A 225,819-nucleotide genomic window follows, 5' to 3' on the forward strand; every position below is an offset into this window, starting at 1 on the left:
GTATAAAGGGCGTCCCAAAAGTCCGCCGGTTCATATTCGCCGATGCGGTCCAAATCAATCACACCCGTGTGCGGCTTGGCGCGGTAGCCCACAAGACCTGCTTTGCCGGGTTTCAGATCTACGGAAAAGCCTAGACCTTCGCTGATCACTGCCGGTCCCCCGGCCACAAGGGTATCGCTGTCGTGAAGGGCAGCCAATTCAGCGTCGGTCAGAACTGCCTGACCACGGCGAAAACGAATTTGATTCAGGCGCATCCCTGGACGCACCAAAACAGAGAAGGAGCGCGGGCAGATTTCAGCATACAATGGGCCGTTGTACCCTGCCGGAATACGGTCAAACTCTACTCCGCCGTCAGTGATGACACGGGTCAACAGATCCAATCGTCCGGTTGAGCTTTTGGCATTTGCGATGGCTTGGACATCTGGCCCAAGTGAAAGCCGCTCCTTCAAAGGGACAACGTAAACACAGCCCTTTTCCAGCACAGCACCGTTCGACAAATCAATGCGGTGCATTTCGAATTCATCGATGCGTTCGGCGACGCTGCGGGATTCGCCAGTCAAAAAAGACGCACGGACGCGGTATGCCGTCGTGCCCAATCGTAAATCGAGGCTGGCGGGCTGTATTTGCCCGTCAACAAAAGGGGATTCGGCACTGAGCGCGCCGGTTTGGATCAACGTTTCGATTTGCTGGCTGGCAAGAACACCTGTCATTGTCCGGATCCCTATTGGTTTTCGCTGCCCTGCATAACAAGGCGGTGCAAAAAGGAACAGAGGCCCATTCAACGCGTATTAGACAACGGTGGCTTTGCTGCCGGATTGTTGGATTTCCATCAAATGCGTATGTGGCATGGCGCGGGAATCTGGCAATGTATTTGTGGCGAGTGTTTGGCCTACACTCAGGCGCAGGCTCGCCTCTCCATTGCGTTCCTTGTAACGCAATTGGATGTGATGATTGCCCGGTGCAAGGGCAACATGTCTGGATTGTTCATCAGTCTGATCGCTGTCGGCCATATCAATAAGAAGATCACCATTCACCAATACCGTAGCCCGATCCTCTGCTTTGAGTGTAAAGCAATAAGTGCCGCCGCGCGGACTTTGCAGAAGCCGGTCATATTGCGCTGTCATGGGGTCGGGTCGGCCTGATTGCCATACGGAAGAATTGTCTTTCGGCGAATTGTGCTGGGTCATGGTTTCGTGCCTTCGTTCTCAAAGCAAGTAATACTGAATGGGTCCCAACGAAGGTTCTGAAGCGCGACGCAGCCGTGCTGCGACCATTTTCGCAAAGATTCAACCAGAGACAAATTAGCCATACAACTGACGTTGCTTGCATGTAAAACATAGAAAACGAGTGGTTAACGTCAAGAAAAATAACCAAAATTCCGGCGCTTTCGATGGAGACAAACTGTTTCCAAGCCGCGGTGTGGCCTCAAATTGGTACAAAACTGACATAGAATTCGACGACAAATGAGCAGGTTGGATGGTCTAAAGTGCCGCCAATTCAGCGTGCTCTTCTTTCAGCAGCTTGCGAAATGCGTCCAGTGTTACAGGTTTGAACACACTGCGCCCGACAGACAGGCTGCGAGCGGATGCAATCATCTTGGCCGCCAACAAAGTTGCATCACTGCCCCCGGTTACAAAGCGCACACGCAGCGGACGGTCAATTTCTGACATGTCGTCGATCACTTCAATACCATTCATCTCAGGCATATTGATATCGACCAACACAAATGCAGGTCCGTCTTCCAGTTTGAGCTTTTCCAACAGTTCGATACCATTTGAGCACAAGCTCACCGTCCAGCCTTCTCGCCTTGCAACAGTGGCAAGGAACTCTGCGAATTCGGTGTTGTCATCCGCAACATAGATATGGCTCATAATTTGGACCGACAAAGAATTGCCGCCTTCAACTAGATTATTTCATAGCACTAAAAAGACGATACAAGGTTTTCTGCTTTGTTCAAGATTGAGCCGTACAACATTTAAAGTTGTGTGCGAATAGCATTCATGTGTGGCAACATCGGAGTGAACGTCGCAATTTCAGCGATGGCGATATCTGAATTTGATATTTTAATACAATTACTTACGGGGATTTTTAGCCATAGCATCAGGCGATCAAAGGCAAAAATATCTATACCGCACAAAAACATGACCCCGAGGTGGGGGAATTTAACCAGTCTTACATGTTCTTGAAATTGGTCGGGCTAGCAGGACTCGAACCTGCGACCTTCCGTCCCCCAGACGGACGCGCTACCAGACTGCGCCATAGCCCGACGCGTTGGAGTTTCATACTGGATTTCCAAGCAGGGGCAACCCCTTGTTTGCGAAAAATAGCCCCTTGGAGATGTTAATTGTAGCCTAGTCGTTGGCGCCGAATTTTTCGTATTCAGAACGCAGTTGGACGACATGCGGATGCAACCTCGTTGCCTGATCGGGGGTCAGTGAAGTGATGCGCGCCAACAAACCAAGTAGAGCCGGGCGCGCGATTGGGGTCGGAACAACAACATTCGGCACAGCATCGACGTTTTCGGCTTGCGGTTCGACGGTGACGTCCATTTCCTCAGGCTCAGGCTCAGGCTCAGGCTCAGGCTCAGGCTCAGGCTCAGGCTCAGGCTCAGGCTCAGGCTCAGGCTCAGGCTCAGGCTCAGGCTCAGGCGTTGATTCGTCTAGGACGGCAGGCTGTTCAGGTTCCGCGTTATCGAGGCTTTGCGGATGCCCAGCCTGCGCTGTATCGATTTCAGATTCCGCCATGAGGTCCGAATCTGCTTCCTCGTCAGCGACATTTTTGTCCAAAGACGGTACTTCGTTTTCTGATTCAATGGCTGGGTCCTCGATATGCTGAGTGTCAGGCTCGATTAGATCCACATCGTCCTGCACAGCATCCGGAAACATCTCAAGCGTTTCCGGCTCATCTTTCACCGTCGCAGATCCCGGGAATGCAACGACCGAATCCGGCACCTCTACTTCGATATAGGGCGCATCGCCGATGATTTCATTTTCGCCGTTATCGGAAGTGTCATCTACAACGTAGGAGTTTAGAGACGCGACGTGCCGCACGCCGTGTTCACGCAAGACCTTTTGCACACCTTTGATGGTCATGCCGTCTTCGTGCAGCAGTTGCTTGATTCCACCGAGCAATTTCATATCGGCAGGCCGGTAATAACGGCGGCCTCCAGCCCGTTTCACAGGCTTGATCTGGGTGAACTTGCTTTCCCAAAAGCGCAACACATGTGCTGGCGTCTCCAGCCATTCCGCAACTTCAGAAATGGTGCGGAATGCGTCTCGGGACTTCGCCATACTTTAGGCCTCAGTTCTTGTTGCCGGCTGCCACGCGATCTTTCATCAGGTGCGATGGGCGGAAGGTCAAAACGCGCCGTGGTTGAATGGGCACTTCTTCACCGGTCTTGGGGTTACGGCCAACGCGCGCGGCCTTTCCGCGGACAGAGAAGGTTCCAAACGACGAGATTTTCACCTGTTCGCCTTCGACGAGTGAGTCCGACATATGCTGCAAAACGGCTTCGACCAATTCGGCGCTTTCATTGCGTGACAGACCAACTTCGCGAAAGACGGCTTCGCTGAGATCCATACGTGTCAGGGTCTTTTCACTCATAGTCATCGCTCCCGGTTTTGTAAGGAGACTAAGCGAGGCACAAAAGCCAAGTCAATATCAATAGGTTGAAAGCAGTGCTTTATCAAAAGCCCATTGCATCAAAGGTGGTTAAAACTTGCTACCAGCGCAAAACCACTGCGCCCCATGCCAACCCGCCACCAATGGCTTCTGTGACAATCATATCTCCGGGTTTGATTTGACCGCGCTGCTTGCCCACCGAAAGGGCCAAGGGAATCGATGCTGCCGAGGTATTGCCGTGGTCTTGAACCGTCACAATGACCTTGTCGCGCGGCAACCCAAGTTTTTTGGCGGTGCCATTGATGATCCGGATATTGGCCTGATGGGGGACAATCCAGTCGATCTCATCGGCTGTCATGTCGATTTTGCCCATAGCGGTTGTCGCAGTCGAAGCCAGCTTTTCAACAGCATGGCGAAACACTTCTTTGCCCTGCATGCGCAGATGGCCGGTGTCATTGGTGCTTACGCCGCCGTCGACATACAAGATGTCCTTGTAGCGCCCGTCAGAATTCAGGTCGGCAGCAAGGATACCGCGATCCTCTTTGGTGCCTTGGCCGTCTTGCCCTTCTAGAACCACAGCTCCAGCACCGTCGCCAAACAGCACACATGTGCCGCGATCCGTCCAATCCATCAGTTTGGAAAAGGTTTCGGCTCCGATCACCAGCACACGTTTGGCCTGACCCGAAAGGATCAGAGCATTGGCATTGGTCAGTGCGTAAACGAACCCTGCGCAAACGGCCTGTACATCAAATGCAAATCCACCGGTCATTCCCAATTCGGATTGCACGATGGTGGCGGCAGATGGAAATGTCAGATCGGCCGTCGAGGTCGCGAGCACAATGGCGTCTATGTCATTCGCATCCAGTCCGGCATCGGCAAGGGCCGCACGGGCGGCCCGGGTTGCCAAATCAGACGTGGTCTGACCTTCGGCTGCGAAATGCCTGCGTTCAATGCCGGAGCGCGATTTGATCCATTCGTCCGTAGTTTCAAGAGTTTCCTCAAATTCCGCATTTTCAACAATGCGGTCCGGCAAATAATGCCCAACCCCGATCACGGTGGCGCGAATGGTCATGTGTTGCTCTTGTCCTTTGTGTCGCGATTTTCCGTTGTGTCACTTTGGACAAGCTCGTCAGCAGACGCAACCCGTGCAGCCAGTCGATCGGAAAAACCGGCATTGGCAAGCTCAAAGGCTAGCTTAACAGCTGCCGAGACACCGGTTTCATCAGCAGAGCCGTGGGATTTGACCACTGTGCCATTCAATCCAAGGAACACCCCGCCGTTGACGCGGCGCGGATCGACTTTCTTTTGAAAGCGTTTCAGGGCGGGCAGGGCAATAAGCCCTGACAAGCGTCCAAAAAACGACTGGGTAAACGATTCGCGCAGCTGATCGACAATCAACTTTGCGGTGCCTTCACCGGTTTTCAAAGCCACATTGCCTGTGAAACCATCGGTGACAATGACATCACAGCGCTTGCCTGGAATATCGCCGCCTTCAACAAAACCGACAAATTCGAATTGGCCGCGCTCTGCATTGGCTTCGATCAGGTCATAGGCTTCCTTGAGCTCAGGAAAGCCTTTGTTTTGTTCTGTGCCAACGTTCAGCAAGCCAATGCGCGGTTTTTTGAGATCAAGCCCGTTGCGCGCGTAGGATGCCCCCATCAGCGCGTATTGAAGCAAATCTTTTGCGTCGGCGCGAATATCAGCGCCCACATCAAGCATCACGTTGAACCCCTGCGGGTTGCGTGACGGCCAGAGAATCGCAATAGCAGGGCGGTTTACCCCCGGGAGTTTGCGCAACCGGATCATCGACAGCGCCATCAGTGCGCCTGTGTTGCCACAACTCACGGCGGCTGTGGCTTCTTTGTTTTTGACTGATTCCAGCGCGGACCACATCGACGTGTCTTTGCCGTTGCGCATCACCTGACTGGGCTTGTCTTCCATGCTCACGATGCCGCTGGCATGGCGAATCTCGCAGCGACCAGAAAGCTCGCTGCGTTTGTTCACCAACATTTGCAATTCGGCCATTGGCCCGTGCAAAATGAAGTCGAGTGTCGGATTCTTATGAGCAGAACGCGCAATACCGGCGACAACTGCCGCCGGTCCTCTGTCTCCGCCCATGGCATCAACAGAAATCACGATCCGGTCCGAGCCAGTCCCGTTTTGCGTAACGCTATGATCCTTCAAAGAGGTCATACAGGACGGCCTGACAGGTTAATTATGCTGCGTCTTCGTCCAGCTCGACTTCGTCGGCCTGAGCGATAACTTCACGTTCTGCGTAGTGACCGCAGGAAGGACATACATGGTGCGGGCGCTTCAGCTCGCCGCAGTTGTCACATTCGTTGGGGTTTGCAGCAACCAATGCGTCATGCGCACGACGGTTGTTGCGACGCGATTTGGATACTTTGTTCTGCTGGACGGCCATGTCTCAACTTTCTCTCGTACGAGGGCGGCGTGGCCGGCCCTGATGGTTGCTTTGTCTCCAGCCTCATAAAGCCATGCTCTAGCTGGACACAAGTCTAGTGTTCTTATGAAGGCGCGAAAATACGCACAAAGCCCAAAAGAGCAAGGGCAAAGTCAGCTTTCTTTGTCTTCGCTTTGCATTTTTTCGCGCAATGCCGCCAGTCCGGCAAAGGGACGGATGTCATCGTCCTTCATTGGCGTGACCCCATCGGCGGAAAATTGCGCGTTTTGGGTTTCCGCACCATCCTTGCGTGGATAACTTGGCAACGCCAGAGACAAAGCTTCTGCGAGAATCGCTGCAACATCGATTGTGTCGCCCAATTCTTCGGTCTCGTCATCCTCGTCCGTCAGTTCGATTTCACTGTCGGTCGTGGCTGCTTTGATCTTATGGGCAGGTACAAAGCTGCGTTTTACCTCGGTGTCGATTCGTGTGGTGACGGGTTCCAACGTTACAATACAGGTCTGAACCGCGGTTGCCCCCAATTTACCGAGCAATTTCCAGCCGTTTCGACCTTGGGGAATGATTTCCCCAATAAACCGGACCTTTTTCAACGATTGCGCGTCCAGTTCTTTCGCCAATGCCTCACGGACACCAGCATTTGGTTCTAACAGAAATTGCGTTGGGCCGCTGTTGCGCAGCTCTGCAACGGGCATCTGAGGGGCGGTAGGGTGCTTTGCGGACATCTGGTCGGGTTTTCCTGTGCTTGAATGACGGGCATTCCTTATGTAAGCCGAATAGGAGCCAGAGCAGGTCAAGGCAAGGGGGCGCTATGCGCAGCATTCATAGAACAGCTAAGATGGCAGTCGCCGGACTGGCTTTGATCGCGCTTGGCGCTTGCACGTCGCAGTACCTCCAGCATGGTTATGTACCGTCCGAAGAGGAACTTCAGCAGATCATTCCCGGTATTGATACTCGGGCCTCGGTTGAAGACGTGATTGGCGTGCCAACATCGTCTGGTGTGCTGCGTGACAGCGGGTACTATTACATTGAAACTCAGATCCGTCATTTCGCCTGGAAGAGGCCCGAAGTTGTGGAACGTGAAGTTCTGGCCATCACCTTTGATGAGGCAGGCGTTGTGGAAAATCTGATCACCTATGGTCTGGAAGACGGGCAAGTGGTGCCTTTAACACGGCGGGTCACCAAGTCTGGCGATGGTGACATCGGATTCATTCGAAAGCTGTTTGGTAACATCGGTGGCTTGAACGTCGGGCAGTTGTTCGAAGAGTAAGCGACCCTTGCCTTCGTGGATTACTTTGATGCGCGCCCAGTCTTCGGGCGCGCTATGACGGGCATGTGGCGCAATGATCAGTCTGGTTAAAGGGCGATACACAGCGCGGCTGGCACGCGGGACGAAAGATATTGAAATGGCTCAAACCCTTCGGGGGCGGGCTTTTGGCAGGCAATCTGACGGGCGTTGGTTAGACAAGGATCCGTTTGATGCCCGCTGCGACCATGTCTTGATCGAGGATCACCATAGCGGCCGGTTGGTTTGTTGTTTCCGGTTCTTGCCTCTGGCGAGCGGTGCAGAAATCAACTCGTGCTATTCTGCACAATTTTATGATTTGAAGCGATTGGCTGCCTTTGACCAGCCAATGGTCGAGATGGGCCGCTTTTGCGTCGACACGACTGTTTTTGATCCTGATATCTTGCGGATCGCTTGGGCGGCGATGACCGATTATGTCGATCGCAATGGTGTCGAATTGTTGTTTGGATGTGCTTCGTTTTCAGGAACGGATCCCAAGGTCTATTCCGATGCGTTTGATTTGCTCAATTCCCGGTATTTGGTGCCAGACCATTGGCGGCCAGAAGTCAAGTCGCCCGATGTCGTTTCATTGGCGCGGCCAGTGCCAGCCGTTGCCGATTCCAGACGGGGGCTTTTGCGGATGCCACCAATGCTTAGAACCTATCTGATGATGGGCGGGTGGGTCAGCGATCATGCGGTCATTGATCACGATATGGGCACGTTGCATGTCTTTACCGGGGTCGAGATTGCATTGATCCCGCCCGCGCGAAAACGGCTCTTGCGGGCGGTGGTAGGCTAGCTGTCAACAGCCTGCGCACGCGATTTAACATTCGTGGATGGAAATTGCCGCTGCCAACACTTGACGTTGCCGGCCTCAAAGCCTAGCGCTCTGGCTTATGGCTGTATCTCCTCTTCTTCAACTTTCTGGTGTGTCGCTGACTTTCGGCGGTGAACCAGTTTTCGACGATCTTTCCCTAAACGTGCAACCGGGGGACCGTGTTGCGCTTGTAGGTCGAAATGGATCCGGAAAATCCACCCTTCTCAAGGTTATGGCGGGCCTCGTCGAAGCCGACAAAGGCGACCGCGTTGTGCCGCTTGGAACTTCGGTGGGCTATATGGAGCAAGATCCGGATTTGTCCGGCTATACTACTTTGGGTGAATTTGCGGCCGCTAATCTGGACCCGTCGGAAATGTACCGCGTCGAACGCGCCGGTGAGGGCTTGAAATTCGACCCCGACCGTTTGGTCGAAACGGCATCGGGCGGCGAACGTCGCCGGGCGGCATTGGCCCGATTGATGGCCGAAGAGCCGGAATTGATGTTGCTGGACGAGCCGACAAACCACCTTGATATCGAGGCGATTGGCTGGCTCGAAGACGAACTGAAAGCCACGCGCCGTGCCTTTGTTCTGATCTCGCACGACCGTCGTTTCTTGACCGAACTGACGCGCGCCACACTTTGGATCGATCGCGGTCAGGTCCGGCGTCAGGAAAAAGGCTTTGCAGAGTTTGAAGTCTGGCGTGACAAAGCATGGGAAGACGAGGACATGCAGCGTCACAAGCTGGATCGCAAAATCAAGGCCGAGGCCCGCTGGGCCGTCGAAGGCATCAGCGCCCGCCGGACCCGTAACCAGGGCCGCGTGCGGGCCTTGCGCGATTTACGTCAAGAACGCAGTAGTCAGATCCGCCGTCAGGGTCCCGCTGCAATGGCGCTGTCATCAGGCCCGAAGTCGGGCAAGAAAGTGATTGAGGCCAAAGGGATAAGCCACGCCTTTGGTGACAAGCAAATTGTACGCAACCTGGATTTGACCATTCAGCGCGGCGACCGCATTGCCTTTGTTGGCCCCAACGGGGTGGGCAAAACCACGTTGATCAACATCTTGATGGGCGAAATCACACCGGATGAGGGCAGTGTCAAACTGGGCACCAATCTGCTTCCGGCGATTTTTGACCAGTCGCGCGCGCAGTTGGATGGTGATGTGTCGCTTTGGGACAGCTTGGCCGGCGACAAGGAAATTGGCGTTTCAGGCAAGGCCGATCAGGTTATGGTTCGCGGCGAGCCACGCCATGTGGTCGGCTATCTCAAGGATTTCTTGTTCGATGAACGGCAGGTTCGCGCGCCTGTTCGGTCCTTGTCGGGTGGTGAAAAGGCGCGTTTGCTGTTGGCCAAGATCATGGCCCGCGAATCCAACATTCTGGTTTTGGACGAACCGACCAACGATCTTGATGTGGAAACGCTGGACCTGCTTCAGGAACTGTTGGACGATTATGACGGAACCGTCATGCTGATCAGCCACGACCGGGATTTTCTGGACCGTGTTGCATCAACCACCGTTGCCATGGAAGGGCGGGGGCAGGCCGTCGTTTACGCTGGTGGTTGGAGCGACTATCAGGCGCAAAAACAACCCGCTGCGGACGCTAAGGTGACCGAGAAAGCCAAAGCCAAGAAAGAGGCATCGCGTCAGGCCCCGACCGCAGAAAAAGCGCCTCTGCTGTCCTTTACGGAAAAGCACCGTCTGGAAGAGCTTCCTGCGGTGATTGATCGTCTGGGTGCAGAGATTGCCAAGCTAGAAGTGTTCATGGCCGACCCTGACCTGTTCCACAAAGAACCGCTTAAGTTTAAAAAAGCGACTGAGGCTTTGGTTGAGCGTCAAACGGCGCTAAGCGCGGCGGAAGAAGAGTGGATGGAATTGGAAGAAAAGGCTGAAAACGGCTAGCGGGTTCAGCGCAGCTTCATCCAACGCCCTATTATGGGCATCGCGGCGACTGTCATCAAAATGCGTATGACGTGGATCAAGCTGACCAAGGCGGGGTTGGCCGCAAGGCTGAGCGCGATGATCGACATTTCGGCGACGCCGCCCGGGGCAAAGCTGATGAACAGGTGCAGGAACTCGATCTGGGTAAACTGGTGAAGGGCAAAGGCAAAACACAGCCCGAGCCCAAGCATATAGCTGACCGAAATCATGCAAAGCCAAAGCGAGCGGCGCAGCAAAGCCCCGTCAACACCTTGGAACCGCAAGCCTAGACTGACGCCGATGACAAGCTGTGCGGCGGCAACCATCCAGCTGGGCAAATGAATATCAACAATTCCGCTTAGGTTTAGCGCGGCGGTAAGCAGCAAAGGGCCAGTCAACTGGCCTGCTGGCAGTCTCAGCTTTTTGGCCATAGCAAATCCGGTCAAAGCCGCCGCGATCACCAAAGCAAGGCTTTGGACGGTGACAGGATGGTCGGGCAGGGCTGCAGACAGCCCCGCAGCGCTGCCAACCGGATGGCCAAGCCAGAGCGACAGGCCCAAGGGCACTAAGGCGATCACCGCAATGACACGCAAGAACTGCTGTGTGGTTAATATGCGTATATCGGCTCCGGATTCTTCGCCCATGACGATGCTTTCCAGCAAACCGCCGGGGGTGCCGGAAAAGAATGCTGTGGCGCGGTCATATCCCCCAAGACGTTCGAAGATTACCAGATTTCCTGCAAAACAAAGCCCGACAAATAGCGCCAATGCGGCAATGGTCAGGGGCATTTCAGGCAAAACGGTCACCAAGTCCGGTGTGACTTGCGCCCCGATCATGACCCCGATCAGTCCGACAAATCCGCTGCGCAATCCGGTCGGAAAGCTATATTCATTGAGAACAAGCGGTGGCCGTACCAAAACCAAACCCGCCGAAGCCATCAAAGCGCCAAGCATCCAAGGCATTGGCACCGATAGTTTCGAGGCAATAAAGCCTCCGAAACCGCCCAGCACTAAAAGCGCACAGGTCAAACCGGATCGGTGAAGGAAGTCTTGTGATAGCTGCATTGTTTTCTCTTACGCCCGAACATTGGCAACAGCAATCAACCCAAGGGCATCAGACCTGTTCCCAGAGCCGGCATTTCTGTGATGCGCCGCGTAGACAACTTCATAGCAGCTCTTACTGCCGCTCATCTGGCGGTAGACTCCTGCCAAATAGCCGAAACCATCACTTGTGTGCGCTTGAGCATTGGGCAAGACTGCGCCCATGAAACTCAAATTACACCACATTAATTTATGTTCAGCCAAAGTGTCCGAAATGGACCGCTTTTATCGTGATGTACTGTCTTTGGGGGATGAAGACCCTGCCGAACTGCCGCCCTTGAATCAGGAAAAGGGACTGGTAGGGGATGTCTCCTTCGTGACCGATGGCGATATTCAGCTGCACCTGACACCGCGTGATGTGCTGAACTCATTTCGATCAGGGCATGTGGTGAACCCGTTGGAACGCGGGCACATTGCGTACCGTACAGATGACATTGAGGGGTTCATGGCGCATTTGGATGCGCAAGGCGTGCCTTATTCGGATTGGGGAACTGATGCCGTGAAGGGATGGCATCAAGTCTTTTTCTATGATCCGGAAGGCAATGTGATCGAAGTTCATCAAGTGGTTGATATGCCTTAGCGCGACAGGCTGGCAGAGTTGGCCCAAATATCATCATCAAGGAAAGTTGCTTTATGATACTCTATGGATTGAGCACTTGCCCGGTCTGCCAAAGGGCCCGTAAGGCCTTGGAGGCCGCGGGTAAAGAAATTACCTTTCGCGATATTAGGGCAGAGCCCCTCAGCGAAACAGAACTGGCTGGGTTGATTGCTGAGTTCGGGGACCGTTTGGTAGATCGAAAATCGAATGACTATCGGGCGCTAAATGAATGGTTGAAAAATTCTGAAGCAGAGGCTCAAATTTCTGCAAAACCCAAAGTGATGGCCCGGCCAGTCATACGTGATCAGGAGACTTTGTATCTAGGGTGGGATGAGGTCGTTCAAGCAGCCTTGATCCCCGTTTAGGCGACGCTTGCGTGACCGATAAATTGCAGGCGATCATGAGGTTGAATTGGTCCGCCGCATTCGGGCCGCGTGCCAAGATGTGTCCGACCTTGAAGAATGGTTAAGTAATGACCAAAAGACACAGTTTACGGGTGCCGTCTGGATCATCACTCTGACCGAAACTGATGTGAAGATATCGATGGATGGGCGAGGCCGATATCTGGACAATACCTTCATCGAAAGGCACTGGAGGTCTCTCAAACACGAAGCTGCCTATCTGCACGAGCTGCAGGACGCGGGCTTTGCAAAATCACCCCAAACGTGATGAAACCATTCACATTCGGCCCAATCAAGTCATTTAATCCTCTCGGGACGAATGTCCGCTGGTGGCCGGAAAATCAGAACAAATACGCACTCAAACTGTCCAAATTATTTTTGGGGGGAGTATTTTAATCGATACGCACTCGGGCTCAATCCCGCGTCCTTAGAAAAGGCACGAGCAAAATTTGATGCATCGGTATACCCAAGAGATGAAGCGATCTCTTGTATGGAAAGAGTGCTGGTGGATAGTGCCGCTTTGGCATGGTTCATCTTTGCGCGGGACACTTCTTGTGAAACCGTGGTCCCAAGGCTGAAAAGTGTCCTTGAGAGCTTTTTCGAATTCATATGGACGAGTTTCGCCGCTCCATCCAGATTCATGCCTCCCTCTCCGATGCTTTGCTCCAAAAGCCCCCTGAAACTGGAAAGAAAGTCATCTTGGCCCATTTTCCTCGGTGGCAGCCCGGGTTCCACAGCCCTTAAATAGCGGCTAAGTGGAACAGCGAGCCATTCAGATGGAAATTGAATGCGAGGGCCCATATTGTTGCCCTTTATCGACTGATAACGCGCATACTTCTTGGGCAATACTAGCGGATCACACAAAACCAACAGGACTTTCTCAGGCTCGAGCGCCGGCCCAAGTGCGTTTTCCAAAATGGACAGTTTAAGAGAAATCATAAAACCATCATTTTGTCTGGGTTCTATCAGTGGCTTAAATCGACGTTCTTCACCAAACGTCGTAATGTTCCCCCTGATCTCCAAATAAGGCGTTGCGGAGGTCGCGACTTTGGCGGCATTCACCACATAGATGTTCAAAAATTCTCCGAGCGTCGCCGCAGTGTCTAGGGCCAAACCGACCATGGGCCACCCGCTGGGGTCCAAGCGGCTGCCAATTTGAGCGGCAAAGGTGTTGTCCTTGGTTACCTCTGCACAGTTCTCTACAAATTGGTGCATGACCATGACATGGACTGATGCTCCTTCCTGATCTACGGCCCTCATTGTCAAACCAACACTTTCTAGAACCGCCTCCGGATCTATCCCTCGGCCTCGCAAACCGTGGAGCAACGGCTTCAGGAGTTGAAGTTGAACAAGGGGTAAAGAGTCCGGCATTGTGTGCATTTTTCCATCGGGTGCCTTCAGTTCAAAAGGAAAAGTGCCCGCCGGTCAATTCCGACCATTCATTTCGCGCCGAAATTCGACGCGTGCTGTCCTGTAAAGACCGGCATGCATCCGCGATATTTGCGACAGTCGTTTTAGAGATTTCAATTGAAAATCTGATTCTCAAGGGAGTAGTGGGATGAAAATGCGTGGATTTCTATCAGGTGCCGCCCTGAGTGTATTAATGGCCGGGGGGGCATCTTTCGCTCAGGCGCAGGACGAAAAGGCCCAACAGGTCCTTTTCACAAATGTTAATATTTTCGACGGTTTCAGTGACACTCTGGTAATGAATCAAAGCGTTTTGGTCGAAAACAACCTGATAAAAACCATTGGTGGCAATGACCTCACGGGAAGTGCGGACGCGGTTGTCATTGACGGCGGTGGACAAACCCTAATGCCCGGCCTCATCGAAGGCCATGCTCACCTCATGCTGATGGGACCTTCTCTGCCGGCAATGGAGGCCAACACGACATGGGAAGATTTCGCGATCCATGGCGTCAAAATGTCTGAGATGTATTTGATGCAGGGGTTCACCACGGTACGCGATGCCGGCGGTGCAAATGCTGGCCTACAGCGTGCGATTAACAACGGAACGATCCTTGGACCACGCGTTTACCCATCTGGAGCCTTCATCGGTTCGCGGGGCGGCCATGCGGATTTTGCCAACTTTACGTCGCCCGTAGGTCAGTCCACAAATATGGGCCGGCTCAACATGGCGCAGGAGGCCGACAGCGTCGCGGATATTCACAAGTTTGGGCGCAACAACTTTCGTATGGGGGCAAGCCAGCTAAAATTCATGCAATCTGGCGGCGCAGTTTCCGCTTTTGATCCTTGGCAGCTGCTTGCTGGGTCGCAAGAAGAAATTGAGGCGGCTGTTCAGGTTGCAAATGAGTACGGCAGCTATGTGATGGCGCACTCATACAGGAAAGAAGCCATCATGACCGCCCTTAATGCGGGGGTAAAATCAATTGAACATGGGTTTATGTTCGATTGTGAAGTCGCAGACCTGATGAAAGAGAAAGGCGCGTATATTACAACCAATCTCACGGCTTTCGATCCCGGACTATTGGAAATTCCCGCCGTCAAGAATGTGGCTGCGAGCCTGCGCAAAGCGACATCCGCATCAGCGGCATTTGTAAACTACATCCCCAACATGAAGAAATGCCCCGTCAAACGCGCCTTTCAGACTGATTGTGTCGGCGATGTCGCTTCCTGCAACAAGCAGATTGCCTATGAGAAATATCTAAATGCCGACTTTTTTGACCCCCACACTGCCCTTGTCACTTTGACCTCAACTGGCGGCGAACTCGTTGCGCTTTCGGGCGACTTCATGAACCCATACCCTGATGGAAAACTTGGTGTGATCCAAGAGGGCGCCTACGCCGACATTCTCCTGATCGATGGCAACCCTCTGGAAGATTTTTCGGTTATGGGAACTTCCGACAAGTGGTTTGACGGACCTCTGCGCCCTGAAAGCCCTGAGACCATCACCGTCATTATGAAAGACGGGGTTATCTATAAAAACACTCTAAATTGATGGCAGGCGGGGTGTTGGAGTTGTCCATACACCCCGTTTTTAGGCGGCTTGAAACCTCCAAAGGAAATAGCAAATGCTGAATGCAGGAGTGCCCTTGTCCTTTCCATATCTGGTGTATGTATTGCGTCGTTTCCGGCCGCCGCGGCGATTGCTCAGCGTATTGGTCCAAGCACCGATGATTTCACATGAACTTGCCAACCATGGTGCAGTAGATGAATAAAAACACGATCCGGACTTGGCTTTTGCCTCTTGCGATTTTTTGCTCCTTTGGGGCACCAGCCGTTGCCCAAGACCTTGGGGGGCCTTCCTCGGTACAGGCAGACCTTGCTGAAAGCGACGGGTTAACCGACCCTTCCTTTCGCTCTACCTTTCCCAATAACATCGCCCCGCGCTATTTTGGTTGGAAGGATCGTTTGGCTGAGGATCACGGTTTTCGATTCAATCTGGATTATTTGGCGCTTGGTCAGTCTTCCAATGCGGAATTGGGCGCCGGAGAGGCTGGCAGCGGCATCGCCCGACTTTACGGCACGTGGCAGGGAACCGAGAACGGCTCCCTTACGTTCAAAATCGAACACCGCCATACTTACGGGGGTATCGCCCCACAGTTTTTCGGATTTGACGGCGGAGCGCTGTCCATAACCGGTACTGCATTCAACGCCAGCGATGCACTTCTGACCAATCTGTTCTGGACACAGCGCGCAGCGGATCAGTCGTGGACGTTTCAGGTCGGGCAAATCGATGTCACCGACTTTGTGGACGTATACGGCATGGTAAGCCCCTATACGGCCTTTCAGAACCTCGCCTTTAATACCAGCCCGACCATTAATGCACCAAACCCCGGTTTGGCCATTGCAGGAGGGGTCCGGTTGGGATCGAACTTCTATGCGACAGCCAGTGTCGCTGATGCGAACGCTGATCCTTCCTCGCCTGATTTGGATGTTTTCTCAGACGGCAAATTATTCAAAAGCGTTGAGCTGGGCTATACGAGTGGCTTTGATCGGATTTATTTTGATAACATCCACATTACCCTTTGGCACAGCGATGCTTCAGACGACGGGAGCCGCGCAGAAGACTATGGAGCGGCGTTTTCCAGCGCTTGGTTTGTGGACAACAAATGGATGCCCTTCATTCGGGGCGGGATCTCCAAAGGCACAGCTGCGTTATACAACAGATCGCTCTCTGCCGGATTGGGATACTATGGCAAAAACACCGACCTTGCTGGCATAGGCGTCAACTGGGCCGAAGCCAACGGCATTTCTGGCAGCCAGACAACAGTCGAAACCTTTTACCGCTTCTCGCTTTCTGCTGGGCTACAGATTACCCCATCGGTTCAATTCATCGACAATCCGCTACTCAACCCGTCACAGTCGAGCATGACTTTGTTCGGCCTCAGAGCGCGTGTAGTGTTTTAGGCGGTTTAGACATAAACCACTCGGACCTGCTCCCCTGAAGTGTCCAGCGGTTAGGGGCAGCCTGTTCTCCAACCAAGGAGACAGACGATGACCAGAAGCCGTTTCACCGAAGAACAGATCATTGGGATTTTGAAAGAGCATCTAGCTGGGCTTGGTGCAAGAGAGCGGGGCCAGTGCCTAGGCGGGAATTGATCTGCGTGTCTAGCAGCGGTCATCCAAGCGCCGGGAAGTTACCGATTTGCGAGACTGACTGAAAAAGCTGTCATCTGAACAGCGTCGCTTTTGATCCCGTCGCTTGCCCACCCTGCTGAAGCGCGACGGGGTTGCCCGCGAACTGGACCGGGTTTCTGAGATGCGGGGCTAACACTGCACGATGGTTCGCGGCCACAGCGTTCGAACACAGCAGACGCGCCTTCAGGCAAAGCGCGCTTCCTCTGGTGGATCACGTAGGATGGACGCCCAATAGACTGGCTAATTCGCTGGCCGTTTCCTCACCTTGATGGGCCTACAACGCGACTTTGGAGTTGAACCTCGGGTGACGTCGCTTCTGTTTTGACATCATCAACTGACCACAAAGCATAGCCTAAGTTAGTGTCCGAACGCGTCCATTCTTTTGATGGTGCTATTTGGCTTGTTTGGTTGGTGTTGGGCGCGCTTGGTGCCTTCTGACCAACCGAAACTATGACGTCGGGGGAGCTCGACTGCAGATCGGGGGGAAGAGTGATCAAAGTCTGGGTGAAAATCTGGGAAACGGTTGCTCGAAGCGGCGCAAACCTTACCGAATTCCCCGCGAAACCTTGTTGATCACTGCCTTGTCTGGCATCAGATGGTTTTTGCAAATACTTGAATGTAATGAAAAACAAAGGGAAATCTGGAGCGGGTAACGAGAATCGAACTCGTAACTAAAGCTTGGGAAGCTGCCGTGATACCTTTTCACCATACCCGCGCACCAGAATGCTTTGGTAGTCCGAGTGCGCAGGGGGGTCAAGCCCGTTTGGGCGGGAAATTACCCCCGCCGACGGCGTCGCCGCCCGCCTGCGCCATCGCCGCCATTGGTGTTAAAACTGACTTTGGGCAAGGTGACTTTGCTCGACAGTTCGGGGAAGGGATCGGTGGCATGGGGGATGGCATTGGCCGCCACAAAGTGTTCTTGAAACTTCGGTTCGATTGCGGTTTCGACCTTGGTAATTTCGCGAACCATTCGTTCGACATCGCGCCGTGCGGCCAGATTGCACAGCGCGATACGCGCGCCAGTGCCGGCCGCATTCCCTGCTGATTGCACTTTGTCGATTGGCACATCGGGGATCATACCCAAGACCATGGCGTGCAAGGGCGATATATGCGCGCCAAAAGCTCCTGCCAGCACGACACGGTCAACCTTGTCGACCCCACGCACATCCATCAACAACCGAGCACCGGCATAGAGCGCGGATTTGGCCAATTGGATGGCGCGGATGTCGCCTTGGGTCACTGTGATGCGCGGGCCGCCCTCAGCGCTGCCGTCGTGGATCAGATAGGAATGCGTGCGCCCTTCAGGTTCGCTGCGCGCGGTTCCGGTTTGCTCTGCCGAGCCAATCAGGCCGGATGGGTCCAACAGGCCCGCAATGCGCATTTCGGCCACCGCTTCGATGATGCCGGAACCGCAGATTCCGGTGATGCCAGTCTGGGCAGTATGATCCCAAAACCCGTCTTCGTCTGACCACAAATCGCAGCCAATCACCCGAAAGCGCGGGTCTTTTGTCACGGGGTCGATACGAATGGCTTCGATTGCACCGGGGGCAGCGCGCTGGCCTGAACTGATTTGCGCGCCCTCAAAAGCGGGTCCTGTGGGGGATGAGCATGCCAAGACGCGGGCTGTATCACCCAAAAGGATTTCCGCATTGGTGCCAACATCGACGATCAAAACAAGGTCTTCGGATTTACCCGGTTCCTCGCTCAGCGCAACAGCTGCCGCATCGGCCCCAACATGGCCGGCAATGCACGGAAGAATGTAGATGCGTGCAGCAGCGGGCAGGGCGCTAAGGCCCAATTCCGAAGCCGACAGGTTCATCGGTTCGGACGTGGCCAGTGCAAATGGTGCCTGACCCAACTCGACCGGATCGATGCCCAATAGCAAATGATGCATAACCGGATTGCATACGAATACGGTCTCAAGGATCAGCGAGGTGTCGATCTCTGCTTCCTTGGCGATGTCGAGCGCGAGGGTATCAATCGCGTCGCGCACTGCCTTGGTCATTTCACGGTCGCCACCCGGGTTCATCATGGCATAGGAAACCCGGCTCATCAGGTCTTCGCCAAACCGGATTTGAGGGTTCATGATACCCGAAGAGGCGACAACCAAGCCGGTTTCCAAATCGGTCAAATGCGCGGCAATTGTGGTAGACCCAAGGTCGATGGCAAGGCCAAACAATCCGGATTCATGCAACGCAGGCCAAGCTGCAATCACGCGTGGTTTGGTCTGTTTGTGCGCCGTGTAGAGCGCAACCGTAATCTGCCATTTCCCTTTGCGCAAAACGGTTTGTAATCCGGCCAGCACCGCGAAATCAATTTCGATGCCGTCAATGTTCCACTGCGCTTTTAGGGCCCGTTCCAGCCGTTCCAGATCGCCGGTTGGCTCATGCATGTCAGGTTCGTCAACTTCGACAAAATACAGTCGGGTCGCCGGATCCATTTCTATCACGCGGGCACTGGCGGCTTTGCGCACCACTTGTTTGTGAACCTGACTTTCAGGCGGCACGTCGATGACAATATCGCCTTGTACAACCGCCTGACACCCAAGTCGCCGTCCCGCCTTCAGCCCGCGCTTGTCGTCATAGCGTTGCTCAACGGCGTTCCAGTCGGACAGCGCGCCCTCGGAAACGGTGACCCCGTGTTTGGGGAAATCGCCATAGCTGGGAGTGATCTGACACTTGGAACAAATCCCGCGCCCGCCGCATACCGAATCCAGATCTACCCCGAGCTGTCGCGCTGCCGTCAGCACCGGTGTTCCAACAGCAAAGCGGCCCCGCTTGCCTGAGGGGGTGAAAATCACAAGGGGATCTTGGGTCATGGCACTGGGTTTCCTGTATCGCGCAGGGGCAAAATAGCGCCAAACCTGAAAAGTGAAAGCCAATCGGCGACCTTAGTATGCCTAAAGGCGTCAAACCTCGTCGCGCGGTGGATTTAGCTGCAGGCGATAGACATTGTTGAGAAAGCCTTGGTCTTGGATTTGAAAGGCTGCCTCCCCAACTTTCTCAAAACCGTTTCCAAGATAAAACCGGATAGCGGGGCTATTTTCCGCGTTTGTTGTCAACCAGACATCCGTTGCACCCAAGCTGCACGCCCGGTCAATCGCAGCGCGGAGCAACGCCGCGCCGATGCCTTTGCCATGATGACGCGGTTGCACATAAAGCGAGCTGATCTCCAAAGTGCCGCATCCTGCGACAGGGGCAGCGCGGTTTTCACTGAGACGGACAAATCCATCAATTCCTTGCGTGTTTTGTGATACCAAGATGGTTTCAGAGCCCGCGCGAACAGCTTTGGAAAAAGAGGCGGCCGTAAAGGTCCGAAGTGCGTAGTCAGCAAAGAACGAAGACACGCCATTGCGTAGGTACGTATAGACCCACACTTCAATAGACAGGGCCGCAAGCGCTGCAGCATCGGATACTTCAGCGGGTCTAAGCATCATGAATCGTCCAGCCAGCGTAAAATTTCGCCGCGATTGCCATCCAGATCGGGGGCAGGGCGACGTGTGCTGGGGTCAGGGTTGTCTGTCATTTTGATGGGGTTCCCGGCGGCCGTATACGCTGCACGGCCATTTCTATCGAGCACATCGACAACCATATTGCGGGCTTGAATCTGTGGATCTTTGAGCACTTCGCCGACGTTCTGGATCGGGCCGGTCGGGATGCCGGCCGCCGTCAGCTTTGCGATCCAAAAGGCCCGCGTGTCGCCAAGTGTAACGGCCTCGATCAATCGTTTCAACAGCCGCGCGTTTTCACAGCGGGCCGGATTGGTGGCAAAACGCGGATCATCCGCCAAGGGCAATTCCATCGCCAGACACAGCTTTTCGAACAGGCGGTCGTTACCTGCAGCGATCACAAACAATCCGTCGGCCGCGTGAAATGTCTCAAACGGAGTGATGGATGGATGACGGGCACCAGACGGGCCGGGCGCAACCCCGTTTACCGACGTCATGGCCACAGCATGCTCCAAAAGCGCCAACTGACTGTCGAGCATGGAAACATCGATTTTGCGCCCCTTTCCCAAACGGTCACGGTCAAAAAGGGCGGCCAAAATCCCCTGCGCCAAGAACATTCCAGCCACGATGTCCCCGATGGATGCGCCAACCCGCACAGGGTCGCGATCCTTTTCGCCGGTGATCGACATCACCCCGCCGCGCGCCTGCACCACCATGTCATAGGCAGGCCGTTTGGCATCAGGGCCTGTGTGGCCAAACCCACTGACCGCCCCATAAACCAACCGGGGAAAGACTTCATGCAAAGCGTCCCAGCCATAGCCCAGACGCTCCATCACTCCGGGCCTGTAGTTCTCAACCAAAACATCCGCCCGCGCCACCAATCGCTCGAAAATAGCGCGGTCATCAGCGTCTTTTAGATTCAAAGCAATGGACTTTTTTCCATGATTGATTGTGGCAAAATAGGCAGACTTCCCGTCCTTAAATGGCGGAAAAGCCCGTGTATCATCGCCCGTCACCGGCTGCTCGACCTTGATCACCTCTGCGCCCAGATCGGCCAGCGTCATTGTGCAATAGGGGCCTGCCAAGACATGCGTCATGTCCAAAATGGTTATTCCAGCAAGAGGAGCCGTCATCACATCCGTCCTAAAAAACTCTACCCCTTGGATGCGCCACTTACCCGACCTCGGCAACGGTCAATTGCCAGGCAGGCAATTCCCCGCCCGTGTTTTCTTCTGTCCCGAAATATCCCGGGGGTTTGGGGGCTGGCCCCCATCTGCGGGCGTCCATTGGCCAGCTCGAATGATAACAATCCCACCACAAGCATGCTTTCCCTCTTTCCCCCGCGTCCAACCCGTGTAATAGCGACGTGCCAACCGATATCTGCCCAGGAGTACCCCCCATGGAGATTCGCGAGGCCCTGACCTTCGACGATGTTCTGCTTGTTCCAAACGCATCCAGCGTGCTGCCCAGTACTGCTGATACGCGCACACAGGTGACCCAATCCATTGCCATGAATATCCCGCTGCTGAGTTCCGCGATGGACACAGTCACCGAGGCACGCATGGCCATCACAATGGCCCAAGCGGGCGGTATTGGGGTGATCCACAAAAACCTGAATGCCGAAGAGCAATCGCGCGAAGTGCGCCGTGTCAAACGCTTTGAATCCGGTATCGTTTACAACCCGGTGACTTTGACGGTCGATCAAACTCTGGCCGAGGCCAAAGCGCTTATCGAGCGGTATAACTTTACCGGTTTTCCGGTCGTAGACAAAGATGGCCGTGTCATGGGTATTTTGACAAACCGTGATATGCGGTTTGCCCAATCGGATGATGTGCCGGTGCATGCCATGATGACCTCGGACAATCTGGCGATGCTGCAAGAACCTGCAGATCTGGAAGAAGCCAAAAGCCTGATGCGGGCACGCCGGATTGAAAAGCTGTTGGTGCATGACGGCACAGGAAAACTGACCGGCTTGTTGACACTCAAAGACACTGAAATGGCGGTTTTGAACCCGACAGCCTGTAAAGACGAGCTGGGGCGCCTGCGGGTAGCTGCTGCCTCTAGTGTTGGGGACAGCGGGTATGCCCGCACCGAAATGCTGATCGACGCAGGTGTTGATATTGTTGTGATCGATACCGCACATGGTCACTCGGACGGTGTTCTTGAGGCGGTGAAACGGGTCAAAGCCAATTACGACATCCAAGTCATTGCTGGCAACGTGGCCACTGGCGACGCAACCAAAGCCCTGATCGACGCAGGTGCCGATGCGGTCAAAGTTGGCATCGGTCCCGGTTCTATTTGCACCACACGTATGGTGGCCGGTGTTGGTGTGCCGCAGCTGACAGCGATTGACGATTGCTCCAGAGCAGCAGGCAATGTGCCGGTTATCGCCGATGGTGGTATCAAGTTCTCAGGCGATTTCGCCAAAGCCATCGCGGCTGGCGCGTCTTGTGCGATGGTTGGCAGCATGATCGCGGGGACTGATGAATCGCCGGGCGAAGTGATTTTGTATCAGGGTCGCTCTTTCAAAGCCTATCGCGGCATGGGTAGCCTTGGCGCTATGGCGCGCGGCTCTGCTGATCGCTATTTCCAAAAGGATGCCGCCAGTGACAAACTGGTGCCCGAAGGTATCGAAGGTCAGGTGCCTTACAAAGGCTCTGCCGGTGCCGTCATTCACCAGTTGGTTGGCGGTTTGCGCGCGGCGATGGGCTACACCGGCTGTCCGACTGTGGCCTCGATGCGTAGCGATTGCAGCTTTGTAAAGATCACCGGCGCGGGGCTGAAAGAAAGCCACGTGCATGACGTCCAGATCACGCGTGAAAGCCCGAACTACCGGATTGGCTAAATAGCTGATCTGAGTGAGATCAAAAAAGCCGCGTGCAATCATGCACGCGGCTTTTGTTTTGGATGCCGGTTAGTCTGACATCCCGCCTGCCTGCCATTTTCGCTTGTAGAGGCGTAGGTGAAAGGCAGGAAACTTGACCAGTTCTTCGGCCAATAGCAGGGCAAAGACCCAAGTCACCGATAGATCCCAATACAAAATGAATAGCGCGGTCAACGGGATGCGAAAAAGCCACTGCGATGTCAGGAAAATATTCATCACATAGACCGTGTCGCCGCCCGCCCGCAAAGTATTTCCGCAGATCGCGTTTGATCCTTTGGGGTAGGGCAGGACCAACAAGATCGGCAAAAAGCTCATCAAGGCGGCACGGGTTTCATCTTGGAGTTCGGAATAGATCCAGCCCGACGAAAGGCAGACCGCAAGATACATCAAGGAAACCGCCATGCTGGAAACAAAGATGACCCGCCATGCACGGCTTAAAAAGGCATCCAGCGCCGCTGGAGGGGTATGCCCACCCAGCAGTTGCGCAACGATAATGCCCGTCGCCTGCGCCCAGCAAATCGCAAAGACTCCCGCGACATGAATCCACGGCATAATCAAAGTGATGGCTGCAAATTCATTGACGCTCATCTTGGCGAACAGAAACGCACAGACAGCGGTGGTGATTGTGACGCTGCAAAATGTTGTTGCGATGGGCAACGCGAAACGCAGGTGCCGTTTGGTGGCCTCGACAAAGCTGTTGTTGCGCCATCCTTGAACCGTCAAATACCCCCCGGTTATGCGCCAAAACATCACCGCCAGATATGCTGCCCGCGCAAAGGCTGCGACGGCTGTTCCCACAGCGGCACCGGTTACGCCCATGGCGGGAAACCCGTACAGCCCATGGATCAATACGATGCTCACGCCGATGTTGACCGGTATCGATATCAGCTGGCTGTAAAAGGCCATCGTGGTTTTTCCGCTGCCGTTAAACAGGCTGGTGAAGGCATGGCTAAACGCCTCGAGCACCACCATGGCCAAAAACACCAACAAGTAAGATTGTGCTTGCTCGGCAATCCAAGGGGTGTGGGCAAAGGCCCTTAAAACCATCCCGCCGAACAAAAGCACAGCAATGATTCCAAGTAATGCAAGGATCAAGTTGATCAAAAGCCCGATGTAGAATCCGGTTTTCAAAGGGACTGTTTCGCCCGATCCAAAAGCCTGCGCAATCCGGATTTGTGACGCGCTGGAAAAGGCGAATTGAAAGCCCAACAGCAAAGCTCCGATCGCGCCTGCCAATCCCATGGCAGCCAAGGCAGGTTCGCCCAATGAGGAAACCAGATAGGCATCGATGGCTATGATGCCATGCATCATCATGGCCTTCATTCCCAAAGGCCAGGCCACAGCAAAAATATCCCGACGCGACGGGGTGGCGGGGATTTCAGGCATGCTGGCTCGCTTTTGGGATTTTGACAAAAAAATACAAATCTATACGGATTTGTCCATGGTCTCTTGCGATTTTATTCCTGTCACGATTGGCGGCATAACATTGTTTGCGTTCTTGCTCCGTTCCAAGGCACATGGTCTAAGAGGTCAAAAGGAGAGGCAGTTGCGCAGATTCTACGAATTCTTTGCAGGGGGCGGCATGGCACGCGCTGGTCTTGGCGTGGGCTGGAAGTGTCTACTGGCCAATGACTTTGATGCAAAGAAAGGGGCATCTTATATCCGCAATTGGGGATCGGATCATCTTATTGTTGATGATATTCGGAACCTGTCGCCAGATGATATGCCTGACCAGCCCGACCTGATCTGGGGAAGTTTTCCATGTCAGGACCTGTCATTGGCGGGCTTGGGCGGCGGTCTCAAGGGCGCGCGCTCTGGCACGTTTTGGCCATTTGTCCACCATATCCAGACTTTGAGGGATGAAAACCGCGCGCCAGCGGTGATTGCGCTGGAAAATGTCTTGGGCACATTGACCTCTCATCAAGGAAAAGACTTCACTGCTATCTGTCGGGCCTTGCGCGATTTGGGGTATCGGTTCGGGGCGATTGTTATGGACGCCGCGTTGTTTGTACCGCAATCACGGCCACGTTTAATCATTGTTGCGATGCGCGCAGATTTGCCAATGCCGGTAGGTATCATCCGGCAGGCACCACAGGTTCCATGGCACACCAAGGGCCTGCGCAACGCCTATGACAGCCTTCCGAAAACGCTTCAAAAACAATGGCTGTGGTGGGAAATGCCCAAACCGGCAGAGCGGATTTTACGCTTTGCTGATCTGGTCGAGGATCGACCGGCATCCACCAAATGGCACACCAAATCTGAAACCCGTGCATTGCTGTCGATGATGTCCGAAGTGAATTTGGCGAAGGTTGAAACCGCCAAGTCGGCGGGGGTGCGTATGGTGGGTACGATTTATAAACGCACACGTGTCGAACATGGCATCAAGGTGCAGCGCGCCGAGGTTCGTTTTGATGAAATCGCCGGATGTTTGCGGACACCGGCTGGGGGCTCTTCGCGGCAACTGATCATGGTTGTCGAAAACAGCAGTATCCGGTCGCGATTGATCTCGACCCGTGAAACCGCGCGGCTGATGGGGCTGCCCGAGACATATATTTTGCCTGACCGTTACAATGAAGCCTATCACCTGACCGGCGACGGAGTTGCCGTTCCGGTGGTTCGGTATTTGTCGCAACACCTGTTTGAGCCCCTGATACCCGCCGCCCAAAGTGCCCGCGTATGAGCGAGATATCCTGCGAGAAAAACGCCGAGCTGCGGTTGAAGATTGTCGAATTTGCAGAGGTGCTCAAGCGCGAGGCGCATTTGCTGGGCGATCATGGGCTTGATGAACAAGACTTCTATCAATCCGGTCTGTTTCGCGGCGCGATTGAACGCATTCGCGGGCAGTATTCCGCTTCGATGAAAGAAAAGCGGGGGTTTGTAGCGCAGGTTCTGGACCATATGCGTTTTGGTGGGTTCATAAAGGATTGGGCTTCAGCCGGAGAGTCGAACCGGCACGATTATGCGGTGACTTTGAATTCCGACCGGACCGCGATCATTGAGCTTAAGGGCTGTTTGGATGGCAATAATACCAATATCTTTGAACGCCCGCCGCATGCCGATGAATTCATCATCTGGTCTGTTTGTTCGAACCCGGGCGCGGACCCCCGTCACAATGTTTGGTCGGGCATTCACACCCGCCTGAGCGCCGAGATGATTGATCGTAATCAACGAATAGATGGGCTGGTGGTTTGGGATTGGATTTGCGGCACGGCGGCGCGACCATGCCCAAAACTCACTTTGGCACCGGATCGGGTGACCGAAGTGGGGCAATACCGGCTACAGCCGCCGTGCATCTACCTGTTTCCCGCCACCGTTCCAAGTCCGCGCAACAATCCGCGCCCGCGCATCAACACGCTTGATGATGTCGGTTTGTTGCAAGCGATGCAGACCTGTTTTGGCGGTGCAGACGCAGAGCTGCATCAGGTCCAGATCGAAGTGGCGCATCAAGGTGCCGAGACAGTGCGCACCACCACTATTTCGCGTGGCGGGACGGTGCAAAAGGCCTCTGATCCCACACCAATTCGGCGATCATAGGCGCAGGTGCCAGCCAAGGCAGGCATGGTTAAAGGGGCAGATGCGTGTTTGCGCTTGCTCCTTCGGCGCAGGCTCGCTTATGGCGTAGGAAACCAACGCATGAGGCCCCCATGACCCCAGCTGCCCGTCTGCAAGCCGCCGCCGAAATCATTGACCGTATCGAAGGCGGCATACCTGCTGAAAAAGCCCTGACCAATTGGGCGCGTAATTCCCGTTATGCTGGCAGCAAGGACCGCCGTGCGGTGCGCGACCATGTGTTTGACTGTTTGCGCATGTGGCGCAGCACTGCCGCACTTGGCGGAGCCGAGACTGGCAGGGGCCGTGTTCTTGGGCTGTTGCGCAGTGCAGATATTGATCCGGACACCATGTTCACAGGTCAGGGTCATGCGCCGGGCCCACTGAGCGATGATGAGCAAGCGGGAGGCAGGGATGCAGATGGATATGCAGCCTGGGATCTGCCGGACTGGCTGGGTCAGCGCTTTTCCGATGGGCTGGGAGAGAAAGCTGAATCCACGGCCATGTCATTGCGCCACCGTGCCGAGGTTTACTTGCGAGTCAATACGTTGAAGGCCGATCTAGCCACCGCGCAAGCCGAATTGTCCGCCGAAGGAATTTTGACCGAAGCGCATGCATTGTCACCAACAGCCTTAAGGGTCACCGAGGGCGCACGGCAGGTGGCACGATCACAGGCCTATTTGACCGGACTGGTTGAATTGCAAGATGCCGCCTCACAATCCGTTGTTGATATGTTGCCATTGCAGGCCGGTATGCGGGTGTTGGATTATTGCGCAGGCGGTGGTGGTAAGACCTTGGCAATGGCAGCGCGCATGGATGGCGGACCGGTCACGGCCCATGACGCCAATGTGGGCCGCATGTCCGATTTGCCTGCACGGGCTGAAAGGGCAGCCGCGAAAGTGGATATCGTCGACAGCCCAACAGGCCAATTTGACTTGGTCTTATGTGATGTGCCGTGTTCCGGTAGTGGTGCTTGGCGCCGCTCTCCCGAAGGGAAGTGGCGATTTGGCCCGGAGGACCTTGAGGCGCTGATTGGTTTGCAATCAGAAATCATTAATAATGCCAAGAGCTTGGTGTCTCCTGGCGGTTTTCTTGCCTACGCAACATGTTCGGTTCTTCCAGCTGAAAACACCCATCAATCGGCGCGTTTCTTGCAGGCCAATTCGGGCTGGGAACAACAAGTCGAACGGCAATTTTTGCCGGAGGACGGCGGCGATGGATTTTATGTGACTTTCTTTAAAAGAAAATGACAGAGATCTAAATGCCACTTAGGGTTGTTTTTTGACGGGGGTTAACTAGTAATTAACGACGACGGGATGAAATCCGGGTTCAAGAATCGCATCAAGGGGTCTCACATTGGCAATGGCAGAGCAGAATTCCCGGCAGCGTCCCTGGCTTGTGACACCTTTAGGGGGAAGCGCGCTTTTGGGGGGGCTGGCGTTAGGCTGTGCTGCTTCGGTCGGCTTTCTCGAAACGTCGCCGATGATCAAGGTCGCACTTTTGACGGCGGCTGGGGCCTTGGGAGCCATGTCGGTTGGTTGGTCCGGCTATGACTTGTTGAGACGGCAGCGAACGAAACGCCAATTGACTATGCTGGTTGATTTGGTCGAAGAAGAGCCGGTATTTTGCTTCCTTTGCGATCTTGAAGGCAATCTGAAACATGCAAATGTCGCCGCCCGCGAGCGGTTCGAAACTGAAAAGGGGCTGCCTTTAGCGAGTGTGCTGCGGGATGTCTTTGCCAGTTCTGAGGGGGTTGTGTACCGTCTGTTTCACAAGGTGCAGGCGAATGGATCCGCGACTGAGAACATAACCAGCCACTCCGAAGGGTTTCGCATTCATGTCCGCAGCGTGCCGCCCGGTTTGGTCTTGTGGCGGCTGGAACCCGACGCCGTCCGTAGTGGTCAACAGACCCGTGTGGATGCTCCTATTATGACCTTGGGCCGCAATGGAGCGGTCTTGTTCATGAACACACCCGCCCGCGAATTGCTTGGACGCCGTGCCAAAAGTCTGGACGAAGTGTTTGATGATCTTCCTTTGAGGCCGGGCGGGGTTCATATTTTGTCATCTGAAACCGGCCCGCAACGGGTTCTGGTTCAAAGTTCCGAGATAGGCGCAGGCCGGATTGAATTGGTCTTGTCCGCCATCGCGGAAGAAGACACCGGGGCAGAAACCGTCGGTAGTTTTGACAGCTTGCCGGTTCCATTGATCAAGGTCGCGCCCGAAGGCCGCGTGCTGCGTGCCAATCCCGAAGCGCGGCGGATGCTTGACCTTGGAATGGAACCGCTTGGCAATTTATCGGAATATATGGAAGGACTTGGCCGGGCCCTGACCGATTGGCTCCAAGAGGCTGCGGCAGGAAAAGGTCTACATCGTTCCGAATTTCTACGCCTTACCCGAGCTGACCAAGAGGTTTTTGTTCAAGTCACATTGAATAGGGTGGTGGAAGACGGACAACCGACTCTGGTAGCGGTTCTAAATGATGCGACGGAGTTGAAAACCCTTGAGGCGCAGTTCGTTCAAAGCCAAAAAATGCAAGCCATCGGTCAGCTTGCGGGCGGTGTTGCACATGATTTCAACAACCTTTTGACTGCGATTTCGGGCCATTGCGATTTGCTTTTACTGCGTCATGATCAGGGCGATCCCGACTATGGTGATTTGGTGCAAATCAACCAAAACGCAAATCGGGCGGCTGCGCTTGTTGGGCAACTCCTAGCCTTCTCGCGCAAACAAACGATGCAGCCTGAGATTTTGGATTTGCGCGACACACTGTCGGATCTCGCCCATTTGCTGAATCGGCTGGTTGGAGAGAAAGTTCGCCTTAACCTCCACCATGACCCGGTATTGCCGCAGGTGCGCGGGGACCGCCGGCAGCTTGAGCAAGTGATGATGAACCTAGTAGTGAACGCGCGTGACGCTATGGTGGACGGCGGAGAAATCGCCATTGATACCGAGCGCCGCGTGTTGCGTGAACCTCTCAAACGTGATCGCGCAATTGTTCCGTCCGGCACCTATGTGTCGGTACGGGTCAACGATGAAGGGTCAGGTATCCCGCAAGACAAATTGCAAAAGGTTTTTGAACCCTTCTTTACCACAAAGCGCACGGGCGAAGGTACTGGCTTGGGCCTTTCGACAGTTTACGGGATCGTCAAACAGTCTGGTGGTTACATCTTTGTCGACAGCGTTGTCGGTCAGGGCACATGTTTTACCTTGCTGTTTCCGGCGCATGAAGCCGCGCCAGATTCCAAACCAAAACCCAAAGAAGAAGTCCGAAAACTTCCGCAAAAAGGGTCAGGGGTCGTGTTGTTGGTTGAGGACGAGGCCCCGGTTCGTGCCTTTGCGGCACGCGCGTTGCGGTTGCGGGGGTATACGGTTGTCGAGGCTGAGAATGCAGAAGATGCATTGGAGCTGTTGGAAGACGAAACCTTGGCTGTGGATGTCTTTGTAACGGATGTGGTTATGCCGGGAATGGATGGCCCGACATGGGTGCGCAAAGCATTGGTGGATCGCCCGGATACTCGGGTGGTTTTTGTGTCCGGCTATGCAGAAGATGCCTTTGGAGAAGGAAGTCAGGAAGTTCCCAACTCCGTCTTTTTGCCCAAACCGTTCTCACTTTCCGAACTGACAGAGACTGTGCACGATCAGTTTGACTGACCCGCTACTGGGCCTTGTTCCAAACATCAAAATCACCGGCGCATTTACGGCGCAATTTTTCTTCCGTTTGAGCGGACAATTCGAGGTCTCTGCGTGGGGAAACATTGGTTCGTGGTAGATCCAAAGTGACGCCAAGTCGCTCTTCAAGAAAACCAATCAGACCGGCTTGGTTCTCATATTTGAACAGATGGGTGACCGAGACACCGTTCGGTCGGGGTTCGATGAATTTTGCCTGACTGCCGACATTGGCAAAGGGGGGGCGATCGCCCGTGGCATAGGCTTGGCAAAACGCGTCAAAACTGATTCCCTTGGTCGAAGTCGGTCGACCGTCAAGAAAACTACGTTGGCGGTATCGATACCAGGATCCAAGCCAGCTGACCGGTTCGCGGATCACCGCAATAATATCCATGTGTTCGCTGCCGACTTTGTCAAACATCGGTCTGAAAAACCGGTTATAGCGATAAACCGGGGCGTGTTTCAATTCAGGCGGGTCGTTCACAATCATTGATGCCACAGGCGTCAAAGCGGCCTCATAGGCCGATGTTCCGGTCTTCGGGACTGCCAGAAACACCAGTTTTTGCTTCCAAAATACTAACATCAAAAATTATCCACAGTTTGCTAACTTTCCTTTAACCATCCTGCACCAATCTGTGAAAGGAAAGAATTCACTTGAAATGTTCTGCTTTTGATCTCATTAAGAAAAGAACAACAAGTGAACAAAACAGCCAATTGCCGCGCCTTGCGGCCTATGGGATAAGGGACGCAACTGATGGCAACGGCAGATCTCCTCACAATGAACAAAAAGACCGCGGACAAGCAAAAGGCGCTCGATAGCGCTCTGGCCCAGATCGAACGTCAATTCGGCAAAGGGTCAATCATGAAGCTGGGTGGCGAAAACGCCATTCGGGACATCGAAGCGACATCAACGGGCTCTCTTGGATTGGATATCGCCCTCGGTATTGGCGGTTTGCCCAAAGGCCGGATCATTGAAATCTATGGCCCTGAAAGCTCCGGTAAAACCACGCTGACCTTGCATGTGGTTGCAGAGGAACAAAAAAAGGGCGGTGTTTGCGCCTTTGTGGACGCCGAGCACGCGCTTGATCCGCAATATGCCAAGAAATTGGGCGTCGATCTGGATGAATTGCTGATTTCGCAACCCGATACTGGGGAACAAGCGCTTGAGATTGTGGACACGCTGGTCCGCTCCGGGGCAGTCAACCTTGTTGTGGTCGATTCGGTTGCGGCTTTGACACCAAAGTCCGAACTTGAGGGCGACATGGGTGACAGCAGTGTCGGCGTTCAGGCTCGCTTGATGAGCCAGGCGATGCGCAAACTAACCGGATCAATCAGCCGTTCGAATTGTATGGTTGTTTTCATCAACCAGATCAGGATGAAGATCGGCGTGATGTTTGGCTCGCCCGAAACCACAACTGGTGGCAACGCGTTAAAGTTTTACAGCTCGGTGCGATTGGACATTCGTCGGATTGGCGCGATCAAGGATCGTGACGAAGTTGTAGGTAACCAAACCCGCGTCAAAGTGGTTAAGAACAAAGTCGCACCACCGTTTAAAGTGGTTGAATTCGACATCATGTATGGCGAAGGCATCTCCAAAATGGGTGAATTGCTGGATCTTGGGGTTAAGGCCGGTGTGGTTGAAAAATCCGGGGCTTGGTATTCCTACGGGGATGAGCGGATCGGGCAGGGGCGTGAAAATGCCAAAAACTATCTGCGAGAGAATAGCCGCATCTCTTATGAGATTGAGGACAAGATTCGCGCGGCGCACGGGCTTGAATTTGATATGCCCAAGGATGATCCTGATTTGGTCGAAGACTGATCGAAGGTCCCGATGCAAAAGATTTGGAAAGGCACCGATCGGGTGCCTTTTTTCTTGCTGACTCAAATTACCTGACATAAGTCAGGTATATGACGCAAGATGATATATCCCGCTTTCGCCGCCTGTCGCGGGCAGTCACCACACAGTCCGGTGCCTTAGACAATTCGTTTCTTGGCTTGGGCCGTCCGCTTGGGCCTGCCCGGGTTTTGAACGCAATTGGACAGGGTAAAACCGACGTAGCAGATTTGCGAAGCTATTTGGGATTGGATTCCGGATTGATGAGCCGCCTTTTACGCGGTCTCGAAACCGAAGACCTGTTGCAAACCAGACCTGTGCAAGAGGATGCCCGGCGACGCGAGGCTGTTCTAACTCCGAAGGGACGACAAGAGTTTTTACAATATGAATCCCTGTCGAATGGCGCGGCTGAAACGGTTCTAAAGCGTTATGGGAATCGGGCTGCGTTGCTTGACGCGATGGATCTGGTAGCAACGGTTCTAGGCCGTGATCAAATCGAAATCATTCAGGTTGATCCTGAGGATCCGCGCATTGTGCACTGCGTGAAAGCATATTGTGAGGAACTCTCCACGGAATTGGGCACAGTGTTCGACCCCCAATTGTCAGGTGATCCCGAAGCGAAGTGCCTGCGGCCGCCGCATGGTGTCTTTCTTTTGGCGCTTTCGGATGATTTGCCGGTCGGGTGCTGCGGGCTCAAGGGACAGGGAGGCGGGCTTGGCGAAGTGAAGCGGCTTTGGGTGTCGCCTGCGGCGCGCGGCCTAGGGCTGGCCAAGCAATTGATGGGCCAGATCGAAGATCAGGCCAGCCGTCTTGGGATGGCGACTTTGCAGTTGGACACCAATGGCAAGCTGACGCCGGCATTGACGCTGTATCGCAACGATGGGTGGCATGAAATTCCGCGTTATAACGACAATCCTTATGCCGAACATTTCTTTGAAAAGCATCTGGGCACCCATTCCAAACGGCCCTGAAGCTCCTTGCCCCATGGACAGCGCCGAGGCAGGCAGGTACATCTGCGGAAATTTCCTTTTTAGTGGGGCGCACTACTATGGCGACGCTGAACGACATCCGGTCGACCTTTTTGAACTACTTCGCGAAACAGGGGCATACGATCGTCGATTCCAGCCCTCTGGTGCCGCGCAACGATCCGACGCTGATGTTCGTCAACTCGGGCATGGTGCAGTTCAAGAACCTGTTCACCGGACTTGAAACACGCGACTACAATCGGGCCACAACTGCGCAAAAATGTGTGCGCGCTGGCGGCAAGCACAACGATTTGGACAATGTCGGGTATACGGCACGTCATCACACGTTCTTTGAGATGCTCGGCAACTTTTCCTTTGGGGATTACTTCAAAGAGGAGGCAATCACCTTCGCATGGGAGCTGATCACCAAAGAGTACGGCATTCCCAAGGATAAACTGTATACCACAGTTTATCACACCGATGACGAAGCTTATAACATCTGGAAAAAACTGGGTGTCCCCGAAGAGCGGATCATCCGGATCGCGACCTCTGACAACTTTTGGCAGATGGGGCCAACCGGTCCGTGTGGTCCATGTACCGAGATTTTCTACGATCACGGGGATCATATCTGGGGCGGCCCTCCCGGCTCGCCCGAGGAAGATGGTGACCGGTTCATCGAAATCTGGAACGTGGTTTTCATGCAGAACGAGCAGTTCGAAGATGGTTCGATGAAGGCGTTGGACATGCAGTCGATCGACACCGGCATGGGGCTGGAACGGATCGGCGCGCTGTTACAAGGCAGCCACGACAACTACGACACCGATTTGTTCAAAACATTGATCGAAGCCTCGGCCCATGCCACCTCCGTTGAGCCTTATGGTGACAAGAATGTGCATCATCGGGTTATTGCGGACCACCTGCGCTCGACCTCGTTCTTGATTGCGGATGGTGTGATGCCATCCAATGACGGGCGCGGTTACGTTTTGCGCCGGATTATGCGCCGTGCGATGCGCCATGCGCATTTGTTGGGCGCGAAAGACCCGGTGATGCATCAATTGGTGCCTTCGCTGGTCGGACAAATGGGGCAGGCCTATCCTGAACTTGGTCAGGCACAAGCCATGATCGAGGAGACATTGCTGCTTGAAGAAACCCGTTTCAAACAGACTTTGGACCGCGGCCTGAAATTGCTTGATGATGAAGTCAGCGGATTGGACGAAGGGGCGCAGCTTTCTGGTGAAGCCGCGTTCAAACTCTATGACACCTATGGCTTTCCTCTCGATCTGACCCAAGATGCGCTGCGCGAGCAGGGCCGCGAAGTCGACACCGACGGGTTTACAGCGGCAATGGAGCAGCAAAAAGCCAAAGCGCGGGCTGCTTGGTCGGGGTCTGGTGACGCTGCGGACAGCACGGTGTGGTTTGACGTGCTTGACGGTGCAGAGCCCACGGACTTTCTTGGTTATGACACCGAAAAGGCCGAAGGTCAGATTTTGGCTTTGGTGGCTGATGGCAAGCTGGTCGACAGTTTGGCTGAGGGGGCAACGGGTTGGGTTGTGACCAACCAGACGCCATTTTATGCCGAAAGTGGCGGTCAGGTTGGCGACGAAGGCGTGATCCGCCGTCTCGAAAACCGCGACGATGCGGCCGCAGTTTCGGACACTCGTAAATTCGCGGACAGCAAGATCATTGCCCACAAGGTTACGGTGTCCAAGGGCACATTGGCCACCGGCGAAGCCGTTGAATTGGAAGTGGGGCACGGCCGACGCAGCACCATTCGCGCCAACCATTCGGCGACTCACCTTTTGCACGAGGCCCTGCGCAATGCACTTGGCGATCACGTCGCGCAGCGCGGATCGTTGAATGCACCGGATCGGCTGCGGTTCGACTTTAGCCATGGCAAGGCATTGAGCGCTGCCGAACTGTCACAGGTTGAGGCCGAGGTGAACGCCTATATCCGTCAGAATTCCAGCGTCAGCACCCGCATCATGACGCCCGATGACGCCCGCGCCATTGGTGCGCAGGCGCTATTTGGCGAAAAATACGGTGACGAAGTGCGTGTCGTCTCGATGGGGCAGCAATCCGGATCGGGCAAGGGCAGCGATGGTTCAACCTATTCGCTGGAACTGTGCGGTGGAACCCATGTGCGCCAAACGGGCGATATCGGTGCCTTTGTTAGCCTTGGAGACAGTGCATCCAGCGCTGGTGTAAGGCGGATTGAAGCGCTGACTGGGCAAGCGGCAATGGACTACCTGTCTGAACAGTCTGCAGCGCTGAGTACGGTTGCGGGCGAGCTTAAAGCCCCCGTGTCCGAGGTGCCTGCACGGGTCAAGGCGCTGATGGACGAACGCAAAGCCCTGACCAACGAAGTGGCGCAACTGCGCCGAGAGTTGGCCATGGCGGGCGGCGCAGGGCAGGGCGGCGGCGCGGAATCAACCGATGTCAACGGGGTCGCCTTTGTTGCGCAGGTTTTGACCGGTGTGTCCGGCAAAGATCTGCCGGCGCTGATTGATGAACACAAATCCCGCATTGGGTCGGGCGCAGTTCTGCTGATCGTGGATGCGGGCGGCAAGGCTGCTGTGGCAGCTGGTGTGACGGCTGACATGACCGGAAAGGTATCGGCGGTTGATTTGGTCAAGGCAGCCGTGGTTGAACTGGGCGGAAAAGGCGGCGGTGGCCGCCCTGATATGGCGCAAGGCGGGGCCAAGGATGTGGCCAACGCCGACGCGGCAATAAAAGCGGCTCAAGCCGTCATTGGAGGATAAGATATGCCCGCACTCTGGATCGCTCATGTGACCGTCACGGACACCGAAGCCTATGGCAAATATGCGGAACTTGCCGGGCCCGCAATTGCGGCCCATGGCGGCACATTCATCGCCCGTGGCGGCCGGTATGTGCAACTGGAAGGCAAAGAGCGTCCGCGCAATGTTGTGGCCAAATTTCCCAGCGTTGAGGCGGCTGAAGAATGCTATCATTCCGATGCATATCAAGAGGCTCTAAACCATGCGCGTGGTGCGTCTGAGCGCGAACTTTTGGTGGTTGAAATCACAGATTGAGTGGTGCGAGTTTCACCAGATTTGCAGCGAGCAATTGCAGGGGCGGTCCTTATTCGGGATCGCCCTTTTTCGTGTTGTTCGGCCACATATTGCCTGAGGTCAATTTTCAGTCGCAACCTATACGCATGAGCCATGGCTAATTGGCGGAAAATCGCGGAGCTTCGGACTGGCAAAACACTGCGGAAAAGACCAACTGATTCGGCTTTGTTTTGGTTAATTGTTTCTGTTTTCGTCGCTAATTGTTTCGTTCGAAGGAATTGTTTCCGAATTGGAAAATTCGGAACGCTCTTTATGCTGTGGATAACTGTCTGGAACTATGGCTTGACGACCACATTTACATCCTAAAGTTGCAAAATTCAGGTGGTTTGGTCGATTTGATCTGACAAGTAAGGAATTCCTGTCGCGCGTTCCCATGCATCTTGTCTAGAATTTAACCACTGAAAATTTTTTCTTGGGAGAAAGACTATGAAAAAAGTTCTTGCAGGCGCAATTATTGCTGCGTCAACATTGGCCGCACCGGCATTTGCTTGGGAAGGCAACGTCGTAGCTTGCTATGATAAAATTTGGGTTCCTGCGACGTATAGCACGTCCAAGCACCTCATCATGGCGGCGCACACCGAGTGGGAATACCGCGGTGGCCAAATGGTCAAGATCCATTACCCAGCTGTTTACAAAGAAAGCAACCACATGAAGACCCAAGGTCACTATGTGGCACGCAAGGCTCCTTGCAGATAATATTGGTCTAAGACCAAAACGGAAGGGCGCGGGGGCTGCCACCCCGCGCTTTTTTTGTGTCCAGCGCATGGGGACGATCACAGAATATTTTTATAAAATTCCGTGTTTCTTTTTGGCAGAGTTCACCCCTTGCTAGGAGCAGTCGGCCTATCCGTTTTATGCAGTCAGGAGGCTGCAACGACAACAGAATGGATATTTACCATGACACTGCCAATCAGTGGGTCTATGTCGCCGGGGTTTTCATCGGGACACGGTGCCTCATCTTTAACAAACAATCAAAAGCAAGGGCTAACGACCTTGTTGGGCGACTACGACACCGCCACCATTAGCGATGAAGACGCAAAGCAGATTGTAGCCGGAATACGAGAGCTGGAAATCAGTTCGGGCAAAGGGTTGGCGACGGCCTTGGCCGAAGCTGGCATAGATGCCGGAAACTTGGCCGAGAAGGCGGGCCTGTTGAAACCTCACGGTGGCCTTGAGGGCGGCGGTCCTCAAGACGGTGCAGGACGCCCAGGCGGGGCCGGTGGGCCGCCGGGGGGCGGTGGACGACCTGGCGGCGCATCGGGCAAAGAAGGATCTGGCACTGGCGCGAATTCTGTAGCCGTTGAGGTGTTGAATTCGGTGTTGGAGACAATGGCCGAAGAGGACGACTCCTCTACTGATACATTTCAAGCTTTGCTGGCAGAGCAATTAGAGGCCGCAGGTTTGGATCCGAGCCAGCCCATCATGGATTTGAAATACTGACACACACGCAAAAAAGGCCGCTGAAAAGCGGCCTTTGATCTTTTTGTGATCGACGCGGTTTAGGCAGACCGTGCAGCGCGTTTACGCTCATGCGGATCTAGATGACGTTTGCGCAGGCGCACTGCGTTTGGTGTCACTTCAACCAGCTCATCATCATTGATGTAAGCAATCGCTTCTTCAAGGCTCAGCGTGATCGGAGTGGTCAGGCGAACCGCTTCGTCGGTGCCAGAGGCCCGAACGTTGGTCAGCTTTTTACCTTTCAGCGGGTTCACTTCCAGATCGTTTTCACGGCTGTGCTCGCCAATGATCATGCCCTGATACACTTTGGTCTGAGCCCCGATCATCATTTTACCGCGATCTTCGAGGTTCCACAGGGCATAGGCCACGGCATCGCCGCTTTCCATTGAGATCAGAACACCAGAGCGACGACCAGGGATTGAGCCTTTGTGTTCGGTCCAGCCGTGGAAAACACGGTTCAAAACGCCTGTACCGCGTGTATCGGTCAGGAATTCGCCGTGATAGCCGATCAAACCGCGCGATGGCACATGGGCCACGATGCGGGTTTTGCCGGCGCCAGCCGGTTTCATCTCAACCAATTCACCTTTGCGGGTGCTGGTCAATTTTTCGATCACAACGCCAGAATACTCGTCATCTACGTCGATGGTGGCTTCTTCGACGGGTTCCATGCGCTTGCCATCGATTTCACGCATGATGACTTGCGGACGCGAGATCGACAGTTCGAAACCTTCGCGGCGCATGTTTTCGATCAAAACGCCCATCTGCAATTCGCCGCGACCAGACACTTCGAAGGCTTCGCCGCCGGGAGTGTCCGCGATCTTAATCGCCACGTTGGTTTCGGCTTCTTTCATCAGGCGGTCACGGATAACGCGCGACTGTACCTTTTTGCCATCACGGCCAGCCAAGGGGCTGTCGTTGATGCCAAAGGTCACGGTGATGGTGGGCGGATCGATCGGCTGGGCTTCGATGGGCTCATCCACAGCCAGTGCGCACAGCGTGTCTGCAACGGTGGCTTTGGTCATACCGGCCAGCGAAACAATGTCACCCGCTTCGGCGGCTTCGATGTCTTGCATTTGCAAGCCACGGAACGCCTGAATTTTGGTCACGCGAAATTGTTCGATCTTTTGGCCAATGCGCGACAAAGCCTGCAAGGTTGCGCCGACTTTGACACTGCCGGATTCAACACGGCCCGTCAGAACGCGTCCCACAAAGGCGTCAGCACCCAGCGTGGTCGCCAGCATACGGAAGTCTTCGTTCTTGTGTTTGATTTGCTTGGGCGCAGGCACGTGATTCACAATGAGGTTGAACAATGCGTCCAGGCTATTGCGTGGTCCGTCCAGCTCAGCATCACACCAGCCGTTGCGGCCCGAGGCGTAGAGGTGCGGGAAGTCCAACTGGTCTTCGTCAGCTTCAAGGTTCGAGAACAGGTCAAAGCATTCGTCCAGTGCGCGATCGGGTTCGGCGTCTGGTTTGTCGACTTTGTTCAGGACCACGATCGGACGCAGACCCAAAGCCAGTGCTTTGGCAGTCACAAATTTGGTTTGTGGCATCGGACCTTCGGCGGCGTCTACCAGCAGAACAACGCCGTCAACCATCGACAAGATCCGCTCGACCTCACCACCGAAATCGGCGTGGCCGGGGGTATCAACGATGTTGATCCGAGTGTTTTTGTATTCAACGGACGTGGGTTTGGCAAAGATGGTGATGCCGCGTTCGCGTTCAAGATCGTTGGAGTCCATGGCCCGTTCAGCCACAGCTTGGTTCGCACGGAATGCGCCGGATTGTTTCAGTAGCTCGTCAACCAGTGTCGTTTTGCCGTGGTCAACGTGCGCGATGATCGCAATATTGCGCATGTCCATATTAGGAAGCCTTGTTCAGGAGAGTTGCGCAGCCCGTAACGGGCCTTTGCGCAAAAGGCCAGAGGCTTTGATGAGATGTCGCGAAAATGCGCCTTTTTCCGCGCTATGACGCGGCGATTAATGCGTGGAAGTTGTCGAAAACAGGTTTATAACCAAAATCCCCGCCAGAATGAGCGCCATTCCAAAGATTGCGGGTAGGTCCAATTTCTGGCCAAAAACGGCAAAGCCGATGCCTGCAATGAACACAATGCCAAGGCCTGACCACATTGCGTATGCAATCCCGACCGGAAAGGTCTTGAGCGCAATCGAGAGCAAATAGAAGGCCGCTGCGTACCCTATGACAGTGATTAATGCGGGTAGGGGCTTGGTGAACTGATGGCTGGCTTGCAGTGCGGTGGTCCCGATGGTTTCGGCAAGAATGGCAAGGGCGAGGATAAGATAGGGCATGATGGTCTCCTTGCCCCATGTGTGGCCGCAGTTGAGTGAAAAGAAAAGGCGGAGAGAGACTCCGCCTGATCAATTTACGACAAATGGATATTGAACCGCGCCCGTAGGGCGGCATCCAGCGCAGGGTCGAACCGCGCCTCTGACGGGGTTGCCAAGATCTCTTCCTTGCGGGCGACTGCGTTTTTCAACAGATCCGGTTTGGATTTTTCTTCCCACTCCTTGGGCGACGTCCGGTCCCCCAGGAATGGATAGACGTGGTCGGTTTGCATTCTGCTCAGGGTCGCGTCGGTTCCAAGGTAGTGGCTTGGACCATTCAGGCAGACCTCGCGCATTTGATCGAGCGCGAGAGTTTCGTCATCGACTTCGATGCCGCGCACACAGCGTTGCGCCTGACCAATTAAATCGTCGCCCAATATCAGGCTTTCATGGCAAAATCCCAAAAGAGACGCATGCATGCCAGCGGCTTCGTAGACCATGTTCAGGCCAGACAGGCCGGCCATTACGTTGGAACACATCTGTTCCCAACCTGCCTGCATGTCAGGCAATTTGCTGTCAGATGCGCCGCCAGCGGCTCCACCGGGCAGGCCGTAATACTGGTGCATCTGGGCGCAGCCGGCACTGAGCAACGCCTGTTCACCCGAACCGACCGACATCGCGCCGGTGCGTAAATCCAAACCAAAGGGCCACGTTCCAAAAATTGCCGGGTGACCGGGTTTGATTGCGTTGACATAAACCAACCCGGCAAGGCACTCGGCCACAGTCTGGGCAATCGCGCCTGCAATGGTCGATGGTGCTGTCGCACCAGCCATGCAGGCTGCCAGAAGCAGTACAGGCATGCCGCCCTTGATGCAAATCTCCATGGTTTCGCAGCTCTCGGTAGCGAACCTGAGCGGCGGAACTACGAAGCAGTTGGAGTTTGTTACGAAAGGCCGCTCGCGCCACTTATCTTCGCCGCCCGCGATCATGTATAGCATTTCAAGGCAATCCTCGACATGGCTGGGGTCGGAAAACGAGGTGCCAATATTCTTGGTCGTGCCAGCGCAGCAGGCGTAAATGGTGTTCAGGTCCATTTCAAGATTATTGGTGATGTCACGTGCCACCATCGGGCGTTGAACAAAGTGGATATTGTCCAGTGTATTGGCGATACGGCTGGCGTCATGCAAATCCTGCAATGTGCTTTCGCGGTAGTTGCGACCATCTACGTCGACCATATGCACCGCTGCACCCGCGGTTCCGTAGTGAACCTTCGAGCCGCCTAAATCCAAATCGTGACGCTGGTCCCGGCTAAATAAAGTTAAGTTTTTACAGCACTTTGCAAGGGTGTCTTCCACCAAAGATCTTGGGAAGCGCAGCCTGCCATCGTCTCCAAGTACGGCCCCCGCTGCGGTCATGGCATCTATGCCCGATTGTGGGGCATCTGCGAGGCCGATTTCTTCTAGCGCGGCCAAAGCTGTTTCATGGATACGGGCCATCTGCATGTCGGTCAGGGGGCGGTATTGGCCACCTGTCATTCCGGGACGGATGGGACGCATGTCGTCGGACAAGGCTGCGGCTCGGGCGGCCACTCGGGCTGCCCGTCCGCCAGACCGTCCGGCAGAGCGGCGGGGCATGGCTGTCATTTTATATACCTGAATAAGGAGGATTTTGAGGGTGGCTAAAAACCCTAAGCAGGACGCCCGCGTGCTGCCCGCCCGCGCCGAGCGCCAGTCATCAATTCAATGCGCATTGCGCGGGGCTGTTTCATGTCCATACGAAAACTATTATGGCGAAATTCGCCCCAGTCTCGCTAAAAAACGACATCAAACCTGTTTTATTACGACGGGTCGGCACACGAATGGGCTGCACTGTGACATCGAACCAGACAGGGGTGAGGGCCTTGGTCCTAAGGGTCGTTTGCTCTGATGAGCGATATCAATGGAACGGCGGTTGTCCCCGACAAAGCCGGTTTTGTTCAAAACCCTTGTCCAAGCCAAATATCCGAGGGCTTATGCTCAGAAAGAGCAAAATCGTGGCACACGGATGAGTGCGCATTTAGGCAAATCCCGAGGTGGGGTTCGGGCACGTTTTAAGCCGCACATTTCAAATCACAAAAGAATAGGGCGACGCACTCTTTTCCCGCGTATTTTGAGGCGATGGCTGGACCTCCTTGAAAATAGGGGGTTACTAGGACGGAACGTTTGATCACCGACTTCCACTCCAGCACAGTTTCCCATCCTTCTAGTTCTATAAGAAAGACAACAAAAATGAAAATTTCACGGCACGAAACAGGCCCGCGGATGAGCCAGATCGTCATTCATGGTGATATGATCTATCTCGCTGGTCAGGTTGGACGTGGCCCCGATATGACCAGCCAGACCCAGGACATGCTGGCCTCTGTTGATCGCCATCTGGCGACTGCGGGCAGCTCAAAGTCACGTATTCTTCAGGCGCAGATTTGGGTAGCAGACATGGCGCTTTTTGGTGAGATGAATGCGGTTTGGGATGCGTGGGTTGACCCCGAAAACACGCCTGCGCGCGCCTGCGTCGAAAGCAAGCTGGCGACACCTGAATTCTTGGTCGAAGTGATGATCACCGCCGTCAAAAGTTAATCTGAAGGTTGTGCCTCAAGTAAACCCGTCATGGTCTTGAAATGTCGGGTTTATTGACGCAATTCGGGTGGGGTTTTCTTGAATGCAAGGACGCATTTTCGCCAGAATGGCGAAAAGAATACTGTCAACACACCGGCCGCCGCTTATCGGGCGTACTGCCACGTGTTTTCAATCGATGAAACTGTCCAACCGTTGTCCTGCCCGTTCAATGTGTATGGGCAAGACACGCCCGTAAAGCTGTTTGGTGCGCTCGACGCTTCCGACCATTCCAGGTTCGTCCACATAGGAAAAAATCGCTACGTAACGCGGCCGGTTCCCTTTGAGAGGGGCGACCCGGTGCAAGGAATACCGACCGCGAAACAGTTGAAGATCACCCGGTTCGAGTTCTAGCACTTTGACCCTATCCGACGATCCGTCCATCACGCGGCTGACCTCGTCAAAATTTTCATCTACTTCTCGAATTGCGGGGGCATATTCAAACGCGCCACCGCCTTCGGCATTCTGGATGGCAAGTGTTACCGTGAAATTGTTGGTGTCAAAATGCCATGGAAAGCCGTTGCCCTCATCAGCCATATTCACGATCACATCGGCCAGAGGGTCAGCGTAACGGTGGAAATGCTCTTCTTGAAGGCAGTCCTGAATGAATTGATCGAACCCCTCAAAATCATGAACTGTACGCAGCGGTCCATGCGGGGTGAAATTATCGGCGGGGATGAATGCATTTGACCGCTCAAAGAATTGGCGGCGCGGGTCTTCGGGCGGCAGATCCGGATCATCTTGCGTAAAATAAGCATTTGTACGACTGAACGAACGGTGGCCCTTGGAGGCGACACGGTCAGCTTCTTCGGTTAACGCAGCGATGCCGGCTGGCGTCAAAAAGCCCTTCAGAATGGCGCACCCGTCGTGCGCAAGATCTGCTCGGGCCTTGGCTAGAACGCTCTGTCGCAATGGATCATCCAAATGGATTGGATATCTGTCAAGGTTGATCAAATCTATACCGCTATACATCACTGTGACTTTCCGTTTTTTTGAGTTTGAGACGGATTTCAGAGGTGTTCTGGCTTGTCTGCGACATCGGGTGTGACGATTTTGCGTGTTGAGAATGGACCTGCTGCCAACTTGAAACCGGACGGGATGCGGCTTTGATCTCACAGGCGGTTCTGGGCGACAGGGGCGCAGTTTTAATGTATCAATGACCAGACTCGGTCGCACATTGGGGCCTGTTGATTTGGTCTACTTCGGGGGTTTTGGCGGCCAGATGGACGCCAAAGTAATATCGTGAGTTGAAGAAAACCGTTTTATCCCAATCGTTCAAAAGGATACCTCCATGCCATACCCCGGGTTTATCTCTGCATTTCCAAGCATAGATGTGCCTTTTCCCGAAGATGTCGTGCAAACGGCGGTCATCAAATCAGACGCTGGCATGGTGGCCTTTTTTACGTTTCTCAAAGATATGGTTTTGCCGCCACACGCGCATGGAGCGCAGTGGGGGACTGTGGTTGAGGGTGAAATAGAATTTACGATCGACGGAGTTACTAAGATCTATCGGCCCGGGGACAGCTATTCCATTGCAGCTGAAATTGTTCACGGTGCGAAGATCAAGGCCGGAACACGTGTGATCGATGTGTTTCAAGAAGCGGACCGATATCCGATCAAAGGGTAACGGATTGCGATCGGGGCCGCACATTTGGCGGCCTCCCAAGCGCCCTCAATCTTTAAACAGCTATCCGTCCATATCAGCAGTACTGCTCGGGACCGTTCCATTGTGCGGGCGAATACCGCTCTCCGTGCGCCCAGCCAATGGGCAGGATTTGATCAATCCTCTGCGCTTCATCCGCGGTGAGCAGATGGTCCGCACCTTCGAGAAGTTGGGTGAAATGTGCAACGGAACGGGTGCCGGGGATGGGTATGATGTGATCCCCTTGGGCCAAAATCCACGCAATGGCCAAGCCCGCAGTTGATAGACCCAAGTCTGCTGCCAATGCCTGAAACGGGGCGATTGCCGCAATGTTTGCGCTGTAATTTGGCTCCAAAAAGCGAGGATTGTTAGCCAGGAATGCAAGGTTTTTGATGGTATCCGATCCAAGGGGCGTGTCGGTCAAAAGCGAACGCCCGACCGGAGAAAACGCCACCATGGCCGTTCCAAGTTCACGACAGGTTTGCACCAGGCCCATTTCAGGGGAACGGGTGGACAGAGAGTATTCGGATTGAACGGCGGCGACGGGATGCACGGCATGGGCACGGCGCAAAGTTGTCGGCGCGATTTCTGAAAATCCGATGGATTTAACTTTGCCCGATTTGACAAATCGAGCCAGTGTTTCAGTCACATCTTCGACCGGCACGGCTGGATCGCGGCGATGCAAGTAATAGAGATCTACAGCTTCGAGCCCCAACCGTTTCAGGCTTGCGTCCAGCGCCGTTTCCAGATGTTCGGCCGAATTGTCAAAAATGTTGCCCGATCCGTTGGGATTGCGGGTGATCCCGCCTTTGGTCGCAATGGTGAAGTGATCTTTTGCGGTTGGATTGGCCTTGAAGTAGGTGCCGATAACCGTTTCGGATGTGCCCATTCCATAGACATTCGAGGTGTCAATATGGGTGACGCCTGCAGCCATTGCAGCGTCAAGAATGGCATGGCTTTCGCCCTCATTCGTGGTTCCGTAGAAATTGGAAAAGGACATCGCTCCGATTCCGATAGGGTGTTGCGACGGTCCATTATTGCCAAGGTTTCTCATCTGCATATCTGTGTCCCTGATCAAATTGACCTGCCAGCCAGCAACTGCCGAGGCAGATTGGTCCGCATTCTCTGCGCTAGTTTCTCAAGTGCAGGATGTTTTGTCCATGCAAGTCGCGCCGCCGCTGGAAAACGTCCAAAAACGGACTATACTTTTTTGGCCAGTTCCGGCGTCGTCGTTGCAAGGTTTCAAACATGCCCCCGTCAAGTCCCGCAGAGTTGTTGCATCTGGATGTGCGCACAGGTTTGCCAGACGCGCTACGTGTTTTGCTCCATGACTATCCGCGATCACAATGGGAAACAGACAAAGGGTATGATGGGTTGATCCGGTTTTGGCTGGACCGTCACATGATGTTTCGACGGATTTTGGAGCAGTTGCAAACCCACACCGAAAGTGTGATCGACAGACATATGGACTTGCGACTGTTCCAGCAACAGACAGGGCGGCTTGGCTCCACGTTTGTGCAAGAATTGCATGGCCATCATTCCATTGAGGATGGTCATTACTTTCCCGTTCTTCAACAAAAGGACGCGCGTATTGCCCGGGCTTTTGAATTGCTTGATCATGACCACCATGCGTTGGATGGCCATCTCAATACCTTTGTAGAACACGCGAATGCTGCGCTGCAGGTGCGAACTGCAGGGGATGTTGCAATCGGTCAGTTCCACACGACCATAAACGATCTTGCGCTACGGCACGGCCGGACTGGGTTGATTTAGGAAGGCGGACGGGTGGGTTGCCCAGCTTGGCCGGCAGGTCATCGGCATTGTGGGATAGGATCTTGGAGAAGGGCCGCGCCTGCAAGCCTGGAACATGGATCATCATGTTTGTGCTCAAAAACTAGGCGCGCTGCACGAAAAACTTTCATTTCACGTCGCTTGGGCGTAGCTCCCGTGTCATTCCTTGTGATGGCATTGACCGGCTTGAATATGCGCCGGTTTTGAACCTTTATGGATGGATGCAAACGAGCCAAGCCAATTCATTTAGCAGACGTCTGACGTCTTTGATCCGCAGCATTTATCCGGACGTCGATTCCGATATTTTGTTGAGCATGATCGTTGAGGCCTTTTGGCCCGCAGGAACCAAACCTCGAAAAAGGGGCAGATTGCCAAGCAACAACCTTTGGACCGAAAAAGATGCCTTGCTGATCACTTATGGCAACTCGATTTTGGATGGCACGCACAAGCCGCTCGATCTTATGCATGATTTCTTGCTGCGCCGGATGAAGGGCGTGGTGAATGGCGTGCATATATTGCCATTCTTTCCGTATACCTCTGACGATGGTTTTGCAGTTTCGGATTTTCGCACAGTGAATCCGCAGCTAGGGGATTGGCCCGATATCACACGGATCAGCGAAGATTTTCATCTGATGTCCGATCTTGTGCTCAATCATGTGTCCAGTCAGGGCACATGGTTTAACAGCTACCTTCAGGGACAGGCGCCCTACGACAAATTCTTTTTCGAAGCCTCGCCGGAAGATAATTTAGGCGATGTTGTCAGACCGCGCACAACGCCGCTGCTGCAAAAGGTGGAAACAGCAAACGGGCCGCGCCATGTCTGGTGCACTTTTAGCCACGACCAGATTGATCTGGATTTTCGCAATCCCGAAGTGTTGTTGGAGTTTTTGCGGATCATTCGACTGCATGTCGACAATGGCGTGCAGATCATCCGGCTGGATGCGGTTGCCTTCTTGTGGAAAGAACCGGGCACGTCTTCGATCCATTTGCCGCAAACCCATGCCATAGTGCAGTTGATGCGCATGCTGTGTGACTATGCCGCCGAGACGATCATTTTGCTGACAGAAACCAATGTTCCCAAGGCTGAAAACCTCAGCTATTTCGGCAAACGGAACGAAGCCCATGCGATTTATAATTTCCCGTTGCCGCCGTTGATTTTGCATTCCGTCATGTCCGGCTCTGCGCAATATTTGCGGCGTTGGCAAAGCGGGATGCCGCCTGCGCAATTGGGATGTGCCTATCTGAATTTTACCGCCAGCCATGATGGTATTGGAATGCGGCCTGCCGAAGGGATTTTGCCTGCAGGTGAACAGGCGAAAATGATCGAAACCATCAAGGATATTGGCGGACTTGTGTCCATGCGGGCCTTGCCCGACGGCGGCGAAGCCCCCTATGAAATCAATACGACCTTCTATGAGGCAACCGGACAAACCTTTGACGGAAAAGATGAATACCACTTTGACCGTTTCGTCTGCTCGCAATCCATTGTGATGTCGCTTGAGGGGATTCCGGCGTTTTACATTCATTCCATGCTGGCCACGCCGAACGACCACGAACAAGTTGAGCATCGCGGCATGAACCGTGCAATCAACCGTCACCGCTGGGATTATCCGACATTGAACGGCTTGCTGGATAATCCGGCCACACCGCAATCGCGTGTTCTAAATGCCTTGTCGGACCGGTTGCGGATCAGATCCAAACAGGCGGCGTTCCATCCGAACGCGACACAATTCACCTTGTCGCTGGATGACCGGGTCTTTGGCGTGTGGCGTCAAAGCCTTGACCGCAATCAATCCATATTTGCCCTGCACAATGTAAGCGACCAGCCTGTGGATGTGTCTCACAAATCGATGAACCTGATCGATGATGAAAGCTGGGTGGATCTATTGAGCGGGGATCACATCGATATGGCGCAAGAGAAAATCACCCTTGCACCCTATCAATGTCGCTGGATCTCCAATCGCGGTTGATCGCTACAGATAGTCTTCTTCGTCGGCCTTCGCCGCTGCGGTCATATCCGAGATAAACGACGGGTCGGCAGAATGGACGCGGTTCCAAGTTGGGATAAAGGGTGTCTCATGCGGGTTGTCCAAAAAGATCTGCCCGGCGCGCACGATGTTTTCGGCAAACAGTTCGATTGACCGCTCTTCCATATGGCGGTCAATGGTCAGGCCGTTCATTTTTGCATCGTTGTAGTGGGCCTCCAAAAGGTCCAACGCGCAGCGGTAGTAAGTGGCTTTCAACGTGCGGAAAACGTTCGGTGTAAACACAGTGCCATCTGCCGCCAATTTGCGAAATATGGCTTTGCAGATGTCTGTAGACATGCGGTTTAAACCAGCGTTGGATTCCTCGGGGCTCAACTCTTGGTGTTTGTGGTCATAGGCGTCGGAAATATCGACCTGACACACGGCCTTGGGGGCAAGATTGCGCCATGCTTCGGACAGAACGCCAATTTCGAGGCCCCAGTCGGATGGGATGCGCAAGTCTGGCAAGATCGCCGTGCGCATGGCGAATTCACCAGATAGCGGATAGCGAAAGCTGCGCAGGTAATCGATATAGTCGCGATCCCCGATAACCCGTTTCAGCGCAATCAGCAGCGGGCTGACCAATAGGCGCGTCACCCGCCCGTTGAGGTTTCCGCCACCAATCCGCGGATAATACCCCTTGGCCACCTGATAGGGGAACGTAGGGTTGGCCACCGGATAGACCAACCTTGCCAGCATCTCTTTGTCATAGGTCAGGATGTCGCAATCATGGATCGCCATAACGGCGCTGTCCGCACAGCCGATCAGATACCCAAGAGAGGCCCAGACGTTCTTGCCTTTGCCCTTTTCAGTGGGGGCCAGTCCCATCGCCTCTAGCCGCGCACCCAATGCCAACATACGCGGGCTGTCGTTCCAGATGACAATGTGGTTTTGATTGAGACCTTCAAAGAACGTCTTTGCATGTCTAAACTGCGCCTCGTCGGCTGCATCCAGCCCGATGATAATTCTGTGCAGATAACTCACCTTGGAGAGTTCGGACAGAATGTGCGGCATCGCCTGTCCCTCAAGCTCGGAAAACAGGCAAGGCAAGATCAGGGATATTTTCCGCGACTGCGCAAAGACGGACAGCTCATGCTCCATCTCATCAGCAGATCTGGCACGCAGATTGTGAAGCGTTGTGATGTTTCCGTTTTGATGAAAATCAGCCATGGTCGTTGGTCCTAATGCAATTCAAGTCGGTCAAGCAGGTCATGTATTGCCATATTCCATCCCATTGGGCCGGAGGCCTTGGTGCGCAATATGTGACCGTCTTCTTCACCGGTTAAAGGGGGGAGGGGGGAACGATGCGGATTGGCAATAACAACACCAAATTCGGCATGTTCCAGCATCTTCACATCATTTGGTGCATCGCCGAGGGCGATGGTATGTTTTGGGCGATAGGTTTCGATTATGCGGCGCATCTGATCGACTTTGTTGGTGCCGAACGAAAGCGACAGGAACCGGCCACCTTGCTGGGCAGTGACACCCTGCGCTGTGAGTATCTTCAAGAACTCAGCTTTTTGCATGTCGGTGCCAAGCCATAGTCCCGGCTCGGAAAACATCCTTTGTTTGGCCAATTGTGCGGCTTTGGCCGTTAGGCCGGTCATGTCAATGACCTGTTCGGGCGAGCATGCCCCGAAACCGCGAAACAAGTCGCGCAGTGCAGGCGGGATCTTTGTCAGGATGGACAGCAATTCGTTATATTGCGACGCGTCCTGTGTCTCGGCACCATTTGGCGAGAGAATGCCCGCTCCGTTTTCGACAATCGCGGGCCATTGGTGCAGTCCAAGCGTCTGGCGCAGGGGGATGATTTCGGCGGCGGTCTTGCTGCTTGCCAGCACAACACCTGCGGACATACCTTTGAGCGCGCTCAGTGCCGGTTGCGCTGGAGACCAATCATAGGTGTCATGATCGATCAAGGTTCCATCAAGGTCGGTAAAAACGATCAAGTCAGTGGTGGCTGTCATGCTGTCGTTTATGAAGCGGCGTAGTTGGCACTGCAACGCGGCAGGCTCCGTAACCGGCTCAGGCAGGTGGATTCAAGCGAATTTTTCGACTGACTTGGCGATTCTGCCTAATTATTGGGCGTGCGGCCAAAGCGTATTTAATCCAAAGATTTAGGTGAATGAATGGCCCCCTATTTATCTTTCGGATTGGATACAGATGCGGAAAAATTAATCCGCATCTGTATGGACCGGCATTTGCCTTGGACGCAGTGCTCCAACGGCTAGGGTTTTTGGTTCTTAGCCATCAAGTCGAGGCAATCTGAAAATCCCTGTTCGGTCAGACCCTCGGCAATTGCACGGATAAACAGCGCCTGTTGGGTTTCCGGCGCAAGTCCGCCTTTTGGGGGATCCCTGTCCAGGTTGGTGGGAAAAGAATACCCTTCAGCCGCCGCACAAATTGATGAGCGCAGTTCAGATGTGGTGAGTGTACCGGCCTTTTGACTTTGCACGGCGTGAGGATACAGAAGTTTGCACATTTTTGTGCGATCCACAGTTTCCATCGCGCGCCCGAAAGCAGAAGACACCTGCAATAGGTTCGCCATTCGGTGGATGTCCTTTGTCGTATTCGCACCCGCCGCGTGAAACAGCGCTGGATTGAAGAAAAGGGCGTCGCCTTTGGCCAACGGCAGTTGGACATGTCGGTCTTCAAACAGGACACGGAAATCTTCCCGCCGCCAAGCTGCATATCCTGCACGGTATAGCTGTGAGAACGGCAGCAGTTTGGTCGGCCCGCTTTCAATCGGCATATCGCAATGCGCTATCGCACCTTGCAGCGTTAGAACCGGTGACAGATCATGGACATGTGCCGGGTATTCAGCGCTGATCTTTGCGGTTTGAAAACCGAGGTGATAGTCCCTGTGGGCTTGCTGAGCTGCGCCGCCCGGATGCACCAGATTGATCTGGGCGGTCATCTGGTAGTTCGGGCCGAGCCACGCTTCGCAAATGGCATCTATGGAAGTATTGGCGAAGTAGCGCAAAAATACATCGGGGGCTTCTTCGCACAGCTTTTGCAGTGCATTCCAGATGCGGTCGTTGGAGCCCGCGGCCGCAAAGTGATCGCCGCCGCCATCGCTGGCCAAAGCCTCCCTTGCGATAATTGCCTCGTAGGCCGATGTTGCCTCGTCCAAGACTGCGGTCTCGGCATAGGCTCCGCGCAAGACTAAAACACCCGGACCATCCATCAAGACACCCGCCCATTCGGTCAGGATTTCACGCCGCTCATCTGTTTCTTCCAGCGGTGCCCGCAGGGTCGACATGTCGTAAATCGGGATGTTCTTTTGGATGTCGCTGGCTCTTGGCACCGCCGCTGGGGTAGTGGTTCGCTCGATCAGATTGGTGAATTCGCACAGATCGCAGGCGTCGGCATCAAAAAAGCCAACTTTGGTTTCGGCTGGGGCAGTCATGGTCGCTCTCCTCTTGGTGGGAACAGTGTGCTGCAACTCAGCCTTGATCAGATCGCGAAAATACATCAAAAACACATCAATGACCCATCGCTTTCCCATCAAAGAAATTGCCAGACAATCCGGTTTGAGCACAGCAACGGTTGACCGTGCTATCAACAAACGTGCCCATGTCAGTCCGCAGACGAAAACGCGGGTCGCGGCGGCCATTTGTGAACTGGAGGGACAAGAGGCTCAACTGGCCGCGCGGGGACGCCGTTTGTTCTTTGACTTTGTTATCGAAGCGCCGGAGCGGTTTAGTCGAGAGGTACGGCAGGCCACAGAGCATGTGTTGCCGCGCATTGGTGGGGCAGTGTGCCGCCCCCGGTTTTTGATGCAGGAAATTATGACCGAGCAGGACGTCTTGCAGGCCCTAATGCGTATTTCGAAACGCGGCAGTCACGGCGTGTGCCTAAAGGTGCGCGATGTCCCTGCCATCAGAGCCGCCGTCGATAATCTGGTGGCATCCGGTATCCCCGTGGTCACTCTGGTTACGGATCTGAGTGAAACACAGCGCATCGCCTATGTGGGTTTGGACAATCAAAGCGCTGGACGCACGGCGGCCTATCTGATTTCCAAAACGATAGGAGACGTCTGCGGGACGGTCTTGACTTCCAGAAGCAACGACCGGTTTTTAGGCGAAGAAGAGCGAGAAGCAGCTTTTGTCGCGACGTTGAACAGGCTGTGCCCAAGGATCCGCATTTGTGATCTGAGCGGCGGAAGTGGCGTCCATTTTGAAACCTCCCGGGTCATGCATGACGCTATGGAAGGGCTGGAGCATTTCTCAGCCGTCTACTCCATGGGCGGAGGCAATCCTGCAATTCTGAGCGTTCTGGAACAGCATGGCCTTTTGCCAGACATCTATGTGGCCCACGATCTGGACAAGGACAATCGGAGGCTCTTGGATGCAGGGCAGCTTGATTTCGTACTGCATCACGATCTGCGGATCGATCTGGAGAATGTGTTCCAAGCCTTGCTCCGGTATCACAAGCTCATCTCTGGAGATTTAAGTGCAACGATGTCCAACGTTCAAATCGTAACACCTGAAAACGTTCCGGCCTCGCATCGGCGGCCAATCAATCCCAGCCAGGCGCGAAGACAAAATTCTGTTGTTCCGGCCGAAAGGAAGGTGAAAGATCCAAAAGGCTCTGTACAGCAGTAGATTGCCGCGCATGCCGAGGCTGCGAAGGGCTGCGGCCAGGCCAAAATGTGATACCCAGTATTTGTATCTGTGCTACGATCACTGCGCACTTTCAGATCGGACGGAATGCATGCGCATTTGGGCCGAAATGGCACTGATGTCGAGACGCAGGTTTGGATGAACATCTGGTCAGCAGCATAGGTGCATGCACTGTGGCAGTTGCGGCGCGTATTGACTTCAATCACCATCGCCCGAAATCAAGCCTTGCTCGCATAACCCTGAGGCGGGATGACAGATCGAAGGAATGCCAAAACCTGAACAGGGCGAACCGGAAATATCGGGTTCACTCGGGAGCAATTCAATCCCTTTGCAAAGAAAGGACGCCCCCATCTGGGCGCTGACCAAACGGGGGATTTTTTGCTCCACTGCTGACGTCACTCGCGGTGCGTTTGTTGAAAGGAGGGACCTTAAGCCTCAATTGTGCAAGATATAGTTGGCCGCTTTCTCTGCAATCATGATGGTTGGAGAGTTTGTATTGCCGGAGGTTATCGTCGGCATGACCGAGGCGTCCACAACACGCAGCCCATGAACCCCTTTGACACGCAAATGAGTGTCCACCACAGCACTGTCATCAGCGCCCATGCGGCACGTTCCAACCGGGTGGAAGATCGTCGTGCCGATGTCGCCGGCAACCTTGGCCAGATCCTCGTCTGATTGGTAGGCCGCACCAGGTTTGATTTCCGACGGGTTGTACTTGCGCATGACGTTTTGGTTGGCAATGTCACGGGCCAACCGAATGGCACGCACTGCAACGAGTTTGTCGGCCTCGGTGCTCAGGTATTTGGGGTCAATTGACGGATGCGCCTTGGGATCCTTGGACGTGATATGGATGGAACCCCGGCTGGTCGGACGAAGTGGAACAACGCTGGCGGTGAAGGCAGGGAAGGGGTGCAGCGGATCTCCAAACTTCTCTAGTGACAAGGGTTGGACATGAAACTCAAGGTCTGCGGTTTCGACCTCGGGGCCCGATTTAGCGAATATGCCGAGCTGGCTAGGTGCCATGGACATGGGGCCTGACCGTGTCAGCATGTATTCAAGCCCGATCCCAATTCTACCCATTAAGGACCCCGCGCGCTGGTTCAGCGTTTTGACACCTTCGACCCGAAAAGCCGCACGCAATTGCAAATGGTCCTGCAAATTTTCACCAACAGAATCATTTTGATGCAGCACCTCTATGCCATGGCTGCGCAAATGCTCCGGATTTCCGATCCCTGACAGTTCCAATAGCTGCGGAGATCCCACCGCGCCAGCGGAGAGGATCACCTCGCCGTTTGTCATGTATCGGGTGATGCTATCACCAATCTCCACCTCGACACCCACCGCGCGCTTGCCCTCAAACAACACGCGCCGCGCCTGTGCGTTGGTCACAATTTTGAGGTTAGGCCGCTTCCGGACGGGCCGCAAAAAACCCTTGGACGTGTTCCAGCGCCATCCATCACGCTGGTTTACGCGGAAATAGGCCGAGCCTTCATTGTCGCCGCGATTGAAATCTTCGACCTTGGCGATGCCCGCCTCTGCAGCGGCGTCGCGATAGGCATCAAGAATTTCCCAAGTCAGCCGCTGCTCTTCGACCCGCCATTCGCCCCCGGCACCGTGCATGTCATCTGCACCGGCATAATAGTCTTCAGATTTCTTGAAATAGGGTAGGACATCCTCCCAGCCCCAGCCGACATTGCCCATTTGCTGCCAAGTGTCATAGTCATTTGCTTGGCCTCGCATGTAGATCATACCGTTGATCGAGGAACAGCCGCCCAAGACACGCCCGCGCGGATAGTTTAAAGCCCGGCCATTCAATCCTTCCTGCTTGCTGGTTTGAAACCCCCAATCCGTTCTTGGATTGCCCATGCAATACAGATACCCGACGGGAATGTGGATCCAGATATAGTTATCCTTTCCCCCGGCCTCGAGAAGGAGCACCTTGTTTGCGGGGTTTTCCGAAAGGCGATTGGCCAGCACGCAGCCTGCCGAACCCCCACCGACGATCACGTAGTCGAATTCTTCTGAGCTTTGTGACATATGTTCAACTTTCAGCTTTGGACGGCACGCGCGTGACGGCTATTTAGATTGTTTGGGAATGCCAGTTCGGCTTGTGATCCTTATCGACAAGCACGGCACGCACACCCTCGTTGAGGTCCGGATGACGTATTGCGCGGCGCATGGCTTCGAATTCTTGCTTCAGACAGTCTGACAGGGACCGGTCCTGTCCGCTTCGTAGCAGCGTCAAAGTTTCGTGCAGACTACGGGGCGACGCATTTCTCAGTGCGATCAATGCCTTTTTCTTGGACTTGGACTGATGTTGTTCCAAACAATCGAAGATCGTACACAGCGTTGGTTGATCAAAACACATGGTGGTATCGGCCAGCATCAGAACGCTTGGTTGATAGCCAAGTGTTGCACATTGATCAGACAGAATATTTTCAATTGAGCGCGGGCCAGTGCACAGTTCATCCAAAATTCGCGGCAAGGATTCCGCAACCGTCATATGCGACGAAATGCCAAGCGCGTGAGCGTCAAACCCGCGAACCGACGCGCCGGTCAAGCCCATCCAAACTCCGAAATGATGCGGCATGCGAGACAAGAAATAGCTTCCGCCCACATCTGGAATGAACCCAATAGCGGTTTCAGGCATGGCAAAAACGGCACGTTCAGTCGCAATACGATAAGTCCCATGAACCGAAAGCCCCATGCCGCCGCCCATACATATTCCGTCTATCAATGAGATAAAGGGTTTGGGAAAATCCGCGATCCTTTCTATCAGCGTGTATTCTTCGTGAAAGAACTGTTCGGCAGAATCGAAACGTCCCTCAAGGCATAATTCACGAATGCGGCGCATGTCACCACCGGCGCAAAACGCACGCTCACTGGTGGATTGCAGCACCACGCAGTGGATATCCGGGTCAGCCTGAAACCGGTCCAGCGCCTTGTCGATGTCGCGGATCATCCCTAAATTCAGAGCATTCATTGCCTTGGGCCGATCCAGGGCGATGATCCCAGCCCGGCCATGTTTTTCAGCGGCTATAAAAGACATTCTCTTGCTCTCCCTAAATCAGCAATTGCGAAAAACGGGAGCGCGTTTGGCGATAAACGCAGCCATACCTTCTTTTTGACCTTCAGTCGCAAAGGCGGCCTGAAACAAGCGGCGCTCATGCAACACACCTGCGGACAGTCCTGTTTCTAAAGAATAGTTGACCGCTTCTTTGGCCATCGCAACGGCAGGGGCGTTCAGGCCCGCGATTTGGTAGGCTGCCTCGAGAGCGGTTTGCAGCAAATCTCCGGTCGGAACCACTCTGGCTACGATCCCGGCACTTTTGGCTTCGTCAACGCCGATGGTGCGACCGGTCAGAATCAAATCCATAGCCAGTGCTTTGCCAATTGATTTTGTCAGCCGCTGTGAGCCGCCAATTCCCGGTAGAATTCCCAACTTGATTTCAGGTAAGCCGAATTGCGCATCTTCAGTGGCGATAATGAAATCGCACATCAGGGCCAGTTCGAACCCACCGCCCAACGCAAACCCGCTGACTGCGGCAATCACCGGCTTTTTGACAAACCGCATCTGATCCCACTCGGCGAAAATGTCATTTCCGAGCAATTCGACCAATGTCTTTTCGGCCATTTCTTCGATGTCCGCACCCGCCGCAAAGGCGCGCGGGCTGCCAGTGATGACAACGGCCCCGATCCGATCATCCGCGTCAAAGCTCTTCAGCGTCTGCATGACCTCTTTGGCCAGTTGAAGGTTCAGAGCATTCAGGCTCTTGGGACGGTTCAAGGTGATCAGTCCGACACTGCCGCGGCGTTCGACGATGATTTCTTCAAGTGCGGTCGAAGCCGGTTCTGCGGTGGCTGCTGCAACCAGTTCTGTTTTGGGTGCGGCTTCGGAGGTCAATTTGGATTTTGTATTGCTGCTTGTCATGGTCTTTTCCCGGAATTTTTATTCAGCGTTTCAGACCGAATTCGGTCCAGTGAGTGCCTTCTGCTGGCGCTTCATCAGTGTGTTTGGCTTTGGCCGAGACATTCTGGTCATAGGCTTCAAAATCCGCCATTTTCTCGGCCAAAATGGCCTCCCTGTGCTGGTTGAGCCCCGGGGCCACCTGAGGTTCAGTGGGATCAATGTCTTTGTAGGCATCCAGCTTGATAGGGTTGCCCGCTGTTCGGAACGGCTTTTTGCCCGCCCCCTCGACCTGTACGATCATGTTACGGGACAAAAGCTGTGGATGATCCAAAAGACGATCGATCGTATTGATTGGCGCGCAGGGGACACCGGCCTCATTCAATGCGTCCAGCCAATGTTCTACGGGTTTCTTCGATGTCACGGCCTCGATTGCAGCAACCATTTTGGGGCGGTTGCGCACCCGCAAATCATTGGTCGCAAAGTCCGGTGCCATTGCCAACGCCGGGGCATCGAGAGCGTCCGCCATCAGCAAGAACAATTGATCATTACCGGCGGCGATGACAAAGCGCTCGTCCTCCGCCTGAAAGGTTTCAAACGGGGCCAGAGACGGGTGGCAATCGCCGGTGCGCGTGGGCACCGTTCCCTCGACATCATAACGCGCCAATGCGGTTTCCATCAGAGCCGCCTGACAATCCAGCATGCCGATATCTACCCGTTCACCCTGCGCATTTTTGGTCCGTTTGTAGAGAGCAGACAAGATGCCGATGACACCAAACAGAGCTGCACCCAGATCCCCGAAGCTGGTGCCGACACGCGCAGGTCGTGCGCCAGGCCAGCCGGTCAAGCTCATAACGCCGCCCATCGCCTGAACCACCATGTCGTAGCCCGGCAAATCCGTCATCGGCCCGGAATGTCCAAAACCGGAAATCGAGGCGTAGATCAAATGTGGATGCGTCTTCGCCAACCGGTCAGAGCCATAGCCCAACCGATCCATTACACCAGGCCGGAAGTTTTCAACAAGAATGTCAGAGGTGTCCAACAAGCGCTCTAATAGTTCACGATCCCGTGGTGATTTGACGTCCAGCACGATGCTTTCTTTACCGCGATTGAAGCACATGAAATATGCGCTTTCGGCGTCGACAAAGGGGGGGAAGGCGCGGGTATCGTCGCCTGTCCCGAATTTTTCAACCTTGATCACCCGCGCGCCAAGATCCGCTAGAACCATGGTGCAATACGGGCCAGCCAGAACGCGCGAAAAATCAAGTACTGTGATCCCGGAAAGAGGGCCGCCCTCTAGCTTTTCATCTTCAGGTTTTTGCATTTTATTCGCTCCTCCTTAGGGGGTCACTTGGCGACAGGCATGGCGAATTCTGCCCCCTTGGCGATGCTTTCCGGCCAGCGCTGCATCAGGGATTTCTGTTTGGTGTAGAACCGCACGCCTTCTTCGCCATAGGCATGCATGTCGCCGAACAGACTTTTCTTCCAACCACCAAAGCCGTGCCAGGCCATAGGCACAGGCAAAGGCACATTGATGCCCACCATTCCGACCTGAATCTTGCGGCCAAATTCGCGCGCTGCATTGCCATCACGGGTGAACAGGCTGACACCGTTTCCGAATTCATGATCGTTGATCAGTTGAACCCCTTCGGCAAAATCTTTGACACGGACACAGGCCAAAACTGGGCCAAAGATTTCCTCTTTGTAGATTGTCATATCCCGAGTGACATTGTCGAAGAGTGTGCCGCCCATCCAATAGCCATCTTCATGGCCTTCAAGGGTAAAGCCGCGTCCGTCAACAATCAGGTCGGCACCTTCTTCGACACCTTTGGCGATATAGCCGGTGATGCGCTCATGAGCGGCCTTGGACACAATGGGGCCCATTTCGGCGTCCATCTCGACACCGTTCTTGACCTTGAGCTGCGCCAGTCGGTCTTTGAGCATCGGTACAATTTTGTCAGCCACGTCGCCGACCAAAGTGGCTACGGAAATGGCCATGCAACGCTCTCCGGCCGAGCCATAGGCCGCGCCCATTAGTGCATCCACTGCTTTTTCGAGATCCGCATCTGGCATAACCAACATGTGGTTTTTGGCCCCGCCGAGTGCCTGCACGCGCTTGCCATGACGTGCACCGGTTTCGTAAATGTAATTTGCAATTGGGGTTGATCCAACAAAGGACACTGCCTGCACATCGGGATGTTCCAGCAAGGCGTCAACTGCGACCTTGTCACCCTGAACGACGTTGAAAACGCCATCCGGGAAACCGGCCTCTTTCATAAGCGCTGCGTATAGGAGCGAGGGGGTCGGATCCGTTGGGGAGGGTTTGAGAACAAACGTGTTTCCAGCAGCAATCGCAACCGGGAACATCCACATCGGAACCATGACTGGAAAGTTGAACGGCGTCACACCGGCGACCACGCCCAAAGGCTGACGCATTGTCCAATTGTCGATTCCAGTCGAAACCTGATCGGTGAAGTAGCCTTTCAACAGCTGAGGCATACCACAAGCGAATTCGACGATATCTATGCCGCGCTCCACTTCTCCACGCGCATCCGTAAAGACCTTGCCATGCTCTGCCGTGATAGCCCGAGCCAGTTTGTCTTTGTTTTCATTCAGTAAGTTCAGAAAATTGTTCATTAGTCGCGCTCGACGGATCGGGGGCATGTCTGACCAGGCGGGAAAAGCGGCCTTGGCAGCAGCGACGGCTTTGTCCACGTCCGAAGTGGTGGCAAGATCCACGTTTCCGGTCACTGCGCCCGTTGCAGGGTTAAACACGTCCTGAGTATTTGTGCGTGTTCCAGCAAACTTTTCGCCATTGATGTAGTGGCCGATTTCTGTGGTCGTCATGGTCTATTCCTCCTGAGCTTAGGGGGACATTCACCAATGGAACTTCAAAAATCCAATGACTAATGATGTGAGGTGATATAAGCCTGATTTATATGAAGCCAATCTCTGACATCCGCATCCTGAACGCTTTTGTGACTGTCGCCCAAGAGGGCAGTGTTTCGCGCGCGGCAAAACGACTACATCTCACCCAACCTGCGGTCAGCCTTCAACTGAAGCGTTTGAGCCAAGACATCGGGATGGAGCTATTCCACCGGACGCCGAAGGGTGTGAAATTGACACGGGATGGCGAAGCACTTGTCGTTAAAGCAGAAAAAATACAGGCAGCGATTGCCGAGTTTGGACAAACAGCCCGACGGATCAACGGCAATGTCCGGGGAACTTTGCGACTAGGGACCATTGTGGACCCGGACTTCATTCGGCTCGGGGCATTTCTGGCGGCACTGGTCAATGGATATCCCGACCTGCATACCAAGCTCATGCATGGCATCAGCGGCGACATCATAAAGCACCTGATCGAGGGGCACGTGGATGTAGGTTTTTTTCTGGGTGAGTTGAGCAGCTATGAGCCGGAGGGTGAAAACCAGAAGGAATCGATTTTCTACCAACGAGAATTGACCAATTTCACCTATCGCGTCATTGCACCTGCTGGTTGGGGGAAACGTATTGCCGACAAAGATTGGAACGAACTGGCGGCAATGCCTTGGATCGGGACACCAACGCAATCGGTTCACCATCAATTGATAGCGCGTATCTACGCCGGTCAGGATAACAAACCTGACCCGGTTTGCCTTGTGGATCAGGAACCCTCAATGTTGGCGATGGTTCGATCTGGCATAGGGCTTAGTCTATGTAGAGAGTCGATTGCTTTGGAGGAAAGGCAGTCTCGTGGCCTGGCGATTTCAAACAGGGTGAAAATCGAAACGTCCCTGCGCTTCGTCACTCTTGCCTCCCGTAAATCGGACCCAAATGTTATGGCTGCATTTGAGGCCTTGGATGCCACATGGCGCTAATTAGCCGCTGCGCACAGTTTCCGTGGTTCGCAAGGTAGCATTCGGTCATGGGCTGCACCTGATCATCCGGTCCATATCGCTTTTGAGTGGCAGGCCATGGACATCAAGACGGTCAGGGTGAATGGCCCGCGGGCGGGTGATCATTCCTACGAACACTATGTGCCTGATCGCATAGGCCTCCGATGGCGTTCAAACGGCGGCGTGATAGGCTGATCCGCAGTGATAAAAGCGGCCCAGATCATGGGGCTTTCAGTACAGCGTTAGAACCCGTACTTGTTTGGGCACTCTACCGAAAGGACTGCTGTCGCATTTGAGGGGAGGGGGCCAACTGCCGGATGTCGTGACAGCCAACTGCTGCGACAGCCTGCTTCGCGACCGGTAAAACGGGCCGCTTGGGGGAGGCCCTCAGCACAAGTTTCCAGATCTCAAAAGTTGACCTCAGCGCGATCACATTTTGCGTAGATATGCCCATGAGACATGTCCCTTAAGCCCCCGGGCCTTTTTCAAAGACACATTGCACCAGCGGGTCGCGCCGGTCTGTTGGCAGCTGTGGACACGCAAGGCGGTTCCGTTCGGAAGGCCTAGGATCACTTTGTAACCAATTCCGGGTCCTGCCCGTAATTTCAACATATCATCGTTATCGACGCCAAAGACCTCGTAGTTTCCAAGCGAGCCTGCTGCTGCCGGTTTAGGATCTAAGGTGGTCCCCAATGCAATTGCGATCAACGCGACAAAGATTACTCTGCTCATCGTTCTCTCCTGTGGCCAGTTTTACCTATGGGTGTAGTCTTTTGAACCACTAAAGGAAATCACCCTTAGAGGGGGGATTATCGGTAAGGTCGGGTGACCGGCGCGAATGCGGCTCGCTGTCAGATGAAATCCAATTGCGCCGCATAGAAGGTGAATGCCTGCTTAGGTGAGGCTCCTGCGTAGCGTTTTTCAATATTCGCATGGACCGGTCTAGGGCGTTTCGCCCAAAGAATTTGGCTTTTCGAAGGGCGAAAAGACCCTGCCAATTCGGTGCAATAAACTCCTATCCGACAAAAGTCATTTTCACCATTCCAGTTGTGCGAGGTCAAAGGGGGCAAATGACATAACCGGAGGACTGAGACATGCGGTTCTGGCCCAAAGCGGCGGTTCAGCGGTTCAATTTCCCGCCCCTTGCCAACAAAATCCAGTGTACCGCAGCGCCAATAAATCACGCCGGTAGGTGCTCTATTCACGGTGGAGGCGAGGGAGCGAACGGGGTGTTTTCGGCCAGATGACGTCGGGTTTGGCGGCGGTTCACAGCGAAAAAAGCGCTGTGATGATAGATATGCCCTCGTTCAATGCGCACCGCCCTTAACAAGCGCTCCGCGAACACGACATAGGTCGACCAAGCACAGCTACGAAAAGCCGCTTAAACTAAAATCAGCAGCATTTTAACCAAGACCCGATCTTGTCGAAAAAGGCAGGACCATTTCATTTTTCTACAGTTGGACGTGTAATCAAAAGCGTCCTAAAGCTTGCGCAGAACATCCAAGATCTTAGGGTGGAGAATGCCGCTCAGAGGTCGTCCTGAACGTGTGTACAGCTTAAGTGTGTTCGATCGTCGTGTGTGGTAGGGATCATTTACGTCTCAAACAACTACGTCTTTTCAGCGACGTGTGCACTCGGGATGCGAGTGGCGGAGAGACAGGGATTCGAACCCTGGGAACCCGTGAAGGCTCAACGGTTTTCGAGACCGCCCCGTTCGACCACTCCGGCACCTCTCCGCGGGGATCTTGGTGTGGGGCGTTTAGACCGCGTTGTCGGGGCTTGCAACAAGAAATTTACACAATCCGCTCATGTATGAGCTGCCCCCTTGGAAAACTTGTCCGCGAGGCCTACCGTTAAAGGGAATACAATAGAAGGATTCAGGGATGTTTCGCCGTTTTTTTGCTGGGTTGATGGTTTTGACACTGGCTTTCCCCCTTCATGCCGCTCCGTCGGACGACGTGCTTGATGCGCTTGAACTTGACCAATTGTTGGACATCATGCGTGAAGAGGGCGTGCTTTATGGCTCCGAAATGGCAACCGACCTGTTTGCTGGCGGTGAAAATGCGCGCTGGCAGGGGATTTTGGAGGAAATCTATGACACCAGTAAAATGGATCAACTGGTTCGCCGCAATTTCGGCGAAGTCTTGGGCGATACCGATACTGCCGGGATTTTGAACTTTTTTGAATCGGATTTGGGAAAACGTGCGGTGTCCTTGGAGTTGAGCGCGCGGCGCGCAATGATCGATGATAGCGTCGAAGAGGCAGCCCGCGGTTCCTATCATACAGCCGAGGATAGGGTGCTCGACCGGGTGACCGATTTTATTCAGGCCAATGATTTGATCGAGGCGAATGTCACCGGTGCATTAAATGCCTCGTTTCAATTTTATCGCGGTATGGTCGATGGTGGCGGCTTTGAAATGAGCGAAAGTGAGATCTTGTCGGATGTCTGGGCCCAAGAGGCCGAGACCCGTAAAGACACCGAAGAATGGATTTATGGATTCTTGATGATGGCCTATGGCCCGTTGGAAGACGGAGATCTTGAAAAATACACTGCGTTTTCAGCAAGTCCTGAGGGCAGGGCGCTTAACCGCGCGCTGTTCGCGGGGTTCAACGCCATGTATGACGAAATCTCCTACGCCTTGGGATTAGCGGCAGCCCAGCAATTGCAGGGGCTCGATCTGTAAATCGGCATAAGCATTGCTTGACAAGGCGGCGGGCGCACGTGCATAAGCGCGCTTCAAAGGACGGGGCGATTGCTCCGCCTTTTGTTTTTTGTTGAAACGAACGTCCTTGGCGGGACGCGCGGTTCTAGGCGGCCTGGGTATTTGCCCTAAGGTCCTGAACGCCCAGAAATGGGGGCCGAAGAACGCGATATGAAAGGAAACACGCGATGTTCGCGGTACTCAAGACCGGCGGCAAGCAATATAAAGTCCAGGCGGGTGATATCCTCCGTGTGGAAAAGCTGGCTGCTGATGCGGGCGAAACCGTCCAGTTCAACGACATTTTGATGATTGGCGGCGAAAGCACTGCCATTGGCGCGCCTTTTGTGGCTGGCGCTGGTGTTCAGGCGGAAATCGTCGACCAGATCAAAGGCGAAAAGACCATCAACTTCGTCATGCGTCGCCGTAAGCACGGCTCGCAGCGTACCAAGGGTCACCGTCAGCAGCTTACTTTGCTGCGTATCACAGACATCTTGGCCTCTGGCGCAGATGCATCCGGCGTAAAAGCTGCTGTTGGCGCGGGCTCCGCACCAAAAGCCGCTGCTCCGGCCGCTGCTGCTCCTCAAAAAGCGGCTGCGGCTGCTGGTGCAGATGATCTGACCGAGATCACTGGTGTCGGCCCCGCCGCCGCCAAAAAGCTGGTAGACGCCGGCATCACAACTTTTGCACAACTTGCAGCAGTTGACGCGGACACCTTTGAAGGTGCCAAAGTCAAAGCTGAGTGGGTTGAGCAAGCCAAAACACTGGCCTAAGGCTAAGGAGAGCAACACATGGCACATAAAAAAGCTGGCGGTTCCTCCCGCAACGGTCGCGACTCAGCTGGTCGCCGTCTTGGTGTGAAATTGTACGGTGGCCAAGCGGCTATTCCGGGCAATATCGTCGTGCGTCAGCGCGGAACCAAGTTTTGGCCGGGCGAAGGCGTAGGCATGGGCAAAGATCACACAATCTTTGCAACTGTCGAAGGCGCAGTCACCTTCCGCAAAGGCCTGAAAGGCCGAACCTTTATTTCGGTGCTTCCAGTGGCGGAGGCCGCTGAATAAGCCGACCTAGAGGTCTACAAGACAATTAGGGGATCGGCAGTGCCGGTCCCCTTTTCGTTTTGAATACGGGAATGTGGGCAAAACCAGTCACAAAATCGCCAAGCCGGCGGTTTAACCGTTCCCCAATGCCTATGTATTACAGGCAATGCACAGGAGGAGAGTGCAGATGAGCCTAGATCAAATCCAAGACCAACCAGTTGTTGAAACTGAGCGGTTTGACCTGCGTCCCGTTCGGCGGTCAGACATTGGCCTGTTGGAGCATTACGCGGGTGAAGTGCGCGTAGCGCAAATGACCCCGACCATCCCTCATCCATTGCCGCCCGGTGTCGTTGAGGCAATGATTGATCGGGCCGCAGGGTCTGACCGGGACGAAGATGTCTGGGTCATCGATGCCACTAAGGTCGGCGGTGCCGAAGTTATGGGGGCGATCACGCTGAAACGGATGGACCGCAAACAATCCGAAGTTGGCTATTGGGTTGCGCCATTGTTTTGGAACACTGGGTTGGCCTCTGAAGCTGTCGAAGCTTTGGTGGCAGCAAATCCGATGCAAAACGCGACCATCTTTGCCTCCGTTTTTCAAGACAATCCGGCTTCGGCCCGTGTTTTGACAAATTGCGGTTTTGAATACATCGGTGACGCCGAAGTTTACTGCGTGTCGAGGGCGGCCAAAGTGCCGACCTGGACCTATTTGAAGAAACTTGCGTAGGCTCTGGTTTTGACCAATGGCCGCGCCTAAATTGTCCGGTTGGGTGCGGCTACTGATCCTTGGGCTGAGCGGTGACATCGCAAAACCCAAGGCCAAGGGGGATGGCCCAATTGGCACTCTGTGCTATTTTCATGCGCTGTGCCGACGCCTTGGGCAAGGAAGCGCTAGTAAACAGTGTTTGTTTGATGAAAGAACGGCGGCAATGACGCAAGCCCGCTTGAGAAAACCGCCCATCCCCGCTACACCGCCCGAACCCTATAGTGAAAGCCCTGTCCGATGAAATTCCTCGATCTTTGCAAAGTCTACATCCGCTCTGGTGGCGGGGGCAATGGCTGCATCAGTTTCCGCCGCGAGAAGTTCATCGAATACGGTGGGCCGGATGGCGGCGATGGCGGACGGGGCGGCAGTGTCTGGGTCGAGGCCGTAGACGGCTTGAACACATTGATCGATTTTCGGTATCAGCAGCATTGGTTTGCTGGCAACGGGCAGTCTGGTGCGGGCCGTGGGCGTACTGGCAAAGATGGTGAAGACATCATTTTGCGCGCGCCGGTTGGCACCGAAATTATCGACGAAGATCAGGAAACTGTAATTGCCGACCTGACCGAACTGGGACAGCGCGTTTTGCTGGCCAAAGGCGGCAATGGCGGCTGGGGCAACCTGCATTTCAAAACCTCGACCAATCAGGCACCGCGCCGGGCCAATCCGGGCCAGGACGAGATCAACCGCACCCTTTGGCTGCGCCTGAAATTGATCGCTGACGTGGGTCTTGTGGGTTTGCCAAATGCCGGTAAATCGACTTTTTTGGCTGCGACATCAAACGCGCGCCCCAAGATCGCCGATTATCCGTTTACAACGCTACACCCCAATCTTGGGGTTGTGCTGGTTGATGGCAATGAATTTGTCGTCGCGGATATTCCCGGCCTGATCGAAGGTGCCCATGAAGGGCGTGGTCTTGGTGATCTGTTTTTGGGCCATGTCGAACGCTGCGCCGTGTTGCTGCACTTGATCGACGGCAGCTCAGGCAGTTTGCTTGAGGATTACAAAACGATTTGCTCCGAACTGGAAGCTTATGGCGAAGGGTTGGCTGACAAGCCCCGCGTCACGGTTCTGAACAAGATTGATACGTTGGACGCAGAAGAACGCGCGTTCTTGAAGGACGAGCTGGAAGCGATTGGCGCTGAAAACGTGCTGCTGATGTCAGGTGCTTCTGGCGAAGGCGTAACGGATGTTTTGCGCGCACTGCGCCCCCATGTCGACGCCCGCCGCGCTGCGGATCGCCCTGTTGTTATCGACGAGGAGGAGGACGGGACTTGGCATCCCTGACCGAAGCAAGGCGCGTTGTTATCAAGATCGGTTCGGCGCTTTTGGTCGACCGGAACAGCGGTGATTTGCGCTGCGACTGGCTGGATGCCATCGCAATAGATATCGCAGAATTGCGGGCCTCTGGTGCGGATGTTGTATTGGTTTCCTCGGGGTCTATTGCCTTGGGGCGCAGGATCCTTGGCTTGCCGATGGTTGAGTTGCCTTTGGAGCAAAGCCAAGCTGCAGCAGCGGTTGGACAAATTCGGTTGGCCCGCGCTTGGCAAGAGGCACTTGCCCCACATGATTTGATCACAGCACAGGTCTTGGTCACGCTGGAAGACAGCGCCGACCGCCGCCGGTATTTGAATTCGCGCGCGACACTGTCAACATTGCTTGGCTTTGGGACCGTTCCGATTGTGAATGAAAATGACACAATCGCCACTGATGAAATCCGATATGGGGACAATGACCGTTTGGCGGCCCAAGTCGCGGCAACCGTTGGTGCGGATCTACTTGTGCTCTTGTCGGATGTGGACGGGCTGTACACGGGCAATCCTCAACAGGATCCTACGGCGCAGCGGATTGATATCATTGATCATATCACCCCTGAGATCGAGGCGATGGCCGGTGATGCTGGATCGGGTCTGTCAAAGGGCGGGATGAAAACCAAGGTTTTGGCAGCCAAAACGGCCACCGCGTCTGGCTGCGCAATGATCATCATGCATGGGGCCGAAAATCATCCGCTTCGTCGATTGAAGAACGGTGCTGCAAATACGTTGTTCACACCACAACTTGACCCCTATGCAGCCCGGAAGGGCTGGATATCTGCGATGAAACCCCAAGGGGTTTTGCTGATCGATGATGGCGCAGCCAAGGCCTTGGCATCTGGAAAATCTTTGTTGCCTGCTGGTTTGCGCGGGGTCGAAGGGCGTTTCGGACGCGGCGAACCGGTCGCAATCCAGCTTCCGTCCGGTGAAACGCTGGGGCAGGGGCTTTCGCGCTATACCGCATCCGAGGCGAGGGCCATTGCGGGGCGGCACAGCTCCGAGATTGAGTCCGTTTTAGGATACTCCGGCCGGGCCGTTTTGGTTCATCGCGATGACATGGCACTTTGACAATGCGCTCTGACCCAGCACAAAAACGTTAACACTTTTCCCAACCAAACCCTTCGCAAAAAGGACGCCGTCATGAAAGATCTGACAGACATTCCCGCCCTTATGGCCGACATCGGGGCGCGCGCAAAAGCCGCCTCTGCCGAGCTCGCTTTTGCGCCGGGGCCGGTCAAACAGCGCGCCCTTGAAGCCGCTGCCGATGCAGTATGGGCTGCGCGCGCCGATATCATCGAAGCGAATGCCAAAGACATGGAATTTGGCCGGGGCAAAGGACTGTCTGACGCAATGCTCGACCGGCTGATGCTGGACGAAGGGCGCATTCAAGGCATGGTTGACGGCCTGCGCGCCGTGGCCGCGCAAGATGATCCTGTCGGCAAGGTGACCGAAGAATGGGATCAGCCTTCGGGTTTGAATATTCGCCGGGTACGCACCCCTTTGGGTGTTATTGGCGTGATCTATGAATCGCGGCCAAATGTAACCGCAGACGCTGGTGCGCTTTGTCTTAAGGCTGGCAATGCCGTGATTTTACGCGGAGGTTCGGAAAGCTTTCATTCATCTAGTGCAATCCATGCCTGTTTGGTTGCTGGTTTGCAGGCGGCGGACCTGCCGGAAGATGCCATTCAGTTGATCCCGACCCGTGATCGCGCAGCGGTGCGTGAATTGCTGACCATGACCGAAACTGTTGATGTCATTGTTCCACGCGGGGGAAAAGGCCTTGTGGGGTTGGTCCAACGCGAAGCGCGGGTGCCGGTTTTTGCACACCTTGAGGGGATCGTTCATATTTACGTCGACAAAGCTGCCGATCCAGTCAAAGCGCTGTCTGTTGTGATGAACGCCAAGACGCGCCGTACTGGCATTTGCGGGTCTGCGGAATGCTTGCTTATTCACCGCGATGTCGTTGACACCATTGGTCAAGGGCTGGTCAAGGCATTGCTCGCTGCCGGTGTCGAAGTTCGGGCGGGAGAGGTTCTCAAAGCGATCGAAGGTACGCAAGAAGCCACCGAGGAGGATTGGGGGCGCGAGTATCTGGATATGATTATCGCCGCCAAAGTGGTCGATGATATCGATGCGGCGATTGCCCATATCCGCAAGTATGGCTCAGATCACACCGATTGTATTCTGACCGAAGATGACGCGGCTGCTGATCGGTTCTTTGCCCGGGTGGACAGCGCAATCTTGATGCGAAATGCCTCGACCCAGTTTGCTGATGGTGGCGAATTCGGCATGGGTGCTGAAATTGGCATCGCGACTGGCAAAATGCATGCACGCGGCCCGGTTGGGGCCGCGCAGCTGACGAGTTTCAAGTATCTTGTTGTCGGTGACGGATCGGTCAGACCTTAAACGTCTTAAGTAATTGAGATGCTGAGCTTGTTCTCGGTTGCGGTCGCAAGCAATTTGTGACCGCGGTCGGCGGCCAGTATTGGCAACAAAGCGAAATGCACCCGATTGGGAGCGAGTTCCAAAAGCTCGGCCGTGCCGTTCAGGTGATCCCAATGGTTGGAGATGACTGTCAGGCGTGGTGCAGTGGCCGTGATAAACCAACCGTTTGCACTGTGTTCAAATTGCACGTTGCCGCCTTTTGGCATGGCGGATTCGCAGCACAAATGGGTCAGATAGGCCAATTGTACTTCGGTACGGCGCATGTCTTCTTTTGGCGACCAGGATGCAGACATCCTCGTGCCGTTGCAAAGCCCGTCTAGAGTCATGGCGCTCTCGCGCGGGCTCATTTTTTGGGCGTCTGCTGCAAGGCCAAAGGCGACGCGAAAAAAGCGAATGCGTGCGGCCGCACTGGCGCAACTGTCTTGGATCAGCTCCATCTCTGCGCTGGTGTCTGCTGTGCCTGCCATAGCCATTAGTTCCAATCCGTTCTGGATGGCACCGATGGGGCTGATAAGATCGTGACACATGCGCGACCCAATCAGGGTGGCAAGTGTTTCACTGTGTTGGGGCATTGATAGCTCCGAGGTTTGGAGAATTGGAAATGAACGATCTCAACGCGATACTGGAACCGGGAATGCTGGTTTTACATCCCGACCAGCCCGATTGGGGAACAGGTCAGGTACAATCCAACGTCGGTGGGCGCATCACTGTCAATTTTCGCGAAGAGGGAAAAGTTGTCATTGATGGTGCTCGCGTTGTGTTGGTCCCAGTTTACGAAGATTAACATAGCAGGTGAAGTGTTTCTGAATAGTTAACCATGTTCCCCAGCTTGCCAATCTTTTTCTGGCTGCATAGAACCAAGCAACCGCTGAGCAACAGGATGTGCCAATGAGCGCAGGTTTCACAACCAGCCTTGCCAAGACTCCCGCCGAGGTCGCCGAGGCACAGCGTCTGCGCTATGAGGTTTTCGTGGCGGAATTGGGCGGGGATGGTCCTTTGGTGGACCACAAAAACCGTCTTGAAATTGACCGTTTCGATCCGTTTTTTGATCATCTGTTGTTAAAGGACAATGGCCGTGTCGTGGGCGTTTATCGCTTGCTGCGCGACGATCAGGCCAGGGCAGCTGGCCAGTTCTATTCCGAAGATGAATACGATTTGTCCACGTTACGAAGAAGCGGTCGTAAGTTATTGGAATTGGGACGATCTTGTCTGGCACCGGATTGTCGTGGCGGGTCTGGATTGCTGCATTTATGGCAAGGTTTGGCGACCTATGTCATTGAACATGAAATTGAGATTCTTTTCGGAACGGCCAGTTTTCATGGCACAGATCTGAATGCTTTGGCACAGCCTTTGTCGCTGCTTTATCAAAAACACCTTGCACCGCCCGAGCTTTGTGTCACGGCCCGTGTGTTTCAAGATATGGATCTTGTTTCGCCTGATCAGATTGATCGGAAACAGGCGCTGCTGGATATACCTGCCCTGATAAAAGCATACCTTCGATTGGGCGGTTGTGTCGGGAATGGGGCCTACATTGATCATGCGTTTAACACCACGGATGTGTGTTTGGTCATGGATACGGCCAAAATGACTGCGCGTCAGAGAAAGTTGTATAGTAAGGATGGTAAAGAATGAACCCGACGTGGGACAAAGGTGAATGGCCAGATAAGGTCCGTATTTCACCGCTAGGATGGCTACTAGTCGTCCTTCGTATTCCAGTTTTGTTGATCGTAATTTTTGGCGGGCTGGCCTTGCTTTTGCTGATGCGCTTAATCGAAAAGCCGTTGTTTGGCATGGACCGCCCATTGACGCCATGGATCACACAGACAGTGTGCCGGATCACTTTGCGGGTGATCGGCTTGCCGCTGCGGCTTAAAGGGCCACGTATGGTTGGACCGGGGGCAATTGTTGCCAACCATGCGTCATGGCTGGATATCTTTGTGCTTAACAGCCGGAAAAATATCTACTTTGTTTCCAAGGCAGAGGTTGCGAAATGGCCGGTGATAGGCTGGTTGGCCCGCGCCACGGGAACCGTTTTCATCAATCGCGACCGGCGGGAGGCCAAAGTTCATACCGAAATGTTCGAAGACCGGTTGATGCATGGTCAACGCTTGTTGTTTTTCCCCGAAGGCACGTCGACCGACAGCTGCCGGGTCTTGCCGTTCAAATCGACGTTGTTCGCGGCGTTCTTCTCACCGAGGCTGCAGCACAGTTTGCAGGTGCAAGCGGTCAGCGTGGTTTATAAAGCCCCAGAGGGCGCGGACGATCGTTTTTATGGCTGGTGGGGAGATATGGATTTTGCCCCGTCCTTGATCAAGATGCTGGCGCAGCCACGGCATGGATCGGTAACCTTGGTGTATAACACACCCGTGCGCGTTGACAGTTTTCCCAACCGCAAGAGCCTTGCCGCAAAGTTGGAATCCCAAGTGCGGCAAGGCTTTGATGATCAACGTCTCACTGGGTGAGGGCCTAGACTTAATCCATTGCCTTTAAAAGAGCATTCAATGCAGCAAGCGGATCGTCGGTGTTCCAGATCTCTTCGCCAACGGCAAAAAAATCGGTCACTGGTGCAAGCTGTTTAGCCTCTGCCGCAGATACGCCGCCTTCGGCGACGACGGGCACTTCGATCATTTTTGACCACCAGTCAAAAAGTTCATGATCGGCCAGTTCGCCATCCCCCAGCGATCCGGAGACGGGGCCAAAGGAAATGTAGTCGGCACCGGCTTCGCCTGCGCTCATGCCTTCGTGGCTGGATTGGGCGCAATAGGCCCCGACAATGGCGTCAGCGCCCAATTCCTTGCGGGCGAAACGTACAGTCCGGGCACCGTCGAGCAAGTGAACGCCATCCAGCCCCAGCCGTTTGGCCAACACAACATGGGTATCGATGACCAATGCGACATCTGCGCGGTGGGCAATTTCGCGGATCGCATCAGCCGCACGCGTCAGTTTGTCTTCGTCATGAGTCGACAGTGACAGGCGCAAACACGCGATTTCTGCGCCGTTCAACACGGTTTCAAGCTGGGCAGGGAATGTGCTCAGGTCGAATTCCGGCGGGGTGACGAGGTAGATTTGAGGGCGGTCCTGATCTGACATGACATGCTATCCTGCGGGCAATTTGACGCTTGTCATACCCTGTGAAATTCCCTTTGGCTATCGCGATTTGCGCTGGGTGCCTTTGGCCGGTTTCGGTTTTTTTGGAGGTTTGGGGGGCAATGTTGCTGCAAATGCCATTGCAAGATCAGTCAAGGCCTTGCGGGTGTCATCATTCCCCAACACATCATCGTCGACTTCGACCAAACCTTTCATCGGCCGACCGGTAAAACTTAGCTCTTCGACTCCCGGCAAGGCCAAAGCCGTTTCATAACGGTCGGGTCCAACGCGGTACATCCCGCCGCCCTTGTGAACGCCGCACACCATATTGCCAAAGCTCAAAAAGCATAGCCCACCGAACATGCGCTTTTCTTCGCTACCGGGTAGATCCCCGGCCGCAAATAGATCTTCGCGCATCACTGTCGCGTGCCCTTCGTCATAGGCCATGTTTGTCCCCTTGTATTGGCATCAGTTTGCGGAATTTTGCCCCTAAAAGGCAAGGGTTCTTGCTCATTTGCCCGTGGCAGCTTAGGGCAGGCGGACACGCAAGGAGACCGTCATGGCCACTGGAAAACCACAGCCCGCATTTGTTTTGGTACGCCCGCAGATGGGGGAAAACATCGGCGCAGCGGCACGGGCGATGTGGAATTTCGGCTTGGACCGTATGCGTGTGGTCGCCCCGCGCGATGGCTGGCCCAGCGAAAAAGCGGTTGCCATGGCGTCTGGCTCTGGCCGTTTGCTGGACGAGGCCCAACTGGCCCCTGATTTGCCAAGCGCGCTTGAGGATTGCACCTATGTGATGGCGACCACGGCGCGCCCTCGGGATTTGACAAAGACGGTTTTCACGCCCGAGCGTGCCATGCAAGAGGCGCAAATGCGCATTGCCCGCGGTGAAAAAGTTGCTGTGATGTTTGGCCCGGAACGCGCAGGTCTTGAGAATGCCGATATTGCGCAGGCGAATGCTATTATCTCGGTTCCTGTGAACCCCGAATTTGCCTCGCTGAACCTCGCGCAATGTGTGTTGCTGTGTTCCTATGAATGGCAACGTGCAGCCGGAGAGGCCGAGCCAGTGGTGGACGCTATGGCCGGAACCGATTGGGCGACTGGAAAAGAAGTTGAGCATCTGGCGCTCCACTACGAGGACCGCATGGATGATGCCGGATTCTTTTATCCGGAACACAAAACCGAAAGCATGAAGCTGAACCTACGCAATATGTGGAGCAGAATGCCTTTGACCCGCGCGGATGTTCAAATGCTGCATGGGATGTTGCGCCAGATGGTTCGGTGGAAAGACCGCGGCGACTGATCCGTCCACAAAAATGCGGACCGGCCTGATGACCGATCCGCAGGTGGGTTGCCGGGACGGGAGGAGGCCCGGCGACATTATCAATAGTTAGAGCCACCGCTGTAGCCCGATCCGCCGCCGCTGTGCTTTTTCTTTGGCGGTGTGTAGCTGTTGTTGCAGGCATGGTTTTGCAAGTACTTTGCCGACACCCAATAATAATGATTGTTGTAGGATACTTTGGTCCAGCCATATTGGTGGCCAACTACATGTACGTTGGTGCATGGATGAAAGCTGCCGATCACATGGTAATTTGTACCGGGACCAGAGCGCGCATTCAGAGTGACACCGTGCTGTGTCCAGGCAGAGTTGGCGGAGGCGGCGGACGCAGTCAAAGCAGAGGCGGCGACGATGGCGGAAATCAGAAGCTTTTTCATAAGTCGGGTCCTTTGGAAAATTGTTTGGCAGCAGTTTTGAATTCGTACATGCAAACTACATCATTGTTGGCGGTGCCCTAAGTCAGGAATGTCTGACCAAGGTATTCCATACCTTTGGCTTTCCGAGGGTCAAAGGTTGAAGGCCGGACGCGGCGGCACTAGTGTCACGCGCAAACGGAGTTAAGACATGGCGGGATTTCATGGCTGAAAAACGCAAGCTGTTCGAAGATGTCGGGGATGGGGCGGTCAAGCCAGCAGACCCTAGGGGCGGCATGATTGATGCCGGTAAACGCGGGGCACGGCGCGGTATTCGCGCTTGGCTGATGGTGTTGTTTGCATTGGTGGTTGTTATGATCGCCGTCGGAGGATTGACCCGCTTGACCGACAGCGGTTTGTCCATCACCGAATGGCGCCCTGTGACTGGTGCGCTTCCCCCGATGAGCGATGAAGCCTGGGGATCAGAATTCGAAAAGTATCAAAGCAGCCCGGAATACCAGTTGGAAAACAAGGGCATGTCGATGACTGAATTCCAGTTTATCTACTGGTGGGAATGGGGGCATCGTCAACTTGGCCGTGTGATCGGGTTGGTGTGGGCGATTGGATTTTTCGGCTTTCTGATCGCCAAGCGCATTCCAACCGGTTGGACGCTGCCATTGCTCGGGATCGGGGCATTGGGCGGCCTGCAAGGGGCGGTTGGCTGGTGGATGGTATCCTCTGGTCTGGTCGGGCAGATGACGGATGTTGCGTCATACCGTTTGGCGACCCATCTCGGATTGGCCTTTGTGATTTTGGGCTTTATCGCGTGGCTCATCTATAGCCTTGGCCGCGAAGAGCGTGACCTGATGCAGGCGCGCCGTTTGGCGGAACCAAAACTGTTTTCCATGTCGACTGGGCTGATGCATTTCGCCTTTTTGCAGATCCTCTTTGGCGCTTTGGTTGCGGGGATTGATGCAGGGCGGAGCTTTAATGACTGGCCTTTGATGGCAGGCGGGTTTTTCCCGCCGTTTGCATTTGACATCGAGCCAATTTGGCGCAACCTATTCGAGAACGCTGGCTTGGTTCAGTTTCTTCACCGTGTATTGGGGTATGGCTTGATTGTCTTTGGACTTTTGGTTTGGCGCCGCGGACGGCGGTCCCCGAATGGGGATACGCGGTTCAGGTTCAACGCCGTTCTGGCCATGCTGACAGTGCAACTAGTATTGGGGATCGCCACCGTTCTGTACATCGCACCATGGCATTTGGCGATTTTGCACCAGTTGGGGGCTGTCGTGCTATGGGCACTTATTTTGCGGGCGCGCTTTGCGGCGCGGTATCCGATCCAAGAAACGATCCGAGGAGCAGCGTAACGATGACGGCATTCAAAGAACTGATGGCCTTTCAACGTGACACAGAGGCGCTTGGCCAAACCGCAGGCCGGTTGAGCTGGGACCAAGAAACGATGATGCCACATGGGGCCAGCGATCAACGGGGTGATGAACGCGCCGCGATCGAGGGCATTTTGCATCAGCGCCGGGTTGATCCGCGCATTGGTGATTGGCTGGCGTCCATTGACACAACTGCACTGGACGCTGTCGGAAAATCTCAACTGCGTCTCATCCGCCGATCTTACGAGCGCAATTTGCGGGTGCCGGAACGGCTCGCTTCCGAATTGGCGCGGGCTATCAGCAAGGCGCATGGCAGTTGGGCCACGGCGCGGGCGGATGATGATTTTGCCGCCTTTGCGCCTGTGCTGAAGGACATCGTTGCGCTGCGCCGCGAAGAAGCCGAGGCCTTGGCCCAAGGTGGAAACGCTTATGACGCGCTGTTGAACGAATACGAACCGGGGGCCAAGGCCACGGACCTAGAGGCCATGTTTGGCGCTTTGCGGCCGCGTCTTGTCGCCCTGCGCGAAGCGGTCTTGGACCAACCAGAAGTGCCCGGCTTATCAGGATCATTCGCCACTGACGGCCAAATGCGGGTGACTGAAAAACTGGCAGCGACATTCGGCTATGACTTCAATCGTGGCCGTGTCGACAAAGCTGTCCATCCGTTCAGTTCCGGGAGCGGGAATGATGTGCGCATCACCACCCGCACCGAGGCGTTGGACCCTTTCAATTGTTTTTACTCGACAATTCATGAGGTTGGCCATGGTTGCTATGAACAAAACATCGACCAATCCTATCGTCTGACCCCAATGGGGGCTGGTGTGTCCATGGGGGTTCACGAAAGCCAAAGCCGGATTTATGAAAACCAGCTTGGCCGGTCTCGGGCCTTTACAGGTTGGCTCTATGGTCAGATGCGAGATGAGTTTGGTGATTTTGGTGTCGCAAACGAAGATGCTTTCTATGGTGCGGTGAACCGGATCAAGAATGGCTATATTCGTACCGAAGCAGACGAAGTCCAATACAACCTACACGTCTTGCTGCGCTTCGATCTCGAACGCGCGGTGATTTCGGGTGACCTTGCCATTGATGATCTGGAAACCGCATGGAATGACCGGTTTCGGGCCGACTTTGGCTATGCTGTCGACAAAGCGTCGAACGGCGTTTTGCAAGACGTGCATTGGTCCGCGGGTTATTTCGGATATTTCCCGACCTACACCTTGGGCAATGTTTATGCAGGTTGCCTGTTCGAAGCCTTGCAGGCGGCGGTGCCAAATCTGGATGATCAACTGGCCCAAGGGGACACTTCGGCTGCAACCGGCTGGCTCAAGGAAAAACTGCAACAGCACGGCGGTCTACGAGAAGCGCGCGCCACGATTGAGCATGCCACAGGCAAAGCGCCGTCCGAAGCGCCCTTGCTCGATTATCTGGAAAGCAAGTTCAGCAGCCTTTACAAGTTGTAACAATTGGGGCGGGCAGGGTGATCCTTGCCTGCCTTGGGCCCTATAAAAGGGCCATGCGCTCCGCCCGTTCTGGATCTGGGAAGGGGCGGTACAGTGCGAAATCGGCCTTCAAGATCTGATCGTGAACCGCCCCGTACAACCGTTCGATATTGTCATCTTGTGCTCCGTTCATGCGAAACGCTTGATCCAATTGCGCCAGATCCACGACCTCAATCTGTAGCAAAAAATCACGGTAGCAATCTGCAGCAAGGTTCAGCTTGCGGCGATACAGATGCCAGCGCAAAATCACCCCTTCCGTCATCAAGTGATCCAGCCACAGCTCTGCCGCATGGGCAAATGCCAGTGCTTTGGTGTCGTTCTTCAGATCAATCATGCAGGTATAGAGGTTCATCGCAGCGCTCCTTTGACGACAACCTTGCCAGACAGAGATTGAAAGCCCCTTAAAGCAAAACACCGGCCTTGGATCGCGCCAAGGCCGGTGTTTGTTTCAGACAAAAGCTGTCAGAATCTATTCTGCCGCGCCTTCAGGGCCGGATTCGCTGATCACCTCAGCATCTTCGATCTCGTCCTCATCGCCTTGGTCGGCAATGCGTGCGACCGAAACAACAACTTCTTTCTTGCCAGTCCGGAAGACATTGACGCCGCCAGCCCCGCGTGAGCGGAAGGAAATGCCGTCAACCGGTACGCGGATCGACTGACCTGTCGATGTGGCCAGCATGATTTGATCACCCATTTCAACCGGGAAACTGGCAACCAAAGGTCCGCCGCGCATCGCTTTGTCAAAGGCCTGCACGCCCATACCGCCACGCCCGCGAACAGGATAATCGTGGCTAGAGCTCAGCTTGCCCGCGCCCATGGATGTGATGGTCAGCAACAGGTTTTCCGCCGCCGACATTTCGGCATAGCGTTCCTGGCTCAGCTGGGTATTGGCGTTGCCTTCTTCTTCTGCGGGCAATTCGGCGTCATCAGCCAGACCGGCCATAGCGCGGCGCATCTTAAGATATGCGGCGCGCTCATCGGGGGTTGCCTCAAAGTGGCGAATGATCGACATCGACACAACTTTGTCGTCGCCCAGCAGTTTGATCCCGCGCACACCAACCGACGCACGGCTGTTAAAGACGCGTACATCTGTGGCAGGGAAACGGATCGCCCTTCCACTGTCCGTCACCAACATGACGTGATCATCGTTTTCGGCAATGCGCACGTCGATCAGTTTGGTTTCGGCGTGATCGTCTTCGAACTTCATCGCGATCTTGCCGTTGGATTTCACATTGGTGAAGTCCGACAGTTTGTTGCGACGCACGGTCCCGGCGCTGGTCGCAAAGACCACCTGAAGATCGTCCCAATCGTCTTCGTCGCGATCAACAGGCATGATTGCCGCAATCGAAACACCTGCGGGAATCGGCAACAGGTTGATAATTGCCTTGCCTTTCGAGGTGCGTGACCCCTGCGGCAAACGCCATGTTTTCAGCTTGTATGCCATGCCGTCGGTGGTGAAGAACAACAACTGAGTATGCGTGTTGGCTACAAACAACGTTGTGACAACATCGTCGTCTTTCATGGCTCCGCCAGACACACCTTTGCCGCCACGCTTTTGCGCCCGGAAATCGACCAATGGGGTGCGTTTGATGTAGCCGCCAGCAGTGACAGTGACGACCATGTCGGACCGCTCGATCAGGTCCTCATCGTCCATATCGCCGGCCCAATCGACGATCTCGGTGCGGCGCGGCACAGCAAAATCGTCGCGTACCTTGATCATCTCGTTCGAGATAATCGACATGATGCGATCGCGGCTGCCCAAAATTTCAAGGTATTCCTTGATCTTCGAAGCAAGTTCTTCGAGCTCATCAGTCACCTCTTTGACACCCAGTTGAGTCAGGCGCTGCAACCGCAGTTCCAAAATCGCGCGGACTTGGGTTTCAGACAGGTTATATGTGCCGTCTTCATTCGCTTTATGGGTCGGATCATCGATCAGAGCGATAAAGGGCAGGATTTCCAGAGCAGGCCAACGGCGTTCCATAAGCTTTGCGCGGGCTTCTGCCGCGTCAGCCGAGGCACGGATCGTTGCCACGACTTCGTCAACGTTGGAGACAGCGACGGCCAAGCCGCACAAAATGTGGCTGCGTTCACGGGCCTTGCGCAAAAGGTAGGCTGTTCGGCGCACGATGACATCTTCGCGAAAGTCCAAGAAGGCGGTCAGAAAGCCGCGCAGATTGAGCTGTTCGGGACGACCACCGTTCAAGGCCAACATGTTACAGGCAAAATAGGTCTGCATTGGCGTAAAGCGGAACAACTGGTTCAGTACCACTTCGGCCGTCGCATCGCGTTTCAACTCGACCACGACACGCACGCCGTTGCGATCTGATTCGTCCTGAACGTGCGAGATGCCTTCGATCTTTTTATCGCGTGCCGCTTCGGCGATCCGCTCAATCATGGTGGACTTGTTCACCTGATACGGGATCTCATCAATGACGATGGCAAAGCGATCTTTGCGGATCTCTTCAACGCGGGTTTTAGAGCGGATGACAATGCTGCCGCGACCCTCGGTATAGGCTTTGCGTGCGCCGCTCCGGCCCAGAATAATACCACCCGTCGGAAAATCCGGGGCAGGGACGAATTCGATCAATTCTTCGCTGGTCAGGTCAGGGTTTTCGATCAGCGCAAGGGCTGCGGTGATCACTTCACCCAGGTTATGGGGCGGAATGCGCGTTGCCATCCCAACCGCAATACCTTCGGCACCGTTGACCAAAACATTGGGGTAGCGGGCCGGAAGAACTGTGGGTTCGCGTTCCTTGCCATCATAGTTGTCCTGGAAATCGACGGTGTCTTTGTCGATGTCCAAAAGCAGGTTCAGCGCCGATTTTTCAAGACGGGCTTCGGTATAACGCATCGCAGCCGCGCTATCACCGTCCATCGAGCCAAAGTTGCCCTGACCATCGATCAGCGGCAGTGACATCGAAAAATCCTGCGCCATACGCACGAGGGCGTCATAGATCGCGCTATCACCATGCGGGTGATAGTTCCCCATGACCTCACCCACGGGCTTGGCGCATTTGCGATAGGACTTATCGGGCGTATAGCCACCGTCATACATGTGGTACAAAATGCGTCGGTGCACGGGTTTCAGCCCGTCGCGCACATCAGGGATGGCACGGCTTACAATCACGCTCATGGCGTAATCCAGATAGCTGGTCTTCATCTCATCCGTGATGGAAATGGAAGGCCCGCTATACACTGGCGGATTTTCGTCTGTATCTTCAGGTGCTTCTGGCGTGTCGTTCACGTAGGTTACCTACTCGGTTGTCTGCCATATATTGTTGAACGTTTTATAACAGATGCAGGATGTAGGGTGCAATGGCAGCCTTGCTGCCTTGTCTGGCAGCCAAGGCGTGTATCTGCTAACAGTTTGATTTTATTGAAAAGTAAAGATTTTCAGCGCAGCATGTTTTTACACAAAAATAAATGAGGCACGCCATGCAGATGTCAGAAACGGAAATGATGCTCAAAGGCTATGGTTTAACCACGGCTGAACTCTATTATCACATGCCCGATTTCCCGCATGTTCTGAACAGTTTTGTCTGGCAAGATTACGATCTTGCCCCTGATCATGACAAGTTGCTCGGGTTTATTTCTTTTTGGCACGACGAAATCGAAGGGCCGCTACATTCGGTTCGTTTTAGTCATCGTAAGATGATTTCGCCGGGCGAGTGGCGGAATGTTGTGGGCGAATTTACCTATCATTGACTGCGTTGGTCGCCAAAGCCAGAGGGGCACCATGCCCCTCGTGGCAGTCTGTGCAGGTTGTTGGATCAGGGAATGATCCGGGTGTATTTCACACCCTCCAAAGTCGCGCCAAGGCGCAGACCGGATTGGCCGAAAACAATTGCGATCACCGGTGCCAGCGCGGTTGTGGTTTCCGCACCCAGTTTTTCGCCGCGCTCGGGCGTGGCATATTCGATGTTTGCTCCGGCGGCGTAGCCGGGCGAACGCCGGAAGGTCGACAAGGCGTCTTCGGTCATGAAAAACAAAACATGCGCATATTGCTGTGCGCCGATTTGCAATCCGCCGGACGCTTTGGCCAGTGAATAGTAGTCTACTGTTCCGCCGCCAACGCGCAGCGCGCCTTCGCCATATGCGCCGCCAAAGCCAAATCCGGCTTCGGTGATCAAAGGCATGACCAAAATCCCAACCGATTTCGCGGCCAGATCCTGGGTTGAAGGGTAGTCTGAATAAAGCTGGGTCAAGGTGCTGTCGACGCGCGCGTCAATCATGGAAGCACTGCGGCTGCCAACGCCGTTGCCACACGCTGCGACAAGCGCAACAGCGCCCAAGCCCAAAGTCAGTTTTCGTCTCGAAAGGGTCATTTGCTCGTTCCTTGCCTGTGCCCCTGATTGGGGCCTCAGATCCGGCTGTTTTCGCCGGTTACGCGTTCTTATACGCAGCAAAACGTAGCTTGTCACCACGCCTTGCCGCAGGCCCATTGCCAAGGGGCTGCAATGGGCAAAAGCCCGCTACCCGTTCAGGATTTTTGCAGCTGCGGGGGCGAAATAGGTCAATACCCCGTCGCATCCGGCGCGTTTAAAGGCAACAAGGCTTTCCAGCATGACCTTTTCGCCGTCAACCCAGCCGCGTTCACTCGCCCCCGCAAGCATCGCATATTCGCCTGAAACTTGATAGGCGAAGGTGGGTGCACCAAAGGTGTCTTTGGCGCGTCGGCAGATATCCAGATAGGGCATGCCCGGTTTGACCATTACCATATCCGCGCCTTCCATCAGATCGCGTTCGATCAATCGCATGGCTTCGTCGGAATTGCCCGCTTCCATCTGATAGGTCTTTTTGTCGCCCTTGAGTGCGCCCGATGCACCGACAGCATCGCGAAACGGTCCGTAAAACGCACTGGCAAATTTGGCGGCATAGCTCAGGAGCAAGACATCTTGGTGGCCCTCGGCTTCCAAGGCCGTGCGCAATGCACCAATACGTCCGTCCATCATATCAGATGGACCAATAATATCGGCACCGGCGTCGGCCTGCGAAAGCGCCTGTTTCACCAAGGCCTCGACTGTGCGGTCATTGACGATCACGCCGTTCTCAACAAATCCGTCATGGCCGTTGATATTATAGGGGTCAAGGGCGACATCGGTCATCACTGCTATATCCGGAACCGCGTCTTTGATTGCGCGGGTGGCGCGATTGGACAGGTTTTCCGGGTTCCATGCCTCGGCGCAATCTTCGGTTTTCAGGCTGGGATCGGTATAGGGAAACAGGCAAATGGACGGAATGCCCAAGGCATGCGCCTCGCGGGCAGCTTCGACCACTTTGTCAACAGACAGGCGGTTCACACCCGGCATCGAAGCAATGGGTTCAACCTGTCCAACACCATCGCGCACAAAGACCGGCCAGATGAAATCACCGGGGGTCAGTGTGGTTTCTTGCACCAATGCACGGATGGAAGAGCTGCGGCGCAGACGGCGCAGCCGTGTGGCAGGAAAGGGGGCAACAGTCGGCTTCATGGCGATGTCCTTCGGCGAAGTCCTTGTAAACGTCGCATTTGGGTGGCATGGAATGGGAATTGTCTCAAGCCCCATTTGGCCTTTCGTGCCACGGGGTCGCGAACCGCCCAAGGCTAAAACAGGCCGGGCCCAAGGAAAGAGCAGCGTTTTGGACTGGTACACCACCGTCTTTGAAGTCATCGACATGCGGTCGTTTTCAAACCTTTGGTATTGGGTTGTTTTGGCCGTTGCATGGTCATCCATCAGCCATTGGGTGCTTGGCGTGCCCTTTGACATGGTGGCACGGGCGCGGCGCCATGGCGGACAAGCTGAACAAGACCTAGAGGATTTGGTCCGTATCAACGCCAACCGGATTTTGTTCGTTGTTGAGGAAACCGGAGTATGGATGACTGCGCTGGTATCGGCATTGCTGTCCGCACTGGTGGTTCTGGGACTGTTTTATGGCGTTGAAATCGCGCAAGCGGTGTTCTTGCTGGTATTCCCGCTGACGTTTGTCGGGCTGCTAAGCATTCATTCCGCTCACAAAGTGCGCAACGGCGAAAACAGCGGTGAGCCGCTCTGGCGCCGTTTGCGAATCCACCGGATGACCACGCAATTGGTTGGGATGTTGTCGATCTTTTTGACTGCCATGTGGGGCATGTATCACAATTTGTCCTCCTTCATCCTGTGATCCTTAGGCTGCGAACCGCTGTAATATTATGCGCGTCCGCGCTCTTGGATTACGCAGTGGGTGACGTGACAGCCAAATAATCCGCGCGGCAGCTTGACGGGGACGACACACAAAGGCATTTCGAACCCTATGGTACAAAAGCAAATTGTCATGGGCGGAGCCCCCGAAGGGTTCGACGCCAAGCTGGTTTTGAACGAGATGGCAAAGGTCAACGGGCCTGTCATCCATGTCGCGCGCGACGACAAGCGCCTTGCGTCAATGCGCGATGCATTGGCCTTTTTGGCCCCGGATGTTCCAGTTGTCAGCTTTCCCGGTTGGGATTGTTTGCCTTTTGACCGTGTGTCGCCCAATGCCGATATTTCGTCGGCCCGGATGGCGGCCTTGGCGGGTTTTTTGCACGGCATGCCGGCGCAATATATCTTGCTGACCACCCTGTCTGCGGTTACCCAAAAACTACCAGCACGAGATGTGCTGCGCGAAGCGGCTTTTGTTGCCAATGTGGGCGGCCGGGTGGACGAGGACGCCCTGCGCGGATTTCTCGTGCGGATGGGATTTAGCCAAGCGCCGACAGTGACCGAACCCGGCGACTACGCCATTCGCGGAGGCATTGTTGACATCTTTCCGCCCGGCGATGGCGGGCCGGTGCGGCTTGATTTCTTTGGGGATGTGTTGGACGGCGCGCGGCGCTTTGACCCCGCGACCCAGCGCACCACAGAAAAGCTGGACTACATCGAACTGGCTCCTGTCTCGGAGGTGATTTTGGACGAAGCCGCGATCACCCGGTTTCGGCAAAACTACCGCATCGAATTTGGCGCTTCGGTCAAAGATGATCCGCTATACGAAGCGGTCAGTGCCGGGCGCAAACATCAGGGCATCGAACACTGGTTGCCGTTTTTCCATGACCGTCTCGAAACCTTGTTTGATTATCTGCCGGATGTGCCACTGCTGCTCGATGATCAATTTACTCCGTCGCGTTTGGCGCGCTGGGATAGCATCCAGGATCAATACGAAGCGCGCACTCATGCTTTGACCCAGAAAAAGACCATGGGCAGCGTGTATAAACCGGTGCCACCCGGGCTGCTGTATCTTGATGATGCAGCGTGGGAGGCAGCAATTGACGGGCGGCGCGTGGTGCAGTTTCATCCGCTGCCGCAAGCCTCCGGTCCGGGTGTTGTGGACGCAGGCGGGCGTATTGGTCGCAATTTCTCCCCCGAGCGACAGCAAGAAAGCATCAGTTTGTTTGGCGCGCTGGCCGATCACATCAAGGTGAAAATGTCCGCCGGTCCGGTGTTGATTGCATCGTATTCCGAAGGGGCGCGTGAACGTCTGACAGGGCTGATCGAAGACGAAGGACTGGCCGAAGCGATCCCGCTATCCAATGGTGCGCGGATCGGCAAACACGGGTTGCATCTGGCGGTTTGGTCGCTTGAGGCGGGGTTTGAGGCCCCTTGGAATGACGGCAAGATCACCGTTATTTCAGAACAAGACGTTCTGGGTGATCGGCTGATCCGCGCCCCGCGCAAACGCCGCAAAGCCGAGAACTTCCTAACCGAGACGCAAAGCCTGAGCCCCGGCAATTTGGTTGTGCATGTCGATCACGGTATTGGTCGTTACTTGGGGCTTGAGGTCATCTCGGCAGCGGGTGCGGCGCATGAATGCATCACTATTGAGTATGCTGAGGCGGCCAAGCTGTATCTGCCGGTCGAGAATATCGAACTTCTTAGTCGCTATGGCCATGACGAAGGGTTGCTGGACCGCTTGGGCGGCGGTGCATGGCAAGCCAAGAAAGCCAAGCTCAAGGAACGTATCCGCGAGATGGCGGACAAGCTGATCCGGATTGCTGCTGAACGGGCGCTGCGAACCGCGCCGGTTATGGACCCACCGATGGGGGCCAGCGAAAGTTTTGCGGCGCGTTTTCCGTATCAGGAAACCGATGACCAGTTGAACGCCATCAATGACGTGATGGAGGATATGCATTCCGGCCAGCCGATGGACCGCTTGATTTGCGGTGATGTTGGCTTTGGCAAAACCGAAGTTGCGATGCGTGCGGCCTTTATCGCTGCAATGTCTGGGGTTCAGGTCGCTGTGATTGCGCCGACAACCTTGCTGGCGCGCCAGCACTACAGGTCGTTTGCGGAACGATTTAGGGGCTTTCCGCTACAGGTCGCGCCGCTGTCGCGCTTTGTCGGCACGAAAGAGGCCGCTATGACCCGCGATGGGATTTCCCGCGGCACAGTTGATATCGCGGTCGGCACGCATGCACTACTGGCCAAAGGGGTTCGGTTTGATCGGCTCGGGCTGCTTATCATCGACGAAGAACAGCACTTTGGTGTGCAGCACAAAGAACGGTTGAAGCAGCTTCGATCCGACATCCACGTTTTGACTTTGACCGCAACACCGATCCCGCGCACGTTGCAGCTGTCGCTGACCGGCGTGCGGGATTTGTCAATCATTGGCACACCGCCCGTCGACCGTTTGGCGATCCGCACCTATGTGTCCGAATTTGATGCCGTCACAATACGCGAAGCGTTGCTGCGCGAGCACTACCGAGGGGGTCAGTCGTTCTATGTGGTGCCGCGCATTGCGGACCTGCCCGAAATCGAGGAATTCCTAAAAGAGCAGATGCCCGAAATCACCTATATGGTGGCGCATGGCCAGATGGCGGCGGGCGAGCTGGATGAACGGATGAATGCCTTTTATGACGGTAAATATGACGTGCTTCTGGCCACGACAATTGTTGAATCCGGTCTCGATATTCCGACGGCGAACACGATGATTGTGCACAGGGCGGATATGTTTGGGCTGAGCCAGCTCTATCAAATTCGTGGCCGTGTCGGGCGCTCAAAAACCCGCGCGTATTGCTATCTAACCACCAAACCGCGCGCTAAACTGACCACGACGGCGGAAAAACGTCTGCGGGTTTTGGGATCGATTGATACGCTTGGGGCAGGCTTTAGCCTTGCGTCGCAAGACCTTGATATTCGGGGCGCGGGCAATTTGCTTGGCGAAGAGCAATCCGGCCAGATGCGCGATGTTGGCTATGAATTGTATCAATCCATGTTGGAAGAGGCGATCGCCAAGATCAAATCTGGCAAGATGGAGGGCCTCACGGATGATGATGGCCAATGGGCACCGCAGATCAATCTGGGTGTGCCGGTTCTGATCCCAGAAAATTATGTTCCTGATCTGGATGTGCGTTTGGGGCTGTATCGCCGCTTGTCCTCGCTGACCACCAAGGTCGAATTGGAAGGGTTTGCAGCTGAATTGATCGACCGGTTTGGGAAACTGCCACGTGAAGTAAATACTTTGATGTTGGTCGTCCGCATCAAAGCGATGTGTAAGCGTGCCGGAATTGCCAAGCTGGATGGCGGACCAAAGGGGGCGACCGTTCAGTTCCACAACGACAAATTTGCCAAGCCGGAAGGTCTGGTGACGTTTATGGCGGCGCAGGGTGATACGGCTAAAATCAAGGATAACAAGATCATCGTCCGGCGCGACTGGCGCAGTGACAAAGACAAGATTCAAGGTGCGTTTGCCATTGCCCGCGATCTGGCCGAAGCCGCTGGAAAGATCAAGAAACGGGTTAAGTGATTTTCAGTATTCTCGGGACCCAAAGCTTGAAAACAAAACGCCCGCCTGATTAGGCGGGCGTTTTTTTTATGGGGGGGTTACCCGCGGCGGCGACGTCCGCCACGTCCGCCGCGCCCACCAAGTTCGCCGGGCGCTTTGTTGAACCGGATCCATTCTCCGCCAGATTCATCGTTGTTGGTTAGAAAGTTGGCTGCGCGAATGGCTTCCATTTCCTTTCCAGCTTTGGCTTTGGTGCTGCCAAGGCCAAACAGGATGCAAAAGGCTTCGTCATCCAAACCTTCGGGCAAAACGATGCCTGCGGCTTCGACTTCTGCTTTCTTTTCAGCCAGTTTTTTCGGGCCGACGGGCAGGGCGATCGGGTTCATAATCGCGGACGTCATTCCTGCGCCCATTGCCATCGGCAAAAATGCATTGTTGATGCCATGGCGGTTGGGCAGACCAAACGAGATGTTCGACGCGCCGCAGGTTGTATTCACACCCAGTTCATCGCGCAAGCGGCGTACAAGGGTAAAGACCTGCAGACCGGCAGTGCCCATCGCGCCAATTGGCATAACCAGCGGATCAACCACAATGTCATGCGCTGGAATGCCGAAATCTGCGGCACGTTCGACAATCTTTTTCGCAACGGCAAAACGTACATCCGGATCTTCGGAAATGCCGGTGTCATCGTTGGAAATCGCGACAACTGGAACGTTGTATTTTTTGACCAGCGGCAAAACCAGTTCCAAACGTTCTTCTTCGCCGGTGACGGAATTGAGCAAGGGGCGGCCTTCGGCGGCGGCAAGGCCGGATTCCAGCGCACCGGGAACAGAGCTGTCGATACAAAGCGGGCAATCTGTGACGGCTTGGACCCGCTCGATCAACTGGCGCATCAATTCCGGCTCAACAAAGTTATTGTCCGCATAGCGGGGGTCTTCTGCCATCTTGTTGGAAAACACCGCGCCGGAATTGATGTCCAAAACCGTGGCACCAGCGGCGACTTGGGCAATGGCATCGGCTTCGACGCGGGAAAAATCGCCCGCTTCCAATTCCGCATTCAGGATTTTACGCCCTGTAGGGTTGATCCGTTCGCCGATCACGCAGAAGGGCTGATCAAAACCGATGATTGCGGTTTTGCTTTTGGATTCAATAATAGTACGGGTCATTCTTTATCCTTGAAGATCAGAAGCGGGGGCAGCCGCAGGGCCGCCATTGTCAGTTGCCCATTTGGCATTTGTCTTGATGCCGCCAAGTGGGAAGAAATGCACGCGCTCAACGTTAAAGTCCGGGTTTTTGGCTTTGTGCGCGGCTAGCTTGGTCAATACATCGGTTGGCTCATAGGGCAGCAACAGTTTGGACACATCCATCGCGCGCTTTTGCAAGACCTTGAGCGACGGGCCAACACCGCAAGCGATGGCGAATTTTATCAACGTTTGGAGCTTGGCAGGGCCAGCGATGCCAATGTGTATCGGGATATCAATGCCTTCAGCTGCCAGCCGGTCTGCCCAAGCGATGATTGGATCGGCGTCAAAGGCGAACTGCGTGGCAAGGGCCATCTCGGCATCTGTGGTCTCGTTGAATTTTTGCTTCCAGCGGAGGGCATCCATGACCACCGCGTCGCCGCCTTTGGTGTCGATGTCGCGGTTGCCTTCGGGGTGGCCAGCGACATGAAGGCGCTTGAAACCGGCTTTGTCAAAAAGGCCTGTCTCCATCAACTGCATTGAACTGTGGAAATCGCCATGCGGCTCTGCCACGCCGCCCGCCAGCAACAAGGCTTGCTCAACACCAGCTTCGCCTTGGTACATTGCGATCCAGTTTTCCAAAGTCGCCGCATCTTTGATGATACGGGCTGGAAAATGCGGCATGACGGAATAACCTTCGTCCGCGATCCGCTTGGCCGTGGCGACCATTTCTTCGATTGGGGTGCCTTCGATATGGGCAACATAGATGCGTGTGCCCTCAGGCAGCAAATCGCGGAAATTTTCAACCTTGGACGCCGTGCGCGGCATCACCTCGATGGAATAACCTTGCATGAAGGCTTCTAGGTTTTCGTTGCGTGGGCCGTCGACAGGTTTGTCGTCGCGCTTGCGGAAATTCAACAGAGCCATGATGGCCTCCCTCAACTGCATGGTCGGTTTTACGCCCAACCGTCATTTGCGATAAGCGTTTTCAGACGCTCTTGGTCATAGTCTGTGTCCAAACCGGTGGCCGTCTTGGCAGCCAGTTCAGCTTGATCACCTTCTTCGGAACCAGAGGCCACTTTGCGCCATTCTGCCAAATACGCGTCGGCATCAATTTCGCCGCCTTTCATGGCGGCGCGGTCGATGGCCTGTTCGAAACGTTCAGGCAACTGTATCTTGGCTGCGCGGCGACCTTTGCCCACAATCACCTGTGCGGGGATGTCGCGCCAATAGACGATTGTGATATCTGGCATGGTGGTGATTCCTCTTGTTCCTGACTGACCCTAGCCGTGGGAATGGGGCATTCGCCGTCGGTTTTCGACTTGTGCCAATCCATCCGCGACAGGGTAGAGCCTGCGCCGGGAATGTTAAACAGCTGTGGACTGTCGAAGTTTTCACGAAGAACATGAGCCAGATTAACCTTGTCGGAAGTTAGATTTTAAACCAAGCCCTTGTTTTTATGACGTTTATCGGATCGAATATCGCTAGAAAGCGTCTAAATCCTCCTAATCCGCTTACAATCCGCTTACAGCTTTTCATCTTCTAGGACCGCGCGCATGTCCGCAATTGATTCATCTTCGTCAGCCCAAGCGAGATATGTCGTTGCTGTGGTGTTCGTTGAAGAGTGGCCCGCCAGCTTCGAAACGCGGTTCAGCGGCACCCCCCGTTCTAAGAGCCGTGTAATAAATCCGTGCCGCAACCCGTGGGCGGTGCCGGTTACTCCTGCCGCTTTAAAGGCTTTGGCGATGCGGGCGGATGCCATTGCTGACGACAGAGGCTTCCCGACAAAGGACGGGAAAACGAGGTCATTGTTCGATGCCGCTTTTCGTCGCTCAAGGATTTCCCGAACCGACTTCGACATGGGCAAGGTTCGTCGGCTTGCCGAAGTTTTTGTCCCTTCCTTAATCCCCACACGCCGCACAGGGTCTTTAAAAAAGGCCGTGATCCGCCAAATCTTGATCGTATCAGCTTCCCAGTTTACATCCTCCCAGTGTAGCCCTAGCGCCTCCGACAACCGACAACCGGTGTGGGCTAAGACCACGATTAGATCGGCTGTGGCGTCGTTTCCCTTGTCCCGAAGATAATCAGCCGCCCTAAGCCCGTCTGCAAGCGATACGACGCGTGGCGGGGCTTTAGGCAGGGGTAGGGGCTTAACCCCCTCCCAAGGCCGTGTCTCGATAAGGCCCCACTCATGCGCGTTGCGCATCGCCCGCTTTAGGGTTTTCATGCGTTGGTTCGTGCTTACAGAGGCAAGCCCATGCTGTTTCATTCTGATCTGGGCGGTGCCGAAATCCATAGCTGTGATGTCGCCAATCGGCTTTATGTCTAGGACTTCGATCAGCTTGCGGACTGTTAGCTCACGGTTGACGGCTGTTGAATAACGGGAATCACCGACAGTTATGCGAGGGAGCCAAACGTCCCTTAGATAAATGTCCACCGGCATCCGGTCTTTGACGGTTGTGGATAGGAGGGCCTCTTCGGCTTCGGCTTCGCGCAAGGTCGCCAGCTTCTGTGCGCCTCTTTTGCCGTTTGGGCCGGTGTAGCGTTCGTATTGGACTGTGGTCTTTCCGTTCGCGTCAACGGCCCGCCAACAGGCCAAATAGTAAGCATCTTTTCCGCGCGGGGTTCTTTTCGCCGTGTAAGCCATGGGCCTAAATCTTTCTTCGTTTGGGTCGATATATCTTAGATATTGAACTCGGCAAATGGGCGCGACAATAAACCACAGTACGGCATGAGTTTTGGATCAGCCCAAGCCTTTATATTGTATCTAATGACCTGTTATACATAACTTTTTTCGTAAAGAGGGGTTTCCCCATTAATCTCTTTCCGCTAGGCTCGTTTCCGTCAAACGACACCAGAAGGTAGAGATAATGACCAAAGACCCAACCCAGCCCGACACTCTCATGGGCAACGACCCAATCACGGGAGGTGGACGTGAATCAAGCGAAGCAACAGCGAAAGTGGCAAAAGTGGATGGTCCGCTTACCTACAGTGCGACTTCGTTCGGAAAAGCAGTCGGATTGTCGAAAGACAGCATCCGCTCCCTGATCCGGCAAAAAAGGCTGAAGGCTCTGAAGGTTGGCCGACGCTGGGTGATCCCGCGCAGCGAGTTGGAACGGTTCATGGCTGAGATAGAGGCTCTGCAAATTGAGCCGTTTGCAACATCCCAGACACAAGCGAACGGGTGATGTTGCCATAAGCGAAAAGCGGACCCCGAAAGGCCCGCTTCTGATGAAATGGCCCGACCCAACTCACGCCATAACAAAGTTGACTGAAAGATATATCAACGCTTTGGAATATAAAGCATTTTGATCGTCTTTAAAAGCCAAACCAAGGCTTCAGTTACCTTTTAGCTTAGGTCGGCCCACCAAACAGAATCACCATCAATCGCGGGTCTAATTCGGAAGGCTGCTGATCTGATTCGGAAGGCTGACGGTTTTTGTAGGTTTTGGCGGTCTGTGGGCTGATATCGAATAATTCTGGAGAAAAATGTCGAGGCTGAAAATGGTTAACGACTTTTTTTATAAACTAATCTGGGCGGAAACGGCTTTCAAATATCGGGGTTGAATCAATATCCGGTTTTGATAAATTGAAGGAGATAAAAGTGAGCGCGGCGGAATGTAAAAAATTAGAACGGGATGTTGATATGTCTTAAATAATCGCTTTCTGGTTTCAGGATAAAAGTTGAAGGGCTTTCCGAATTCATTCGGAAATATCTTTGCCGTATTCTGGAATGGCAGTAGCGTAAAGAAAGAGGGGAGCCGACCCAAGCCGACACCCCCCCAAAAAAAACCAACATACGAACCTGATATCTTTATATCTCAGATAGTTGGTTTCTCAAAGGGAAAAATGCGGGTTGGCTCTTTCAATAGGGTTTGGGTGGTTATCGCCCAGATTATTTATTGCAAGACAAGGAACATCCCATGGGTGGATTTAGTGATCTTGGTGAAGATATCAAGGAAAGAAACCAATACAGCAACGGTGTCAGTTTAGATAAGCTGACTGAGATGGCAATGGCTGATCTGGAAAAACAACGAGCCAAAGACAATAATCCCCTTCTTAAATCACCAACAATCAAGCGGTGGTTGATGGATAATGATGCGGTGGTTGAGGGGCTTCGGATTACGGTTATTCGCGGTGCGGACGATGGGTCGGGATATCCGGTGGCCTTGGCCGAAGTGCGGTTCCCCCAGAACCCAAAGAATGCCAAAGGGGTGATAAGGATCACCAAGCCCCGCAGAAGCCCCCTAACAGCGGCAGACCTGAAGGAATTGATGCCCTCGGACGATGATCTGAAGGCGATGTATGGTGAGGTAATGGGGCTGGAGGCAGAGGGTATGCTGCCGGTGCCGGTTTCGGTTGAGCCGACTGAGCTTTGTTCACCCTTTGTACTGAAAAATCACAAAGAAAATGAATGGTACATCGAACAAGGCGGGGGCAATGGGATACCTGATTGGTTGTCTGGGGTTGTTGTCTCGCTGGAAAATTGGCCGCGACTGGTTCTGGGTGAAGACCGATGCGCGGTGCCGGTTGTCGATGCTGAAGGCCGGATAACGGCCATTGAGTTTCGCGTTAAGAAGGCTGATGGGGGAAAGATTTGCCAACACTATCGACCCTTTAGCGACGGGATTTGGCGGGTTGATACTGAAGAATTGAACTTGGTCAAGGGTGGTGGCAAGGGCCGCGATACTGTCCTTTTTGAAGGTGCTAAGGCACTGGCAGGGGCTTTGATGATCGCCTTTCCAGAGAAATACGGGGTGGACAAGGACAAGGCAGAACGACACCCATGGTATGACTTCCTCCAAGGTAAGGTTCTGCGGGCCTTTATCGGGGGAACCAACGTCTCACACCGGATCAACTGGGAGCCGATGAAAGATGGAACTGGTGCGATCTATGTTGCGAACGATGCGGATGCGTCCGGTGTTGGTGCCGCAAAAGACATCTCGATGGCTCCGGCCCTAAAAGGGAGGCAGGTTTTCCGTTTCGACTTTCCTGAATACTTCCCGAATGGGTGGGATATTGCGGATGGGTTGTCGGATGTGGCGGCTGCTGGTGAGAAATACTATCGCCAACAAGAGGGAGTGGAGAAGTTTGATCCGGCAATCCACCTGAACCCAAAAAACTTATTGCGGAAGATTACACAGGTCGCCACAGGCAGCAAAACAGCGACCTATATCCCGAAGTCCATTGATGATTGGGGGTACGTGAAGCAGCATGACGAATTTACAGACCTTCAAGACCCGTCCGCTGCCCCCAAAAAAAAAAAAGAAAAGGAGTTTGAACGGACGTTTGATGATCGGGCACCCACCACGAACGGCCTTGCCCCGTCTTTTCGCAGGAATGGTGTTGGGGTTTATGATGGGTATGAGTTTTCCCCACATAAACCGGCGATAATCAGTCAGGATGGGAAGCGGTTGGTTAACCACTGGCAACCCCGAAGAGTGGAGCCTGTTGAGCCTAAAACCCCACAAGATATCGCCCCTCTGGTGAGGTATTTTGAGCACCTGCTTCCTAATCCGTGGGAACGGCTACAGATTTGGAATTGGGTTGCCACGGCGATAGCCCACCAAGACTGGAAGATACCGGCGGTGCTTATTCATGGTCCGGTTCAAGGGACGGGCAAATCCATGCTGATGGATGTTTGGATTGCGCCAATATTGGGATTTGGGATGGTGTCTCGGCCCAATGTTGACAACTTAGGCTCAGAACACCGGACTTGGATGGTTAATAAGGTGATGGTTAACATCGATGACCTGCCGAATAAAGAGAGCAAAGACCGTGCCGACCTGTTGAAGAGTGTGATCACGGCGGGGGAACTTGAGGTCAATCCGAAGAACCGACACATCCGCGCTGTGAAGAACCATGCGACCCTATACTGCACCAGCCAATATGCGACGGCAGTTATGTTGTCTAATGATGGGGATCGGCGGTGGCTTATTGCCGGTTCTGGTGAAGAAAAACTGAGGAACTTTGCGGAGATAAGGGATTATGCGAATGGGGTAGGGCGCGGCCACCTTGTTTGGATCGCTGAAAACTACGAAAATCTGCCGGATTGGTTGGCGGCTGAGATTGGGATTGGTGGTGATGATGTGCCTTCCGAAACGCGGGGGGATGGTGGAGCGATTGGTGATTTGGGCAAGCCTAAATACCTGCCGAGCGGTAAACAGGCCCCTTGGACTTCCTCCAAAGCCGAAACCCGTGCGCAATCCGGTTCGGCTGTTGTTCTTAGGGCCACAGAGGCGCTGAGGGCGGTGATTGAAGAGAGAACAGGAAAGGATGAGCGGGCCTACTTCTCTGACACTCTTTACGAAAGCATCGCCCGACACGGAAGGAAGCATGGCCTTAGCGATGGGTCGATTGCCCAACTCCGTCCACAAAACCTCGGCAAGTCCATTTCGAGCGCGGGGCTGTATAGCTGCCGAGCGAACCAGAACAATCCGAGTTTGCCGAATTACATGAGAGCCAATCGTGAAATCCAAAAGCCCGATGGGTCAACGGTGCCGGTAAGGAAGTATGGTGTTCTGCTTTTGCCGAAAGGAATTGTGGATGAATTAGAGCAGCAGGGGCTGATTAAGGTCAACCCCCAAGAGATGCTGTACGAGCCGCACCCGTCCCCTAGTAAAGCTGTGGTGAAGAAGTGGAAATTGAAGGTTGGCCGTGTCCCTTGGTCAGTTTTGAAAAATGCAATTGGGGCGGATCGGTTGATGTATGGTCTCGATGTCACGATTTGGGGTGATGTCAACTATGAAGGACAGCCTGATATTGAGGATGACGAACCGTTCTAGTGATATAATGGTCCCTTTCGGGTGAAAGGATTTAGGCCGGTTGACGGTTGAACGCGGGTGCGGGATTCAATTCCCCGCCCGCTTTTGTTTTGAGCAACAACGTAATGCGCTGAATTATCTGGGAACTTCGGAAGTGGGTTACTAAATCACAAAAGGGTTACTCCTAAAAACAAAGTAACCCAGAAAGTAACCCAACCTAACCCTCTGATAAGAGAGGGGGAAATCCTAAATGGGTTATAGGTTACTTAATATATGTACTGGATATATAAAAATATAATAATAAGGGTTTTTTGGGGGGGAGGGCGTGCAAGGGCGTGCAGGCATCCAGTGGGTGATTCAAGTAACCCGTATCCCAATCCGCAATTCGTCTAATTATTTCAGGTAGTTAAGCTGGGTTACTTTCTGGGTTACTTTGTTTTTAGAAGTAACCTTTTCAGTGATTTAGTAACCCACCGCGATCCTAGAACGCACAACGGCCACCGCTAGGTGACCTTTAGACTTAGGCTATACCAAACATTCCGACCCGTAAATAAAAAAGAGGCCCAACCCGTTTAAGGGCGAACCTCTTTTTGTGGATTGCGCTTCAATTCAATCCGAATGGACGCCGCCAACGCGCGCGGCCACTATCCGAAGCCTACTGTGATACTATCGCCAGTTCTATCTTTATCCGAACCAAGGCCGAAGTCCGCCGACCTAGGCCCGATATGCAGGCCGATATAAGCGCCGCTCTTAGCCGCTTCGGCTTTCGAGTGACCTACGCCCCCCCGCCGACCTTAGAAGGCCTCTCTCAAGCCTCTTATCCGCCCTGTATCAGAGGCCTACCGTCCGGTGAACAAGGCCACATGCTCAGGATGCAACCCGTAGCTACCGAGCCACCCCCAGCCAAGCCGTGACAAGTAGACATCCCCAACCGGACCCGAACCCTACAGCGCCCCAAGGTTTCCGCCGCTCTATTCAGCTATGCTTCGAAGCGAGGGGGCAAGGACCAAGCCTGCAAGGCCCTACCACCCCACATCCCCCGATTGCCTACGGTCGGTCAGGATATCCGCCGCAACGCCCTAAGACCTCTTAGCGCATCCCTCTGGTGGCCCCCCATCAAGGGGGAGGGCAGTCCAAAACCTAGAAGCCGAAGGTGGCGTCGTTGTCCCCCATCTTCGTTTTTACGTTGGAACAAAACCAGAAAGGCCCATTAGCCACCAAGCAAAAAAACACGCCAGCAATTCCATTCCATTTCACCAGCAATTCCATCCTATTCCGCCATTTTGTGAATAAAAATCACAGCTACGCAATTTTATTGACCCCACTTTTCGAAAAAGGTCAGTATAAATGACCTATCTAAATTGAGGTAAGCCCAATGGCCAAACAGAACCAACTCGACAGACACCGAGAATTAGCCAATTCCGTTTCGCCGGAGCCACCCGCTGACTACGCTAGGACTTGGACAAAGAAACACCATACGATTTGGCGTGAATATGCTTCAGGAAAGGCCGGTGTTGATTACCTCCCCAGTGATTTGCGCCTGTTGGCTCAGGCTGTTGATCTGGAATTGCCGATTTTAGAATGTATGAAGGATATCCGTTTGAACGGAGCCACCCTCCAGACCCCCGCAGGCAGCATCATCACCAACCCATCCCTTTTAGCCCTCCAAAAGATGTCGTCGCTCCAAAATAACCTCTTGCGCCGAATTGGCATCAGCGTTGACGGCACATCCCGCGCCCGTGATATCTCCAAAAACGCCAAAAGCGCCTATAAGACCACAGCCGCCGAAGCTGATTCAAAATCCGATAACAACGACCAATTGTTGATGTAATCCGATGCTGAAAGAACAAACAAAACCGCAATTCCCAAAGCCATTGACACCAATCGACAAAATCTATGTCGATAGCGGTGAATTGACCCGCTTATACCGCCTGTGGGGGGAAAGTGTTGTCGCCCGTGTCACTGCAAAAGTCCAAGAAAAAGGCGGCGGGCCAATCGGTATCGGCTTTCTCAACAGTGCCGAGTTCAAACTCATCTGTGAAATGCTTGATTGGAACCCCGATTGGGCACGAACGCAGCTTGAACCTTTTGCCGGAACCAACCGAAAGCAAGCCGCATGCCAGTCTATCAGACGCCAATGACCCCTGAAGAGATTGCCGAACGGCAGTTCATCTCAATCGCCAGCGCCCTAGATGTGACCCAAGCCACAATCCGCGCCGGAATGGTCGCTTCAAGTTTGCCGGATTTACTTTGCGGGGTCCGTGACATGACCCGCCACTGGAAAATCGACGGCGGGGTGGATCGTCATGTGGAAATCGCGTGGCAACTCCGCAGTTCCGGCAACATCCGGCAATTCCGTTTGGGCGCTACAATCGCCGCAAATCTAATGTGCGATCCTGAGATCAAGCCCTTCCTAATCGCCAGCGATAAGCCGCCCCCGTGGGCCACCCACACCGAGCAATGGCGCAAATTCCTGACTTTCCAGTTCAAGGTGGCTGAGGATTTTCTGGATATCCACTCGGATCGCTACGTCGCAGGCCACCCACGACCATACGCCCATGCCGGCAACTTTAATGAGAACGTCGCATTGAACCGCCGAAAACCGACCGATGCACATTCCGGTGCCAATCTTGGAATAGGAGCTACCACCAGTGAATAACAACCAAACAACCGCCAAAGCCGCCTCAGAATTGGCAGAAGTAATCAAAAGGGCCAAAACACTCGGCGTCACTGAAATCGCCCACCAGATCGACCCTGACCAGATCACCGCCCGTGAGTTAGCCGCCACAGAGCAGCGGCTTTCCGACGCTATCCGTGACTATTCCATGACCTATCTGGGCCTCCACCTGAGCCAAGAAGTAGAAGCCTCCCGCGCTGATTTGGGATTGGCCCTGCTAGGGGAAGCCAATGTCTGAGTTAGACCCTTTCGCTGAAACCCCCGATTTCACCGTGCCAGACTTCGCACCCCCTGACTTCACTTCCCCACGGAACGGCATCTCAGCCACCCCGAAATCTCCCCGTGGCCCATCGTTCATGATGAAGGAAGCCGGTTCTGACGTGACCTTTTCTGGCCCGCCGGTCAACGGTGAATACGTCCGGCACCGGATCAAGGGCAGCATCACCGCCTTAACCAAGGGTGTACAGGCCACCTTCAAAGAGTTCGAAAAACAGACCCTTTCGATCCTAACGAAGCAAGGCTCAGAAACCCAAGACCTTCTTCTCCGTGTCTCTGAGTTGGAAGAGGCTAATGACCAGCTTCTGAGCCGGATCACCAGCCTCGAAGAAGTGGTCTTAGGCATGGATACGCCCGACACCCAAAGCTCCCCTGCCCAAACATCCCCCTTGTTCAATATGGAAGGCGAATAAATGCGCTCCTCACCAAACAACGCTCTCCGCCAGAGCACCAACCGCCAGACCAAGACCTTGACCGAAATGGACCGAAACGCGGAAGTCTATATGAAGCAGAAGGAATTGGCCGCACTCGTGAAACAGCGCGAAGACAACCTGCGGGTTGCCGAGATGGCTCCTGAAATGCTTGCCGAGATGAAGGCCTTAAAGGACACCATCAACATCCTCGGTGACACCGTAAAGCGGCCCGTGGTCCTGACAACTCCGCCTGAAACCGAAGCACCAGCCCACGCCAGCCCCGCCAAAGTCCAAGCCGCTGCCATCGCCGCTGAAATCTTCCGTCAGATCGACCATTCGTCACCCGAAGCCTTCATCAGCACGGTTTTCAAAGGTGAGAAGCACCGGTTCAACAAGCGCAAGGCGATCCGCTCCCACAAAGAAATGGTCAGCCCTTCGTCAACAACCAGCGAAAACAGCGGCCAAGTCCTGACGACTACCGCTGCGATGGATTATTACGCAGAGCCAGACAAGTCCCACCTATTCCCAGCCCTCGTGGCGAATGGGGCACGGCCCATGTTCTTCGACGGTGCCAATGCTTTGTCTATGCCGTACCGCGACGGTGAAGGATCAATCTCCGCAGCCTTCATCGCAGAAGGAGCCACAATCCCCGTGAAGCAGGACTTGTTCAGCTCAACCCTGTTTTCCCGCTACAAGATGGGCGTTATCACGGCCTTTACGAATGAGATCACGCGCCTGACCACCCACTCAGTGGTCGATATCGTCACTGAAAACATCCGCCGTGACAGCTTGGATGCGCTCGATGCCTTCTTGTTAGATAGCACTGCCGCCGTTGTTGGGGTTCGTCCTGCCGGTCTAATGACTGGCGTGACACCGACCGCCTCAACGGGGGATACGGTTGACAATGTTCTGGCAGACTTGCGCGTCTTGTTGGCCCATCTCACCTCGATCCGCGCCCGTAAGCCGGTTCTGATCCTGAACCCGCTGCTCGTTGCGTCTTTATCTCTCAAGGTCACATCCGGCACCGGTATCAGCCCCTTCAAGGACGATCTTGAGAAGGGAATGTTGGCAGGTATTCCAACAATCGTTGTCGATACCGCCCCTGTGGATATGGTTATCGCTCTTGACGCCGACGCGCTCGTGATGGGTGTCGATGTTCCTGAGATTGACTTTTCGAAGGCCGCAACCTTGGTCATGGTCAATGACGATGGGGTCGCCCCGACAATGGCGGAGACCGGCGCTATCACCGAAGCTGGTTCTGTGGACGTATCGGACGCTGCCGATGTTACGGGCGGGCCTGCGAAAGTTCAGTCAATGTTCCAGACCAATTCTATCGCCCTTCGATACATCGTTCCGGTCAGTTGGTCAGTGATCAAAGGCGGAACCGTCGCCGCCATCAGCGGTGTAAGCTGGTGAGCGGCCCAAACGGAAAAGGTCAGGAGGGGGCGGGCAATCTCCGCCTCCACCAGATCGACAAGGGGATGCTGGAAGAAGCCCTGTTCGCCCTAGGCAGTGAAGGCTTCCTACAGGGGTCTATCCACGAAAAAACCGGCATCCCCATTGATAGTGAAGCCATTCGGGAACGGGTCGCAGAGGTTATGACATTGATCGAAACGGAACTTCGAATGTTCGAAAATGCGCAAGCCAAAACGGAAATCTAGCGCCCGCAAGCGCCCGCCCCAGAGCGTCCGGCACACACGACAAAACACAGTTGTACACGAAAGCCAGTCACAAATTGTAGAGCCGAATGCTGATGCTGAGAAGCGAGCTAAAAACCGACATGCGGGAGTGCGACGCGTGATTTGGGCAAAATGCCTGTGCTCAGGCCTTCGCTGACCAAGCAGAGTGGCGGGAATCAGCCCGCAGCGGACCCATGGTCCTCGGTGCGAATTTGCAATAGCTGACCTTCGCCACGCAGGTCGCGACATCACACAATGCGGACGAAGTGCTATTTCGCTGCAATTGCACCAATGTCTTGTTTCGGGATTTCCTGTAATTGACACTAGCTGCCGTGTTTAGAATTTTGCTTTACTCAATGCGTTTAACATAAGGTGAATAAGCCCATGTCTTGGCGCGTTTGCTGGCCATTCGGCAAAGACACTGATTGATTGTAATTCCCATTCAGGCAGCACGATTTCCATCGTGCCGTTGTCAATGCCGGCCGCGACAAGGAACTCGGGTACGATAGCTAGTCCAGCTCCAGCGTGTGCGAGGCGATGCAATGCTTGGGCATCGTTTGTAAACATGTGCAGGGTTGGCTTGATTTTCTTGGTCTCCCCGTCCTTGTTTTTAAAACTCAAAGGAACATTTTGAACTGGTGCAAGCGCCAGCCATTCCCAATCGACGAGCGCCGATGGGTCATTGTCGACGGTCCGCGTTGCAAGATAATCCTTGGACGCAACCAGAACACGTCGCACTTCAAACAGAGTGCGCGACGTCGCAGAGTTCTTTGATATGGCCCCCATGCGAATAGCCAAATCAAACCCATCATCAATTAAAGCGCGACGCGTGTCTGAAAAATCTACAGTCAATGTGATGCGCGGATATGCCCGTGAGAACGCGGCGATCTGATCCGTGATGTGCGACAACGACAGGACCGACGGCAGTGTAATGCGCAACTCTCCACTTGGTTCGCCAGCGGTCGCCGAAAGATCCTGCAATTCGCCTTCTACGGCGTCCAGCATATTGCGTGTTGCCGTCAGCAACCTTTGACCTTCGTTTGTGAGGGTCAGTTTCCTGGTCGAGCGATAGATCAACGCGACGCCAAGATATTCTTCCAGTTGTGAAACATGGTGGCTGACAACGGACGGCGACAAATGCAACTCACGGGCCGCACCCCGAAAAGACCCATGGTCAATCGTTTTGGCAAAGATTGCCATTTGTCTGAGGCGATTAATCATTAGGCAATATTTCCGAACAGTTAAATTTTATAAAACCACCTTATGATTTAATCAGAATGTGTCCATCCTATTCGTACAGAGCGCCGCAAATGCAAGGGCGTCATATCGTTCAAAAGGAAACCTTAACATGAAGACAACACACGCCATCCTCGCGGCAGCGACAATCGCCGCCTCATCAATCGCGTCCTCAGCAACCGCTGATAATTCCGAAACGGTTCAGACGTTCTATGATCTTCTCAGCAACCCGGGCTCGGAAACCCACACTGCCGCATTTGTGGAAGCAACGGCAGACACATGGGAAAGCGTCGGGGACTATTCCGGTGAAAACAAGGGTCGCGACGCGTTCTTGGGACAGGTTGGCGGCTTCGCCCAGCTCTTGCCTGATCTGAACTGGGCCATCCAAGACATGCACGAAAGCGGTGATTTCGTCACTGTGCGCGGCCGCGCGACAGGCACGCCCGTGGCACCGTTTTTCGGTGTCGACGGTGAAGGCCGCAGCTTTGACATCATGACCATCGATATCCACGAACTTGCCGACGGAAAAATCGTCCGCTCCTACCATGTCGAAGACTGGGCAGGCGCATTGCAGCAACTTTCCGGCCGCTAGAAACCTAACCAAAAGGAGTTCTGAAAATGAACAGACGACAAGCATTAAAAGCCTCCGTCGCGGCCGCAACAGCTATGACGCTTGGCTCGGCTGCAACAGCGCAGTCAAACGATGATCAAAGTCAGGCGAGCCTCGACACCGTCATGGCACTTATGGGTGCCATGGGAAGTGGTGACATGGGTGCGATGGCCGATCTGATGGCCGACGATATGGTTTGGCTCAACGCGGGTGATCCGACCGTTCCCTGGATAGGCCCGTGGGATGGAAAGGAAGCGATCTTTGGCTTCCTCGGCGTCTTTAGTGAAAACTTTCAAACGACCAAATGGGAAAACACCGATGTTCTCGCCTCTGGCGACACGGTTGCAATCTTTGGTGACATGAATGGGATCACGACGAAGTCAGGCCAAGAAATTGGTGATTTCACATTCGCCCTGCGTGCCAAAGTCCGCGACGGCCAAGTTGTACTTTGGAATTGGTTTGAAGACAGTTTCGCGGTCAGCCAAGCCTACCACGCAAAGTAACGCCCAAGTCCAAAACCGTGGCCAAATTCATAAGGAAACTAGAATGTTCAAACTTTCAAAACGTCTCACCATTTTGGCCACGGCAACCCTTCTTACCAACGTCACGGCCGCCCTTGCACAGGATATGGCACTGCCAAACCGTGAAGGACCGCGACCCGAAACAACCAATGGCGTCCCTCATATCCAATTGGGTTTGGAGCCGGTTTCGGAACTTACTGAATTGATGTTGAAACAAATGGAAGAGCTCCCAGGTGTCACACTTGGCGCGACACGAGTATCCTTGCCAGGGGCCGTTGGTTTCCAACTGAACCAAGATGTCGACATTGCTAGACCAGAAGCAATCGTCGGTGGCCGCGAGTTCGCGCACGTACACCCCGATGGCAGTCTGCACGCATCACTTGAACCGGAACTGGCCCGCGCCGCGATACAGGCCGGTTGGGCAACACCGCACCCATGGGCCGATCAAAGATCCGGTTGGGAAGGCTTTGTGATGATCTACACGCCCACCACGGAAGCAGAGTTGGATGTCGTACTTGAACTGGTGCGCGGTTCATACCGTTACGTTACCGGGCTGCCCACGCCGTAGTTCACTCAGAAAACTGTACAAAGACAGCCACATTGCGAGGTGGCGTGCGTGAATAGAGCCTCGCTGCTGCCAACTGAACGTGGAAGCCGACATTCAAGCACGTTGCAGCATTCGATACTTCGGGCTCCAAGCCCGAATTCGCCGCGCAGAGCACGAAGGTCCGCTGTCGGGAAGCGGGCCACTCTTTGCAAAGCTCGCTTACTGCGCATAGCTGACCTTAACGGTTGGCGCAGCATGGATGGCCGAGCTATTCGGTGTCTTGACCGACCGCTTTCGTCGATTTGCAGAATGATGTGTGCTGTTGCAGGGAACGGCCCAATGTGCGGATCAGCCTCGGCAAGCGGCGGACCGCCTGACGCGCCCTAGGCTTAGGAGCGAAGTCCGACGAAACGCTTACAATCCGCTTACAAAAAGGGAACAACCCAAGTGAAAGTGACGCCTTTACATATGGTTAACAGGAAAATATTCGGAGTGAAATTAACCTTGTCGATAAACTCAGGCCCTAAAGTCACGCTACGCCTCGTGACACAGAGACAAAGGGCAGCGGCTGATGGTCATTGCAGTAGACGCACATAAACTGGCCTATATGGCCCTGCCCAAGGCCGGGTGTTCATCTGTTAAAGAAGCTTTGGCGCGTTTAGACCCGTCGGTCAAGCTGCCCAAAAGGCGGCATATCACCTTATATACATGGCATGATCTGTACCCGACCAGCCGGTTTCGTCAGCACCGGTTCAAACGCTATGCAGATTACTGGCGGTTTTGTGTTGTGCGTGATCCGGTCAGACGGCTGTTGTCGGTCTACACCAACCGCGTGCTGCAGTTTGGCGACCTGCGCAAAAGTACGAAGATGCGGGCCGGTCCCGATTGGTTGACCGGCATAGCGCGCGACCCCAGCCCGGACGAGTTTTTCCAAAACCTTGATGTCTACAAAAAGGCATCGTCCAGTGTGAAACACCATTCCATCGATGCGTGGTTGTTTGTTGGCCGCGATTTGGGGGTTTATGACAAAGTCTACAAGACCGAAGATTTGGGGCAATTGGCCTATGATCTCAGCCTATTGACCCGCCAACCAGTGGCAATGCCGCGCCGGAACACATCAGAAATGCGATTGCGGTTGGAAGATTTGCAAGACAAGACAATTGATGCGGTCCGTCCATTTCTGGACAGCGAATATAGCTACTTATCAGAGTTTTACGATAATCCTTTGGGCGCACGTGTTCATGCGTCTTGCGCGATGCCGATCCGCCGCGTATCGTAAACTCAAGTTGATATATCGGAGAGGCGCATCATCATGGCGCCCAAGCGTCCCAAGGCTGCGGGCGCTTTCCCGAAACCGGTCGAGAGCACCGCGCCTGAAAGGCCGGATCCTAATGCGCTGTATGCTGCATTGGATCTGGGAACGAATAGTTGTCGCATGCTGATTGCCCAGCCAAAGGGCAGTCAGTTTCATGTGATCGACAGTTTTTCAAAGTCTGTCCAGTTGGGGCAGGGGCTTGAAAAATATGGTCGGCTAAGCCGCGCCTCAATGGGGCGAACGGTAACGGCTTTGCGTGTGTGCCGCCAAAAGATTGAGCGCCACAACGTAGGCCGTATGCGCCTTGTCGCGACTGAGGCCTGCCGTCGGGCGGGCAACGGTCAGGAATTTATGCGCCAAGTGCAGCGGGAAACCGGCCTGACGCTTGAAATCATCAAACCCGAAGAAGAAGCCAGGTTTGCGGTGATTTCTTGTGCGCCCCTGGTTTCAACCAAAACCGAACAGTTGCTCGTGGTGGATATCGGCGGCGGTTCGACTGAATTGGTTTGGCTTGACCTGTCGCAGGTAGCGCCGCGGGATCGACCACGTTCAATTATGCGCTTGCACGCAGGATTTCATCCGCCCGAGAGCCCGTTTCCCGCCGCGAAAGTGGTGGATTGGATTTCGGTGCCTCTGGGGGTGGCGACACTGCGCGATCAGTTTTCCGATGTGTCGGATGATGCGGCACGTTATGCCTTGATGAGTTGGTTTTTCGAAGAACAACTGGCCAATTTCGCCCCCTATGCGGATGAGCAAGCCCGTGAAGGGTTCCAGATCGTTGGCACCAGCGGCACCGTGACCACCGTAGCCGCGTCCCATTTGGGACTACGGCGCTATGACCGCACCAAAGTCGACGGGTTGCGAATGAGCTCTGACCAAATCGAAGCTGTCATTCAGCGCTATTTGGATTTGGGCCCGACGGGCCGCCGGCGCGATCCGCGCATTGGCCCGGACCGGCAGGCTTTGATCATGTCTGGATCCGCGATTTTGCAGGCTTTGTTGCGGATTTGGCCGACAGATCGGCTGAGCGTCGCGGATCGGGGCTTGCGCGAAGGGTTGCTTTACGCGCAGATGTCCGCTGATGGGGTTTTGGAAGACGGCCCCTTGTGATAGGACCGATTTTTCCGGTGCTATTTTGCGAAAAATTGACCCGCTCCAGACCTTAAGAGGCACGTCAACATGGCCAAATCCCCCAAAAATTCTTCTGGGCGCGGACAACGCGACCTGAAGGTTCAGGTAAAAACAGCACGGGGTCGCAAGCTGTCTTCGACCTTATGGTTGCAGCGCCAGTTGAATGATCCCTATGTGAAGCGGGCCGGAATTGATGGCTATCGTGGCCGCGCTGCTTATAAAATCCTGGAACTGGATGACAAATACCGGTTCTTGGTTCCTGGCGCTCGTGTTGTCGATTTGGGCTGTGCGCCCGGTGGTTGGTGTCAGGTTGCAGCCCGCCGTGTAAACGCACTTGGCGACAAGAAGGGCAAGGACACTGGGTATATCCTTGGCATTGATTTGCAGGACGTTGATCCGGTTGCGGGCTGTGAAATTCACAAGCTCGACTTCATGGAAGATGACGCCGACGAAAAAGTTAAAGGCTGGCTCAAAGGCAAAGCCGATGTCGTAATGTCGGACATGGCGGCTTCTTCCTCGGGTCATAAACAGACGGACCACCTGCGCATTATGGCGCTATGCGAAGCGGCTGCCTATTTTGCCTTTGATGTTCTCGAAGAAGGCGGAACCTTTGTTGCCAAAGTTCTGGCCGGCGGTGCCGAAGGAACATTGCAGAAGGTTCTAAAGCAACGGTTCACCAAAGTTGCGCATGTCAAACCTCCGGCCAGCCGATCGAATTCGTCGGAAAAATTCGTCATTGCTACAGGTTTCCGGGGCTGATCTTTCAGACACTGGACGGTCTTTGAAGGACGCGCGTGCCAAGGTCAGCAGGCGTCTTGCTTTTTGTGCGCTCAACGGCGCTGCTTTTGCATGGCCGTCTTGTGGAAGTCCTTGTTCGAACAGATCAAACAGGCGTGAAAACCGGCTGCCCGATGGGAGGGCAGGCGCGATAGGTTTGTGGTGAAGCATTGGCAGTGGCTCCGGATAACAAAGGTTTAGCAGGCTGGCTTTACCCTGAGTTCGAATTGCGGCAGGTTTTGGACTGCGGGACGCCTTGGGCATGGCCTGGGTCGCATTCGGCATGGAGGCTGCGGAGAATTGACGTTTACACTGTGTTAAGCTTGCAGGAATAGCGGATGAATTTTTACTTTTCAGGCATATTTGTCAAAGGTTTAACCTGCATTTCTTTGCTTGGCCTAGTCGCCTGCGAACCGGTAACCATGTTGCCAAATACATCCATTCCATTGCGCAATCCAACAGCTCCTATCGCGTCACAGGTGGATGTAACGGTCGAACGCATGAACGGCGATTGGCAGGTGGTATCCGGGGCCGGAATTGCCGTGGGTAGCCATCTGACAATCACCGATAGTTTGATTTTGATTGATGGCGTTGAACAATCGTTTGTGCCTTCCGGTCCAGGCCGGTTCAAACTTGGAGGCGAAGACATTTGGGTACACTGGTTGGACATAAACAACCGTACAGCAGCCTTGGGAAACCCGGATGGAGCGCGTGTTTGGATCATGGACAGACAAGGAAACCCTGGTGAGCGATTGAATGCGGCGCGCAAGATACTCAACTGGTACGGATACGACCTGAACCGGTTGAAATAGACCGGATATCAGACACTTGGGACAGGGATGAAAAAATGACCAAGATTGCAGCCATAGTTGGCGGTGGTGTAATTGGCGGCGGATGGGCCGCGCGTTTTGCCTTGATGGGATGGAATGTTCAGGTTTTTGATCCTGACCCTGAAGCCAAGCGGAAAATCAGCGAAGTCATGGCGGGTGCAGAGCGGGCTTTGCCGATGCTATATGAGGCACCGCTGCGCGCGCGCGGCAAAATCAGCTTTCATCAAACTATCGCTGAGGCCGTTTCAGGCGCACAATATGTGCAGGAAAGCGTGCCGGAACGGTTGGAGCTAAAGCAAAAGGTTTATGCCGAATTGCAGGCGCATTGTAGCGAGGATGTGGTATTGGCGTCTTCGACCAGCGGGTTCAAACCGTCAGAACTGCAAGAAGGGGCTGCGCGCCCCGGTCAAATAATTGTGGCCCATCCGTTTAATCCCGTCTATTTGTTGCCCTTGGCCGAACTGGTTCCGGGTGTGAACGGCGCGCCGGAGACTGTTGAAAAGGCTCGCGAAATCCTGATCGACATTGGCATGTATCCGCTGCACGTAAAAGCAGAAATTGACGCACATATTGCGGATCGCTTTCTGGAAGCCGTTTGGCGAGAAGCGCTTTGGCTGGTCAAAGACGGCATTGCTACCACCGAGGAAATTGATGATGCGATCCGTTATGGATTTGGCCTGCGGTGGGCACAGATGGGGCTGTTTGAGACCTACCGCGTCGCTGGCGGCGAAGCGGGGATGAAGCATTTCATGGCGCAATTCGGTCCCGCTTTGAAGTGGCCTTGGACCAAACTGATGGATGTGCCGGAGTTCAACGAAGAACTGGTGGATCTGATTGCGGGACAGTCGGATGCGCAGTCCGGCCACATGTCGATCCGCGAATTGGAGCGGCTTCGCGACGATAATCTGGTTGCAATTTTACGGGCACTCAAGGGGCAAAATGCTGGTGCGGGCAAGCTGATCGCCGATCACGATGCCACGTTGCGTGCGCCTTTGGGAGGCGAGGTGCCTTTGGTCACAGTACGCCGGACGGTTCCTGTGGATTGGACCGACGTGAACGGCCATATGAACGAAGGCCGGTATGGTCAGGTCTTCAGCGACGCTTCCGAGGAGCTGATGTTCCATGTCGGCGCGGATCGAGACTATATCGCGGCCGGAAACAGTTATTTTACCGCTGAAACCGGCGTTAAATACGTTCTCGAAACCCATGCAGGCGAAGGGTTTTATGTCGAAACCCGTGTGGCTTTGGGGCAGGGGAAAAAGCTGCGCTTGCTGCACGAAATGAAGCGGGCCAAAGATGATGCGCTGCTGGCGACATGCGATCAGTTTTTGCTACATGTTTCATTGGAAACGCGCAAATCCTGCCCGCCGTTGCCGCAGGTTTTGCAGGCTGTCGAAGCACTGGCAGCCAAACACGCGGATTAAACCGCCGAATAGTCATAGCCCAGAGCAGCCTCTTGCTCTGGGTGTAATTGGTTTTGCAAAAATGCCAAATCTTCTGTTTTCAGGTGCTTTGGGGTTTCTGGCCTTGTTTCGATTGATGGGAGAAACCGGGATCCCAAGCGTTTGACCACGGGCCGGTATTCTTGCCTCCATGATGGCACTTCCAATGCGTTATGCAGATCGGACAAAAACTGTTCGGGGGTGGATTGAACAGCCTCCAAACGGCAAAACACCAAAGTACAGCCGCGATTTTGAAACGACAGCAAGCCGTCCAGCTTGGCGCGGCGCAGGGTGAACAGGTTGGCAAAGGGTAGGCCAGAAATCGGGTGGCGGTCCAACTGCAAGGGCAGACCTTGTCCTCCTGATTGCTGGACCTGCGGAAAATAGCGTTTTCGATCAGCAATCGTAAGCCAAGGAACCCTGATGAACTGCGAAAAAGTCAGCGCTTGCATTGCAGGTGGGCAATGCCAAGGTTTGGCATGCATCGATAGGGCCCATGCGCGGGCATCGCGAACAACGCAGACAATCGCTATATGAGCCGGAATTGCGGTCATCTGTGGAAACCCGTGTTTCCAGCCCATCTCTTCGGTCGGTTTCAAAACCGAGTTGCGCCCAATCAATCGCTTGACAAAATTGGTGCCTGAGGACCGTTCGCCAAACACTTGGATCGCGTGGGGGGCTTGCGCGCCGGTTTTGATGTGCCATCCGGTCGTGCGCAACGCTTCAGAAATCATGGGGCAGGGTCCCGTTTGATGGTTTGAGGGTCACGATAGCGCCCAATTTCAAAGAATGCGATTCTCAGCCTGCATCTGATCGGGTATTGTTGCGGCAAAACAAACAATTGTCGGGGCAAGCAGATGCAATCAGTCGGGGCCGCAGTCACAATGGTGCGCGATGATGCGTTTTTCCTGAAGTCATGGTTGCGCCATTACGGCGACGTACTGGGCCGCGAAAACTGCTACGTGATCAACCATGGGCGGGGAGAAGCAGTGGCCGATCTGGCAAAGGGATGTAATGTCATCGGCATTCCCGGCGATCCGCATCCCAATTTCGACATGAAACGCTGGCGCATGCTCAACAATTTTGTGCAAGGATTGCGGTGCTATTACAATCATATCATCGTTGGCGATGTGGATGAACTGGTCATCGTCGATCCCGATGATGGTCGTAACTTGCTGGAATACCTCACGGATCAGCCACAAAAGCGAATGCTGACTCCGCTAGGTCTTGAGGTAATCCACCGTATTGATCTTGAGCCCGAGGCAATCACAGATCACATCATCGGGCCGCGCCGTCATGTTCGACTTGCGCCACATTATTCCAAACCCTGTATCGTCAGCCATGGCGCGAAAATCGCACGCGGCGGGCATTTTACCCAGTTTGACAGGCTGATTGCGCCGGACGAGCTTTTTCTGATGCACCTGAAGTTCTGCGACTTTTCCGAGTATTCATCCGTGATGAACGCCCGCAATCAAGTGACACAAGACGTTGGGGTCAGTGTCAAAGAGGCCGCTATAGGGCGGCATTGGTTCGCAGAAGCGCGCGGCGAAGACCGTGCCGTGTTTGAAGCATTTGAACATCTAGACCAGCATGAGGGCTTTGATCTGGGCTGGGTACGCAAGCGGATGCATCGCAGCTGGGGACCGCGCGGCGACACCGGTTTTTTCCAGTTCAACCGGCCTGAGTATGACGCGCAGTTTGTCCTGCCCGATCGATTCATTGGAGTTATCTAACGGATTACTTTCCGGCAGATGTCACAAAGGTGAGCTCGGAAAAATCGATTTCTGGAAATTCCATGTCCATGGAGTCATTTGCGCTCAAAACGAAACCGCGCAAATGATCATCAAACATTGTATGCCCTGCGGCCCAGACGCTTGGCGGGGCATAGCTAAGGGCCAGTGCCAGCCCGGTTCCGAACAACAAACCTGCGGAAGCGGTGCGTTGCCGGCCCCTTTGAAACACAGCGCGCAGTACATGAACAACCAGCAAGACCATGGAAACAGCAATCGCAATGGTCAATCCCGCCACAACCGATGTATGGTACTGCGAGGGTAAAACTCCCTGACTTAGGTAGGCATCAATCGCGGGCCGGTTCGCGGCAAGGAACAAGATCGCATAGGCCCAACCGAACCCCACAACCGAAGCTTTGAACGTGCGGGACCTGCCGGTTTCAGCTCGGGCTCCGTGCTCTGTCGCGTGAACGTTGGAATCTACCCGCTTTACACGTTGGCGAAAGTCGAGCTGGGTCAGTTTGCGTGGGGGTCTTTTCATGGGCCAAGGTTTAGCGGCGAATATTGTCAAACCTACGAAGGATTATGGCCATTCCGTCACTTTTGAGCCCATGAACATCGAAACTCGGGTCTTTCAGTGGGGTTTCTTTGAACGGTTTTCATAAATTTGAGAATAGCTCAAGAATTCTGACAGTTATATCCAACAGTCTATTGGCCGATTCTGTGTAGTCAAAGGGGCGCTGAAAACCCAGCGCCCCGAAGTTTGTGCTGTATCAATGGTGTTTAGCGGTTGATGGCATCTAAAATGCGGGCCCAGCTGCGGATACCTTTGTGAAAGCTTTCAACATCGTATTTTTCGTTCGGTGAATGAATTTGATCGTCGTCCTTGCCCCAGCCGACCAACATCGAATCCATCCCAAGCAGGGTTTCGAAAAAGCCTGCGACCGGGATCGATCCACCGCATCCGGCAAAGGCAGCTTCGTGCCCCCATTCAGCCCCGAGAACGGATCGCGCCTGTTCAAAGGCCGGATGGACAGTGGACATCTGACCGGCTTGCGACGCGCCGTGACCGCTAAATTCCACCTCTACATCAGAGGGCAACTGCGCCTGAACCCATGCGCGAAAGTTTTTGCGAATGACATGCGGATCCTGGGTTCCAACCAAGCGAAAACTGACTTTAGCATGCGCCTGTCCGGGCAAAACGGTTTTGAAACCATCGCCAGTGTAGCCGCCCCAAATGCCGTTTACATCGGCAGTAGGCCGCGACCAGATCATTTCGATCGGGCTGCGGTCTTGCTCGCCTGCAGGGGCAGATAGGCCGACATCGCCTAAAAAGGTGCTGTGATCGAATTCAAGCGCCTTCCATTGTTCAGCAATATCGGGAGCAAGTTCCGGCACTCCATCGTAGAAATTTGGCACCTGCACCCGCCCGGTATCATCATGTAGATTGGCCAAAATCCCGCACAGTACCCGGATCGGGTTCATCGCAAGGCCGCCGAACATTCCGGAGTGCAAATCTTTGTTGGCGGCGGTGATGGTCATCTCTTCGCCCAACAATCCGCGCAGCTGGGTGATGATCGCCGGAACCCGACTTTCGAACAGACCAGTGTCACAGATCAACGCGAGGTCTGCTTTCAGGTCATCGGCGTTTTCTTTGAGGAAGGGAACCAAAGAGGGGGATCCGCTTTCTTCCTCGCCCTCAAAGAAGAAGGTGATTCGACAGGGCATCTTTCCATGTTCGGCTTTCCAAGCCCGGCAGGCTTCGACGAAAGTCATAAGTTGGCCTTTGTCATCGGACGATCCGCGCCCGCGGATCACTTTTCCCTTGGCTGTGTCTTCGATTTGGGGGTCAAACGGATCGTTGTTCCATAGATCGAGAGGATCAACCGGTTGGACATCATAGTGGCCGTAAAACAGCACATGCGGGCCGTCGCCGTCGACATGGCCGACCACCATAGGATGCCCCGGCGTTTCGCGGATTTCGGCGTCTACGCCCAGCGTTTTGAGATCCGCCACCAACCAGTCGGCAGCCTTGCTACATTGGTCTTTGAAGGCTGGATCTGTCGAGATTGACTGGATGCGCAGCAGGTCTAAAAGGCGGTCAATTGCATTGGGAAGATCGGCATCAATGCGCGACAAAACATTGTCGAGAGACATGGGGTCATCACTCCTTGGAAATAGGTTGAGATGACCCTATCAGAGGCCAAGGCGGTGTCCAGCAACGCCGTAAAGTTTCCGATAGAGGACAAAAGTCGGGTTTGCCGGACTAAGGGTTTCCAAAAGCTTGACGTAAATCAAGGATGCGACCGTAGGTCCGACGCTAAACCGTAGACATAAAGTTGCGCGGGCGATATGCATTCACCAAACTGAATGCCAAATCAGACTGCTTTAAGGGCCATTCCGCGCGACAGGCCCATGACAAGAAGGAGGTCACCGGTGAACTACACCGCGAAACTCGACGATGCCCTAAACCGTCTTCACGAAGAAGGCCGGTACCGTACCTTCATTGATATCGAGCGAAAGAAAGGTAACTTTCCGCACGCCACATGGACGAAACCCGATGGAACCGAGCAGCCTATCACGGTTTGGTGTGGGAATGACTATTTGGGAATGGGGCAAAATCCCGTCGTTCTAGAAGCCATGCACGAGGCGATCGACGCCACTGGCGCTGGCTCGGGCGGCACCCGGAATATTTCTGGCACAACTGTGTATCACAAAGCGCTTGAGGCCGAGCTGGCTGATTTGCACGGCAAAGAGGCCGCATTGCTGTTTAACAGCGCCTATGTTGCCAATGACGCGACATTGTCCACGCTTCCTAAACTGTTCCCCGGTTTGATTATCTATTCGGATCAACTGAACCACGCATCGATGATCGAAGGTGTGCGACGCAATGGCGGGGCCAAGCGGGTTTTCCGACACAATGACGTTGACCATTTGCGCGAACTGATCATGGCGGATGACCCCAAAGCGCCGAAACTGATCGCCTTTGAATCAGTCTATTCGATGGATGGCGATTTTGGCCCCATCGAAGAGATCTGCGATCTCGCCGACGAATTTGGTGCCTTGACCTATATCGACGAAGTGCACGCTGTTGGCATGTACGGCCCGCGCGGTGCCGGTGTTGCCGAACGTGATCGTCTGATGCACCGTTTGGATATTATCAACGGAACTTTGGCCAAGGCCTATGGTGTTGTTGGTGGGTATATCACTGCTAGCGCGAAAATGTGCGATGCCGTAAGATCTTATGCGCCGGGCTTCATCTTCTCTAGTTCGCTGCCACCTGCGGTCGCGGCTGGTGCCTGTGCCTCTGTTCGTCATCTCAAACATGACCGCACCTTGCGTGAACAACATCAAACTCAAGCCAAAATTCTAAAAACCCGCCTTAAGGGGCTTGGTATGCCGATCATCGATCACGGCAGTCATATTGTGCCTGTGATCGTGGGCAACCCTGTGCATACCAAGAAGCTGTCTGATATGCTTCTGGAAGGGTTTGGCATCTACGTGCAGCCCATCAACTTTCCGACGGTTCCACGCGGAACCGAACGTCTACGGTTTACGCCGTCACCAGTGCACGGTCCTGATGAAATGGACAAATTGGTGCATGCAATGGATGAACTTTGGAGCCACTGTGCGCTGAATCGTGCCGAACTGGCCGGGTAACCTGTGGAAAACCTGTCATAACCATTGCGATCTGTTAAAGTGAACGCAATAAGCGGGCGACTCGAATCGAGTTGCCTGCAAAAGAGCAGGCGTTAAACGGAACAGAGTTGGATGGGGCAGTCTGATGATCGGGCGCAAATCCCAAAGTAAGCCGGAGCAGGTTGAAGAGGCTCCTCAGGGCTTCGATGATTTTGCCTTGAAACTAGGCGACCTCATGCGGGGCGAACGGGCTACACTGGGTAAATCATTGCTGGATGTGCAACGTGAATTGCGCATCAAAGCCAGTTATATCGCAGCAATCGAAAATTGCGATCCTTCCGCCTTTGACACACCGGGCTTTATCGCCGGTTACGTTCGATCCTATGCCCGATATCTTGGTATGGACCCTCAAGAGGCATTTGATGCCTTTTGCGCCGAAAGCGGTTTTTCCGTCGCGCATGGCATGTCCGACAAGGCATCGGTTGTAAAAAAATCGGAAGAAAGTAGCCTTAGGCCGCGTGCACGCGACCCGTTGGCCGAACCCAAAATGCCATTTGCGCCTGTAAGCGATTCCTATTTGTCCCGTATCGAGGCAGGGGCCGTGGGCTCTTCGTTGGTTTTGATCGCGCTGATCACCGGGATCAGTTACGGCGGCTGGTCTGTATTAAAAGAAGTTCAGCGTGTGCAGGTCACACCAATTGAACAAACCCCAACAGTTCTTAGTGAACTTGATCCCTTGGATGCTGCCGGAACTGCGCGCTCGTTGTCTTCTGGCGCGACATCGGATGGGCCAACGGTTGTATCTGCTGCGCCAACTGGGGCTGGTGTTTTTACCCCACCGTCTAACGAAGCCTTTGACCGCCTTTACCGCCCCCAAGCTTTGGACGTGCCCGTTTTGGTTGCGCGTGATGCACCAATTTCCTCCCTTGATCCGGAAAGCGGTGGTGTGTTTTCAGGTCTGGCCATGGCGCAATTGCCATCTGTTCAGGACAGCAGTCTTGCAGCCGCTGCATTGGCCAGTGGCTTGGCGGTTAGACCGGGTGAGCAGCCCAATGCTGCGGTGCCTGTTCTTGGGACCCAAGGGGTTACCGTTGTTGCCGCGCGCCCAGCTTGGGTTCAGGTTAAAGATGAAGTCGGATCAGTGCTTTACTCGGGTATCTTAAACGCCGGTGACACCTATGTTGTCCCGCATGATGCTGCATCTCCGCGTATGCAGATAGGTGAATCCGGCGCTGTGTATTTTGCTGTAAATGGCACGACTTTTGGACCTGCTGGTGCCAATGGCAGTGTGACCGAAGATGTGTCTCTGGCCAGCAACGAACTGATGGCCCGCTACAGCCCCGTGGCTGCTGGATCCGATGACGATCTACAAACAGTTCTGGTTGAGCTTGAGTTGAAATCACGCGGCAGTGCTCCGATCCGAGTGGCGTCTCCTGTCATTCCCAAGGTTCTGGTGGACCCCATTCCAGGAATTACTGTTGTTGCGACTGCGGAAACTTGGGTCGAAGTCACGTCGCCTTCTGGCACGAAATTGTTCGCGTCGATTTTGCAAAAGGGCGATTCCTATCATGTGCCCCAAACAGAACAAGCCGCGACTATCTTTTCTGGCAATGCGGGCGGTGTTTACTTTGCTGTAAATGGCCAAACCTATGGCCCATATGGACAAAGCGGCAAATTCGGGCGCAACTTGGTTCTATCGCCTGACACGATCCAGAAAAAGATGGCGGTTGCTGACCTGACACAAAACCCCGTGCTGGCCAAAGTTGTCGCAGAGCTTAGCCTTCCGGAAAGCCGTTAATCCAAATAACGTATGAATGACACGGTTGCGGCGCTGGTTTACCGGTGTCCGAAGCCCTATGTATGCGGCAAGCGTTTTTAAAAATTGGACCGTTCCCATGAGTCTCAATCACGTGCGCCCTTGGCGCAACATTTATCGCCGCAAATCGCGTCAGATTATGGTTGGCAGTGTGCCAGTCGGGGGCGATGCGCCGATTTCGGTGCAAACCATGACCAATACGGTCACCACAGACATCGCCGGTACAATTGCGCAGGTTCAGGCCGCGGCCGAGGCTGGGGCAGACATCGTGCGGATTTCAGTGCCCGATGAGGCATCGTCTAAGGCGCTAAAAGAAATCACCCGTGAAAGTCCGGTGCCAATTGTCGCCGATATTCATTTTCACTATCGCCGCGGAATCGAGGCGGCTGAAGCGGGCGCGGCTTGTCTGAGGATCAATCCCGGCAACATCGGGTCCAGTGACCGGGTGAAAGAAGTTATCAAAGCAGCGCGGGATCACAATTGTTCCATCCGAATTGGTGTGAATGCCGGATCTTTAGAAAAACACCTGCTCGATAAGTACGGTGAGCCTTGCCCGGATGCCATGGTCGAAAGCGGGATGGATCATATCAAAATCCTGCAAGACCTTGATTTTCATGAATTCAAAATCAGTGTGAAGGCGTCTGATGTTTTTATGGCAGCAGCAGCCTATCAGCAGTTGGCCGAGCAAACCGATGCGCCAATCCACCTCGGGATCACCGAGGCAGGGGGGCTGACCTCTGGTACCATCAAGTCGGCAATTGGTATGGGCAACCTGCTTTGGATGGGCATTGGTGACACGATCCGCGTGAGCCTGTCGGCAGATCCGGTCGAAGAGGTCAAAGTCGGGTTCGAAATTCTCAAATCGCTGGGTTTGCGCCATCGCGGTGTGAATATCATTTCGTGCCCCAGCTGTGCGCGGCAAGGGTTTGACGTGATCAAAACTGTTGAGACGCTTGAAAAGCGGCTAGAGCACATCAAAACGCCGATGAGCCTGTCGATTATCGGTTGCGTTGTGAATGGACCGGGCGAAGCGTTGATGACCGATGTCGGGTTTACTGGCGGCGGTGCGGGCAGCGGCATGGTTTACCTTGCAGGCAAGGCGAGCCACAAGATGAGCAACGAGCAAATGGTTGAACACATTATCGAAGAGGTTGAAAAGAAAGCGGCAATTCTGGACGCAGAGCAAGCACAAGACGCAGCTGAATAGTTCGGGTTTAACGCTAGGTTGAACTTGTAAGAATTTGAAGGCGCTGAGGAAATTCCCTCAGCGCCTTTTTTAGTGTTAACCTTCTTTGCGCAGGTCCGCGACGATCTGTTTCATCGCATCCAAAGGCGCATAGCCGCGAACCATCTGGTCGCCAAAGGCAAAGCTGGGAGTTCCGTTGATGCCCATGCGTTGACCCAAGGCACGCGTCTCTGCGATACGGCGCGTCACTTCTTCGCTGTCCATTTGTGCCCAGATTGCCTCTCCGTCCAGACCCAGCGTGTCGGCCAGGCGCAACAGTGGGCCTTTTCCGGGGTTGGCGGTCAGAGTGATCAATCCGTTGTGCAGAGCTTCATAGGCTTCGTCGCCGCCCACGATCTGGGCCGCAATCGCAAAGCGCGAGGAAACCAAAGAGGCTTCGCCCAAGATCGGGTATTCCTTGACGATCAAACGGATGTTGCCGTCTGATTCAACCAGTTCAGCGACTTCGGGGTGGGCCTTGCGGCAATACCCGCAGCGGTAGTCCAGAAATTCGACGATGGTAATGTCGCCGTCAGGGTTGCCGCCAACCCAGGAAAACCCGTCGCTATAAAGGGCATCTGCATTGTCAGAAACCAAGGTTTCGTCGGCCCGGGCTTGTCCTGCGGCTTGTTGCTCTTCGTAAACGGCGGCAGCTTCGAAAATCACTTCGGGGTTTTCAAGAAGATAGGCGCGCACTGCTGCACCAAACGCTGTGCGTTCTGCGTCGGTCATTGTGCTGGCATCAAAACCTTCTGACATTGCTGGAGTGCCAAAAGTCAGCATCAGCGCCGCAGCACTGCTAAGCAGTACCGATGACAGGGGGCGGGGGTTGAACATGGTCACTCCAATCTTGATCTTAACGCCGCTTGGCTTGGTTCGCAGCATGTAGCACATCTTGGGCGCGCTGCCACTGGTTAGAGCCGCGCGGAAGCCGGTCTGCGGCGCGTTTTGCATGTAATCCGGCATCTTTCAGACGGCCCTGAAGGGCATATCGTTCCGCAGTGGCCAAAGACGCCAGTGCCGGTTGACCGGTTTTTGAATAGGCGACAGCCAAATCCCGCAGGATACGCGCATCGGAAAAATCACGGGCACGCGCTTTTTCCAAGGCTTTCAAAGCATCGCGGGGGTGGCCAGCGGCGAGAAGAGCGCGACCAAGCCCGCCAAGTATCAAGGCTTCGCGCGGCGCACGGCTCGCGGCTTGGCGGTATGTTTGAACAGCCTGATCAAATTTGCGTGATTCCAGCAGAATTTGGCCTTTCAGCTCCATCACGTAAGGGTCCGTCGGGCGTATGGCCAAGGCTTGGTTGATTGCCTTGATCGCCTTGCCGCTGTTGGGTTGTCGGTGGTATGCAATCGCTTGGCGCATCAAAGCAATGTCTTTGGTGGCACTGCCCCCTGCGCGGCGCAGCGTCCAGCTGGGTGCACGTTTGAAGGCTGTTAGCTTGCCGCGTACGCGGGCAAACCAATACTCCGTTGTGCTGTCGCGTGTCCCGCCGGAGTTTCCTGCGACCAATCCTTTGAGCGCACGCAGGCGTTCGCGGCTTAGCGGATGCGACCGCGCATAGGGGTCTTGCCGACCGACCGATAGTGCCTCTTGGCCGCGAAACAGTTCTTGCACTTCGACAGCACCGGTCGGGTCAATTCCGGCCCGCTTCAGATACCGGACAGACGAAATGTCTGCGGCGGATTCTTCGGCGCGTGTGTGGGCCAAAAACAGTCTTTTTGCTGAATTTGCGCTGCCAAACGCAATGGCTGCTGCGGCTTGTCCATTTCCAGTCGCGGCACCGGCCGCTGCCGCCAAGACCATACCGACACCGGCAGCGGTTTGCGCCATGCGTAAGTTGCTCATCCGGCGGGTGATGTGACCGTTCGAGATATGAGCGGCCTCGTGGGCGATAACCGCTTGCAAAGCAGCGGCGCTATCAAGCTTCATTATCAAACCTGAATGAATAAAGATGTGTTTGGTATCCGCGACAAAGGCATTCAGGGATGAATCGTCCACCAATAAAATTTTGACTTGGGATGCGTTCAATCCGGCGGCCGTCAAAACCGGTTTTGCGATCTTTCGGAGCCCGTATTCAATGTCCGCATCGCGCAGCAAAGAAATTCCGGCACGGGCAGGGGCCGACACCAGCAGCGTAACCGCCAGCGCGATGGTCATTAATCGAGTAAGGATCATTGCGTTCTGCCTTTGCCACTCATAAGCCTCATGTAGCGCCACAGTAGTGAGGGGACCATGCGGAATTCAAGACGGGGATCAGTTGATCCGTTTATTGTGATGGATGTGATGGAAGCCGCGCGGCAAGCCGAAGCCGCAGGCCGCCACGTTATTCATATGGAAGTGGGCCAGCCCAGCACACCTGCGCCAGCCGCAGCGCGCGACGCCTTAAGCCGTGCAATGCAAAACGACTCGCTTGGGTATACGGTTGCTTTGGGGCTTCCCGAACTGCGCAAACGTATCGCAAGCCTTTATGGCGATTGGTATAATGTCGATCTGGACCCGGCGCGGGTTGTGGTCACTCCGGGTTCGTCTGGTGGCTTTGTCCTTGCGTTTACCGCTTTGTTTGATGCGGGGGATCGTATCGCTTTGGGAGCGCCGGGCTATCCTTCGTATCGCCAAATCCTGAAAGCGCAGGATTTGGTTCCGGTGGAAGTTCAGACCTCGGCAAAGAACCGCTTGCAGCTGGTGCCGCAAGATCTGGAAGGCATTGATTACCAAGGGATCATGGTCGCATCGCCGGCGAATCCGTCGGGCACGATGTTGGGCAAGGACGAACTGACAGCTTTGATCGGAACGGCCGCCGAAAAAGGTGCAACCTTTATGTCGGACGAAATTTATCACGGCATCGAATATGACAAGAAGGCCGTCACCGCGCTTGAGATTTCCGACGATGTTTGTGTAATCAATTCATTCTCCAAGTATTTTTCCATGACCGGATGGCGGCTTGGTTGGCTGGTTTTGCCAGAACCCCAAGTGCGTCAGGTCGAACGGTTGGCTCAAAATATGTTTATCTGTGCACCACATGCGGCTCAGATCGCCGCGTTGGGGGCTTTGGATGCAGGGGATGAATTGCAGGCCAATATGGAAGTCTATCGCACCAATCGACAACTGATGCTGGACGGTCTGCCTGCCGCTGGCTTTGACCGGATCGCACCGCCGGACGGGGCGTTTTATGTCTATGCCGATATCAGTCACATCACCGATGACAGCCGCGCGTTTGCCCGTGCGATTTTGGACGAAGCCGGCGTGGCGGTTACGCCGGGATTGGATTTTGATCAACAGCGCGGGGCAGGGACCTTGCGGTTTTCTTATGCGCGCGCAACAGCGGATATAACCGAAGGGCTTGAGAGATTGCGCAAGTTCATGGTGGCGCATGGGCATGTTCATGCCTGACAGGGTTTGTAATCTGGCGCGGCGGGGCGCAGGCCTGCTAGGATGCCGTAAAACAAGTAGGCTAAGAGGCCGATGAGCAGATTTATACCAGCCCTTGCAGCGGTGGCTATGATAGCACCCGCGGCATTAAATGCCCAAGACACCAGCGCCTTGGCCCGGTTTGAATCCGGCACTATCAGCGATTCATATTGGTCAGAGACTGCGCAATTACAGTTGGCGTTCAGTCAGGGCGTTCCGTGGCGGGTATTCACCCTAAGCGATCCGGCACGTTTGGTTCTGGATTTCCGCGAGGTCGACTGGACCGGCGCGGATGCCGCAACACTGGATCAAAGCGAGAAAATCGTCGCGCTGCGCATGGGGGCCTTTCGCCCGGGATGGTCCCGTTTGGTGGCCGAGTTGGCAGAGCCGATGCAGGTGGCTGAAGCCGGTTTGCAAATCAACGACGACACTGGACAGGCAAAGCTGACATTGCAGCTTGCCCCTGTTGACGACGCCCAATTCGCCCAGCTGTCCGGCATGCCCTTTGATCCGGTGTGGGAAATTCCGCTGACGGCAGTGCAGCGGGCCAAAGAAAAAAGTCCGGATGGTAAACTGACCATCATGCTGGACCCCGGCCATGGCGGCATTGACCCCGGCGCGGAACGCGGCGGTCTTTCCGAAGCGGCCTTGATGCTGCAAGTGGCGCTTGAACTGCGCGAGGTTCTGCTTCGGACGGGGAACTACGATGTGGTGTTGACCCGCAGCGATGACCGTTTTGTATCGCTCGAGGGACGAGTTGCCATGGCACATGAAACCGGTGCCGATCTTTTGGTGTCCTTGCATGCCGACGCGCTGGCGCAGGGGGTGGCGCATGGCGCATCGGTCTACACGCTGGCCGAAGAAGCGTCGGACGCTGCCTCTGCCGCTTTGGCAGAACGTCACGACCGTGATGATTTGTTGTCAGGAATTGATCTGTCGGGCACCGACGACCGTGTCGCCCGTGTCCTTATGGACCTCTCGCGATTGGACAACACCCCGCGGTCGCAGGCTTTGGCCCACCATTTGGTCGATGGCATTCGCAACGCGCTTGGTCATGTTCACAAACGCCCCCAACGCCAAGCCAGCTTTTCCGTGTTGAAATCTGCTGATATTCCATCGGTTCTGATCGAGCTGGGCTTTTTGTCGACGCAGCAAGATCTTGAAAACCTGCAGGATCCGGTCTGGCGGGCCGGCATGGCGGCTGGTATCCGAGACGGGATTGACGCGTGGGCGATCGAAGACGCGGCTCTTGCACGCCTGCGAAGGCAATAGTGAGCGACCAACAATGAGAAGACAATAAATTGGCGGCTCCAGCAATGGTGATGCCTGTCGGCAATTCCCCGCGCGGATGTGTTTTGACCCCGCTCGCCTTGCCGTATACTAAAGCCTTGAGCAGTTTTGGGGGTCAGACGTGACCAGGTTCATTTTATCGTTCTTCGGATCGATCTTTTCAGTTTTGACGATGGGCATCATGATGGTCGCCCTGACCATTGGCGCGGTGTTTTGGATGTACGGGCGGGATCTTCCCAGCCATGAACATCTGGCGCAATACACGCCGCCAACCATCAGCCGGATCTACTCCACCAAGGGGCAGGTCATTGATGAATTTGCTCAGGAGCGCCGGCTTTTCACTCCGGCTGACGAAATTCCGGAGCTGATCAAACACGCTTTTGTCAGCGCCGAGGATAAGAATTTCTACAGCCACCAAGGGTATGACGTGCGCGGCATTGCTGCTGCGGCGGCGCAAGCTGTGCAATCACGCGGCCGCGACGTGCGCGGGGCCTCGACGATCACCCAGCAGGTTATGAAAAACTTCCTTTTGTCCGGCGACCGGAAAATGGAACGTAAGATCAAGGAAATCATTCTGGCCGCGCGAGTCGAAGGCGCGTTGAGCAAAGAAAAGATCCTTGAGCTGTACCTAAACGAAATTTTTCTTGGCCAGAACGCCTACGGTGTAACCGCAGCTGCACAGGTCTATTTCAACAAATCGCTAAGTGAACTGCGCCCGCATGAGGCGGCTTTTCTGGCGTCATTGCCCAAAGCGCCCTCGGACTTCCATCCGGTGCGCCGCAAGGAGCGGGTGACGGACCGCCGCAATTACGTGCTCAAGGAAATGTACGAAAACGGCTACATCACCTATGAGCTTTATCAATCCGAGCGACTGTTGCCGTTGAAATCGGTGCAAAACGGGGATTATGAACCCTACGGCCGGTCTTTGCCGCCACGCGATTATTTTACCGACGAAATCCGTCGCCAGCTCAGCCGCAACTTTGGTGAAGACCAGTTTTTCTCTGGTGGGTATTCGGTACGGGCGACGCTTGATCCTGAAATGCAGGTCGAAGCGGCTCATTCCTTGCAGCGTGCGCTGGAAGATTTTGATCGCGGTCTTGGCCGGTGGAACGGCACCGGGAAAACGATTGCCGCAGATCAACTGGGAACCGAAGAGGCTTGGCGGGATGCCTTGAGCAACACCCGCGTCGCCCGCGATGTCGATCTTGTGTCTCAGTGGCGGCCAGCGGTTGTTTTGGATGTTCGTGAAAACGAACTGGTTGTCGGGATCGAAGACATTGCCAGTAACGATCCGCGTGGCAACACTGTGCCGCGCAGTGATACCAGTTGGTTTGCCGGTAGCCTGTTCGATAATTTCGAGCGTGGTGATGTGATTCATCTGCGCGAAATGCGCGATGATGGTAACGGAAACTTTCTGCGTTGGACCCTTCGGCAGGTGCCCAAAGTGCAGGGCGGCTTTATGGCGATGGACGTCAACACAGGCCGTGTGATCGCGATGCAAGGTGGGTTTAGCTACCAAAACTCGGTTTTTAACCGCGCAACCCAGGCCCAGCGTCAACCCGGTTCCAGCTTCAAGCCCTTTGTCTATGCATCAGCCTTGGACAGCGGCTATACGCCTGCGACCATTATTGTGGACGCCCCGATCGAGATCGACACGCCAACAGGTGTGTGGCGCCCGCAAAACGCCAGCCACAAGTTCTATGGACCGACGCCGCTGCGCACAGGTATCGTACGGTCTCGGAACCTGATGACCATTCGATTGGCCCAGGAAGTGGGCATGGATGTGGTTGCCGCTTATGCTGAAAAATTCGGAATGTACGAAAGCATGGGCCGCGTTCTGGCCAACGCTTTGGGGGCGGATGAAACCACGCTGTATAAGGTCGTGGCGGCCTATGCGATGTTCGCGAACGGCGGCGAGCGGGTGCAGCCAACTTTGATTGACCGTGTCCAAGACCGCTACGGCACCACGATTTTTTCGCATGACGCGGCAGACGGCAATAAACGGGTCTGTGTGGATTGTGATGATCCCAACCTGACCCCGGGGCGCAGCCCGCGCATTGTAAACGATCGTGAACGGGTGATGGACCCTGTGACAGCTTATCAGTTGACCTCGATGATGCGCGGTGTGGTTGAACGCGGCACGGCAAGCCGGACGGTGAACACCGGCGTCCCGACTGCTGGTAAAACCGGCACCACCAATGATGCCAAAGATGTTTGGTTTGTGGGCTTTACCTCTAATATCGTTGCGGGCTGTTACATTGGCTATGACACACCACGGTCCATGGGGCGCGGTGCGTCTGGTGGTGGTATGTGTGGTCCGGTGTTCAATCGGTTTATGCTAAAAGCCGTTGCGAAATACGGCGGCGGCGAATTCAAAACCCCTGAGGAATGCCGTTTCATCAAAATCGATCGCTTCTCTGGCGCACGCCTTGGTGATGACGCCAGCGGCGACAATGTCGTTTCGGAATGCTTCCGTGATTATGATCTCGACACTATTATCTTTGGCGGCGCAGGCTTGACCGGCAGTTTCTCGGTTTCGGGCAGTTTTGATCTGATCAATCCGTCCGACACGGGCGGCGCATCGCGCGAAGTAACCACGTCAACGGGTAAGAAAGCCGTTGTCGGACCAAAAGCCGGCTTTGGCACACTGTCCTCGGGTGGTTTGTTCTAAGCTTCGTCTGCGAGGTTCAGGAGTAATGACAAAAGGTCGGCCTCGGGGTCGGCCTTTTGCGTTCCTTTGGCGCGCAAAGCCATAGACCAAGCGCATTTGGCAGCGGCCCATTGGGCCAGACGCGTGCGATCAACTGAAAGATGCCGTGCAAAGATGTCCAGCCGGTTGATCTGCAAGTCTTTGTCATACAGGCGCGCAGCGCAGCCTTTCGGGTTGCGCATAGCATTGGCCAGCTCATAGGCGGGTTCGCCCAAGACCCCCTTGGCATCAATGGTGACATGGCCGAAATCAGAGCAGAACACATTGTCATGGTGAAGGTCCCCATGCAGCGGTCGAATATTGGATTGGCTTTGTAACAGGCCGCGGGCCAGCTCAGAAGCTCGTCGCATGTCGCGCTTTGTCCCGTCTGGGCAATCTGGCGCGAAGGTGATTTGAAACAACACATGAAACCACTCTGAGAGGGCGGGAAGACCTACGACGGGCGGCAGCGGTACATTGTGTAGATCCGCTGCGAACGTTGCCAATGCTTCGTCGGCTGCCCAATGACCATCCCGCATGGCTTGGCCCAATGTTCCAGCCTTGATGAAATCCATCACGATGGCGTTTCGAGTGACATGATACAAGTGCGGTACTGGCCGCGGATTAGACTGAGCCCAGATTTGCATCAGGGCGACACCGGGGGCTTCGTTGCCCATGTCGTCTGAGTGATACAGCTTGAGAACCAAATCGCGCTGCTGTGAATCCCGCACCCGCCACAGGTCGGCGATGCCGGTTTTGACCAAAAGGCAGGGTTCATACAGCGCAAAAGAGGTCAATGCTTGATGCAAATCCATTTGTACGCCTGCCTTATCTTGCCCAGCCTCTCGGCCCTTGCTATCACGCATCACCTGAATAAGTGAAACTGGATCAGACCCATGCGCGCAGAAGCACAAAACAATGTCGATAAGATCGAGAAATCGCTCGAATTGCTGCGCCAGCGGTTGGACTGGGACACCGCGCCGCACCGGCTTGAGGAATTCAATGCCCGCGTTGAGGACCCCAATCTATGGGATGATCCGGAAGCCGCGCAAAAACTGATGCGCGAACGTCAGATGTTGGTTGATGCGATGGAAACCTACACATCGATCAAGCAAGATTTGTCCGACAATATCGAGATGATCGAGCTTGGCGACATGGAAGATGACCAAGAGGTTGTCGATGATGCCGAATCTGCCCTGAAAGCACTGACCGAAAAAGCTGCCAAAAAAGAGCTGGAAGCCTTGCTGGACGGGGAAGCCGATTCTAACGACACCTTCCTTGAGATCAATTCGGGTGCAGGTGGCACTGAAAGCTGCGATTGGGCCAGCATGTTGGCCCGCATGTATGTTCGCTGGGCAGAAGCGCACGGTTACGACGTAGAGCTGCAATCTGAAAGCGCGGGTGAAGAGGCGGGGATTAAATCCGCAGCTTATAAGATTTCCGGTCATAATGCTTATGGCTGGCTGAAATCCGAAAGCGGTGTGCATCGCTTGGTGCGGATTTCCCCGTTTGACAGCGCAGCAAAGCGGCACACATCCTTCACATCGGTCAAAGTATACCCTGTGGTTGATGATAACATCGAGATCGAAGTAAACCCGTCAGATATTCGGATCGACACCTACCGGTCCTCAGGGGCAGGCGGTCAGCACGTGAACACAACCGATTCCGCCGTGCGTATTACGCACGCACCAACGGGGATCGTTGTGACAAGTTCGGAAAAATCACAGCACCAAAACCGCGACATCGCGATGAAGGCGCTGAAGTCGCGCCTGTACCAGATGGAATTGGACAAACGATCGGCTTTGGTCAACGAAGTGCATGAGAACGCAGGTGATGCGGGGTGGGGCAACCAGATCCGGTCTTACGTGCTTCAGCCCTACCAAATGGTCAAAGATTTGCGCACCAGTTATGAAACCTCTGACACAAAGGGTGTCTTGGACGGTGATCTGGACGGGTTGATGGCTGCAACTTTGGCCCAGCAGGTCTCTGGTAAAAGCCGCGCCGACGCCCAAACACTCGATTGATCCTTTCTTATCCGGCACGCTTTGGCCGAGCGGACCCGGTGCGCGGTTTCACTGGGCTGCGCGGATGTCGGCGGGACAAAGAAGTACGGCAAGCAGGCATCTATTGTCGCAGGCCCCTCTCTGGGCCGCTGATTTCTTGCGCCTCACGGTCATATCCGCTTTACTGAATGAAACTTAGGACTTGTCTCAGGGAGGAGGGGGCATGCCCGATACACCCAAACCCGGCGTTCCAGCGTTGGGTGATGTTACGTTCGATCATTTGAAAACGGCGTTAAAGCGTGGTTGGTCTGACTTGCTCAAAGCACCCGCTTTTGCGTTTGTCTTTGCTGGCACCTATGTGCTGTGCGGATGGATGATGGCTTGGATCACGATGTGGACCGGCCAGACCTATTGGCTGGTTTTTGCAGCCATTGGGTTTCCGTTGATTGCGCCGTTCTTTGCGGTTGGTTTTTACGATATCAGTCGCCGGATCGAACAGGGTAGGCCGCTGGACTGGGTTGAAATCCTGTCCGTCATTGCGCGTCAGTCCAAACGCCAACTGCCATCAATCAGTGCGATCATCATTGTCGTGTTTTTGTTCTGGTTTTTCATTGCGCATATGATTTTTGCCCTCTTTATGGGGCTTGCGACGATGACGAATGTGTCCAGCTCATACGAGATTTATTTGTCAGTTGACGGCATCACAATGTTGACGGTCGGAACAGTGGTCGGGGCAGTCTTTGCATCGGTTCTTTATATGATTACGGTCCTGTCGTTGCCTTTGCTGCTTGATCGCGAGATTGATTTTGTGACTGCAATGATAACGTCGTTTCAGTATGTTCAGGCGCATCCTGTTGTGATGTTCGCCTGGGCAGGGTTCATTGCGGTTTTCACCTTTGTATCGATGGTGCCCGGTTTCTTTGGTTTGTTTTTGTCGCTACCGCTGCTTGGGCACGCCACATGGCATCTATACGACATGCTGGCCTATCCGACATCCGACTTGGTGGAATAGGCCGTCTAGAGGGATCTTTACCTTTGATCACACAAAAAGGCTGGCGGTATACCGTCAGCCTTTTTTGTTGCTAGATGTACGTGTTCCGCGACTTGCCAGCTTAACAATGCTCAGGCAAAGGCTTCGCCAATCTTGAGCAAATTCTTATGGTAAGGTCTAAGCCCGTCTTGGTCACAAAACCCCGATTGTCGAGCAGCGGTTAGAACCTTGTGGGTGTCTGATCCAAGGTGCTCATAAACCAGCCGTTCAACCCGGCGCCCGGCAACGGCTTCGCGCACTGTACGGGTCACGTAGCCAACCCAGAAATTGTTTTCAAACGATGGAATACGGGCGAGGTAGTTGAAGGATGTGGTGGTTGATCCCTTGCGGCTCACCAATGCGCCGATACCGTCTTCTTGCGGTAAAATGGCCCCGCGAAATTCGCGCGTAGACGGGTCTGTAGGTAGGCCTTGTTGGCTCATCGCGTCTTTGGCTTCAAACCCCTTGAGGAAGGTATTATTGCCGCGTCTGAAGACGTAGATCAGCCCTTGGACATATTTTTGGTCTTCCATGAAACTGCGCCGGGCAAACCTGTAAAAGCCACTCGGGAATTCCGTTTCTTCCAGTTTTCGGGACGCGCCGCTGAAATACTCGGTAATTGCCGGATCGGTCAGCAGACCGGAAGATGAATTCTCGATCTGTTCAACGGGTTCCAGAAGAATGCGTGCATCAACTTCAAAATACGAACAAATACGATGTAAAACATCGGGACGCGGAAAGCTCTCTCCGGCGAGGTAGCGGTTATATTGTGTCCGGTTGATACCGAGATCGCGACACAGGGCCGAGATTGAGGTCGCCTGACTGGATAGCTGACGCAGGTTTGCGCCAAGCATGCTGCGAAGTTCGGACGGGTTGGGGCGTTTTGTGACGCTTCTTGTTGGTTCGGAGGACATGCGCCTTCGCTTTCTAGTTGTTTTTCAGTTCAAATTCAAACCATTGCGGGAGATCTGTCCCAAACTGATACACTACATGATGCGATTCAGCGTCAGGGCTGATGCGCATTCGCACCAACCGTGCCGATTTGAGACACAAAAATCAAGGCATCGACGCCATAAAGTGTGTATTCGATACAAAAAGTTTGCGTCACTTTAAGGGGGAAATAACCAAAGAGTGCGTCATGGAAGAACGGATGTATGGGGTGGTCCTCTGGGCCGATGAGATGGACAGCAAAGCTGTCATCTGGTGTGAAGACCACGGAAATCTCGCTTATTACTCGGCATCAGAGCCAAGTATCCATCAAGGTGTCGCGTTGGATGCAGGTGACCTGATCCAGTTTGAGTTGCGCGAAGAGCCTGACTGTCGGCTGGCAAGGAATTTGCAGCATGTGAATGCCGGGTTTGCGCCGGACATAGCGCTGAACCTTCAAAGCAAACCTGCCTCTGGTAGCAATGTTGTCCAATTTCCAGCACTTCGTGCCTAAAAGCCAAAAGGCACCCGTTGGGGTGCCTTTCAGGGGAATAGAAACAGGATGGTGCTTTTGGGCTTAGGCACCGCGCGCCAAGGCTGCGACACCAGTGCGGGCAACATCATCCAGACCCAAAGGCCGCATAAGATCCGCAAAGGCGTCGATCTTGTCCGGCGTGCCTGTGAGTTCAAACACAAAGCTTTCCAGCGTTGAGTCGACCACATTGGCGCGGAAAATATCGGCCAATCGCAGCGCTTCGACGCGTTTGTCGCCGGTCCCGGTGACCTTGATCAGCGCCAACTCACGTTCAACCGAACGGCCCTCAACGGTGAGATCGTGGACCTCATGAACCGGAACAATGCGGCCCAGTTGTGCTTTGATTTGTTCAATAACCTGAGGCGTACCGGTGGTGACCACGGTGATGCGCGACAAATGCCCTTCGTGATCGATCTCGGCGACCGTCAGGCTTTCAATATTGTATCCACGACCGGAAAACAGTCCGATCACACGCGCCAAGACACCAGGTTCATTTTCTACCAAAACGGCTAATGTGTGTGTTTCCTGAATATCCGAAAACGTAGGACGCAGGTTGTAGGCGGAATGCTTGTTCGAGCCTTGCTTGATCTTTAGCGGCGACATGTCGGGCCTTTTCGTAAAGTTGCGCGGAAAGTGCTTTGGTACTTAAACAATACTTCACGTCCATGCGCCAGAGTCAAAGCCAGCAAGGATTGAGCTTGGACAAAGTGATGCAATGAAAGATGGGGCCAAAGACGGGTTGTTAGCCGCTGGCTTGCGCACAGTGATGCGGGACATGCCAGCAGAGGTCGCTGGCGTGCTTGACGCCTTGCCGCTGTGGTTTTGGGAAACAGATGCAGATCACCGTTTCCGATACTTTTCCGATAGCTGGAAACGTTTGGTTAATGCCCATCCCGAAGCCTATCTGGGAATGTGCCGCAAAGAATACTTTATGGGCCTTTCGCACCACAGTGCATCCGCGCGGCAGCATTTGAACGACCTTGAACACAAAAGGCCGTTCCGTGATTTTGTCTATCGCCATGAATTCAACCCTGGTCGAATGGACTGGGTGTCCACCAGCGGAGATCCCTTGTTTAGTCCTGATGGGGAATTTTTGGGGTATCGCGGTGCCGCAATGATTTTGTCGGGTGCGGTCAAAGGGTCCAGTCAGGCAATGCAGGCAGAAAAGGATTTGCTGCGACGTGCCGAGGACCTAGAACACGTCATCATCAAGCGTCAAAAGCAGATGGAGCAAACAAACCAGTTGTTGCAAGAGGTTGTGGAGGCGATGGGAGAGGGATTGATGGTGACTTCGGGCACCGACACGGACGACCCTGAAAATCGCATCTTAATGGTGAACAAAGCCTGTAGAAACCTGTTCAATCTATCCGAAACCGACATCAAGCCAGATATGCCATTGCGCGATTTTCTGAAAATGCTGGCCAAACGCGGTGGCGGCGCGCGGGTTTTGCAAAAGGCTCGCGACTTCAATCAGATGTTGGCTGCGGGAGAGACCGTGGTGATGGAAGTGCCCAGCACGAATAAGTTCTTTCACACAACCGCCGCCAGCAGGCCATCGGGCGGCTATGTCATGGTGCATACGGATGTCACTGACATCCAGCAAAAAAACAATGCTTTGGCGAAAGCCAAAGAAGCCGCCGAGGTTGCCAATCAAACAAAATCAAGTTTTTTGGCCACCATGAGCCATGAAATTCGAACCCCAATGAACGGGATTGTCGGGATGGCTGATTTACTGGCTGATACGCATCTATCTGAAGAGCAAACCGAATTTGTGGATACAATTCGGGGATCGGCAGTGGCTTTGACTGCGTTGATTTCCGACATCCTCGATTTTTCCAAAATTGAGGCCGGCAGGTTGGAAGTGGTCAATGAAGCCTTCGACCTGCGAAAACTGACACAAGAAATTATAGACTTGCTCACTCCATTGGCTGTTGGGAAGCAGCTGAAACTGTTTGCTCATGTCAGGGATGATGTCCCGCAAATCGTCGTGGGGGATGCGTTGCGCCTTCGGCAGGTGTTGTTGAACCTTATGGGAAATGCCGTCAAATTCACTGAAACGGGGCAGGTTTCATTGACTGTTTCACGCGACAGGAGACTCAGGTTCCGTGTGAGCGACACAGGCATAGGTATCCCTTTTGATCGAGTGCAGCGCATTTTTGATCCGTTTGAACAGGTCGATTCCAGTCTGTCCCGCCAGCATCAAGGCACGGGATTGGGTTTGGCCATCACCAAGCGGTTGGTGTCTCTCATGAAGGGAGAGATTGAGGTAAGCTCGCATTTGGACGACGGCACAGATGTCGACGTCTTCATTCCGCTGCGCTACGGCGTAGTCCAGGCAAAACCCGAGAGAAGAAAAGCTGCCAGCACACTGAATTTAAAAGGTATTTGCATTTTGGTGGTTGAAGATAATAAAACCAATCAATTGGTTGCGCGGCGCATTCTTGAGCGGTGCGGTGCCACAACTGTTATTGTCAACAACGGCCGCGAAGCGTTGGAGCTTTATGATGCAAATCGTTTCGATGTTGTTCTGATGGACATTTCAATGCCGGTCATGACGGGTTTGGAAGCTTGCCGCGAAATACGAGCGCGGGAGTTGAATATGGGGTGGCCTCACAGGCCAATTCTTGCGCTGACAGGCAATGCGTTTGGCAAAGACAAAGCTGATGCGCTGGCTGCCGGAATGGATGGTTTCTTAACCAAACCGGTGCGGCGCGATGACTTGCTTTATGGCCTATCGGCGCAACTGGTGGACAAGCAAAGGTGGGCGCATCCAGTATTGGCTGCATTGCAGTCCCAATAGTTGAAAGCTGGCGCGCGCGTTCAAATGACCCATTTGGACTAAAAAAGCCCGCTTGATGATCAAGCGGGCTCTGATTTTGTAACGACGGGTCGCGAGAATTAGACCATAACCGCGCCAGATGTGCCGATTGCATCCTTGGTCGACGCTTCTCCGAGCAGCATTTTGTTGTGCGGTTCGCCCGACGGGATCATCGGGAAGCAGTTCTCGTGCTTTTCAACCAAGCAATCGAAAATCACCGGACCATCGTATTTGATCATCTCCATGATCGCATCATCTAGGTCATCTGCATCACTGCACTGTATGCCCTTGGCACCAAAGGCCTCGGCCAATTTTACAAAGTCGGGCAGAGACTCGGACCAGCTGTGTGAATACCGTTCGCCATGCAGCAACTCTTGCCACTGACGCACCATGCCCAAGCGTTCATTGTTCAAAATGAACTGTTTAACGGGCAGGCGGTACTGCATCGCAGTTCCCATTTCTTGCATGTTCATCAGCCAGGACGCTTCGCCAGCAACGTTTACAACCAAGGCTTCGGGATGTGCCATTTGCACACCGATGGACGCAGGAAAACCATAACCCATGGTCCCCAAACCGCCGGACGTCATCCAACGGTTCGGATCTTCGAACCCCAGGTATTGCGCGGCCCACATCTGATGCTGACCGACTTCGGTGGTGACGTAGCGGTCCATCCCCTTGGTCAAAGCTTCGAAACGCGACAGAGCATACTGCGGCTTGATAATTTTTCCGGATTGTTTGAACTTCAAACAATCGGTTTTGCGCCACTCGTCAATCTTGGCGTTCCAACGCGCGATACCTTCGCGGTTCACCTTGCGGCCCCGCGCTTTCCAAACACGCAGAATGTCTTCAAGAACATGGCCGACATCGCCGACAATCGGGATATCTGTTTTGATGACCTTGTTGATCGAGCTAGGGTCGATGTCGATATGGGCTTTGATAGATTTGGGGCTAAATGCATCCAAACGGCCAGTAATCCGGTCGTCAAAACGCGCGCCAATGTTGATCATCAAATCGCAGCCATGCATCGCGAGATTGGCCTCGTACAGGCCATGCATGCCCAGCATACCCAACCATGCTTTGCCCGACGCGGGATAGGCCCCGAGGCCCATCAAGGTCGAGGTGATCGGAATTTCTGTGGCATCAACCAATTCACGCAACAATTGCGACGCACCGGGCCCCGAGTTGATTACGCCGCCCCCGGTATAAAACAGTGGACGTTCAGCGTTCTCAATGGCTTCGACCAACTGCGTGATGGTCTCAATGTCGCCTTTGACAGGTGGTTGATAATGGCTGAGTTGGGCCTTGGGCTTACCTTTATAGGTGGCGCTGGCGAACTGCACATCCTTGGGAATATCCACCAGAACCGGACCCGGCCGACCAGCGGTGGCGACGTGGAATGCCTCATGGATGACATCGCCCAAATCGGCAGTATCTTTTACCAACCAGTTGTTTTTCGTGCACGGGCGGGTGATGCCAACCGTGTCCGCCTCTTGGAAGGCATCCGAACCAATCATAAAGGTCGGAACTTGACCGGTCAAAACAACGATCGGGATCGAGTCCAGCAAAGCGTCGGTAATACCGGTCACTGCGTTTGTGGCACCGGGGCCTGATGTGACCAGAACAACGCCGGGTTTACCGGTTGACCGGGCATATCCCTCGGCGGCGTGAACCGCAGCTTGTTCGTGACGCACCAAAACGTGACGAATGGTGTTTTGCTGAAAAATGGCATCGTAGATTGGTAGGACTGCGCCGCCGGGGTAACCGAATACAGTTTCCACACCCTGATCTATCAAGGCTTGAACCAACATTTTTGCACCGGTCATCTGACCCTTCATCGCACTTCTCCGTCTACGATCATTCACAATTGTTACGCGCATAAAAAAGCCCCCGTCGGTTTGGCGGGGGCGCATGGGGTCCTGAAAGGGTGTCCGTTACCGGCCCATGCGCTGATTTCCTACAATGACGACTAGAGCGTTCATGCCCAAGACTCCTTTAAACACGAGCCGGACGTTATGGCAGCGCGGCGGGGGCGTCAACCGTCAAAGATGGGAAATTAATGTCGCAGCCCCCCTCTGAATCTTGCCGGAAGTTGCGTCTTGAGTGGGCGGTTCGACATTTATGCAATATTCGGCGGCTGCATTGATGCCGTTGCCGGCAGCAGTCCCTAGAGTTGGGTTTCTCTGCATTAGAGGTGTTGTGCATTTATGCACCAAAGCTGGGTTTGCGCTGCTGCGCTGTGCAGGCTATTTTGTCCGAAAGCTCTGACAAAAAACACTGAAAGGCATCGGAATGTTACGCTTTCATCAAATCCGCGACTTCACAACGTTTAAAGCCCTGTCGTTGATCGTGCTCATACTTTTGGCGCATGCAGTGCAGACAGGTGTCTTGGCCAGCGTCTTGGGATAAATGTGCGGATCCTCGCCGATTTATGGCTGCCAAGGCCGAAATCAGCCTGACTTATTGAGATTGCAACACAAGCGCGCGGCAACGTGAATTGTCTTGAGGCGGGTTTATCGTGCATCGTTGGTTAAAACGCGTCTAACCGATGAGGGTACAATGACTCGCAATTTGTTTCACCGTGATTTTACATTGCCACGCGCAGGCGTTCTGGTTCTTTTGATTGTTATGGCCTTGGCTGCCGGTCAAATTCCAGCACCAGAAAATACAATGGCGCAAGGGGCTGAGTCTGGAGTCCGTTTGATACCAGCCGTGATTCAATTGTTCGGCGCAGATTGTGTCAGTGAAGATATCGGGGTTCAATTATAGCGCGAGTAGTTTGTGCTTTCGTGTCGCACACCGAGCGAGAAACGCAAAAATACTGCGCAAATGTAGTTTTAGACCATTGTACATGCTGTTTTCACTCCTATAAATTCATAAATTGTGTTAACGAAAAATTATCACAAGTTAATTTTAAGCTGCCACCCTGGGGTCGGCTGCCAAAGAGGGTAAAGTCATGAACGCTTCGCATGTTATTAAAGCGCTAGGTATTTCAGGTTTGTTGTTGTCTGTTGCGGCCTGTGAGGATTTCACAGGTCAAGATCCGTCAAATGCACGTCAAGAGGTCTCTCAAGACGAGTGTATCGATCTCGGAGGAAGCTCGCAGGTTGATCCCAACACAAATGAGCTTGTTTGCCTTGTACCTGCTGCAGGTGCCAGCGCGGGTGGCGCATCAACTGGTGCAGCGATTGCTGCCGGTGCAGTGCTTGTAACCGTATTTGCAATTTCCAACAGCTCGTCCGGTACGCGCTAAGGTATCATCCTCTCAGGTCGCTTGATCTGGTCGAATAAATGACTGAAAGCCTGCCTTTTTTGGCAGGCTTTTTTGCTGATTGCCGACTTGCGAGGACTGGCCGTGGCAAAGCCTAGGATCTACATATTTGCGCCGGTGCCCTGCAAAACCCCATGCTCCAGTGCGTAGCGGGTCAGTCCGGCCGTTGTGCTTATGCCCAGCTTGCGTTTGATGTTTTTGCGGTGCGTTTCAACGGTCCGCACCGAGATGTCCAAGGCAATAGCCACTTCTTTGTTCGATTTTCCCTGCGCCAATTGCAATAGCACCATTTGTTCGCGGTTGGTCAAAGGTTCACGATTGTTGTCAGCAGGGGCCAATGCGCCCTCGGCACCTGTACATAGATAGACGTCGCCCGCCATGACCGCATCAATCGCAATCTTGATTTCTTCGGTCCGTACGTCCTTTAGAACGTAGCCGCGCGCGCCATGGCTGAGAGCCGTTGAAATGTATTCGGGGCTGTCATGCATCGACAGCACCAATATCCGCGTGTCGGGGGCTTTTTCCAAAATCAGTTCCGTCGCAGATAGCCCACCAATTCCGGGCATATTCAGATCCATCAGGATCACATCGGGCGAAAGCTGCTCTAACTGATCGATGATTGCCTTGCCGTCTGACAGTGTCGCGATCACGGAAATATCGTCGTAGCTGTCCAAAATGGCTTCGATTCCTTCGGCGACCATCGGGTGGTCATCGACAATCACAACGCGGGTTTCAATGCTCATGCGCGGGCCTTTGATTTTGGGGTGGCACCCTTTTCAGGCTGCAACATATGGGTCAGCGGAACTTGGGCTTCGATAACGGTTCCGGATTTGGTCGCCAAGACCCGCAATGTGCCACCCAACTGCTCCATGCGTTCTTGCATGTTGCGCAATCCGATGCCGGAGCGGTGACTCCGACGGGTTTCTTCGATCCCGCACCCGTCGTCTTCGATTCTAAGGGTGCCGCCAGCGCGATGACCACGCAAATTGACAGTAACATGTGTCGCCCCTGAGTGGCGCTCCACATTGGTCAATGCCTCTTGGGCAATGCGGTAGAGTGCGATTTTCGCCTCTTGGCTGAGCCGGTTACGGAAGACGACGGTTTCAAACCGGGTCTCGATACCCGTGCGGGCGCGAAAATCATCCGTCAGGGAACGGATTGCCGGACCAAGCCCCAGATCGTCCAGAACACCGGGCCGCAAATCGCGGCTGATCCGGCGGACCTCGTTGATGGCTTGACCGAGATTGTCGATCCCTTTGTCCAAGGTTTCTCCGGCGCGATCATCGCCTTGGGCGAGCCGACGGCGTGTGACATCCAGCGCGTATTTTACCCCGACCAAGATCTGGCTGATCCCGTCATGCAATTCGCGGGCAACGCGGCCGCGTTCCTCTTCTTGGGTGTCAAAGACCCTTTGTGTCAGCTGCTTCAGCTTGGCGTCGGCCAAACGACGTTCGCGGATGTTGATGAACAGTCCAGACATAAAGACCAAGATCAGAGCGGAGAGGGTGATCGCCCCGATATAAAGGAATGTGCGTTGGACGCGGGCCTCGACTTCGGCGCGGGTGGCCGCAACCGAAGCGACAACGTCATCGATAAAAACCCCGGTGCCGACAGCCCATCGCCAAGATGGGAAGGACGTCACATAGGTAATCATCCGGGCTTCGATACCTGTTGAGGGTTTGGGCCAGAGATGTTCGACATATCCGGCACCGCTGCGGGCGGTCCACAGGAATTCTGCGACAACGGGCGTACCTTCGCTGTCCTTATAGTCCAGCCAGTTCTTGTTGATCAGTTCGGTCTGGCGCGGCGACACTATGTTGTTGCCATCATAATCGTAGACGAAAAAGAACCCTTCGTCGCCATAGATCATAGCGGCCAGGATTTGCATGACCTGCTTTTGGGCCGCGTCATCGTTGGGGGCCGCAGAGCCATACACAAAATAGAAACCATTGCGGGCTTGGGTCACATAGTTTCGCAGTTCGCTTTTCTTGGCTTCGATCAATTGCTCTTCGAGACTGCGGATTTCACGTTCAGCCAAGGCCCGAGATTGCGCTGCGACCAAAAAAGAAATCGCTGAGACCGCCAAGATCAACGGAACAGAGGCCAAAAGAAACATCTTTTGGCCGTAGCTAAGGCTGATGCGGTCGAAAAGGGACGCCATAGGGGCGGGTTAAAGCAATTTGTGTTGTGACGCAAAAGGCAATTTGTCCGTTAGCGCGTCAACATACCGCCAACCATGGCCCTGAAGGCCACAAGCTGAACAAGAAAAAGCGCTTCGTCGCGCCACATCAATCCAACCGCAAGCCGGCCCAAGAGACCAAGGATGCCGAGGTTCCAAGGGCCGGCCAAACTCTGTTGCCGCAAATCCGGCGATCCGGGCCATCGATTTGGATCACTTGGCCATGTCCACATAGCATTCGTTTTAGTCAGGCCATTGAAGGAACAGACTTTGGCGTAATTTAAGACTAGCAAAACAAATTCTTATAGGGCCGGGTCTAAAGGTGCCTAAGTGAATGCGTGAGCACGAAAAAGCTCATAAACGGAAGTTTTAGAATCTGCAAAATTTGTAAACACGCCAGCCAAAATCCATTTTCCGCGTGTTTCCGCGGTCATATTCGATTTCTTTTATCAATTTTAGTGATTTATTACAGTGTGTTGGAAAGTTTGCCCAGCTTCTCCGTAGCAGTGGGTATTCCTATCCGCGAAGTCTCGCCCTACGCTCCCCAAACTTGTAACGATCCGCGCGCGGGTGGGGAGCCCACGCGCACTGACAATACCCATGGGAGGATATTTTATGGATCGCCGTTCTTTTTTGAAGGCCTCGACCGTTGGCGCAGCAGGCGCTGCCGCAGCTTCGACACTGGCCGCACCGGCTTATGCGCAAGGCAACCGCACACTGACGATGGTAACATCTTGGCCACGCGGCTTTGCTGTTCTGGATGACGCTGCAACATACATGGAAAACATGGTTGCAGAAATGTCCGGTGGCAGCCTGACAATCGACAAGAAAGCACCGGGCGAGCTGGTTGGCGCTCTGGAAGTGTTTGACGCTGTGTCTTCGGGCCAGGCAGACATGTACCACTCCGCCGACTACTATTACATTGGTCAGCACCCGGGTTATGCCTATTTCACAGCCGTACCATTCGGCGGCACTGCACAGGAAGTATCCAACTGGTACTACCATGGCGGCGGCGAAGAGCTTCACGACGAGCTGGGCCAGATCTTCAACCTCAAAGGCCTGCTGGCGGGTAACTCCGGTTCTCAGTCCGGTGGTTGGTTCCGTAAGGAAATCCAATCGGCTGACGACTTTAACGGTCTGAAATTCCGTATGCCTGGCCTTGGTGGCAAGGTTCTGGGTAAACTGGGCGCATCTGTTCAGAACATTCCGGGCGGCGAACTTTATCAGGCTCTGTCTTCAGGCGCTCTGGACGGTCTGGAGTGGGTTGGCCCAATGGCCGACGAACGCGCCGGCTTCCAAGAAGTTGCGAAAATCTACTACACAGCCGGCTTCCACGAGCCAGGCTCGGCGCTGGCCTCTTCGGTCAACCTCGATGTTTGGAACGAGCTAAGCGATCAGCACAAAGCGATCCTGCGTTACGCTTCCATGGCTGTAACTCAGTACCAGCTTGCTGAAACTCTTGCCAACAACGGTGCGGCTCTGGCGCGCCTTCAGGCACAGGGTGTCAAAACTCTGCAGTTCTCTGACGATGTTTGGGATGCATTCGGTGCAGCGTCCAAAGAAGTTATGGACGAAAACATGGGTGACGAACTGTTCGCAAAAATCCGTGGTTCGTTCGAAACTTCGCTGGCTCAGTCTGCCAGCTGGATCAACAAATCAGATAACTACTACGTTCAGCAGCGCGTTCGCGTTCTGGGCGGCTAAGCCGAGTTTTAAAATTCTGGAAAGGCCCCCGCACGTTCGGGGGCCTTTTCGTACATCGGCAGCCCGGATTAAACCGGGCCGTCTTGTAAAAGACAAACCCGGTCGAGCGGGTTAAGGGGGACAATCATGGAAGAATCTGGCGCGGGCGGCCTGGGAGCAGCCCTTGGCGTCATTGGCGATGGGCTCATATGGACCTTTCAAAACATCGCCATGGCGTTTTACAATTTTGGCTATGCGCTGACGCATCCGCAGCTGTGGCTGGACTGGAGCGATAAAAATGCGATCATGCGCGTCGTCTACTATGGCGGCTCGGTCGAGTTCTTCTTTGTTTGTGCCACCTTCTTTTTGGTGATTTTTGGCTTTGGGCTGTGGCGTAACGGTTTTTTGTGGGGCGTCGTTCGCGTACTTGAAGGCTTGGCAAATACCGTGGGCCGGTTCGCGGCCTGGGCCGGTTTGGCCATGGTGCTTCAGCAAGTCATCATCGTGTTCATGCAGCGGATTTTTACCAGACCTGACATCGTGTTCGGCTTTGGTGTTCCACTACAGTTCGATATCTCCTGGTACGCCGAAGAGTTGAAACTTTTCAACGCGATGGTCGTCACTCTTTGCCTAACCTACACCTTTGTGCAGGGCGGACATGTGCGGGTGGATCTGGTCTATTCTGCTGTCAGCTTTCGCACCAAACGGGTGATCGACATGGTTGGATCCATCATCTTTATGGTTCCCATGGCGACTTTGATCTGGATGTATTCCTGGTTCTTCATGTGGCGCCACCTGATTGTGCCCAAACCATCCGCGTCGGACACGTTGGAACGGTTGCTGTTGAAATCTCGCGCTCTGAGATGGAACGTTGAAACCATCGGCTTTAGTCCGAATGGCTTTAACGGCTATTTCTTGTTCAAGATTTTGATGGTGATCATGGTTGGTATGATCTTCATTCACGCCTGGGCCTTCTTCTTCCGCTCTTTCCTGGAATGGAAAGAAGGCGAAGAATCCGAAGGCAAATACTTTGACAAAGATGTGTTGGAAGAGGGCGAAGAGCCCTACGACCACGCAGAATTCTGAGAGGCTGACACACCATGTTGTTTGGACTTGATGGCGTCGAGATCGGCCTGATCATCGTCTTTCTGACGCTTTTTTCCGCGATCCTTTCCGGCTTTCCAGTGGCGTTTGCCATTGGCGGGGCAGGGATCATTTCCTTTGGCATTATCGCGGCGCTTGATAGCGCGGGTTTGCTGATCCACCAAGCGATCGACACTGGCTCGGACGCTTATAATGCGCTGCTCGCAACCGGTATTCCGGCCGAGAAGATTTCGCTTTTCAGAAACCCGGACCTGCCACGCTTGGCAGAACCTGTTTTCGTACGCGGCTGGGAATATGCGCTCGACCGCAACCTGTCGTTTATTGTGAACCGGATCAACGAACGGGTCATTGCAGGGCAGTCGATTGAAACGCTTTTGGCTGTTTTGATGTTTGTCTTGATGGGCATTGTATTGGAACGGTCCAAAATCGCGAATGACCTGCTTACCACCATGGCGCGGGTCTTTGGCCCGTTGCCCGGCGGTTTGGCTGTGTCGATTGTGGTTGTGGGGGCTTTCCTTGCAGCATCAACCGGGATTGTTGGCGCGACCGTTGTGACCATGGGCCTGCTCGCTTTGCCGACCATGCTACGCAATAATTATTCGCCAGAACTGGCGACGGGCGTGATTGCGGCCTCGGGGACGTTGGGGCAAATTATTCCGCCGTCCATCGTGATTGTTCTGCTCGGAACGCTTGCGGGCGATTTGTATTCGGCCGCGCAAGAAACCCGTGCGGTTGAAGCTGGCTGTACCGATGCTTTGACCTATTTAGGCCAGCCTGCGGTTGTTTCCGTTGGGACATTGTTCCAAGCGGCGCTGGTTCCGGGGATTATGTTGGCGGGGCTCTATGCAGCTTATGCATTTGGCTACGCGATGTTGAACCCGTCCAAAGCGCCTGCGGTTGCCATGGGTGTCAAAACCGGCGAGCCTGTGACACGCTCCGAAGCCTTTACCTGGTATTTGGGAGTGCCTGTTGCACTGATCGTTGGTGCGATTTTGGGCGCGCAAGTGGGCCTTGTCGGGGATCAATCGACACGCATTGACAGCTTTACGGATGTTGGCCGGTCGGCCAGCTTGCGAACCAATGTGCCGGAACTGTGCCAGGCATCGATGATTGAACTGCATGGCCAAGAGGCCTGGGATGCAGCGATTTCCGAACAAACTGACATTGACAGCTCGGGCGGCGTACAAGAAAGCCGTCGTTTGTCCGAAGAGGAAATCGTCGATCTGCGCGCGCAAAAGGTTGCAGCCGCGGCCCCCATCGGCACCGGTATCATGATCCTGACTGTTATGATGGGCCTGATCCTTGCATTTGCACGCGGTGTCTCGCCGGCTTCTGATCCGGTTCCGTTGATGATTGGTGCTGGCGGTTTGGCTTTGGGGTTGGCGGTTGATACGCTTTTCTTAACGCCGCTTTCGACCCCCGGTGTGACCGTGATCTTTATGGCCATTCCTTGGGCTCTGGCGCTTTATGGGTGCAAGCATTCCTTTGGTCGTTTGTCCAAAAACGAACTTCTGCGCGTGGTTTTCCCACCGCTGGTTCTGATCGTTGCTGTACTTGGCTCGATCTTGGGCGGGATCACCAACCCGACGCCGGCAGCGGCGCTTGGTGCGGCGGGTGCGATCATGTTGGCGGCCTATCGGAAGTTGGCAGAAGAAGACAGATCGCCCAAAGTTATCTTGATGTCGACACTTTCGGTTGTGGTGATGATCCTGTTCGGGATCAACTTTGATCTGCGGATCAACACATCCTCGGTATCCTTTGAAAGCTGGGTTGCCTTCTTCTTTGCTTATGCCGCATATCTCTATGCGCTGTTCGGTCTGTTCTTCAGCTGTTGGGTCTTGTTCAAAGCGGGTGTTCTAAGTCCGGCTGTGCGCGAAACGGCGAAAGTGACGAGTATGGTGTTTACCATCTTGGTCGCCTCGCAGCTGTTGAACCTTGTGGTCATCTCCTTTGGCGGTGAACATTACATCCAACAGTTCCTCAAGAGCTTTGACGACGTGCGGACGGTGTTCTTGATCGTGATGTTGGTTCTCTTTGTGCTCGGCTTCGTGCTCGACTTCCTTGAGATCATTTACATCGTAGTGCCGATTGTGGGGCCGGTGATCTATGGCGCACACTTCGATCCGAAGTGGGTGACGATTATGATCGCGGTGAACCTGCAGACATCCTTCCTGACCCCGCCCTTTGGCTTTGCGCTGTTCTACCTACGCGGCGTCGCACCGAAGGAGGTCACAACCGGCCACATCTATCGTGGTGTGATCCCGTTTGTGTTGATCCAAGTGATTGGTCTGGCAATCTTGTGGTTCTTCCCATCAATCGTAACGATCATTCCGGATTTGATGTCTAACTGATCCTAGGGACCATAAAACAATCAGGGCCGCCCAATTGGGCGGCCCTTTTTCTTTGCCACGATAATTTCACAATGTCGTACCAAGCCTGCCGCAGGTCTTACGTTAACAAATCGTAAATGGACCCCAAGCTGACGCTAATCTCGCCAAAGTTGCAAATTATCCAAGCAAAGGAAAAGATGAAATGCCAGGCACCCGAGTAGAGGCATTAAGCCGCCTAAAAATCCAGGGACGTATCCAAAGAGACCTGTTTCAAGTCGCAGAAGACCGTATGGTTTTGCAGCAGGCCAGATACTGGAGCCGCAGTTGTTCAAGCGGGGCGCGCCCGCACGATATGCATTATTCCCCGAGCCGCAGCCGCCTTTACGTCGCTGAGATGATACGTGCCCTGATTCAGGCCGCCGTCGTCATGATTACGGCTGCAGTCTCGTTTCTTTTGGTATTTGGGCTGGTTGGTTAAGAAGACGTGCTTCGGCTATCAGGAAACGAAATATTGGCGACTTGTTCGGCAATTGGATCGTTAGACAGCGGGTGTAGGTCTTCTTCAAAAGAGGCGACATCGCCCAAAAGTTCCCAATTGCCACCGCGATAGATTTCCAGTGCATCAAATTGTGCTTTGTAGCCCATTTTGTCGCTGCCCGGCACCCAATAGCCCAAATAGACATAGGGTAGGCCTGCGTCTTTGGCGATTTCGATGTGATCCAGAATCATCCACGTTCCAAGACTTGATTTTGTGTAAGCGGGATCAAAGAAGGAATAGACCATCGACAACCCGTCATCGAACATATCCGTCAGACAGGTGGCCGCCAGTTTTCCAGTCTCGCGGTCGATATATTCAATAACACGCGACCGGATCGGTGTTTCTTCGATCATCGCGGCAAATTCAAAAATATCCATATCGGCCATACCGCCATCTGCATGGCGATTGTCCAGATATGTCCTGAACAGCTCGTACTGCTCATCCGTGGCCCAAGGGCTGGTGGCGCGGCGTTCGAACTGCGCGTTCCGCTTCCAGATTCGGCGTTGGCTGCGCGATGGCGTAAACTTTTCAACCGCGATCCGTGCTGACATGCAGGCGGTACAATCAGAACAGGACGGACGATACAAAACGTTTTGCGACCGGCGAAAGCCTTGTTTTGACAGGCTGTCGTTCAGCATCTGTGCCTGATCACCCTGCAGGGCGGTGAACAGTTTCCGCTCCATTTTATCCTCAAGATAAGGGCAGGGCTGCGGGGCGGTGACGTAAAACTGAGGAGCAAGAGGAAGCGAGTGGCGCATAAGGGTCCATTGATCGGTAAGACTTTAACAAAACGGTAACAATTTTTGCACCGCGCTCCAACCCCCCGAAAATGGGGAGACCCCGGAATCCGGGGTCTTTTTGGGTTTTCGGTTAATGGACCTGTGTCGCGTGGCGGATTTACGCCCGCTGGTTCAAGGCGGTTGTGCCCATCACCATATCGGTCAGGCTTTGACCGCGCTCTGATACAAGCATCAAAACAATAGATGCGATTTGTAGGATTACCGTGGTCATGGTGAACGAATAACCCAATGTGTGAAACAAGGCTTGTTGACCATCCAGACGGCGCCCAAAGGCATCGCGCAGCTCAATTGCCATCATCCGCATCCCCCAGGTCGAAGATCCACCCGAGATCGTAAACCAGCGATATAGAAAGCCGACGATTATATAAAGCAACGGTATCATAAACAGGCCTACGATGCTGAACAGCGCCAAAGGCAGCGTGATGGCCACAATAATGACTGTGTCGATGACCCAGGCGATGCCGCGCTTAAATGCGACTCCGTCATAGAATTCGGCCTGACGTACGGGGTCGGGCAGATGGGACAGCGGCTCGGAATACATTTTGGTCTCCCTTAAAAATGGGCTGGTCCCGATTTTGGGACCAGCGGTATTGTGTTTAAACCTAAGCTTAGGCGTCTTCGGTTTCCATCAGTTCTTTGGAACGCTTTTCGCGGTCATCCATGAATTGGTCGAATTCGGTCTTGTCTTTGGCTTCACGCAGACGCTCAAGGAAGGCTTCAAAGGCGTCTTGTTCGTCCTGCAAACGCTGCAACGTATCAGACTTATAGGCGTCAAAAGCGCTGTTGCCGCTTGGTTTCATGGCGGACCAAGCTTGGCGGCGGGCGGTGCGGGGGCCAGAGTGGCGGCAAGATTTTCCAAACATACGTTTGCTCCAGATCATATAGGCAAGAAGGGCGAGGCCAACAGGCCAGAAAAAGACAAATCCGAGAACCATGGCAGCAATCCACGCGCCTTTACCGCGCTGATCAAGCCAGGCTTCGCTTTTGGCGAACCAGCCAGCATTGGCAGGGACGTCAGCGGAATAAGTGGCGGTGGTCATTATGTGTCTCCGTTCTGTGTGTATGTGAATGTCTTTCACATTGAAGAGATCGGGATGACTGCGTGGTATTTCAAGCGTCGATGTAAATCTTTTTTACATTTACCTGAATTATTGTATCTAATCAGTTGGTTGCGCGTGTAAGATTTTCAATCTGTGTGTTGAGGGATGCGTCTTTTGCTGCCGTTAAGGGGGGGAATTCCCGCCAATTGGGCTGTTTTCAGGGCTTTTGGGGTGGATTTTGAGCCAAAATCGCCAAAAAATCGGGGAGGAACCGGAGAGCCGCGTCACTAAGTCATGGATTTGCAGTGTTGCGAATTGCGAATTTGCATGGCCTTTTGACGATATGACATTGATCCAACGCATCACCCGCCTGCCGCGTCCCTTTGATTGTGACCTTGGGAAAGAAGCCAACAGTTTTGCACCTTGGGCAACAGGCGATCTGGCGCGCTTGCTCGAAGGTGTGTGCGGCTCGAGCCCGTATTTAATGGGATTGATCGCAAAGGAAACGGACTGGCTCGAAGGTGCGGTTGAGAACCCTGAAGCCGCGATTGTCGATCTCTTTGAGACACTCCGCACCCGTTCCTATGATACAATAGATTTCGACCTACGGCAGGCCAAACGGCGGGTGGCCTTATTGATTGCCTTGTGTGATCTTTCTGGCGCGTGGTGCCTTGAGGAGGTGACAGGCACCCTGACCGACTTTTCGGATTTGGCAGTTCAACGGGCCTTGGAAGCCGCCATTGCGCGTGAAATAAAACGTGGGAAACTGCCCGGTCAGACCGAAGGTGACATCGGGACGGCGGGCGGCTTGGTGACCTTGGCGATGGGCAAGGGCGGAGCGCATGAACTGAACTATAGTTCCGATATTGATCTGATCTGTCTGTTTGATGAAACACGCTATGATCCGGATGACTTCCACGATGCGCGGACTTCATTGGTGCGGGTAACGCGCAAAATGGCGGCCTGCCTGAGCGATCTGACCGGCGACGGCTATGTGTTTCGGACTGATTTACGGTTGCGCCCTGATCCCTCTGTCACGCCGGTTTGTATCGCGATGGAGGCCGCAGAGCGTTACTATGAAAGCCTTGGTCGGACATGGGAACGCGCCGCCTATATCAAGGCACGGCCCTGCGCAGGGGATATCACGGCGGGTCAGCGGTTTTTGACCACGCTCAAACCTTTTGTCTGGCGCAAGCATCTGGATTTCGCCGCGATTCAGGATGCTCATGATATGCGGCTGCGCATCCGAGAGCACAAAGGATTAGGCGGGCCGATCACTTTGCCCGGCCACAATATGAAACTGGGCCGAGGCGGTATTCGCGAAATCGAATTTTTCACCCAAACCCGTCAATTGATCGCAGGGGGCCGCGATCCTGAATTGCGCACCAACAAGACCGTTCCAGGATTGCAGGTTCTGGCGCAAAAGGGCTGGATTCCTCAAGACGCGGCGGATGTCTTGACCGATCATTATCGCGCACACCGAGAGGTGGAGCACCGCATCCAGATGGTCAACGATGCCCAAACCCATGATCTGCCGAAAAACCCCGACGGGTTTGAACGTCTGGCCTGTCTGATGGGCATTTCTGTGTCAGAGATGGAGCAGGATTTGAACCGGCGCTTGACCGAAGTGCATGAGGTCACCGAAGGGTTCTTTGCCCCTGACGCCGTGGCGTCGCAGGCGTTGCCAGAAGCGCTGGAAGACAGCGAAATACCAGCGCGCTGGCCGACCTATCCGTCGCTGCGATCCGAACGTGCGCTTGAGATTTTCCGCCGGTTGCGTCCGGAAATTCTAAGCCGGCTTGGGCAAGCTGCCAAACCCGAAGAGGCCTTGCTGGCCTTTGACGGGTTTCTAAAAGGCCTGCCAGCGGGTGTGCAGTTGTTTTCATTGTTTGAGGCAAACCGGCAATTGATCGACTTGTTGATTGATGTGGTGAGCACCTCGCCGGAACTGGCCCAGTATCTGTCCCGCAATGCCAAAGTATTTGATGCTGTGATTGGCGGAGACTTCTTTAGCCCTTGGCCGGGCAGAGCGGCCCTGACGGCAGATTTGTCAACGCAATTTGCAAGCGAGCCGGATTATGAGCGCCGGCTTGATCTGGCACGGCGCTGGGGCAAGGAATGGCATTTCCGGGTGGGGGTGCATTTGCTGCGCGGGTTGATGGAGGCTGAAGAAGCAGGCAGGGCCTATGCCGATTTGGCCGAGGCAACGCTGGCCGCATTGTGGCCGGTCGTACAACACGAATTTGCCCGAAAACACGGGCCTTGTCCGGGGCGCGGTGCGGTTGTGATCGGGATGGGATCACTGGGCACCGGGCGCTTGCACGCGCAGTCCGATTTGGATGTGATCGTGATCTATGACCCTGACGGTGTGGATTTTTCGGACGGCAAAAGGTCCTTGGCATCAAGGGCTTATTACGCGCGGTTGACCCAAGCCCTGATCACGGCCATGACGGCCCCAATGTCCGAAGGTCGCCTATACGAAGTGGACATGCGCTTGCGTCCGTCGGGAAATCAGGGGCCGGTGGCGACGTCTTGGGCGTCATTCCAAGAATACCAGCGCAACGATGCGTGGGTGTGGGAACATCTGGCTTTGACCCGTGCGCGTGTTGTCGCAGGTCCACCAGAGCTGAGTGCAGATGTCGAATCCTTTCGGCTTGAGCTCTTGAACACGCCCCGACCCCGTTCTGACATATTGGCTGACGTGGGGGAGATGCGGGCGCGGATTGCGGCGGCCAAGGGGGACGGCGGCCCGTGGGAGGCCAAAATCGGTGCCGGCAGGATGCAAGATATCGAACTGTTTTCGCAGGCGGCAACCTTGGTGTCTGGCAAGGCGGTCCGGCAAACTGCACGGGCTTTGCGTCAAACAGACTGGCTGCCTGAAGCAGACCGGACCGCTTTGATCAAAGCCTATGAGCTGTTCTGGTCTTTGCAACTGGGGTCGCGGTTACTTAGCGGCGACGCACTGGATTCGCAAACCGTTGGCTCTGGCGGCTGTGCATTTTTGACGCGATTGACAGGGGCGCCGGATATGGACAGCCTGTTGTCGGAACTGGAAACGCAATCACGCTGCGCTGCGCAGATCATATCTCGTGAATTGAACCAACAAGCACAAGACGAGGAGACGGGCAATGAAGGGTGACGCGATGGACCCCAAGGGGCTGATTGCCGATGCATATCGGATCGAGGGCATCACAGTCGAGGAATGCCGCAGCATCTTTTTGGACTGGGCGCTGTCAGTGCCGGTTGATGTCGACACAGGCGTTATGATTGGTGCCTTGATGCAGCGCCACGGCGAAGATGACGCCCATCCGATGACCGCAGTGTTGCGTGATGGTCTAACGAAAATCACCGCGCCAAGGCGGCGCGGTGGAGTAAGGGCCCGTCATCCGGACATGACCTGAACAAGGCCTGCGGGGCGGTGGTGATTTAGCTGCGCGGCAGAGCAGCCGCTTCGGCCGCCAGCTTTGTGATACCGTCCCAATCGCCCGCGACCATCAGGTCTTTTGGCGCAACCCATGATCCGCCACAACACAGAGTGTTAGACAGGCTTAGATAGGTCGGCGCGTTTTTCAGCGTCACACCGCCAGTTGGGCAAAAGCGTACTTGTGGCAATGGCGCACCGATGGCCTTGAGCGCGGGCGCGCCGCCATTGGCTTCGGCAGGAAAGAACTTCTGGATTGTATAGCCGCGCTCTAGCAGGCGCATGACTTCGGTCGATGTAGCTGCGCCGGGCAGGGTGGGCAGATCGGCCTCTTCGACGGCATCAAGCAACCGGTCTGTGGCACCGGGCGAGACGCCGAATTGCGCACCAGCGTCTATGGCTGCGGCCACATCAGCAGGGGTCAGCAAAGTGCCTGCGCCCACAATGCCGCCTTCGACCTTGGACATCTCCTGAATGACCTCAAGGGCCGCAGGCGTGCGCAAGGTGACTTCGAGGACGGGCAAGCCGCCGCGCACAAGGGCTTCGGCCAAGGGTTTGGCAAGGGCCGGATCTTCGACCACAATCACTGGAATGATCGGGGCCATGCGGCACAGTTTTTCAGAAGCGATGCATGCGTCTTGGGGAGTCATATTTGTCAGACCTTTGTTGTGGTCACGCCGCGCAAAAGCGCGGCGGGAGGAAAAATGCGTTTAAGGAGGGGAGTATCACACCACGACGGCGGCGCCATCCGAAGATAGGCCAACGTTGGCACGGAAAGCTGCGAAAAGCTCTCGCCCAACACCGTGGCCGTTGCCCGACAGGTCAGCCGTAGCTGGTTTGCGCGACAGGAATCCTTCGGTGAGGCAGCTCAATGTGCCTGCAGTGGCGTCCAGCTGAACAATGTCGCCGTCTTGCAGATAGGCAAGGGCCCCACCGTCTGCAGCCTCGGGGCTGACGTGGATCGCCGATGGCACTTTGCCCGATGCGCCGGACATCCGGCCATCCGTGACCAAAGCCATTTTGTAGCCGCGGTCCTGAAGGACGGTCAACACGGGTGTCAGGCTGTGCAATTCCGGCATGCCATTGGATTTAGGGCCTTGGAAACGGACAACAATGACTGTGTCGCCGGTGAATTCACCTGCTTGGAAGGCTTTTTTGACGTCGGCCTGATCGTGGAAGATCCGCACGGGTGCTTCAATCAGATGGCGTTCGGGGGCCACGGCGGAAATCTTGATCACACCGCGTCCTAGGTTACCCGCCAACTGTTTCAAACCGCCCGAGGTTTGGAAAGGGTCCGACACGGGGCGCAAAATCTTTTCGTTTTCGCTTTTCTTGGGGCCTTCGACAAACGTGACTGTGTCGTCTTCTAGACGTGGTTCTTGGGTATAGTGGCTCATGCCGGTGCCGACGACGGTTTGCACGTCCTCGTGCATTAAACCGGCCTCAAGCAGTTCGCCGATCATATACTGCATGCCGCCTGCAGCTTGAAAATGGTTCACATCGGCCAAACCGTTTGGATAGACTTTGGCCATCAGCGGGGTGACCGAGGAAATATCGTCAAAATCTTCGAGGCTTAGTGCGATACCAGCGGCGCGCGCCATGGCAGGCAGGTGCAGCACAAGGTTCGTCGATCCGCCAGTAGCCATCAAACCAACCAAGCCGTTCACAAAGGCTTTGGCGTCCAGAATATCGCAAACCGGACGGTATTCATTGCCAAGGGCGGTGATTTCAAGCGCGCGTTTCGCGCCAGCAACCGTCAATGCATCGCGCATCGGTGTGTTGGGATTGATGAATGAGCTGCCGGGCAAGTGCAGGCCCATAAATTCCATCAGCATCTGGTTAGAGTTGGCAGTGCCATAGAATGTGCAAGTGCCGGGCGAATGGTAGGAGGCCATTTCGGCCTTCATCAATTCTTCGCGGCCTACCTGGCCGGTGGCAAACAGATTGCGCACACGGGCTTTTTCATCATTGGGCAGACCTGATGGCATGGGACCGGCGGGCAAGAACAGTGCTGGGATATAGCCAAAGGTCGCCGCGCCAATGACCAATCCGGGCACGATCTTGTCACAGACCCCAAGGTACACAGCGGCGTCAAAGGTGTTGTGCGACAGGGCAACGCCTGCGGCCAATGCGATCACATCGCGCGAAAACAAGGACAGTTCCATGCCGACTTGACCTTGGGTGACGCCGTCGCACATGGCGGGGACACCGCCTGCAACCTGCGCCGTTGCGCCGCTGTCGCGTGCGGCAGTTCGGATTAGGTCTGGATAGCGTTCATAAGGCTGGTGCGCCGACAGCATATCGTTATAGGCAGTCACAATGCCAAGGTTTGGGGCGCGGCCAGTGGCCAGTGCGTCTTGATCCTGACCCATGGCTGCATAGGCGTGCGCCTGATTCCCGCAGGTCAGATGAGCCCGGCGCGGCCCTTCCTCTGCGGCTTGTCGCATGCGGTCCAGATAGGTAGCGCGCATATCTTTGGAACGCTCTTCAATCCGGGCTGTGACGCGGGCGATCGTATTATTCAAAGGCATGTTTGTGTCCATCTATCTGTGCTTGATCGCTGTTTACTCAAGTTAGCGCTAACAGTAAAGGGAAATCCAAATCAGACGTTTTCAAGTCGACTGCGGCAAAAGGAATGGCACGCGGTCGGCGATGATCCGCATAACCAATGGGCGAAAAATATCTCTCGGAATTGCCAACACACTTGTTGTGGCTTTCCACAGCGGCAAAAGCAAGCTAAAGGCGGAGCATGAACACCCCCATTTCCGCATCTGATCGCCCCGATTCCATCCCTGTTTTGCGCCTTTTGCCCAAAGCGAACGCCCGAGCCATCCGGCGCGGCGCACCTTGGGTTTTTGACAATGAACTGGTTATGGACCGGCGCACGCGTAAAATCGCCCCCGGAACCATTGCCGTTCTAGAAGACCATGACCGCGAGGCTATGGGCGTTGTTGCCGTCAACCCGACCTCGAAAATTGTGGCACGGATGTTGGACCGGAACCCGCTGGCGGTCATTGACCGCGACTGGTTGTTTGCCAAACTGACCAAAGCCGTAGCGATGCGCGATCGTATGTACGACAAGCCATTCTACCGTCTTGTTCACGCCGAAGGCGATGGCCTGCCGGGGGTTATCATCGACCGGTTTGGCGACACGGCAGTGATCCAGCCGAACGCGGCATGGGCAGAGATGCTGATCGAAGATCTGGCAGACGCTTTGATGGCTGCTACGGGCGTTGCCAATGTCTTGAAAAATTCGGCTGGTCGCGGCCGGACATTGGAAGGTCTTGATGACGTCAGCACTGTTTTGCGCGGCGTAGCACCTGATGCAGCTGTACCGGTTGAAATGAACGGCGCGATCTATATGGCGGACCTCACTGGCGGTCAGAAAACCGGCCTGTTCTTTGATCAACGCGACAACCACGCCTTTGCGGCCCGCCTGTCTGGCGAGTCATCGGTGCTGGATGTGTTTTCGCATGTTGGCGGCTTTGCTTTGGCCGCGCTGGCCAATGGTGCAAAAAGCGCGTTGGCCGTTGACGGATCCGCTCCGGCGTTGGAATTGGCCGCCGAAGGGGCCAAGCGCATGGATAAGGTGCTTGATACCCGTCAGGGTGATGCCTTTGACGTGATGAGCGCCTTGGCTGATGAAAAACGCAAGTTTGATGTGGTGATCTGTGATCCGCCCGCCTTTGCGCCATCAAAGCCAACCTTGGAAAAAGGTCTGCGCGCCTATGAACGTATTGCACGTTTGGCAGCGGCCTTGGTCAAAGAAGACGGCTATCTGGTGCTGTGTTCTTGTTCGCATGCGGCCGACACCAACGCCTTTACCGGTGCGTGTTTGCGGGGCATCGGGCGCGGTGGACGCCGTGCGCAGCTGTTGCATACCGGAACAGCCGGGCCTGACCATCCGTTGCTGCCACAGCTGGCCGAAAGCGGATACCTGAAGGCGCTGTTCTTCCGTCTATGAAGATGCGCGCTTGAAGATCTTGCTTGATACCTGCGTCCTGTTTCCGACAGTGATGCGAGAGATGTTGTTGGGTGCGGCCGGGCAGGGGATGTTTACCCCTCTTTGGTCGGCTCGCATTCTTGAAGAATGGGCGCGCGCTGCCCGAAAATTAGGGCCAGACGGCGAAGCGCAGGCGCGCGGCGAGATCGCGCTACTGCGGGCAAAATGGCCCAAATCCGAAGTAACGTGGAAGCCGTCTTTGGAAGACCGGCTATATTTGCCGGACGCCAATGACACCCACGTGTTGGCCGCTGCGATTGCGGGGTCTGCCGATATGATTATCACCATGAACGCCAAGGATTTCCCACGCAATATCCTTGCCGAAGAGGGGCTGGCCCGCTCTGATCCTGACGCATTCTTGCAAGGCCTGTGGCAGGCGAACCCCGATGCATTGCAGTACGTTGGCGACGCAGTTCTTGCCGAAGCCCGCCGCCTGTCAACGCCGGATTGGGACATGCGCCCCTTGCTGAAAAAAGCCCGCTTGCCGCGATTGGCCAAGGCGCTGACCTAAGCCTTCTAACGCGCGCTCACATTTGCGAAAGCCGGATGTAACGCATCTGGTTTGCTGTTCGCACACCTGTTAGCGCAGAGGGAGCGACAGGAGAAATCACATGCAAACCCTCACTCTGGCAGCCGTTTTTGGGGCCATTCTTGTTCTTAGTATTGTGGTGGCCCCGCGCCGCGCCACGGTTGAGGGATTCTTTGGCGGGGCCAATAGCGCCGGTGGGGCACCTGGTCTTTGGACGCTGGTCCTGAGCCAAGTCACGACATGGATTTTTGCCCGCTCCTTGATGAACTCAGCGATCTTGGGGTATTTTTATGGTATCGCGGGCACACTGGCCTACGCCGCGTACTACGGTTCATTTCTAACCGGCGCTTTTGTCGTAGGACGGCTGCGCGCAGGCGGGGCCAGCAGTGTCCAGGATTGGCTGGGCGCGCGGTTTGGGGCATCGGGTAAGGCTGCGTATAATATTGTAATTGCCCTGCGTTTGCTGTCCGAAGTCTTTGCCAACCTGTTGGTGGTTGGTCTGATCTTTGGTGCCGTTAGCGAAGGGGCCGGCGCCATGGCGATATTGATCGTTGCGGCATTGGCGCTGGCCTATTCGGCATGGGGCGGTCTGTCGGCTGCTTTGCGGACCGATGTTTTGCAAATGGCGCTGTTTTTGGTCGTATTTGCCGTCGCCTTTGTGGCGCTGGTTGTTAATCCTGACTTTTCGCTTGGGGCGGTGTTAACTGCGCCGGGTGCATCGGGCGGTTATCTTGGCTGGGTTTTGATGGCGGTGGCAGCGCTGCAGGTATTTTCCTATCCGGTTCATGATCCAGTGATGATGGACCGCGGTTTTATCGCAGATGAAAAAACCACCCGCAGCTCCTTTTTGCATGCCTTTTGGATCTCGGCGCTGTGTATCATCGCCTTTGGCTTATTTGGTATTCAAGCCAGCCTGCAAGGTGCTGAATACGAAGGGCAATTGCTGGGCACTTGGGCTGGTATGTTTCCCGCTTGGGTCTTTGGCGCACTCATGTTGTCGCTGTTGGTCTCGGCGCTGTCGACACTTGATTCCGCCCTCAGCTCTGCCGCGCGTTTGGTGGTTGAGGAATTGCGCCTTGCTCCGCGCAGTCTGAACGGAGGCCGCGCCGCGATGGTGGTGTTTACGCTTGCTGGTACGGCGCTGACACTTTGGGGCAGCCAGTCGTTGTTTGACGCGGTTGCGGTGTCTGGTACTGCCAGTATGTTCCTGACACCGGTGTTGGTTGTTGGACTGGTTATGAACCGCGAGATCGCAGTTTGGTCCTATCTGACGGCTTGGGGCGCGGCGATCTTGGGGGCCGCTGCGTATTTCGCCCGCGGTTCGGACGCAATGGTGGCACTCTTGCCCGAAGGCCACAAGTACGAACAGCTGTTTGTCATCTGTATCGCTGTCCTTTTGGTGGGCTTTGTCGCGGTTTTGATCGGCAGCCGCAGGGTTGCAGCACAGCCCGCAGGCTGATAGTTCTCGCGTTAATCCCGAGGACTTACATCGGAATTAACGCGAGGCCGGTTTGACGACAGCTACACACCCCCGTTTGGAAATCCGCGACCTTGTGCGCGTGTACGAAGGCAAAACCGTGGTCGACAACGTTTGTTTGTCGATTGAGCCGGGCAAAGTCATGTGTTTGCTGGGCCCATCGGGGTGCGGCAAGTCTACAACCTTGCGCATGATTGCCGGTGTCGACATGCAAAATTCCGGATCGATCTATGTCGACGGGGAGCTGGTCTGCGATACGGTGTTTCGGGTGCCTCCGGAACGCCGGTCGATCGGATTGATGTTTCAGGATTTCGCTTTGTTCCCGCATTTGACAGTCGGGGAAAACGTGGCCTTTGGCTTAAAAGGCAGCGGAGCGGAGAAAAAAGCCCGCGCCAAATCCTTGCTGGATCGGGTTGGTTTGGCACATTTCCTCAATGAATACCCGCACCATTTGTCAGGGGGCGAACAACAGCGTGTAGCGCTGTCGCGGGCTTTGGCCCCGCGGCCCCGAATTATGTTGATGGATGAACCGTTCTCTGGCCTTGATAACCGGCTGCGCGATGGTATTCGGGATGAAACGCTGGATCTTCTCAAAGAGGAAGGCGCGTCGGTTCTGCTGGTCACCCATGAACCAGAAGAGGCCATGCGCATGGCAGATGAAATCGCGTTGATGCGGGATGGAAAGATCGTACAGCGCGGCGCACCCTACAATATCTACAACGCACCCGTTGACCGGCAGGCTGTGTCATTTTTCAGTGATGTCAATATCTTGCGCGGCAAAGTTCAAGGCGCTTTGACAGATACCACATTTGGCCAGTTCCTTGCCCCCGGAGTGCCCGACGGGGCCGAGGTGGAAATCGTTTTTCGCCCGCAACACATCAGCATCGACTTTGACCGCCAAGGTAAAGGCCCCCATCCAACGGTTTTGGCGGGCACACCTGCGCGCGGCATTGTTGAGCGGGCACGCTTTATGGGGTCTGAAAGCTTGATTGAGTTTCGCATGGAGCGGGATGGCCAGATGTTGAAGGCAACCGTTCCGAATGTGTTTATGCCACAACCCGGAACACCGATGTGGTTGACTGTACGGCGCGATCGCTGTTTTATATTTCCATCCTGAAAACAGGCACTTGCTGGTCTGTCTTCAAGTGTTTTGAAGCAGTTCGTTCAAGATGAAAACCCGTATAGATGATGCGAGACCGACCTCCGGGTCGCGCGCGGCATCAATTTCAGCGGCCAAAGCATTGATCGGCTGGCCGCGATGCGTGGCGATACGCCGAAACTCGCGCCAAAATTCGGTTTCCAAAGAAACAGAAGTCCGGTGCCCCTTGAGCGTTAAAGAGTGCTTTTCCGGGCGTCCGCTCATTCCAGCTCATGCCCGTCCAAGTCGCGTTTCTCTTTGTCTAACCGCGTGTTTTCAAGGATCTTGACGACCTTGCTACGCCCGAATTTAGCGGCGTTTTCATTCCCTTCGCGGCGTTTTTCCGCGCGGGATTTCGATTTTCTGAAGCGATTCAAATTTACGATCTCGGCCATGAGAAAATCATAGCCAAGACCGATAATTTTGCCAAGTAGATCACGCGCGGGCTGGGCGGGGCCGCAGATACCAGTACCAAACCCGATAGGCCTCAAGCGCGATTAAGGGCGTGAAATGTACCATTGCGCCGGTCAACCCTTCCCAATTGTGCAAAGCCGCCCAATGGAGCAAGGTCAGGGCCGCAGCGGCATAAGTCCAACGCTGCAAAGATTTCCACGCCGGACCCATTTTGCGAACGAAGTAATCCATCGATGTTACGCCAAGAGGGATAAAGATCGCAAAGGCCAACCAGCCGGTCCAAATGTACAGTTTCGGCAGATCGCTTAGGACTTTGGTCAGAGTCGCAACGTCGATCAGGTAAAATACAGTATGTGCGATGGCATAGAAAAATGCTGCCACGCCAAAATAACGGCGGTTCTTTTTCAACCAAAGCGGCCCACGCCAGCCTTTGAACAACAGTGTCAGCGGCGTCGCCATCATGGCGATGATGGTGAACCGAGCTGCAAATTCACCTGTGGGGTGCAACAGTTGATGATAGATTTCCGGGTCTGTTCCCTCAAGTATTCCCGCGACCATACCAAAGGCTGGCAAAGCTAATAGAAGCCAAAGCCAATAGGGGGAAAAGCGTGCCATAATGTGTTCCTTAATGCATGTCTGGTCTTCTAAACGCATCAGCTTTGCCGTTCCGTCGCCAAAAGACACGAATGGAACAAAAAAACGCCCGAGCAGAACCCGGGCGTTTGAATTGTCTTGCTTGCCGTCAAAATCAGGCTTTGGGGCCAACCATGTCTTCGGGGCGGACAACTGCGTCAAACGTTGCCTCATCCACAAAGCCAAGCGCGATGGCTTCCTCTTTGAGGGTGGTGCCATTTTTATGCGCAGTCTTGGCAACCTTTGTGGCGTTGTCGTAGCCGATGGTGGGGGCCAATGCGGTGACCAGCATCAGGCTCTCTTTCATCAGTTTGTCGATGCGCGGTTCGTTCGCCTGAATGCCGTTGAGCATGCGCAGGGTAAAGCTGTCGGCAACATCGCCCAGCAATTGAATCGACTGAAGCAGGTTGTAGCTCATCATTGGGTTGTAAACGTTGAGCTCAAAGTGGCCTTGGCTGCCGGCAAAGGTCATCGCGGCGTTGTTGCCCATGACATGCGCGGCAACTTGGGTCATGGCTTCGGCTTGGGTCGGATTGACCTTGCCAGGCATGATCGAGCTGCCGGGTTCGTTTTCGGGCAGGATCAACTCACCCAGACCCGAACGCGGACCTGAGCCGAGGAAGCGGATGTCATTGGCGATTTTATACATCGAGCCCGCGACTGTTGCCAAAGCGCCGGACATAAAGACCATTGCGTCATGGGCACCAAGCGCTTCGAATTTGTTTGGCGCGGTCACAAAGGGCAGGCCGGTGATTTCTGCCATATTGGCAGCCACAGCTTCGGACCAGCCGGGTGCGGTGTTCAGGCCGGTGCCAACTGCGGTGCCGCCTTGGGCCAGCTCATAGATGCCGGGCAGGGCTGCGTCGATGCGGGACAGACCCTGACGGATCATATGCGCGTAGCCAGAAAATTCCTGACCCAAAGTCAAAGGCGTCGCATCTTGTGTATGCGTGCGGCCGATCTTGATGATGTCTTTGAATTCTTCGGATTTGGCTTCCAGACCTTCGGCCAATTTGGTCAGGCCGGGGACCAGAACATCGCGGACCGACATGGCTGTGGCGATATGCATGGCTGTTGGGAATGTGTCGTTTGATGACTGACCCATGTTACAGTGATCATTGGGGTGAACTGGGTTCTTGGACCCGATCACGCCGCCAAGCATTTCAATTGCGCGGTTGGCGATCACTTCGTTCGAGTTCATGTTCGACTGGGTGCCGGAACCGGTTTGCCAAACGACCAAAGGAAAGTTGTCGTCGAATTTGCCTTCGAACACTTCGCCAGCGGCTGCGATTACCGCATCAGCAATTTTAGGCTCCATCGCGCCGGTGGCTTTGTTTTGCATGGCGCAGGCTTGCTTGATCACACCCAGGGCGCGCACGATGGCGACGGGCTGCTTTTCCCAACCAATAGGGAAGTTCATGATCGAGCGCTGCGTTTGCGCACCCCAATACTTGTCGGAGGGAACCTCCAAGGGGCCAAAGCTATCGGTCTCTGTACGGGTCTGGGACATGGTGGTCTCCTGGGCTTGGTATGCAGTTGCATGCCGAATAACCGCCCCGCGCGCGCAGGGCAACTGGCAACATGCGCGCAGGGCTTATACCACAGCGCAGCGGAAGGAATAGACCCGAGCAGGGGGCAGATTGCCCCAAATTGTTTCGGACTTGGTGTAGGTTAGCGCTAGCTCTTCGCTGACCCTATCTTGAACCGGAGATTTGGGACCGTAGGTGAACTGAATATAAACACCGCCTGGTCCCATGGCCTTGAACGAAGCGCGCAAAATGGCATGTTGAATGCTGCCGGGCATCGATAGAAAAGGCAGGCCAGACACAACTGCCCGGACATTGTTCAATCCAAGCTGGTCCATCTCTTGGGCCTTGTTGTGATGGACATGAATGTTTGGAAACCCGCTGCGCAAGTTGTCTACGAATTCTTCGTTCAGCTCAAAGGCATGCAGGTCGTCTGGGGCAACGCCAGCTTCCAGAAGGGCCCGAGTGATTTTTCCGGTGCCAGCCCCGAGCTCTACAACCGGGCCAGTACGATCCAAGGGCAGTTCCATTGCCATACGCCGTGCCAATGCCGCTGAAGACGGCGCAATTGCCGAAATCTTATGGGGAGAGCGGATCAATTGACCCAAAAATAAGGGAAGTCCGGATTGCAGCGACATAATACTGACCGTGAATTGTTAAATGGATATACACCATGCGCCTCAGAATTGACCGGAGCAAGACCTTAGGTCAACAAACCCAGTACTTTACGCTGTCTGGCTCCGCATGCATTGCGCATGCAAAAAAATCCCCCTCGAAGGGGGGATTTCTTTTCAAAATCAGAGAATTACTTGCGGAACCGGTCCAAGCTCACGACTTCTGCGTCGCGATGTTCTGGGGTTGGCAAACCGCCATCCGGATCATCCTCGGGTGGATCGGTTTCCTCTTCGTCTTCTTCTTCCTGGCTTTCGAAGCGCAGACCAAATTCAACAGAAGGGTCAACAAAGGTCTTGATCGCATCATAAGGGATTTTGAGCGCTTCAGGGGATTCGCCAAAGTTTAATGTGATCGAAAAGCCGTCGTCCGTGACCTCTAGATCGTCATACCAATGCTGCATAACCACTGTCATTTCATCTGGATAGCGGTCGCGCAACCAATCGGCCAATTCGGCATCCGGATGATTGGTATCAAAGGTGATGAAGAAATGATGCTCTCCCGGAAGCCCGTCTTGCTTGACGTTTTCTAGAACCTTTTGGATCAGCCCGCGCATCGCGCCGTGCATGAGTTTTCCGTAGTCGATAGCCGATGACATAATTCCGCCTTCACTTGTTAAGAGTCAGCATATTAGTTTTGCGCAGGAACGGAAGAGTGGATTTGGATCACAGCAGGCTCAATCCCCAACTAATTGCGCTGCAAACCACCAAGGTGAACAACACACCGCGTTTTAGGGGGCCGATCAAGGCAAAGGCTACTGTGATCAAGGGAATGATCTGCCAATTATAGGACGAAAATTCAGGCCAGGGCAGGGTGACAGGGCCAAGGGTGACCTGTCCTACTTTGGCAAAGATCACATGCAATGCAAACCAAAGTGACAAGTTCAAAATAACCCCAACGACGGCCGCGGTTATGGCCTGAAGCGCTGCCAGAAGTCGCGGACGCGCCAGCAGGTTTTCAACATGCGGAGCCCCAGCGAAAATCCACAAAAAACAAGGAACAAAGGTCATCCAAAGCGTCAGCACCCCTGCGATCAAGGCCAGTGCCACGCCGCCGACGGAATGCCCTGCCAACATCCCGACAAACTGGGTGACCAAAATCAGCGGCCCCGGCGTTGTTTCGGCCAATCCAAGGGCATCAACCATTTGCGGAGCGTCTAGCCAGCCGCGCGTGATCACCACTTCTTGGGACATATAGGCCAAAACGGCATAGGCACCGCCAAAAGTGACCACCGCCAGCTTGGCGAAAAAAGCAGCGAGGCTGAACAAGAATTGCTGTCCGATCAGCCATAGAACCGGCAAGGGTGCCAACCAAAGCGCCGTCCACAAGATCAATGTGCGCGGCCGGGTGCTCGGGTGCTTTTGCGGGATTTCCTTGGGAGTGTCATTGGTTGCGGTGATGGCCCCCCATGTCGCGGCCGCTGCAATGATGATTGGAAACGGCAATTGAAAGGCAAAAATCCCAAGAAACGAAAGGCCTGCCAAAGCATAGGCGCTGGGGGATTTAAGCGCTTTGGCGGAAAGGCGAACCAAGGCTTGGGCAACAATGACCAAAACGCAGGCTTTGACCCCGAGCAACAGTGCTGCGGTTTCGGGGCGGGTGCCGAAATTAGCGTATAGCAAAGCAAGCACGGTAATCACAATTGCGCCGGGCAATACGAACAACAGACCGCCAATCAACCCGCCAGAAACACCGCGCATCCGCCAACCGGCATAGGTTGCCAATTGCATCGCCTCCGGCCCGGGCAGCATCATGCAAAAGCTGAGTGCGCGCAAAAACTGGTCTTCGGTTAGCCAGTCACGCTCTTCCACAAGATTACGGTGCATCAGGGCAATCTGCGCGGCGGGCCCGCCAAACGACAAAAGCCCGATACGTCCAAAAACCCGGACCAATTCAGAGGTGGGATGAGCAGCCTGTTTCATCCGTATTGCCATACAGGCTTGGCGTTTTGGCGCAACACGAATGTCGCGGTGCTACGAAAACTTCGTACCGGTCAGCATAATCAAACCCGAATTCTCGGGCAAAGCGCCAACGGTCTCGAAATAATTGAGCAGGTCCGCATTGGCATAAGATTCAATGACTTGTCCTTCTTCGATGCGATCAAAGAACATGCCCATCAGGACGCCGGTTTTTTTGGAGGTAAGCGACTTCAGATCCGCCTCAATCACATGCGCGAACCGGCCATTGCCGCCGTCCACTGTAACCGTGCGGCGAAACCCCTCGATAGAGGCCATGGATTGAAACTGCGCGACCCAGTCTCGAAATTCGGACCGTGTCAGCGCGGCCCCTTGAATGCGACCATGGAATTGCGCGTCTGGATGAAAGTATGTGTCAATGGCATCCAGGTCTTCGTTTACCCAGATTTCGGTCATGACATCATCAATAAGGTTGTGAGTTTGCTGCGGATTCAAGTTCATGGCATAGCCTCGCACGGTGGCAGTTAAGACATGCTGAAAGCTGAACGCGAATTGTTTGAAAAGCGCAGGTTTCTGTTGCCAGGTACCTGCAAACCCCGCCTTACGCTGCTAGGCGCAAGGGCTTAATTTTCGGTTTTCCGAACAGCTTACGCTGCGAGGGCTACCGGAGCACGATTGTCATTTGCAATTGTACAGTTTTCGCCGATAACGGTGGCAGACAGCCGAAACAAAGCTAACCTCTTTAGACGTTCGTCGATCCTATTTCGTCCCCAAGATCCCCAAATGAGAGATATATGGTGGAGACGCCGGGTACCGCCCCCGGGTCCGATCCGCTTATTACAAGCGCGTTTATGTTCATAGTTCCCGAAGGAACAAGAGGAATATAGGGGCGATTGGACGGAATGCAAAGGGGGGACGTGATGATTTTTCCTCTTTGGCATTTCAGGGCTTAAGGGCGCTTTCGGATAAGATAGACATCCATGATCCAGCCATGGTCTGCGCGGGCAGCGGCGCGGGTGTCGATGATTTGGGCCGCCACGTCGGACAAACGGCCTGCGATGCGGATCTCTTCGGGCATACCTGCGAAGGCGCTCCACCAAATATCATAATGCTGCCCGTCCAAGACTTCAAAAGCACCGCCTGCATCCAGCATGACCACCAGCGTTTCGGCCCCGTCCGGCCAGCCAAAATCGCGCAACCGGCGTCCTGTGGTGATCGTGAACGGCGCTCCGAGACCATTTACGGGGATGACATGGCCTGCGGTCAGCGCCTGAACCGAGGTGATGCCGGGGATAACTGTAATCTGCAGGGGCAATTTCCGCGCAACGCGCTCTGCGATCCGCAATGTGCTGTCATAAAGGGACGGATCACCCCAAACCAAAAACGCCACACGGCCAGATGGTCCGGCCTGAGCCGTGATGTTTTCAGCCCAAACATCGGCGATTGCGTCGTGCCAGTCCTCGACCCGTTTCAGATAATCAGGCGTCGACCGGTCGCGCACAGGCAGGTCAAATTCGTGCTGACGCGGGCCACCATCAGACAATACATCGCGGCAAATGGCGCGGCGGAGTTCGGCGAGATCGTCTTTGCCGGTGCCCTTGCGCGGGATCAAAATCAAATCCGCGCTATTCAACACCTCGATTGCCTCAAGCGTCAGGTGTTTGGGATTGCCAGCCCCGACGCCGACCAAAAGCAGTTCGATCATGTATGCCTCCCTGAAACGAAACACGGCCCCGCAAAAATGGGGGCCGTGCGATTTAGACTGGTTCGTTGGATCAGGCGTTGTAAACGCGCGATGCCAAGATACCGGATGCTTTGATGTCGCGGATCGATTTGGCACCGGCAAGGCAGGCCAGATCAATCAGAGGCTCAATCAGGATAACCATCATGTAAGCCGCGCCAAAGGACATGACCGAAGACATTGCGCCAAAGCCCTGACCGTAGAACGCCCAGAACGCAACCCAAGCAACGACACCACCTTGAAAAGCCGTCGAAAGGGCAAGGGTCTGTTTGTAGCTCAGGTCAACATAGGCAGTGCCCGGTGTGATGATACGCTTGGCCAAAGCCGACATTGCCATCAGCGGAACCAGCAGTGTGGTGACGTTGACGAAATACATCGGCAGATCTGTAGGGGCAAAGAACATGCCCTGAAGAAGCAGACCGATGGCCAAGCCGAATGCGGCAGGCGCAGCGCCCAGCATCAAAAAGAGGGTCGAGCCTAGGATGAAGTGAACCTCAGAGACGCCAACCGGAAAATGCGGCAGGATCTGAAAGAATGAAAAAGTCGCAACGGTGGCAATGGCTGTCCGTGCTGCCATTTTTGAAACACCGGATTCGCGAACAGTGTCGATCGCCATTTTGGTGGCCACACCGCCAGCAGCAGCTGCGGTTGCATAGCTCAGGCCGATTTTTGCGGCGTCAACGATACCTGGTTCTACGTGCATAATTTTGTCTCCCTACCGTCTCACCCGACGGCGTTTCCTGTATAGGTGCCCCCGTTTTTCGGGGCCCCGGGTTGTCATTCAGGATGCATGGGCATCCCCGGCGGCAGGTCTCCTGACTTGCGGGTCATGGCTTGTCCGGGCCTTCCCACCCCATCGTGGGGCAGTGGCATTGTCCGGCCAAGCTCACCGCTTACAGTTGCGGGGGCAGTCTCGGATTAGGCGCCTGATGGCTACACCTTACCGTGTTCCCTTTTCATCCCCTTGGTCCGATGACCGTTGAGGAACCGTCGTCTTAAAGGCTTGTCATGCGATTGCGTTTCTTGTCAAGCATCTGGTTGCGCTAGCGGTCCATAAAGGATCAACGCAGGGGCAGGGCTGGGGTGGCCTGCCAAATCGCGCGCCAATTCTTCCACCGTATGAAAACTAATGCTTTGTTCTGGTCGCGACACCGCTTCGGCCAACATTGCACGGGTGGTGCCAGGCAACCCTGCGGCGATCAGCATATCCGCCATTTTGGCAAAGGTCCTGCGGCCCATATAAACAACGGTCGTCACGGTGTCGTCGGCCAAGGCAGCCATGTTCAAATCTTCGGGCAAGGCACCTGTGACGTCGTGGCCAGTGACAAATTGCACCCGCCGTGCCGTCAACCGCCGCGTCAGGGGAATTCCTGCCGCCGCAGCCGCCGCCGAGGCCGAGGTGATGCCGGGGATGATTTCGTATTTGATGCCAGCCTCGCGCAGGGCGATCAGCTCTTCTTCCAGTCGTCCGAATACACCGGCGTCTCCGGACTTGAGCCGCACGATACGGCCACCGGCCTGTGCGTATTCCACCAGCAGTTTGCTGACGTGCTCTTGTTTGGGCGACGGCCGGCCCGCGCGTTTGCCAACGCCGATCATATCCGCACCGGCGCGGGCATGGGCCAAAATTGGTCCCGAGCTGAGATCGTCGAACAACACTGCATCGGCGTTTTGTAACCGGTTAACCGCCTTGATAGTCAAAAGCTCGGGGTCACCCGGACCAGAGGAAACGAAGCTGACAAAACCGGTCATGTTGTGGCCTTTGTAATCAAGTGAAAGAAGGTCCCGCTGGCGAAACCGCGCAACGACCCTGTTTCAGGCACTTCTGTTCCGGTTGCATCGGTGACGCAAGCCAAAGGCGCATCGGGTTGGTCCAAAATCGTCGAATAATGGAACTCATGCCCACGCAACCGGCTTTGAGGGGCGAAACCGGGCAACCCGTGGGTCAAGGTTGCCTGCCGATACCCCAAATGCATTTTTCGTTTTGCGTATGAGGTGACAAGACCCAAAAGACCGGCCATCTCATGGCGCGTGCCATCTTTGTCGATCAAAGCCGCGCCCATGGCCATATAGCCACCGCATTCGCCATGCACAGGCCGGGTTTGGGCAAAATGCTGCAAACCGCTGCGAAAATTGGCTGCCGCCGCGATTTTGCCCGCATGAAGTTCGGGATAGCCGCCGGGAAGCCAGCAGATATCGGCGCTTGGATCCGGTGCCTGATCCGCCAATGGGGAAAAAGGCAAAATCTCGGCACCTGCTGCCCGCCATCCCGCCAAAAGATGCGGATAGACAAAGGAAAATGCATCATCTTGGGCCAAGGCAATGCGTTGACCGGGCGGAGTGATTTGGGCCGGTGTGCCCGTGATCGGTTTGCAGGGCCGTGCGGCGGCGCGAAGGCGGTCCATATCGACATGCTGACTGACGAATTTCGCCGCCTCTGACAAAATATCATCAAGCGCGTCATGTTCTTGGGCTTGCACCAAACCCAAATGCCGTTCGGGCATTTCTATGGATTTGACGCGGGGCAAGGAGCCAAAAACCTCGATCCCCATGGCTTCCATACCTACACGGGTCAAGGCTTCGTGGCGCGGCGAGGCCACCCGGTTCAATACCACACCCGCCAGTTTGACGTTCGGGTTGTAGCTGGCAAAGCCCTTGGCAGTAGCGGCCGCCGATTGGGCCTGACCAGACACGTCGATCACCAAAACCACAGGCCAGCCAGTCAACTCGGAAACATCCGCGCTGGCCCCATTTCCAGTCTCTCCGGTAACGGCAACACCGTCGAACAGGCCCATCGACCCTTCGGCCAACACCAGATCGGCACCGCGCGCGGCACTGATCTGTGCGGCAAGCATGCCGCGCGACATCGCCCAGCTGTCGAGATTGACCGAAGGCCGGCCTGACGCGGCGCGATGAAATGCCGGATCAATGTAGTCAGGACCACTTTTGAACGGCTGAACGGCCAAACCTTGTTCGGTGAATGCCTTGAGAAGGCCCAGCATCAAAGTGGTTTTACCTGTGCCTGAGGCCGGAGCCGAAATCACCAATCCGGGTGTGTTCATATGGGCAGTCATTCTGCATCCTCCGGGAAACGAGGGTTGGTGCCGACGGGGCGATACCGGCGGTCATAGTCTCCCGCATAGAGACAGCTTTCGTCGAAATCTTCGGCACCTAAAGCGCGGCCAACAATGATCAAAGCGGTGCGCCCACGTTCGCCGCCTGTAGCCTCTTCGAGTGTTTCCAAAGTGGCTTTGACAATGCGCTGGTCGGGCCAAGTGGCGCGCCAGACCACGGCGACGGGGCAATCCGCTCCGTAATAGGGCGTGAGCCGTTTGATGACATCTTCGAGCACGTGAACCGACAAATGGATCGCCAGTGTCGCACCGGTTTTGCCAAAATTTTCAAGCGTTTCAGTATCCGGCATAGACGACGCGCGCCCGGATGTGCGGGTCAATACCAGCGACTGTGCGACACCGGGAAGGGTGAATTCGGCCCCAAGCGCTGCCGACGCCGCTGCAAAGGCCGGAACCCCCGGTGTGACATCATAGGGGATATCCAATGCTCGCAATCTCCGGGTTTGCTCTCCCAATGCTGACCAAACCGACAGATCGCCAGAATGCAGCCGCGCTACATCTTGGCCTGCGTCATGGGCGGTTTTGATCTCGGCGATAATGTCGTCCAGCGACATGGGGGCGGTGTTGATGATCCGTGCGCCGCCTGGGCAATGCTGAAGCAGGGCTTCTGGCACCAACGATCCGGCATACAAACACACCGGACAAGCGGCGATCAAATCGCGGCCGCGCAATGTGATCAAATCGGCCGCACCGGGGCCTGCACCTATGAAATGAACGGTCATGTTTGTGATCCTTTCCGAGCGGCAAAATGAGGGGCCTGCGCCAGGGCTGCGGTTGCCATTCCGCAGGGTGATTTTACACGTGGTCCCAACAGGTTCGCATGTGGACCCGCAGCGGCTAGTGCCGCCGCTTCGGACACGGAGCCTGTGCCAAACTGCGCTTGTTGGCGGGCGGATTGTGTCAGCGTTGTCTGTTGCGCCAGATCGTCCGCCTCTATGAACAAAAGCGGCAGGGTCAAATGACGGGCAAGTTCGCTAATCACTTGAGCTTTGGACTTATGGGCCGAGGTGGCCAATGCGTCGGCAGTGCCCCCAACCGCATGATAGGCGGCCAGTAAGGCGTTCATATCCGCACCCGTCCGAAAACCAATTCCTGCAACCTTCATCGAACCGTGCTCCATTGAATGACAGGCCGCGCACGGGTCCAACCGCGCATCCGGCCCAATGGCGCGGCTTCGGCCAGTTCAACGCGCAACAATTGCCCGCCAGTTTCAGCATGCCAATTCATCAGCAAGGATTCTGTTTCCAAGGTCACCGCGTTTGCCACAATCCGCGTGCCGGTTTCCACTGTATCCCAAAGCTGTTGCAGCAAAGCTTGGGTCGCGCCGCCGCCAATAAACACGACATCAGGCGACGAATGCCCTGCCACGGTGTCCAGAGCATTGCCTTCGACCACGGTCAGCCGATGGCTGAGACCAAAACGATCTGCGTTGGTCCGGATGTTCACAGCACGATCCGCGCGCGTTTCAAAGGTGATGGCGCGGCTGCCTCGGGCGCTCAACAGCCATTCAATGGAAATCGACCCGGATCCGGCCCCAATGTCCCAGAGGGTTTCATTGGGGCGCGGGGCCAAAGCCGAAAGGGTCAGGGCACGTACAGGCCGTTTGGTAATTTGCCCGTCCGATGCGAAAAGGTCGTCGTCCAGCCCGCTGGCGCGCGGCAAAGCCTGTCCGCCGATGGGCAAAATTGCCACGGCAACAGGGGCGGATACACCCGTTAAGTTGAATGATTGTGCCAAACAGTGGTGCCGTTTCTTACGTGGCCCGCCCAAAGATTCCACAACGGTCAGTTGCGAAGCGCCAAATCCGTTTTGAACCAGCCACGCGGCCAATTCGGCCGGAGCATCGCCGTCGCGTACGGTGCAAATCACCGGAACATTGGGGGCCAAGAGCGGGATCAACCGTTCATAGGGGGCGGCATGCAGGCCAAGGCACAGGGTATCTTCCAACCGCCATCCCATCTGCGCCGCCACAAGTGAAAACACGGATGGCGCGGGATGGCAGACCCATTCGCCGGGTTGCACATGCGCGCTGAGTGATCCGCCGGCACCAAACCAAAACGGGTTGCCCGATGCCAGAACGGCAACCTTGCGCCCGCGGTGTTGCAACACTGGACCGAGCGAGAACGGCACCGTCCAAGGTTGACCTTTGTTGCCGACCTCGGCCAGTTCCAAATGTCGTGGCCCGCCAAAGACGATTTCTGCGGCATTCAGCGCTGATCTGCTTGCAGCGGACAGCCCGTTCAGGCCATCTTCGCCGATACCGATGATGGTCAGCCACGGATTGGTCGAAGGATTAGACATGACACGCACATTGGTTCTGGGCGGCACCACCGAGGCCAGCAGTTTGGCCCGCGCTTTGGCGAATTGCGGCGCTGATGCAGTGTTTTCCTATGCGGGCCGCACCAATGCGCCCGCTGCGCAACCCTTGCCGACACGGGTTGGCGGGTTTGGCGGTGTCCAAGGGCTGGTGCAGTATTTGCAACGTGACTCCATCAGCCACGTCGTTGACGCCACGCACCCCTTTGCCGCACAGATGAGTGCAAATGCCGTTGAAGCTTGTGCGCAAGCGGATGTCGCGCTGTGCGCATTTGAGCGGCCGCCGTGGCAGGCCCAGCAGGGGGATGTCTGGCAAAAGGTGCCGGATTTGCATGCGGCGGTTGAGGCTTTGCCGCAAACCCCTGAACGGGTGTTTTTGGCCATCGGCAAACAAAACCTTGCGCTGTTTACCAAAGCTTCCCAGCACCACTATTTGTTGCGTCTGGTTGATACGCCGGACGCACCGTTGCCTTTGCCCAACGTCACTGCGGTGATTGCGCGTGGACCATTTACAACAGCGGGCGACAGGGCGTTGCTGTCCGAGCAGAAAATCGATGTTATCATTGCCAAAAACGCCGGAGGACACGGTGCGCAGGCCAAGCTGGACGCGGCGCGGGAACTGGGCATTCCGGTGATCTTGGTCGATCGTCCTTTGGTCCCTTCGCGCGTGATATTGGGCGATTTGGGGCAGGTGATGGCGTGGCTTGGTCATTCAACCCGCCTTGGAGTGTAAACAAATTCGCCAATCTTGCGCGTGTCTTTGTTTCCCACGATCACCACAGTTCGCATGTCCGCCATATCGGCGGTGGCGTTCCCAAGGGTGACGGTGGTCAGTGTTTGCCCCGGTTTCGTCACGTCTTTTGCGAATGAAATCAGGGTATCTACGCCGCACTCCTCACGTAAAATTTCCAAAGCGCGCCCAAATTGATGCGGCCGCGATTTGGATCGTGGATTGTAAAAGGCCATGGCAAATCCCGCCTGACCGGCAAGACGTAACCGCGTTTCGATCAAATCCCAAGGCTTGAGATTGTCGCTTAGATTGATTGCGCAAAAATCATGCCCCAAAGGGGCACCAAGGCGGGCTGCTGCCGCCAGCATTGCCGTGATACCCGGCAAAATCCGGATATCCAAAGCCAACCATTCGGGCGAACCTGCCTCAAGCGCTTCGAACAAGGCAGACGCCATGGCAAATACGCCCGGATCGCCAGAAGACACCACAACAACCCGTTTCCCTTGCGCCGCCATGTCCAGCGCATGCGCGGCGCGTTCCAGTTCAACGCGATTGTCGGTTTCGTGCAGGGTCAATCCTTCGCGTGGATTGATGCGGCGCACATAGGGAATATAACCAACGATATCAGTGGCCTGTTCCAGCGCATCATGCACTTCGGATGTAATCATCCCATCGTCGCCGGGGCCCAGTCCGGCAACTACAACCCAACCTCTCATGGTCTGCGGCCCTGACCATGAACCACCGCGATGGTGAAATAAGGCCAATCGCCAGTGGCTTCGCTTAGCCGTTGAACGCGTTGACCCTCCATGGTCCCACGTTCGATCAACCATGCGTCCTCTAACCGGCCAGCCGTTTCCAAGGCGCGTTTCAGCTTTGGCAAGTTGCGGCCAATTTTCATAACGGCCAAAGCGTCGGTGTCGGCGGCACGGCGGCTCAGCTCTTCTTCGGGTAGGGTCGCCATCAAAACCGTCAAGACATCGTCGCCCCAAGTGATCGGCATGCCGGTCGCAGTCCAGCAGCCGGACATGCCGGTAATGCCGGGCACAACATCAACCGTCGCGCGACCTTGCAGGCGGGAATGCAGATGCATGAAAGATCCGTAAAAGAAAGGATCACCTTCACAAAGTACGATAACCTCTTGGGTTTGCGACAGTTCTGTCATGCGGTTCGCCCAGTCGTCGTAAAATTCGGACAGCAAGCGATTGTATTCGGGATCGCTGAAATGGATTTCGGTCGTGACCGGATATTCCATCGGATATTCGATCGCATCTTTTGAAATGATGCCATTGACGATTTTGCGCGCCTGACCACTGCGACCAGCTTTGCGAAAATAGGCCACATGCTGCGCGGAACGTATCATGCGGTCAGCTTTGACGCTCATCAACTCGGGGTCACCGGGGCCAAGCCCGACACAAATAACTTTGCCCATCGTCATTCCTTCCAGCTGGCCAGCGCGTTCACGGCTGCGACAGTGATCGCAGAGCCGCCAAGTCGCCCTTGGCATATCATCGACGGCACTGGCAGATCGGCCATCAACGCGTCCTTGGATTCTGCTGCGCCGACAAAACCGACAGGGCAACCTATAATCGCCGCAGGGCGCGGGCAATCGGGGTCCTCGAGCATATTGAGCAGATGAAACAGCGCCGTCGGGGCATTGCCTATTGCGACCAGCGCGCCGCCCAAATGCGGGCGCCAAAGTTCAAGCGCCGCAGCGGATCGTGTATTGCCCATTTGCTGTGCCATCTCTGGCACACGCGGATCTTTGAGGGTGCAGATGATCTGATTGCCTACTGGCAGGCGCGGGCGGGTGATGCCTTCTGACACCATGCGCACGTCGCATAAAATCGGTGCGCCATCCGCGAGAGCCTTGCGCGCGGCACTGGCCATACCAGCCGAAAATTGCACATGTTTTTCTAGGCCAACCATACCAAGCGCATGGATCATCCGCACCACAACCGGTTCTTCGTCGCGGTCAAAACTGGCCAATTCAGCTTCGCGCCGAATGGTGGCAAAACTTTCTTTGTAGATGGCGGCGCCATTCATTTCATATGTGTGCGGCATTCACGGGCTTTCGGACAAAAGAGGTTGGGCGAGGTCGGACAGAGTCAAACCGATTTTGGCGGGCTGATCGGCGGCGGTGCCGTTCCAGATCAGATCAAATTGGGTCGTGCTTGTCGCTGTCAGGGTCATTTTGGCAGGGGCCGGATGGGCGCATCCTTTGGCGCATCCCGATACATGCAAAATGCCGTGTTTGGGTAAGTTGAGCGCCATGGATCGAGCGATTTCCCGCGTTTGGCCGAGGGCTTGGGGGCATCCCGGTGCGCCTGTGCAGGCTGCGATGCGAAGCAATGGATTGTCAGCGTTCCGGATTAGACCAGACAGAACGGGGACAGGCGCATTGCCTTCGATCAATAGCATGCGCCAAGGTGTCAAACGCAGCGCCCCGAGCGTTGCCAGCTGGCCCAAAGTTTCAGCGCTGATTTGGCCGAACTCAAGGGCGATCATCGCACCAATTGGCGTGATTTGTGGTGCCGGATTATACGTGCTGGTTTGCACGGGTGTGCCTAAAAGCTCTGATGGCGGAACTGATCCGGCGGCCAGATGTGGGCGCATACGGCCACGGCCATTGGGTGCGCCGCCGCTGTCAACGAACCAATGCGCCAACCGCATTGCCACTGCAACGGCATCGTCCAAACTGACTTTGGCCGCAGTCACAGCTCCGTCAGCGCGGACCAAAATTGCGCCGTCTTTGCAGCGCTCGAACCGGATGTCCGCTGCGCAAGATTGCAAGGTGGGTTTGTCGCCACAATCAACACAAAACCCGAATTTCCCCGGCAGCTGTGGCGCATCGTCTCTGGCCAAAGCCTGTGCCAAATCTGTCGCCAACCGATGGCTGCTGTCGCCGGGCTGCCAAAACGGGGTGAGGGTGATGTTGCGACGGGCTTCCACTTCGACGTTGTTATCGATCAGCCCAAAAGCCCGCAGCCCCTCGATCAGAGCCAAATGATCTGTAGGAGCAACGCCGCGCAGCTGAAGATTGGCGCGGGCCGACAGGTCGATCAAACCATTGCCGTATTGGCGGGACAGTCCGGCGATCGCGCCGGCTTGCTGGGAAGTCAGGCGGCCCAAGGGCGCACGAATGCGCACGACAAGCCCGTCGCCAGACATCATTGGCCGCAACGCGCCGGGGCACCATCCTTTGATTTCCGGTGCGCTCATGCTTGATCCTCCAGAAGGGCGGTGATCGAATTGCGGCGGGTGGTCCACAGGCCCGCGTCTTGCAGTGCACGAAATCGGTCCCGCAAAGCCTGAAGGGCACCAGGATTTTCACGTTCCAAGAATTCAACAAGATCGTTTCTGCCCAAGGTGGCTTCGAAATACAGGTCAAACAAATGTGCCGGAACGACTTGGGCCAGATGTGCAAAGGCAGCCATGTGATCCAATGTGGCGCTGATTTCAGCGCCGCCGCGGAACCCGTGTGCCATCATGGATGTGACCCAATCGGGGTTGGCCGCGCGGGCGCGGGTCACGCGGGCGATTTCTTCGGTCAGATCGCGTGCGACGGGCGTATCGGGGCGGGTTGCGTCCATGTGATACAAGGACGGGGTATTTCCGCCCAAGCGCGCAACGGCGGCTGCAAATCCGGCTTCATGGGCGGCATAATCCGACGCCATCAACACATCGGTTTCCGGCAAGTCTTGCAAATGCACAAAGCTGTCAGCTGATTTCACCCGTTTTTCAAGGGCTTCTCGGGCGTAGGTAATGTTGCCTTTCGCGTCGATGGCATGGCTTGAGGCCTGAAGCCATGCTTCGCCTGCGGCTTGCCTTGCCTCTTCGGTATAGGTTTCCAACTGTGCGCCCATCGAAAGACCATACAAACCGGGGCGCGGCCCGAAAACGCGGGGCTGCGCAGACAGGTAAGGATTGTCCTCAGCGCTTTCTTCGCGGGCCGCAAGGGCCGCAGCGGCGCTTTCAAACATCTGCGCAAGGCCGGGAAACACATCACGAAACAGGCCGGACACCCGCAAGGTCACATCAATTCGCGGTCGGTTGAGCATTGCCAAGGGCACAACTTCAAAGCCGCCGACACGTTCTGATCCGTCGTCCCATTTGGGCGCAAGTCCGGCTAAATGCAGCGCCATGGCGAATTCTTCGCCGGCGGTGCGCATTGTGGCGGATCCCCAAAGATCTATGACCAATCCCTTTGGCCAATCGCCATTGTCTTGTAAGTGGCGGCGCAGCAATTCTTCGGCCAGTTTCACACCCTGGGCATGGGCAGATCGGGACGGTACGGCACGCGGATCGGTGGTGAAAAGGTTGCGGCCGGTGGGCAGCACATCTTCGCGGCCGCGATAGGGCGATCCGGACGGGCCGGGGGCAACCATGCGCCCGTTCAACGCGGCGGTTAGACCGGCTGTTTCGTGTGTCCCGTAGTCGCCGCGTCCAAAGACATGCAACCCGACAGTATACTGGCTTTCTTTGATATCACAGACAAAGGCATCAATCCGCGTGATCGCTTCGGCGGGGCTGGTTTCGTCGGTCAAACCCAAATCGGCCTCAACACCGGTGCCCTGCGCTTCGGCGCGAATATCAGTAACCAGACGGTCGCGGCGGGCAGGATCCAGCCCGTCTGCGGTTGAGTATTCGTCAAGCAAGCCTTCAAGGCGGCCCATGCCTTCGGGCAATTTGGTCAGCGCAAGTGGCGGAGGAATATGGCCGATTGTAACAGCAGAAATTCGGCGTTTGGCCTGCGCTGCTTCGCCGGGGTCGTTGACAATAAACGGGTAGATCACCGGCATGTCGCCGATCAAAACCTCGGGCCAGCAGGTGTTAGAAAGAGCGACTGATTTACCGGGCAGCCATTCCAGCGTGCCATGCGCACCGATGTGGACCAAGGCATCAGACTGGGTGCGCAACCACAAATAGAAGGCGACATAAGAATGACGCGGCGTACGGTCCAGGTCGTGGTAATCATCCACACGGCTGTCGACATTTCCGCGTTCCGGTTGCAACGCAATCAGGGCGTTTTGTGCACGAATTGCAGCAAAACACAGATCGCCACTGTCAAATAGCGGGTCTTCTTTCGGTGTTCCCCAAGCGGCGGCCAGATCATCTTGTAACTCTTCAGGCAGCGTTTTCAGCGCCTCTACATACTTGGCCACTGGCCAGCGCAGGCGGTGAAAGGCCAAAGTGCTGCCAAGGTTTTCGACAGGGTTCGCAGCGTGACCATCCCGTTTAAGATTTAGCAAAATCTCGTTGCACGATGCCAACGCATCAAGGCCTACCGCATGCGCCAATTGGTGGCTTTTGCCTGGATAGGTCGATAAAATCAAAGCCACCTGTTTGTCGGCAGCGGGCAGGGTGGCCAGACGATGCCAGCGCATGACCTTGTCTGCAACGGCATCAATCCGGCATTGATCAGCACGGTGTGCAAAGCGCGAATATTCCAAATCGGGGTCTTTGCGGCCGGGCTGCTTAAAACTTGCAACGCCAGAGAAAATACGTCCGTCTACTTCGGGCAATACGACATGCATTGCCAAATCCGCAGGTGACAAACCGCGATCCGCCAGCGCCCAATCCTTTTTGCGGGCGGTAGACAGGGCCACTTGAAACACCGGACATCCGGTTTCGCTGAGCGGAGACGCAGCCCCATTTGCCCCTTGGGCCGAAAAGGCTGTGGCATTGACGATGGCCGCAGGGGCCAGTTCGGTCAGTTGCTCGCGCAGCCATTTTGCTGCGGCGGGCGATTTCAGGCTGGGTGCAAAGACACCGCAGGCTGCAAATCCGCGGGCTTCAAGTGCTGTAATCAAAGCATCAATCGGCGAGGTGTCCGCAGATGTCAGATAGGACCGGTAAAAGCTCACCAAAGCCAAAGGTTTTCCGGTCACTGGCGGCGCTGGGATGACGCCGTTCTCGGGGTGATAGAACCCCATGTCCGGCATGGTTTTGTCGCCAGCAACCGGACCGCTATAGAGTCCGGCAGCAAGTGCCATTTGCGCCAAAGCCGCTTGCGCTGCCACCGCGCCGCCCGCATCACACAAGTGTTGCAACTGGCGCAGAGTGGACACCGGCAGGGTCGAAACTTCGTCAAGGCGGGCGTCGGTGCGGCCATCTGCAGGCAAGACAGCCAAGGCAATGCCGTTACGCCGCGCCAGATCTTGCAGTGTTGCCAGCCCATAGGGCCAATAGCTTTCGCCGCCAATCAAGCGCACCAAGATGCCTTTGGCACCATGTAACGTTTGCTCTGCATAGGTGTCGACTGACAAAGGGTGTTTCAAGGCAACGAGATTGGCCAACCGCAACGTGGGCAACCCGCCTTTGGAACGATGCCAGCCCGCCGCGAAAGCGCCCAAGTCACTGTCGGAAAAGGACAGTACCACAAGATCTGCGGGCGTTTGCCCCAGATCTTGTGGAGTATCAGATTCCTCTAGCCCGTGGCTTTCGCGAAAGACGACATGCATCGGTGGTTACGCCTCAAGCACTTGGCGGATGGCCGCTTCGTTGATGTGATCGTGTTCAGCGATAACAACCAATTGGGTTTTGCGCGGTTGCGCGCCCCAAGGTTGGTCAAATTGTGCACGAACGCGGGCACCTACGGCCTGAACCAGCAGGCGCATCGGTTTGCCTGTGACAGCAACATATCCTTTGACCCGTAAGATGTTTTGTTCCTTGGCAAGGCGTTCGATATTGGCCTGCAAGGCATCGGGATTGGCAACTTCGCCGAGATCAATAACGATACTGTCGAAATCATCATGCTCGTGATCGTGATGGCCATCGTGGTGGCTGGGACGGCTGTCCAGATCGTCTTCGGCGGCGGCCCCAAGACCAAGGATAACGCGCGGGTCAACCACACCTTCGGTCATCGGAATGATCGGCAGTTTGCGCGGTGCTTCGGACTCAATCACTGCGCGGGCCTTGGCGATTCCGGCTTCTCCGGCCAAATCTGCCTTTGACAGCAGAACAATGTCAGCGCAAGAAATCTGGTCTTCGAAGACTTCGGACAAGGGTGTTTCGTGATCGAGGCTGTCATCTGCATCGCGCTGCGCTTGCACCGCTTCCAGGTCAGGGGCGAATTGGCCGGCGGCCACCGCTTCGGCATCGGCCAGGGTGATGACACCGTCTACGGTGATGCGCGATTTGATTGCCGGCCATTCAAATGCTTTGAGCAGGGGTTTCGGCAGCGCCAAGCCGGATGTTTCGATCAAGATGTGTTCCGGCTTTTCGGGCAGCGCCATCAAGGCTTCGATCGTCGGGATAAAATCATCGGCAACGGTGCAGCAGATGCAACCGTTGGCCAGCTCGACAATATTGTTCTCCGGGCAGTTTTCATCCGCGCAGCTTTTGAGGATATCGCCATCTACGCCAGCCGTGCCGAATTCATTGACCAAAACCGCAAGGCGTTTGCCTTGAGGGTTCATCATCAAATGGCGGATCAATGTTGTTTTACCTGCCCCAAGAAAGCCGGTGATTACGGTAACGGGGATTTTAGACAGATCAGTCATTTTTGGGCTCCTGCGGGGGAATGCGGGCTACAGATTGTTTGCGAAAGATTACGGGACGCTCGCGCCACGGCACCAGCCCGTCAGAGGTGGCGGCATAGGCGGCTGCACCGGCTAGAATGTCCTCAACGTGATCGCCTGCGTCGAGATCACCGTATACATAAGTCCATCGTTGCGGACCGCCCGATAGAACCATGGAACACCCACGCGTGCAGGCGGAGAGGCATTCGACCGGACGCAGTTGGACACCTTGGGGCAGATTCTGGGCGTTTAGGGCATCAAACAACTGCGTTCCGGCACGCGGGCCGGTATCATCCGTTGCGGCACCGGCGCGGCATGTAGTGCAAACCGTCAGCGTGACTTCGGCCATAGGGTCCGTCCTTATTTTGGTCGAATAGGGGATAGCCAGCATGAGAGCCAAGCTCTCAAAGCCGGACGCGAAACACCCCGTTCGCCCGTTGCAACTCACTTCGTTGGCAGGTCTCCCGGCTTGCGGATATCGGGGCGTTTGCCCCGGCGGTTCACCCACCTTCCCGGCATTGTGCCAGTGGCGCGGCGACCTCTCCGGTCACGGTCGCGGGGGCGGCTGCGCTTTGATCAAACGGCGATCTATCGCATTCCCTCTTCGCCTGTCCTAAAACAGGAACCAACAGGGGCCACATGAGGCAGAGCGCCAAGGGTTGTCAAGCGACAAGGGGGGCGATTTGGCGCTGGAAAACGACATCTGCCAAGCCAACTCACCGCACATGGGCGTCTGTTGCATATATCGGCTGCATTTGTTGACGCTAACGGCTGTTTTGTCCCGCTTCCGGCAAGATTAAAATGCGCCAATCTCGTTGCGCGGTGTTCGCCGGATCAGCGGCCTTGCCCCCATTGACAGCCGCGCGCGCCTGCGTTTCAACTCCGATCCTGAGCCCAAAGCAGGAGAGCCGCAGATGAGTGCCGATACTGACCGCCACGCGATGAAAATGGCCAAGAAGAAAGCCGCGCGCGACAAAATCATGGCCAGCAAGGAAGGCGAAAAAGGTCTGGTGATCGTGCATACAGGCCCGGGCAAGGGAAAATCTTCGTCCGGTTTTGGCATGATCTTGCGCTGTATTGCCCATGAAATGCCCTGCGCCGTTGTCCAATTCATCAAGGGGGCATGGCAAACCGGTGAGCGTACATTGATCGAAGCCAATTTTAGCGAATTGTGCCAGTTTTACGCAATGGGCGAAGGCTTTACTTGGGAGACCCAAGACAAAACCCGCGACATCGCCGCAGCGCAAAAAGGATGGGAAAAGGCCAAGGAGCTGATCCGCGATCCCGAGATCAAGATGGTTCTGCTGGATGAAATCAACATCGCGCTGCGCTATGACTATTTGGATATCAACGATGTTGTGAGTTTTTTGCGCGACGAAAAACCCGAGATGACCCACGTGGTGTTGACCGGGCGCAACGCCAAGGAAGAGCTGATTGAACTGGCTGATCTGGTCACCGAAATGACTTTGGTGAAACATCCTTTCCGGTCTGGCATCAAGGGCCAAAAAGGGGTGGAATTCTAATGGCTAAAAAGCGTTTGCTGACGGAATTTGGCATGGGATCTTCCTTGCGCCGCCAAGACTATACGCAGGCAGCGGTGCGGGCGGTGACAAATGCGCTTTGGCACAATTCAATTAATCTGGCCGAACTGTTCGGCCGCCCCAAAGGCGATATGCTGATCGACGTGGAAATTGGCGTCGCAAATCCGGCCGCTGTTGACATCGCTCAAATCGAAGCGGTTTTTCCTTACGGCCAACCGGTTGTGCACGTTGTAAAGGGCGGTTTGGACATCCCGCGCGGTGATGGCGGGTTGCCAACAGTTATGGCCAATGCGGCTATCTCGGTCAGTTTTGAAATGGGGACCTAAATGCAAAGATTCATTATTGAAATGGGGTCGGGCAACGATCAATACGGTCAAGATTATACCAAGGCCGCAGCCCGCGCGATCGAAGATGCAATCCGGCATTCCTCAATTCCTATGTTCGATACGCTCGGTTTGGATCACACAAAGATGGCTGTCCAAGTCACTGTTGGCGTTCAAGAACCGGACAAAGTGGATTGCGCAGAGCTGGCGAAGAAACTGCCGCGGGGGCAGGCCAAGGTAAAGGCGGTTCAAGGTGGGTTGAATGTCACCAATCCGGACAGCGGCAATGTTATTGTCATCGCATCGGCCGCCGTCGAAGCCTTTCTCGATCCGAAAATTCTACCGAAATGAGCAAAGCCTTGATGATTCAGGGGGCCGGCTCGAATGTGGGCAAGTCCTTGTTGGTGGCGGGTCTGTGCCGCGCGGCTCGAAAGCGTGGCCTGTCTGTCGCACCATTCAAACCGCAAAACATGTCCAACAATGCGGCGGTCACATCCGATGGCGGTGAAATCGGCCGCGCGCAGGCCCTACAGGCGATGGCTTGCGGTTTGGTGCCACACACCGATATGAATCCGGTGTTGCTGAAACCTGAAACGGATGTTGGCGCGCAGGTTGTGGTGCAAGGTCGACGTCTAACAACCTGTAAAGCAAGAGAATACTCCAAGCTAAAACCGCAACTGATGACACACGTTCTGGAGAGTTTTGACCGGCTCAAGGCGGCCTATGATTTGGTGATGGTCGAAGGGGCCGGAAGCCCCGCCGAAGTGAATTTGCGCCACGGTGATATTGCCAACATGGGGTTTGCCGAGGCGGCCAATGTTCCCGTCGTTTTAGTGGGCGACATCGATCGCGGCGGTGTAATTGCGCAGATTGTTGGCACGCGCGCGGTACTTGATCCCGAAGATATTGAACGCATCTCGGGCTTTTTGATCAACAAATTTCGCGGTGATCCTAGTCTGTTTGATGACGGATATACTCTGATCGAACAACAATCCAAGTGGCCGGGTTTTGGCGTTCTGCCATTCTTTGACGCAGCCTATAAACTGCCTGCCGAAGACGCGCTGGATTTGCCAAAGCGGTCCAAGGGGCAGGGACTGCGGGTGGTTTGTTTGCGGCTGTCACGTATCGCGAATTTTGATGACTTGGACCCGTTGGCACAGGAACCGGGGGTGGATTTGACCATGCTGTCCGCCGGTCAGGCCATTCCGGGCGACACCGATTTGGTAATCCTTCCGGGCAGTAAATCAACGCGCGGAGATCTGGCGTTTGTCAGGGCGCAGGGATGGGACATTGATCTGGCGGCCCATGTTCGGCGCGGGGGGGCTGTTCTGGGAATTTGCGGTGGCTATCAGATGCTTGGCATGGAAATTCGCGACCCAAATGGCATCGAAGGCAAAGCAGGAACAGACAAAGGTTTGGGACTTTTGAACATCGAAACCGAAATGACAGACGACAAAACACTGACCCGCGTTACAGCCGAACATGAAGCCTCGGGTACGTCGATGCAGGGGTATGAAATCCACATCGGAAAAAGCGAAGGACCGGATAGAGCCCGCCCATTTGCCTCCATTGGCGGCATCCGCGAAGGGGCCGTTTCACCGGACGGCAAAATCATGGGCAGCTATTTGCACGGTTTGTTTTCTTCGGATGAATTCCGAGCAGCCTTTTTGGCGGGTTTGGGGGCACCGTCTTCTGGGCTTGGTTATGATAGCACTGTTGAGGCCACATTGGATGCTTTGGCAGATCATATGGAACAGCACCTTGATATCGAAGGTATTTTGGGTCTCGCTCATTAGCGGTTTTCCCAGGGGTTGGCAGTGTTTTCTTGCCAACCTGCCCGATGTAAAAGCGGGGTGTCATCCTCAAATGATGGATGCCCGATGCACAAATAGGCACAAAATTTCCACGTTTTCGGCACCTCAAACAGGGTTTCGATATGAACAGGGTCCAAGATAGACAACATACCGACGCCCAGATTTCGGGCTCTTGCCGCCAACCAAAGGCTGAAAATCGCCATTGAGGTTGATTGGGCCAGCGTTTCCGGCATGGTTTGACGGCCAAGCCCTTGGCCTTCTGGTGGATTGGTTTCGGTGAATATTGCAAGCTGCACAGGGGCCTTGTCCAACCCGGCCAGCTTTAGTTTTGTGTAGGAATCAAGGGTTTGTCCGCTGTACCCCATGGCGGCTTCGCTGTTACAGCGTTCAAATTCTGTGCGAACAGCTTGTTTGAGCGCAAGCGTTTGTACACGCAAAACCCGCCACGGTCGGGAGTTGCCCACCGAAGGGGCCATTTCCATCGCATTTTGCAGAACTGCCAGATCGTGTTCAGCGACTGGAGTGTCTTGGAAGTGACGGGTGTCGCGCCGCCAAGTCAAAATTTCATGCAGGGCCGTCTGATGGGTGCTGTCAAATTTCATCGCAGTGCCTCTTGCAATCGGGTCCATTCGTGCATGGTTCCGGGCAATCCAAGCCGGATGAGGTGCGGGGACCACGGAAAGATGCGGCTCCAGATTTGTGACTTGGCAAGCCGTTCTTGTGCACATGTTGCATCCGGTGTGCGATAGAGGCGGAACAATTCCGTTCCTCCAAGAACCTCCCAATCTGTAGCGCTTGCGATGGCATCCATATGGGTTATCTCGCCCCGCAAGCGGTCAATGGTTTTGGTGGCCCAATCGCTATCCAAAAGAGCCTTTTCCCCAACCTCGATCGCGAGTCCCGAAACAGGCCAAGGGCCAGACATTTCAGTCAGTTGATTGATATTCTTCATGCAGCTTAGAACAAATCCGAGCCGCAAACCGGCAAGGCCGTAAAACTTGCCAAACGACCGCAGAACAAACAGGTTTTCCGCCTCTTCGATATCGGGGGCGACGCTCAGATCGGGTCGCGCATCACCAAAGCTTTCATCGACAACCAACTGCCCGACTTTTCTGCTTAGCTCCATCAAGGCTGTTGGCGTGGTTTCGCGCCCGTCGGGATTGTTGGGGTTGACCACCACGGCCAGGTCCGCACCGATCAGGTCTTGGACCTGTGACACGTCTTCGACCCGCCAACCGGCTGCGCGCAAACATGCGGCATGTTCATTGTAGGTTGGTGCCAAGACCCGCGCTTGTCCGGGACGGCCCAATCTGGGGATCATTTGTATGGCGGCTTGCGCGCCTGCGACGGGCAATATGCCAGCTGTGCATCGATAGGCATGCGCGGCGGCAGCCGTCAATCGGCCAATTGCTGCACGGGTTGGCAAGGATTGCCACGCGGTATCAGACAGCTGAGGGATGTTATAGGGCACCCGATTGATGCCTGTTGACAGGTCAATCCAATCGGCATCTGCACCGCCAAAAAGAGCCTTGGCCCCATCAATATTTCCGCCGTGGTCGCGCATTGTCAGGCTCCTCCCACCAGCGCCCATAAAGCGAGACCCAATGCCAAGGCAAGCAGTGCATGCGTATACAGACGTAAACCGCGCCATATGTCGCGCGGGCTTGGGTCGGGACTGCCCTCATTTATCCACGGTTCCTTGCTGACTTGATCGTCGTAGATGCGCGGGCCGGACAGGCGTATGCCCAAAGCTCCGGCCAAGGCCGCTTCGGGCCAACCTGCGTTGGGGGACCGGTGCAAACGGGCGTCTCGAAACACGCAGCGCAGGGCGCGCACAGGATGCAAGGATGTTAGGCCAAACAGCAGGCCGGTCAGCCGGGATGGCAGCAGGTTCACCAAATCGTCTAGCCGCGCCGCTGCTTTGCCAAAGTATTCATAGCGGTCGTTGCGGTGGCCGATCATTGAATCCAGCGTGTTGATGGCTTTGTATCCGGCAATGCCCGGCAATCCGAACAAAGCGCCCCAAAAGATTGGCGCGACGATCCCATCCGAGGTGTTTTCGGCCAGACTTTCGAGACTGGCGCGGGTCACGGCAGCAGCGTCCAACTGCGCCGGATCGCGGCCGACAATCATTGAAACGGCATAACGCGCCGCTGGCAAATCATTTTGAACGAGCGGGCGGGCGACATCTGCGACATGGGTATACATGGATCGGGCCGCCACCAAGGGCCATGCGAGAACGCCAACAACAACAGTGCCAAGCCAGTTTTGAGGCAAGGCGAAAACCAACGCTGCGGCCACCAGAACACTGGCACCGACGGTCACTGCGGTGGTTAGGGCACCCAAGGCAAACCGGCGCTTTCCGGACCCTCGGTTCCATTGTTTTTCCTGCGTCGCGATCAGCCAACCGATCCAAGTCACAGGATGTCCGATGCGTTTAAACAGCGGTGCAGGCCAGCCTATCACGGCATCGATTGCCAAGGCGATCACCATAGCCATGGCCCAGCTCATACTCCGCCACCCGCGTTGAAGTGGACGATACGTTCATAGCCGGTTTTGCGTAAAAGTCTGGCTGCGTCTTTCGGGCAGGTGCCACGGGCAAATATAAATCCGCGCGCCGCGCCGGTGTGGGCAACAACATAGCCCAAAGCATTGAGCGTCGAAGACAGTCTTGGTGTCGGGTCCTGTGCAAGACCGCGCAGCGATAAATTGCGGTTCGCGGATTGGCTGCACAGAGCGCTTAGGCTGGCTAAATCTTGGGCCAGAGCAGCGCTGCGCCACTGTGGGATCAGATCAGAGATATCCGAAAAATTCCGGTCTTGTGGTGCCGTTCGGGTCATTGGTCCCCAAAACCCGCCCAAGACTTCAAACTTGGGTAGGGCTGGCATGTTACCCAAGATCCGCGCTTGGCGAGATGCCCAAAGAAGGCGTTCAGGCTGCGCAAACATCAAAGGATCAGTTGCCCCTTCAATATCAAGGCAGGCCTCGGCCAGATCTTGGGGATCACATTGTGTGCCGCTAATCCGTGCCAAAGCAACGAGGGCAGCAGTCGACGCACCCGCTCCGCCACCGGGCGGCATGGCGCTTCTCAGGACTATGCGCAGAGGGTCGCGTCGGCCCAATCGGGTCAAAAAGCGCCGCGCCACTTGCGGCGACAACACCCGCTGCGGGCTATAGAGGTCAAGCCGCCGCGCGGGGTGGCCAAGCGCCGTCAATTGCAATGCAGGACAGGGCAGAGTGACCAGCGCCACCGGTCCCGACGGCCCCAAACAACCTTGAAGCAACTCTCCGAAATGGCCATTAACGGTGGTCTTCAGCAACATCTGTTGACCTCTCGCACGACATATTGACGCTCGGGCAAAATCAGGATCGAGGTGAGGGACAGGTTTGCAATTTCAAAGCGAAGCGCGGATGGCACGCCGCCCAAAGCCTGCGACAGCGCGGCACGTATCACACCGGCATGGGCAACAACCGCAACCCGTCCGGCGGGCAATGTGCCCATAATCGCGGCGGTTCTGGCGCAGACATCATCAAAGCTTTCGCCATTTGGAGGGGTGAAGGCCGCCAGTTCAGCGCCGTCCAACTGGCCGTGATCGGGGATATCGGCAAAGGGAATACCCTCCCAATCGCCAAAACTTTGCTCCCACAGTGCATCCTCGACACGCGGCTTGACCTTTGGCCAAACCATCTGGGCCGTTTGTAGACAGCGCTTTGCCGGACTGGATAGCACCAAATCCATATCAGGAAGTGAGGCGCGCAGGCTTGCGAACCGCGCAGCATTGCCGCAATCGGCAGGCAAGTCGCGGCGGCCATAGACCAAACCATCGGCAATAACCGGTGCATGGCGGATCAAATACAGCTGTGTCGCTCCATTGGTCTGCACGGTCGTTATTCCTCTTTCGTTTGCGGCTTGTTTCTGCTTTTTCATGACGCCATGAGCAAGTCGATACTGGTCACGGGCGGCGCCCGATCTGGAAAAAGCGTCATCGCAGAGCGATTGACCGAAAAAATGGGGGACCGGCTGATTTATATCGCCACCGCCCAAGCCTTTGATTCCGAAATGGAGGCACGCATCAAGACGCATCAAGACCGGCGCGGGCCGCAGTGGTCAACCATATCCGAACCTTTGGATTTGGTCGCGGCACTAAGGCAATCAGACGGGCAGGGCCCTAGGTTGGTGGATTGCCTGACACTTTGGACATCGAACCTGATGCACCACGACCAAGACGTGGAAAGCGCGGCCAAAGATTTGGCACTGGCAATTGCCTGTCAGTCTTCTCCGGTTGTTTTGGTAACCAACGAGGTCGGCGCGGGGATCGTGCCGGAAAATGAATTGGCCCGCCGGTTTCGCGATGAGGCAGGCCGCGTCAATCAAATCATTGCGCAGGCTTGCGACGCGCTATATCTCGCCGTGGCTGGCTATCCGATAAAGGTGAAACCCAATGACATCGAACTTTGAACTGACTGCGCTGGATGCGCTCTTTGCACTAGTGGCAGACCTGCCTCAGGTGGACAATGCCGCTTCTGATGCGGCACGGGCCCGTCAGGACAGTTTGACCAAACCGCCAGGTGCCTTGGGACGGCTTGAAGAATTGGCGATTTTTATGGCGGGCTGGCAAGGTGCTGAAAAGCCGGTGATCGAGCGCGCGCAGGCCTTGGTCTTTGCGGGCAATCACGGGATTTGCGCCCAAGGGGTTAACCCTTATCCGCAAGAGGTCACCGCGCAGATGGTGGGCAATTTCAAATCCGGCGGCGCGGCGATCAACCAGCTTTGCCGTGCCAATGGTGCGGATTTGTCTGTGATCGCATTGGATCTGGATCAACCAACCGCCGATTTCACCACCGGTCCGGCGATGAGCCCGGATGAGACATTGGCCGCGTTCAACACCGGCGCGGCAGCCGTGGACACCAGCGCACAGGTTTTGATTTTGGGCGAAATGGGGATCGGCAATTCGACCATCGCAGCGGCGCTGTCCAACGCAGTTTTTGGCGGCAACGCCAGTGATTGGGTCGGGCGCGGCACAGGATCGGATGACGAGGGGGTCACACGCAAAATATCGGCGGTAGAGCGCGGCGTGTCCCTTCACAAAGACCTCCAAGGCCTTGATATATTGGCCGTTTTGGGTGGGCGTGAACAGGCCGCAATCTGCGGTGCGGTGATCGCGGCGCGCGCGGCGCGTATTCCGGTCATATTGGACGGGTTTATCTGCACTGCGTCCATTGCACCGTTGTTTGCCGTCGATCCCAGCCTGCTGGATCATTGCCTTGTGGGGCATCGGAGCGTCGAGCCGGGCCATCAAAAGTTGTTGGCTGGCCTTTCCAAGGAGCCGGTTCTCGATTTCGATATGCGTCTGGGCGAAGGGTCCGGGGCGGCTGTCGCTTTGGGAATCTTGCGCAGCGCGCTGGCTTGTCACAACGGCATGGCCACCTTTGCCGAAGCGGGTGTTTCCGGCGCATGACCCTGATTTCCCGCCGAATTTCAGAATTGCGTTTGGCGGGAATGTTGCTGACACGGGTGCCTATGGGCACTCTGCGTGACCCTGTTCCCGATTTACCCGATGCCCGCTGGGCCTATCCTTTGGTTGGGCTGTGCCTTGGCATTTGTGCGGGGCTGATAGCCTGCATTGGCGCAGCGATTGGTTTTAACTATGGGATCACCGCCTTGCTGGTTGTTGCACTATGTGTGCTGATAACAGGCGGCCTGCACGAAGACGGAATGGCCGATCTTGCGGATGGCTTCGGTGGGGGGCACACCCCTGCACGCCGTCTCGAAATTATGCGTGACAGCCGGATTGGCAGTTACGGAGTTTTGGCGCTGGGGTTGGCGTTGGCCCTCAAAACTCAGGCGATGTTTGCGGTATTTTCATCCGGTTCGGTGTTCTGGCCGCTAGTTGCGCTGGCCGCTCTCAGCCGGTTTTTTATGCTGGCGGTGCAAGAGTTCCTGCCGCCAGCACGCAGTGACGGAATGGGGTTCAAAGCCCATAAGCGTGGAGGCTGGCGCATTTGGATTGGCTTGGCAACCGCGTTGGTTGTTGCGTTCCCACTGGGCTGGAGCCTGTTTGCGGTTGTAGCGGCAATGGCTTTGGCCTCAGCAGCGCTTGCTTGGCAAGCGAAACGCTTGGTGGGTGGTCAAACCGGTGATGTATTGGGGGCCGTCCAATTGGCAGCGGATTGCGCCGGTTGGTTGGCGTTGTCACTGTTCGTCTGACGGTTTGGATGATCTGCATAATTCAAGTCGCCGAGGGGCTTTGAATTTGCGTTAATTTATTGAGTTATAAAGGTAATATTCGAAAGAATCACCGGTATGGATTGCCCGTGTGAGCTGCGGCCCTGACGTTTCATTGGCCTGATCATCTAACGCGGTGATGCAGCTTTCCCCAACCAGGTTTTGGCGCTTAGGTTCGGCGTTCACGTTGACCAAATGCCCGGCTGGGCCGGGCCTTGCGGCATTTGAACTGCCATCGCGGAGTGCAAGCTTTTTACTAGGTCATTTTGCGGCGTGTGTGTACCAATGCCCAACCGCAAAATGCGTCCCAAAGACCTGAATGCTGCTACTTGCCTTCAGCTTGCCGTCCGTAATCTTCGGCATCAAACCACCCGCGTGACGCCTTTACTTTGAGGTCGTCACCAATGTCCCATTCTTCCCAGCCCCGAATGTTCAGGGCGTTTCCGCTGGTTGCGTCGTGGCCAGTGAATGTCCAAACGAAAATCACGTGATTTGCTGCACAACGCACGTCATCACAGGTAAGCGTCAAATCCGGGACATCCGCAAAAAAACCTGCAGCCATATCCTGTACACGCGACCGCCCGCTCCAAGGGTCGCCGTTATTGATAATTATTTCGCCATCTTCTGCATAGAAAGACGCTACCGCCTCTGCTGATTTGGAGTTCCAAGCTGCAGTATAATCTGCAGCCATCTTGGCCACGGCTCGCACATCAATCATCGCATCACCTTTCCAATTTATGTTTCCAAGACCATCACATGTAGTTTTATCAAGTCCAATGAAATCTGGGGGCCACTATGGGATGTGGCCTGCGGTGGCCGTTTTTCGTTGCATCAGGGAAACTGATCACTTTGGGTTCATAGCTGTCTTGCGGCGGTGTCTGGGGGCAAATTTCTGCCGGGCTTCACTTTGCTGATCTGCTTGGGGCTAATCCAGTGAACCGTCAGTCAGCCGAAAGCAGATCCGATCTTGAATACCTTGGCTGAAAAAAGGCGATCTTTGCTGCCCGTTTGGACGGGCAGCATTGGGGCCCAAAGGGTCATACCGGAATGGATTGATACCAGTCGTTGTAGGTTTCGAATGCTGTCGCGACAGCACTTGAGTGGTGGCAACGGATTGCACATGACGGGGGGGGGATGCTACTTTGTGACAGGTAAAGCATGGTGACAAGAGGCGTATTAACCAAGAAATGGAAATCCTTCTTTTCGTCGGAATCGTACAAGCACTGTTTGCCTGTGTGTTTCTCTTGTCAAAACCCAAGCGCGTGGCCAGCGACATGCTGCTTGCGGTATGGATGATCTTCCTTGTGCTGCCGATGATTTCGGGAGCCGCGATCCGGCTGTGGCCCGATGTTTACATCCCGATATTGCGTTCCGATTTGGTCTATCCGCTCACCTACGGTCCTTTCTTGTGGTTCTACATGCGCGCTTTGACCGGAGAGATTGACCAGCTATCTCGCTGGGATTGGTTACACTTCTTGCCATTTGTCGGGCTTAGCATAATCCAACTGGTGACCGGCTGGGGACCGGCCCCGCCCAATCCCGAGGGCACCGAGTTCCACATCGCCACTCGGGTTGTCGGTGCGGTGAATTTATGTGTCTATCTGGCCTATGCTCTCGCCGTGGTCATTCGCTTGAAACAGCATGGCAGGACGGCCGCCCAGCACTTTTCGGCCCTGCCGAACAGAGTGACGCTGGTCTGGTTGCAATGGTTAACTGCCGCGATATCAGCTGTGTTTTTCTTGCTGTTTGTGGCGTCGCTTTTGTCGCTCCCCGAGGTTTTGAAGGTGCACCTTCCTGCACAGGTGGTCATCATTTTGGTGCTGAGCTTCTTTGGCCTGCGGCAAACGCAGGTTTTTGACCCACAGCCCACCGGCGATCCAAATAAACACCCGCCCGAACCGGACGCCCCATCCAGTGACGGCGCATCAGACAACCTTCAGGCCAGCTACAGCCGGTCCGGACTAACCAAAGATCGCGCTGACAGGATCCAGACCAAGCTTGATCGCTTTATGAAATCCGATCAGCCTTATCTCTCGGCAGACCTCACCATCTCAGAACTGGCCAGACAAATGGCTGTGTCCCGCCATCACCTGACCGAGGTCATCAGCACGCGCCACAACAAGAGTTTTTACGTTTTCGTAAACGAATATCGGGTTGAGGCGGTCAAACAAGCGATGATGAATCCCAAGACGTCCGAGGATACGATTTTGGATCTGGCCTATGCGTCCGGGTTCAACTCCAAGTCGCCTTTCAACACTGCTTTCAAGCGGGCGACCGGAATGACGCCGTCACAGTATCGAAATCAGCTATGAGGACGACCCTACTCAGGCGTTCCAATATGTCGGCGGGACGTCTTAGCTTAGCGGCGCGGACGACGGCCATCTGAAGTCGGGCTATCTGGTTGGGAAAGAGAAACCGACAAAGGATCTTCCCGTGCGCTCCCGTTTCAATCCCACCGTAACTCTGGCGGCTTCCTGCCTTGCCCTTCTTGCCACGCAAGGGACAGCGCAAGATCTGCCCTATATTCTGGTCGATACTATGCAAGAGTCATGTTTCGACCAGACCGGGAGCAAGATCTCGTGCCCGGCTGAGGGAGATGACCTCTATGGGCAAAACGCTCAACATCCTCGGCTGGCCGCATCCTATTCCAACAATGGTGATGGTACGGTTCTTGATAGAAACACTGGTCTGCTTTGGCAAAAAACACCCCAAGACGATCGCATGCAATACGCCGATGGCCTGAGCTATTGCAGTGCACTGAATCTAGCGGGGCGTGACTGGCGTGTTCCTTCCATCAAAGAGCTCTACTCGCTGGCCGATTTCCGCGGTGAATTGCTTAAACCCGAAGAGGGCGAACCGCGACCCTATATTGATACGACCGTCTTTGATTTCGAGTACCCGGATGGACCGATGATCTTTGCCGGTCAGTATTGGAGCAGCACACTCTATATAAAAGGGCCAGTGATGAACGGCCTTAACCAAGGCGCGTTCGGCTTCAATTTTGCTGATGGGCATATCAAATCATATGGCACTGGGCTGGATTTTTACACCGGGGCACAAGCCGCCAGCAGCGGCCTGGCCAATGGTCCCGAAGATGGCAAAGCACCTGGGAACTATGTGCGCTGCGTCAGCGGTGAAACAGGGGTCTATGGCGTGAACGCTTTTTCCGACAATGGCGACGGGACGGTGTCCGACGCGGCCACCGGGCGGATGTGGCAGCAATCTGATGATGGCATTCGACGTGAATGGGCCGGTGCACTGGCCTATTGCGAGGCGCTAGAACTTGGCGGACATAACGACTGGTATCTGCCCAACTCGAAAGAGCTACAAAGCATCGTGGACTACCGGCGGACTGGCTTCCCCGCAATTGACAGCAAGGTGTTCTCGATTACCTCAGACTCCGAGACGCTGGATTTTTGGACCAGCACAACCTTTGGTGACTGGAAAAACTACGCCAATGTCATTGCATTCGGAAAGGCGTTGAGCAAAGCGGGGGATCAAACCGAATTCACCGATTGGCACGGGGCAGGGGCCCAACGATCTTCGATCAAGACGGTCGTCGGTCAGGATATGACCCAAGACACAACCTGTTCTGTCAACGCTTGTGACTACAACCGGTCCGACAATTTGGTGCGCTGCGTGCGCTAATTGGCGCTGACCAACTTCAGTTTTAGTTAAGGAAACACAGATGAAATACCCTCTCATATGGGCCATTGTTGCGGCTGTCGCTTGCACCACTGCTGCACAGGCCGATCCAGTAGAAATCTATCTGGTCGATAAACTGGACAATATCCAAAACGGGTACTGTCTTGATATCGGCGGTGCCAAAGGGCGCGATGCCAATCCAGAGTCGGGCCTACAAGGACATACCTGCTACAGCCCGCTGGGTGAACTTGGCGTCGATCAGATTTTTGACACCGCGAAGTTTTCCGACGGTACGCTCTATATGCCCGAATTCGATGTTTGCGCCGAAGTGGCCATGCTTGAGGCAGGCACCGCGGTCGATCTTGCGGCTTGCAACACCAGCGCAGCCCAGTCCTTTGCCTTTTCCGGCGAAGGCGTGATCACACCATCGGCTGCACCCGATATGTGCCTGACCCTTGCACAAGACAGTCGTTTTGGCCGCAGCGACCAGAACCAGATCAAGAATCTGACACTGGAAACATGTGACCAAGACCTATTGGCCTATCAAACTTGGGCGGTGCGCGGAGAGTAAACAGGTTTCGTCATTGGCCTTGTCAGACTGTTTCGTGTCAGACTGTTTCGTGACAGGGCCAATACACGTCAGCCGAAAATACACTGCTTTTCGTATGTTTCTGAGTTCTTATCGGACCCGTTCGCTGAAGCGGTCCCGTTTTGGTGCGTTTTTTACGAGAACAGCCGCGTTTATGGGACTTGCCGTTCGCGCCAGTGCTTGTCCGCAAGACCATAGATGTCTGCCGCCATCCAAGCTACCAACTTGGAAAACGTCTTTCGAACCAGCGCGGTAGGGAGAAGACAATGAGCTTCTTAAGTTGCGCTTGAACTTTTAGCTTAAGGTTTACAGTTGCTTCACTTCCGTCCTGAGGCGCAAATCCGATCGTATCGCTTGTCTCTTGCATGTCCCATCGCATCCCAGGATTGTTCGACATCAGATTGAGGGCGGCGAAATTCACATCCTTGGCTTTGATCGCGGATTTGACGCCATCAAGGAAATCGCGATCGCTGAGCCACATTTCCTGACCCCATCGCCCCATTGCCATATGGAGCCCCGGTTGATTGTCATGGGTCCATTGTGTCCATCCGATGCGCAAGCAAATCACGGACAAGCCGTGGCATTCAGCGAAATAAGCCCCGGTGCGTTCACAAAAGAGCTTTGACATGCCATAGGCATTAACCGGACCGGGCGGGGTGGCGCGACTCAATAGGTCATCGCCAAAGCGCTTGTCACCGTGAATCCAATTTGAACTTGCCAGAACAACCCGTGACACCCCTTTGTTGGCGGCGTGGTGGTATAGGGTCAGGGTCGCGTCCATGTTGTTCTTGACGCTTGAGGCCCAGCTGGCCGTCGGTTCTCTGTCCCCGGCGAGATGAACGATGACATCTACACCGTCCAAATGATTGGTCCATTCCTCGGATGTTGCTAAGTTGGCAACGTGGATATTCGGGTGATCGACCGGACGCATATCCAACCCACTAACCGTAAATTGCGCGTCTGCCTCAAGATAGTCAAAGAGCATACGACCTAGATGGCCGCCAGCGCCTGTGATCAAGACATGCATTTCATAAGCTCCAGTTTTGAATTGTTTAGGTCTTGAGTTGTGGGATCGGTCCACACTGCAAAGCGCTGACCGAACTCGGTTTTTGCGCCCGGCGACAAGGTTTGAAGAGGGGCATGCCATTCCGCCTCGCAATAGGAGTAGTCACCTGAATTGAAGACTTCCAGAGGATGGATATGTGCAAACCTGTCCGCCGGTGTTGGGGGGGGCGTGTCGCAGCTCATCCAGACCGGTTTGTCATCATGATCCAGCCGGATGAGGGTATGGGCGCTGCGGTTTTCAATGCCGACCTTGAATTCGCCGCGCTCATTGCAATCACAAACGATGCCCGCGTTGTGCGTCGACAAAAAGCCGTCTGGATCACCAAAAACCTTGGTTGGCGTCAAATCTTGCGAGGTGACACCAATACGGGCTTTGTGATTGAGCATCATCACTGACCAAATGCCGACATCCCTATCATGTCGGCCGTGATTGGTTACGGTGTGTTGGATCGACCAGGTTGCGCCGTCAATGATGCGTAGTTCGCGTGTGATCTGTAGCTTGGATTGGCGGCAAACGACGCTTTGAAGTGTGATATGCGCCTTGCTGCCTCCGGCAATTTCATAAGGCCCTGAATCCAGTGCAGCATAAGGCGCGCCGTCAGGCCACTTGGTGTGAGGCGCAATCCAGGTTTTTTCACCGCCCCATAACGGGAACCCGAACTGAGGAGACCGTGTGGGAAAACCACGAAGATTTGTGATGTCGGGAATGAAATTCTTGAGGTCACTGTTGTGAAACAAGAGCGATCGTCCTTGAAACACGACATCCCAAAGACGCCCACCGATGCCCGGTAGGATGATCAATTCGAGATCACCAGACTTCAAAGTTTCCTGCTTCCAAACATCTGACATCAAGGCACCCGGATCGTAAGAGGTTCGGCACCGCGAGGTTTGCGGTGCCGATTGTGGTTAGGCGTGTTTAAACTGGGCAACATTTTCGGCTGTAATCGCCATCACGCCAGTTTCAACCCGTTCGGGCAGCGGATTGATGCCTGCGGCTTTCCAATCAGGCAGCACCTTGAGCGCGTCGGTGTTTTGCCAATGCATCATGTGAAATGCGAGAAAGATCTCCAGATAGGATTTCTGCGCCACTGCGCCAGAAATCGTTCCGTCTTCAATGTAGGGCAACATGTCGTCGTTGCGGTCCATCGCGACAATCTTGATGTCGCCCTTACGCCCTGCTTCGGTCACGGCAATTGCAGCACCTTTGCCGCTGTCACCATCGGTGCCTCCGATCCCGACAATGTCGGGGTGCGCTTGAATCGCTTGGAGATAGGCGGTTGGCGCATAAGATGGATCTGCTTTGTCATTGACGACATCGACGACTTCGATCTCTGGGTATTTCTCGGCAAACACTTGTTTGTAGCCTTCGACCCGTTCAAGTGTTGATGGCGCAGGGAATGTTCCAAGGATCACTTTGCCTTTGCCGCCGATGGCTTGCGCCAGCATTTCGCCGCCAACCCGGCCAGCTTGTACGCCGTTAATCCCAAGGAATGTCGAACGCGGGCTTTCAGGGACATCGCCGATGCAGCAGGTGATTGGAATACCGGCTTCAACAGCACGTTCGATGCCGGGAGCCAATGTGGCAGGGTCACCGGGGAAGATCAAAATACCCGCTGGCCGGCGTGCAATCAATTCGTCAAGCTGGCGTGCCTGAGCTGCGGTATCGAAGTCCAGCGGACCAGTGAAGGTCGCTTTGATACCCATAATATCTTCTAGGTCTTTCATCGCATTGCGATAATCGACCCAAAATGGCACCTGTGTGACGATTGATAAAAAGACGTATTCCTTGCCCGCGGCTTGGGCCATTGCTTGGCTCGACAGCATTGGCAAACCGAAAGCTGTTGCCAAGCCTGCGGCAGTACCTGCCGTTAGCAATGAACGCCGTTTGGTATCTATTTCAGTCATAGTTTTCTCCCTTTGGGTATGAAGTGTTTGTTGAGACCTGCGTGAAATTTCATCAGCCCTTTTTGCCGCGTATCAGCATGTCGAGCGCGACAGCACTGACCAGCACTCCGCCGATCACGATCATCTGCCAGTAGATCGAAACGGCGAGCATGGTCATTGAGTTGTTAATGAGAGCCACAAAGACGACCCCCAGAAACGCGCCCAGAATTGTCCCTTCGCCACCTCGAAGCGAAGCCCCGCCAATGACCGCAGCAGCGAGCACCTGCAGTTCGATACCATTGCCTGCTGTTGGCGTTCCGCTCATGAGGCGAGAGGCAAGCAAGACACCGGCCAAAGCCGCCAACATTCCTGTCAGAACATAGGCGATAATCCGCACCCGATTGACATGGATACCCGAGAGCATCGCCGCTTTTTCGTTTGCGCCGATGAAATAAACCTGACGAAAGAACCGCGTGTGACGTACGGCTAGGTCGAAGATGACGACCAGAAAAAGTGTCAGTAAGACGAGCATTGGAAAGCCACCGAGCGAGGCCTTGCCGATCCAGGCAAAGTCGGCAGGTAAGCTCGATAATGAAAATCCTTCGGTTAACACCAAGGCGATGCCTCGGGTAATCGACATTGTCCCAAGAGTTGCGATCAATGGATTGATCCCGAGGGCTGTCACGAGAATCCCGTTTGAAAATCCAGCCACTGCGCCAAGCAGGATGCCACAAACTGTTGCCATCGGGATGGACATGCCATCCAGCAAAAGCATCGCGACGACAGTAGAGGACAGCGCCATGACCGAGCCAACAGATAGGTCAAATCCGCCGGAGGCCAACAAAATTGCCATCCCGATGACAATGATCGCGTTGGGGGTCATGCCCACGGCAACCGCTCGAAAATTGGCAGCCGAAAAGAAATAAGGACTGAGCCAAGACATGGTTATTATTATTGCGACGATCAACACAATCAGCGTCAATTCGCGAACGTCAACAAATGCTTTAAAGACCCGCTTCAGGCCAGTTTTTGCATTAGTGGTTTCTGTACTAAGTGCTGCGTCCACGTCAAAGCTCCGCGTTAGATTGTGTTTGATCAAAAGTGGGTGATGGCAGTCCCGCTGCCATTTGCAGCAGCAAATCGTCCGTTGCGTCTCTGGCTGCTACAGAACCGGATATGCGTCCTTCGTGAATGACGAGAATATTCGTCGCCAGCGAAACAAGTTCGGGGAAATCCGAAGAGACAACAAGTATCGCCATTCCTGCCGCAGCGCGGCGCATCAATTCGGTGTGAATTTGGAATTTTGCCCCAACATCGACACCCTTGGTCGGCTCTTCGATTATGAGAAGGTCCGGAGACCGCTCCAGCCATTTGGCCAACATGATTTTTTGCTGATTGCCACCTGATAATGCGCCAATTTTTTCTTCTGGACCGCGCGTCTTGACGCTAAAACTGGCAATTGCGCTGTCGCTGGCTGCCCTGATCGATTTGGCGTTCAAGAGACCGAAAGACGTGTGTTTCTCCATGCTGGATGACACAAGGTTCGCGCTTAACGGATCATCCAGAAACAGGCCTTCGGTTTTGCGTTCCTCGGGAACAAAACCAACCCCGGCGCGCATTGCAGCTCTTAGGGAGGCGAAGGCAATCTTCTGGCCATTCAACGTGACGCTTCCGGTATCGGACTGCGTCAAACCGGCAATGCAACGCACAATTTCGCTGCGGCGTGATCCCAAAAGTCCAGCAAGGCCAAGTATTTCGCCCTTTCGAACCTGAAAACTGATATCGGAAAAATGTCCATCCTGCGAAAGGTTGTTCACGGCCAAAACGACATCGCCCAGCTTGTCGATTGACCGTTCAACGTCACCTGGATGCGCGCTTCCGATCATCTCAGCGACAACCTGTGTTTGACTGGTATCTTGTGTCGCGTTGCAGCTGATCATATGACCGTCGCGCAACACAGAAATCCGATCCGCAATTGCAAAGATTTCAGACATATGATGGCTGACATAGACAATTCCGATACCGCGAGCGGTCAGTTTTCTTAAAACTTTAAAGAGGGCTTCAACCTCGTCCGGAGTGAGTGCCGAGGTTGGCTCGTCAAGAAGCAGAACCTTTGAATCAAGCGACAGCGCTTTGGCGATTTCAACGATCTGGCGTGTGCTGATCGGCAGACTATCGACCGGTGCTGTCACATCGAGTGCGAGATCGAATTCCGCCAGGAGCGCTTCGGCCCGACGCCTCAGCGCCTTCCAGTCGACAACGCCAAACCGTGAAGGAGCGCGCCCGGCAAAAATGTTTTCGGCAATGGAGAGGGAACCGGCGAGGCTGAGTTCTTGAAAGACACAACTGATCCCGAGGTCTTGGGCATGAGAAGGGCCAAGAATGCGGACGGTTTCTCCGTCTCGTCTAATGTCACCGGAAGAGGGCGTGTGAAGCCCGTAAAGAAGGCTGAGGCAAGTCGATTTACCAGCGCCATTTTCACCTACAAGTGCATGTATTTCGCCCTGATTGAGAGCGAAGTCGATGTCTTTCAGAACAGCGTTGGAGCCGAAGCTCTTTTGAACGCCATGCAGTGAAAGCAGGCTTTTCGAACGCACTGCGTTTGAATCTTTTAATTGTCGTGAATCCACCAAAAATATCCTCCCGCCTTAAGGGTGGCGTCTGATATTTCAGATGTCAACGAAAATTAAATTCAATTAAGACAGCGACATGGCGCGAAGTGATGTGATCAGGATCGGTGACACATCGCGATATTGTCCAGTTGTCAGTCGGGTTTTTAAGGCGTGCTCATCCCGTTATGACGTCATTTCAGGACTCTTTGATGGACGATGCATAAGTCTGGCGAGTTCTGTCGATGTGCTCAGAAAGCAAGCGTCGGATTTCTGCCAAATCACTTTTCTGAACCGCTTCTGCGAGACCAATATGTTCTTCGAAAGACAATTGGGTGTGTTGGGGGAGTGCAGACAAGTGAGTGCGAAGCGCCGCAATTTTTCCAACGTACCGGTCATAGCTGGCAGAAAGATAATCGTTCTCACAATTTTTGAAAATGGCTTGGTGAAAGGCCGTGTCGAGTTCAAGGTATTTGGCCTCATCGCCAGATTTTCGTGCCGCACTCATATCTTTGACGATCCGGATCATGTCGCTTGAAAGGGCCTTTTGATTGCGCTTGAGTGCCAATTCGAACGCGGCTGTTTCGATGGTTTGACGGAAGTCACAGATCTGGTTCACCTCGTGTTCCGTCAACGTAAAAACACGTGCGCCTTTTTGGGGCTCAATCGTGACAAGACCTTCGTCTCGTAACTGCGCGAGGGCCTCGCGGACGGGTGATTTGGATACCCCGAGTTCATCCGAGATGCCGCGTTCCGAGAGAACTTGGCCCATCTTTAGTTCGCCACCGACGATCCGTCCCCGCAAATGTTCCAGTGCGAGCTCTCTGAGTGATTTTGGGCGCGTGAGTGTCATGGTCGGTCCATTTTTTTGTTGTCAGATTATAATATCTGATATACCAAGTCCCGCAAGCTGGTATATCAGACACCAGTAGATTCTTACTAGGGAGGGCAAGTTGATCAGCGCAAAACTCATACTTGATTGCAAAAACCAGCACGGAGAGGGCATTTTTTGGAATGCCGCGGATGGCTTGGTTTGGTGGACAGATATCGAAGGGCGCACTGTGTGGTCCTTTGATCCGGCCACATTGCAAGAACATACCTATGAAATGCGGGACCGTGTCTGTTGTTTCGCCCCGCGCAAGTCAGGTGGTCTGATCGTTGCCTTTGCTGACCGGATTTCCCTGTTCGACTTGGAAACCGGACGCGAAGAGAAAATCTGCGATTTTGAACCTGACAACCCGGAAACGCGCACAAATGACGGGCGTACCGATCGGTTGGGGCGTTTTGTCGTTGGCGGCATGAACGAAAAGTCCAGGAAGGCGAACTCATCTGTGATCCGGATCGACGAAAAGCTGAACGTAGAAACGTTGTTAGAGGGCGTGTCTTGCGCCAATTCAACCTGCTTTGGCCCGGATGGTACCACCATGTTTTTCGCCGATACACCTGATCGCGAAATTCTCGCCTTCGACTATGGCGCTGAATTGTCAAACCGACGCGTTTTGGCGTCCTTTCTGGATGAACCCGGATTGCCGGACGGGTCCTGCGTCGACGCAGAAGGCGGTGTCTGGAATGCGGAATGGGAGGGGAGGCGTGTCGTGCGTATCAACCCCGAAGGGCAGATCGATACTGTGATCGACGTGCCTGTCTGGAAACCGACGTGTTGTGCCTTTGGCGGACCAGAACTCGATACTTTGTACATCACCTCGTCGCGATTGATGAGCGACGAAGTCGCGCTGGCGCGCGAACCACATTCAGGGGGGCTGTTCGCAGTCAAACCCGGCTTCAAAGGGCTTCAGGACAGTCTGTTCTGTGGCTGAAGACGATGATCAGGGAGGAATAAATGATCAATTATCTCAAGGCGACAACAATAGCCGTAACGGTTTCACTGTGCGCGAACGCAGCAGCCGCTGAGGACTATCCTGCACCTGTGCCGATGATGGACGGCGCGCAGGCTGCAATCGATGCGATCACTCCGAAAAACGAGACGTTTCGCATCGCTTACATGCCCCCGGCGACAGAGTTCAATTACTATATTGCGGTTGGCGAAGGCATCAAAGCAATCGCGGCAGAGCAAGGGGCCGAGGTCTTTATGCTCGCACCGCAGAGTGGTGCCGACATTAATGGTCAAATGGGTATGATCCAAGATGTCCTGACACAAGATGTCGACGCCATCATCTTTGGAACGCATGATGAATTTGCGGCAGCGCCGCTGATCAAGAAGGCTGTTGACCAAGGTATTGCTGTCTTGATGATCAATTCTGACATCCCGAACTTCCCGACACCAATTCACGGCGTTGTCGGATATTCACAACGAAATGGCACACACAAGATAGCCGATTGGGCGATCGAGACCTATGGCGGTGAGCCAGTGAAAGTCGGGATCATCGAAGGCCAACCGGGGTATCACTCAACAGAGCGTGTTGGCGGTTTCTTGGATGGTATCGAGGGCAACGAAGATTTCGAGGTTGTGGTTTCCATCCCCGGTGGCTGGAACGTTGAAGGTGGCAATACCGCTGGTATGGATATTCTTCAGTCGCATCCGGATTTGGACGTTATCTTCGCGGCAAACGACTACATGATCATTGGCGCGTCATTCGCGGCCAAAGCGCTGGGTCGCTCTGATATTGCACTGCTTGGCAATGACGGCGACACCTCTGGTCTGGAAGAAATCGCGGCCGGAAATGTGACGGCAACGGTCAACACGTCACCCTACCTTATGGGGCAGGCGGCAATGCACGCCACACTGGACGCGCTTGAGGGTACGTATCCCGGTGGTTGGATCGAGACGCCCACGTCTATCGAAGACAAAAACGGTGCGATTGCGGTGCTTCAAGAGCCTGAAAAGCTCTTCCCGTTGCCATCCAAAGAATACTGAGCCTCCTCCTGTTCCTCGGCGGTGCGCAATGGTGCCGCCGGGGGGCGCACACAGTGTTCCTTTCAATTTTTAACTCGAGAGATGACCATGACGAGCGATACCACTCCTCTTTGGGAATTTGCCGACATAAGCAAGGCATACCCTGGCGTTCTCGCGAACGACAAAGTTTGTATCAAGCTGATGAAGGGGTCTATCCACGGTCTGTTGGGTGAAAACGGCTGCGGTAAATCAACAATGATCAAGACGCTTTCAGGTGTTCAGCAACCTGACAGTGGACGCATCCTTTACAATGGAAAAGCGGTGCAAATATCTGATCCGCTTGCCGCGCGAGATCTTGGCATCGCCACAGTATTTCAGGAATTTTCCATCGTGCCGACCTTGTCTGTGGGAGAGAACATCTTCCTTGGAAACATGCCGCGTTCGCGACTGGGCGCAATTGATTGGCGCAAAGTCAATTCAGAGTCTGCACGTGTTCTAAAAGAGATGGACGTCAACATCCATCCCGAAGCAATCACTGGCGATCTGTCTGTTGGAGAGCAACAGCTTGTTGAGATCGCAAAGGCGGTCGCGATGGACGCCAGCATGATCATTCTGGACGAGCCAACGGCCGCGTTGGGTGAAGAAGAAATCGAACAATTGCACCAGCTTTTGCGGAATATGCGCCGTCGCGGGACCGCAATCCTTTATGTCTCACACCGCTTGGATGAGGTGGAACGGATTGTGGATGAAGTCACAATTTTGCGGGGGGGCCGGGTTGTCAGTGCGGCAGGTGAGACCGAAATCAATGTCAGCGAAATCGTAAGTGCGATGGTTGGCGGGGATGTCGGCGAGCATTATCCCAAAGAGAACAATGCCACCGACGATGTGGTTCTGCGGGCCTCGGGCTTGAGGACAAAAGCCGGGGTCAGTGACGCGACTTTCGATCTGAGAAAGGGCGAAGTCCTTGGGCTTGGCGGAGTTCTGGGCAGTGGTCGAACCGAAATTGCACGTGCCTTGTTCGGAGTTGACACATTGACTGAAGGATCGGTGGAGCTGGGTGGCTCACCGGTAAAATTTCGCAATGAGATGGACGCCATCAAGGCGGGGATGGCTCTGGTTCCGGAGAACCGAAAAACCGACGGGCTATTCTTCAATTTCAGGGCCAGCGGAAATATCACGGCGGCATCGCTCGCCGAAATCTCCAAATTGGGCATCCTTGACCTTTTGACAGAAGCAGACGGCACAGAGCGCCTGATTGACGAGCTTGAAATCTCGGCGCAGGCAGAAGCCAAGACCGTTAACTTTTTATCAGGCGGCAACCAACAAAAAATAGTCATCGCTCGGTGGTTGTTCGCGGACGCGCAGGTTTTGATCTTGGATGAACCGACGCAGGGCATCGATATCGGTGCCAAGATCGCGGTCTACAAGTTGATGAACACGCTTACACGCGCGGGCAAGTCAATCATTCTGATTAGTTCCGACCACGACGAGTTACTCGCGATGAGCGACCGTGTCGCCGTTGTTCAACATGGAGCCATCAAAAAGATCGTTGCTGCGAAAGAGTTGTCACATGACGACCTTGTGCGCGCTTCGGCTGACAACATTGAACACGTATCGAAGGAGCAACTGGCCTCATGAAACGAATTTTTGATGCGCAACTGATCGGCCCGTTTGCGGCCATGGTCATCGTGACTTTGATCGTTGCTATGACAACTGACAGGTTTTTGAATCCGGGCAACCTATCCAACTTGTTCCTACAGGTGAGCATCGTTGCACTGATAGCCATTGGGGCGACGGTTGTGATTTTTGCTGCCGGTATTGATCTGAGCTCGGGCTCGATGGTCGCGCTTTTGACTATGATACTGGCTCAGATGCTCAAGTTCATGGGACTTCCCTTGATATTCGCTTTGCCACTGATCCTTGTCGTGGGCGCTTTGTTGGGGCTGGGTTTGGGGCTCATTACGGCTTACGGTCGGATCCCGTCCTTCATCACAACGCTTGCGGCGCTGATCGCGTTTCGCGGCCTTGCGCTGACGTTCAACAACGGCTCTCCGATTTTCTCGTTGGACCCCGGTCTGGAACCGATCTTTTACGGGAAACTGGCAGGTATCCCTTTGCCGTTCTTCTATCTTCTAACCTTTTATGGCTTGGCCGCGTTCACGATGAATTTCACCAAGCTAGGACGCGAGATTTATGCAGTTGGGGGCAATCCCGCCGCCGCGGTTTTGACGGGTATCAACGTACGAAAAGTGCAAGCGATCACCTTTGCCATTGCCGGGTTTATGACTGCTGTCGGTGCGGTTTTGATGTCTGCCCGGTTAAATTCCGGGTCTCCAAATTACGGTCAGACTCTTGAGCTGCAAGCCATTGCTGCGGCGGTTGTAGGGGGCGCCAGCCTTGCAGGCGGTCGGGGTAATATTTTGGCGACGTTCATGGGCGCGATGACAATCGTGATCGTGCAAAACGGACTCAATCTAAATGCTGCACCTTCGTCGGTTCAAAACATCGTGCTGGGCCTGATCATTTTGCTGGCTGTCGGGATTGATATGTGGCGGGCCGAACTCTCGAGCCTCCTGTCTTCTGTTTTCGGAAAATCTGCTTCAGTGAAGGGAGGGTAACATGGATCTCGGTTTGAAGGACAAGCTCGTATTGGTGACTGGCTCTGCGTCTGGCATCGGTAAGGCAACCGCGAAAATGTTTCTGCAAGAAGGGGCGAAAGTCATCATTCACGGTCTGACCGAGAATGAGGTCGGTTCCTGCATCAAAGACCTTTCCCCCTTTGGTGACGTCGTGGGCAGGGCGGGTGACCTGACAGATCCCGATCAGGCAATCGATTTGTGCAACTTTGCGCAAAGCCATGGCGACATCGATATCTTGGTCAATAATGTCGGTATTTTCTCGGTGAAGGCATTTGAAGATCTGACAGATGCCGACTGGATGCTGTATTTTGACGTCAACGTGTTGAGTGCGGTGCGCATGTCCCGTGTCATTTTGCCTGCGATGCTCAAACGTGGGAGCGGTTCCATTGTGAACCTTGCCAGCGAGGCGGGCGTAAAACCCCTACCGCAGATGATCCATTATTCCGTCACCAAAACCGCGATTTTGGGACTAACCCGTGGCATGGCAGAGTTGACCAAAGGGACCGGGGTTCGTGTCAACTCTGTCCTTCCGGGGCCGACCTGGACCGAAGGCGTCGAAGCCTATTTTGACGGCCTTGCCGCGCAAAAAGGCGCGCCCTTGGCGGATATAATCGAAAACTATTTCAAGACGGACGAGCCGACCTCGTTGATCCAGCGCTTCGTACAAGCGCAGGAGGTCGCTCAAACCATTGTCACCGTTGCAGCCAACAAAGCGATGAACGGCGGTGCACACAAAGTCGAAGGCGGCATTGTCCGCAACATACTCTAACCCACATCAACAAAGGAGCCTATAGATGGCCGCACTTACTTTTTCTCATATTGGCATCACCGTTCCGGATTTGGATAAAGCCGTCGAGTTTTATTCAAAGGCATTTGGGCTTTATGTCATCATGGGTGCCACAGAAATCCAACATGATGAAAGCGCCATCGGTCAGATGTGCGACGATGTTTTCGGCGAAGGTTGGGGATCGTTTCGTATCGCACACTTGTCGCTAGGCGACGGGACCGGAATCGAACTGTTCGAATTTCCAAACACTGTCGAAGAAGAGCGTCCCTTCGAATACTGGCGCCGCGGATTGTTTCATTTCTGCGTGCAGGACGAAGACGTCGAGGCGCGTATCAAGCTCATCGAGAGCCTTGGTGGCAAGCAACGCATGCAACAAGTCCGCAAATACTACCCGGACGAAAAACCCTACCGCATGGTCTATATGGAAGACCCATTCGGCAACATCTTCGAACTTTACAGTCATTCTTACGAATTGACTTATTCTGCAGGTGCTTATGTCTAATCGGAAACTCGGCCCGCGAAGGGCAGACCGGCCCAAGGTCGTGATAACGGACTACGATTTTGGTGATTTGGATGTGGAGCGCGCCATTCTTGAAGCGGCCGGCGCAGAGGTGATCGCATTACAAAGCAAGGGCGAAGAGGATTTGCTAGAAGTCGCGACTGATTGCGCAGCGATGATCAATCAGTATGCCCGTATCGGTGCCAAGACGATCGGTGCGATGACGAAATGTGAGGTGATCGCCCGGTACGGTGTGGGCGTTGACATTGTTGATGTGGATACCGCAACCCAAAAGGGTATCCTAGTCACCAACGTTTTGGATTACTGCACCGAAGAAGTTGCAGACCACGCGATTGCACTGTGGATGACATTGGCGCGCAAGCTGCCTGACTACGACCGGGCCACGCACAAAGGCATCTGGAAATGGCAAAGTGGTCAGCCGATCAACCGGCTGCGCGGCCGCACGATGGGTGTTGTGTCATTTGGAAAGATCGGACAAGCGATTGCGACGCGTGCGCAGGCGTTTGGCGTCAAGGTCATTGCCTTTGATCCGTTTGTGCCCGCCGAGGTCGCAGCCAACTTGGATACGGAGCTTGTTTCCAAAGCCGATCTTTTGGCCCGCTCGGATTACATCTTGATGCAAGCGCCGATGACGCCTGAAACCCGTCACTTTCTTTCGGATGCAGAATTCGCAGCGATGAAACCGGGAGCGATCTTGGTCAACACCGGGCGTGGTCCGACGGTCGATAACAAAGCGCTATATCGGGCTTTGACCGATGGACATCTGGCGTCAGCAGGCTTGGATGATCCTGAAGAAGAACCGGCAAAGCGTGCCAAGTGGTCGCCCGATGACAACCCGATCTTTACATTGCCGAACGTCATCGTGACCCCGCATGCCGCCTACTACTCTGAGGAGTCGATACGTGCTGCCCGGGTAACGGCGGCAACACAGGTTGCGCTCGTCCTGACAGGGCAGGCACCAGACTATCCCGTCAATGCAAATGCATTGACCGAAGCAACACAATAATTGGAGGCAAAAATGCCAGAAGTTTCCGCCGATCTCCGAGTCTTCAACGACTTTGAGCGCAACCCGGACCTGCTCAAGAAATTCGACAAAGTGCTTGGCGCTTATTCAGCCGCAGCGATTTTTGCTGATGTGCAATATCGCACGGGCGTAATGGATAGCGGAATAAAGCCTGCTTTCCGGTCCAAAGTCACCGGACAAGCAGTCACGGTTCAATTGTCCAAAGGCGATCTGGTCGATCCGCTCAAAGCGCTTGAAATGGGCCAAGCGGGTGATGTGATTGTTGTGGATGCCGGAGGCGATCTCAACACATCCGTGTGCGGCGGCTTGATGGGTGGTTTGGCTCAAAATCGCGGCATTCGTGGCATGATCGTCGACGGGTCCGGGCGCGACACCGACGAGCTTCAAGACATCAACTGGCCGATCTGGACACGTGCCATCACTCCGCGTGGGACGCACACAATGTTCTCAGGACGCAAGGAAGAGCTTTCGATCAACGTGCCAATCGCTTGCGGAGGCGTGGTGGTGAACCCCGGTGATTTTATCGTCGCCGACTTGATGGGTGTAGTCGTTGTGCCTTTGGAAACTGCGAAAGAGGTCGTGAGACTCGCGCAAGAACAGGCCGACCGCGAAGAAGAAACACGCAAATGGGTCGCTAAGGGCAAAACAGTCGAGGATCTGTTGAATGAATTCGGTCGCATCTGAACCGGCATTGATCGGTATCGACTGGGGCACATCTTCGCTCCGCGCTTTTTTGATTGGCGCGGGCGGGGAGGTCTTGGATCAAGTTTCAAAACCGGAAGGTATCATGCACGTCAAAGATGGCGATTTCGAAGGATCATTTAGGGATCTGATTGGGCCTTGGGGGAACGCTGCCGGCTTGCCGGTCATCGCATCCGGCATGATCACCAGCCGCAACGGCTGGGTTGAAACCCCTTATGTTTCTGTGCCTTCGGGTGTGAACGAACTTGCCGGGGCGCTGGTGCCGCACAAGACCTCTGACGGGGTGACTGTGACCTTTGTTACGGGGATGACGACTGATCATGACGGCGCGCCTGATGTTATGAGAGGCGAAGAAACCCAGATTATCGGCGCATCTGCGCTTGGAATGTCTGACGGCACATTCGTCATGCCGGGCACACACAGCAAATGGATCACAGTGCGCAGCAACCTCATTGATGACTATGCGACCTTCATGACAGGCGAAGTGTTTGCGGCAATGCGCCAGCACTCCATTCTTGGAACCCTCATGGAAGAGGGGCCATTTCAAGAGGGCGCATTTCGCAAAGGCTGCGCTGCAGGTTTGGCCGAGGGGAGCAAACTGCTGCACGATCTCTTCGGGGTCCGCACTTTGCCGCTTTTCGGCAAGATTGCAGGGAACATGGTAGAAGACTATCTTTCCGGGCTTTTGATCGGTGCGGAAATCAAAGGGGCGGACGTTGCATCGATTGATGGGCCGGTGATGATTGTGGGGCGTGACGATCTTTCCGATCGTTACGAAATTGGCTTGGAGCTGGCTGGTCTGACTTCCAAACGCGCACCTGATGATATTGTCGCCAGGGGTCATTTTATGATTGCTCAGGCTGCGGGGCTCGTCTCATGAAGGACTTTGATACGGCACTGGCGGAAAACCCGTTGATTGCAATTTTGCGGGGGCTGGAACCAGCCTGCGCGCTGGATGTTGCAGGCGTTTTGGCAGATGCGGGCTTTCGCATCATCGAAGTGCCAATGAACTCGCCCGATCCACTTGTCTCAATCGAACGGATTGCTCACAAGTTTGGCGATGACATTGTCGTCGGCGCGGGCACGGTGCTGACCTCAGACACTGTCACCGATGTTTGCAATGCGGGCGGGCAAATTATCGTCGCCCCCAATATGAACCCAAAGGTAGGTGCCCGGGCGGTTGAGCTGAACGCAAAGTGGTGTCCGGGCGTTCTGACACCAACAGAGGCTTTCGCAGCTTTGGAGCTGGGGGCTTCTGTCCTTAAGGTGTTTCCGGCCGAATTGGCACCACCAAAAGCAATTTCTGCAATGCGGGCAGTTCTTCCGAAGGATGCGATTGTCGCCGTGGTTGGGGGGATTACGCCTGAAACAATGGGCGACTACCGAATGGCTGGGGCAAATAGTTTTGGCTTGGGGTCCGCTCTTTTCAAACCATCGTATGACTTGTCAAACTTGCAGGTTCGAGCGCAGGCTTTTGTTACGGCATTCGCGAAAGGACATAGCACATGAAGAAAACCGTCATTGTCACCGGAGGCACAAGCGGAATTGGGGCAGGGGTCGCAGAGGTTCTGAATGAAGCCGGCTATCATGTCATTGCCGCGACTGTCTCGCAGGACGAAATTGATCGCTTTTCCGGCGCACCCGAGATTGAGACCTGTCTGATGGACGTCACGAATGGTGCGTCAGTTGATGCTCTGTTCGGCCGTCTTGAATGCCTTGCGGGTATGGTGAATTGCGCCGGTATTCTGGTGCGGGGACGCGAGTACGACATCGACGTGTTTCAAAAGGTTCTCGACGTGAACCTGACGGGCACGATGCGGTGTTGCCTTGCGGCTCAGCCACTGTTGGCCAAATCTGGCGGTGCGATTGTAAACACCGCGTCGATGCTCAGCACATTTGGGGGGCCGATGGTACCAGCCTATTCCGCGTCCAAAGGTGGGGTGGCCCAGCTGACCAAAGCCTTGGCGGGCAAGTGGGCGGTGGATGGCATCCGCGTCAATGCAATCGCGCCTGGTTGGATCGAGACCGAAATGACCCAAGGTCTGCGCGATGCGCCCGAGCGAGAAGCTGGTATTTTGGGCCGGACGCCAATGAATCGTTGGGGCAAAACCAGCGAAGTCGGTGCGTTGGTCAAATGGCTGCTATCTGATGAAGCAAGTTTTGTAACTGGAGCCGTCTATCCCGTGGATGGCGGTTATCTGGCAATGTAGGGAGACCCGAGATGGTCGATAAAACAAATTACGACGAACGCACACCTTATCAATTGCCGTTCCCAAAAGAGGCACAGCAAGAGATCGTTATCCCGGACGCCATTCCTGATGACGAACGCCTCTGGGTGCCGCAAGCCGAAAACGTTTGGTTTCGCCCGCTGTGTCTAAATCGGTCACAAGGCTATTGGATGAACATTTTGCGGGTACGCAAATCAGGTGTTCTGTCTCGGCACCGCCACCCACAACCGGTGCACGGGTTCGTCTTGAAGGGCCGTTGGCACTATCTTGAGCACGACTGGACGGCAGAGGAGGGGGGATATGTATATGAGCCGCCCGGTGAGACCCACACGTTGGTGGTGCCAGAGGGCGTCGAAGAAATGATGACCTATTTTCAGGTCAATGGCGTGATGTGTTATGTCGACCCTTGGGGTGAGGTGCTCGGATATGAGGACGTCTTCACCAAAATTGACCTATGCAAAAAGCACTTTGAAGAGGTGGGTTTGGGAGCCGATTTTGTCGACCAGTTCATCCGCTAAAACTTATCATGTGGCCCTTGTGGCCCACGATGCTTGCAAGTCGGCTTTGGTCGACTGGGTAGAGGCGCATGTCGATACATTTCGACATGCTGCCATCTTTTCAACAGGGACCACAGGCAGTCGTCTTTCAAAGGCGATGCCAGATCTTAGCATTGTTGCGTTGAAAAGCGGCCCGTTGGGCGGAGATCAACAGATCGGTGCGATGATCTGTGAAGAGGCACTGGATGCGCTGATCTTTTTTGTCGACCCCTTGTCGCCCATGCCGCATGACGTGGATGTCAAAGCCCTGACAAGGCTGGCCACAGTGTACGACCTTCCAATGGCTTGCAGCGTCGCGACGGCCAATCTTATTGCTGATGCGATGAGAAACCAGCGGTTTTAGGGGCGTCACCCCCTAGATCAACCCCCGGTGCTGTCAAACCCATGTGCACGGTTCCAACGGAAGTGTCGTCAGTCTTTCACCAAAAGATAGTTGGAAAGTTGATCGATCTTTTCGGCTCCAAGCTGGCTCATGTTGGCCTCGATGTCGGTTTTTAAAATATGCACAAGGTGGTCAATACCCCGCGCGCCAAAGGCCGCGACAGCGTATTGAAACGCACGCCCAATCATAACGAAATCCGCGCCTTTGGCCAAAGCGCGCATGATATCGAGCCCCCAAGCCACGCCGGAATCGTAGATAAGCGGAACATCTGGCCCGACGGCCTCCCGGATTTTCGGCAATTGATCTATGACGGCCGGTCCGGCTTCGAATTGACGTCCCGAATGGTTCGAAACCCAGATGCAATCCACCCCCTCAGCAACCATTCTTTTGGCATCATCCGGCCGCAGAACGCCTTTGACGACCAGATGGCCATCCCATTCCTGGCGCAGTTCCCGCAGATATTGCCAATCCGGGATTCCACGGATCAATGCGCCGGCATGGGTAAAACTTTCCCGACCACGTTGGGGGACGTAGTCATCGAAGAACCGCATCCTTGGGACAATGCCCTCGCGCATATGCGCGAGACACCACGAGGGGCACCGGGCCATCTCTGTGATTGTCCTCAGGTCAGCCTTTGGAGGCACGGTCAGGTTGGCGCGCCTTTGACGTTCGCGCCGACTTTCCTCGGGGACATCAACGGTGATGACAAGCGTGTGAAACCCGGCGGCCTTGATCCGCGGCAGCATCTTTTGCCGCAACTCTGCGGAATTCACGGGATAGTGCTGAAACCACCCGTTGTTGCCGATGTGGGGCGCGACATCCTCCGGCGACGCGACCGCCACGCTGGACAGCGAAAAAGGTATGTTGTGCGCAACCGATGCCTGCGCCAGCATGCGCTCTGCACCGGCCCACATCAGTCCGGACATGCCAACGGGCGCAATGCCGAACGGCAGGTCATATGTCTGCCCAAGCAGTGTTTGCTTCAGGTCGGCCTTGGTACGGCCACATAAAACGCTGGGCATGAACCCAATGGCGTCCAATGCTTCCCGGTTCGTTTTCAAGCCCAGTTCGCGGCCTGTTGCACTATCAAGGTACTCGAAAGCAAATTTCGGAATCCTTTTGCGCGCGGCTGTTCGCAGGTCGGCTATCGACGGGTGTGACAGGTCGAGATCCATACGGTTCCTCTTGTTTCTGTTGTTATACAAAAGCGGTTTCGAGGCGATCACCAAAGAGACGGCAAAGCCAGAGAAATTGCCGGGACGTAGGTGATGAGCATTAACAGGATGAGCATGCCAATGAAGAATGGCAGAATCGCCTTACTAAGGTTTTCTATCGACACCTTGGAGATACTGCTGGCGACGAAAAGATTCACGCCGAGCGGCGGCGTGCAGAACCCGATGGCCAAATTGACCGTCAAGATAACGCCGAACAAAATGGGATCAACACCCAGAGCGGTCGCCACCGGCAGCAGGATTGGCGTCATAATGATAATCGATGAGATCGTCTCCATGAACATGCCGATCACAAGCAGCAAAAGATTGATCAACAGCAGGATGATGATCGGATTATCCGACAGGCTTGTGATCGTCGTGGCCAATTCGGTTGGAATACGCGCAAGGGTTATCAACCTGCCAAATGCAGTTGCCATGATGACCAGAACCAGAATGGTTCCGCTGGTTTTGGCGCTTCCTGCCAAAATTTCGGGCAGGTCTTTGAGTGTGATGTCACCGTAGACGAAAATGCCAATGAGTGCAGAATAGACCACCGCAACAGCGCCTGCTTCTGTGGGCGTAAAAATACCGCTGTAGATACCGCCAAGAATGATGCCCGGCACAAGAAGTGCCCAGATAGAAGCGCGGAAACTCTGCCAAACACCCGGCCCGGAGAATGGGGTTGTAGATTGCTGAACAACGTCATCGTTGCGCAGCAAAATGCGCGCGACAAACATGAACATCAGTGCAAACAGGATGCCAGGAACCACGCCGGCGAGGAACAATTTACCAATCGATACCTCAGCGGTGACGCCATAGATGATGAATGGGATACTCGGCGGGATCATCACGCCGATCATGCCCGACGAAGCGGTTAACGCACCGCTGAACTTTCGGGTGTAACCGACCTTCTCCATTTCGGGGATCATGTTGGATCCGATGGCCGCCACGGTGGCAGGGGAAGATCCTGAAATCGCCGCAAAGAACACGCAAGCCAGCACATTCACATAGGCAAGACCTCCTCGAATATGGCCAATCAACGCATTCGCGAAACCAACAAGCCGGCGAGACATGCCGCCGTGCTGCATCAGATCACCCGCCAGAATAAAGAGCGGTACGGCGATCAGGGGAAAGGAATCCGCCCCTGTAACCACGGATCGGGCCAAAAGAACCATGGGCGGTGTGCCGTCGACAAAGACCATCACGATCATTGTTGCCAGACCAAGGCAGATGCCAATTGGTACGCTGAACAGCAACAGGGAAAAAAGAGTCAGGAATAGAATTGTTGCAAGCATCGGGGAGCCCTCACGCCTTGGTTTCTGCGATTTTGCGCAGAGTTCGTTTCAAATGTTGAACGACACGGATTGCGGCCAGGCCTGCTCCTACAGGCGCAGAAGCATATAGGATCGGAATTGGCAGCCCAAGAACGACCGATGTCTGGCTGGCGACGAATGGCATCATGATCAGTTTGATGCACTCAAATGCCAGAACGAGCAGAAAGCCGAGAACCATCAGTGCGATAATCACATCAACATAGAGCCGCGTTCGTTCACCAAGAGCATCCCGAAACACTGTAATGCGCACGTGATCGCCGGTGTGGAAGGCGTAGCTGACGCCAATCCAGACAAACCAGACGAACAACCAAAGTGTGAGTTCCTCTCCCCATACAAGAGAGGCATTCATGACGTAGCGCATGAAAACATTGCCAAATATTAGCAAAACAATTGCGGCCAAAAGCGCGCTCGCTAAGACCTTTTCGGCGTTTGAATCAATCCACTTGAAAACCGACATTCTTTACCTCCCCAGAAAGAAATGGGGCACTCGCTCCTTGTTTGGCGCGGGTGCCACGGTTAGCCAAACTTACAAAAGATCAACTGCCGCTCGCTGCTGCGACTGCGGCGACCCAAGTGTCATATGCTTGTGCACCGACTTCTTCGCGGTATTGCAGGCGCACACTTTCTGTCTTTTCGGCAAAGGCCTGACGTTGCTCTGCCGTCAATTCGAGAACTTCGACGCCAGCGGCACGAATTTCTTCAAGTTGCGCAGATTCTTCTGCGGCGACCAACTCTGCCTGATACGCGCGTGAGGCGGTCATTGAGTCCCGGACCAATTGTTGATGCTCTGCCGAGAGACCCTCGAAGAATGGCTTTGAAATTACGGGCATATAGACCGCAAAAACATGCCCTGTGGTCGACAGGTATTTCTGAACTTCGTAGAAACGTTGGGAAGTAATGATCGCCAATGGGTTCTCTTGGCCATCGATTACGCCCTGCTGGAGCGCTGAATAGACCTCACCAAAGTTCATTGGTGTGGGATTGGCTCCGAGTGATTCAAACGTTGCAACATGAGCCGGAACTTTCATCGTGCGCAGCTTCACACCGTCAAGGTCAGCAGGAACGGCCACCGGACGCACATTGTTGGTTACGTTGCGAATGCCCAGTTCAAGCCATCCAAGACCGACCAAACCCTGGTTTTCGACACGCGCCAGCATCTCGTTGCCTGCATCGCTGTCCAGCACGCCAAAAGCAATATCTTTTGAGGCGTACATGTAAGGAAGCTCGATCACCGCAAAAGCCGGATCCCAACCTGCGAAAAACGAAGAGGGGGGGATGGCCATTTCGAGAACGCCGGTTTGGACCCCTTCGATCATCTCGCGGTCAGGGCCCATTTGAGAAGAAGGGAAGATCTGGACATCGATCTCTCCGCCTGAACCCGCTTCAACCAACTCTTCAAATTTCAACAGGGCACGATGCATATGAAATGCTTCGGCGGCACCATGGCCGACTTTGATGACAGTTTCAGCAGAGGCTGCGAATGCAAGCCCAGCTGCTAGGGCGGCGCTTAGCGCGACAGTAGTTTTCTTGAACAAGGTATCCTCCCAAGGATTGTTGTTGGTGGTTGGTTTTCGATCTACTATCTGAAATATCAGATATGATTTATAAATCAAGTTGGAATGTGCTACCATGTCTGGACGATGCATAGGGACATAGTGAAAGTGAGAGACGCGATGCAGATCAAACGCCCGGATTCGCTAAGTAAAATTGCGGAAGAACACATTCGCCAAGGTATCGTTGGAGGCACCTTCGGACTGGGAGAACCGCTGCAAGAGGCAAAACTCTCTACGGCAACGGGCATGAGCAAAACGCCGATTCGTGAGGCGCTTTCTGCACTAAAACTTCAGGGTCTGGTTCAGATCATTCCCCAACGCGGTGCCTTTGTCTTCACCCTGTCCAAGGAAGATGTTGAACAGCTTTGCCGATTCAGATTGATCCTCGAGACGGCTGCAATCGATCAAGCGCTCGACGAAAACCCTGCTGCTTTGCTCGCTGAGTTGGTGCTTATTGTGGAGAAGATGGGGAGAGCTCGGGAAGCGGGCGCATTCGATGAGTACCTTGAATTGGACGCGGATTTTCATGACGCGTTTTTCAAGCATTGCGGCAACAGCTATTTGCGGGAAGGGTATCAGAAGGTCAGCGACATCGTCCGAACAATGCGGACGCATTTGTCAAAACGCCCGGAGCGCACTGTCAAATCCTTTAATGAGCATGAAGCAATCACAGCTTACCTCAACGAAGGAAAGACAAGTGCCGCCAAGAAAGTCCTTAAACGGCAAATCACCCGTGGAGAGCGTTCTTATTCAGATCTGATTGGGGTTGAACAAGTTTAAAAACGCGACTTTGTGATGTCTTTGGCATGCTGGTGCGCATTTCAGAATTCGACGCGTGACCTCTGACATTTCTGCGGTCTGCGGCACACCCGCCAAGACCAAATACAATACTGGCAGACAATGTTTAGGGGGCGGGTGTTGGACCAGATTGCAGGTCGCCGGATAGTCTAGGACGGTTTTACGCTTGGTTGCACATGCTAGTCTGATCGCGCTTTGCAATTCATTGCGTCAGCAAGCGGAGGGGCCTTGGCCCCCCCGAATTTTCAGAGCAATCCCGCAAGCCAGAGGTATAGCGGCAGTCCAACCGTGATGTTGAATGGAAAGGTCACGCCCAAAGAGAGTGTCAGGTAAATGCCTGACTCAGCCTGTGGCAACGCGATCTTCATTGCCGCGGGCACCGCGATGTAAGACGCCGAAGCGGCAAGCACCATCAACAAGAAGAGGCTGCCGGTCTGTAAACCGATCACGGCGCCCAGACCCAGTGCAAGAACCGCACCTATCATTGGCATCATGATGCCAAAGGCAAACAACCCTGCGCTCAATAGATGCCGGTTGCGCAGCAGGCTGCGGCCCGCCGACAGGCCCATATCCAGCAGAAACAGGCACAAAATGCCGGTGAAGGGCGTCACAACGAACGGGGCAATCATCTCCATGCCCTTGTCTTGCGTCAGCAAGCCGATCACGAACGCGCCGGTCAGGAGTACGATGGAACCATTGGCAAAAAGCTCTTTCAGGGGCACACTTCCCGCAGCGCCGTCGCGTCCAAAGCGATGTGCGATCCAAAGAGCCGAGAGGATCGCCGGAACCTCCATCGTTGCGGCCACAGCGACCATGTAGCCATCCGAAGCAATTCCGGTCAGGTCCAGCAGGCTGGAGGCGGCGACGAAAGTAACGATGGAGATAGATCCGTAGTGCCCCGCCACGGCAGCAGCGTTCAGTGCGTTCAGCCGTGTCATACCGCGCAGCAGGGCATAGGCGATGAAGGGGATCAAAAAAGACAGCACCAAACCCGCAGCAAGGGCAGTGAAAACCTCTGCATTCAACCCGTTTTCTGCCAGGCTGTGCCCCCCTTTGAAACCTATCGCCAGCAGCAAGTAGAGCGACATGAACTTTGCAGCTCCTTCGGGGATCGAAAGGTCACTGCGCACGACAGCAGCCAGAAGGCCAAGGACAAAGAACAAGATCGTCGGCACCATTAGGTTGCCTATAAGGCTTTCAAATATCTGCATGATTTAAGTCTCCAGAACAGGTTGGTGCCCTGTTGCCCAGATTTGACCAATAGTTTAAATACAAATGAACACCTAAACAAATAGCCTGAGGTTATGGATGCGCCCGACATTGCGTCAGATGGAATATATTGTCACCGTGCATCAGCTGGGCAGCTTCGGTCTTGCTGCGGAAACGCTGAACGTCAGTCAGCCCAGTCTCTCGAACCAGGTGGCAGCGGTGGAAACCGATCTAGGTGTGCGGCTTTTTGAACGCGGCCGTGCCGGCTCGCGCACCACGGCGCGGGGGCTGGAGTTTGTCACCCGCGCGCGTCGCATCCTGTCCGAAGTCGAAGCATTGCGCGGCGCGATGCTCTCGGATCTGCCTTTTGGCGGGAGGTTGCGGTTGGGGGTGCTGCCGTCGATCGGGCCGTATCTTTTGCCACAAGCGATGAAAACCCTGCACGAAACCGAACCCAACTTGCGGGTCATAGTACGCGAGGAAAACACTCTGAGCCTCGATGAAGGCATAAGGAACGGGCGTTTCGACGCGATTATCTCAACGCCTGAGGATCACCCGAACACATTCCAGCGCGAGCTATTCGTCGAACCGCTATGGGTCGCGATGTCGCAGGACCACCCCCTTGTCGGGCGCACACAAGTCATAGCCGATGACCTTGCCGGGCAACGCCTATTGACGCTCGACACCGGCCACAGGCTGGCACGTATTGTCTACGGCATCGCAGGGGCGAGCGGGGCCACGGTCTCTGACGACTACGAGGGCACAAGCCTCGACTCTATCGTGCTGATGGCGGCGACCGGAGCAGGAATCGGCATCCTCCCCGACCTCTTTGCGCGGCGGCAGGGCATCCACCGCAGCGAAGTTTGTGTCATGCCGCTTGCTATACCGGGTGCAGATCGAACAATCAGCATACTCGTTCCAATTGACAATTCGGAGCACTTTTCTGCCGCTCTTGCGACAATCCTGCGCAGCGCTGCCAAAGCGCTCGAACTGAAGGTCAACTAGACATCCGGGAGGGCCGTGCATGTTGATCGTAGGATGACCACAGTGATTTTGTGTATTACGCAAACACCCGTTGAAGGCGGGTCCACTAACACTGAAATCTGCATGGCGAGGACAAACGTCGACCATGCGCAGTGCGGTGTCCAAGATCATGGACACGGTTTCAGCCCGAAGCAAACTTAGGGTCAAAACCCGGGTTTTATGATAGCTGACCCTCGTTGTCACATACGGCGTCTTCCAAGCTGACAAAACCGCCGCTGTTCGAAGTCTTTCAAGACCGTCTTTCCCGCGCCTTAGAAGGAATTGGTGAAGGGGTTTGTGAATGGGATATACCCGCAAAGAAATTCCCTTGTTCTCCAAGAGATGCTGAAATTCTTGGCGCGCTGAACCGCGATCACATTCAGACGGATGGACGTCAATTTCTGGACTATGTGAGACCGGTTTTTTGATGCCACAGAGCTTACCCGGAAGATGTCGCATAGGACAGCACCATGCTTTGGCAGATCCTTCATTTGGATGACGTAACCCAACCAGCAGCATCAGTTAAGGCGGCAACTGTCCGCTGGAAAACGGGAGCAGAGTTTCCGATTGAGAACCGCTTCTGGGTCGAAAAATTGGCTGTTTGGGGGGGGGCACCGCCTGTCGGCGCACTCTCGCGGCGCAGCGACGGCGTCACTTGGTTTGAAAGTCGATATTGATATCACAGCCCTTAAAGAGACCAAGGAGAGCCTGCGGGCGAGCCGGAAAATGCGGGCGCAATCCCACAATCTTTCTGCAATAGGTTAACTAACTGACGGGATTGCACATGATTTCAACAACCTGCTGGCTGCGGATGAGATCCTCATTGGAAAGTGCTTTGTTAAACTTGATTTTGAATACCCGCGACGCGATGGACGGCTAAGAGAGGTTCACAGTCGAGACCGCCAATATGCGGATTGACGCACCCTACATTGACACTCGGCAGAAAACGCTGGTCCTCAGTCGATTTGTCATACTGGCCGTCAAAGACAACGGCCACGGGGACACTCTGGGCACAGTGGGGAAATCCCGGAGCCAGTTTTTACCACCAAACTGACAGGCGTTGGATCTGGCTTTGGTTTGTCGATGGTTGTTGGATTTGTGAAACAACCTCGCGGAACGGTTCAAGTCTATTCTGAATTGGACAAAGGCACAACATTGAAACCGTATTTCCCAGCTAAAAGTGCGCCACATTTTGAGCCAAACGATTCCGTGAGGTCCAAATACAATGAAGCAGTTCGTGAAATCCGAGTGCTTATTGCTGAGGACGAGGAAGACGCGCGCAACACTTGGGTCAAGGTTCTTGAGCGGGCCGGTTATCAAGTGACGGCGGCTCCGGCGGGTGAAGCCGTATTCGCCATATTCGAAGCCGACCCTACTTTTGATCTCGTTCTAACTGATATCGTCCTGTCAGGATCACTGCAGGGAAGGGGCGTTGCCAAGGCATCGAGGAAGCAATGATCGACATTGCCGGTTCTCGTCATGTCGGGCTATGCCCGAGCAGCGGCTGTACTCGGGAACGGTTTGAGGCCTTTGTGTCATTCGAGTATCGCGCAGCATCTGCCATATTCCGCCGCTGCTGTCAGCGAGTTCACTTTCCCAAAGCGGACATTCAGCGGGTTCGGCTGATGCTTTGTCGTCAGAGACACACAGGTCATGGCCCATGCAATGCCTGACGGCCTCTCAGAAGTGGACGATCAGGCTACCAGTCTAGGCACCTTCGAGCTTATTGCCACCGCTGCCCTGAGTGAAACGTAGCACGCCGAGGGCCGATGCCGGCAGCTGTTCACGGCGGCTCTCTCCAGACTTTGAAATCTTTAGGTGCTCCCGCCGGACGCTTGCAAATGCTTTGGCCGAATGCTTACTGTTGCGAATGAATGAATCTCACAATACCAAACGTTTGCGACTGCGCGCCGGACCCTCAGGCATCTTTTCCAACGTCAACGAGGTGATCGAGCAAGGCAGACTTGCCCAGCTTGGTGGCTACTCGTTTTTCATTGATTGGTCAGTGTCGTGCTATCGCGATGCAGACCGAGAGGAAGACCCTTGGGCTTACTACTTTGAGCCCAGTTTTCCCGATGTCACACCTTTCGAGGGAGCAGATGATCTACCGGGTGGGATACCAATTTGCTGTACACGTGAAAACGTCATCACACCGCGGCTAGAGGACGGGAACTGCAATCCTTTACTCTTGCCGCGTGATCGGGCTGCCGCGTCACGCCTCCTGCACACCTATGTGCGGCCCAAGCAATATATAAAGGACGCTGTAGCAGCGTTTAAAGCAGACCACTGGCGCAGTAAAATGATCGGCCTTCACATTCGCGGGCCAGGGCGCTTGGACGGCGGAGCCGATGTACTTCGCAAGGCGCTAGGAGCTGAGGGTGCTGTGCCCTTTCAGCCATTTTTCGAGCACACTGATCGCATTCTCGACCTTATTCCTGATGCGGGGATCTTCGTCTGTTCCGATAGTCAGCCAGTGATCGACAGAGTCCGCGATCGCTATGGTGATCGCGTCGTGGACTACCCCGCGATACGAAGCACCTTTGGAGAGATGCACGCCCGTCACCCCGAAAACGGAGATGAAACCTTTCCAACCTACCGCTTGGGTCTGGACATGGTGATCGAAGCATTGCTGCTGGCCGAGACAGACGTCTTCATCCATGGCAACTCAAACGTCGCTAACTTTGTGCTCTCATATGACCCATACCAGATGCATGTGTATGTTTTGGCCTGAGATTTCGGGCACTCCGAATTCACCGCTCCAATTCTTGTTTGGTGCACTCAAATATCATTGTTGATATTTGACAGTATTAATGGACAACGGACGAAACTTCTAATGACCAAAACAGCCCTTGTCTGCGGAGCAGGCGGATTTATCGGTGGCCACCTTGTTAAACGGCTTAAATCTGAAGGGTTTTGGGTTCAAGGGGTGGATATCAAAGAGCACGAGCACGCCCAAACGCAAGCAGATGAGTTTGTCGTCGGTGACCTTCGCCAGCAATCCTTGGTAAAGGACGTTTTTGATCAAAGCTTTGACGAGGTGTATCAGCTGGCTGCAGATATGGGCGGTGCTGGATACCTTTTTACCGGCGACAATGACGCCAACGTTATGCACAACTCGATGCAGATAAACCTCAATGTCTTGGATGCAGTGCGGAACAAAGACGTAAAACGTCTTTTTTATGCGTCATCGGCATGCGTATATCCTGAGAAAAACCAGAAAGATCCTGACAACCCGAACTGCGCAGAGGACACGGTTTACCCTGCACAGCCTGACAGTGAATACGGCTGGGAAAAGTTGTTTTCCGAACGCCTCTATTTTGCGTTCAATCGCAACTACGGCACACAGTGCAGCGTGGCGCGTTACCACAATGTTTATGGTCCAGAGGGCACATGGATGGGCGGTAAGGAAAAAGTGCCCGCTGCGATGTGCCGGAAAGTCGCCGAGGCGGAATCTGGAAGCGACATTGAAGTTTGGGGCGACGGGTTGCAAACGCGATCATTTCTTTATGTTGACGATTGCGTCGAGGCAACCATCCGGCTTCAAAGGTCGAATTTCGCGGGCCCGGTTAACATTGGCTCAGAAGAGATGATTTCCATCAATGACCTTGCCAAGATGGTGATTGGCTTCTCTGGCAAAGACTTGGGCATCAAAAACATTCCCGGTCCCGAGGGCGTACGCGGGCGGAATTCCGATAATCTCCTAATTGCAGAAAAACTTGGGTGGCAGCCCCGCTTCAAACTGCGTGAGGGAATGGAACGGACCTTTTCCTGGGTTCAAGACGCTTTGGTGCACAAATCGCACCCGGAGGGGTTACCACATGAATCCAGTGGGATGGATGCCGGAAACAAGTAGCTGGATACCTAAGATATTGTAGACCCGGAGCGGGGGCCAGCGCACTTTGTCATAGAAGATGCGGGGATGACTCGGGAGGCGGCGATTGCGGGGCGGTGGGTTCGGGCCATTTCGTCGATTTTGCAAGCTCCACTTCTTGCACCCAGCCGACTCCTAGGTGCGTCGCGAAATCTAGGCCAAGCAACTCAGTACGTCCCGGTTGTGGCGCGCGCGCGGGTTTCCAGATTTCGCGCAGCTGTGATAGTTGCGGCCCCCCGCTTGCGGATCAGTAGCTGGATTGAGCTGTTGCAAGGCGCAGAAATCGAATCAAGTTTTATTGGGTAGCAAAATGACCGCGCTGCTGACGTAGGGGGGGATTAAGCCTCTTTGGCGAAATTTGGAGGGCACTTTGTCTGAAGCCATTGAAAACATGTGGGACTGAAAGTGCCCCACTTTTATCTATATCATTGGTTTTATTGAAAGATGGTAGGCCCGGAGGGACTTGAACCCCCAACCAAGGCGTTATGAGCACCCTGCTCTAACCAATTGAGCTACAGGCCCACCGTATGACGTTCACTATCAGACCGGCAGGGCGCGTCAATAGGGTTTGAACATCCGAAAGCGGCGCAGCGGGTAGGGCAAGAATCAGCGCAGGCGTTAAAACGCGGATTGCCTCAATACCCAAGCAGATCAAAACCAGTTTCAGAGCACTGGCGGCGGAGAAAATCGGCCAAATCGGCGTCTGCAGAGGGTGGGAGCCACCTTCTAGGCCCCAATTGCCCCATCCGTGCCGTTGCAGCACGTCCTTCGATACGATATGCGCGACGCAAACGCCGACACGACCCCTTAAGGAGACCGCTATGAGCGATGGCAAAACCGGATTGACCTATGCCCAAGCAGGTGTGGATATTGACGCAGGCAATGCGCTGGTTGAACGGATCAAACCCGCCGCAAAGCGAACCAATCGCTCTGGCGTAATGTCTGGTCTTGGCGGCTTTGGCGCGTTGTTTGACCTGAAAGATGCGGGCTACAATGATCCAATCCTTGTCGGGGCCACGGATGGAGTTGGCACCAAACTGCGGATCGCGATTGACACCGGCCATGTAGACGGAGTCGGAATCGACCTTGTCGCAATGTGCGTCAACGATCTGGTCTGCCAAGGGGCAGAGCCCTTGTTTTTCCTCGATTATTTTGCAACTGGCAAGCTGGATACAGACACCGCAGCGCGCGTCGTTGAAGGCATCGCAGAAGGCTGCGTACGGTCGGGTTGTGCCTTGATCGGCGGCGAAACCGCCGAGATGCCCGGCATGTATCCGGCTGGCGATTTCGACCTTGCAGGCTTTGCAGTCGGCGCTATGGAACGCGGCGCAACCTTGCCTGCGGATGTAGCTGTTGGCGATGTGCTTTTGGGTCTTGGTTCGGATGGCGTACATTCGAACGGATACAGCCTTGTTCGTAAGCTGGTCGAAGTTTCCGGTCTTGATTGGGATTCGGATTGCCCGTGGGACGAAGGCTCTCTTGGTGCGGCCTTGCTGACGCCAACCCGTCTTTATGTAAAACAGGCTCTGTCGGCGATCAGGGCAGGGGGCGTCCATGCTCTGGCCCATATCACTGGCGGTGGTTTGACTGAAAACATTCCACGCGTTTTGCCCGAAGGCATGGGCGTGCAGATCGATTTGGATGCTTGGGATTTGCCCGGCGTGTTCAAGTGGATGCAGCAAACAGGCGATATTGCCTCTGCTGAAATGCTCAAAACCTTTAACTGCGGTCTGGGCATGGTTTTGGTGGTTTCTGCCGAGGAGGCTGATGCGCTTGTGTCTTTGCTTGGCGAGGCAGGGGAAACCGTAGCGCGCCTTGGCACTGTGACGGATTCCGGCACTGTATCCTACACTGGAACTCTTGCATGAAACGGGTTGCGATCCTGATTTCGGGGGGCGGATCGAATATGGTTCGCCTAGCCGAAGACATGATCGACGATCATCCCGCCCGTCCGGTTTTGGTCTTGTCCAATGTTCCGGACGCCGGCGGTTTGGCCAAAGCCCGCGCCTTGGGAATTCCAACAGAAGTTGTGAACCACCGTGACTTTAAGGGCGACAGGGAAGGTTTTGAAAAGGCGTTGATTTCTACGATTGACCCCTATGAGCCTGATGTCTTGGCGCTTGCAGGGTTTATGCGTATTTTGACATCCGAATTTGTGGGGCACTATGCGGGCCGCATGTTGAATATTCATCCTTCATTGCTGCCGAAATACAAGGGATTGCACACCCACACCCGCGCCATCGATGCTGGCGACACAGAAGCAGGATGTTCGGTCCACGAAGTTACGGCAGAACTTGACGGCGGCCCTATTCTTGGCCAAGCACGGGTGCCCGTGGTTGCCGGGGACACCGAAGACAGCCTTTCTGCGCGGGTTCTGGTTCAAGAGCACGGGCTTTATCCGGCTGTTTTGCGGCGGTTTGTGTCCGGTGATCGCAGCCCAGTCTTGTTGCCATAGCCTGCAAGATTGCAGTTTTGGTTGTGTTTCTGGCGCTCAGGTGTTTACCCTGACATAACAACGCACTGACGCTGACAATAACAAAACCAACAAAGAAAAGACTGCGCATGCAGACAATTACGACAACGGACGACCTGAAAACCTTTTGTGATCGTGCAAAGGGAAAACCCTATGTCACAGTCGATACGGAATTTTTACGTGAACGCACGTATTATTCCAAACTGTGTCTGGTGCAATTGGCCTTGCCGGGGCAAGACCCTGCGGATGCGGTGTTGGTTGACCCCTTGGCTGAGGGGTTGTCCCTGGATCCGATGCTGGACCTGTTCCGGGATGAAAGCATCGTCAAAGTGTTTCATGCAGCCCGTCAGGATCTCGAGATTTTCTTTATCGATCATGGCGTCATTCCGGTGCCTTTGTTTGACAGTCAAGTTGCCGCGATGGTGTGCGGTTTTGGTGAACAGGTTGGCTATGAAACACTGGTCAAAAAGATCACCAAGCAACAGGTTGATAAATCGTCGCGCTTCACCGATTGGTCCCGTCGGCCTTTGACGGACGCGCAGAAAACCTATGCTTTGGCGGATGTGACGCATCTGCGTCAAATATATGAATTTCTTGCTAAAAAACTGGAAGACTCGGGCCGAGAACGTTGGGTTCGAGAAGAAATTGGCATCTTAATTGATCCCGAAACCTATATTTCTCGGCCGGCAGAGGCGTGGAAACGTGTTAAAACCCGTTCCAATTCCGTACGGTTCTTGGCTGTTGTCCAAACCTTGGCCGAGTTTCGGGAAACCCATGCGCAATCACGCAATGTACCGCGCAATCGTGTGTTTAAGGACGATGCATTGGTTGAACTGGCCTCGACCAAACCGCAAAACCTTCAGGATCTGGGGCGTTCACGGTTGTTGCTCCGCGAAGCCCGCAGGGGTGATATAGCCGATGGCATTTTGGCCGCTATACAGGCCGGATTAAACCTGCCTGCGGACCAATTGCCGACGGTCAGAACCGAGCGTGACAAGGTGCAAGTGAACCCTGCCTTAGCCGATCTGTTGCGCGTGCTATTGAAGGCCAAAACAGAAAATTCTGGCGTGGCGTCCAAGCTGATTGCACCGACCTCAGATCTGGATTTGATTGCATCTGGCGAACGCGATGTTGCCGCGTTGCGAGGGTGGCGTCGGGAAGTGTTCGGCGAAGACGCCTTGCGCCTATGTGCTGGCGAAGTGGCGCTGGCCACAAAAGGCAAGCAAGTGGTTGTGATTGAGATATAAAAAGGGGCCCTAAGGGGCCTCTTTCCTTTTCAACCGGTCAAAATCAACGTCTTGAGCTACGCACATTTCGCGCGGCTTTGACACGGATTTCGCGAATACCTGCCAATTGATTGTCCGTCAGCCAAACCGCAACGGTGACCGAACGCGAAGCTTCGGTTCCAACATTGCCACGCAGTTGAATGGCTTTGAAATCATAGGTAGCGACGGTTTCAGTGGTTTCAGCTTCGTTCTGAACCAAGCGAACGTCATAGAAACCTTGCCGGTTCACAATTCCGGTCGCGCGAATAATCGCGCCGCCAGGGCGTCGCTCGATCAGCATTTCACTCACTTCGCCGACGAATTGACCATAATAATTGGTGTCTTTTTCAGAGCGAAAAATCGACGCGCGTCGTTGGGGAATCAACGGATTGACCCCCTCAGGGACAGCGACAGGTTCACTGCTGCTTTCACCATACCAGTTATATGGGTTAAAATTGGATTCTTTGAATCCACAGCCGCCAAGCATCAGCGCTGAAAGCACCAAAACGGAAAGAGGTTTGTTCATTTTGTTTCTGCCCCATACCTGCATGTTTAATGGGTTATCTCAATTCCTCACGCTTGAAAAGCGCCAAGGGCTGGACCTTTTGAGCTTGCCCGCTTAGGTGCTTGGAAAAAGGAGTTTCAGCATGGCGCAGGCAGCATTTGAAGAGGTGGTTGAGGATTTCGAGTTTCTAGAAGACTGGGAAGATCGCTATCGCATGGTGATTGATATGGGCAAAGCGCTGACTCCGCTTGACGATGCACTCAAAGTGCCTGCGACCAAAGTAGACGGCTGTGCCAGCCAGGTTTGGCTGCACATGACTCCTGCAAATGGCACGTTTCATTTTCAAGGTGAAAGCGACGCGATGATTGTCCAAGGACTTATCGCGCTTTTGCATAAATTGTACGACGGGCTCGATATGTCAGAGGTCGCTGCGGTGAATGCCCGTGAAGAACTGAGCCGCTTGGGTTTGCACGATCACTTGTCTGCACAGCGATCAAACGGCTTGCGCGCAATGATCGAGCGCATTCAAAAAGAGGCCAATGCCTGAACAGCGCAAAGACCCCTGAAAAGTCTGGTGTCAGGTGGTAGAAAACCGGGGGCAGGCTAACCAGCCCCCGAAATCATCACAAACTACGCGTTGCCGTTCTTGGTGAAACGCGCAGCATCCGCTGCCGCGCGACGGATCGCATTCGATTTATGCACCGTCTCTTGGTATTCGGCTTCGGGGTCGCTGTCATAGACGACACCGCCGCCCGCCTGAATATACAGCTTTTGATCTTTCACGATGGCTGTGCGCAATGCGATACACATATCCATATCGCCGCCAGCGCTGAAATAGCCAACGCCGCCGCCATAGACGCCGCGCTTTTCTGGTTCTAACTCGTCAATTATTTCCATAGCCCGCACCTTGGGGGCTCCGGAAACTGTACCGGCTGGCATGCCTGCAAAGAACGCTGACAATGAATCTTGGTCTTCGTGCAATTCGCCCACAACGTTGGATACGATGTGCATGACGTGGCTGTAGCGTTCGATGATGAATTCTTCGGTTGGACGCACGGTGCCAATTTTAGCGACGCGGCCTACATCGTTGCGGCCCAGATCCAGCAGCATCAAATGCTCTGCCAGTTCTTTTTGGTCGGCCAAAAGGTCCAGTTCCAATGCTTTGTCTTCTTCCGGCGTTGCACCGCGGGGACGCGTGCCTGCAATCGGGCGGATGGTAACTTCATTTCCAAACACCCGAACCAGAATTTCCGGCGATGCACCAATGACTTGAAAATCGCCAAAGTTGAAGTGAAACATAAATGGAGACGGGTTTGTCCGCCGCAACGATCGATATAGTGCAAATGGCGGCAATGGGAAATCTTGGGTCCAGCGCTGTGCAGGAACCACCTGAAAGATGTCACCGGCTTTGATGTATTCTTTGGCCTGCAACACCGCTGCCTTGTATCCATCATGGGTGAAGTTGGAAACCGGAGTGCCCAAATCAGCCGCTTCACCCAGATCACGGGCTTGTTGGGGCAATGCGCGTTCAAGATCGCGGACTGCATCCATAACCCTCTCGGCGGCCTGCGCGTATGCTGCGCGGGCCGACATGCCATCCTGGATCCATGCGGGGGACACAACCGTCACCTCGCCCTTGGCCCCATCCAGAACCGCAACCACGGACGGACGCAAGAAGCACGCATCCGGCAAACCCAAAGGATCGGGGTTGATGTTGGGCAGATGTTCGACCAACCGGATCATGTCATAGCCAAGGTAGCCAAAAAGGCCAGCTGCGGCTTGCGGCAGGTTGTCGGGCAAATCGATCCGGCTTTCGGCCAGAAGCTCGCGCAACAAATCCAGTGGCTCGCCGTCTTGATTGGTGAAGCTATCAGGATCAAAACGCGCAGAGCGATTGATGCGGGCTTGTGTGCCGTGACATTGCCAGATCAGATCCGGTTTCATCCCAATGATCGAATAGCGACCGCGGATTTCACCGCCAGTCACGGATTCCAGCATAAAGCTGTCGCGGGCCGCTCCGGTCAATTTCAGCATCAAAGACACAGGAGTGTCCAGATCTGCCGCCAGCCGCGTGTATACAATTTGATTTTGACCAGCTTTGTAAGCGGCTTCAAATTCGTCGAAGGATGGGGTCAGACCTGACATATAACGTGCTCGGCTCTACTGGAAATTGACGTGAACGGCGTTGATCGCCTGTTGGTCGATATTGACACCAGCCCGCTGTTGGATGTCTGCAGACAGGGCACGGAACAGATCTTGGGACACATCATTGACGGCTTGATTGCCAAACAGATTGGCCAGCATCTGCGCATTTTCACCTTCGGTATCTGCGGGCAAGATCTCGTCCAGCCGTACCAGAAGGGCGCCATTGCCACCGGAAATCGCGCGGATCGCGCCGGGCTCCATTTCGAAAACAGCTGTCAGCACATCTGCGCTGAGGTCGGCCCCATATGCTGTGCGGGTCAGACCTTCTTGGGTGTTGGCAGTCAAGGACAGGTCTTCAAAGGATTTTCCAGCTGTCAATTGCTCAGCCAGAGCTTCGGCCTCGGCCAACAAGGCTTTGCTGCGTTCGGACCGTTCAAACGATAGCTCAACTGCGGCACGCACGTCCTCAAACGGCAAGGGCGCAGGGGACAAGATTTCTTCAAGACGCATGGCAAACAAACCACCATCCCCCAGTTCGGCAACCGTAGGGTAATCGTCGGCATTCAGGTTCTGAGCGGCCTCACGAAAGTCTTCATATCCGGCGATGTCGCCGTCTGTATCCTGACCTGTCCAGCCAATAGTACCCAGTTGCAAATCAGTGGTTTCGGCCAGTTCTTCCAAGGTGGCCCCAGCGGCCAGTTGGTCGTCAAAGTCTTGCGCTTGCTGTTCGATTGTCCGGCGGGCGCGGTCCAGAGCCAGCGCATCGCGCAGATCAGGGGTGGCTTCTTCGAAAGTGGTGGATTGCTCAGGCAATACGGCGTTCACGCGGAACACGGCTGGCCCAAGGTCGGAAGGCGCAGGGCCTGCTACAGTTCCGACTTCGGCTGCGAAAACCAAATCGGCTGCTGGGCCCAGATCTCCGGTAGTTACGTCACCCATGTCGGTGTCGGCCAAGGTCAAATCGCGCTCTGCGACCAGCTGTTCGAATGTTGCTTCACCGGCTGCAACCCGGTCAACGGCGGCCTGTGCTTCGGCGTCGTCACCATAGACCAGACGTTCCACCAAGCGACGTTCTGGCATGTTGAATTCGGATTCGCGTTCTGTGTAGGCCTCACGCAAAGACGCGTCGTCGACCTCAACCGTATCCAAAATCATGTCTGGTGTCAGCCATGCAAAGGTGATGCTTTTGGTTTCCGGACGTGTGTAATCCGCGATGTTTTCTTCGTACCAGGCGGTCAGCTGCTCGTCGGTTGGAACAGGCATACCAGTGGTCAAGGTTTCGGGGCCAAGTTCGGCCCAAGTAAACGCGCGGCGCTCGCCTGAAAAAGAAACCAATGTGTCTACATAGGTGTCAGGCAGCTTGATCCCCGCCAGAACCGACCCCTGCAAAATAGTTGCCGCGCTTTCAGAGCGCAGTCCTTCTTCGAAGTCGCGTTCGCGCATGCCGATGTTTTGCAACGCATATTCATAGGCTTGACGATCAAACTGGCCATTCACACCGTGAAAAGCCTGCGTGTTCACAATCTCGTCGGCAAGGCGATCGTCGCCAACCGAAATGCCCAAAGTGGCCGCTTCGCTTTCCAGTGCGGTGGCGACAACAACCTGTGCCAGAACCTGCTGAGGAAGGCCTGCTGCCTGCGCTTGTTGAAAGGGCAGCGGTTGGCCCGATTGCGCTTCGACAGCGCGGATCTGGTTGCGTAGACCATTGGAATAGTCCTGCACGCTGATCGGAACTTCGCCGACATGGCCAACGCTGCGCACGCCACCGGAAAAGTTAGTGGCTCCAAAGCCGCCAAGGCCCACAAAGAGCAAAGCCATCAGGCCATAGATCATCATCTTGCCTATGCTGGTTTTCTTCTCTGCCATGTGTTCCTCCGCAGAATGTAGATTTTGGGCCGTTTTGGGCCGCGTTTGGACTTGTCTACGCCGCGTGCTGGGGCGCTGCAAGGGGCCAGTCGAGTGCACAGAGCCGGCGGGTGAATTCAGCAATGCCGGCTTGGTCGACATTGGCAAAAGCAATTCGATACGCGCGGTGGCCAGAGGCATCGCCCTTGGGCATGAACATCGACGCGGGCAGCATCAAAATTCCCGCCTCGCGGACCAGTTTCGGGGCCATTTCCTCGGCTGTTCCAAGGTATGGGTGCGTGACCCAGGCAAAATAGGCCCCAACACTTTGAAGCTGCCACCCTTTGGCTTCCAGTGCAGGAAAGTGTGTTTCAATGGCGGCGCGGCGTTCCAAAAGCTCTTGGCGTTGTTCTGCAAGCCAGCCGCCCAGATTGCGTAACCCCCATTCCGCCGCGATTTGTCCCAAAGTGGGCGCGCAAATGGCGATGGTA

218 protein-coding genes, 4 tRNA genes, 1 other RNA gene and 2 riboswitches (2 of these 225 running past the window's edge) are annotated in these 225,819 nt (G+C 54.7%); of the genes, 115 read left to right on the forward strand and 108 right to left on the reverse strand.

Annotated elements, in window-relative coordinates:
* The 10 genes from C8N36_RS06365 to C8N36_RS06410 form a co-directional block, all read right to left on the reverse strand.
* Positions 1-710 carry the 5' portion of a 2'-deoxycytidine 5'-triphosphate deaminase gene (locus C8N36_RS06365; protein WP_097804082.1) on the reverse strand. The gene continues 370 nt to the left of window position 1, outside the view, so 710 of the gene's 1,080 nt are visible here — the first part of the coding sequence; it begins with the start codon at positions 708-710; its stop codon lies off the left edge, out of view.
* Between the two features lie 78 nt (positions 711-788).
* The gene (locus C8N36_RS06370; protein WP_097804081.1) at positions 789-1,187 is read right to left on the reverse strand and encodes a PA14 domain-containing protein; all 399 of its coding nucleotides are present in this window, start codon (positions 1,185-1,187) and stop codon (positions 789-791) included.
* 294 nt (positions 1,188-1,481) lie between these two features.
* Entirely contained in the window at positions 1,482-1,871 is a 390-nt protein-coding gene (locus C8N36_RS06375; RefSeq protein ID WP_097804080.1) for a response regulator, read from the reverse strand.
* A gap of 318 nt (positions 1,872-2,189) precedes the next feature.
* A tRNA-Pro gene (locus C8N36_RS06380) sits at positions 2,190-2,266 on the reverse strand.
* An 85-nt stretch (positions 2,267-2,351) separates the two neighbouring features.
* Positions 2,352-3,290 carry a MerR family transcriptional regulator gene (locus tag C8N36_RS06385; protein ID WP_110767840.1) on the reverse strand — a complete coding sequence of 313 codons (939 nt, stop codon included), beginning with the start codon at positions 3,288-3,290 and terminating at the stop codon, positions 2,352-2,354.
* A gap of 10 nt (positions 3,291-3,300) precedes the next feature.
* A complete protein-coding gene (ihfA, locus tag C8N36_RS06390) occupies positions 3,301-3,603 on the reverse strand; it encodes an integration host factor subunit alpha (protein WP_097804160.1) in 303 nt (100 codons plus the stop codon).
* A gap of 118 nt (positions 3,604-3,721) precedes the next feature.
* Positions 3,722-4,693: a beta-ketoacyl-ACP synthase III gene (locus C8N36_RS06395; RefSeq protein WP_097804078.1), complete on the reverse strand. Its 972-nt coding sequence runs from the start codon at positions 4,691-4,693 to the stop codon at positions 3,722-3,724.
* Positions 4,690-5,814 (reverse strand): phosphate acyltransferase PlsX, encoded by a 1,125-nt coding sequence (gene plsX / locus C8N36_RS06400; protein WP_097804077.1) that lies wholly within the window; start codon positions 5,812-5,814, stop codon positions 4,690-4,692. The genes C8N36_RS06395 and plsX overlap by 4 nt, the downstream gene beginning before the upstream one ends.
* Before the next feature lie 22 nt (positions 5,815-5,836).
* A complete protein-coding gene (rpmF, locus tag C8N36_RS06405; RefSeq protein ID WP_097804076.1) occupies positions 5,837-6,043 on the reverse strand; it encodes a 50S ribosomal protein L32 in 207 nt (68 codons plus the stop codon).
* 152 nt (positions 6,044-6,195) lie between these two features.
* Entirely contained in the window at positions 6,196-6,765 is a 570-nt protein-coding gene (locus C8N36_RS06410) for a YceD family protein (protein ID WP_245910741.1), read from the reverse strand.
* Between the two features lie 86 nt (positions 6,766-6,851).
* On the opposite strand from C8N36_RS06410, the gene C8N36_RS06415 reads away from it, so the two are divergent.
* From C8N36_RS06415 to C8N36_RS06425, 3 genes are all read left to right on the forward strand, one after another.
* Positions 6,852-7,310, forward strand: a complete 459-nt coding sequence (locus C8N36_RS06415) for an outer membrane protein assembly factor BamE (RefSeq protein ID WP_245910742.1) — start codon at positions 6,852-6,854, stop codon at positions 7,308-7,310.
* 136 nt (positions 7,311-7,446) lie between these two features.
* A complete protein-coding gene (locus tag C8N36_RS06420; protein WP_306456907.1) occupies positions 7,447-8,124 on the forward strand; it encodes a GNAT family N-acetyltransferase in 678 nt (225 codons plus the stop codon).
* Between the two features lie 97 nt (positions 8,125-8,221).
* Positions 8,222-10,039, forward strand: a complete 1,818-nt coding sequence (locus tag C8N36_RS06425; protein ID WP_097804073.1) for an ABC-F family ATP-binding cassette domain-containing protein — start codon at positions 8,222-8,224, stop codon at positions 10,037-10,039.
* Positions 10,040-10,044: 5 nt separating this feature from the next.
* Here the strand turns inward: C8N36_RS06425 and C8N36_RS06430 are convergent, their stop codons facing one another.
* Positions 10,045-11,121, reverse strand: a complete 1,077-nt coding sequence (locus C8N36_RS06430; RefSeq protein WP_097804072.1) for an AbrB family transcriptional regulator — start codon at positions 11,119-11,121, stop codon at positions 10,045-10,047.
* Between the two features lie 199 nt (positions 11,122-11,320).
* Here C8N36_RS06430 and C8N36_RS06440 point away from each other — a divergent pair, with 199 nt between their 5' ends.
* Both C8N36_RS06440 and C8N36_RS06445 read left to right on the forward strand, forming a co-directional pair.
* Positions 11,321-11,737: a VOC family protein gene (locus C8N36_RS06440; RefSeq protein ID WP_097804070.1), complete on the forward strand. Its 417-nt coding sequence runs from the start codon at positions 11,321-11,323 to the stop codon at positions 11,735-11,737.
* Between the two features lie 53 nt (positions 11,738-11,790).
* The gene (locus C8N36_RS06445) at positions 11,791-12,120 is read left to right on the forward strand and encodes an arsenate reductase family protein (protein ID WP_097804069.1); all 330 of its coding nucleotides are present in this window, start codon (positions 11,791-11,793) and stop codon (positions 12,118-12,120) included.
* 408 nt (positions 12,121-12,528) lie between these two features.
* On the opposite strand, the gene C8N36_RS06455 is transcribed toward C8N36_RS06445, so the two are convergent.
* A complete protein-coding gene (locus tag C8N36_RS06455) occupies positions 12,529-13,527 on the reverse strand; it encodes an AraC family transcriptional regulator (RefSeq protein ID WP_170125827.1) in 999 nt (332 codons plus the stop codon).
* 187 nt (positions 13,528-13,714) lie between these two features.
* Here C8N36_RS06455 and C8N36_RS06460 point away from each other — a divergent pair, with 187 nt between their 5' ends.
* The 3 genes from C8N36_RS06460 (at position 13,715) to C8N36_RS06465 (ending at position 16,524) form a co-directional block, all read left to right on the forward strand.
* The gene (locus C8N36_RS06460) at positions 13,715-15,112 is read left to right on the forward strand and encodes a metal-dependent hydrolase family protein (protein ID WP_176527073.1); all 1,398 of its coding nucleotides are present in this window, start codon (positions 13,715-13,717) and stop codon (positions 15,110-15,112) included.
* A 73-nt stretch (positions 15,113-15,185) separates the two neighbouring features.
* Positions 15,186-15,332, forward strand: coding sequence for a hypothetical protein (locus C8N36_RS24125; RefSeq protein ID WP_170125828.1), 147 nt, complete (start codon positions 15,186-15,188; stop codon positions 15,330-15,332).
* Positions 15,325-16,524, forward strand: coding sequence for a carbohydrate porin (locus tag C8N36_RS06465; RefSeq protein ID WP_097804066.1), 1,200 nt, complete (start codon positions 15,325-15,327; stop codon positions 16,522-16,524). Before C8N36_RS24125 ends, C8N36_RS06465 begins: the two co-directional genes overlap by 8 nt.
* Positions 16,525-17,396: 872 nt before the next feature.
* Here the strand turns inward: C8N36_RS06465 and C8N36_RS06470 are convergent.
* From C8N36_RS06470 to C8N36_RS06485, 4 genes are all read right to left on the reverse strand, one after another.
* Positions 17,397-17,470: transfer RNA gene (locus C8N36_RS06470), tRNA-Gly, on the reverse strand.
* A gap of 60 nt (positions 17,471-17,530) precedes the next feature.
* Positions 17,531-19,573, reverse strand: coding sequence for an ASKHA domain-containing protein (locus tag C8N36_RS06475; RefSeq protein ID WP_097804064.1), 2,043 nt, complete (start codon positions 19,571-19,573; stop codon positions 17,531-17,533).
* Positions 19,574-19,663: 90 nt separating this feature from the next.
* Positions 19,664-20,191: a GNAT family N-acetyltransferase gene (locus C8N36_RS06480; RefSeq protein ID WP_097804063.1), complete on the reverse strand. Its 528-nt coding sequence runs from the start codon at positions 20,189-20,191 to the stop codon at positions 19,664-19,666.
* A complete protein-coding gene (locus C8N36_RS06485) occupies positions 20,188-21,336 on the reverse strand; it encodes a CaiB/BaiF CoA transferase family protein (RefSeq protein WP_097804062.1) in 1,149 nt (382 codons plus the stop codon). The genes C8N36_RS06480 and C8N36_RS06485 overlap by 4 nt, the downstream gene beginning before the upstream one ends.
* Before the next feature lie 266 nt (positions 21,337-21,602).
* Here C8N36_RS06485 and guaB point away from each other — a divergent pair, with 266 nt between their 5' ends.
* Positions 21,603-23,048: an IMP dehydrogenase gene (guaB, locus tag C8N36_RS06490; RefSeq protein WP_097804061.1), complete on the forward strand. Its 1,446-nt coding sequence runs from the start codon at positions 21,603-21,605 to the stop codon at positions 23,046-23,048.
* Positions 23,049-23,117: 69 nt separating this feature from the next.
* Here guaB and C8N36_RS06495 read toward each other — a convergent pair whose 3' ends face one another.
* Positions 23,118-24,473, reverse strand: a complete 1,356-nt coding sequence (locus tag C8N36_RS06495; protein WP_097804060.1) for an MATE family efflux transporter — start codon at positions 24,471-24,473, stop codon at positions 23,118-23,120.
* Positions 24,474-24,633: 160 nt separating this feature from the next.
* Between C8N36_RS06495 and C8N36_RS06500 the strand changes: the two genes are divergently transcribed.
* The 4 genes from C8N36_RS06500 (at position 24,634) to C8N36_RS06515 (ending at position 30,287) form a co-directional block, all read left to right on the forward strand.
* Positions 24,634-25,767: a DNA cytosine methyltransferase gene (locus C8N36_RS06500; protein ID WP_097804157.1), complete on the forward strand. Its 1,134-nt coding sequence runs from the start codon at positions 24,634-24,636 to the stop codon at positions 25,765-25,767.
* A complete protein-coding gene (locus tag C8N36_RS06505; RefSeq protein ID WP_097804059.1) occupies positions 25,764-26,621 on the forward strand; it encodes a hypothetical protein in 858 nt (285 codons plus the stop codon). The genes C8N36_RS06500 and C8N36_RS06505 overlap by 4 nt, the downstream gene beginning before the upstream one ends.
* Before the next feature lie 110 nt (positions 26,622-26,731).
* Positions 26,732-27,886, forward strand: a complete 1,155-nt coding sequence (locus C8N36_RS06510; protein WP_097804058.1) for an RsmB/NOP family class I SAM-dependent RNA methyltransferase — start codon at positions 26,732-26,734, stop codon at positions 27,884-27,886.
* Between the two features lie 112 nt (positions 27,887-27,998).
* A complete protein-coding gene (locus tag C8N36_RS06515) occupies positions 27,999-30,287 on the forward strand; it encodes an ATP-binding protein (RefSeq protein ID WP_097804057.1) in 2,289 nt (762 codons plus the stop codon).
* A gap of 4 nt (positions 30,288-30,291) precedes the next feature.
* Here the strand turns inward: C8N36_RS06515 and C8N36_RS06520 are convergent, their stop codons facing one another.
* Positions 30,292-30,885 (reverse strand): gamma-glutamyl kinase, encoded by a 594-nt coding sequence (locus C8N36_RS06520; RefSeq protein WP_097804056.1) that lies wholly within the window; start codon positions 30,883-30,885, stop codon positions 30,292-30,294.
* Positions 30,886-31,056: 171 nt separating this feature from the next.
* Here C8N36_RS06520 and recA point away from each other — a divergent pair, with 171 nt between their 5' ends.
* The 6 genes from recA (at position 31,057) to C8N36_RS06550 (ending at position 37,630) form a co-directional block, all read left to right on the forward strand.
* Entirely contained in the window at positions 31,057-32,121 is a 1,065-nt protein-coding gene (gene recA / locus C8N36_RS06525) for a recombinase RecA (protein ID WP_097804055.1), read from the forward strand.
* A gap of 89 nt (positions 32,122-32,210) precedes the next feature.
* Positions 32,211-33,107: a bifunctional helix-turn-helix transcriptional regulator/GNAT family N-acetyltransferase gene (locus C8N36_RS06530; RefSeq protein ID WP_097804054.1), complete on the forward strand. Its 897-nt coding sequence runs from the start codon at positions 32,211-32,213 to the stop codon at positions 33,105-33,107.
* A 77-nt stretch (positions 33,108-33,184) separates the two neighbouring features.
* Complete coding sequence (alaS, locus tag C8N36_RS06535) at positions 33,185-35,860, forward strand: alanine--tRNA ligase (RefSeq protein ID WP_097804053.1); 2,676 nt, start codon at positions 33,185-33,187, stop codon at positions 35,858-35,860.
* Positions 35,861-35,863: 3 nt separating this feature from the next.
* A complete protein-coding gene (locus tag C8N36_RS06540) occupies positions 35,864-36,151 on the forward strand; it encodes a DUF1330 domain-containing protein (RefSeq protein WP_097804052.1) in 288 nt (95 codons plus the stop codon).
* Positions 36,152-36,616: 465 nt separating this feature from the next.
* Positions 36,617-36,886, forward strand: a complete 270-nt coding sequence (locus C8N36_RS06545; RefSeq protein ID WP_097804051.1) for a hypothetical protein — start codon at positions 36,617-36,619, stop codon at positions 36,884-36,886.
* Positions 36,887-37,087: 201 nt separating this feature from the next.
* The gene (locus C8N36_RS06550) at positions 37,088-37,630 is read left to right on the forward strand and encodes a hypothetical protein (RefSeq protein WP_141468000.1); all 543 of its coding nucleotides are present in this window, start codon (positions 37,088-37,090) and stop codon (positions 37,628-37,630) included.
* A 59-nt stretch (positions 37,631-37,689) separates the two neighbouring features.
* Here C8N36_RS06550 and typA read toward each other — a convergent pair whose 3' ends face one another.
* From typA to C8N36_RS06565, 3 genes are all read right to left on the reverse strand, one after another.
* A complete protein-coding gene (gene typA, locus C8N36_RS06555; protein WP_097804049.1) occupies positions 37,690-39,507 on the reverse strand; it encodes a translational GTPase TypA in 1,818 nt (605 codons plus the stop codon).
* Between the two features lie 117 nt (positions 39,508-39,624).
* A complete protein-coding gene (locus C8N36_RS06560; protein WP_176527074.1) occupies positions 39,625-39,957 on the reverse strand; it encodes a DMT family transporter in 333 nt (110 codons plus the stop codon).
* A gap of 71 nt (positions 39,958-40,028) precedes the next feature.
* Positions 40,029-41,573 carry a trimethylamine methyltransferase family protein gene (locus tag C8N36_RS06565; protein WP_097804047.1) on the reverse strand — a complete coding sequence of 515 codons (1,545 nt, stop codon included), beginning with the start codon at positions 41,571-41,573 and terminating at the stop codon, positions 40,029-40,031.
* Positions 41,574-42,197: 624 nt separating this feature from the next.
* Here C8N36_RS06565 and C8N36_RS06570 point away from each other — a divergent pair.
* Entirely contained in the window at positions 42,198-42,542 is a 345-nt protein-coding gene (locus C8N36_RS06570; protein WP_097804046.1) for a RidA family protein, read from the forward strand.
* 168 nt (positions 42,543-42,710) lie between these two features.
* Here the strand turns inward: C8N36_RS06570 and C8N36_RS06575 are convergent, their stop codons facing one another.
* Positions 42,711-43,550: a HalD/BesD family halogenase gene (locus C8N36_RS06575; RefSeq protein ID WP_097804045.1), complete on the reverse strand. Its 840-nt coding sequence runs from the start codon at positions 43,548-43,550 to the stop codon at positions 42,711-42,713.
* Between the two features lie 319 nt (positions 43,551-43,869).
* Between C8N36_RS06575 and C8N36_RS06580 the strand changes: the two genes are divergently transcribed.
* On the forward strand, positions 43,870-44,205 hold the full coding sequence (locus C8N36_RS06580; RefSeq protein ID WP_097804044.1) for a cupin domain-containing protein: 336 nt from the start codon (positions 43,870-43,872) through the stop codon (positions 44,203-44,205).
* A gap of 73 nt (positions 44,206-44,278) precedes the next feature.
* Here C8N36_RS06580 and C8N36_RS06585 read toward each other — a convergent pair whose 3' ends face one another.
* Positions 44,279-45,280, reverse strand: a complete 1,002-nt coding sequence (locus tag C8N36_RS06585; protein WP_097804043.1) for an aldo/keto reductase — start codon at positions 45,278-45,280, stop codon at positions 44,279-44,281.
* Positions 45,281-45,468: 188 nt separating this feature from the next.
* On the opposite strand from C8N36_RS06585, the gene C8N36_RS06590 reads away from it, so the two are divergent.
* Complete coding sequence (locus C8N36_RS06590) at positions 45,469-45,993, forward strand: hemerythrin domain-containing protein (protein ID WP_170125829.1); 525 nt, start codon at positions 45,469-45,471, stop codon at positions 45,991-45,993.
* 239 nt (positions 45,994-46,232) lie between these two features.
* Positions 46,233-47,981 carry an alpha-amylase family glycosyl hydrolase gene (locus tag C8N36_RS06595; RefSeq protein WP_097804041.1) on the forward strand — a complete coding sequence of 583 codons (1,749 nt, stop codon included), beginning with the start codon at positions 46,233-46,235 and terminating at the stop codon, positions 47,979-47,981.
* A 3-nt stretch (positions 47,982-47,984) separates the two neighbouring features.
* Here the strand turns inward: C8N36_RS06595 and C8N36_RS06600 are convergent, their stop codons facing one another.
* The 3 genes from C8N36_RS06600 to C8N36_RS06610 form a co-directional block, all read right to left on the reverse strand.
* Positions 47,985-49,205 (reverse strand): glycosyltransferase family protein, encoded by a 1,221-nt coding sequence (locus tag C8N36_RS06600; protein ID WP_097804040.1) that lies wholly within the window; start codon positions 49,203-49,205, stop codon positions 47,985-47,987.
* An 11-nt stretch (positions 49,206-49,216) separates the two neighbouring features.
* Entirely contained in the window at positions 49,217-50,002 is a 786-nt protein-coding gene (locus C8N36_RS06605; protein WP_097804039.1) for an HAD-IIB family hydrolase, read from the reverse strand.
* Positions 50,003-50,262: 260 nt separating this feature from the next.
* On the reverse strand, positions 50,263-51,444 hold the full coding sequence (locus tag C8N36_RS06610) for a phytanoyl-CoA dioxygenase family protein (RefSeq protein ID WP_097804156.1): 1,182 nt from the start codon (positions 51,442-51,444) through the stop codon (positions 50,263-50,265).
* Positions 51,445-51,523: 79 nt separating this feature from the next.
* On the opposite strand from C8N36_RS06610, the gene C8N36_RS06615 reads away from it, so the two are divergent.
* Positions 51,524-52,642: a LacI family DNA-binding transcriptional regulator gene (locus C8N36_RS06615; RefSeq protein ID WP_097804038.1), complete on the forward strand. Its 1,119-nt coding sequence runs from the start codon at positions 51,524-51,526 to the stop codon at positions 52,640-52,642.
* A gap of 453 nt (positions 52,643-53,095) precedes the next feature.
* On the opposite strand, the gene C8N36_RS06625 is transcribed toward C8N36_RS06615, so the two are convergent.
* Genes C8N36_RS06625 through C8N36_RS06645 form a run of 5 tightly spaced genes read right to left on the reverse strand, consistent with a single transcriptional unit; the run spans position 53,096 to position 59,414 of the window.
* Positions 53,096-54,697 (reverse strand): GMC family oxidoreductase, encoded by a 1,602-nt coding sequence (locus tag C8N36_RS06625; protein WP_097804036.1) that lies wholly within the window; start codon positions 54,695-54,697, stop codon positions 53,096-53,098.
* A 43-nt stretch (positions 54,698-54,740) separates the two neighbouring features.
* Positions 54,741-55,709 (reverse strand): enoyl-CoA hydratase/isomerase family protein, encoded by a 969-nt coding sequence (locus C8N36_RS06630; RefSeq protein ID WP_097804035.1) that lies wholly within the window; start codon positions 55,707-55,709, stop codon positions 54,741-54,743.
* 18 nt (positions 55,710-55,727) lie between these two features.
* Positions 55,728-56,591 carry an enoyl-CoA hydratase-related protein gene (locus C8N36_RS06635; RefSeq protein WP_097804034.1) on the reverse strand — a complete coding sequence of 288 codons (864 nt, stop codon included), beginning with the start codon at positions 56,589-56,591 and terminating at the stop codon, positions 55,728-55,730.
* Between the two features lie 22 nt (positions 56,592-56,613).
* Complete coding sequence (locus tag C8N36_RS06640; protein WP_097804033.1) at positions 56,614-57,891, reverse strand: CaiB/BaiF CoA transferase family protein; 1,278 nt, start codon at positions 57,889-57,891, stop codon at positions 56,614-56,616.
* Between the two features lie 23 nt (positions 57,892-57,914).
* Positions 57,915-59,414 (reverse strand): CoA-acylating methylmalonate-semialdehyde dehydrogenase, encoded by a 1,500-nt coding sequence (locus C8N36_RS06645; RefSeq protein ID WP_097804032.1) that lies wholly within the window; start codon positions 59,412-59,414, stop codon positions 57,915-57,917.
* 92 nt (positions 59,415-59,506) lie between these two features.
* Between C8N36_RS06645 and C8N36_RS06650 the strand changes: the two genes are divergently transcribed.
* On the forward strand, positions 59,507-60,424 hold the full coding sequence (locus C8N36_RS06650; protein WP_097804031.1) for a LysR family transcriptional regulator: 918 nt from the start codon (positions 59,507-59,509) through the stop codon (positions 60,422-60,424).
* 447 nt (positions 60,425-60,871) lie between these two features.
* Here C8N36_RS06650 and C8N36_RS06655 read toward each other — a convergent pair whose 3' ends face one another.
* Both C8N36_RS06655 and C8N36_RS06660 read right to left on the reverse strand, forming a co-directional pair.
* The gene (locus C8N36_RS06655) at positions 60,872-61,174 is read right to left on the reverse strand and encodes an SH3 domain-containing protein (protein WP_097804030.1); all 303 of its coding nucleotides are present in this window, start codon (positions 61,172-61,174) and stop codon (positions 60,872-60,874) included.
* 914 nt (positions 61,175-62,088) lie between these two features.
* Positions 62,089-62,178, reverse strand: a tRNA-Ser gene (locus C8N36_RS06660).
* A gap of 147 nt (positions 62,179-62,325) precedes the next feature.
* Here C8N36_RS06660 and C8N36_RS06665 point away from each other — a divergent pair.
* The 7 genes from C8N36_RS06665 to C8N36_RS06700 all read left to right on the forward strand — a co-directional run bounded on the left by C8N36_RS06665 (position 62,326) and on the right by C8N36_RS06700 (position 68,663).
* Positions 62,326-63,126: a DUF2059 domain-containing protein gene (locus C8N36_RS06665; RefSeq protein ID WP_097804029.1), complete on the forward strand. Its 801-nt coding sequence runs from the start codon at positions 62,326-62,328 to the stop codon at positions 63,124-63,126.
* A 206-nt stretch (positions 63,127-63,332) separates the two neighbouring features.
* Positions 63,333-63,914, forward strand: coding sequence for a 50S ribosomal protein L21 (locus C8N36_RS06670; RefSeq protein ID WP_097804028.1), 582 nt, complete (start codon positions 63,333-63,335; stop codon positions 63,912-63,914).
* An 18-nt stretch (positions 63,915-63,932) separates the two neighbouring features.
* Complete coding sequence (rpmA, locus tag C8N36_RS06675; protein ID WP_097804027.1) at positions 63,933-64,202, forward strand: 50S ribosomal protein L27; 270 nt, start codon at positions 63,933-63,935, stop codon at positions 64,200-64,202.
* A gap of 166 nt (positions 64,203-64,368) precedes the next feature.
* Complete coding sequence (locus C8N36_RS06680) at positions 64,369-64,908, forward strand: GNAT family N-acetyltransferase (protein ID WP_097804026.1); 540 nt, start codon at positions 64,369-64,371, stop codon at positions 64,906-64,908.
* A 276-nt stretch (positions 64,909-65,184) separates the two neighbouring features.
* On the forward strand, positions 65,185-66,231 hold the full coding sequence (gene obgE / locus C8N36_RS06690) for a GTPase ObgE (protein WP_097804024.1): 1,047 nt from the start codon (positions 65,185-65,187) through the stop codon (positions 66,229-66,231).
* Positions 66,219-67,325: a glutamate 5-kinase gene (gene proB / locus C8N36_RS06695; RefSeq protein ID WP_097804023.1), complete on the forward strand. Its 1,107-nt coding sequence runs from the start codon at positions 66,219-66,221 to the stop codon at positions 67,323-67,325. Before obgE ends, proB begins: the two co-directional genes overlap by 13 nt.
* Before the next feature lie 72 nt (positions 67,326-67,397).
* Positions 67,398-68,663 carry a glutamate-5-semialdehyde dehydrogenase gene (locus C8N36_RS06700; RefSeq protein ID WP_097804022.1) on the forward strand — a complete coding sequence of 422 codons (1,266 nt, stop codon included), beginning with the start codon at positions 67,398-67,400 and terminating at the stop codon, positions 68,661-68,663.
* Positions 68,664-68,668: 5 nt separating this feature from the next.
* Here the strand turns inward: C8N36_RS06700 and C8N36_RS06705 are convergent, their stop codons facing one another.
* The gene (locus tag C8N36_RS06705) at positions 68,669-69,274 is read right to left on the reverse strand and encodes a histidine phosphotransferase family protein (RefSeq protein ID WP_245910743.1); all 606 of its coding nucleotides are present in this window, start codon (positions 69,272-69,274) and stop codon (positions 68,669-68,671) included.
* Positions 69,275-69,303: 29 nt separating this feature from the next.
* On the opposite strand from C8N36_RS06705, the gene C8N36_RS06710 reads away from it, so the two are divergent.
* From C8N36_RS06710 to olsA, 3 genes are all read left to right on the forward strand, one after another.
* Positions 69,304-69,486 (forward strand): DUF3553 domain-containing protein, encoded by a 183-nt coding sequence (locus tag C8N36_RS06710; RefSeq protein ID WP_097804021.1) that lies wholly within the window; start codon positions 69,304-69,306, stop codon positions 69,484-69,486.
* 104 nt (positions 69,487-69,590) lie between these two features.
* Positions 69,591-70,334, forward strand: a complete 744-nt coding sequence (olsB, locus tag C8N36_RS06715; protein ID WP_097804020.1) for an L-ornithine N(alpha)-acyltransferase — start codon at positions 69,591-69,593, stop codon at positions 70,332-70,334.
* Positions 70,331-71,164: a lyso-ornithine lipid O-acyltransferase gene (gene olsA, locus C8N36_RS06720; protein WP_097804019.1), complete on the forward strand. Its 834-nt coding sequence runs from the start codon at positions 70,331-70,333 to the stop codon at positions 71,162-71,164. Before olsB ends, olsA begins: the two co-directional genes overlap by 4 nt.
* A 10-nt stretch (positions 71,165-71,174) precedes the next feature.
* Here olsA and C8N36_RS06725 read toward each other — a convergent pair whose 3' ends face one another.
* Together C8N36_RS06725 and C8N36_RS06730 are read right to left on the reverse strand one after the other, a co-directional pair.
* On the reverse strand, positions 71,175-71,792 hold the full coding sequence (locus C8N36_RS06725; protein ID WP_097804018.1) for a thiamine phosphate synthase: 618 nt from the start codon (positions 71,790-71,792) through the stop codon (positions 71,175-71,177).
* A gap of 57 nt (positions 71,793-71,849) precedes the next feature.
* Positions 71,850-72,236 carry a TfoX/Sxy family protein gene (locus C8N36_RS06730; protein WP_097804017.1) on the reverse strand — a complete coding sequence of 129 codons (387 nt, stop codon included), beginning with the start codon at positions 72,234-72,236 and terminating at the stop codon, positions 71,850-71,852.
* Positions 72,237-72,348: 112 nt separating this feature from the next.
* On the opposite strand from C8N36_RS06730, the gene C8N36_RS06735 reads away from it, so the two are divergent.
* The gene (locus tag C8N36_RS06735; protein ID WP_097804016.1) at positions 72,349-73,095 is read left to right on the forward strand and encodes an RNA methyltransferase; all 747 of its coding nucleotides are present in this window, start codon (positions 72,349-72,351) and stop codon (positions 73,093-73,095) included.
* An 80-nt stretch (positions 73,096-73,175) separates the two neighbouring features.
* Here the strand turns inward: C8N36_RS06735 and C8N36_RS06740 are convergent, their stop codons facing one another.
* Positions 73,176-73,508 carry an SH3 domain-containing protein gene (locus C8N36_RS06740; protein ID WP_097804015.1) on the reverse strand — a complete coding sequence of 111 codons (333 nt, stop codon included), beginning with the start codon at positions 73,506-73,508 and terminating at the stop codon, positions 73,176-73,178.
* A gap of 200 nt (positions 73,509-73,708) precedes the next feature.
* Here C8N36_RS06740 and ctaA point away from each other — a divergent pair, with 200 nt between their 5' ends.
* Both ctaA and C8N36_RS06750 read left to right on the forward strand, forming a co-directional pair.
* On the forward strand, positions 73,709-74,854 hold the full coding sequence (gene ctaA / locus C8N36_RS06745) for a heme A synthase (RefSeq protein ID WP_097804014.1): 1,146 nt from the start codon (positions 73,709-73,711) through the stop codon (positions 74,852-74,854).
* Positions 74,855-74,856: 2 nt separating this feature from the next.
* A complete protein-coding gene (locus C8N36_RS06750; RefSeq protein ID WP_097804013.1) occupies positions 74,857-76,332 on the forward strand; it encodes a carboxypeptidase M32 in 1,476 nt (491 codons plus the stop codon).
* 40 nt (positions 76,333-76,372) lie between these two features.
* On the opposite strand, the gene C8N36_RS06755 is transcribed toward C8N36_RS06750, so the two are convergent.
* Together C8N36_RS06755 and gyrA are read right to left on the reverse strand one after the other, a co-directional pair.
* Positions 76,373-76,723, reverse strand: coding sequence for a DUF6614 family protein (locus C8N36_RS06755; protein WP_097804012.1), 351 nt, complete (start codon positions 76,721-76,723; stop codon positions 76,373-76,375).
* Between the two features lie 117 nt (positions 76,724-76,840).
* Positions 76,841-79,615 carry a DNA gyrase subunit A gene (gyrA, locus tag C8N36_RS06760; protein ID WP_097804011.1) on the reverse strand — a complete coding sequence of 925 codons (2,775 nt, stop codon included), beginning with the start codon at positions 79,613-79,615 and terminating at the stop codon, positions 76,841-76,843.
* Between the two features lie 191 nt (positions 79,616-79,806).
* Between gyrA and C8N36_RS06765 the strand changes: the two genes are divergently transcribed.
* Positions 79,807-80,076, forward strand: a complete 270-nt coding sequence (locus C8N36_RS06765) for an usg protein (protein ID WP_097804010.1) — start codon at positions 79,807-79,809, stop codon at positions 80,074-80,076.
* Positions 80,077-80,141: 65 nt separating this feature from the next.
* On the opposite strand, the gene C8N36_RS06770 is transcribed toward C8N36_RS06765, so the two are convergent.
* Complete coding sequence (locus tag C8N36_RS06770; protein ID WP_097804154.1) at positions 80,142-80,696, reverse strand: lipid-binding SYLF domain-containing protein; 555 nt, start codon at positions 80,694-80,696, stop codon at positions 80,142-80,144.
* 147 nt (positions 80,697-80,843) lie between these two features.
* Complete coding sequence (gene hemB / locus C8N36_RS06775; protein WP_097804009.1) at positions 80,844-81,842, reverse strand: porphobilinogen synthase; 999 nt, start codon at positions 81,840-81,842, stop codon at positions 80,844-80,846.
* Positions 81,843-81,990: 148 nt separating this feature from the next.
* On the opposite strand from hemB, the gene C8N36_RS06780 reads away from it, so the two are divergent.
* Positions 81,991-82,512: a component of SufBCD complex gene (locus tag C8N36_RS06780; RefSeq protein ID WP_097804153.1), complete on the forward strand. Its 522-nt coding sequence runs from the start codon at positions 81,991-81,993 to the stop codon at positions 82,510-82,512.
* Positions 82,513-82,641: 129 nt separating this feature from the next.
* Positions 82,642-86,103: a transcription-repair coupling factor gene (gene mfd, locus C8N36_RS06785; protein ID WP_097804008.1), complete on the forward strand. Its 3,462-nt coding sequence runs from the start codon at positions 82,642-82,644 to the stop codon at positions 86,101-86,103.
* A gap of 77 nt (positions 86,104-86,180) precedes the next feature.
* On the opposite strand, the gene C8N36_RS06790 is transcribed toward mfd, so the two are convergent.
* The 4 genes from C8N36_RS06790 to C8N36_RS06805 all read right to left on the reverse strand — a co-directional run bounded on the left by C8N36_RS06790 (position 86,181) and on the right by C8N36_RS06805 (position 89,910).
* Positions 86,181-87,248: a methyltetrahydrofolate cobalamin methyltransferase gene (locus C8N36_RS06790; RefSeq protein ID WP_097804007.1), complete on the reverse strand. Its 1,068-nt coding sequence runs from the start codon at positions 87,246-87,248 to the stop codon at positions 86,181-86,183.
* A gap of 3 nt (positions 87,249-87,251) precedes the next feature.
* Entirely contained in the window at positions 87,252-88,190 is a 939-nt protein-coding gene (locus C8N36_RS06795; protein ID WP_097804152.1) for a methylenetetrahydrofolate reductase, read from the reverse strand.
* A 29-nt stretch (positions 88,191-88,219) separates the two neighbouring features.
* Positions 88,220-88,516 carry a virulence factor gene (locus C8N36_RS06800; protein ID WP_097804006.1) on the reverse strand — a complete coding sequence of 99 codons (297 nt, stop codon included), beginning with the start codon at positions 88,514-88,516 and terminating at the stop codon, positions 88,220-88,222.
* A 272-nt stretch (positions 88,517-88,788) separates the two neighbouring features.
* Positions 88,789-89,910 carry a tyrosine-type recombinase/integrase gene (locus C8N36_RS06805; protein ID WP_097804005.1) on the reverse strand — a complete coding sequence of 374 codons (1,122 nt, stop codon included), beginning with the start codon at positions 89,908-89,910 and terminating at the stop codon, positions 88,789-88,791.
* Positions 89,911-90,133: 223 nt separating this feature from the next.
* Between C8N36_RS06805 and C8N36_RS06810 the strand changes: the two genes are divergently transcribed.
* The 9 genes from C8N36_RS06810 (at position 90,134) to C8N36_RS06850 (ending at position 99,054) form a co-directional block, all read left to right on the forward strand.
* The gene (locus C8N36_RS06810; RefSeq protein WP_097804004.1) at positions 90,134-90,451 is read left to right on the forward strand and encodes a helix-turn-helix domain-containing protein; all 318 of its coding nucleotides are present in this window, start codon (positions 90,134-90,136) and stop codon (positions 90,449-90,451) included.
* A 735-nt stretch (positions 90,452-91,186) separates the two neighbouring features.
* On the forward strand, positions 91,187-94,048 hold the full coding sequence (locus tag C8N36_RS06815) for a primase-helicase family protein (RefSeq protein ID WP_097804003.1): 2,862 nt from the start codon (positions 91,187-91,189) through the stop codon (positions 94,046-94,048).
* Between the two features lie 1,354 nt (positions 94,049-95,402).
* Positions 95,403-95,858 carry a hypothetical protein gene (locus C8N36_RS06820; RefSeq protein WP_097804002.1) on the forward strand — a complete coding sequence of 152 codons (456 nt, stop codon included), beginning with the start codon at positions 95,403-95,405 and terminating at the stop codon, positions 95,856-95,858.
* A gap of 4 nt (positions 95,859-95,862) precedes the next feature.
* Positions 95,863-96,168, forward strand: coding sequence for a hypothetical protein (locus C8N36_RS06825; protein ID WP_097804001.1), 306 nt, complete (start codon positions 95,863-95,865; stop codon positions 96,166-96,168).
* Complete coding sequence (locus tag C8N36_RS06830) at positions 96,144-96,686, forward strand: hypothetical protein (protein WP_141467995.1); 543 nt, start codon at positions 96,144-96,146, stop codon at positions 96,684-96,686. The genes C8N36_RS06825 and C8N36_RS06830 overlap by 25 nt, the downstream gene beginning before the upstream one ends.
* Positions 96,679-96,942, forward strand: coding sequence for a hypothetical protein (locus C8N36_RS06835; RefSeq protein WP_097803999.1), 264 nt, complete (start codon positions 96,679-96,681; stop codon positions 96,940-96,942). Before C8N36_RS06830 ends, C8N36_RS06835 begins: the two co-directional genes overlap by 8 nt.
* Entirely contained in the window at positions 96,935-97,393 is a 459-nt protein-coding gene (locus C8N36_RS06840) for a hypothetical protein (protein WP_097803998.1), read from the forward strand. Before C8N36_RS06835 ends, C8N36_RS06840 begins: the two co-directional genes overlap by 8 nt.
* A complete protein-coding gene (locus tag C8N36_RS06845) occupies positions 97,394-98,809 on the forward strand; it encodes a hypothetical protein (RefSeq protein ID WP_097803997.1) in 1,416 nt (471 codons plus the stop codon).
* The gene (locus C8N36_RS06850) at positions 98,806-99,054 is read left to right on the forward strand and encodes a hypothetical protein (protein WP_097803996.1); all 249 of its coding nucleotides are present in this window, start codon (positions 98,806-98,808) and stop codon (positions 99,052-99,054) included. Before C8N36_RS06845 ends, C8N36_RS06850 begins: the two co-directional genes overlap by 4 nt.
* Positions 99,055-99,408: 354 nt before the next feature.
* Here C8N36_RS06850 and C8N36_RS06855 read toward each other — a convergent pair whose 3' ends face one another.
* Entirely contained in the window at positions 99,409-100,293 is an 885-nt protein-coding gene (locus C8N36_RS06855) for a LysR family transcriptional regulator (protein WP_097803995.1), read from the reverse strand.
* Positions 100,294-100,420: 127 nt separating this feature from the next.
* Here C8N36_RS06855 and C8N36_RS06860 point away from each other — a divergent pair, with 127 nt between their 5' ends.
* The 8 genes from C8N36_RS06860 to C8N36_RS06895 all read left to right on the forward strand — a co-directional run bounded on the left by C8N36_RS06860 (position 100,421) and on the right by C8N36_RS06895 (position 107,463).
* Complete coding sequence (locus tag C8N36_RS06860; RefSeq protein ID WP_097803994.1) at positions 100,421-100,900, forward strand: ester cyclase; 480 nt, start codon at positions 100,421-100,423, stop codon at positions 100,898-100,900.
* Between the two features lie 26 nt (positions 100,901-100,926).
* Positions 100,927-101,421, forward strand: a complete 495-nt coding sequence (locus C8N36_RS06865; RefSeq protein ID WP_245910744.1) for a nuclear transport factor 2 family protein — start codon at positions 100,927-100,929, stop codon at positions 101,419-101,421.
* Positions 101,422-101,464: 43 nt separating this feature from the next.
* Entirely contained in the window at positions 101,465-102,007 is a 543-nt protein-coding gene (locus tag C8N36_RS06870) for a luciferase domain-containing protein (RefSeq protein WP_097803993.1), read from the forward strand.
* A gap of 550 nt (positions 102,008-102,557) precedes the next feature.
* On the forward strand, positions 102,558-103,265 hold the full coding sequence (locus C8N36_RS06875) for a sulfotransferase family 2 domain-containing protein (RefSeq protein WP_097803992.1): 708 nt from the start codon (positions 102,558-102,560) through the stop codon (positions 103,263-103,265).
* Positions 103,266-103,298: 33 nt separating this feature from the next.
* Positions 103,299-104,411 (forward strand): Ppx/GppA phosphatase family protein, encoded by a 1,113-nt coding sequence (locus C8N36_RS06880; protein ID WP_097803991.1) that lies wholly within the window; start codon positions 103,299-103,301, stop codon positions 104,409-104,411.
* Between the two features lie 69 nt (positions 104,412-104,480).
* The gene (locus tag C8N36_RS06885; RefSeq protein ID WP_097803990.1) at positions 104,481-105,191 is read left to right on the forward strand and encodes an RlmE family RNA methyltransferase; all 711 of its coding nucleotides are present in this window, start codon (positions 104,481-104,483) and stop codon (positions 105,189-105,191) included.
* A 356-nt stretch (positions 105,192-105,547) separates the two neighbouring features.
* A complete protein-coding gene (locus tag C8N36_RS06890) occupies positions 105,548-106,021 on the forward strand; it encodes a lipocalin/fatty acid-binding family protein (RefSeq protein WP_097803989.1) in 474 nt (157 codons plus the stop codon).
* 35 nt (positions 106,022-106,056) lie between these two features.
* Positions 106,057-107,463 (forward strand): carnitine 3-dehydrogenase, encoded by a 1,407-nt coding sequence (locus C8N36_RS06895; RefSeq protein ID WP_097803988.1) that lies wholly within the window; start codon positions 106,057-106,059, stop codon positions 107,461-107,463.
* Here C8N36_RS06895 and C8N36_RS06900 read toward each other — a convergent pair.
* Positions 107,460-108,215 carry a hypothetical protein gene (locus C8N36_RS06900; protein ID WP_097803987.1) on the reverse strand — a complete coding sequence of 252 codons (756 nt, stop codon included), beginning with the start codon at positions 108,213-108,215 and terminating at the stop codon, positions 107,460-107,462. The genes C8N36_RS06895 and C8N36_RS06900 overlap by 4 nt on opposite strands.
* A gap of 123 nt (positions 108,216-108,338) precedes the next feature.
* On the opposite strand from C8N36_RS06900, the gene C8N36_RS06905 reads away from it, so the two are divergent.
* Positions 108,339-109,214, forward strand: a complete 876-nt coding sequence (locus tag C8N36_RS06905; RefSeq protein WP_097803986.1) for a glycosyltransferase family 2 protein — start codon at positions 108,339-108,341, stop codon at positions 109,212-109,214.
* A gap of 4 nt (positions 109,215-109,218) precedes the next feature.
* On the opposite strand, the gene C8N36_RS06910 is transcribed toward C8N36_RS06905, so the two are convergent.
* Complete coding sequence (locus C8N36_RS06910; protein WP_097803985.1) at positions 109,219-109,752, reverse strand: hypothetical protein; 534 nt, start codon at positions 109,750-109,752, stop codon at positions 109,219-109,221.
* Between the two features lie 242 nt (positions 109,753-109,994).
* On the reverse strand, positions 109,995-111,368 hold the full coding sequence (locus C8N36_RS06915) for a M20/M25/M40 family metallo-hydrolase (protein ID WP_097803984.1): 1,374 nt from the start codon (positions 111,366-111,368) through the stop codon (positions 109,995-109,997).
* A gap of 279 nt (positions 111,369-111,647) precedes the next feature.
* Here C8N36_RS06915 and hemA point away from each other — a divergent pair, with 279 nt between their 5' ends.
* From hemA to ispG, 3 genes are all read left to right on the forward strand, one after another.
* Positions 111,648-112,871 carry a 5-aminolevulinate synthase gene (gene hemA / locus C8N36_RS06920; RefSeq protein WP_097803983.1) on the forward strand — a complete coding sequence of 408 codons (1,224 nt, stop codon included), beginning with the start codon at positions 111,648-111,650 and terminating at the stop codon, positions 112,869-112,871.
* A gap of 124 nt (positions 112,872-112,995) precedes the next feature.
* On the forward strand, positions 112,996-114,648 hold the full coding sequence (locus C8N36_RS06925) for a helix-turn-helix domain-containing protein (protein ID WP_097803982.1): 1,653 nt from the start codon (positions 112,996-112,998) through the stop codon (positions 114,646-114,648).
* 97 nt (positions 114,649-114,745) lie between these two features.
* A complete protein-coding gene (gene ispG / locus C8N36_RS06930) occupies positions 114,746-115,873 on the forward strand; it encodes a flavodoxin-dependent (E)-4-hydroxy-3-methylbut-2-enyl-diphosphate synthase (protein WP_097804150.1) in 1,128 nt (375 codons plus the stop codon).
* 75 nt (positions 115,874-115,948) lie between these two features.
* Here ispG and C8N36_RS06935 read toward each other — a convergent pair whose 3' ends face one another.
* Together C8N36_RS06935 and C8N36_RS06940 are read right to left on the reverse strand one after the other, a co-directional pair.
* Positions 115,949-116,674, reverse strand: a complete 726-nt coding sequence (locus tag C8N36_RS06935) for a DsbA family protein (protein WP_245910761.1) — start codon at positions 116,672-116,674, stop codon at positions 115,949-115,951.
* Between the two features lie 73 nt (positions 116,675-116,747).
* Positions 116,748-118,070, reverse strand: coding sequence for a M48 family metalloprotease (locus tag C8N36_RS06940; protein ID WP_245910745.1), 1,323 nt, complete (start codon positions 118,068-118,070; stop codon positions 116,748-116,750).
* Between the two features lie 57 nt (positions 118,071-118,127).
* Here C8N36_RS06940 and C8N36_RS06945 point away from each other — a divergent pair, with 57 nt between their 5' ends.
* From C8N36_RS06945 to C8N36_RS06955, 3 genes are all read left to right on the forward strand, one after another.
* Positions 118,128-119,285, forward strand: a complete 1,158-nt coding sequence (locus C8N36_RS06945; protein WP_097803980.1) for a pyridoxal phosphate-dependent aminotransferase — start codon at positions 118,128-118,130, stop codon at positions 119,283-119,285.
* 72 nt (positions 119,286-119,357) lie between these two features.
* Complete coding sequence (locus C8N36_RS06950; protein ID WP_097803979.1) at positions 119,358-120,575, forward strand: N-acetylmuramoyl-L-alanine amidase; 1,218 nt, start codon at positions 119,358-119,360, stop codon at positions 120,573-120,575.
* A gap of 139 nt (positions 120,576-120,714) precedes the next feature.
* On the forward strand, positions 120,715-123,264 hold the full coding sequence (locus C8N36_RS06955; RefSeq protein ID WP_097803978.1) for a penicillin-binding protein 1A: 2,550 nt from the start codon (positions 120,715-120,717) through the stop codon (positions 123,262-123,264).
* Here the strand turns inward: C8N36_RS06955 and C8N36_RS06960 are convergent.
* Positions 123,261-124,097: an aminoglycoside phosphotransferase family protein gene (locus C8N36_RS06960; protein WP_170125831.1), complete on the reverse strand. Its 837-nt coding sequence runs from the start codon at positions 124,095-124,097 to the stop codon at positions 123,261-123,263. The genes C8N36_RS06955 and C8N36_RS06960 overlap by 4 nt on opposite strands.
* Positions 124,098-124,178: 81 nt before the next feature.
* On the opposite strand from C8N36_RS06960, the gene prfB reads away from it, so the two are divergent.
* Positions 124,179-125,306 carry a peptide chain release factor 2 gene (gene prfB, locus C8N36_RS06965; protein ID WP_097803976.1) on the forward strand — a complete coding sequence of 376 codons (1,128 nt, stop codon included), beginning with the start codon at positions 124,179-124,181 and terminating at the stop codon, positions 125,304-125,306.
* A gap of 202 nt (positions 125,307-125,508) precedes the next feature.
* Positions 125,509-126,297, forward strand: a complete 789-nt coding sequence (locus C8N36_RS06970) for a DUF2189 domain-containing protein (RefSeq protein ID WP_097803975.1) — start codon at positions 125,509-125,511, stop codon at positions 126,295-126,297.
* Between the two features lie 110 nt (positions 126,298-126,407).
* On the opposite strand, the gene C8N36_RS06975 is transcribed toward C8N36_RS06970, so the two are convergent.
* The gene (locus C8N36_RS06975) at positions 126,408-127,229 is read right to left on the reverse strand and encodes a helix-turn-helix domain-containing protein (RefSeq protein WP_097803974.1); all 822 of its coding nucleotides are present in this window, start codon (positions 127,227-127,229) and stop codon (positions 126,408-126,410) included.
* A gap of 101 nt (positions 127,230-127,330) precedes the next feature.
* Here C8N36_RS06975 and C8N36_RS06980 point away from each other — a divergent pair, with 101 nt between their 5' ends.
* Entirely contained in the window at positions 127,331-127,756 is a 426-nt protein-coding gene (locus tag C8N36_RS06980) for a hypothetical protein (RefSeq protein ID WP_141467992.1), read from the forward strand.
* Between the two features lie 63 nt (positions 127,757-127,819).
* Here C8N36_RS06980 and ilvN read toward each other — a convergent pair whose 3' ends face one another.
* Positions 127,820-128,380: an acetolactate synthase small subunit gene (gene ilvN, locus C8N36_RS06985; protein ID WP_097803972.1), complete on the reverse strand. Its 561-nt coding sequence runs from the start codon at positions 128,378-128,380 to the stop codon at positions 127,820-127,822.
* Between the two features lie 112 nt (positions 128,381-128,492).
* Here ilvN and C8N36_RS06990 point away from each other — a divergent pair, with 112 nt between their 5' ends.
* Positions 128,493-130,577 carry an ATP-binding protein gene (locus tag C8N36_RS06990; RefSeq protein WP_097803971.1) on the forward strand — a complete coding sequence of 695 codons (2,085 nt, stop codon included), beginning with the start codon at positions 128,493-128,495 and terminating at the stop codon, positions 130,575-130,577.
* 98 nt (positions 130,578-130,675) lie between these two features.
* Here the strand turns inward: C8N36_RS06990 and C8N36_RS06995 are convergent, their stop codons facing one another.
* A complete protein-coding gene (locus tag C8N36_RS06995; protein WP_097803970.1) occupies positions 130,676-132,430 on the reverse strand; it encodes an acetolactate synthase 3 large subunit in 1,755 nt (584 codons plus the stop codon).
* A gap of 721 nt (positions 132,431-133,151) precedes the next feature.
* Between C8N36_RS06995 and C8N36_RS07000 the strand changes: the two genes are divergently transcribed.
* Together C8N36_RS07000 and C8N36_RS07005 are read left to right on the forward strand one after the other, a co-directional pair.
* Positions 133,152-133,361 carry a hypothetical protein gene (locus C8N36_RS07000; RefSeq protein ID WP_097803969.1) on the forward strand — a complete coding sequence of 70 codons (210 nt, stop codon included), beginning with the start codon at positions 133,152-133,154 and terminating at the stop codon, positions 133,359-133,361.
* Positions 133,362-133,548: 187 nt separating this feature from the next.
* Positions 133,549-133,845, forward strand: a complete 297-nt coding sequence (locus C8N36_RS07005) for a hypothetical protein (protein WP_097803968.1) — start codon at positions 133,549-133,551, stop codon at positions 133,843-133,845.
* 119 nt (positions 133,846-133,964) lie between these two features.
* Here the strand turns inward: C8N36_RS07005 and C8N36_RS07010 are convergent, their stop codons facing one another.
* From C8N36_RS07010 to C8N36_RS24830, 3 genes are read right to left on the reverse strand one after another with little or no spacing between them, the layout of a single operon-like run.
* On the reverse strand, positions 133,965-134,606 hold the full coding sequence (locus tag C8N36_RS07010) for a response regulator transcription factor (protein WP_097803967.1): 642 nt from the start codon (positions 134,604-134,606) through the stop codon (positions 133,965-133,967).
* Positions 134,603-136,024: a cache domain-containing protein gene (locus C8N36_RS07015; RefSeq protein ID WP_097803966.1), complete on the reverse strand. Its 1,422-nt coding sequence runs from the start codon at positions 136,022-136,024 to the stop codon at positions 134,603-134,605. The genes C8N36_RS07010 and C8N36_RS07015 overlap by 4 nt, the downstream gene beginning before the upstream one ends.
* Positions 136,025-136,074: 50 nt before the next feature.
* Positions 136,075-136,275 (reverse strand): DUF6552 family protein, encoded by a 201-nt coding sequence (locus C8N36_RS24830; protein ID WP_097803965.1) that lies wholly within the window; start codon positions 136,273-136,275, stop codon positions 136,075-136,077.
* Positions 136,276-136,657: 382 nt separating this feature from the next.
* On the opposite strand from C8N36_RS24830, the gene C8N36_RS07025 reads away from it, so the two are divergent.
* From C8N36_RS07025 to C8N36_RS07040, 4 genes are all read left to right on the forward strand, one after another.
* Complete coding sequence (locus C8N36_RS07025) at positions 136,658-137,746, forward strand: TRAP transporter substrate-binding protein (RefSeq protein ID WP_097803964.1); 1,089 nt, start codon at positions 136,658-136,660, stop codon at positions 137,744-137,746.
* Between the two features lie 126 nt (positions 137,747-137,872).
* Entirely contained in the window at positions 137,873-138,811 is a 939-nt protein-coding gene (locus C8N36_RS07030; protein WP_097803963.1) for a TRAP transporter small permease subunit, read from the forward strand.
* Positions 138,812-138,825: 14 nt separating this feature from the next.
* Entirely contained in the window at positions 138,826-141,180 is a 2,355-nt protein-coding gene (locus C8N36_RS07035) for a TRAP transporter large permease (RefSeq protein ID WP_097803962.1), read from the forward strand.
* Between the two features lie 181 nt (positions 141,181-141,361).
* Positions 141,362-141,637, forward strand: a complete 276-nt coding sequence (locus C8N36_RS07040) for a hypothetical protein (RefSeq protein ID WP_097803961.1) — start codon at positions 141,362-141,364, stop codon at positions 141,635-141,637.
* On the opposite strand, the gene C8N36_RS07045 is transcribed toward C8N36_RS07040, so the two are convergent.
* The 3 genes from C8N36_RS07045 to C8N36_RS07055 all read right to left on the reverse strand — a co-directional run bounded on the left by C8N36_RS07045 (position 141,634) and on the right by C8N36_RS07055 (position 143,537).
* Positions 141,634-142,455 carry an arginyltransferase gene (locus C8N36_RS07045; RefSeq protein WP_097803960.1) on the reverse strand — a complete coding sequence of 274 codons (822 nt, stop codon included), beginning with the start codon at positions 142,453-142,455 and terminating at the stop codon, positions 141,634-141,636. The two genes, C8N36_RS07040 and C8N36_RS07045, sit on opposite strands and share 4 nt — an antisense overlap.
* Before the next feature lie 139 nt (positions 142,456-142,594).
* The gene (locus C8N36_RS07050) at positions 142,595-143,038 is read right to left on the reverse strand and encodes an RDD family protein (protein WP_097803959.1); all 444 of its coding nucleotides are present in this window, start codon (positions 143,036-143,038) and stop codon (positions 142,595-142,597) included.
* Positions 143,039-143,105: 67 nt separating this feature from the next.
* Positions 143,106-143,537, reverse strand: coding sequence for a DUF2852 domain-containing protein (locus C8N36_RS07055; protein WP_097803958.1), 432 nt, complete (start codon positions 143,535-143,537; stop codon positions 143,106-143,108).
* Between the two features lie 343 nt (positions 143,538-143,880).
* On the opposite strand from C8N36_RS07055, the gene C8N36_RS07060 reads away from it, so the two are divergent.
* Together C8N36_RS07060 and C8N36_RS07065 are read left to right on the forward strand one after the other, a co-directional pair.
* The gene (locus C8N36_RS07060) at positions 143,881-146,676 is read left to right on the forward strand and encodes a bifunctional [glutamate--ammonia ligase]-adenylyl-L-tyrosine phosphorylase/[glutamate--ammonia-ligase] adenylyltransferase (protein ID WP_097804148.1); all 2,796 of its coding nucleotides are present in this window, start codon (positions 143,881-143,883) and stop codon (positions 146,674-146,676) included.
* Positions 146,666-146,938, forward strand: a complete 273-nt coding sequence (locus tag C8N36_RS07065; protein WP_097803957.1) for a hypothetical protein — start codon at positions 146,666-146,668, stop codon at positions 146,936-146,938. The genes C8N36_RS07060 and C8N36_RS07065 overlap by 11 nt, the downstream gene beginning before the upstream one ends.
* 25 nt (positions 146,939-146,963) lie before the next feature.
* On the opposite strand, the gene eda is transcribed toward C8N36_RS07065, so the two are convergent.
* Together eda and edd are read right to left on the reverse strand one after the other, a co-directional pair.
* The gene (gene eda / locus C8N36_RS07070) at positions 146,964-147,608 is read right to left on the reverse strand and encodes a bifunctional 4-hydroxy-2-oxoglutarate aldolase/2-dehydro-3-deoxy-phosphogluconate aldolase (RefSeq protein ID WP_097803956.1); all 645 of its coding nucleotides are present in this window, start codon (positions 147,606-147,608) and stop codon (positions 146,964-146,966) included.
* Positions 147,609-147,683: 75 nt separating this feature from the next.
* On the reverse strand, positions 147,684-149,489 hold the full coding sequence (gene edd / locus C8N36_RS07075; RefSeq protein WP_097804147.1) for a phosphogluconate dehydratase: 1,806 nt from the start codon (positions 149,487-149,489) through the stop codon (positions 147,684-147,686).
* A 218-nt stretch (positions 149,490-149,707) separates the two neighbouring features.
* On the opposite strand from edd, the gene C8N36_RS07080 reads away from it, so the two are divergent.
* The 4 genes from C8N36_RS07080 to C8N36_RS07095 all read left to right on the forward strand — a co-directional run bounded on the left by C8N36_RS07080 (position 149,708) and on the right by C8N36_RS07095 (position 154,084).
* The gene (locus C8N36_RS07080; RefSeq protein ID WP_097803955.1) at positions 149,708-150,922 is read left to right on the forward strand and encodes an RSP_2647 family RNA methyltransferase; all 1,215 of its coding nucleotides are present in this window, start codon (positions 149,708-149,710) and stop codon (positions 150,920-150,922) included.
* Positions 150,923-150,932: 10 nt separating this feature from the next.
* Positions 150,933-151,472 (forward strand): RSP_2648 family PIN domain-containing protein, encoded by a 540-nt coding sequence (locus tag C8N36_RS07085; protein WP_097803954.1) that lies wholly within the window; start codon positions 150,933-150,935, stop codon positions 151,470-151,472.
* A 100-nt stretch (positions 151,473-151,572) separates the two neighbouring features.
* A complete protein-coding gene (locus C8N36_RS07090) occupies positions 151,573-152,949 on the forward strand; it encodes an SLC5/6 family protein (protein ID WP_097803953.1) in 1,377 nt (458 codons plus the stop codon).
* A 52-nt stretch (positions 152,950-153,001) separates the two neighbouring features.
* Positions 153,002-154,084 carry an ABC transporter ATP-binding protein gene (locus C8N36_RS07095; RefSeq protein ID WP_097803952.1) on the forward strand — a complete coding sequence of 361 codons (1,083 nt, stop codon included), beginning with the start codon at positions 153,002-153,004 and terminating at the stop codon, positions 154,082-154,084.
* A gap of 24 nt (positions 154,085-154,108) precedes the next feature.
* Here C8N36_RS07095 and C8N36_RS07100 read toward each other — a convergent pair whose 3' ends face one another.
* The 16 genes from C8N36_RS07100 to cbiT all read right to left on the reverse strand — a co-directional run bounded on the left by C8N36_RS07100 (position 154,109) and on the right by cbiT (position 166,442).
* Entirely contained in the window at positions 154,109-154,330 is a 222-nt protein-coding gene (locus C8N36_RS07100) for a ribbon-helix-helix domain-containing protein (RefSeq protein ID WP_097803951.1), read from the reverse strand.
* Entirely contained in the window at positions 154,327-154,500 is a 174-nt protein-coding gene (locus tag C8N36_RS07105; RefSeq protein WP_097803950.1) for a DUF4169 family protein, read from the reverse strand. The genes C8N36_RS07100 and C8N36_RS07105 overlap by 4 nt, the downstream gene beginning before the upstream one ends.
* A gap of 40 nt (positions 154,501-154,540) precedes the next feature.
* Positions 154,541-155,134, reverse strand: coding sequence for a protein-methionine-sulfoxide reductase heme-binding subunit MsrQ (locus tag C8N36_RS07110; protein WP_097804146.1), 594 nt, complete (start codon positions 155,132-155,134; stop codon positions 154,541-154,543).
* Between the two features lie 133 nt (positions 155,135-155,267).
* Positions 155,268-156,662: a class II fumarate hydratase gene (gene fumC, locus C8N36_RS07115; protein WP_097803949.1), complete on the reverse strand. Its 1,395-nt coding sequence runs from the start codon at positions 156,660-156,662 to the stop codon at positions 155,268-155,270.
* An 84-nt stretch (positions 156,663-156,746) separates the two neighbouring features.
* Entirely contained in the window at positions 156,747-157,316 is a 570-nt protein-coding gene (locus C8N36_RS07120) for a class I SAM-dependent methyltransferase (RefSeq protein ID WP_097803948.1), read from the reverse strand.
* Positions 157,317-157,483: 167 nt separating this feature from the next.
* Positions 157,484-157,948 carry an SspB family protein gene (locus tag C8N36_RS07125; protein ID WP_097803947.1) on the reverse strand — a complete coding sequence of 155 codons (465 nt, stop codon included), beginning with the start codon at positions 157,946-157,948 and terminating at the stop codon, positions 157,484-157,486.
* Positions 157,949-158,015: 67 nt separating this feature from the next.
* Positions 158,016-159,272 carry a chromate efflux transporter gene (chrA, locus tag C8N36_RS07130; protein ID WP_097804145.1) on the reverse strand — a complete coding sequence of 419 codons (1,257 nt, stop codon included), beginning with the start codon at positions 159,270-159,272 and terminating at the stop codon, positions 158,016-158,018.
* 51 nt (positions 159,273-159,323) lie between these two features.
* Positions 159,324-159,767, reverse strand: coding sequence for a nuclear transport factor 2 family protein (locus C8N36_RS07135; RefSeq protein ID WP_097804144.1), 444 nt, complete (start codon positions 159,765-159,767; stop codon positions 159,324-159,326).
* 61 nt (positions 159,768-159,828) lie between these two features.
* Positions 159,829-160,179, reverse strand: a transfer-messenger RNA (tmRNA) gene (gene ssrA, locus C8N36_RS07140).
* A 36-nt stretch (positions 160,180-160,215) separates the two neighbouring features.
* The gene (gene cobF / locus C8N36_RS07145; protein WP_097803946.1) at positions 160,216-160,971 is read right to left on the reverse strand and encodes a precorrin-6A synthase (deacetylating); all 756 of its coding nucleotides are present in this window, start codon (positions 160,969-160,971) and stop codon (positions 160,216-160,218) included.
* 70 nt (positions 160,972-161,041) lie between these two features.
* Positions 161,042-161,710, reverse strand: coding sequence for an energy-coupling factor ABC transporter permease (locus tag C8N36_RS07150; protein ID WP_097803945.1), 669 nt, complete (start codon positions 161,708-161,710; stop codon positions 161,042-161,044).
* An 85-nt stretch (positions 161,711-161,795) separates the two neighbouring features.
* A riboswitch (cobalamin riboswitch) is annotated at positions 161,796-162,014 on the reverse strand.
* A gap of 19 nt (positions 162,015-162,033) precedes the next feature.
* Positions 162,034-162,759 (reverse strand): uroporphyrinogen-III C-methyltransferase, encoded by a 726-nt coding sequence (cobA, locus tag C8N36_RS07155; RefSeq protein WP_097803944.1) that lies wholly within the window; start codon positions 162,757-162,759, stop codon positions 162,034-162,036.
* The gene (locus C8N36_RS07160) at positions 162,756-164,081 is read right to left on the reverse strand and encodes a cobyrinic acid a,c-diamide synthase CobB (RefSeq protein ID WP_245910746.1); all 1,326 of its coding nucleotides are present in this window, start codon (positions 164,079-164,081) and stop codon (positions 162,756-162,758) included. Before C8N36_RS07160 ends, cobA begins: the two co-directional genes overlap by 4 nt.
* Positions 164,078-164,863, reverse strand: coding sequence for a precorrin-4 C(11)-methyltransferase (gene cobM / locus C8N36_RS07165; RefSeq protein WP_097803943.1), 786 nt, complete (start codon positions 164,861-164,863; stop codon positions 164,078-164,080). The genes C8N36_RS07160 and cobM overlap by 4 nt, the downstream gene beginning before the upstream one ends.
* Positions 164,860-165,246: a cobalamin biosynthesis protein gene (locus tag C8N36_RS07170; RefSeq protein WP_097803942.1), complete on the reverse strand. Its 387-nt coding sequence runs from the start codon at positions 165,244-165,246 to the stop codon at positions 164,860-164,862. Before C8N36_RS07170 ends, cobM begins: the two co-directional genes overlap by 4 nt.
* Positions 165,243-166,442 carry a precorrin-6Y C5,15-methyltransferase (decarboxylating) subunit CbiT gene (gene cbiT, locus C8N36_RS07175; protein WP_097803941.1) on the reverse strand — a complete coding sequence of 400 codons (1,200 nt, stop codon included), beginning with the start codon at positions 166,440-166,442 and terminating at the stop codon, positions 165,243-165,245. Before cbiT ends, C8N36_RS07170 begins: the two co-directional genes overlap by 4 nt.
* Between cbiT and C8N36_RS07180 the strand changes: the two genes are divergently transcribed.
* The gene (locus C8N36_RS07180; protein ID WP_097803940.1) at positions 166,441-167,190 is read left to right on the forward strand and encodes a cobalt-precorrin-6A reductase; all 750 of its coding nucleotides are present in this window, start codon (positions 166,441-166,443) and stop codon (positions 167,188-167,190) included. The genes cbiT and C8N36_RS07180 overlap by 2 nt on opposite strands.
* Here the strand turns inward: C8N36_RS07180 and cobJ are convergent.
* The 7 genes from cobJ to C8N36_RS07215 are packed head-to-tail and all read right to left on the reverse strand — an operon-like array spanning position 167,166 to position 175,056.
* A complete protein-coding gene (cobJ, locus tag C8N36_RS07185) occupies positions 167,166-167,903 on the reverse strand; it encodes a precorrin-3B C(17)-methyltransferase (protein ID WP_097803939.1) in 738 nt (245 codons plus the stop codon). The two genes, C8N36_RS07180 and cobJ, sit on opposite strands and share 25 nt — an antisense overlap.
* Positions 167,900-168,616 carry a precorrin-2 C(20)-methyltransferase gene (locus C8N36_RS07190; protein ID WP_097803938.1) on the reverse strand — a complete coding sequence of 239 codons (717 nt, stop codon included), beginning with the start codon at positions 168,614-168,616 and terminating at the stop codon, positions 167,900-167,902. The genes cobJ and C8N36_RS07190 overlap by 4 nt, the downstream gene beginning before the upstream one ends.
* 2 nt (positions 168,617-168,618) lie before the next feature.
* A complete protein-coding gene (locus tag C8N36_RS07195) occupies positions 168,619-169,248 on the reverse strand; it encodes a precorrin-8X methylmutase (RefSeq protein WP_097803937.1) in 630 nt (209 codons plus the stop codon).
* The gene (cobG, locus tag C8N36_RS07200) at positions 169,249-170,406 is read right to left on the reverse strand and encodes a precorrin-3B synthase (protein WP_097803936.1); all 1,158 of its coding nucleotides are present in this window, start codon (positions 170,404-170,406) and stop codon (positions 169,249-169,251) included. It lies immediately after the preceding gene.
* The gene (cobN, locus tag C8N36_RS07205; RefSeq protein WP_097803935.1) at positions 170,403-173,648 is read right to left on the reverse strand and encodes a cobaltochelatase subunit CobN; all 3,246 of its coding nucleotides are present in this window, start codon (positions 173,646-173,648) and stop codon (positions 170,403-170,405) included. The genes cobG and cobN overlap by 4 nt, the downstream gene beginning before the upstream one ends.
* Positions 173,649-173,654: 6 nt before the next feature.
* Positions 173,655-174,689 carry a cobalamin biosynthesis protein CobW gene (gene cobW / locus C8N36_RS07210; protein WP_097803934.1) on the reverse strand — a complete coding sequence of 345 codons (1,035 nt, stop codon included), beginning with the start codon at positions 174,687-174,689 and terminating at the stop codon, positions 173,655-173,657.
* Positions 174,682-175,056, reverse strand: coding sequence for a DUF1636 family protein (locus C8N36_RS07215; RefSeq protein ID WP_097803933.1), 375 nt, complete (start codon positions 175,054-175,056; stop codon positions 174,682-174,684). Before C8N36_RS07215 ends, cobW begins: the two co-directional genes overlap by 8 nt.
* Positions 175,057-175,144: 88 nt before the next feature.
* Positions 175,145-175,352, reverse strand: a riboswitch (cobalamin riboswitch).
* A gap of 269 nt (positions 175,353-175,621) precedes the next feature.
* Between C8N36_RS07215 and cobO the strand changes: the two genes are divergently transcribed.
* Genes cobO through C8N36_RS07235 form a run of 4 tightly spaced genes read left to right on the forward strand, consistent with a single transcriptional unit; the run spans position 175,622 to position 178,367 of the window.
* A complete protein-coding gene (gene cobO / locus C8N36_RS07220) occupies positions 175,622-176,230 on the forward strand; it encodes a cob(I)yrinic acid a,c-diamide adenosyltransferase (RefSeq protein ID WP_097804142.1) in 609 nt (202 codons plus the stop codon).
* Positions 176,230-176,574 (forward strand): Lin0512 family protein, encoded by a 345-nt coding sequence (locus tag C8N36_RS07225; protein ID WP_097803932.1) that lies wholly within the window; start codon positions 176,230-176,232, stop codon positions 176,572-176,574. The genes cobO and C8N36_RS07225 overlap by 1 nt, the downstream gene beginning before the upstream one ends.
* On the forward strand, positions 176,575-176,922 hold the full coding sequence (locus C8N36_RS07230) for a Lin0512 family protein (RefSeq protein ID WP_097803931.1): 348 nt from the start codon (positions 176,575-176,577) through the stop codon (positions 176,920-176,922).
* Positions 176,919-178,367, forward strand: coding sequence for a cobyric acid synthase (locus C8N36_RS07235; protein WP_097803930.1), 1,449 nt, complete (start codon positions 176,919-176,921; stop codon positions 178,365-178,367). The genes C8N36_RS07230 and C8N36_RS07235 overlap by 4 nt, the downstream gene beginning before the upstream one ends.
* Here C8N36_RS07235 and bluB read toward each other — a convergent pair.
* The 5 genes from bluB to C8N36_RS07260 are packed head-to-tail and all read right to left on the reverse strand — an operon-like array spanning position 178,364 to position 182,268.
* Positions 178,364-178,987, reverse strand: a complete 624-nt coding sequence (gene bluB / locus C8N36_RS07240; RefSeq protein ID WP_097803929.1) for a 5,6-dimethylbenzimidazole synthase — start codon at positions 178,985-178,987, stop codon at positions 178,364-178,366. The two genes, C8N36_RS07235 and bluB, sit on opposite strands and share 4 nt — an antisense overlap.
* Entirely contained in the window at positions 178,984-179,949 is a 966-nt protein-coding gene (cobD, locus tag C8N36_RS07245; RefSeq protein WP_097803928.1) for a threonine-phosphate decarboxylase CobD, read from the reverse strand. The genes bluB and cobD overlap by 4 nt, the downstream gene beginning before the upstream one ends.
* A 2-nt stretch (positions 179,950-179,951) precedes the next feature.
* On the reverse strand, positions 179,952-180,896 hold the full coding sequence (gene cbiB, locus C8N36_RS07250) for an adenosylcobinamide-phosphate synthase CbiB (RefSeq protein WP_097803927.1): 945 nt from the start codon (positions 180,894-180,896) through the stop codon (positions 179,952-179,954).
* Positions 180,893-181,708, reverse strand: a complete 816-nt coding sequence (locus C8N36_RS07255) for a GHMP family kinase ATP-binding protein (RefSeq protein ID WP_097803926.1) — start codon at positions 181,706-181,708, stop codon at positions 180,893-180,895. The genes cbiB and C8N36_RS07255 overlap by 4 nt, the downstream gene beginning before the upstream one ends.
* Positions 181,699-182,268, reverse strand: a complete 570-nt coding sequence (locus C8N36_RS07260; RefSeq protein WP_245910747.1) for a histidine phosphatase family protein — start codon at positions 182,266-182,268, stop codon at positions 181,699-181,701. The genes C8N36_RS07255 and C8N36_RS07260 overlap by 10 nt, the downstream gene beginning before the upstream one ends.
* A 51-nt stretch (positions 182,269-182,319) precedes the next feature.
* Between C8N36_RS07260 and cobU the strand changes: the two genes are divergently transcribed.
* The 3 genes from cobU to C8N36_RS07275 are packed head-to-tail and all read left to right on the forward strand — an operon-like array spanning position 182,320 to position 184,593.
* Positions 182,320-182,844: a bifunctional adenosylcobinamide kinase/adenosylcobinamide-phosphate guanylyltransferase gene (cobU, locus tag C8N36_RS07265; RefSeq protein ID WP_097803924.1), complete on the forward strand. Its 525-nt coding sequence runs from the start codon at positions 182,320-182,322 to the stop codon at positions 182,842-182,844.
* Positions 182,828-183,844 carry a nicotinate-nucleotide--dimethylbenzimidazole phosphoribosyltransferase gene (gene cobT, locus C8N36_RS07270; protein WP_097803923.1) on the forward strand — a complete coding sequence of 339 codons (1,017 nt, stop codon included), beginning with the start codon at positions 182,828-182,830 and terminating at the stop codon, positions 183,842-183,844. Before cobU ends, cobT begins: the two co-directional genes overlap by 17 nt.
* On the forward strand, positions 183,841-184,593 hold the full coding sequence (locus tag C8N36_RS07275; protein ID WP_097803922.1) for an adenosylcobinamide-GDP ribazoletransferase: 753 nt from the start codon (positions 183,841-183,843) through the stop codon (positions 184,591-184,593). The genes cobT and C8N36_RS07275 overlap by 4 nt, the downstream gene beginning before the upstream one ends.
* A gap of 343 nt (positions 184,594-184,936) precedes the next feature.
* Here C8N36_RS07275 and C8N36_RS07280 read toward each other — a convergent pair whose 3' ends face one another.
* Entirely contained in the window at positions 184,937-185,329 is a 393-nt protein-coding gene (locus C8N36_RS07280; protein WP_097803921.1) for a nuclear transport factor 2 family protein, read from the reverse strand.
* A 469-nt stretch (positions 185,330-185,798) separates the two neighbouring features.
* Between C8N36_RS07280 and C8N36_RS07285 the strand changes: the two genes are divergently transcribed.
* The 3 genes from C8N36_RS07285 to C8N36_RS07295 all read left to right on the forward strand — a co-directional run bounded on the left by C8N36_RS07285 (position 185,799) and on the right by C8N36_RS07295 (position 188,827).
* A complete protein-coding gene (locus tag C8N36_RS07285) occupies positions 185,799-186,923 on the forward strand; it encodes a helix-turn-helix domain-containing protein (RefSeq protein WP_097803920.1) in 1,125 nt (374 codons plus the stop codon).
* Positions 186,924-187,044: 121 nt separating this feature from the next.
* The gene (locus tag C8N36_RS07290; protein ID WP_097803919.1) at positions 187,045-188,259 is read left to right on the forward strand and encodes an Lcl C-terminal domain-containing protein; all 1,215 of its coding nucleotides are present in this window, start codon (positions 187,045-187,047) and stop codon (positions 188,257-188,259) included.
* A 40-nt stretch (positions 188,260-188,299) separates the two neighbouring features.
* A complete protein-coding gene (locus C8N36_RS07295; RefSeq protein WP_097803918.1) occupies positions 188,300-188,827 on the forward strand; it encodes a ricin-type beta-trefoil lectin domain protein in 528 nt (175 codons plus the stop codon).
* 235 nt (positions 188,828-189,062) lie between these two features.
* Here C8N36_RS07295 and C8N36_RS07300 read toward each other — a convergent pair whose 3' ends face one another.
* The 6 genes from C8N36_RS07300 to C8N36_RS07325 all read right to left on the reverse strand — a co-directional run bounded on the left by C8N36_RS07300 (position 189,063) and on the right by C8N36_RS07325 (position 195,256).
* Positions 189,063-189,872, reverse strand: a complete 810-nt coding sequence (locus tag C8N36_RS07300) for an NAD-dependent epimerase/dehydratase family protein (protein WP_097803917.1) — start codon at positions 189,870-189,872, stop codon at positions 189,063-189,065.
* A complete protein-coding gene (locus C8N36_RS07305; RefSeq protein ID WP_097803916.1) occupies positions 189,860-190,759 on the reverse strand; it encodes a hypothetical protein in 900 nt (299 codons plus the stop codon). The genes C8N36_RS07300 and C8N36_RS07305 overlap by 13 nt, the downstream gene beginning before the upstream one ends.
* Before the next feature lie 57 nt (positions 190,760-190,816).
* Positions 190,817-191,815 (reverse strand): substrate-binding domain-containing protein, encoded by a 999-nt coding sequence (locus tag C8N36_RS07310; RefSeq protein WP_097803915.1) that lies wholly within the window; start codon positions 191,813-191,815, stop codon positions 190,817-190,819.
* A gap of 52 nt (positions 191,816-191,867) precedes the next feature.
* The gene (locus tag C8N36_RS07315) at positions 191,868-192,860 is read right to left on the reverse strand and encodes an ABC transporter permease (protein WP_097803914.1); all 993 of its coding nucleotides are present in this window, start codon (positions 192,858-192,860) and stop codon (positions 191,868-191,870) included.
* 1 nt (position 192,861) lies between these two features.
* The gene (locus C8N36_RS07320; RefSeq protein ID WP_097803913.1) at positions 192,862-194,424 is read right to left on the reverse strand and encodes a sugar ABC transporter ATP-binding protein; all 1,563 of its coding nucleotides are present in this window, start codon (positions 194,422-194,424) and stop codon (positions 192,862-192,864) included.
* Positions 194,425-194,602: 178 nt separating this feature from the next.
* Positions 194,603-195,256 carry a GntR family transcriptional regulator gene (locus tag C8N36_RS07325; protein WP_097803912.1) on the reverse strand — a complete coding sequence of 218 codons (654 nt, stop codon included), beginning with the start codon at positions 195,254-195,256 and terminating at the stop codon, positions 194,603-194,605.
* Positions 195,257-195,356: 100 nt separating this feature from the next.
* Between C8N36_RS07325 and C8N36_RS07330 the strand changes: the two genes are divergently transcribed.
* From C8N36_RS07330 to C8N36_RS07390, 13 genes are all read left to right on the forward strand, one after another.
* A complete protein-coding gene (locus C8N36_RS07330; protein WP_245910748.1) occupies positions 195,357-196,220 on the forward strand; it encodes an SMP-30/gluconolactonase/LRE family protein in 864 nt (287 codons plus the stop codon).
* Between the two features lie 23 nt (positions 196,221-196,243).
* The gene (locus C8N36_RS07335; protein WP_097803911.1) at positions 196,244-197,278 is read left to right on the forward strand and encodes a sugar ABC transporter substrate-binding protein; all 1,035 of its coding nucleotides are present in this window, start codon (positions 196,244-196,246) and stop codon (positions 197,276-197,278) included.
* A gap of 87 nt (positions 197,279-197,365) precedes the next feature.
* Complete coding sequence (locus C8N36_RS07340; RefSeq protein WP_097804140.1) at positions 197,366-198,895, forward strand: sugar ABC transporter ATP-binding protein; 1,530 nt, start codon at positions 197,366-197,368, stop codon at positions 198,893-198,895.
* Positions 198,892-199,875 (forward strand): ABC transporter permease, encoded by a 984-nt coding sequence (locus C8N36_RS07345; protein WP_097803910.1) that lies wholly within the window; start codon positions 198,892-198,894, stop codon positions 199,873-199,875. The genes C8N36_RS07340 and C8N36_RS07345 overlap by 4 nt, the downstream gene beginning before the upstream one ends.
* A 1-nt stretch (position 199,876) precedes the next feature.
* The gene (locus tag C8N36_RS07350) at positions 199,877-200,665 is read left to right on the forward strand and encodes an SDR family NAD(P)-dependent oxidoreductase (RefSeq protein ID WP_097803909.1); all 789 of its coding nucleotides are present in this window, start codon (positions 199,877-199,879) and stop codon (positions 200,663-200,665) included.
* A 25-nt stretch (positions 200,666-200,690) separates the two neighbouring features.
* Positions 200,691-201,185 (forward strand): lactoylglutathione lyase family protein, encoded by a 495-nt coding sequence (locus C8N36_RS07355; protein ID WP_097803908.1) that lies wholly within the window; start codon positions 200,691-200,693, stop codon positions 201,183-201,185.
* Positions 201,178-202,209, forward strand: coding sequence for a C-terminal binding protein (locus C8N36_RS07360; protein ID WP_097803907.1), 1,032 nt, complete (start codon positions 201,178-201,180; stop codon positions 202,207-202,209). Before C8N36_RS07355 ends, C8N36_RS07360 begins: the two co-directional genes overlap by 8 nt.
* 12 nt (positions 202,210-202,221) lie before the next feature.
* The gene (locus tag C8N36_RS07365) at positions 202,222-202,911 is read left to right on the forward strand and encodes an RraA family protein (RefSeq protein ID WP_097803906.1); all 690 of its coding nucleotides are present in this window, start codon (positions 202,222-202,224) and stop codon (positions 202,909-202,911) included.
* Positions 202,892-203,809 (forward strand): 2-dehydro-3-deoxygalactonokinase, encoded by a 918-nt coding sequence (locus C8N36_RS07370; RefSeq protein WP_097803905.1) that lies wholly within the window; start codon positions 202,892-202,894, stop codon positions 203,807-203,809. Before C8N36_RS07365 ends, C8N36_RS07370 begins: the two co-directional genes overlap by 20 nt.
* Positions 203,806-204,438: a 2-dehydro-3-deoxy-6-phosphogalactonate aldolase gene (locus C8N36_RS07375; RefSeq protein WP_097803904.1), complete on the forward strand. Its 633-nt coding sequence runs from the start codon at positions 203,806-203,808 to the stop codon at positions 204,436-204,438. Before C8N36_RS07370 ends, C8N36_RS07375 begins: the two co-directional genes overlap by 4 nt.
* The gene (locus C8N36_RS07380; RefSeq protein ID WP_097803903.1) at positions 204,435-205,139 is read left to right on the forward strand and encodes an SDR family NAD(P)-dependent oxidoreductase; all 705 of its coding nucleotides are present in this window, start codon (positions 204,435-204,437) and stop codon (positions 205,137-205,139) included. Before C8N36_RS07375 ends, C8N36_RS07380 begins: the two co-directional genes overlap by 4 nt.
* Before the next feature lie 11 nt (positions 205,140-205,150).
* Positions 205,151-205,675: a 2,4'-dihydroxyacetophenone dioxygenase family protein gene (locus C8N36_RS07385; protein WP_097803902.1), complete on the forward strand. Its 525-nt coding sequence runs from the start codon at positions 205,151-205,153 to the stop codon at positions 205,673-205,675.
* A complete protein-coding gene (locus tag C8N36_RS07390; protein WP_245910749.1) occupies positions 205,653-206,057 on the forward strand; it encodes a methylglyoxal synthase in 405 nt (134 codons plus the stop codon). Before C8N36_RS07385 ends, C8N36_RS07390 begins: the two co-directional genes overlap by 23 nt.
* A 68-nt stretch (positions 206,058-206,125) precedes the next feature.
* Here C8N36_RS07390 and C8N36_RS07395 read toward each other — a convergent pair whose 3' ends face one another.
* The 4 genes from C8N36_RS07395 to C8N36_RS07410 all read right to left on the reverse strand — a co-directional run bounded on the left by C8N36_RS07395 (position 206,126) and on the right by C8N36_RS07410 (position 210,176).
* Positions 206,126-207,271 carry an alpha-hydroxy acid oxidase gene (locus C8N36_RS07395; protein ID WP_097803900.1) on the reverse strand — a complete coding sequence of 382 codons (1,146 nt, stop codon included), beginning with the start codon at positions 207,269-207,271 and terminating at the stop codon, positions 206,126-206,128.
* Positions 207,272-207,318: 47 nt separating this feature from the next.
* Positions 207,319-208,602 (reverse strand): TRAP transporter large permease, encoded by a 1,284-nt coding sequence (locus tag C8N36_RS07400; RefSeq protein WP_097803899.1) that lies wholly within the window; start codon positions 208,600-208,602, stop codon positions 207,319-207,321.
* Between the two features lie 10 nt (positions 208,603-208,612).
* The gene (locus C8N36_RS07405; protein WP_097803898.1) at positions 208,613-209,098 is read right to left on the reverse strand and encodes a TRAP transporter small permease; all 486 of its coding nucleotides are present in this window, start codon (positions 209,096-209,098) and stop codon (positions 208,613-208,615) included.
* 79 nt (positions 209,099-209,177) lie between these two features.
* Positions 209,178-210,176 carry a TRAP transporter substrate-binding protein gene (locus C8N36_RS07410; protein ID WP_097804139.1) on the reverse strand — a complete coding sequence of 333 codons (999 nt, stop codon included), beginning with the start codon at positions 210,174-210,176 and terminating at the stop codon, positions 209,178-209,180.
* Positions 210,177-210,314: 138 nt separating this feature from the next.
* On the opposite strand from C8N36_RS07410, the gene C8N36_RS07415 reads away from it, so the two are divergent.
* A complete protein-coding gene (locus tag C8N36_RS07415) occupies positions 210,315-210,974 on the forward strand; it encodes a GntR family transcriptional regulator (RefSeq protein ID WP_245910750.1) in 660 nt (219 codons plus the stop codon).
* Between the two features lie 263 nt (positions 210,975-211,237).
* Here C8N36_RS07415 and C8N36_RS07420 read toward each other — a convergent pair whose 3' ends face one another.
* Positions 211,238-212,203 (reverse strand): sodium-dependent bicarbonate transport family permease, encoded by a 966-nt coding sequence (locus C8N36_RS07420; RefSeq protein WP_370739143.1) that lies wholly within the window; start codon positions 212,201-212,203, stop codon positions 211,238-211,240.
* A 97-nt stretch (positions 212,204-212,300) separates the two neighbouring features.
* On the opposite strand from C8N36_RS07420, the gene C8N36_RS07425 reads away from it, so the two are divergent.
* The 5 genes from C8N36_RS07425 to C8N36_RS07445 all read left to right on the forward strand — a co-directional run bounded on the left by C8N36_RS07425 (position 212,301) and on the right by C8N36_RS07445 (position 217,077).
* On the forward strand, positions 212,301-213,206 hold the full coding sequence (locus C8N36_RS07425; protein WP_097803896.1) for a hydrogen peroxide-inducible genes activator: 906 nt from the start codon (positions 212,301-212,303) through the stop codon (positions 213,204-213,206).
* A 488-nt stretch (positions 213,207-213,694) separates the two neighbouring features.
* A complete protein-coding gene (locus tag C8N36_RS07430) occupies positions 213,695-213,901 on the forward strand; it encodes a hypothetical protein (RefSeq protein WP_097803895.1) in 207 nt (68 codons plus the stop codon).
* Between the two features lie 406 nt (positions 213,902-214,307).
* Complete coding sequence (locus C8N36_RS07435; RefSeq protein ID WP_097803894.1) at positions 214,308-214,682, forward strand: response regulator; 375 nt, start codon at positions 214,308-214,310, stop codon at positions 214,680-214,682.
* 412 nt (positions 214,683-215,094) lie between these two features.
* Entirely contained in the window at positions 215,095-215,955 is an 861-nt protein-coding gene (locus C8N36_RS07440; RefSeq protein WP_097803893.1) for an O-fucosyltransferase family protein, read from the forward strand.
* Between the two features lie 102 nt (positions 215,956-216,057).
* Entirely contained in the window at positions 216,058-217,077 is a 1,020-nt protein-coding gene (locus C8N36_RS07445) for an NAD-dependent epimerase/dehydratase family protein (RefSeq protein WP_097803892.1), read from the forward strand.
* A 463-nt stretch (positions 217,078-217,540) separates the two neighbouring features.
* Here the strand turns inward: C8N36_RS07445 and C8N36_RS07455 are convergent.
* Positions 217,541-217,617: transfer RNA gene (locus C8N36_RS07455), tRNA-Ile, on the reverse strand.
* Positions 217,618-217,916: 299 nt separating this feature from the next.
* Between C8N36_RS07455 and purM the strand changes: the two genes are divergently transcribed.
* The 3 genes from purM (at position 217,917) to rnd (ending at position 220,815) form a co-directional block, all read left to right on the forward strand.
* Positions 217,917-218,963 (forward strand): phosphoribosylformylglycinamidine cyclo-ligase, encoded by a 1,047-nt coding sequence (purM, locus tag C8N36_RS07465; RefSeq protein ID WP_097803889.1) that lies wholly within the window; start codon positions 217,917-217,919, stop codon positions 218,961-218,963.
* Complete coding sequence (gene purN, locus C8N36_RS07470; protein WP_097803888.1) at positions 218,960-219,550, forward strand: phosphoribosylglycinamide formyltransferase; 591 nt, start codon at positions 218,960-218,962, stop codon at positions 219,548-219,550. Before purM ends, purN begins: the two co-directional genes overlap by 4 nt.
* 107 nt (positions 219,551-219,657) lie before the next feature.
* Positions 219,658-220,815 (forward strand): ribonuclease D, encoded by a 1,158-nt coding sequence (gene rnd, locus C8N36_RS07475; RefSeq protein WP_097803887.1) that lies wholly within the window; start codon positions 219,658-219,660, stop codon positions 220,813-220,815.
* Between the two features lie 43 nt (positions 220,816-220,858).
* Here the strand turns inward: rnd and C8N36_RS07480 are convergent, their stop codons facing one another.
* Positions 220,859-221,359, reverse strand: a complete 501-nt coding sequence (locus tag C8N36_RS07480; protein WP_097804137.1) for a hypothetical protein — start codon at positions 221,357-221,359, stop codon at positions 220,859-220,861.
* A 121-nt stretch (positions 221,360-221,480) separates the two neighbouring features.
* On the opposite strand from C8N36_RS07480, the gene C8N36_RS07485 reads away from it, so the two are divergent.
* Positions 221,481-221,885 carry a SufE family protein gene (locus C8N36_RS07485; RefSeq protein WP_097803886.1) on the forward strand — a complete coding sequence of 135 codons (405 nt, stop codon included), beginning with the start codon at positions 221,481-221,483 and terminating at the stop codon, positions 221,883-221,885.
* An 83-nt stretch (positions 221,886-221,968) separates the two neighbouring features.
* On the opposite strand, the gene trpE is transcribed toward C8N36_RS07485, so the two are convergent.
* The 3 genes in view from trpE to C8N36_RS07500 are tightly spaced (at most 55 nt apart) and all read right to left on the reverse strand, a layout consistent with a single transcriptional unit that may run on beyond the window.
* Positions 221,969-223,483 (reverse strand): anthranilate synthase component I, encoded by a 1,515-nt coding sequence (gene trpE / locus C8N36_RS07490; RefSeq protein ID WP_097803885.1) that lies wholly within the window; start codon positions 223,481-223,483, stop codon positions 221,969-221,971.
* A 15-nt stretch (positions 223,484-223,498) separates the two neighbouring features.
* A complete protein-coding gene (locus C8N36_RS07495; RefSeq protein ID WP_097803884.1) occupies positions 223,499-225,349 on the reverse strand; it encodes a peptidylprolyl isomerase in 1,851 nt (616 codons plus the stop codon).
* A 55-nt stretch (positions 225,350-225,404) separates the two neighbouring features.
* On the reverse strand, positions 225,405-225,819 hold the end of the coding sequence (locus tag C8N36_RS07500; protein ID WP_097803883.1) for an aminotransferase. It continues 782 nt past the right edge of the window; 415 of the gene's 1,197 nt are visible here — the last part of the coding sequence; its start codon lies off the right edge, out of view; the stop codon is at positions 225,405-225,407.

This window comes from Pelagimonas varians, from assembly GCF_003208435.1.
In the GTDB taxonomy this organism is placed as follows: domain Bacteria; phylum Pseudomonadota; class Alphaproteobacteria; order Rhodobacterales; family Rhodobacteraceae; genus Pelagimonas; species Pelagimonas varians.

What these genes read in the sequence shown, in the direction of transcription:
- C8N36_RS07305 (WP_097803916.1), bottom strand. Translation starts at nt 190,759, where the DNA reads ATGTCAGATGTTTGGAAGCAGGAAACTTTGAAGTCTGGTGATCTCGAA.
- fumC (WP_097803949.1), bottom strand. Translation starts at nt 156,662, where the DNA reads ATGTCCCAGACCCGTACAGAGACCGATAGCTTTGGCCCCTTGGAGGTT.
- C8N36_RS06645 (WP_097804032.1), bottom strand. Translation starts at nt 59,414, where the DNA reads ATGACGACCACAGAAATCGGCCACTACATCAATGGCGAAAAGTTTGCT.
- mfd (WP_097804008.1), top strand. Translation starts at nt 82,642, where the DNA reads ATGGTACAAAAGCAAATTGTCATGGGCGGAGCCCCCGAAGGGTTCGAC.
- cobU (WP_097803924.1), top strand. Translation starts at nt 182,320, where the DNA reads ATGAGCAAGTCGATACTGGTCACGGGCGGCGCCCGATCTGGAAAAAGC.
- bluB (WP_097803929.1), bottom strand. Translation starts at nt 178,987, where the DNA reads ATGAAATTTGACAGCACCCATCAGACGGCCCTGCATGAAATTTTGACT.
- C8N36_RS07340 (WP_097804140.1), top strand. Translation starts at nt 197,366, where the DNA reads ATGACGAGCGATACCACTCCTCTTTGGGAATTTGCCGACATAAGCAAG.
- C8N36_RS07080 (WP_097803955.1), top strand. Translation starts at nt 149,708, where the DNA reads ATGAACACCCCCATTTCCGCATCTGATCGCCCCGATTCCATCCCTGTT.
- C8N36_RS06725 (WP_097804018.1), bottom strand. Translation starts at nt 71,792, where the DNA reads ATGTCAGATCAGGACCGCCCTCAAATCTACCTCGTCACCCCGCCGGAA.
- C8N36_RS06810 (WP_097804004.1), top strand. Translation starts at nt 90,134, where the DNA reads ATGACCAAAGACCCAACCCAGCCCGACACTCTCATGGGCAACGACCCA.
- C8N36_RS07170 (WP_097803942.1), bottom strand. Translation starts at nt 165,246, where the DNA reads ATGAAGGTTGCAGGAATTGGTTTTCGGACGGGTGCGGATATGAACGCC.
- C8N36_RS06970 (WP_097803975.1), top strand. Translation starts at nt 125,509, where the DNA reads ATGCCCGATACACCCAAACCCGGCGTTCCAGCGTTGGGTGATGTTACG.
- C8N36_RS06790 (WP_097804007.1), bottom strand. Translation starts at nt 87,248, where the DNA reads ATGACCCGTACTATTATTGAATCCAAAAGCAAAACCGCAATCATCGGT.
- C8N36_RS06680 (WP_097804026.1), top strand. Translation starts at nt 64,369, where the DNA reads ATGAGCCTAGATCAAATCCAAGACCAACCAGTTGTTGAAACTGAGCGG.
- C8N36_RS06875 (WP_097803992.1), top strand. Translation starts at nt 102,558, where the DNA reads ATGGTCATTGCAGTAGACGCACATAAACTGGCCTATATGGCCCTGCCC.
- C8N36_RS06665 (WP_097804029.1), top strand. Translation starts at nt 62,326, where the DNA reads ATGTTTCGCCGTTTTTTTGCTGGGTTGATGGTTTTGACACTGGCTTTC.
- cobG (WP_097803936.1), bottom strand. Translation starts at nt 170,406, where the DNA reads ATGAGCGCACCGGAAATCAAAGGATGGTGCCCCGGCGCGTTGCGGCCA.
- C8N36_RS06375 (WP_097804080.1), bottom strand. Translation starts at nt 1,871, where the DNA reads ATGAGCCATATCTATGTTGCGGATGACAACACCGAATTCGCAGAGTTC.
- C8N36_RS07110 (WP_097804146.1), bottom strand. Translation starts at nt 155,134, where the DNA reads ATGGCACGCTTTTCCCCCTATTGGCTTTGGCTTCTATTAGCTTTGCCA.
- C8N36_RS06475 (WP_097804064.1), bottom strand. Translation starts at nt 19,573, where the DNA reads ATGACCCAAGATCCCCTTGTGATTTTCACCCCCTCAGGCAAGCGGGGC.
- ispG (WP_097804150.1), top strand. Translation starts at nt 114,746, where the DNA reads ATGAGTCTCAATCACGTGCGCCCTTGGCGCAACATTTATCGCCGCAAA.
- C8N36_RS07030 (WP_097803963.1), top strand. Translation starts at nt 137,873, where the DNA reads ATGGAAGAATCTGGCGCGGGCGGCCTGGGAGCAGCCCTTGGCGTCATT.
- C8N36_RS06395 (WP_097804078.1), bottom strand. Translation starts at nt 4,693, where the DNA reads ATGACCATTCGCGCCACCGTGATCGGGGTTGGGCATTATTTGCCGGAC.
- C8N36_RS07385 (WP_097803902.1), top strand. Translation starts at nt 205,151, where the DNA reads ATGGTCGATAAAACAAATTACGACGAACGCACACCTTATCAATTGCCG.
- C8N36_RS06605 (WP_097804039.1), bottom strand. Translation starts at nt 50,002, where the DNA reads ATGACAGCCACCACTGACTTGATCGTTTTTACCGACCTTGATGGAACC.
- C8N36_RS06670 (WP_097804028.1), top strand. Translation starts at nt 63,333, where the DNA reads ATGTTCGCGGTACTCAAGACCGGCGGCAAGCAATATAAAGTCCAGGCG.
- C8N36_RS07235 (WP_097803930.1), top strand. Translation starts at nt 176,919, where the DNA reads ATGAGCAAAGCCTTGATGATTCAGGGGGCCGGCTCGAATGTGGGCAAG.
- C8N36_RS06825 (WP_097804001.1), top strand. Translation starts at nt 95,863, where the DNA reads ATGCTGAAAGAACAAACAAAACCGCAATTCCCAAAGCCATTGACACCA.
- C8N36_RS06990 (WP_097803971.1), top strand. Translation starts at nt 128,493, where the DNA reads ATGAAAGATGGGGCCAAAGACGGGTTGTTAGCCGCTGGCTTGCGCACA.
- C8N36_RS06420 (WP_306456907.1), top strand. Translation starts at nt 7,447, where the DNA reads ATGGCTCAAACCCTTCGGGGGCGGGCTTTTGGCAGGCAATCTGACGGG.
- C8N36_RS06425 (WP_097804073.1), top strand. Translation starts at nt 8,222, where the DNA reads ATGGCTGTATCTCCTCTTCTTCAACTTTCTGGTGTGTCGCTGACTTTC.
- C8N36_RS06805 (WP_097804005.1), bottom strand. Translation starts at nt 89,910, where the DNA reads ATGGCTTACACGGCGAAAAGAACCCCGCGCGGAAAAGATGCTTACTAT.
- C8N36_RS07025 (WP_097803964.1), top strand. Translation starts at nt 136,658, where the DNA reads ATGGATCGCCGTTCTTTTTTGAAGGCCTCGACCGTTGGCGCAGCAGGC.
- C8N36_RS06910 (WP_097803985.1), bottom strand. Translation starts at nt 109,752, where the DNA reads ATGAAAAGACCCCCACGCAAACTGACCCAGCTCGACTTTCGCCAACGT.
- rnd (WP_097803887.1), top strand. Translation starts at nt 219,658, where the DNA reads ATGCAGACAATTACGACAACGGACGACCTGAAAACCTTTTGTGATCGT.
- C8N36_RS07325 (WP_097803912.1), bottom strand. Translation starts at nt 195,256, where the DNA reads ATGACACTCACGCGCCCAAAATCACTCAGAGAGCTCGCACTGGAACAT.
- C8N36_RS07355 (WP_097803908.1), top strand. Translation starts at nt 200,691, where the DNA reads ATGGCCGCACTTACTTTTTCTCATATTGGCATCACCGTTCCGGATTTG.
- C8N36_RS07160 (WP_245910746.1), bottom strand. Translation starts at nt 164,081, where the DNA reads ATGACTGCCCATATGAACACACCCGGATTGGTGATTTCGGCTCCGGCC.
- C8N36_RS07275 (WP_097803922.1), top strand. Translation starts at nt 183,841, where the DNA reads ATGACCCTGATTTCCCGCCGAATTTCAGAATTGCGTTTGGCGGGAATG.
- C8N36_RS06570 (WP_097804046.1), top strand. Translation starts at nt 42,198, where the DNA reads ATGAAAATTTCACGGCACGAAACAGGCCCGCGGATGAGCCAGATCGTC.
- rpmA (WP_097804027.1), top strand. Translation starts at nt 63,933, where the DNA reads ATGGCACATAAAAAAGCTGGCGGTTCCTCCCGCAACGGTCGCGACTCA.
- C8N36_RS06545 (WP_097804051.1), top strand. Translation starts at nt 36,617, where the DNA reads ATGAAAAAAGTTCTTGCAGGCGCAATTATTGCTGCGTCAACATTGGCC.
- olsA (WP_097804019.1), top strand. Translation starts at nt 70,331, where the DNA reads ATGAACCCGACGTGGGACAAAGGTGAATGGCCAGATAAGGTCCGTATT.
- C8N36_RS06740 (WP_097804015.1), bottom strand. Translation starts at nt 73,508, where the DNA reads ATGAAAAAGCTTCTGATTTCCGCCATCGTCGCCGCCTCTGCTTTGACT.
- rpmF (WP_097804076.1), bottom strand. Translation starts at nt 6,043, where the DNA reads ATGGCCGTCCAGCAGAACAAAGTATCCAAATCGCGTCGCAACAACCGT.
- hemB (WP_097804009.1), bottom strand. Translation starts at nt 81,842, where the DNA reads ATGAAGCCGACTGTTGCCCCCTTTCCTGCCACACGGCTGCGCCGTCTG.
- C8N36_RS07440 (WP_097803893.1), top strand. Translation starts at nt 215,095, where the DNA reads ATGAATGAATCTCACAATACCAAACGTTTGCGACTGCGCGCCGGACCC.
- C8N36_RS06845 (WP_097803997.1), top strand. Translation starts at nt 97,394, where the DNA reads ATGCGCTCCTCACCAAACAACGCTCTCCGCCAGAGCACCAACCGCCAG.
- C8N36_RS06905 (WP_097803986.1), top strand. Translation starts at nt 108,339, where the DNA reads ATGCAATCAGTCGGGGCCGCAGTCACAATGGTGCGCGATGATGCGTTT.
- C8N36_RS07255 (WP_097803926.1), bottom strand. Translation starts at nt 181,708, where the DNA reads ATGTTGCTGAAGACCACCGTTAATGGCCATTTCGGAGAGTTGCTTCAA.
- C8N36_RS07005 (WP_097803968.1), top strand. Translation starts at nt 133,549, where the DNA reads ATGAACGCTTCGCATGTTATTAAAGCGCTAGGTATTTCAGGTTTGTTG.
- C8N36_RS06705 (WP_245910743.1), bottom strand. Translation starts at nt 69,274, where the DNA reads ATGCCCCAACACAGTGAAACACTTGCCACCCTGATTGGGTCGCGCATG.
- C8N36_RS06410 (WP_245910741.1), bottom strand. Translation starts at nt 6,765, where the DNA reads ATGTCCGCAAAGCACCCTACCGCCCCTCAGATGCCCGTTGCAGAGCTG.
- C8N36_RS06370 (WP_097804081.1), bottom strand. Translation starts at nt 1,187, where the DNA reads ATGACCCAGCACAATTCGCCGAAAGACAATTCTTCCGTATGGCAATCA.
- C8N36_RS07280 (WP_097803921.1), bottom strand. Translation starts at nt 185,329, where the DNA reads ATGATTGATGTGCGAGCCGTGGCCAAGATGGCTGCAGATTATACTGCA.
- C8N36_RS07120 (WP_097803948.1), bottom strand. Translation starts at nt 157,316, where the DNA reads ATGTCGCTGCAATCCGGACTTCCCTTATTTTTGGGTCAATTGATCCGC.
- C8N36_RS06460 (WP_176527073.1), top strand. Translation starts at nt 13,715, where the DNA reads ATGAAAATGCGTGGATTTCTATCAGGTGCCGCCCTGAGTGTATTAATG.
- C8N36_RS06615 (WP_097804038.1), top strand. Translation starts at nt 51,524, where the DNA reads ATGACCCATCGCTTTCCCATCAAAGAAATTGCCAGACAATCCGGTTTG.
- ilvN (WP_097803972.1), bottom strand. Translation starts at nt 128,380, where the DNA reads ATGTCGCCGCTAAAGATCAAGCAAGGCTCGAACAAGCATTCCGCCTAC.
- C8N36_RS06815 (WP_097804003.1), top strand. Translation starts at nt 91,187, where the DNA reads ATGGGTGGATTTAGTGATCTTGGTGAAGATATCAAGGAAAGAAACCAA.
- C8N36_RS07050 (WP_097803959.1), bottom strand. Translation starts at nt 143,038, where the DNA reads ATGTATTCCGAGCCGCTGTCCCATCTGCCCGACCCCGTACGTCAGGCC.
- cobM (WP_097803943.1), bottom strand. Translation starts at nt 164,863, where the DNA reads ATGACCGTTCATTTCATAGGTGCAGGCCCCGGTGCGGCCGATTTGATC.
- cobN (WP_097803935.1), bottom strand. Translation starts at nt 173,648, where the DNA reads ATGCATGTCGTCTTTCGCGAAAGCCACGGGCTAGAGGAATCTGATACT.
- C8N36_RS06640 (WP_097804033.1), bottom strand. Translation starts at nt 57,891, where the DNA reads ATGCAAAAACCTGAAGATGAAAAGCTAGAGGGCGGCCCTCTTTCCGGG.
- C8N36_RS06770 (WP_097804154.1), bottom strand. Translation starts at nt 80,696, where the DNA reads ATGACCCTTTCGAGACGAAAACTGACTTTGGGCTTGGGCGCTGTTGCG.
- C8N36_RS06580 (WP_097804044.1), top strand. Translation starts at nt 43,870, where the DNA reads ATGCCATACCCCGGGTTTATCTCTGCATTTCCAAGCATAGATGTGCCT.
- plsX (WP_097804077.1), bottom strand. Translation starts at nt 5,814, where the DNA reads ATGACCTCTTTGAAGGATCATAGCGTTACGCAAAACGGGACTGGCTCG.
- C8N36_RS06455 (WP_170125827.1), bottom strand. Translation starts at nt 13,527, where the DNA reads ATGCCGGACTCTTTACCCCTTGTTCAACTTCAACTCCTGAAGCCGTTG.
- C8N36_RS06820 (WP_097804002.1), top strand. Translation starts at nt 95,403, where the DNA reads ATGGCCAAACAGAACCAACTCGACAGACACCGAGAATTAGCCAATTCC.
- C8N36_RS06515 (WP_097804057.1), top strand. Translation starts at nt 27,999, where the DNA reads ATGGCAGAGCAGAATTCCCGGCAGCGTCCCTGGCTTGTGACACCTTTA.
- ctaA (WP_097804014.1), top strand. Translation starts at nt 73,709, where the DNA reads ATGGCTGAAAAACGCAAGCTGTTCGAAGATGTCGGGGATGGGGCGGTC.
- C8N36_RS07195 (WP_097803937.1), bottom strand. Translation starts at nt 169,248, where the DNA reads ATGCCGCACACATATGAAATGAATGGCGCCGCCATCTACAAAGAAAGT.
- C8N36_RS07350 (WP_097803909.1), top strand. Translation starts at nt 199,877, where the DNA reads ATGGATCTCGGTTTGAAGGACAAGCTCGTATTGGTGACTGGCTCTGCG.
- C8N36_RS07285 (WP_097803920.1), top strand. Translation starts at nt 185,799, where the DNA reads ATGGAAATCCTTCTTTTCGTCGGAATCGTACAAGCACTGTTTGCCTGT.
- C8N36_RS07400 (WP_097803899.1), bottom strand. Translation starts at nt 208,602, where the DNA reads ATGCTTGCAACAATTCTATTCCTGACTCTTTTTTCCCTGTTGCTGTTC.
- C8N36_RS06440 (WP_097804070.1), top strand. Translation starts at nt 11,321, where the DNA reads ATGAAACTCAAATTACACCACATTAATTTATGTTCAGCCAAAGTGTCC.
- C8N36_RS06655 (WP_097804030.1), bottom strand. Translation starts at nt 61,174, where the DNA reads ATGAGCAGAGTAATCTTTGTCGCGTTGATCGCAATTGCATTGGGGACC.
- C8N36_RS06530 (WP_097804054.1), top strand. Translation starts at nt 32,211, where the DNA reads ATGACGCAAGATGATATATCCCGCTTTCGCCGCCTGTCGCGGGCAGTC.
- guaB (WP_097804061.1), top strand. Translation starts at nt 21,603, where the DNA reads ATGGAGATTCGCGAGGCCCTGACCTTCGACGATGTTCTGCTTGTTCCA.
- C8N36_RS06945 (WP_097803980.1), top strand. Translation starts at nt 118,128, where the DNA reads ATGCGGAATTCAAGACGGGGATCAGTTGATCCGTTTATTGTGATGGAT.
- C8N36_RS06710 (WP_097804021.1), top strand. Translation starts at nt 69,304, where the DNA reads ATGAACGATCTCAACGCGATACTGGAACCGGGAATGCTGGTTTTACAT.
- C8N36_RS06610 (WP_097804156.1), bottom strand. Translation starts at nt 51,444, where the DNA reads ATGACTGCCCCAGCCGAAACCAAAGTTGGCTTTTTTGATGCCGACGCC.
- C8N36_RS06925 (WP_097803982.1), top strand. Translation starts at nt 112,996, where the DNA reads ATGATCGGGCGCAAATCCCAAAGTAAGCCGGAGCAGGTTGAAGAGGCT.
- C8N36_RS07445 (WP_097803892.1), top strand. Translation starts at nt 216,058, where the DNA reads ATGACCAAAACAGCCCTTGTCTGCGGAGCAGGCGGATTTATCGGTGGC.
- C8N36_RS07040 (WP_097803961.1), top strand. Translation starts at nt 141,362, where the DNA reads ATGCCAGGCACCCGAGTAGAGGCATTAAGCCGCCTAAAAATCCAGGGA.
- C8N36_RS06870 (WP_097803993.1), top strand. Translation starts at nt 101,465, where the DNA reads ATGTTCAAACTTTCAAAACGTCTCACCATTTTGGCCACGGCAACCCTT.
- cbiB (WP_097803927.1), bottom strand. Translation starts at nt 180,896, where the DNA reads ATGAGCTGGGCCATGGCTATGGTGATCGCCTTGGCAATCGATGCCGTG.
- C8N36_RS06980 (WP_141467992.1), top strand. Translation starts at nt 127,331, where the DNA reads ATGCGCATTCGCACCAACCGTGCCGATTTGAGACACAAAAATCAAGGC.
- C8N36_RS06630 (WP_097804035.1), bottom strand. Translation starts at nt 55,709, where the DNA reads ATGTCTTTTATAGCCGCTGAAAAACATGGCCGGGCTGGGATCATCGCC.
- C8N36_RS06445 (WP_097804069.1), top strand. Translation starts at nt 11,791, where the DNA reads ATGATACTCTATGGATTGAGCACTTGCCCGGTCTGCCAAAGGGCCCGT.
- C8N36_RS06650 (WP_097804031.1), top strand. Translation starts at nt 59,507, where the DNA reads ATGAAGCCAATCTCTGACATCCGCATCCTGAACGCTTTTGTGACTGTC.
- C8N36_RS07125 (WP_097803947.1), bottom strand. Translation starts at nt 157,948, where the DNA reads ATGTCATCGGCTATCGACTACGGAAAACTCATGCACGGCGCGATGCGC.
- C8N36_RS07365 (WP_097803906.1), top strand. Translation starts at nt 202,222, where the DNA reads ATGCCAGAAGTTTCCGCCGATCTCCGAGTCTTCAACGACTTTGAGCGC.
- C8N36_RS07055 (WP_097803958.1), bottom strand. Translation starts at nt 143,537, where the DNA reads ATGACCACCGCCACTTATTCCGCTGACGTCCCTGCCAATGCTGGCTGG.
- C8N36_RS06585 (WP_097804043.1), bottom strand. Translation starts at nt 45,280, where the DNA reads ATGCAGATGAGAAACCTTGGCAATAATGGACCGTCGCAACACCCTATC.
- C8N36_RS07430 (WP_097803895.1), top strand. Translation starts at nt 213,695, where the DNA reads ATGCTTTGGCAGATCCTTCATTTGGATGACGTAACCCAACCAGCAGCA.
- C8N36_RS06520 (WP_097804056.1), bottom strand. Translation starts at nt 30,885, where the DNA reads ATGTTAGTATTTTGGAAGCAAAAACTGGTGTTTCTGGCAGTCCCGAAG.
- C8N36_RS07485 (WP_097803886.1), top strand. Translation starts at nt 221,481, where the DNA reads ATGGCGCAGGCAGCATTTGAAGAGGTGGTTGAGGATTTCGAGTTTCTA.
- C8N36_RS06935 (WP_245910761.1), bottom strand. Translation starts at nt 116,674, where the DNA reads ATGCTGACTTTTGGCACTCCAGCAATGTCAGAAGGTTTTGATGCCAGC.
- C8N36_RS06830 (WP_141467995.1), top strand. Translation starts at nt 96,144, where the DNA reads ATGCCAGTCTATCAGACGCCAATGACCCCTGAAGAGATTGCCGAACGG.
- cbiT (WP_097803941.1), bottom strand. Translation starts at nt 166,442, where the DNA reads ATGTCTAATCCTTCGACCAATCCGTGGCTGACCATCATCGGTATCGGC.
- C8N36_RS07370 (WP_097803905.1), top strand. Translation starts at nt 202,892, where the DNA reads ATGAATTCGGTCGCATCTGAACCGGCATTGATCGGTATCGACTGGGGC.
- olsB (WP_097804020.1), top strand. Translation starts at nt 69,591, where the DNA reads ATGAGCGCAGGTTTCACAACCAGCCTTGCCAAGACTCCCGCCGAGGTC.
- eda (WP_097803956.1), bottom strand. Translation starts at nt 147,608, where the DNA reads ATGACTCCCCAAGACGCATGCATCGCTTCTGAAAAACTGTGCCGCATG.
- C8N36_RS06940 (WP_245910745.1), bottom strand. Translation starts at nt 118,070, where the DNA reads ATGATCCTTACTCGATTAATGACCATCGCGCTGGCGGTTACGCTGCTG.
- C8N36_RS06960 (WP_170125831.1), bottom strand. Translation starts at nt 124,097, where the DNA reads ATGGATTTGCATCAAGCATTGACCTCTTTTGCGCTGTATGAACCCTGC.
- recA (WP_097804055.1), top strand. Translation starts at nt 31,057, where the DNA reads ATGGCAACGGCAGATCTCCTCACAATGAACAAAAAGACCGCGGACAAG.
- C8N36_RS06795 (WP_097804152.1), bottom strand. Translation starts at nt 88,190, where the DNA reads ATGGCTCTGTTGAATTTCCGCAAGCGCGACGACAAACCTGTCGACGGC.
- C8N36_RS06895 (WP_097803988.1), top strand. Translation starts at nt 106,057, where the DNA reads ATGACCAAGATTGCAGCCATAGTTGGCGGTGGTGTAATTGGCGGCGGA.
- cobJ (WP_097803939.1), bottom strand. Translation starts at nt 167,903, where the DNA reads ATGAGAGGTTGGGTTGTAGTTGCCGGACTGGGCCCCGGCGACGATGGG.
- C8N36_RS06765 (WP_097804010.1), top strand. Translation starts at nt 79,807, where the DNA reads ATGCAGATGTCAGAAACGGAAATGATGCTCAAAGGCTATGGTTTAACC.
- C8N36_RS07190 (WP_097803938.1), bottom strand. Translation starts at nt 168,616, where the DNA reads ATGGGCAAAGTTATTTGTGTCGGGCTTGGCCCCGGTGACCCCGAGTTG.
- C8N36_RS06735 (WP_097804016.1), top strand. Translation starts at nt 72,349, where the DNA reads ATGGCCACTGGAAAACCACAGCCCGCATTTGTTTTGGTACGCCCGCAG.
- C8N36_RS07395 (WP_097803900.1), bottom strand. Translation starts at nt 207,271, where the DNA reads ATGGATCTCGACCTGTCACACCCGTCGATAGCCGACCTGCGAACAGCC.
- C8N36_RS07100 (WP_097803951.1), bottom strand. Translation starts at nt 154,330, where the DNA reads ATGAGCGGACGCCCGGAAAAGCACTCTTTAACGCTCAAGGGGCACCGG.
- C8N36_RS06755 (WP_097804012.1), bottom strand. Translation starts at nt 76,723, where the DNA reads ATGAACCTCTATACCTGCATGATTGATCTGAAGAACGACACCAAAGCA.
- edd (WP_097804147.1), bottom strand. Translation starts at nt 149,489, where the DNA reads ATGCCTTTGAATAATACGATCGCCCGCGTCACAGCCCGGATTGAAGAG.
- C8N36_RS07435 (WP_097803894.1), top strand. Translation starts at nt 214,308, where the DNA reads ATGGTTGTTGGATTTGTGAAACAACCTCGCGGAACGGTTCAAGTCTAT.
- C8N36_RS07015 (WP_097803966.1), bottom strand. Translation starts at nt 136,024, where the DNA reads ATGGCGTCCCTTTTCGACCGCATCAGCCTTAGCTACGGCCAAAAGATG.
- cobD (WP_097803928.1), bottom strand. Translation starts at nt 179,949, where the DNA reads ATGCGCGACCACGGCGGAAATATTGATGGGGCCAAGGCTCTTTTTGGC.
- C8N36_RS07135 (WP_097804144.1), bottom strand. Translation starts at nt 159,767, where the DNA reads ATGAACTTGAATCCGCAGCAAACTCACAACCTTATTGATGATGTCATG.
- C8N36_RS06855 (WP_097803995.1), bottom strand. Translation starts at nt 100,293, where the DNA reads ATGATTAATCGCCTCAGACAAATGGCAATCTTTGCCAAAACGATTGAC.
- C8N36_RS06975 (WP_097803974.1), bottom strand. Translation starts at nt 127,229, where the DNA reads ATGTCCTCCGAACCAACAAGAAGCGTCACAAAACGCCCCAACCCGTCC.
- C8N36_RS06880 (WP_097803991.1), top strand. Translation starts at nt 103,299, where the DNA reads ATGGCGCCCAAGCGTCCCAAGGCTGCGGGCGCTTTCCCGAAACCGGTC.
- C8N36_RS06865 (WP_245910744.1), top strand. Translation starts at nt 100,927, where the DNA reads ATGAACAGACGACAAGCATTAAAAGCCTCCGTCGCGGCCGCAACAGCT.
- C8N36_RS07090 (WP_097803953.1), top strand. Translation starts at nt 151,573, where the DNA reads ATGCAAACCCTCACTCTGGCAGCCGTTTTTGGGGCCATTCTTGTTCTT.
- C8N36_RS24125 (WP_170125828.1), top strand. Translation starts at nt 15,186, where the DNA reads ATGCTGAATGCAGGAGTGCCCTTGTCCTTTCCATATCTGGTGTATGTA.
- C8N36_RS06430 (WP_097804072.1), bottom strand. Translation starts at nt 11,121, where the DNA reads ATGCAGCTATCACAAGACTTCCTTCACCGATCCGGTTTGACCTGTGCG.
- C8N36_RS06415 (WP_245910742.1), top strand. Translation starts at nt 6,852, where the DNA reads ATGCGCAGCATTCATAGAACAGCTAAGATGGCAGTCGCCGGACTGGCT.
- purM (WP_097803889.1), top strand. Translation starts at nt 217,917, where the DNA reads ATGAGCGATGGCAAAACCGGATTGACCTATGCCCAAGCAGGTGTGGAT.
- C8N36_RS07180 (WP_097803940.1), top strand. Translation starts at nt 166,441, where the DNA reads ATGACACGCACATTGGTTCTGGGCGGCACCACCGAGGCCAGCAGTTTG.
- C8N36_RS06550 (WP_141468000.1), top strand. Translation starts at nt 37,088, where the DNA reads ATGACACTGCCAATCAGTGGGTCTATGTCGCCGGGGTTTTCATCGGGA.
- C8N36_RS07230 (WP_097803931.1), top strand. Translation starts at nt 176,575, where the DNA reads ATGCAAAGATTCATTATTGAAATGGGGTCGGGCAACGATCAATACGGT.
- C8N36_RS07335 (WP_097803911.1), top strand. Translation starts at nt 196,244, where the DNA reads ATGATCAATTATCTCAAGGCGACAACAATAGCCGTAACGGTTTCACTG.
- C8N36_RS06800 (WP_097804006.1), bottom strand. Translation starts at nt 88,516, where the DNA reads ATGCCAGATATCACAATCGTCTATTGGCGCGACATCCCCGCACAGGTG.
- cobF (WP_097803946.1), bottom strand. Translation starts at nt 160,971, where the DNA reads ATGATCGAACTGCTTTTGGTCGGCGTCGGGGCTGGCAATCCCAAACAC.
- C8N36_RS07405 (WP_097803898.1), bottom strand. Translation starts at nt 209,098, where the DNA reads ATGTCGGTTTTCAAGTGGATTGATTCAAACGCCGAAAAGGTCTTAGCG.
- C8N36_RS07035 (WP_097803962.1), top strand. Translation starts at nt 138,826, where the DNA reads ATGTTGTTTGGACTTGATGGCGTCGAGATCGGCCTGATCATCGTCTTT.
- C8N36_RS07345 (WP_097803910.1), top strand. Translation starts at nt 198,892, where the DNA reads ATGAAACGAATTTTTGATGCGCAACTGATCGGCCCGTTTGCGGCCATG.
- C8N36_RS06915 (WP_097803984.1), bottom strand. Translation starts at nt 111,368, where the DNA reads ATGTCTCTCGACAATGTTTTGTCGCGCATTGATGCCGATCTTCCCAAT.
- C8N36_RS07360 (WP_097803907.1), top strand. Translation starts at nt 201,178, where the DNA reads ATGTCTAATCGGAAACTCGGCCCGCGAAGGGCAGACCGGCCCAAGGTC.
- C8N36_RS07010 (WP_097803967.1), bottom strand. Translation starts at nt 134,606, where the DNA reads ATGAGCATTGAAACCCGCGTTGTGATTGTCGATGACCACCCGATGGTC.
- C8N36_RS07310 (WP_097803915.1), bottom strand. Translation starts at nt 191,815, where the DNA reads ATGACTGAAATAGATACCAAACGGCGTTCATTGCTAACGGCAGGTACT.
- C8N36_RS07295 (WP_097803918.1), top strand. Translation starts at nt 188,300, where the DNA reads ATGAAATACCCTCTCATATGGGCCATTGTTGCGGCTGTCGCTTGCACC.
- C8N36_RS07300 (WP_097803917.1), bottom strand. Translation starts at nt 189,872, where the DNA reads ATGCATGTCTTGATCACAGGCGCTGGCGGCCATCTAGGTCGTATGCTC.
- cobT (WP_097803923.1), top strand. Translation starts at nt 182,828, where the DNA reads ATGACATCGAACTTTGAACTGACTGCGCTGGATGCGCTCTTTGCACTA.
- C8N36_RS07215 (WP_097803933.1), bottom strand. Translation starts at nt 175,056, where the DNA reads ATGGCCGAAGTCACGCTGACGGTTTGCACTACATGCCGCGCCGGTGCC.
- C8N36_RS06890 (WP_097803989.1), top strand. Translation starts at nt 105,548, where the DNA reads ATGAATTTTTACTTTTCAGGCATATTTGTCAAAGGTTTAACCTGCATT.
- C8N36_RS06565 (WP_097804047.1), bottom strand. Translation starts at nt 41,573, where the DNA reads ATGACAGCCATGCCCCGCCGCTCTGCCGGACGGTCTGGCGGACGGGCA.
- C8N36_RS07380 (WP_097803903.1), top strand. Translation starts at nt 204,435, where the DNA reads ATGAAGAAAACCGTCATTGTCACCGGAGGCACAAGCGGAATTGGGGCA.
- C8N36_RS07480 (WP_097804137.1), bottom strand. Translation starts at nt 221,359, where the DNA reads ATGAACAAACCTCTTTCCGTTTTGGTGCTTTCAGCGCTGATGCTTGGC.
- C8N36_RS06625 (WP_097804036.1), bottom strand. Translation starts at nt 54,697, where the DNA reads ATGTCACAAAGCTCAGAAGAATTCGACTACGTGATCGTCGGTGGGGGT.
- C8N36_RS06485 (WP_097804062.1), bottom strand. Translation starts at nt 21,336, where the DNA reads ATGACGGCTCCTCTTGCTGGAATAACCATTTTGGACATGACGCATGTC.
- C8N36_RS06900 (WP_097803987.1), bottom strand. Translation starts at nt 108,215, where the DNA reads ATGATTTCTGAAGCGTTGCGCACGACCGGATGGCACATCAAAACCGGC.
- cobA (WP_097803944.1), bottom strand. Translation starts at nt 162,759, where the DNA reads ATGACCGGTTTTGTCAGCTTCGTTTCCTCTGGTCCGGGTGACCCCGAG.
- C8N36_RS07060 (WP_097804148.1), top strand. Translation starts at nt 143,881, where the DNA reads ATGACATTGATCCAACGCATCACCCGCCTGCCGCGTCCCTTTGATTGT.
- C8N36_RS07105 (WP_097803950.1), bottom strand. Translation starts at nt 154,500, where the DNA reads ATGGCCGAGATCGTAAATTTGAATCGCTTCAGAAAATCGAAATCCCGC.
- C8N36_RS07420 (WP_370739143.1), bottom strand. Translation starts at nt 212,203, where the DNA reads ATGCAGATATTTGAAAGCCTTATAGGCAACCTAATGGTGCCGACGATC.
- C8N36_RS06700 (WP_097804022.1), top strand. Translation starts at nt 67,398, where the DNA reads ATGAAAGATCTGACAGACATTCCCGCCCTTATGGCCGACATCGGGGCG.
- cobO (WP_097804142.1), top strand. Translation starts at nt 175,622, where the DNA reads ATGAGTGCCGATACTGACCGCCACGCGATGAAAATGGCCAAGAAGAAA.
- C8N36_RS07150 (WP_097803945.1), bottom strand. Translation starts at nt 161,710, where the DNA reads ATGCACGTAGAACCAGGTATCGTTGACGCCGCAAAAATCGGCCTGAGC.
- obgE (WP_097804024.1), top strand. Translation starts at nt 65,185, where the DNA reads ATGAAATTCCTCGATCTTTGCAAAGTCTACATCCGCTCTGGTGGCGGG.
- C8N36_RS07225 (WP_097803932.1), top strand. Translation starts at nt 176,230, where the DNA reads ATGGCTAAAAAGCGTTTGCTGACGGAATTTGGCATGGGATCTTCCTTG.
- C8N36_RS06750 (WP_097804013.1), top strand. Translation starts at nt 74,857, where the DNA reads ATGACGGCATTCAAAGAACTGATGGCCTTTCAACGTGACACAGAGGCG.
- C8N36_RS06575 (WP_097804045.1), bottom strand. Translation starts at nt 43,550, where the DNA reads ATGTATAGCGGTATAGATTTGATCAACCTTGACAGATATCCAATCCAT.
- cobW (WP_097803934.1), bottom strand. Translation starts at nt 174,689, where the DNA reads ATGACTGATCTGTCTAAAATCCCCGTTACCGTAATCACCGGCTTTCTT.
- C8N36_RS06995 (WP_097803970.1), bottom strand. Translation starts at nt 132,430, where the DNA reads ATGAAGGGTCAGATGACCGGTGCAAAAATGTTGGTTCAAGCCTTGATA.
- chrA (WP_097804145.1), bottom strand. Translation starts at nt 159,272, where the DNA reads ATGAAACAGGCTGCTCATCCCACCTCTGAATTGGTCCGGGTTTTTGGA.
- C8N36_RS06385 (WP_110767840.1), bottom strand. Translation starts at nt 3,290, where the DNA reads ATGGCGAAGTCCCGAGACGCATTCCGCACCATTTCTGAAGTTGCGGAA.
- C8N36_RS07000 (WP_097803969.1), top strand. Translation starts at nt 133,152, where the DNA reads ATGACTCGCAATTTGTTTCACCGTGATTTTACATTGCCACGCGCAGGC.
- C8N36_RS06465 (WP_097804066.1), top strand. Translation starts at nt 15,325, where the DNA reads ATGAATAAAAACACGATCCGGACTTGGCTTTTGCCTCTTGCGATTTTT.
- C8N36_RS06540 (WP_097804052.1), top strand. Translation starts at nt 35,864, where the DNA reads ATGCCCGCACTCTGGATCGCTCATGTGACCGTCACGGACACCGAAGCC.
- C8N36_RS07415 (WP_245910750.1), top strand. Translation starts at nt 210,315, where the DNA reads ATGCAGATCAAACGCCCGGATTCGCTAAGTAAAATTGCGGAAGAACAC.
- ihfA (WP_097804160.1), bottom strand. Translation starts at nt 3,603, where the DNA reads ATGAGTGAAAAGACCCTGACACGTATGGATCTCAGCGAAGCCGTCTTT.
- C8N36_RS06635 (WP_097804034.1), bottom strand. Translation starts at nt 56,591, where the DNA reads ATGACAAGCAGCAATACAAAATCCAAATTGACCTCCGAAGCCGCACCC.
- C8N36_RS07065 (WP_097803957.1), top strand. Translation starts at nt 146,666, where the DNA reads ATGAAGGGTGACGCGATGGACCCCAAGGGGCTGATTGCCGATGCATAT.
- prfB (WP_097803976.1), top strand. Translation starts at nt 124,179, where the DNA reads ATGCGCGCAGAAGCACAAAACAATGTCGATAAGATCGAGAAATCGCTC.
- alaS (WP_097804053.1), top strand. Translation starts at nt 33,185, where the DNA reads ATGGCGACGCTGAACGACATCCGGTCGACCTTTTTGAACTACTTCGCG.
- C8N36_RS06840 (WP_097803998.1), top strand. Translation starts at nt 96,935, where the DNA reads ATGTCTGAGTTAGACCCTTTCGCTGAAACCCCCGATTTCACCGTGCCA.
- C8N36_RS24830 (WP_097803965.1), bottom strand. Translation starts at nt 136,275, where the DNA reads ATGTGGACATGGCCAAGTGATCCAAATCGATGGCCCGGATCGCCGGAT.
- C8N36_RS06950 (WP_097803979.1), top strand. Translation starts at nt 119,358, where the DNA reads ATGAGCAGATTTATACCAGCCCTTGCAGCGGTGGCTATGATAGCACCC.
- C8N36_RS06590 (WP_170125829.1), top strand. Translation starts at nt 45,469, where the DNA reads ATGCCCCCGTCAAGTCCCGCAGAGTTGTTGCATCTGGATGTGCGCACA.
- C8N36_RS06730 (WP_097804017.1), bottom strand. Translation starts at nt 72,236, where the DNA reads ATGGCCTATGACGAAGGGCACGCGACAGTGATGCGCGAAGATCTATTT.
- purN (WP_097803888.1), top strand. Translation starts at nt 218,960, where the DNA reads ATGAAACGGGTTGCGATCCTGATTTCGGGGGGCGGATCGAATATGGTT.
- C8N36_RS07495 (WP_097803884.1), bottom strand. Translation starts at nt 225,349, where the DNA reads ATGGCAGAGAAGAAAACCAGCATAGGCAAGATGATGATCTATGGCCTG.
- C8N36_RS06505 (WP_097804059.1), top strand. Translation starts at nt 25,764, where the DNA reads ATGAGCGAGATATCCTGCGAGAAAAACGCCGAGCTGCGGTTGAAGATT.
- C8N36_RS07425 (WP_097803896.1), top strand. Translation starts at nt 212,301, where the DNA reads ATGCGCCCGACATTGCGTCAGATGGAATATATTGTCACCGTGCATCAG.
- C8N36_RS06480 (WP_097804063.1), bottom strand. Translation starts at nt 20,191, where the DNA reads ATGATGCTTAGACCCGCTGAAGTATCCGATGCTGCAGCGCTTGCGGCC.
- C8N36_RS06495 (WP_097804060.1), bottom strand. Translation starts at nt 24,473, where the DNA reads ATGCCTGAAATCCCCGCCACCCCGTCGCGTCGGGATATTTTTGCTGTG.
- C8N36_RS06600 (WP_097804040.1), bottom strand. Translation starts at nt 49,205, where the DNA reads ATGGCTGATTTTCATCAAAACGGAAACATCACAACGCTTCACAATCTG.
- C8N36_RS06860 (WP_097803994.1), top strand. Translation starts at nt 100,421, where the DNA reads ATGAAGACAACACACGCCATCCTCGCGGCAGCGACAATCGCCGCCTCA.
- C8N36_RS07045 (WP_097803960.1), bottom strand. Translation starts at nt 142,455, where the DNA reads ATGCGCCACTCGCTTCCTCTTGCTCCTCAGTTTTACGTCACCGCCCCG.
- C8N36_RS06595 (WP_097804041.1), top strand. Translation starts at nt 46,233, where the DNA reads ATGCAAACGAGCCAAGCCAATTCATTTAGCAGACGTCTGACGTCTTTG.
- trpE (WP_097803885.1), bottom strand. Translation starts at nt 223,483, where the DNA reads ATGTCAGGTCTGACCCCATCCTTCGACGAATTTGAAGCCGCTTACAAA.
- typA (WP_097804049.1), bottom strand. Translation starts at nt 39,507, where the DNA reads ATGGACATGCGCAATATTGCGATCATCGCGCACGTTGACCACGGCAAA.
- C8N36_RS06885 (WP_097803990.1), top strand. Translation starts at nt 104,481, where the DNA reads ATGGCCAAATCCCCCAAAAATTCTTCTGGGCGCGGACAACGCGACCTG.
- C8N36_RS07375 (WP_097803904.1), top strand. Translation starts at nt 203,806, where the DNA reads ATGAAGGACTTTGATACGGCACTGGCGGAAAACCCGTTGATTGCAATT.
- C8N36_RS06510 (WP_097804058.1), top strand. Translation starts at nt 26,732, where the DNA reads ATGACCCCAGCTGCCCGTCTGCAAGCCGCCGCCGAAATCATTGACCGT.